Origin of the sequence: Bradyrhizobium sp. WSM1253, from assembly GCF_000244935.1 — a bacterium.
Lineage (GTDB): Bacteria > Pseudomonadota > Alphaproteobacteria > Rhizobiales > Xanthobacteraceae > Bradyrhizobium > Bradyrhizobium canariense.
In genome coordinates this window covers 6,725,665-6,930,399 of sequence record NZ_JH600073.1, presented here as the reverse complement: position 1 = coordinate 6,930,399, position 204,735 = coordinate 6,725,665, and the positions used below count along the sequence as shown (strand labels likewise).

Sequence of the window (204,735 nt, the reverse complement as noted above, 5' to 3'; positions counted from 1 at the left end):
AGATTACCGAGACGTTCTGACAGCTCACCGCTGAGATGCCGCAGATGTCTCAGCAGGGCACCGCGTCCTTCTGGTAAGTCCCATAGGGGTGCAGAAGGCAAGTTTCTCGGCGTGCCAGCACCGAACATGGCCATGATGTCGCGCGACGGGCCGCCATCGACCAGCCACAGATTGCGTTCGCGAGCAGGCGATACCAGGCCGCGATAGGAGGCCCGCGCGGTCACCGCAAACACCAGCCCTGACAATAATGCGCGGAGATTGCCGTTGGCCGAAAGCACCAAGAGCCGGCTGGCACAGCCCCGCGCCAAAATCATCCCGCAACCGAACATCAGGCCGCCCACGAGATCGCCAGAGATGCTGCCCTGTTGAGCGAGCTGGCGCGCCTCGGATACATCGAGCCAGCCGAGCGCGACCAGGCCTTGCGTGCCCACCAGCGCCGCGGCAAAGGTCAGGAGCCAGACCGCAAGGCGCGGTCCACCCTCGCCACGGGAGAATTCGACCGCCGCGGCACGCAGGCAGAAGCGGCTGCGCTGGGCGAAGAACCCGAACAGACCTCCGACCAGGAGCCCGCCGAGCCATGACAGCCGGTCTTCACCCAAGAGATCGATGATCGGCGTCAGCACGTCCGCCTCAGCTATTCCTGCGAGCATGCGATTCTAGCGATCTCGGCGTCGCGTCCCATGAGCCAGATCAAAGCGCCAATGCCTCAGGATGCCCGAGCGAAGCGGCCTCATGGCCGTAGATAGGCATATCCCTGCTGCTGCAACTCAGCGAGCCGCACCACGCCGCCCCTCTCGGCCACCACGAAGCCGGGCGTGAGGTCGTCCAGCTCGACGCCCTGCGCCTTCATCGTGTTGGCACAAGCGTCGAAACCGACGCCGGCGTCGACGAGCTTTGTCATCATCGCAATCGTGTGGTCCTGAGCCGCGAGCGCGTGGAAGGCTCGCAGCGCCGGCCCGTGCACCACCAGCCTGATGTCGGCCTTCCCGGATCCGCCGACGCCGTCGACATGGTTCTGCAGATTGCCGAGAACGAAGACGACACGATCGGCATCGGCGAGATGATAGACGACGCGCTGTCGCGCGGACGCTTCCGTCGCCGCGGACGCCTGGTGCACCGCGAAGGCACCAAATAGTCCGGCAAGGCTCGCGCGAAGCATGGATCGACGCTGCATGATCCCCCTCCTATCGTGTCTGCTTGATGAATCCGGCGATGCGGTCGGCGACGTCTTCCGCGAACAGGTCGCGGAAGAAATGATCGGCATCCTCGATCTTGTCGAGCTGGACCCTGCCCCCGCTCGAACCCGCAAGCGGAGCGAATGCGTCTGCCACGTCGGGCACGACATTATCCTTGGTCGCGGCGAGCACCAGCACCGGAAGCTTGATGCGCGCCACCAGCGCGGCCGTGTCCTGGCCGGCATCGGGTCCGTAGAATGACGCAAGGGCCCGCGCGGTGACCACGGCATTGCGACAATAGATGAAGCCGGGCACGTCCATCCACTCCCCGCCGTGGCCCGCCGCGACCGCCTTGGTCGCAAGCTCCAGAAATGGCTCGAGCGGCTTGCCATATGTCTTCACGTAGGACGCGCGCAAGTCGGCCTCGGCTTTTGCGGTCACCGGCGCCAGCAGCACCGCACCCGCCAGCGGGGTTTCACTTGCGAGATACCGCGCGACCTGGTTGCCGCCGCGCGAATGGCCGAACGCGAAGACGAGCCGGGACATACCCCCCGCCCGCGCGACCCAGGCGCCGATCTCCGCAACTGCATCCGCAACGACGTAGTCATGCCGCACGGCGCAGTCATACATGCCCTTGCGGCGGTCGAGCCCCAGCGACAGCGTATGGGCGAGCGAAGCGATGCCGCGCTGCTCCAGTGCCTTGGCAACGCCCTGAATGACCTCCATGTCCTTGTGTGCGAGCGTGCCGTGGGTCATCACGACGAGCGGCGTGTCCGGTGTCATCGCAGCGGGTGTGCGCAAGGTCGCGAACGTCGTACGGCCGGCGACCGACTGTTCGAGCTCCTGCTCGGCAGCGTTCGCAGGCGCCGCGAGCGCGAGCAAGACCGTCAGTTCCATCAACCATCGCATCGGCGGCTTTCTCCTCAGGGCCGGACAATCGTCCAGTTCTTCTCCGCAAGTTCGATCAGCGCGGCAACCCCGACCTGTGTGACGCTGACGCCCTCGATCAGCGGCGGTCGCTTGTCCTCCTTCGCCGCCAGCGTCTCCAGGGTGTTGCCGCAGGCGATGAAGCTCACATTGGGCATCGATTTCAGGAAGTTCACCAGGCGCTCCTTTACCGGCGAGCGGTCCTCGAGCAGCATGTCGAGACCGCCGTTGAAGGCGACCACTGCGATTTCGACGTCCTCGCCCTGCCCGGAATAATGCCGCGAGACGTTGGCCGCAACATCGAGGACGGCGCGCATCTTGAGCGGGTCGTCGTCACTGATCTGCAGCGCGAGCCCATGAGGTTTGGCCGCATGGGCCGCGGCCGGACGGATCGCGATGAGCAAGCCAACAGCGAGTCCGGCATGCAGAAGCGTGCGACGGCTCGCCCGGCCTGTTCTCACTCCACGCCCCGCGACTTCTTCTCCTTGCCGTCCTCGGGCGTCACGTCGATGGCGGCAGCTCGCCCGGTGATCTTCACCGGCGCGATGCAATCCTTCATGCAGGGGTCCTTCTGCCAGAACGACTTCTCACTGGTGGCGCGGTCGTCCATCACGAAGCCCTGCTCGTTCGGCATCTTGATCGCGGCAAGGTTCTTTTTGTTCAGCTCGAAGTTCTGATCGGTAACGACGTCATTGAGATAGAGGACGTAGGCGACCAGCGCATAATATTCATCGACGGACAAGGACCCCGTGTTGCCATAAGGCATGGCGTGCCTGATGTAGTCGAACACGGTTGACGCGTAGGGCCAGTACGAGCCCACGGTCTTGACCGGATTGTCTGAGGTCAACGAACCCTTGCCGCCGGCCAGAACCGGCCAGCGGCCGTTGCCCTCGCCGAACTCGCCGTGGCAGGTCGCGCAATTGTCCATGAACAGTTTTTCGCCCTGCGCGACCGTGCCCTTGCCTTCCGGCAGGCCCTGGCCGTCGGGGCGAACGTCGATGTCCCAGCCGCGGATCTCGTCCGCCGTTGGCGCGCGGCCGATGTGATAGCGCGAACCGCTCTTGGCGTCCGCCTTCTGCTGCGCGAGCGCCGGCGCGTTCAGCGCGCAGGCCGTCGTCAGCGCGGCTGCAATGAGCTTAAGCGACTTCGACATTCTCGACCTCACCATTGGCCTGCACATGCCAGGTCTGGATGCCATTGTTGTGATAGATGGAGTTGACGCCGCGAATCTTGCGCAGTTCGGCCTTGCTCGGTTGCACGTATCCGGTTTCGTCCTGCACCCGCGATTGCAGCAGCAGCGGCTCGCCGTTCCAGTCGAACTCGTAGTAGAAGCGGGTCAGCGCCTTGTCGAGAACGGGCCCGTCGAGCCGCGCCGGCCACCAGTTGCGGCCGCCGTCGAGCGAGACGTCCACGCGCTTGACCTTGCCGTTGCCGCTCCAGGCCAGACCCGAGACGATGGTAAAGCCCTTGCCGTGCCTGATCGGCGCCTGCGGGCTCGGAGACGTGATCACCGACTTGGCGTCCATCGACCAGGTGAAGCGGCGCGCCTTGCCGTTCGGCATCAGGTCCGTGTATTTCGACGTCTCCTCGCGGGTGTGCCAGGGCTGGTCACCGACCTTGATGCGGCGCAGCCACTTGACCCAGAGATTACCCTGCCAGCCCGGCACCACGAGCCGCATCGGATAGCCCTGCTCGGGATACAGCGCCTCGCCGTTCATCTTGTAGGCGATGATGCAGTCGTCGAGCGCCTTCTCGATCGGCAGGCTGCGATCCATCGCGGCCGCATCGGCACCCTCGACCAGCAGCCACTTGCCGCTCGTCTTGACGCCGGCTTCTTCCAGCAAGGTGCGCAGCGAGACGCCGGTGTACTGCACGCAGTGGATCATGCCGTGGGTGAACTGGCAGCCATTGAGCTGGGCGCCGCGCCATTCCATGCCCGAATTCGCCGCGCATTCCATGAAGTGGATGCGGTTGACGCGCGGATAGCGCTTCAGCTCGTCCAGCGTGAGAATGAGCGGACGCTCGACCAGCCCGTGGATCATCAGGCGATGATCGGCCGGATCGACCTCGGCGATGCCGCCGTGATGCCGCTCGAAGCAGAGTCCGTTCGGGGTTATGATGCCTTCGAGCTCGTGCAGCGGCGTGAAGCTCACCGAGGACTCGCGCGAGGCGGTCAGCCATTCGACATCGCGCCGCACGACGTCCTTCTCGAATTTCGACGGCTTGCCGTACGGGCGGACGGCGACGCCCTCGCCGAGCGACTTGGTCCATTCAGGGACGTTGGGCGGCTGGTTGGCAGGATTGCCGGCGCCGGCCGCGGCAGGCTTGGCGAGCACAGACGCTGCAACACCGGCGCCAGCGGCCAGGAAACTGCGTCGGGATTGCCGGGGAGTGTCCAACTTCGACATCGCTTCTTACGCTCCGGTAACTTTGACGGCCCTGTTGGGCTCGAGCCGAACGGTTTTCTGTCGCGTCAAATAGTTCGCGACGACGTCCCAGATCGGCGGCCCTTCAGTTCCTTCGTTGACGCTGGCCCAGCCGGCAACCTGGTATTCCCTGGCGGGATCGATCGGCGCGCCGGTCTTGAGAACCTGCATGTCCGAGATGCGGCCGCCTTGCGGCTTGGTGACGTCGATCGCGTAAGACAGTCCGCCGATCCGCACCATGTCGCCGCCTTGCTGATAATAGGGATCGACATTGAAGAGATTGTCGGCGACGTCCTCGATGATCTCCTTCAACCGTGCGCCCGTCATGCCCATGCGATAGACCGCGGGATAGGTGATCGCGGTTGCGTTGGTGACGTCCTCGAAGGTGATGTCCTGCCCCGGCAGCACGCTGGTGCCCCAACGGAAGCCGGGCGACAGCGCGATCTCGGCGTCGCGCTCCTGCATCAGCGCCTGGCAGATCAGATCGTCGAAGGTGCCATTGAAATTGCCGCGCCGGTAGAGCAGCGAGTCGGTCCTGCCGAGCACTTTGGCCAGATCCGCCGCGAAGGGCTTGCGAACCTCGGCGATCTTCGCGGCCATCTCGGCGTCCGCCGCGATCACATCGGTGAACAGCGGAATGAGCCTGTAGCTGTAAGCCTTGACTTCGCCGTCGCGAACGTCGAGATCGAGCCGCGATACGAACTTGCCGGACGAGCCTGACGCGATCAGCAGGGTCTTGCCGACCTTGACGGCTTCGGGCAGCGCGTCATGGGTATGCCCGGTCAGGATAACGTCGATGCCCTTGACGCGGCTCGCAAGCTTACGATCGACGTCAAAGCCATTGTGGGAGAGCAGCACGACGAGTTGCGCGCCGCCCCTGCGCGCCTTGTCGACCTGCGCCTGAACGTCCTCCTCGCGCACGCCGAACGACCAGTTCGGAATCATCCAGCGCGGATTGGCGACCGGCGTATAGGGGAACGCCTGGCCGAGCACCGCGATCTTGACGCCGCCACGCTCGATCGTGGTCGAGGCGTCGAAAGCCGCCTCGTTCCATTCGGTGTCGCGGATATTGAGGCCGAGGAACGGAAAGCCGAGGCCTTCGATGGCCTGCCTGACTCGCTCGGTGCCGTAGGTGAACTCCCAATGCCCGGTCATGGCGTCAGGCTTGAGCAGCGCCATGCAGTCGATCATGTCCTGGCCGCGCGTCTTCAGCGACGACCACGAGCCCTGCCAGGTGTCGCCGCCGTCGAGCAGCGCGACCTTGTCGCCGCGCTCGGCGCGGATCGCCTTGATCACGGTCGCGGCGCGATCGAGGCCGCCGATCCGACCATAGCTCCTGGCGAGTGCCTCGAAATCCTCCGAGGTCAGGGCATATGCCGCCGACGAGCCGGGCGCGATGCCGAAACGGGAGAGAAACTCCTTGCCGCTGACGTGCGGCGGAACGCCCTTAGCCTCGCCCACCCCGAGATTGGTCGAGGGCTCGCGGAAATAGAGCGGCATCAGCTGGCCGTGGATATCGGTCACGTGCACCAGCGTAACGTTGCCGAGCGGCTCGAAGACCAGCAGGTCCTTTTCGGTCAGGCGCTGCTGGGCAACCGCCCGGCTGAGGCCGGAACCTGCGCCGGCCGAGAGTGCCGCCGTTGCAGCGGCAACCTGAATGAACTCGCGGCGAGAGATCATGCGCAATACTCCTGCAGGTTCATCGTTTCAGTTGCGGACGGACGGCGTCTCGACCGGCAAGCCGATGCCGCGCCAGGCCACATAGAGCTCGAGCGCGAGGAACTCGTCCGAGAGCGGCTTAAACGGCTCGGCCCGCACGTCGAACATGCAGCCCTCGAACCGCTCATGCAGCGGCACCACACGCTGGTCGCGCAGCCGATAGGTCGGAAAGCCGTTGGTCTGGCCCTGGCTCAGGAAATCGGCGCGCATGAACTTGCCGTTGTTGCGCTCGTGGCAGGATTCGCAGGCGAGATCGAGCTGACCATAGCGCGTGTAATAGATCTGCTTGCCGCGCTCGAACCAGGGCGACATCGGCCCGTCGGTCTTCACCGACACCTTCATGCCGTGCGACTGATAGCGCACGAAAGTCGTCATGTCGGTCAGCTCCTGGGATTTGAATTTCCAGGGCTCCGCCTTCATGTGCTCGCTGCGGCAGATGTTGATTCGCTGCTCGAGATTGACCGGCTTCTTCAGCTTGTCGTCCCATTTCGGCATCGCCGCGCCGACACCCTTCATGCTGGTCTCGGCCTCGCCGTGGCAGCTCATGCAAGACTTGCCCTCGCCGCCCTCGACCTTCTTCCAGACATCCGCCGCGCGTTCGACGGCGAGGAAGCCGGGGTTCTCCAAATCGTCGTCCTGCAGCGCCCGCGTTTCCTTGCTGCGGAACTGGTAGCCGGAGATGATGGTCTTGAAGACGTGTCCTGGGGGCGCCGGGATGCCCTTGCGTTCGACCTCCTGCGCGGAGGCACATGTCGCTACCGATGTGGCCGCGGCGACCGCGACGGCGAATCCAATATATCGCGACAGCATCCGCCCTCTCCCTCTCCGGCGTTACGCCTTGAGCGCGATCTTCTCTTCGGCCGTGATCACCGAGCCGTCGTCGTCGGTCCAGGCGAACTTGAACGTTCCGGATTCGTCGATCCTGGCATCGAACTGGACGTAGGGATTGGCCGAGATCGCCGGCTCGAGTGCGCAGGAGAACACCGGCTTGCCGTTGAACTCGCAGGCGAACTTGTTGATGATCTTGCGCGGAATGGTCTTGCCCTGCGCGTCCTTGCGCTGGCCCGATTCCATCAGATGCGAGACCAGGGTCTTGATCTGGATGACCTCGCCCTTGGCCGCTTCCTTCGGAAGCTTGATGCGCGGTTTGTCTGCCATTGTTTCTCTCCTGAAGCTCTTAGCCGCCGCAGCCGCCGATGGTGACCTTGACGGTCTTCTGCTCCGTGAACAGCGACCCGTCGCTCATCTTCGCGACCGCAACCACGTTCTGCGTGGTCGCGAGCCGGATCCGGATCGAGGCTTCCGCCTTGCCGGACAGCGGCGTGAACGACAGCGTCGCGACGCCCGCATTCGGATTGCCGTCCGCGATGATCAGAACGTCCGTGACGTGGGACTCCGCGGTCATCGGGCTATCGATATTGATCGACAGCGGCACGGTGTTGCCGTTCTCCGCGATCTCCGGCAGGTCGAGCGCGATCTTGCCCTTGACCGGCTGCTTGCCGCCGGTGAACTTCTCGATCCACTTCGCCGCGTCATTCGTCACTTCGGCATCGGCCGCCATCGGCATCAGCGTCAGCATGATGAAGCCGCCCCCGAGTGCAAATGCCTGCCGTCGATTGATGGCTTTCATTCCGATCCTCCTCGCCGTCAGTTCAGCGTCTTGAGATAAGCGATAACGTCCTCGACCTGCGCGGCCGTCAGAATGGACTTGCCGGCGAATTCCGGTCGCACCCGGCTGAGGCCCTCGTTCCTGAAGAACGCCGGCATGACCGTGTTGGTGAAGATGCGCTTGGGGTCGGCGACGATGAGGCGCAATTGCGCCTCGGTGTAGCGGCCGGCGACACCGTCCAGGGACGGACCGAACTCGCCGTGGAATTCCTCGGACTTCAGGCTGGTGACCTGATGGCAGGCCAGGCAGTTGCCGAGCGTGCGTGTCAGAAACACCTTCTTGCCGGCGGCGGCATTGCCGGGGGCGCCGGTCAGGGATTTCGGCAAGGAATCGTCGACGATTTCGAGCCTGATGGGCTCCTTGATCGGCTCTCGCATCGGCTGCTGGGCGAGACCGCCGCCAGCCGACAGGCAAAGTGCAAACGCAGCCGCAAGCGAGCGCCGCATGTTTCCTACCCTTGGGATCGCGGGGTGACGCCCGCTCTTGATGGCGACGGACTGACGGACCATCAAATTCAAGTATTATGATATGATCATATGAAAGGCGGCGTCAAGCGAAATCCGAACGACGCGTCCGGTCAGCCATTCCCGGCCAGGAAATCCCGGAACGAGCCGCGCTCATAGGCGCGCTCCCGCACGAAGCGAAACATCGAAAGGAAGTGCTGCGGCTTGAGATAGCCGGGCGCCCGCGCCACTTCGCGCGCGATCGCGTCCTTGGCTTCGAGACCGTCGGGGGATGGCGGAAAGAATTGAAAGGTCGGCGTGTACCGGATCCCGTATTTCTGGGCGAGCTCTTTCTCGGATAATTCCTGGCGGTCGAAGTCGGTCACCTTGCGCGAGCCGATCAGATTGAGCTGCAACACCTCGAAATTGTCGCGGATGTAGCTCGCGATGCCGGCATCGGCGAAGTTCACCAGATGCGTCTCGCGGCAATAGGGACAGCCGCGCAGCTCCCACATGATGGCGAGGCGCTTGCCGCCGGCGGCCGCACTCTCCAGGTCCTCGCGCAGATCGAGGAAGCTCTGCAGAAACCAGGGCTCATGATAGAGCCCGTCTTCTCCAGGCGTGGGCTCAGCCGCCGCCACGCCGCGGCCGGCCCAGGCCGCGCCAAATGCGAATGCGAGAAGGCCGCGCCGCGTCGGCATGCGAAGCGACGTCGGGGTTTCCTGCGTTGGACGATCTTGCGCGCTGCTCATTTTCATTATGATATTCGAATACACGAATGTGACAAGGAGTTCCGATCTTGCGCTGCACCATAGTGCTGCTGGCATGGCTGGCGTCGAACGCAATCGCGCTCGGCGCAGGAGCCGACAGACTTGCGGATTTCGCGACGGCGATGACGCCGATCATGGCCAATCTGCGCACCGCCGCGAGCTATGCGCGCACCGGAAACGTCGCGCTGGCGCAGATCGAGACCGATGAGGCGGTCGCCAGGTGGAAACGGCTCGGGCCGGACAGCTCCAATCCCCTGCCCGCTTACGCGCCGGCCGAACTGTCAGGATTTCTCGACCGGGGGCGCGAACGGCTCGTGACGGCAACGGGCGCACTCGACCGCGGGGAGACGTCGCCGCCGGCCGCGAATTACTTGCGCTTCGGCAGGCTTTTCACGAGCTCAGGCGTCACGCAGGCCTGTACGATCTCGGCGATTGCATCTTCGAGATCGCGCCCGCCATGGAGGCTTTGCGTGTCGCGGCTGTCAGGCACGGCGAACGGCCGGCGCCGGTGAACGCCGAGGAGACCGTCGCCGCCGCGAGCGCATTCCGCGATCGGCTCATACGCTGCAACGAATGGGCAAATGGCGAGATCGCTGCCCAAGGTGAATTCCGTCGCCTGATCGATGGCGCAATCGCCAGCAGCCAAGAGATCGCTCATGCCGCGATGGCGGGCGACGGGTCCCTCGTGCATCGTTATCTCATCGAGCTGCAGTCCTTTGCCCAGTTGCTCGACTTTCGTTACGGATAGAGCGAGATGCGATGAGGATGAATCGTCATTGCGCTTTAGGTTGTTGTTTAAGCATAATCTGCGCGCAAACGCGTTCCGCGTTTGTCGCGAGGGAAAATCGCTGCGCACTTTTCCGGATCATGCTTTAGCCGATGCGGGTCAATCCAGGAAAATGCTCCAGCAGCCATTCCGAGACGGTGGGCATCAATCCGGTCAGGAACATCAGGCCGGTCGCGACCAGGAAGACGCCCATCGTCTTCTCGATCAGGCCGAGATGCCGGCGCACACGGCCGAGCGCGGCCATGAAGCGACCGGTGAAGGCAGCCGCGACCAGGAAGGGAATGCCGGTCCCGATCGAATAGGCGAAGAGCAGTAGCGCGCCCCGTCCGGTCGTATCCTCGGAGCCGGCCATCAGCAGCACGGCGGCGAGAATCGGTCCCGCGCAGGGCGTCCAGCCAAACGCAAATGCCAGGCCCATGACGAAGGCTCCCGCCACGCCGGCCGGACGGTTGTCGACCTGCACGGTCGCACTGCGATAGAGCAGCGGAATCCTGAATAGCCCCACAAAATGCAGGCCCATGACGATAATCAGGGCGCCGGCGACGATGCCGAGCGTTGACAGATGCGCCGAGATGAAGCGTCCCGCGATCGACGCGGTCGAGCCGAGCACGACGAAGACCAGCGAGAAGCCCGCCACGAAAGCCAGCGCGGAGATCAGGATGCGCGGCCGCAGATCCGGCCTGCCGCCGGACAGATCGGTGACCGATACGCCGGCCATGTAGCACAGGAAGGGCGGTACCAGGGGCAGAATGCACGGCGACAGAAACGACAACAGGCCGGCGACAAAGGCCGCGCCAAGCGTGACGTCCAAGGTCATTGCGCCCCATCCCTAGCACATATACGAATTTAATGATATAAAGCGCCGAGGACGTTACAAGCAAGCCGTTTACAAGCAAGTCCACGAGGCCGGTGACGCAGCATGACCAGAATCATCATTTTGCTCGCAATCGCGGTCGGGCTCGCGCTGCCCGTGACGGCGTCGCGCGCCGCCGAGCTCGTCATGTTCGAGCGGGCCGGCTGCGCCTGGTGCGCGCGCTTCAACGCCGAGATCGCGCCGATCTACGCCAAGACCGGGGAAAGCCGGGCCGCACCCCTGCGCCGGGTCGACCTCAACGGTCCCCTTCCCGCCGATCTCGCTGGAATCGATCCGGGTGCCTTCACGCCGACCTTCGTCGTGGTACAAGAAGGCCGAGAGATCGGGCGCATTCGCGGCTATCCTGGGGATGCCTTTTTCTTCGGCCTCCTGGACCGAATCCTGTCAAGCACGGGATCGGAGCTTAAGGGGTCGTGACCGTTCTTGCGGGTTTTGCTCAGGAGAATTTGACGCGATGCCGTTGCCAAAGCTGAAGGAGATCGAGGGCTCCGTCGAACTCGAGCAGATGATCGAGAAGGCGCGCGAGGCGAGCGACATGCTCAAGGCGCTGTCGCACGAGTCCCGATTGCTGCTGCTCTGCATCCTCGCCGAGGGCGAGAAATCCGTGACCGAGCTCGAGCAGTTCCTGGGCGAGCGACAATCGACCGTCTCGCAGCAGCTGGCGCGGTTGAGGCTCGATCGGCTGGTAACGACTCGCCGCGACGGCAAGACGATCTACTACAGTCTCGCAAGCGAGGACGTCCGCAAGATTCTCACTGCCGTTTACGACGTGTTCTGCGAGCCGGTGCGCCGGCGCCGCCGGTAATTTTCCGCGCTGGCTTTTCGCGACCCACCGGCGCAGACTACCCGCGAGGCAGAACCAACAGATGCCGGGGAATGCTGAGCACATCTACCATAGCGTTTGCATGTGGGCTTGCCGCTGGCGCCGTGCTCGGCGTTGCCGGCCGCGCGGGACGTTTTTGCACGCTGGCGATGTTCGAGGATGCGTTCTTCGGATCGGATTTTCGCCGGCTGAAATCCTTTGCACTTGCAGCGGCGGTCGCCCTGCTCATGACCCAAGCGCTGGCCGAGTTCGGCATCGTAGACCTGTCGCGGTCGATCTATCTCACAGCATCGATCGGCCTCGGCGGCGCGATCATCGGCGGGCTGATGTTCGGCGTCGGAATGGCGCTGGTCGGGACCTGCGGTTTCGGCACGCTGGTGCGCATCGGCGGTGGCGATCTACGCGCCATCGTGGTCTTTCTCGTGCTCGGCCTGTCCGCGCTCGCGACCATGCGCGGCATCACCGGCATGCTCCGCGTGAAGCTGATCGAGCCATTGTCGGTGCGCCTCACCGACGGCAACAATCAGACGCTAACTTCGCTGCTCGGGGCCGGCAGCACGATGCGCGCAATCCTCGTCGTGTCGATTGCCGCCGCGCTCACTTTCTGGGCGCTCGCGGATGGCCGGCTGATCCGGTCGCCGCGACTATTGGTCTCCGGTCTTGCCGTCGGCGCCGCTATTGCGTTCGGATGGTTCGCGACGGGGTGGCTCGCGGATGACGAATTCGATCCCGCGCGCGTCTCCTCGCTCACCTTCGTTGCCCCGCTTGGCGACACCATCCTCTACATCGCCACCTTCTCCGGCGCGCGGTTGAATTTTGGCATCAGCTCGGTCGCCGGCGTCGTCGTCGGCTCGTTTGCCGCCGCCATGCTCGGGCGCGGCTTTCGCTGGGAGGCTTGCGACGACGCCCGTGAATTGAAGCGTCACATGAGCGGCGCGCTTCTGATGGGTATTGGCGGCATCATGTCGATGGGCTGCACCATCGGGCAGGGATTGGCCGCATTCTCAACGCTCGCTCTCTCGGCGCCGATCACAATGCTGGCGATTGCCGTCGGAGCGCGGCTCGGGCTTGAGTTCACGATGACTGGCGAGTGGCTGCCGGCAGTGCGCAAGCTGTTTGGCGTCTCGACGTAGTCGGAAAACCACCGCTTCTGCACATGTGGCCGGAATTCGAGGCGACTTCGCCAAGAACAGTCAGCTCTCGACGGCTTCACCCTTGGTCCAAGCCGACGCAATTACTACTATTGGAAGCGTCCGCGATCGTCAAAGGTACACATCGCATAAAATCGCAGTCCGGCGCGCAAAATCGTGGCCCACGGTAGAGGGCGTGACTCGTCCCCAATACGATTGTCCTCACCGCAAAATAGTCGCGACAACACGCCAAGCCGAGCTCTCGTTGATAACGGGCATCAGCCGCCTTCACGCAAGCACCCAGCTATAGACCCAGCATCCCTTCAGAGAGTCAGAGAGTGAATACCCCACTCTTGCTGACGATAGATTTTTCTTGATCTCCCGGTGCACACGACGCCATCTAACCGGTTGAAAAACCCGTGCTCTCGCTCCAGTCCATCATGGGGAAGTTTGATTTAACTCGGGCAATCGTGATCCAACTGGGCACTGTCAACAATGACATTCGTCGTTGAAGCAGTCCGCTCGATTGCAGTCCCCGCGATCGCACGATCCACGCAGGTTTCAGATCACGGAGGCGCAGCCACCGATACCGACATTCGGTTCATTACCATCTGACTGAGCGAGCCCAGCGTCCCGAACGCAGCGAACAACTTCTAAGTCGTTGATTTTTCTTGATCTGGATGGCCTTTCCGTCCCGTTTTGTTCACGCTCGTTTCGTCCAATCGTTGCGATTTCGTTGCGGCGGCAGTCAGGGAGAACGGCGCTCGGCGCGTCATTGGGATCTTGGACTGGCGGCCGAGCAGCCGAGGCCTGCGAGGGTAAGCGCATTAGACTATGCCGTGATCTGTCGGGGATCGAGTCACTAGACCGCCACATTGCTAAACCCACCGCCGTGGAGGCGCTGTTCTCCTACCGGGGGGCAGCTTAACTCCCAACCCCTGGTGTTGGATAAGAGGGGCATTGGCCGGGTCTCGAATGCTGCCCGCTTCTGCAAGCTCAAACTTTCGCGCTACAGAGCCGTCGTTTCGCATTGAGACCTTCCGTTTGCTCTACGCTCACTTATTGCTTCGACAAGTCCCGGGTCGATCGGCAGCGAGGCGAAGGGCATGTAGAAGAAGGGCGCAGCCTGAACATTGCATGACCAATGCCTGTTTTGGTGCACCTCGCGAAATGCGATCAGGTGCCCCGCTTCCCTGCGGAAACATCCCAAAGCTCACTGCCCTGAACCGATCGCGGGAGGAGCAACAGCACGAGAATCGCGGCCAGGATCGGCACGGCCGCCGCCAAGACGATGGATTTCGGAGACCAGCCAAGCGAGAACAGCAGACCAACGAAAGCAGGCCCGACGATCGAACCGATCCGCCCCGCTGCCGCAGAGAAGCCGACGCCGTTGGTTCGCAATGGCGCGGGATAGATTGAGACGGCCAGCGCCGACTGGCCGACCGAACAGGCGATAAGCCCGGCGCCGGCACCTAGAATCAGCGCCCAGACCCACGACGTCGTCGCCCAAAGCGCGATTCCAGTCACGCATAGCCCAGCCGTCGACGCGGCAATCCTCATCACGCTGGTGACGGCGAAGCGGCCCACCAGCGGCACGACAATCAAATTGGCGATGAGGCCGCCAGCGCTGAAGAAGCCGACCGCGAACTGGCCGTCCGCGGCCGGAAAGCCGAACCCGATCAGCAGCGGGGGCAGCCAGAAGATGAGTGCATAGGCGTCGGCGAAGATGAGAAATGAAAAGACCCAGAGACCTGCGGTTCGACCGCCGAGCGAACCGGCAAATATGCTTGAGATGAGCTTCAGATTTCCCGCCATACGCTTGTCGCCCGCCGCCGTTGCCGCAGCATCGGCTTCATCTGACGCAGGCAGCCAGCGCAACAGTACAAGTGACAGCAACAATGGAAGCGCGCCTCCGAAGTAGAACAGTGACTCCCAGCCATACTTTCTGGTCAGAAGGCCGCCAAGCGCACCGCCCAGGGCCCCACCCGCAGCAAGTCCCGTTCCGACCACGATCGTGGCGGCAGCTCGCAGCGTGACGGGTGCCTGCAAGACCGCGATCGCCACGGCCGAGGGAAGTGCAGCGCCAAGTCCTATGGCCGTGACAAGGCGGAGGATGGACAGGACAATAATCGAACTCGCAAAGGGTGTTGCCAAGGTGAGCACCCCGAATCCAATCACGCTGAAAATCAACACACGTCGGGCCCGCCATCGGGCCACCAGATAGCCGGAAGCCAGATATCCTAACACGGCTCCGATGCTTGTCATGATAAATGGCAGTGTCAAGGACGCTGTCGACACGCCGAAGTGAGCCGCGATTGCCGGACCGGCGACTCCGATGGAGCCCGTATCAAGGCCGTCGAGCAATATCGCTAGGAAACACAACAGCAAGGTTTTGAGAAAGGACGGCTGAAGACTTTCGGAAACAGCCGGAGAGGCGCTTGCGACGCTTGCCGCATCGCCCCTTCCAATCACATCCATCTTGTTCGTCAAGCTCATCCCCCGATGACTACGTTGTCTCGCGCATTCGTTTGTTAAAAGATTTCGTTCGGGGCTTGTCGAGGCCCAGGAATGGGACCGTGCATTCCGAATCCGGGACAGGCGGCTCTCAGCGGGATGGAGGACGCAACGGGCAGATCGCATAGCCGCGGGAGTTCCCAACCTCTTGTCCGTTGATCGCCAGCCGAAGCAGTTGCAAGCCGCGTTCCCAGGATGATTGCGGATCAGGTCTCGTCGGCCGCGGGCTGTTCGCCACGACTCGGTTAGGCTGCCGGCATCCTGTCCTGCAAATGACGAGCCAATCCGGCCACAAACAGGCGGCCGGCAAGCGTTAATGACCGCCGCGAAGGGTAAAGAGCATAAACGGTAACAGAAGGCGGCGCCCAATCGGGCAGCGGAAGCACCAGACGTCCTTCCACGAGGTCGGCTTCGCACATCGTTAGCGGCAACCGTGCCAAGCCGGCGCCGCTCAACGCCGCCTGCCTGATCACGTTGAGGTTGTTCGCGCTGAACTTCAGATTGACGTTCAATTCGGTCGTGTTTGCGTTTCGGTTGACGAGCGTCCAGCGTGCCAGATGGCCGTCTGCCGCCCAGCCAATTCCGTTCCGGTCCTGAAGCTCCGATGGATCGTTGATCATTCCGAGTGGCTTCATGAAGCCAGGCGAGGCTACGAGCCGGTAGCTTGCGGCGGCAAGCTTTTGCCGGACCAGCTCGGAGTCGGCCATGGTGTCCCCGCGCGCCGGGTGAATCATCAGGTCATAGTCGCCGATCGCGGTATCGAAAGCACCGACCGCGCTATCCAGGGTGATGCGAACGTCGGTATGCACGATCGAGAATCCGATCGCGAATTCGGAAACCAGACTTTCGGCCAGCACGGCCGGGCAAGAGATGCGAAGCTTGCCTGACGGATGATTTGAAAAGCTCTCCGCCAGCGCCTTAATGGCATCTAACTCCTCCTTGATCCGCTCACTCCGTTCATAGATCGAAATTCCGACTTCGGTTGCGGAGAAATTTCTCGGCCCTCGGTAGAGCAGGTGCACGCCAAGCTGGCTCTCGAGATCGCCGATACGACGGCTCAGGCTGGACTTCGGAATGCCGGTCTTACGGCTTGCGGCAGAAAGGCTGCCGGCCCTGACCGTTTCCACGAAAAGTGTAAGGTCGTCAACGATCCCCATTCGATCACCTCGGCCGCCTTGGCGTCTGGTCAGCGTGCCTTGCCGGCGGCAGCCCTGACCATATTCCCAGCCGAAGGCAGGCGCCAGCAGTCCTATTGTCGGGCAAGGGGAAGCAGCGAAGGCTCATTTCGCCAAGGGACACCCACCGGCTTCCAAAGGACGAAATGCCCGTTCCGAAGGAATGGTCGAGAGACGCTTGTAATAGTCGTAAGGATATCTCGATTCTTCCGGACGCTTCACCTCGAACAAGTGCATCGGATGTATCACGCGACCGTCCTCGCGAATTCTGATATCGCCGAACAACTTATCCCGTCCATTCACTTTCTTCATTTCCGGCACCACAGCGCTCGAATCGTCGCTTTGCGTGGCGGCAACCGCGTCGAGAAACGTCAGCGTGGATGAATAGACGCCAGCTTGGTTTCCACTCGGCATTTTTCCGTTCATGCCGGCGCGCGCAGCGAACCGCTTCGCGAAGGCTCGCGTGTCATCGTCCGCGTCCCAGTAGAACGCCTCGATCAATTGCAGACCTTGCGCGACCTTAAGACCCATTCCGTGAACATCGTTGATGAAGAGGAGGAAGGCGACCATAGACTGGCCGCCCTGCTGAATACCGAATTCAGACGCCTGCTTGATCGCGTTGATCGTATCGCCGCCGGCATTTGCGAGCCCGATGACCTTGGCCTTGGAACTCTGGGCTTGCAAAAGGAACGACGCGAAGTCCGACGTGCCGATGGGGTGCTTGCTGGAGCCATACACTTTGCCGCCGTGCTTTTCGATATAGTTCGTCGCTTCTGACTCGAGGCCTTGGCCGAGCGCGAAGTTCACGGTTATGAAATACCAGTCCTTGCCTCCACGCTCCATCATTGCCGCCGAGGTCGCATGCGCAGTCGCCCAGACGTCATTGACCCATTGGATGGTGTTGGGAGAGCACTCCTTGCCGGTAAGCTCGGATGTGGCTGTCGACGCAGCGAGAAAGGTCGCCCTTGTACCGCGGAGCAGCGAGTTCACCGCCAGTCCGACTGCCGAATTTGGCACATCGACCACTGCATCGACCCGGTCGACATCAAGCCATCTTCGTACGATCGCTGACGCCACATCGGCTTTATTCTGATGGTCTGCAAAGATCACCTCGACCTTTATACCTTTATGAGCACTCTCGAAGTCCTCCGCTGCCATCCTGGCAGCCTCGACCGACCCCGAACCATTTGTGTCCTGATAAAGTCCAGACATGTCAGTGAGCACGCCGATGCGGACGACCTTGTCCGACAGTTCGGCGTTCGCCATCTGCGGCGCGGCGAATGCGGCCATGATGAGCAAAGTAAGCACGCGCATTCTCATCTCGTTACCCTTCGGTTCAGCAATAGCGGGACTGGCTTTCTTCGGCCTTAGATCTGCTTATTCGGAATGTGGAGAAGTAATCCGTCGAGGTCTGACGTCATCTGGACCTGGCACGACAACCGGCTCGTCTGGCGGCGTTCGGCCGCGACTTCGGTGAGCAGCGCTTCCTCTTGCTTTAAGACTGATGGCAGTCGATCGAGCCATTCATCATCGACGTATACGTGACACGTCGCACACATGGCGTTTCCGCCGCATTCAGCTAGAATGCCTGGTATCGCGTTCTGGGTAGCCGCTTCCATTGCGCTCTCTCCCTCGCGTGCCTGGACAAGTTCCGAGCTCCCGGGCGGCTGAACGAACTTTATGGAAGGCATGCGTCAATCCATTGCTTTGAGGGTAACGGGAAGGCTGTCTAGGCCGCGCAGCGTGTTATTGTAGCGGCGCCGAACCGCTCCCGAGATTTCGATTGATTTCACTTTTCTCGCCAAAGCCGACAGCATGACTTCTCCCTCGAGCTGTGCGAGGAATTGGCCGCTGCACATGTGTACTCCCGAACCGAAGCCGACGTGCCCGCTCGTTTGCCGACAAATGTCGTACTCATTCGGACGATCCCATTTGCGTCGATCGCGGTTAGCGGCGCCCAAGAACATCAGCACCTTTTCGCCCGCTGGAACTTCGAAGCCGTCTATCTCGACCTTGCGCGTGGTCGTTCGGAAGAAGGTTTGCACTGGCGATTCGAAGCGGATTGCCTCCTGAAACGCCTTGCGCGCCAGTGTGGGATCTCCCTTCAACCGGCTCCACTGGTCCGGAAAGCGCGCCAGGCAATACAACGCTGCTCCTAACGCATTGACGGTTGTGTCGAGGCCCGCGCTTAACAGTGACCGCACCAACAATGGGGCTTCCAAATCGCTGATCTCGCCAAGTTCAACGCGAGAATAAATGGACGCGCCCAAGCCTCCCGGCATGAGGTTCTTCCGTTGACACTGCTCTTGCACATAAGCCTGATGAGGCATTGACCGCTCCAGCGACTGCTGGCGAAGCTCATTCGGGGGGCCAAAAGCATTGAATACGACCCCGGCATACGGAAGAAGATGCTCCCGCCCCTCTTTTTTCAGTCCAACCGCATCAGGAAATACTGAGAGTGGGAACGCCTCGGCAATATCGGAAACAGCATCGACATTGCCCTTTGAGACCACCTCCTCCGCCTTCAGTTCAGCGATACTTGTGAAGTGCTCCCGCAGGTCTCTCACGAGAGCCGGCGACAGTATTCGATCGAAGACGGCGCGGATTCTGGTATGTTCCGGAGGATCTGCTTCAAGGATAAGGCTAGGTGGCCGCCACGGCGCTTCCTTTGCAAAATCGCTCAGTCCGGCACCGCGGCTCGAGCAAAAGCTGACGTGGTCATGTAGAATGGCTCGAACCTCCCGATGACGGGCAACCGCGTAGACGTTCCATTTTGAAAGCCGGACGACCGGTCCGGTTTCACGTAGAAGATCGTGCGCTTGATATGGATCGTCGAAGAACTCCATTGAAAACGGATCGATGTCGAGTTCTGGAATTCGACGAGTTTTCGTCATCGCTGCAGCCCTTCTCCTCGCCACGAACATAGCCCCTCGTGGCCCCCACAGGTTGCGCACCATCCCTTGAGAGGCCAGGTGCCGCGTTCGCTTTGGGTTCTTACTCCTGCATGCTGAAGTCGCGTCCGCGAGCTGACAATGACCATTTCCGGAAAATCGCGAACCAGTCGCCAATAGCAGCGGCGCGACGCGTCGACCACGTTTAGGAGAAGTTCACGAGGAGCGAACACCGCAGTGGCGCGAGCGATATCCTAACGCGTCGTCGGTCGATGGACCTATCACCGAGACGGCAGCGGCGCAGTCGTCACGATGATCAAATCCGACTGTCGATAACGACCAAGTCGCCGAAAGAGGCGCTATTTTCCAAGGGCGGCGGTTACGTCGATCTCTATGGTCATGAACGGCCACGCGAGCTGACTGACGACTAAGAAGGTCGAGGCGGGAATTGGAGCGCTCCCGAAGGCATCCGCTCTGCATTTTAGCGCATCCCGAAAGAACCTTACGTCAGTGGTGTAAGTAACGGTCCGCACCACGTCATTCATTGTGGCGCCTTGAGCCTGCAGGGCCTTCTTGATCTTCGAGTATGCATATGTGCATTGCGCCATGAAGTCGTCGCGAAATAGAATCTCGCCGTCTCCTTCGCGCTCTGCCCCCGTCCCGGAAAGAAAGATGAACTTGTTCGCGTTTGTGACAGTCACGACCTCCGAGAACTTCCCCTTGGTCCATTCACTGTAGTTGAAGCTCTCCTTCTTGTAATTCGCTTGGACTTGAGCGGAAGCCTCCGCGCAACTTAACAGGGCGAGCATCATCAGCGACGCCACGAGACGGACGAGCATCCTCTTCTCCTTTCGTTACACTTCCTAAAGACCTCGAGTTACATCGCAACAAACGGGCCGACGAAATAAGAGAGGTGGAGTGAGGTCTGCACAACAGCCATTTGTGAAAAATCGCTAACCACTTACCCGCGCCGGTGAGATCCCGCCTACTCGATCCAGGGAATCCCGCGGTTCCTCGGATTTTCCAACATGTTTCCTTTGCGCCAAGTGCTACTAGAAGATCCAGCGCGATCGTTCTGGCTGATTCAGCATCGACTTCGCTTAGCTAAATTGAACCGCAACGCCGCCAAGCGCACCGAAATCTGCGTGAAAGCTGTCACCTTGCTGGGCGAACACCACCCGGGTAAATGAGCCAGTAAGGACGATATGACCGGCCTCCATGGTAATGCCCTGGGCACCAAGCTTGTTTGCCAACCACGAGACGCCGAGGGCCGGGTGGCCAAGCACACCGGCCGCGAGCCCCGTTTCTTCGATCTCGGCGTTGCGATAGAGGATGCAGCCGGTCCAGCGCAGATCGACTTCGCTGGGTCGGAGGGGTCGTCCGCCAAGCACAAGGCCTGCAGCCGCCCCATTGTCGGAGATAGTATCGTAAATCTTTCGCGGATCCTTTACGCGAGCATCAACGATCTCGATCGCGGGACAGACATAATCGCAAGCATCCAGGGCTTCGAATATCCCGACGCCGGGGCCCTTGAGAGGCTTGCCCAACACGAAAGCGAGTTCGACTTCAACTCGTGGGACACAATATTTTTCGCGAGGCGTCTTTCCGCCGTCCGCGATCATCATGTGCTGATAGAGATAGCCGTAATCAGGCTCGTCGATCTGGGAGGACCTCTGCATCGCTTTCGAGGTCAAGCCAACCTTATAGCCGATCAGCTTTGCGCCCGCTTCGAGGCGACGCCTGTTGACCTCGGCCGAAATCGCATACGCGTCATCGAAGCCGATCGACGGCCACTCAGTCGAGAGCTGCCCCGCCTGCTCACGAACACCCTCGGCCTCCATGAGAACGTCTGCGGCCTGGTGGCGCTGTTCGTCCGTTAGCATATGTGCACTTTCCTGCAGCTATGAAGATGCGCGCGCGGCTGACACGCACGCGAGATTGGTCCAACGGCCTCTTAGGCCGCCTGAATCGCGCTCATGCTTCCGCGACGCAATCAATTTCGAGAAGAAAATCGGGCCGTGGCAGCCTGGCTTCGACGGTGGTGCGCGCAGGCCAACCAGAGGGGTCGGTTCCGAAGAACTCCTGATAGATCTCATTCATTTGATCGAAGTCGGCTCTGCGATCGAGATAGATGTTCACCTTGCCGATCTTGTCGATTGAGCTGCCGGCATATTCGAGCGTCGCCTTGACGTGCTTGAGAGCAAGCCGCATTTGCGCTGCGAAATCACCCTTCGGAATCTGCACGTTATCGTCGTAACCCGGAAAGCCCGAGACAAAGATCAGATTTCCAATTTTCACCGCGTTCGAATGCGGAGACTTCGACCGTGGCAGGTTGGGATTGTTGAAGATCGTCCGTGTCATCAGGCATCCTTCTCATAGTTGGCGATCGAACCATGTACGTTTGAATTAATTGCGGCCTCGCCGAGCGAGCCGTCGGTGCAAGCCTTGCGGAAGGCTTCTGGCGTCGTCCCGCGTCGTTGTTTGAAGAACCGAGCGAAGTGGGAGGCGTGCGAATAACCAAGAAGGAACGAGATCTCCTTCACGGGCTTTGTCGTGTACAACAACAGGCGCGTTGCCTGCTCCAAGACGGCAGCTTGCAAGACGTCGCGAGCTGGAATGCCGGAAATGTGCTGGCAAGCGAGATTGAGCGTATATGGAGTGGCCGAGAGGCGTTGTGCGAAGAGTTCGACAGTGAGAGGATTGGTTCTCTGGTCGTCGGCGAAGCCAATTGCATTCAGTGTTAGGCCGATCAACTCACGATAGCGTTTGAATAGATCGAGTTCGAATGTGGATGCTTGCGGCATCTTGTTCTGAGACGGGGACATCAATGTCCCACCGAGTTCGAGGAGTAGGTTTCCGAAGAGATATCGCAATGCGTCGCGACGATAGGGACTGCGCGAGGTTGCCTTCTCGGAGATCAACTCGAGTAACTTTCGAACCGTCGCAACCTCCTGGCCGCCTTCCAAGGCGACGACCCGTTCTTCCGCCAAGCGCAGGAGAACTGTATTCGTCGCTCCCTCGACAGAAGGCAAACCAACGACGAAGTCTGGTGATACGCTGATGACAAATCCGACCGCCGCAGATGAATAGTCAAATTGGTGCACAACGTTGGCTGGCGTATAAACGCAGTTTGGCGCCTCGACGCGCCGCGAGACACCGTCGTGTTCAAATGAGCAGTGTCCACTGAGAAGAATGGAAAGCTGGTCAAAGTCCAAATGCCGGTGCAACGCAATGTGCCATTTGTTCGGAGCGTTGCGAACGAACAGTTCTTCGATATGGAAGAAGCCGAAGATGGAGCCCGACCAGTTTTCTCCATAAAGGAAATAGGCAGGAACGTTAAGCACCTGCGTCGGCTGGTCATGATTAGGCACCTCGATGGGTTCCTTATCGCGCTTCATGCTCGTCCCCTTATTGGCTAACGGTGCCTACTAAGTTGGCACCGGCATTCCAACCCTCCACGTCGTGGGGATCAGCCGATCCGGATTTATTGACCAAGCCTTCCAGGCCGCCTGAACTTTGGCGAGATCTTCCTCGATATTCTTTACCAGGAACTCGCCACGAAATTCCAGACAGCCCTTCTCGTCATACCACTCCAAGGCGTCGACCTCCCCTGGCTGGCGGTAGCGCTCGATGACGAGCCCGATGCACCCCTCAGGCCGTTGCGGCGAATGGCGGACGTGCGACGGCAGGAGATACATCTCTCCTTCCCGCACAATTACCTCGCTGCGTTCGCCCGACGCGGGGTCGATCAGCTTGAGCGTGGCGTCACCGCGCAGTTGAATGAACAGTTCTTCGCCTGGATCGTCATGGTAGTCCGGTCGGTAATTCGGCCCACCAACCATCATAACGAGGGTCGTCTCCCAAGAGCCCTTCCAAATTTGACGATTACCGATCGGGGGCTTGAGCGTTGCCTTGTTCTTTTCGATCCAATCGTCGAGATTGATTGGTGGATTCTCCAACGCGTGTTTCATAGGTTTCTCCAGGTTAGCCCGTACGGGCTGCGCTTTGATCGACCGCAGCCGGCGGCAGAAAGGGCACGACGCGATATTCGCGGTTGAGGTAAAGCAGTGCGTCGCGGGCTTGGTTGAGTGCTATCGCCACCACCCGTCCGAAGAAGATCGTATGCGTGCCATAATCCTGCGTTTCGGAGATCTCGCAGTCGATTGCTCCGAGGGCGTCTCGAAGCGCAGGGGCGCCGGTGGCGACCCGATCCCAAGGGTAAACGGCGAATCGATCGGCCATGCTGATGTCACGACGTCCGGCAAACGTTGCGGAAAGGTCTTCCTGTTCCGCGCTCAGGACGTTCACGCACAGGACGCCGTTTTGTCGAAAAACGGCGTTCATCTGACTCTTGCGATTGAGGCAGACCAGGATCGTCGGCGGTTCATCCGTGACCGAACAGACGGCTGTGCAGGTAAAGCCACACTGGCCGGCGGCGCCATCGGTTGTGATCACCGAAACGGCGACGCCGAACCGGGACATCATGTCCCGAAAGGCAACCCGATCGACAGACATCAGCGGCTCCTTGCGAGATAATCGAGCACAGAGACATCGTCGCCGTTGTGATATGCGGGATCGCGCCAGCCGTTCTCATCGTAGTCGGCGAGGCATGACGTCGCCAAAGCCTCCATTTCTCCCATGGTACCCGACACCTTGGCGTGGATAAGCGCCTGAAGTCGGATCGCCTCATGGTTGCCGGCATAGTTGCGCTCGTAAAGTTCGTGACGCGCGCCGAACTCGGATCCGACGGCATCCCAGAGCGCCTTCATGATTTTGATGCGCTCGATGTGATCGATACCGTTCGAACCACGTGCATAGCGCGCGAGGTACTTTTCGATCTCCGGCACCTTCAAATCCCTGGCACTCGAAGGGAGGTAAATCAGGCCGGACGCTACGATCTGCTGAATAATGGACCGGATAGCGGGATAGGCTTCCGTGGCGAATATCCGGAAAGAAGTACAGGCGCGAATATTCGGCAGGAAGCCATCGTTGACCCAGCGATCTGGCGCGGCAGCCATCGCGTCAGTCAGCGACCAGAACAGGTTTCGCCAACCCACGATCTCGCCGAGTTGCACCTGAACGCCACGAAACTCATCGGTGCCGCAGGCACGCAGGGCCTTCTGCAGCAGGCCGATAATGAAATCGAGCTTCACGGCGAGGCGGGTGCAACTCTGAAAGGTGAAGCCGTTGAGGAAGCCCGACTTCGGATAGAAGGTACGCAACATGTTGATGTCGCGGTGAACGAAGACGTTCTCCCAGGGAACGAACACGTTGTCGAAAATGAACATCGCGTCGTTTTCGTCGAATCGACTGGTCAACGGGTAATCGAACGGCGAGCCGGTCGCTGCGGCCGCAAGTTCATAGGAATTCCGGCAGATCAGCTTGATGCCGGGGCTGTTCATGCCGACCATGAACATCACCGCCATACTGTCATCCGTGATTTCCGCAGCCATATTTTGGCCGAGAAAATTGTAATGGGTCAGCGCCGACGAGGTTGCGACGACTTTCGCACCCGAGACGAATATGCCTGCGTCCGTCTCCTTTTCGATGCGGACGTAGATATCCTTAACGTCGTCTGCGGCCTTGTTCCGGTCGATCGGCGGGTTGACGAGCGTGTGATTGATAAACGGCACCGTTTCCTGCGCATGCTTGTACCAGCCACGCGCATTGTCGGCGAACTTGCCGTAGAAGTCTGCGTTCGCCCCCAAGGTGTTCGTGAAGCTTGCCTTGTAGTCGGGCGTTCGTCCCATCCATCCATATGTCAGGCGCGCCCAGGCTGCGATTGCATCGCGCTGCGCGATCAGATCTTCGCGCGACCGCGCGTAGCGGAAAAACCGATGTGTAAAGCCGCCGCTTCCCGTGTCGGTCTCGGTCGTCAAAACCTGCTTGAGGGACTTGTCGTGCAGCGCATCATATAGCTTGGCTATTGAGACCGCCGCGTTGCGAAACGCTGGATGAGTTGTAACGTCCTTGACACGCTCGCCATAGATCCACACCTCGCGGCCGTCCCGTAGAGACTGAAGATATTCGGCGCCCGTGAAAGGCCGGTTTCCACCGCGATTCATACGCTGCTCCTGGCTAAGGGGTAATTTGAATGCTTTGCATTCGAATGGTCCCCAACACTTCCGCGCATTGGCTCCGAAGACAACAGCCACTTTGGCAAAAGGAATTGCCGCGTAGCTGACTTCTTGATGAGGAGTGGGAGCAAGGTTGCCCTGGTGCCTCACCGGTCAATCGGTTCAACCAGCACGTGCTCGAAGCCCTAACGGGCAAGCCGACCTGCTCACGCGGTGGCTAGAGATCATCCAAGGGCATAAACAGCTCGCTCGAATTCGACGAAGTCCGACATAATACGCGGATCGCCCAAGGGCGCTAACTGCGTCATGAAGAGAGCAGCCAGCTTCGCCTTGGGATCGATCCAGAAGTGGGTGTTCGCCGTTGATGAATGCTTACCGACGATGGGGCGGAGGACCGCTCCAATCGTCAAGGCATTTTGGGATCGCGATAGACTTCTTTCCCGCCAACTACGGTCGATAGGGCCTTCATCTTGGGAATGGCGTCGAGCGGCACTGTCAAGAAGTCGTCGGTCAGTACCGCGAAGTCGGCGAGCTTGCCTGGCTCGATCGAGCCGCGACGATTCTCCTCTCCGATCAACACGGCAAAGTTGATCGTGACCAATCGCAGCAGTTGTGCTCGCGAGGTAACCTTCTGGTCGGCCCCGTAAACACCGTCGGACATCGTATCGCGGCTCGCAAAATGGTAGAGTTCCCAAAATGGGTTGAACGGAACGACCGGCGAGTCGGTGCCGCCGGCGACCAGCAATCCGGCGTCGAGATAGCTCTTGAGCGGCGTCGCTTCGCTGGCGATATCCCAACCCCAATATCCTTTCAAGACTGGCGCGGCGAGATAAAGGTGATCCTGCGCTGACACCATCAGTTTCAGGTTCTGCATGCGTTTGACGAGATCGGGCCGCGCGATGAAAGCATGTTCGATGGCCCATCGCTTCCCAATCAACGGCTTGTCCTTGTGGGCGATCTCGTAGGCGGTGAGAACCTCGTCCACGGCCGCATCCCCTACGGCATGCGTCGCGGCGCGCCAACCCAGGCGATTGATCTCGCGCACGACAGAATTGTAGGCCTCGGGAGGTGAAAGGGTAAGACCCGAATAGGTTCCGCCCTTCCCGAATGGCTCTTGATATGCGCGCGTGAGATGAGCCCCCTCGAAACCACCGTCCACCACGAGCTTGATGCCGCCTACGCGGACGAAATCACTGCCTTCGTCCTGCGTCACCCCCCATTGGGCGACCGCATCGTCGACCTGCTGCGGGGTTCTGAACCCGAACCCCGGCATATAGACGGTATAGCGCACGGTGAGCGCGTGCTCGGCGTCGGCCTGCCGCATCAGCTTCAGCGCCTCCACCAGGTTGCCCCGGTAGGCACCCGGAATTCGAACCGCCGTGAGGCCGAAAGGATTGATCGCTCTCTGCGTCGCGAGGATGTCCTCCATCGCGAGCGGCTTTGGAGCGGGTAGCGGCACAAGCGCCTTGGCCGCGTCGAACAGCTCTCCGGTCAGTTCACCATTTGCGTCACGACTGATCTGTCCCCCGGCCGGCACCGGCGTCTGGCTAGTGATATTGAACTGCGCCAGCGCTCGTCCATTGAGGATGTAGGAATGGCCGCCTCGTACAAGCACCACAGGATTGTTCGGCGCGGCCTCGTCCAACTGTCGCGCCGTTGGCAGGCGCTGTTCTCTCAACTGCGCTTCGTGCCAATCTCCGTTCGAAACGAGCAGCGCGCCCGGCGCGGTCCCCGCGGTGGCGTTGGCTACCTGCAACATGAGTTCGGCGAGACTACGGGTGTGAGACAGATCAATACCGGTACCGCCGCCTTCATTGTGGAAATGCGCGTCGGCAAGGCCAGGGCTAACGAAATGTCCCTTCAAGTCGAACACACGGGTGCCGGTGGACGCGAGCTTCCTGATCTCCTCGTTGCTGCCAACGGCGAGAAAGCGATCGCCTGATAACGCGAACGCCTCCACTACGGTGTTCTTCACATCAGCGGTGTAGACTTTGCCATTAACATAAATGGTATCGGCTATCGCCGGCTGGGCCTCTGCAGCGGACCATGTTGAGCTTCCAAGCAGACCCACAATGATCCACGTGTACGCCAGCCGCTTCACAAACTTCATCGCAACCTCTCCTTCTCAGTTCATGGCCCACGAAGAGGCGGCCAGCAACGCAGCCTCGAAGAAGCTTGCGCACTGTCCGCCATGGAAGCATCCGAAAACTGCGCCGCGGGGCATGCGGCCAGAGTTGACCTTCGGGAGGTAAATGAAGCTAGAACTTCATCGTGACGCCACTGTACAGACTTGATTCGGTACAGGTATTGTTGCTCACACCCGGTGAGAGGTTGCAAAGCCGACTGACGTTGTGATCCAGTCCGTATTTGTTTTGCCAATAGCGATAGGCGACCCACACGTCGACGTAATGCGAATACTTTGGCCCCCACATCGCTTTCGATGCATCGAAGGTCAGACGGATCGGCTCGGAATTTAGCTGAACCGCTGTCATCGAGTTGGCAGGGCTAGCTAGTGGCAAAGGGTTGTAAGGAAGTGGACTATTCTCGGCCCCCATCGTCCCAGTCCAAGCCGCTCGACCGCTGATAGAAAAGTAGCGCACGCTCTCGGGCAAGAAATCGAGATTCATGTAGTAGTTGGTTTCGATTGCCCACGTCGGCTGATATTGTCTGTTGCCGTCGGTAAGGCAGCCGACGCCTGGTGTATTGGGAGCGAACCCTCCGCCACACTGCAGGAAGCCCATGTGGGAGCTGTAGACCCAGGTCGCCAGAGGGGCAATATCTACGTAGCCCTTGTAGGGAAGATCGAACTGGAACTGCAAGCCCGCCGAGACGGCCTGCCCTGCGGACGCCCGATAATAGTTCGCGGCCGCCGCATCAAGGCCGATCTCGAACGAGATGTTGCGCAGCGGCCCGACAGTGAAAGTCTTGGCCCCGAAGATTTCGTTCCAGCCAAATGTCGAGCGAAGCTGGCCCACGCCAGAAATAGCACCTGCGCAATTTGCAGGAGTGGTAACACGCGTGCCAGGATTGAAGATACTGCCGGCGTTGGTGCAAGGGCTGGCTGGATCGTTTTGATCGGCCTTGTACATTGATAGGTTCAGGAAATTCGTGCCGTATCGCCAGGCGTCGAAATGCGTGAACGAATAGACCTGCACCGCGGTGTTGCTGTTGAGCGAACCGTTCGGATTTACAGAGTACACACCCGGGTCTGCTGCTTTTGGTATATACGAAAAGGTGACACGGTCATCGATCACCAGGAAGAATGGCAGATCGGGCGGCGCTGGCTGGGCCTTGACCGGCAGATCTCTCGCCAGACCTGCCGCGCTACCAAAAGAAACCAAGGGCAGTACTGTTAGCATTATCTGAATTGGACGCTTCATTTTCCCCCGCCAATGTTTTGCCTAGCCAGCCGAACAGCGCTGTACCCAGGCCATTCCCCACAATCCAACGGTTGGCAGCATAAGCGGCGGGCGGGTAAGCAAAAGCACCGCAGTTGGCACGGTCGCGTTCCAAGAATGGGACGATAATTCTATTTCGCGCGTTTCATGGACGACGTTCGGGTAACGGCGCAGACGAGCGGGACAGCCTTTCAGCCGCAAGCCGAACGACGAGAGAAATCAAGATTGAGTGGCCGGATTGGCGAGTTCAAGCATCGGCTCGGCGCCTACGTTTGCGACGTGGACCACCCAACTTCGCGGCGACTGAAATGAACTCGTTGATCTACCAACGTGCAAGATCAGGGCCGAGCTGAACACGATCAAAGCTCTGTCCCAGGAATGCTCCAGACGTACAACTTGTAAGCTCAAGCAATGCAACATCCTTCAACAGCCCGCTTTAAGTGACTGGGCAAGCGGCGCGCAACAGACTTTCTTCGGCCGCGCGGCTCAACGGGCTGGAGAGTATCAGGCGACCCAGGCAAAGGCCTGAATGCGCCTATCAAAGTGGAGCACCGCACGGTTGTGTGTGTAGGCGGGCCAATGCGACAGATCGGTCCCGTTTGGTTCGCCGCTCTTCGCAAATGCCGCAATCGCACCTCTAAATCGTCGGCTCAGCCCTTCCACCTCTCGCCAGTCTGCTCCCTTGAGCATCGGAGCGTTCCGCCAGACGTCGATATTTCCGAAAAGAAACGGAAGATCGATGCAGTGGCAGGCGCCTAGTCCTGGGACTGGCGACTGCCAATCGAAACGATAGGAAAACACATTCCGGCCGGCCTTCGCTTGGGCAGTTGCGACAGCCAAGCTCGCGTCCGTGAAGATCGTGTCTGTGTAGAGATCTCCCACTATCGTCCGAGGAATCGCGGGAACGCGCGCTGATCGGATCTTCATGATCGCATCCGCTGCGCCGCTTCCTAGTTGTAACTTGAATATGACATTCAATTCGTTTTCAGACAGGTCGTTCAAGGTCGGATTAGACAGCGAAAACGCAGCGTATTCCTCGCGTGTTACACCAATCATGATGTCACACCAATGTGCGCTACCGTTTTGAATGGATACGACTGGATCTCTCGGGATAAGGCTGCCATCCAGAACGGGCATGAACGGCGGGCTGATGTCCCCCGGTGTCGCCGGAGATCTGTTTTGCAACCCACGTAGTAACCCAAGAATTTGGTCAACGGACATCGTCCGCAGTCTATTGACCTCTTGGTCGGCCAATCCAAGAACATCTAGAAGTGCCTTGGCCAACGGCCTCGCCGTTTCGACCGTGCGCAGCTCTACGCCAACAGGCGCGCTCATGATGATCGCTCGGCTGAAGAGATCGCGGCCAAGATCAGTCCCGAGAAATGCAGCGATGCTGAAGGCGCCAGCCGACTGCCCAATAAGTGTGATGCGCGCGGGATCGCCTCCAAAGCAACTGATCGCCTCCCTGATCCAACGCAGAGCTGCAACTTGATCGTGGAGGCCCAGATTCAATTCGCCGAAATCAGGTCCGGGCCAAAAGCCAAGAAGACCAAGGCGAGAGGTAATGTTCACGACTACAAGGCCATTTTCCCTTGCAAGAATACTTCCATTATAGCAGGGGAGCGACCCCCCACCGGTCATGAAGGCGCCTCCGTGGAGGAAGACCAGAACCGGCGCATTGTCGCCGGCCCGGTGCGTCGTCCATATATCGAGATGAAGGCAGTCTTCACTTTGCTCGACCTCGTAGGTACCCATAACGCTGTCCAGCCGCGAGGGTAACTGTGGGGGAACTGGGCCAGGTACGGTCGCGTCGCGAGTATCTCGCCATCGGGGAGCCGATCCCGCCAACTCGAAACGCCGCGGCCCGATCGGAGCCTCTGCGTATGGCACTCGATGAAACGCGGTAACATCGTCCACCGTGATGCCCCGCAGGCAGCCGAAAGGTGTTTCCAACTCGATATGCTCCACGCTGCGCTCAACTCCAACCATTTCTCGTCTCCAACAATTCAACGCCGAAGCTAGCCCCGGATCAGACTCATACAACCACCAGGACGGCTTTCGAATCTCCGCACCTCCTGCGTGTCTGGGGTGCCACGTCTGCGTCGCCCGGCATTGCCAACTTTGCTTCCGGCGCCGAAGGTCGCTTGCGGCCTACTCAACAGCGTTTCGATATTGCTCGTCCAGTTCCGCGACTGGAATGCCCCGTTCCGTAATTGAGACGTATCGATCGGCTAACCTCATCTATATTCCAATTTACTTTGCCCTAAATGAATTGGTCGGAGACTTGGTCTTTCCCCACGAGTGCTCGGCCACGTGTTGGATATCTTTGTGGTATCCGCGCCATTATGCCACTCATCCACTGAACCAACCGGGGCATCGTAGTGTCCCTCAGGATCAGGAAAAAACGCATGTATGGGTACTGGAAATTACGGGAAAAGTGGGCGGAGCAACGGCAAAACACCTGTTGGCGCGCGGCAAGCAAGTACGCGCTGTCCGCAATCGCGAGAGGGACACCGCGGCGACCGCGACCATGCCGGACACCGCCCGGCCGGTTCTCGACATGGTGACGCTGTTGAGACACCTCTTTGAATCCGCATAGATGGGCGCCAGAACGTCCGCGACGGCGCCCCCCGTGAAGCCAGCGACGATCTTGGTCTGCTGGGCGTCCTGGGCCGACGCACAGGCCAACGCGAACGAGATTGCAATCGGGCGGCGATCACAGGTGACGCCCTCCATCGATGACGATGCGCGTGCCGGTGCTGGCCTTGAGATGGGTGATGCAGGCAACGATGGCGGCGGCCACGTCATCCGGTTCGATGACGCGCTTGAGCGGCGTCGCCTTGGCGCCCGCCTCGAGGGCGCTGCGATCGCGACCCGGAACGAAGTCGGTTGCAACGGCGCCGGGCGAAACCGCCAGTAGCCTTATTTCCGGGCCGAGCACGCGTGCCAAAGAGGCGGTCATGTTGTCCAGGGCGGCCTTCGATGCGCAGTAGGCGACGTTACTGCCGGACGCGGTGAAGCCCGAGATGGACGAGACGTTGATGACGACGGCGTCACCCGATGCGCGTAGCAAGGGGCAGAGCGCCCGGACAGCGGAGTACGGACCGCACACGTTCGCGATCAGGATGTCCTCGAACAGCTGGTCCGTCAGCGTGTCGAGATCGCCATGCGGTATCGCACGGGTGAAGCCTGCGGAATTGACCAGGATGTCGAGTTTTCCATAGCGGATTCCGAGTTCATCCGCCAAGGCTGCGAACGAGGTCTCGTCCTTCAGTTCCAGGCGCGCTACCGCGTGGTCGGCCGGCGGGAGTGTTTCCAGTAGCTTTCGCGCCCGCTCTTCGCTGCTGTGGTAGCCGATCACGACGTTGGCGCCGAGCATGGCGATTTCACGCACGGCGGCGGCGCCGATACCGTTGCTGCCGCCCGTGATCACGGCGACCCGGTCGCGCAGCGGTTTGGCGTCGTTCATCGATGGTTCCACCCTGAATTGGTGACAACGCCGCAAGGCGCTTGTCACGCGCTGATCCGGGGGGAGGCTAACACGCTGCCACCGGTCGCCCAGTCACATGAATAGGGGACACTATCCAAGCCGAAGCGCCGATTGCCTGCACCCCGAATTTGCCTTTAAGTGGCAGGCGAGCGGACAGAGAGCCGCGGGCCGAGGTTCCGGGATGAAGGCTTACAAGGTGGACCATCCGACCGGCGTCTACGACATGACGCCGGCGCTGATTGGACTGATCGATCTCGCAGGCGCGGAAACGTTTCCCGGCACGTTGTTCAAGATGGCTCATGCGATGACCGGCTGCGGCCACCTTACGGCGTTCGCATTCGACCGCGATGCTGATCCACTTGTGCTGATCGCAGAGAACGCCGGGCAACGACCGGTGGCCAGAGACGTTGCGAACCATTACCGCAGCACCTACTGGCGTCACGACCTGGCCAATCAGGTGATGGCCGGTACGCCAACATCGGGGAGCGCGACCTGGTGCATCCGCACGCGCGCCTCCGAGATTAAGCATTCCGACTATCGCAGCGCCTGCTACACGTCGGTCGGACTGGGCGACCGCATCTGCATCGCCGGCGCGCCGGCGAACCGGACCATCCGCATCAATCTGTACCGTTCCGGTGGGAACTCGTTTTCGGATTCCGACGAGGCCTTGATCGCGCGTGGCGCCGACATGCTCTTGGCGTTGATCGGGCGCCATGCCCGCGATGCCCGAGCGGCCCAGCGCGGCCCCGCCCAAGACGTTCGCGCGCGATTGCTGCGGGTTGCGCCCGTGTTGTCCACGCGGGAAGCCGACGTCTGTGCCGGCATCATGGAGGGGTTGACCTCGGAAGGCATTGCGCTGCGGCTCGACATCGGCATCAACACGGTGCTGACCTATCGCAAGCGCGCCTATGCCCGCCTCAGCATCTCGTCGCAGAACGAATTGCTCCGCCTTGTCATGGATTAAACCTGCGCGCAGGGAAGCCTCAGACCGCAGGTGTCACCCTGCCCGTGCATTCACCAAAGCCGATCGTGGCGAAGCCGTCGCGATTGCACTATCCCGTCATCGAACTTCGTCGCCGTCCGCCAGGAACGATCGGGGCTCGCCGCCGAGATCAAACGGCTTGGTGGCCGCACGCGGTGATCTCGAGCGGGCTGCCGAGACTACCCAGCGTCGTTCCGGAGACGGTGCCGGATCCAAGCAGATCGCCGGTCTCTAGATTGCATCTGTTGCTCGTCTGGTGCGTGACGAACTGGGCAGGCCTCCAATACAGGCCGAGGCCAGTGAAATTGGCGGCGCATGTGCTTACATCGAGGATCATGTCGCCGATCGCGATGCCACCTCGCGGAGCTTCGGCCGGGTCGGTGCGCCGGAACACGCCGAACGGCAGGTTCTGTATTGGAAGGCGCTGCCGGAATTGGCGGACTCCATCAAACTGCGGCGTGAGCCGTCGTGGGTTGCGTTGAATTGACAGAACGGCACCGCCGTCCGGAAGAGAGGCCATGTCACACGCCGATGGGACGAGGATCGCGGACAGGGCGGCTTATGCTCGTGCCATTGGCAGCGCCACGCGCCAGGCAACGAGCAAGGTTCCTCGAACATGAACACATCGCAATACATGTCTGGATTCGGCAACAGCTTCGAAACAGAGGCGCTCCCCGGCGCGCTGCCGGTCGGGCGGAATTCGCCGCAGCGGGCCACCTACGGGCTATATGCCGAACAGTTGAGTGGCTCGGCGTTCACGGCACCGCGCGGCACCAACGAACGATCGTGGCTTTACCGTATCCGCCCCAGCGTCAAGCACACCAGCCGCTTCACGCCGGTCGAGCCGGGCTTCCTCCGCACCGCTCCCAACACGGGACAATCGAAGCTGCCGATCGGGCAATACCGCTGGCAGCCGGTCGCCATCCCCGCCGACGAACTGACCTTCGTCAGCGGACTGCGAACGGTGACGACTGCCGGCGATGCCGAAGCACAAGGCGGCATGGCCGCCCATCTGTCCTTCATCACCCACTCGATGAAGGACGAGTATTTCTGCGACTGCGACGGAGAACTGCTCGTCGTGGCGCAGCATGGCGCGTTGCGCTTCTGTACGGAGTTCGGCATCATTGAAATCGCACCCGGCGAGATCTGCGTGATCCGGCGCGGAATCATCTTCCGCGTGGAGCTTATGGACGGGCCCGCTCGCGCCTATGTATGTGAAAACTACGCAGGGTCGTTCACCCTTCCGGAAAGGGGGCCGATCGGCGCGAACTGCCTGGCCAATTCCCGCGATTTCCTTACGCCGGTCGCAGCCTATGATGACGTTGATTCATCGAGCGTCGTGACCTTCAAATGGTGCGGCGAACTGTTCGCGACCAAGATCGGGCATTCGCCGCTTGACGTCGTCGCCTGGCACGGCAACTACGCGCCCTACAAGTACGACCTACGGCACTTCTCGCCGGTCGGCGCAATCGCCTTCGACCACCCGGACCCATCAATATACACCGTCCTGACCTCGCCGTCGGAAAGTGCGGGCACCGCCAATATCGACTTCGTCATCTTCCCGGAGCGCTGGGCGGTCGCCGAGAACACGTTTCGGCCGCCTTGGTATCACCGCAACATTATGTCCGAATTCATGGGCCTTGTTTACGGCGTATACGACGCGAAGCCCGAGGGCTTCGTGCCCGGCGGCATGAGCCTCCACAACATGATGCTTCCGCATGGACCGGACGCCGTCGCCTTCGAGAAGGCGAGCACCGTCGAACTGAAACCGCACAAGATCGCCAATACACTCGCCTTCATGTTCGAGTCGCGCTTTCCGCAAAAGCTGACGCAATATGCGGCCGACTTGGCGGAAAGAGACGACGACTACGCCGAGTGCTGGACCGACCTTGCAAAGAAATTCGATCCTACATCGGCTCCGGTCAGGTGATGCCGGCGGGGTCCCTCGCTCAATGCTCGCTACGCGGTCGAAGGGGTCACGCTATGTCCTCGCCGCCTGCGCCGTCGTGAGCCAGGAAATGTTCGGCATGGTCGTGGATACGCCGCAGAAAGCCTTTTAGCTCAATCCGCGCACGTCCAAACCAGGTGCGGGATTTTCAATGATTAATGGACCGGACGCCCGCAAACTCTGTGAGCGTATTCCTGACCACCAAGAGGCATCCTCAACGCCGATCTCCATCCCGGAGCGCTTGCGGTTGCAAAATCCACTGCGGATCCAGCCGGCCGCTATTCGCGCACCGACGCAGTGCGGCTGGTAATCAACCGCGAGAAGCAGGCGGTGATCCGCGTAGCGGCAGTGGCGGCAAATCCGACTGTCGCTATGGCGCGGCCAAAGCTTTGCGATCCAGAGGCGCCGCGCTCGCCGCTCCGCCGCTTGCGAAGTCCGCAAGCGACTTGCGTCTCCGTTAGCTCGAGCGAATAGGTGACGAACTGACGTCTTCCCGCAGCGGGCCAAACGATTTCTCAAGCTCTGCCAAGACCGCACCAATCCCATCTAGCGTCGACACAGCCGCGACATATCGATCAGGCCGCACAAGCAGCACCCGACCGGTAAGCGGTCTCAAAAACGCTTCCGCCTCCGGCGAGGCCGGTCTAGCGTGGTGCACACCACTAACTTTCACACGCTGCATTTCATTGAAGCAAATAGACAAAAACCGCGGGCTCAACACTCGCGAATCGGCAAGCAAGAGCAAATCGTTGGTGGGTACAGCGATCCCTACCACCAGGAACCAACCGTCCGAAATCGCATCAATTGACTTCGTGCTACCACCATCCAGGAAAAGCGAAACACGCGGACATGTCCGTCCAACAACGAGTTCCTGCCGCCTCGACCGCACCATGAAGCCGGCCTTAATCCATGGTCGAGGCATATAGCGCATCTCGGCAAAGAAACGCTGGATCGCGGGGATAAGGTTCAATGTCTGGAAGAAGGCGTCCCTCGCCGCAGCAATAATGCGGTTGCGAATGTTTGCCATTCTTCCGATCATCACCGAATATCGAATAATCGCCTCAACCTGCGGCCTCCTTTCTGTCTCGTAGGTCTCAAGGATCGTGGGGTTGAGCCTCCCTTGCAGTACCGCCGCAATCTTCCAGCAAATGTTGTTGGCATCGCGAGCGCCCGTGTTCATGGCCTGCGCGCCGAACGGCGGCATGACGTGCGCTGCGTCGCCGAGCAAGAAGACCCGTTTCGATCCCATTCGCTCGGCGATGCGCTCCGAAAATCCATAGACCACCGACCGGATGATTTTGAGGGGTGTTCCTTTGTACGGAGTATGTCTGTCCACGAGATCACGGATGCTGTCCGCCGTGGCAATCTTGTGATGATCTTCGCCGGGGTTGAGCATGAACTCCAGTCTTCGCCCGCCATATGGCGCAGGCACGCTGTTGAACGGCCGCTCAGGATTGCAAAAAAAACGCGAGAAGGGGGACCGGTCGGGAAACTCGGCGAGGTCGACCACTAAATGGGGTTGATCAATGCGATTTCCGGCGAAAGAAATATTGACAGCCGAGCGGATGAAACTTCGCGCGCCATCACAGGCGAGTACAAATCGTCCAGTCACTAGATGTTCTCGCCCGGCACGAACGACCTTCAACCTGACGCCATTCTCATCCTGATCTAGGCCTGCGACAGTAGACCGGTACTGCAGATCGAGGCAGGGATAGCGCCGTGCGCCATGCAGCAGCTTCTTCTCGAAGACTGGCTGCATCAATCCCGCGCGGTTGCCAAATCCATTCGACGTCAAGAAGGGGTTGACCTTCACCACCGGCTTGCCCCGCATAGAATAAAAGAAAATTCCAAAAGGCGGCGAGAGGTGCTCTTCCATGTCGTCGAGCAAATCCAGGCTATCAAGAAGACGGAGATATTCGTCGTCGATCACGAGTGCTTTGGGCAAGTCCGACGTCAGTTCATTCCGCTCCAGCAAGATTGTGGAAATCCCGAGCGAGCCGAGAATGTTAGCGACCGTCAGGCCGATCGGACCCGCACCAACGACCAAGACATCGGCATCTTTGGTTCCTCGCCCGTCGGGTCCCGAAATCGGCTTGATGAGTTCGCGGATCTGATCAAGCGACAGATGATTATCCATTAACGCCCGCCTTTCTAATTTGGCAGTTAGTTTCGACCGGCGACCGTCTCAGAGCCAAACTACTAGTGGACTTGATTCGCGTCTGTCCCATGCACAGGTGACGAACAGAAGTTTGAGATCAGCAAAATACGGTCCGTTCCGAGAATTCTGCATCATCATCATGCCGCCGCCACTGCTTTTCCAGCGTAACCAACTAGACCCAGCCGACGAATCAAACCTAGGTAGCCATCCCCTCAGAGAGGGGCGTGTCATGCTTCGGATCGGCGCGGCCGAACACGTGATCGGGGCGCGGCGGCGAGAAAGGTAGAAAGCATCATCACATCCCTGTCCGCTTCCTAGTGATGGGCCGGGCCGGAAGGGCGTTTATGCGAATACAGCTGGTCCTGCCTGTTGCGAAGCCCTGCTACGGCTCTGAGCTTCTAAACGGCGATCTGTCACGCTGCGGCCGACCGAACGCGGATTTGTCGGATCCGACTTCGAGGGCGATGCCAGCCACTCAGCGGTCGTTCTGAGCCGGCCCGCCCGACAGCTGGTAGCTCGAAACTCGCCCCTTGAGGATGTGGCAGACGACGGCTTGACCTGAAGTATGCGCAGAACACCCGGACAGTTCGCTCTTCCACATGTTCGCGGAGCGCTCCCGGGGCGGCCCGATCGGCCGAAGTGACAGCCATCTTGAGCGAGGACCGCCACGCCCGTCCATCGCGCCGACGCGACGCCAATGATGCTTCATGGCTATGCAGTCGAGTTACCATTTGAGTGAGGCTGCGGTATCTCGCCGCTCGCGTAAGGTCGACTCGCGCGCGATGGCGAGGGCGATCAAGGCAAACAATGCCATCGCGGCGGCGACGACGACCAATGCGGGGCGAAGACCGCCGACCGACGCGGCCAGCGGCGCAACGAGCAGTGGGCTCAAGAACTGACCGAAATACAGACCGAAGTATACCTGGCCGGTTGCCTTGCCCATGTGCCAGGGTTTTGCGGCGGCCATCGTCCAGGCCATGACATTGGGAACCAGCATCCCAGCACCAAGTCCATGTACTGCGAGGACGACGAAACTCTCGGCATAGCTGGTGATGCGCGACAGCCACCAAATCCCCACTGCCAGCAGCGCAAAGACCAAGACGTTGATCGATTGCGTATTGAACCGCCTCCGTAAGACGGGCCACAGCAACGTTCCCGCGGTAGCCGAAAGAATTCCGAAAGCGGCCCCCATTCCGATGGCTTGTGTCGACGTTATACCCAGATCTGCGAGCAGAAACGGGTACTGGACCGGCGGTAAGTAGACGGCGATCATGCCAACCAGCATGACTGTAATCTGGGGAAGCAGCGCGGACTTTGGCGGCCGTGTAGCTGCGAACCCCAGCGTATCGGTGCGCGGCGCGTATTGTGGGGGGGGCAGTCGCAGTTGGAAGGGAATCAGGAGCAGCGCGAGACCATAGAGCGCGAACGGCAGCCGCCAGTTCATTTCGCCGAGAGCACCACTGATAAAAAAGAGAACTGTGCCGGCAACGCCGATAAAGCGCATTTGCAGATTAAGATAACGTTCGCGCTCCTGTCCTCTGAAGTGAGTACCGATGATGGACGTGCAGCACGTCATCACGATGGCTTCAGCGGCACCGAAAATGAACCGAGAGACGACGATTTCAGTTATGCCATCGAGCCAGAGCGGAGCGACGCCGGAGACGGCGTATAGCGCTGTGCCCCACACCAACAATTTGCGGCTCCCCCAACGGTCAATGACTGTGCCGATGACGGGTGAAGCGATCGCCGTGACGAATGCAGGCGCCATCAGCGCCAACGCCACCAACAATTCGACGTGTTTGACCGAGGCGTAGGCCGCCTGGAACTTGACCAGGATAGGGACCACCAGGATGGATGCCAAGATGGTCATGCAGCTGCCGAACAGCAGAACTATGCCGACGCCGTTCACGCGTTCAATTGTCTTCATGTCGCCCCTCACCCTCACTGCACTTCTTGACTTGACATCGATCCCGCCGATGCTCGCGCGCTGTGGGAACAAGCCGGACCGCAGATATGTTTCCAGGCAGCCGGACCTGCCGCGCGAGCGAAGGTGTCGACCTGCGGCGAACGCCTCTCTTCTGGAAGGTCGACCTTTGCGACAAGGGACAAATCGCCTGTATCGTAGACTTCGCGGCCGTTGAGCATCGTCTTCAGCACCCGGATTTTGGGAAGCGCATCGTTGTCACAGGTCAGCGGGTTGCGATCGACGACCGCAATGTCGGCCTTATAGCCTGCGCGCAATGCGCCGATCCCGCTCCAATTCATCAGCGTCGCGCCCGAGCTGGTCCAGGCTTTCAGAGCCTGGAGCCGCGACACCGCCATGCCAGGCTGAAGGTTCCGATGGCCTGAACCTGCAAACTCGTGCGTCCCAGCGAAAGCGATATGCTCGAAAGGCCTTGCCGGCCCCCAATCACTGCCGAGCGTTACGTTTGCTCCGGAGTCCATCATCCGACCCAGTGGGATGAGGTCGCTCAAGCAGTCTCTTCCAATTCGCTCAGCGAAGAGGTCGCCCTTCCCCCAAGTGAAACTCATGCTCGTCGACAGATGGAAGCCAAGCTCCGCATAGCGCCGAATCGTCTCCGGGCTGATGAGGATGTTGTGCTGCATGATCCACCCTTTGGATGGAATGTCGTAAGAACTCAGGAAGGGCTGGAGCGATTCCAGAAACTCGCGATGGTCCTGGTATGCTCCTTGAACCATGTTCAGCCGTAGATCGTTCTTCAGGCAGAACTCGATCGCCTCGCGCTCGATGTTCTGAGGCACGAAGGTGTGTCCCCGCGTTGCACGACCGTAGGGATCTCGAATCGTTTGGTCCGCGCGAAGAAACCCTGGCCAGCACGGACCTCCACGCGAAAGCGTAAGACCGTTGATGCGAAAGAGATCGTCCTCCACAGACCTCGAGCGAAGCGCTAAAGCAAAGTTGGAGCGACAGTCCTCTTCCGACAACCCCAGCCCATAATCGAAGCCGTACTGCGCTGCTTCAAGCGAGCTCATGACGCGCAGCGTGCTTTCACCGGCTTCGCGCATAAGCCGATACGCGTCGATGTGCTCCGGGGCCATGACGTGCCCCTCATAGGCTGCTGTCACACCACGGCTGTTGGCAATGAGCTGTCCCAGCCGCGCACCACGGTTCCAATCATCAGCAGTCGGCATGGGAAAGTTGACCGTCAGGGACAGCCAGAAGGGATCAGGATTGTAGTAGCTGGTGACGCTGCCGCGAAAAATGCCGCTGGGCTCTCCGTCCGGCTCTTTTTCGATCCAGACATCGCTTACGCGGGAAGGTAGTGAAGCGGTTATCCCTAAACGGCGCATCGCCACGGTATTCATGGCACAGACATTGGGAATGCGCGGACCCCACGCGGCAATCATGACCGGATGGTTCGGCGCGATCGCGTCGAGTAGCGTACGGTTCGGCAGGCAACCCTCGGCGAGGTCGCGCCAGCTCCTCCTGGTGAAGTAATGAGGCTCGCCGACCGGGGTGGTAATAATCCATTCGCCTGCCGGCACTGTCCGTGCACGTTCTCGGATACGCTGGGCGATGTCGTCATGATTCTTGGCGTCGAGAATATCGACACACATGCCAAGGACGGCTGCAAAGTGAATGAAATGAGGATGTGTGTCGATAATACCGGGCATGGCGGTCGAGCCGCGCAAGTCCAAACGCCCCGCCCCTTTGCCCGCGACCGTGAGCATCGAGCCTAGATCTCCGGTCGCGAGAATGGTTTCACCATCGATCACCATGGCTTCGGCCATGGGCGATGCCGCATCAAGTGTAAGGATTTCACCTCCATGAATTACGGTTCGCATCGGCCTCTCTCAAGGTTCAAGGTTAAGTGACCATTGGTCACTTTCTAAGACTTGCCGTTTTGACAGTGGCTGTCAAGTATCGCAGAAACGGTTATTCACAGCGGGACCGACGATGAAAATCCGAAAGAAGACGCCCGACGCCCACCACCACGGCAATTTGCGCGAGGCCGTGTTAGCAGCCGCGATGTCGCTCCTGCGGCAACGGCAGACTCCGTCGTTCAATCTCCGCGAGATCGCGAAGATGACGGGCGTGGGGCACTCGGCCGTGTACCGGCATTTCGCCAGCAAGGACGCCCTGCTCGCCGATATCGCGGCCCGCGGTTTTGCCGAACTCGCCCAAATTCAGGGTCGGGAAATGGATCTAGCCGGCGATGACCCTTGGGAACGGCTCATTGCGGCGGGGCTTGTCTATGTGAATTTCGCCCGAACCAACAGGGCGGCTTACATTGTCATGTTCGACCCCACTATGCGGGAGCGTTGGACCGAGCTAGAGAATGTCAGAACGGCATTGGACACATCATTCGGCCAGTTCGCCAGGACAATCGTAGCCTGTCAAACAGCCGGCCTGTTGCCGGCGGCGCCTCTCGAAATCCTGACCAGCATACTTTGGTCGGCAGGGCACGGCCTCGCACAACTACTCGGGTCGGGTCACCTCAACTGGCTTCAGTCTTCGGCAATAGGCGAAGACCAGTTTGTATCGATAGCCATACATGTATCTTGCGAGGCCTTGCGCGCACCGGGTTCAAGACCATGGCTGGAATTACCGCCCAGTCTAGCCCCCGCGACCCGGGGCCCGTAATCCAAGAACTCCTCTTGATCAAGCTCGCCTCACCAGGAGACCGGCCCAAAGTGATCTATGGTAGAGCGCCGCGCGACACCTTGCAGGCGTCCGCAAGGTCGGCGATCGCGCATATAGCGAAGGAGATCGGCCCGCCAAGCGCATGCCGAACTCGCCTCTCCCATGCTCGCCTGATTACCCGCATCAAATAGCGCGTCTGTGTATGAGAGAGCGGCCACCGCCGTCCACCACGAGAACAGCTCCGGTGATAAAGGAAGCCCCGTCCGACCCTAAAAACAGACAGCTGGCAGCAATCTCGGCAGGCGCGGCCGTACGCCCCAGCGCGATCCGCCGTTCGACAGACCGGACTTCGGCATTGGCCGTCGCGGCATTCTGCTCCGCCAGCAATTGCATCTCGTAAGTGCTCATCGGCGTCCGCACCCAGCCCGGCGCTACAGCATTAGCGCGGATAGAATCGGAGCCGTGCGGCCCGCACGATATCGGCGCTCTCCGTCCGCTCGGGACCGCTTCTCCACCCGCCTTTGCAGCGGCCGCGTCAAGTTCGGCATCACCGAGGCCGAACAACACGACGAGTGCACCGTTCCGCGCAAACATCAGCGCGGTCGCGCAACCGATGCCGGTCGCCGCTCCTGTGATCAAAGCAGTTTTTTCCCGCGAGCCGCGCCGTCATCCAAGCCCCCATTGCCGCTCCACCGCAAAGCCGGTCTCCGGCAGCGTGCTGCCGCCATCGACGACGATGGTCTGCCCGGTCATGTATCCCGCTTCGACGGAAGCCAGATAGAGCATCGCGTAACCGATATCGTCGGCACTCCCCATCCGACCGACCGGGACGAAACGCTCGAGTTTCGCCCGCGTCTCTGGCGCACTCATCGTGCCGCGGCCCGGCTTGGCGATGAACCCTGCCTCGACGCCATTGACGGTGATGCCGTCGCGCGCCAGTTCGAACGCCGCGCCGCGGATGAAGGCGTTGACGCCGGCTTTCGCCGCCGAGTAATGCGCGCCACCACCCATCGCAACACGCGCGGACACCGAGGACGTCACGAGAATGCGCCCAAAGCGATTGGCGCGCATGTGCGAGATCGCGGCCTGCGCCAGCCAGAAACTGGCATTGAGGTTCAGCGCCAGCGCTTCCTCCAGCTTGGCTTCGTCCAGTTCCTCCAGCGACGACCACGGACAGCCGCCAGCATTGTGAACGACGATGTCGAGACGGCCATATCGTCCCGCGACGCGGTCGACCATGGCGTGCAGGCTGGCACGGTCGAGGGCATCGAACGGCACGCAATGCGCCGTCAACCCATTGATCGCGAGCTCCGCCGCGAGGGCTTCCGCAACCTCTCGCGTGCGGTTGGCGATCACGACGGTGGCGCCGGCCTCCGCCAGGCGCGAGACAATGGCCGCGCCAATGCCTCTGCCCCCGCCGGTCACGATGGCGATCCTGCCTGAGAGGTCGAAGGGACGCGGCATGGTCAGATGACTCCGGACTTGCGCAGGAGATCGATGAAACGGACGAAGACCGCGGTGTGCCGCGCAATGTCCGCATCCGACGTCGCTGGACACATCAGCAGCATGGTGTGGAACGGCGTGACCAAAATGCCCTCGTTCATATAGAACGCGTGCAGCAGCGTCTCGAGGCCGGCCTGCCGGCCGGCGATAACATCGGCGCCGCTGCGCGGCTGCTGCGCCATGAACATGATTTCCGCACGCGCGCCGATCTGGGTGACATGCCAGGGCAAACGATTGGCCTCGATCAAGCCACGGATCTCGTCGGCAAGCCGGGTCGCGGTCGCGATCATGCGGCCATAGTTCTCGTCGGTCAGCACCTTTTCCAGCACGGCGCGCATGGTTGCGACCGTCAGTGCGTTGCCGGCGAGCGTTCCGCCGAAACCGAAATGGGCGGATTGGCGTTCGCGCGGATTGACATGGGGCACGATGGCCCAGAGACGTTCGGAGATTTCCTGGTTCAGCCCGAACACGCCGGCCGGAATGCCGCCCGCGATCGCCTTGCCTGCGACGAAGATGTCGGGCTGCAGGGCGTGGATGCCAGTGTAGCCGCGAGGGCCGCAGGACAGCGTGTGGGTCTCGTCGATCACGAGCACCGTGCCGCTCCGCCGCGTCAGTTCGCGCAATGCACGATGAAAACCCGGATCGACCGGGATCATGCCGAAATTGGTCATCAGCGGCTCGGCCAGCACGCAGGCGACGTCGCCATGCGCAAGCGCCGCCTCAAGCGCCGCGACATCATTAAACTCCACCACGCGTGTGACGGTGTCGTGATCGATTCCGTTCGGATGAATCATGTTCCGCAAGCCGACGCGGCCATCGCGGATTTCGACATGCGCCTCCTCGACGCCGCCGTGATAGCAACCCGAGAACACCAGCACTCTGGGACGGTCGGTGATCATCCGCGCGATCCGGATCGCCGCACGATTGGCATCCGTCGCCGAGGTGGTCAGCGTCCAATGCCGCCGCCCAAACCGGCGCGACAGCTCGGCACCGACCCACAGGCCGTCCTCGGTCGGCATCATCATCGTCGCGCCGCGCTTGAGCTGACGCAATGCCGCGTCGGTCACCGCTTCAGGCGCGTGGCCGCACATGCCGCCGGAGTCGCCGAGACAGAAGTCGATGTAGTCATGGCCGTCGATGTCACGCATATGTGCGCCGCTGGCCTCGTCGACATAAACGGGGAAACCGCCGGCCCAACGCCGCATCCAGTGCGAAGGGCCGCCGTAAAGGAAGTGCCGCTTGCCTTCCTGCCAGGCGCCCGCGGAGCGCGGGTGCATCTTGCGGAAGCGCTCCTGCTCGGCATCGATCAGGCGATCGATGACTCCGGCACGGTCTTCGGTTGTGATGTTCATAGCGCGATCCAGGCGGTCTTGAGGTCGGTATAGGCATCGAGCGCGTGCAGCGACTTGTCGCGCCCGAAGCCGGATTGTTTGAACCCGCCCAGCGGCACGGTGATATCTGCCCCGCCATAGGTGTTCACGTGCACGACCCCGGCATGGATGGCGCGAACCATGCGGTGCGCGCGCGAGAGGCTGCCGGTCCACACGGCGGACGCGAGTCCGTAAGCGGACTCGTTTGCAAGTGCCACGGCATTCTCCTCGGATTCGAATTGTGTCACGGCGACAACCGGACCGAACACCTCCTCGCGCCAGAGATTCATCCGTGGCGCGACATCGGCCAAGATCGCCGGCGACATGAAGTGGCCGCCGCTATCCGCCAGGATCTGCTCGCCACCGGTCAGTAGCTTGGCGCCCTGCTCCTGCGCCAGCGCGACGGCATCGAGATTGCGGCGCAATTGCGAGGTGCTGGAGATTGCGCCGATGTCCGAGGTCAGATCGAGGGGATCGCCGACCCTAAGGCGCGCGGTCGCGCTCAGCAGCTCATCCATGAACCGGTCATAGATCGATGATTGCACCAGCAGCCGCGATCCGGCGACACAAACCTGGCCTGAATTCCGGAAGATGCCATTCGCCGACACTTTTGCCGCGTGACTGATATCGGGCGCATCGGCGAAGACGATGTTCGGGGACTTGCCGCCCAGCTCAAGATGGACGCGCTTCAGGTTGGAGCGTGCCGAGGACTCCAGCAGCCGTCGCCCGACCGCACCCGAGCCGGTGAACGCCAGCGCATCGACATCCATATGCAAGGCCAGCGCCTCCCCGGCCGAGGCGCCACGGCCGGTAACGACGTTGAACACGCCGTCGGGCAAACCGGCCTCGCTGGCGAGCCGCGCGAGATACAGCAAACTGAGCGAGGCGATCTCCGGCGGTTTCACCACGACCGAATTGCCGGCCGCCAGCGCCGGCGCGATCTTCCAGGCGCCGATCATCAGCGGAAAATTCCAGGGCACGATCACGCCGACGAGACCGAGCGGCTCGCGATGGACGAGGCCGAGCACGTCGCGGCCGGTCGGCGCGATCTCGCCGTAGAGCTTGTCGATCGCCTCGGCATAGTAGCGGAAGGTGCCGGCAGCGGACAGCGGCTCCGCCTTATAGGCCATGCCGATCTCGGTGCCGTTGTCGCGGACGCCGAGCACAGCGATCTCGAGCGCATGTTGCTCGATCAGCTCAGCAAGGCGCAGCAACACTTTCTTCCGATGCGCCGGCGCCGACCGCGACCAGCCGCCATGGCTGAACGCCTGTCGCGCTAGTTTCACGGCCAGATCGACATCGCGGGTGTCACCGTCGGCAATGGTGGTCAGGCACCGACCATCGATCGGCGAGAGCACGTGGAGCCGCGCGTCACCGAGCGCATCCGTCGGCTGGCCCCCGAGAAAGAGCTGCTGGGGCGGAATGACCGCCGACCTCAATTGATTGATCTGGACTTGCTGCATGTCGGGTGAATTGTCCACTGGCATGAGCAGCGTCAGGTGCGCCGCTCGCATGGTCTGATCCTCGCCAAAACGACGGCCGAGCGGCAATCAACCGATGGGTGGATGTCGTCCCGCGGCCGCCGCCTATAGCGTGCGGCCAAGCCTTGATGTCCTGCCTTCTGATGCAGGCACGTCGTTCCATTCTACCCACAGCCGTCGGTGAGAGCTGCCAGGTCATGCCCGAAACCATGAAACCCCGAATCCTGCTGATCGGCACCGGCGACACCAAGGCCGACGAGCTAGTCTTCATGCGCGAACGTATCACGCGGGCCGGCGGAGAGACCGTGATGATGGACATCAGCGTGCTCGGCGATCCGCCCTACCGCCCGCAGCACGACAAGCATGCCGTCGCCGCGGCCGCGCAGACGACCATCTCCGCGATCCTCGCCAGCGGTGACGAGAACTCCGCGATGTCAGCGATGGCACGCGGTGCCGCTATCCTTGCCCGAGAGCTCACTGAGGTCGACGCAATCGATGCGGTCATCGCCATCGGCGGCACCATGGGGACCGATCTCGCGCTCGACGTAGCGCTGGCGTTACCGCTCGGCATGCCTAAGCTCGTGGTCTCGACGGTCGCATTCTCGCACTTGATCCCGCCGGAGCGGATCGCAGCCGACCTGATGATGATCCTGTGGGCCGGCGGCCTCTATGGCCTCAACAGCACCTGCACATCGGTGCTGGCGCAGGCCTGCGGTGCCATCGTCGGCGCAGCGCGCAGCGCGATCCGACCGAAGAAGGACCGACCCGTCGTCGCCATCACCTCGCTCGGCAAGAGCTGTCTCAATTACATGGTGGAGTTGAAGCCGCAGCTTGAACGGCGCGGCTATGAGGTCGTGATCTTCCACACCACGGGCATGGGCGGCCGCGCCATGGAATCGATCGCCGCGCATGGCGGCTTTGCCGCGGTGCTGGATTTGAGCCTGCAGGAACTCGCCAACCAGCTCACCGGCTCGGTGGTGAATTCCGGCCCTGATAGGTTGGAGAATGCGGGCAAGGCCGGCATCCCGCAGATCGTCGCGCCCGGCGCCATCGACATGGTGGACTTTCCGGCCTGGCTGCCGACGCCGAAGGAATTGGCCGATCGTCCGTTCCACGCCCACAACCGCCTGCTCGCCTCGGCAACGTCGGGTCCGGACGACCGCCGCCGGATCGCACGCGCGATTGCCGAAAGGCTCGCGCAAGCCAAGGCGCCGGTGGCGTTCGTGCTGCCGGCAGGCGGCATCCAGCAATGGGACCGCGAGGGCGAGTCCCTGCACGATCCTGAAGGGTTGACGGCGTTCGTCTCTGAGATGCGCTCGGCCATCACTTCCCCTGTGGAACTTCACGAGTTGAAGGAGCATATCAACCACCCCGCCTTCGCCGAGCGCGTGCTGCAGATTTTCGATCGATGGGTGGCGGCCGGCATCGTGCCGGCCGGCCAGGCCACGGCCGCCGCGTGAAACCGCCGCTCGCCCGCGCGCTGGTGCTGGATTTCGGCGGGGTCATCTCAAGGACCCTGTTCGAGACTCATGATTTGACCGAGCAGGCACTGGGCCTGCCGCCCTGCACGCTGAAATGGCTCGGGCCCTTTGCGCCTGACACTGATCCTCTCTGGGCCTCCATGCAGCGCGGAGATATTTCCGAGCGCGACTACTGGCTGACGCGCAGCCGCGAGGTCGGGCACATGCTCGGCGAGGACTGGCAGGCCATGGAGACGTTCGTGCAGCGCGCTCGCGGCGCCGATCCCGTAACCGTCATTCGTCCCGAGGCGGGCCGTGCCATCCGCATGGTCGATGACGCCGGCTTTAAGCTCGCCATCCTCTCGAACGAGCTCGACCTGTTCTATGGCGCAAGCTTCCGGCACCGGCTGCCGGTCCTGTCGCGTTTCGCCGTGATCGTCGATGCGACCCATACCGGCATCCTGAAGCCCGATCCGCGCGCCTATCACGACGTGCTCGGCCGGCTTGGGCTCGCCGCGGAGGATTGCGTCTTCGTCGACGACCAACGCCGCAACATCGCAGGCGCCGCCGCCTGCAACATGCGAACCGTGCTGTTCGACGTCAGGAATCCCCGCGCGTCATACGGCGAAGCCTTGCGGCATTTTGGACTGACCTTCGACTGAGCCGAGAGGGACATGCGCGACAAGAATTTCCTGATCGAGAACAACGCCAAGCCAATCTGGCATCCGATGGCGCATCCCGCCGAGATGCGCGCGCAGCCGCCCCGCATCATTATGAAGGGCGACGGCGTGCATGTCACCGACATCGACGGTCGCAGGGTGATCGACGCCGTCGGTGGCCTCTGGAACGTCAATCTCGGCTACAGCTGCGATCCGATCAAGCAGGCGATCGCGGACCAACTCGGTGCCCTGCCCTACTATTCCGGCTTTCGCGGCACCTCGACCGGCCCGTCGATCGAGCTCGCCTACGAGCTCACCGAATGGTTCAAACCGGAAGGTATGGTCCGCGCCTTCCTGACGTCAGGCGGCTCGGATTCGGTGGAGACCGCGCTACGGCTGGCGCGGCAGTACTGGAAGATCAAGGGGCAAAGCGATCGCACCAAATTCCTGGCGCTGAAGAAGGGCTATCACGGCACCCATTTCGGCGGCGCCTCGGTCAATGGCAATGCCAATTTCCGCCGTAACTATGAGCCGCTGCTACCCGGCGTGTTCCACGTCCCCGCGCCCTGGACTTACCGCAATCCCTTCAATGAAACCGATCCGGTAAAGCTCGCGCAGCTTTGCGCCGCGGACATGGAGGATGAAATCGCCTTCCAGGGTGCCGACACAATCGCTGCTTTCATCATGGAGCCCGTGCTCGGCGCCGGCGGCGTCATCGTGCCGCCCGATGGCTTCATGACGCTCGTGCGCGAGATCTGCGACCGTCACGGCATCCTGATGATCGCGGACGAGGTCGTCACCGGATTTGGCCGGACCGGCGCCTGGTCGGGCTCGCGGCTGTGGGGCGTGAAGCCGGATATGATGACGATCGCCAAGGCCATCACCTCGGGCTATTTCCCGCTCGGTGCGACCTTGATCGGCGACAAGGTGGCTGAAGCGTTCGAGGCCGACACCACCAGCTTCGGCTCGATCGGGCACGGCTACACTTATTCGGGCCATCCGGTCGGCTGTGCGGCGGCCATTGCGGCGCTGGCCGAAACGAAGCGCCTCAGAGTCGACGAGAATGCCGCCGCGCGAGGCAAGGAGTTGGCCACCGCCCTCGAAGGGCTGAAATCGAAGCATGCGCTGGTCGGCGACATCCGCTGCAAGGGATTGATGGCCGCGATCGAGCTGGTCGCCGACCGCGACAGCAAGAAGCCGATCGACAAGAGGCTGATCGACAAGATCGCCGACGGCATCTACGAGTCCGGGGTGATGATCCGCGTCTCCGGGAACAATATCATCCTGTCGCCTCCCCTGATCCTCTCGGCGGTCGACGTGGTGACAATCGTCCAAGGCATCGACGCCGGCCTATCAGTGGCCACCTAAGGCGACGCAGGCGATGGCCCGCTCGAGCAGCGGACCGTCGTCCCGTCCTTGTCGAGGCGAAGTCGGCGCCATGGTCTGGTCGGTGCAGAAGATCCGCGCTGCGCAGCAGGTCGAGGGCAGCAACAATCTCGCGTGCGGTCACGGCGTCCATCGATGGGACGCCGATGCCGGTTGAGACGCCCTGGTCTCCGCATGCAACGCCGGCATGATGACGATCGCTGCGGCAAGCACCGCTCCGGAGCCACGACGTCCGCGATCCCCTGTCCAACCGTCCGTCGCAAGCATACTCACAAAGGCGGCGGGATGAAGCCCCCGAGCGCCCGTTCGAGCAACTGGGCGAACTTCAGCGGCGTGCGGTCTTCGAGGTAAGGACCGACGATCTGGACGCCGGCCGGCAGCCCCTCTACCAGTCGTCGGGTCGGGATCGCGGTGGCCGGCAGGTTCGCTACCGTCACCAGGCCGGGCCACATCAGATTGTCCATGTAGGGCGACGGCCGGCCGTTCACGACGATTCGACGCTCGAACTGCGCAGCCAGATCCATCCGCGCGACATCATGCGGAAACGCGACCGTCGGCGTGGTTGGGCACAACAGGACGTCATAGTGCGTGAAAAACTCGCGCCAGGCGCGGAACAGTCTTTCGCGCGCTTCAGCGGCATCGGCGAATTGCGCAAGGCTCTGGCCCATCGCCTCCGCCACCATGCGCGGATAGCTGCCCTCCGGCGCCGCCTTGCCACCTGCGATGATCTCATCGCGCGCCGGCGGCGGCACACCCACGCCGATGATACCGAATAACGTCTGCATGTAGACGCGGAAGCTCTCCGTCGGATCAATCGCCGGCCGCGCGGTGGTGTCGACTTTCACCCCAAGTCGCGCGACATCCTCGACCAGCCCGTCGATCGCGGCGGCATAGGCTCCATCCAGTGCATAAGCCTTCGCGTCATTCCAGACAGCAACCCGGAATTCGCGCAAGTCCGTGTGCCGCGCCGGCGGTAAGGCGAGGCGATACGCCGTCCGCTTCAGCTCCGGCGCGTCGGTGAGCAAATCGAGCATTAGTTCGAGATCGAACGCAGAGCGTGCTAACGGACCGACGACAGCGAGCTCGGGCTCCGACAAATGGCCGGGCGGCGGCGGGATATGTCCGTCGACCGGCACGATGCCGTAGCTCGGCTTGTGACCATAGACGCCGCAAAAATGCGAGGGCACGCGGATCGAGCCGCCGATGTCGCTGCCGAGCTCCAGCGGCGTGAAGCCGGCCGCCAGCGCCGCCGCCGAACCGCCGGAGGAGCCACCAACCGTGCGGTCGCCATTCCAGGGATTGCGCGTCAGCCCGAACAGGGAGTTGCAGGACTGGTGGTCGGCCGCCGCCGGGGGCAGATTGGTCTTGCCGAAGATGATCGCGCCAGCCGCGCGCAGCTTCGCGACCGCGGCCGCGTCGATCGCGGGGCGATAGTCGCGCAACGGTTCGAGCCCGCAGGTCGCGGTCATGCCGGTGACGGCGAACGTGTCCTTGATCGTCATCGACACGCCATGCAGCGGGCCGAGGGATGCGCCACGGGCCCGCGCCGCGTCCGCCTCCTTGGCCGATCTGCGCGCACCCTCCTCGTCCAGCGCCACCACGGCGTTCATCTGTGGATTGAGCTGCCGCACTCGCGCAAGATTCTCATCCAACAACTCGCAGGCGCTGATCCGACCTGTCGCGAGCATCTTAGCGAGATCGGCAGCCGTGGCGTAAGTGATCTTTTTCATCGCGGTGTCCCTTCAGATATGTCGTCGTTTAGCGCCAGGCCCGCCGCAGGAAAAGTTCGGCAAGTCGCGGTTACGAATAATCCACCATTCGGTGGATGCTCCCGGCCGAGCACGTTTTGAACAGCCAAAGGCGGCCGTTAGGGAACCGCGATCAACGCGATTCCCTTCTGGCTACCCACTGCACGCTGCAGAACGGGCGGCGTTGCTGCCCGCTTTACTGGGTGAGCATCTTACTTCGTGAACGTCGGCCGCTTGGCCGGCGGCGGGGGCGCATCTGGTCCCCACAGTCGGAAGCTCAGATTGGCGAACACCGAATAACCCTTGGTGATCGCGGCGGTGTCGATGCCGGGCGGGCCGGCGGTGCCGCCGGACACTGTCGAGGAGAATTCATGCGTGGCCCAGACCGTCAACGCAGCCGGCCCGAAATTGTAGCCGACCAGACCACCGCCGGCCCAGTTGTTGTACCGGTTGACGTTGATCGCGTTGCCGTAGAACGCGCTCGACTTGTCGTCGGTAACCTGGCCGGCATAATAGGCTACTGGCCCGAACGTCCAATTGCCGATCGTCTTGGTGGCCGCGAATTCGGCATGGAAAATGTCGCCGGAACGATAGCCGGTGATCGAGTTCGCGGTGTTGATCTCCTGGAACAGATTGGCCGTCAAATTCCAGCCGTCGTTCAGATAGGACACCACCAGTTCAGGCTGAAAGGTCCACCAGGGATTGCCGACGCTGTTCAGTCCGGCGGGCCCGCTGATCGACCCGTTCGGCACATGGATGCCGAGACCGGTCTTGACGAAGAAACCGCTGTCGCCGAGCTTCCAGCTCAACTCCGCTGGCACGATGAAGGTGTTATGCATGCCGGCTAGTTGGACGTTGATGGGTGAGCCGACGTCCGCCATGATCCAGGGCTGCACGATGACCGCATTATAGGTCGCGCCGAATAAGGTCCAGCCCGGCACCCACAACAGACCCGATGTTTCGACTGCGGAATGCGCAGGCGTCGCCGCGCCACCGACATTCGGCGCGCCGGGACCGACAAGGTTCGAGTGATAGGTGAAAACCTGATTGAAGCTGTAAAGACCGGGCGGCGGTGCGCCGGCCGTCCCGCCACCAAGAGTGATCCCGGGCTTTTGCGCAAAGCCTGGGGAACCAAACTCGAATGCATTGGCGCTGGTTGCGCCCGCGCTGATCGCGACAAGTGCCGCCGCAGCAATTCGTCCGTTGATCGTCATGTAGCCCCCATCCCCGTTATCGCTGCGTCGGTCACGTTCCGATCGACGACCGATCGTGCGCGGCGCAGCAGTTGCGGGCGAAACTTGGAACGGGCCCCTGACCGGCGTTATCCGGATTCGGCAAACGCGGAGGCAGTGATGCGAAATTCCTAAACTGATGCAGACAGAACACGCCGCACCGTGTGCGAGGGCAGCTCGCCAAACAGCTGCCGATAGTTTTCGGTAAAGCGGCTCCAGTGCCAAAAGCCCCACCGCGCCGCAACATCGCCGATCGACACCGGTTGCCCCGCCGCGGCGAGCGCACGCAGCTCGCGACACACCGCGTTCAGCCGCAGCATGCGCAGATACTGTAACGGCGTCAGCCCGAGCGCATCCCGAAAGCAGCCCTGCAGCGTCCGGCGGCTGACACCGACATGGCGGCACAGGTCGGCGATGCTCGGAGGATCATCGGCATGAGCGATCACGTACTCCTTGATTCGATCCACAATCCGCTTTTGCGCGGTCACGCCGTTGACATCGCGCCAGGCATTTTCCGACAGGATGTCAGCGAGAGCATCAACGACGGTGTCTTCGAGGGACTCTTGCGCGCGGGCAAATCCGATCGCACGTTGAAGTCGATCCCCCTGGTCGCAGATCTCACGAAAACCATGCTGGAGTGTCGATAGTCCGCCGGGCGATCCGCTGAAGCAATGATTCTGCTGGCGACGACTGGCGACGAAGTCGGCGGCCCGCCTCTCGCCGAGCGTTTCGAGCAACGACGTCAGGCGGCTGCGGACAATAGCTATCGACACCACATCGAGCTGCGTCGGCGTCAGCAAGGGCGGCAGGTCCGCTCCGTCGCTGAGCAATACATTCGGAAAGGCCAAGGGCCGACCGTTGAAATGCGCCTCGTTGGAGGCCGCCAGCGGCAGGCTGAAGACGAGTGAATCCGGCCAAGCCGAGCCCTGCTTGATCAGCGCCTGCGAGATGGTTTCCCTGATGATCTCGAGACTGCCGAGTCGGATCATCACGAGCCGCCCGGCAAAACGCCCGGACGACACCTGGTCTATCCGCAGGTCCCAGCCGTGGAAGCGGCCGGCATGGTCCACCGCATCGACGGACTCCACCACCGTCACACCGATGACGCTGCCAGGCTCCGTCTTGCAAACGGGTACGTCCGCCATGAAGCGCTCCCTGAGACCGAGCTTGGCGAACGTGCCGAACGGTAACAATCAACCCTTGGGTGGACAGCTTGCGTACCACCGGAAACAAGTCATGTCGGCGGCCGCATCGGCCTCAATAGCGACGCCAATCTCGAAAATCTAAACCCGCCGCGCATGAGGCAGCAATCAACCGGATGGTGGATGGGGTCGTGGAGGCAGGACTCAGTGAGGCAAGGCTCAGCGAGGTAAGACTCAGCGAGGTCGCGACATCAGGGCGACGACGGCCGAGCGGGTCTCGACACCGAGCTTCTCGAAGATATGGATCAGGTGCGTCTTCACGGTGGCGAGGCCGATATTCAGGCACTCGCCAATCTCGCGATTGGTCCGGCCGCAGCAGAGCAGGTCGATGACCTCGAGCTCACGTGAGGTCAGGCCATAGCGCGCGGGCTCGTCTGGCGAAGGCGCCAGGCAACGCGTCAAATTGAACTCGAGATAATCGTGGATCTTCTCGGCGATGTTCATCGCGCCGTCGGGGATCCTGCAACCGGATCCCCAAAGCACGCTCATCCCCGCCACGATCCGATCGTTACGGCGGAAGAAGAATTCGATTATGTCGGCGATACCACACTGTCCGGCGAAGGTGCGGAAGGTCAGCGCTTCCTTTGTGGCACATCGACCGATGACGACACTGAGCCGCGCAATTGGCTGATTGGTTGCGGAACGCGGATGCAGTGGATCGAGCCGGTTCATCCCGGCCAGATACTGGTCGTGAAAGCCCGACGGGACGCCGCTTGAGAGCACGAAGCGGTTGAGATTGAGGTTACTGTCGACCTCGTAAAACACGGTCGCAGCCCCCTCGAGAATCCCTCTTGCGAACTGGACGGCCTGCGTGGTTGCCGGATCCGACCGGCCCAACAGCGCAATCATGACCTACCTCCCCGAATGTTTCTCCGATGGCGGACGTCTGCGCGTCGCATGGCCAACAACGCTGTGACAGGCGCGCCGCATAGTCAAGCAAATTACGTGCCGAGCAATCATCGGACGCAAGCCTGATGCAGTATCAGCCAAGCAAACAGTCGCAAGCCTCCACCATCCGGTTGATTGCCGGCCGTCAGGCGCACGCTGAAGCTCGATGCTGATTTCCTGCAATCGCGAGACAAGGAGTTCTGTTAGTTCTCAAACGAAATTGCTGCCTGCAGCACGACGAAATCAGTCAGTTTCGCGAATTACGAAAACGAGAAAATGGATCAGTCACGGACGTCCCGGGGGCACGCGGTCGACCTGCAGCAGCTTCGATTTGCGGTAGCAGCCGCAGACTATGGGAGTATTCGGCAAGCCGCCGAGTTGCTGTCCGTTCGACACTCAATCCTGAGCCGATCCATTCGTCAGCTTGAACATCTGATCGGCGTTGCCATATTCGAGCGCTCGGGCGGGGGCGTAAAGCCGACGCCGGCTGGACGAAGCGTTCTGAGGATGGCTGGGTTAATTTTGGAGCAGGTCGATGTGCTGGTAGCAACAGCAAAGTCGAATAGCCGAGGCGAAGTTGGCCGCCTTTCGATCGGCTTTTGCACCTCCATTTCAGCAGGCAATCTGCGAGCAACACTTAGCGAATTCAAGAACCGGCATCCTCGGGTCGAACTCGCGACGGTCGAGCGGTCGCGGACGCATCTCGGGACAGCGCTGCGAAATGGCACAGCGGACGTTCTCATCGTGGCTGGGGGCGCGCGACTGCCGGACAATAGCGTTCACCCACTTTGGAGTGAGCGTATCCTGGTTTCTTTGCCGGACAATCACGCATTGGCAGCAGAAACTGTAGTCCATTGGACCGATCTCCGAAATGAGACCGTCCTGCTGAGCCAGCACGATCCCGGACGCGAGCTTGAGGATCTCTTGATATCAAAGCTTGTTTCTCCTGCGGATCGACCGAAGATCGAACGCCACGACGTCAGCCGCGGCATCATCAAGAGTCTCGTCAGCATGAAGCTCGGGATCAGCCTGGTCCTGGAATCAGATGTTGGCGCGAGCCTAGCTGGTTTGGTCTATCGCGAGTTACGAGATGGGACGGGGCCGACCCGGGTTGACTTTTCGGCACATTGGCGAGCCGATAACGACAATCCAGCCTTGGATAGTTTTCTCAAACTCCTCGCTGAACGTTACCCTTTGCTGTCCTCCGGCGAGTGAACCGCGCGTCGAAATTTTGCAAAGCCACGATCCGTAGCCATGAACCGCGCCAGCATCGGTGCGATAAGCTTACCCGGTTCGCTGATGGGTTGACCGGATTCGCTTGCAACGGCTTTCGCATAGGCGAGCAGATCCCGATGTACAGAAGCCGGCAACTCAACGCTGACCCTAACGGGCTTGTCGTCAGGTAGCGCTCCAATCCTAAGCTTAGCCATAGGTGCCTTTACTCTCTGTATCGCTCGAGAACGAGATCGCGATTGACAAGGACGCGGATCGGAAAGCCCGGGCGGATGGTCAACGTTGGTTGAATATTGAGGCTGCGCCGAACCACCTGCTGTCCAGTTTGGTTTAGTGAGTCGGAGGCGCCGTGCCGCAATGCCTGAATGATGGCACTGTCGTTGCTATTGGTGTCCGAACTAGCTCCCAATTCCGTCCCTACAGCAAGAACCGTCGATAGTGCCGCAGCCTTGAATAGCTCACCCCAATGATTGTCGACCTGGTCTTCGAGCCCCGCGTAGCCTGCGCTGTCAGCACCGGACTGCCGCTCCAGAACGATCGAGCGGCCGTTCGGCATGATAAGCCGGGTCCAGACCAGCAGCACTCGCGACTGGCCGAACGAAACCTGGCTATCATAATTGCCGATCAGCTTCGCTCCTTGGGGCACGAGCAAAAAGCGTCCGGTCGGAGTGTCGTATAAATTCTCCGTCACTTGCGCCGTGCACTATCGCCCCAGCGAGCGGCCAAACAGCGTCAGAATCGTGCATCCGAAGAATGGAGAGGAGGCCTGGTGGCCCCTAACGGACGAAACTGGCGCCCCTCTCTTCCCTGAACTTATGGAGGAACTTGACGAGATCAAAAGGACCGGCCTCTCCGGCCTGGTATTCCGGCGCGACCATGCGCATCGTCAGTCGGCAATCCCGCTACCATGGATTACCCCGCGCAAGGATCTTCGCTATCTACGTAGTGTGGTAAAAACCATTATCACAGAGGCTGGCCTACGTCAGGAGCTTTCTTTTCGGTCCTTCCGACACGGAGGATTTACTGAAGGCGCCGACAGCGATCTCACGGATGCAGAGTTGCGCGCCGCTGGCCGTCATAGATCAAGTCGCCAACTGCCAACCTACGCCAAGCGTACTGGCAGGCAGTTGATCATTGCCACAAAAAAGCGTCGCGAGGAGCGGACAAGATCTCTTCTTATTCGGCTAAACGCCAATCTCTCCTCGGAATAAAGGCGCGTCGATCGACGGCAGCGCCCACGAATGCGCTGAAAGGATCGCCTATTTTCCCGTCCACACCGGCTTGCGCTTCTCGCTGAACGCTTTCAGCCCTTCCTTGGCGTCCTCGGTCATCGCGAGCAGCGCGATCTGGCTTTCGGTGTAGGCGATGCTCTCGTCGAACGACATCGAGGCGATGGCACGCATCGCGTATTTGCCGCGCCGGATCGCGGTCGGGGATTTATCGACGATTCGACCGATCAGCCAGTCGACCTTGGCATCCAGTTCGGCCGCGGGCACGATGTAATTGAGCAAGCCCGCTGCCAGCGCCGCTTTCGCGTCGAACGGCTCGCCGGTCAGCGCCCATTCGTTGACGAGGCGCGGCGGGGCGATGGACTGCAACAGGCTCAACACCTGCATCGGGAACACGCCGACCTTGACTTCCGGCAGACCGAAGATGACGTGATCGGCGGCGACGGCCATGTCGGTCATGCAGAGCAGGCCCATGCCGCCGGCCATGCAAACCCCGCCAACGCGCGCAATCGCGGGCTTGGTCGCGTTCTGCGACAAGCGCAACAGATCGGCATAGTCGACATTCGGCTTCGAATGATCCATCGCGAAAGCCGCGCCGGAGTTCTGCAGGTCCGCACCGGCGCAGAACGCCTTGTCGCTCGCGCCCGTCAGCACGATGACACGGACGTCCTTGTCGTCATGCGCGTCGCGATAGCCGCGCGCGATGCCGGCGATGACCTCGCCATTCAGCGCGTTTCGTTTCTCGGGACGGTTGATGGTGATCCAGAGCGCCTGGCCGCGCTTCTCGGTGATCACGGCTGTGGTGTCGGTCATGGTACGCTCGCTTCCTTGGGCTCCCGTTTAGCGGCCCATTTGCGGCAGCTCGGGCCGAAGGTGCAAGGGCAATCTGCGGTACGGCGCCGCTTTAGCGCCTCGACACAAACTTGAAAGGCGATCGAAGCGCAGGCTCAGGCCGCGACCGCTTTCCTGATCCAGACCTTGTTGTCGTGGAATGCGGCGCCGCCAATCGGCGCAATGGTGTCCGCGCCCGTCAGCATGTTGATGCCGCGGTCACCGATATGGTTCTTGTTGGGATGAACGGACTCCGCGATCAGCACGCCGCGCCGCACGCCCTCGAACAGCGTGGCGATCAGCGTGGTCTCGCCGCGGGTGTTGCCGAGCGTCACGGCATCGCCATGGGCGATGTCGAGCGCGGCCGCATCCAGGGGATGGATCATCACGCTGGCCTTGCCCTCACGCGCTTGGGAGGACGGCGTCTCGTTGAACGTGGTGTTGAGGAAGCTGCGCGACGGGCTCGTCGCAAGCCGGAACGGATGGGCCTGGTCGGGATGCTCGATCACCGCCCAATGGTCCGGCAGCGACGGCATCTTGTCGAAGTCCCCCATCGTCTGGCCGAACGGCGGATGCGCCCAATCGGCTTTGAAATGGAATTTCCTGTCGGCATGGGCGAAGCCGTCGAGATAATGCGACGTGCGGAAGTCCGGCTGCAGGTCACGCCAGAGATCGGCTTCGAGGCCGGCAAGGTCGCCGTGGTCGCTGAGCTTCAGCGTCGCGTCGATCAATTCACGCGGGGTCAGCTCGAACCCCGGATGCTTGGCGCCAAGCCGCGGCGCCAGCGCCTGCAGGACCTCGTGATTGGAGCGGCATTCGCCGGGCGGGTCGATCAGCTTCGGCCCGACCGAGATGTGCTGGTGGCCGCCGCCGTAATAGAGATCGTCATGTTCCATGAACATCGTCGCCGGCAGCACGATGTCGGCCATCTCGGCGGTCTCGGTCATGAACTGCTCGTGCACCGCGACGAACAGATCCTCGCGCGCAAAACCCTGCGCTACCCGCGCCTGCTCCGGCGCCACCGTCATCGGATTGGTATTCTGGATCAGCATCGCCTTGACCGGACCTTTGCCGTGCAAGGCTTTGGAATCGCCGGTGAGAATGCGGCCGATCTGCGACTGGTCGAGCGCGCGGATAGTTGGGTCGATGGCGTCGTGGCCTTCGATGATGGATTCGTTGAAGTGCCACAGCGCGTAATTGTTGAAGAAGGCGCCGCCGCCTTCATATTGCCAGGCGCCGGTCACCGCCGGAATGCAGTTCGCGGCATGCATCTGCGCCGCGCCGTTGCGCGATCGGGTGAAGCCGTAGCCGAGCCGGAAGAAAGACCGCTTGGTCTCGCCAACCAATTTGGCAAAGGCCTCGATCTCCGCCACCGGCACGCCTGAGATCGCGGACGCCCATTCGGGGTTGCGCGTCTTCAGATGCGCCTCGAGCTCGCCAGGGCAATCGGTGTACTTGTCCATATAGGCGCGGTCGGCATAGCCGTCGCGGAACAGGACGTGCATGACGCCGCAGGCGAACGCGCCGTCGGTGCCGGGCCGCAGGATGATCTTGATATCCGCCTGCTTCATGGTCTCGTTGTTGTAGATGTCGACGGCCGCGATCTTGGCGCCGCGCTCCTTGCGCGCACGGGCAGCGTGCGTCATCACGTTGACCTGGGTGTTGACGGGGTTGGTGCCCCAGATCACCACGAGATCGGAGAGCGCCATCTCGCGCGGATCGACGCCGGCGATCTTGCCGGTGCCGATCGCGAACCCGATGCGCCCGACATTGGCGCAGATGGTCTGATAGAACCGCGAATATTTCTTCACATGCGTGAGGCGGTTGAGGCCATCGCGCATCACCAGCCCCATCGTGCCGGCGTAATAATAGGGCCAGATTGACTCCGCGCCGAATTCGCGCTCGGCCTGATTGAAGCGATGCCCGATCTCGTCCAGCGCCTCGTCCCAGCTGATCCGGGCGAATTGGCCGGAGCCCTTCGCACCGGTTCGGCGCAGCGGATACATCAGCCTTTCAGGATGATGGATGCGCTCGGCATAACGGGCGACCTTGGCGCAAACCACGCCGGCCGTATAGGTCTGCTTTTTCGAACCGCGGACACGGCCGATGCTGCGTCCCTCGACCACCTCGATATCGAGGGCACAGGCCGAGGGGCAATCATGCGGACAGGTCGAATGGCGGATTTCGATCTTGGCGTGCTGGTTCATGTCCAATTTGGTAACACCAAAATACCCCTCAGCCGAGGGTATTTATCCGGCAAGGCCCATGCGATTTGCTCAAACCATGCGCCGCCGGTTCCTGCCGCGACCGCGAAGAGCGGTGCCGCCACACCGAAAACCGCAGGATATTCCAGGCACCATCGGCCTTGTGAGGCGTCGACAGTCCGCCTCCCCTGCCGCTACAGTGCCACCAACAAGAACGACATCAGGGAGGTGGGTGTGACGGCCCGACAATTCATGCTGGCGCTGGCCGCCGGCCTGCTCTGCGCATGCTCCGCAAGCCCATCCCTGGCGCAGGACTATCCCAACCATGCGGTCCGGATCGTCGTGCCCTTCGGCGCCGGTGGGCCGGCCGATGTCGCGGCCCGGCAGATCGGCAATGCGCTCCAGGAGAGTTTTGGCCAGCCCTTCGTGATCGAGAACCGCACCGGCGCGGGCGGCGTCATCGGCACGGTCGAAGCGGCGAAGTCGCCCGCCGACGGCTACACGCTGTTGATGATGTCCAACACCCAGACCGCGAACGAATCCCTGCTGACGCCGGACAAGCGCAAATACGAGCTGATGCGCGACCTCACGCCGATCGCGCCGGTGAACGCTTCCGATCTCGTTATCGTTGTGAACCCGCAAGTCTCCGCGAAGACGCTGCAGGAGTTCGTCGCGCTCGCCAAGTCGCAGCCGGGCAAGTTGAACTACGCCTCCTCCGGCCAGGGCACGCCCTATCACATGGCCGGCGAGCTGTTCAAAGCCATGGCCGGCATCGACCTCGTCCACGTCCCCTATCGCAACAGTGGCGAGGCACGCAGCGGCGTGATCGGCGGGCAGGTGCAGATGATGATCGACGCGGTGCCGGCGATGGCGCCGAACATCGGCGAGAACCAGGTCCGCGCGCTCGCGACCACCGGCAAGCAGCGCTCAGCGGTGCTACAGAGCGTGCCGACAGCGATCGAGGCGGGCGTACCAGGTTATGAAGCCACCATCTGGCTCGGCCTGATGGCGCCGGCCGGCACGCCGAAGCCCGTGATCGACAAGCTCAATGCCGCCGTGAACGCGATGGTGAAGCGGCCCGACATCGTCAAGCTCTGGACTGCGCAGGGCGCGGTGCCGATGTCAATGACACCGGAGGAATTCGACAAATTCCTGCGCGGCGACATCGAGAAATGGGCCGACGTGGTCAAGAAGTTTGACAAGTCCTGAGGCCGTAGAGCGACAATGCCGACCATTCAATTCCAGCTCAACGGCACGGCGGTGGCCGTGGATACCGATCCGGATCAGACGCTGCTCGACGTGTTGCGCGGCCGGCTCGGCGTCACAAGTCCGCACTTCGGCTGCGGGGCCGGCGAGTGCGGCGCCTGCTATGTCATGGTCGGTGATCGCGCGATGGCCTCCTGCGACATGCCGATGTGGTCGGTCGCAGACAAGGACGTCGTCACGGTGGAAGGTCTCGGCACGGCGGAGCAACCGCATCCGCTGCAACGCGCCTTTATCTCCGAGCAGGCGATGCAGTGCGGCTATTGCGTATCCGGGATCCTGATCAGCGCGGCGGCGCTGCTGAAGCGCAACCCGTCGCCGACGGAGGCGGAGGTGAAAACCGCGCTTGATCGCAATCTGTGCCGCTGCGGATCGCACAACCGCATGGTCCGGGCCGTGTTGCGGGCGGCCGCGGAGATGGCGGGATCATGAGTGCGCCGTCCCCTGCCCCGACACTGCCGGTCAGCCTTGCGGCCAATCCCAAGCTGTCATCCTGGGTGAAGCTCATCGGCGAAGGCCGTGTGGCGATCTCGCCCGGCAAGGTCGAGATCGGCCAGGGCATCGTCACGGCCCTGGCGCAGATCGCAGCCGACGAGCTCGACGTCGATATTGACCGCATCGAGATGATCCGCGCCTCCACGGCGGCAAGCCCGAACGAAGGCGTCACCTCGGGGAGCCTTTCGGTCCAGCAATCCGGCCGCGCGCTGCGCCACGCCTGTGCCGAGGTGCGCCAGCGCTTCCTCACCGCGGCATCGGAACGTCTCGGCGTCGATGCATCGCTGCTCGAGATCGATGACGGCACGATCTCGGGCCCCGGCAATGTCAGGACCAGCTATTGGGAGTTGGCTGGTGACGTCTCGCTCGACCACGGCGCCAATGCGGGCGCGACGGCGAAGATGGTCGCCAAGCGCACTGTGGCTGGACATTCGGTCCAGCGGGTCGACATTCCCGACAAGGTGTTTGCACGGCCGCGCTTTATCCATGACTGTCCGCTGCCGGACTTGCTGCACGGACGCGTGCTGCGGCCGGACATCTCGGGCGCCAGGCTGATCGCGCTCGACGAGACGGCGACGCGAGCCGTTCCCGGCCTCGTCGCGATCGTCCGCGACGGCGGCTTTGCCGGCGTGATTGCCGACAGCGAGGTAGCGGCGGAAGCCGCGCTGAAAGCCTTGCGCAAGGGGGCGACATGGTCGGCCGGTGAGCCGCTACCCGATGAAGCTGATCTGGCCGGGTTCCTGAAGAGCCAGCCGATCGAGACCACCGTGATCGACACCAGGACCACTGCGGCAACGACAGAGAAAGCTGCTCGCACCCTCCGCCGGCAATACATCCGTCCCTACATCGCGCATGCCTCGATCGCTCCGTCCTGTGCGATGGCCCGATGGGACGGCGATCGTGTCCATGTCTGGACGCACAGCCAGGGCGTCTACCTGCTGCGCGCCGACCTCGCGATCGTGCTCAAGCTGCCGGTCGAGAACATCGTCGTCGAGCACATGGAAGGCGCAGGCTGCTACGGGCACAACGCGGCCGATGACGTCGCGCTCGATGCCGTGCTGCTGGCGAAGGCTGCCGGCGGCCATCCGGTGCGGGTGCAGTGGTCGCGCCACGACGAGATGTCCCACGCGCCGTTCGGCGCGGCGATGGCGATCGAGATCGAGGCCGATCTCGATGCGGACAACGAGATCGTCAGTTGGCGCCATGCGATCTGGAGCAACGGCCACGCGGCGCGGCCGGGGCGCGCGGCACAGCCCGCGCTGCTCGCCGCAACCGAGATTGCGTCCCCCTACCCGCGCATGATCTCGACCAATCCGCCCGCGGCCAATGGCGGCGGCGGCGACCGCAACTCCGTTCCGCTCTACGACCTCAAGGCCTGGACGATCACGAGCCACCGGCTGCTGACCATGCCGGTGCGCACCTCGGCGCTGCGGACGCTCGGCGCGCAAGGCAATGTGTTCGCCGTCGAGTCCCTGCTCGACGAGATCGCCGCCCTGCGCGGCGAAGACCCGATCGCGTTCCGCCTGCGTCATCTGCGCGACGAGCGCGCGAAGGACGTCATCCGGGCCGCGGCACGACGCGCGCAGTGGAAACCGCAAAGGAAGTCCGGCATTGGTCATGGCGTCGGCTTCGCCCGCTACAAGAACACCGGGGCCTATTGCGCCGCGATTGCGGAGATCGAGGGCACCGAAGACATCCGCGTCAAGCGGCTGACGCTTGCGGTCGATGTCGGCGAGGCCATCAACCCGGACGGTGTCATCAACCAGATCGAGGGCGGCGCGATCCAGGCGACGAGCTGGGTGCTGAAGGAACGTGTCCGCTTCGACCGCACGCGCATCACATCGACGTCCTGGACCGACTATCCGATCCTGACCTTCAGTGAGGTGCCGGCGGTGGACGTCGAGATCGTCCAGCGGCCGGAGATCGAACCGGTCGGTGCCGGCGAGGCCGCCCACGGCCCGATGACGGCAGCGATCGCCAACGCCGTCTACGATTGCCTCGGCGTGCGCGTGCGCGACCTGCCGATCACCCGCGACAAGATCATTGCAGCCATGGAGCTGGCATCGTGACGACAGTGAGCATTTTGAGCGGAGGCGCGGCGCAAGGCCTGGTGCGCGGCCTCAGCGATCCCTTCAAGACGCAGACCGGCTTCGGCATTGACGGTGAGTTCGGCGCCGTCGGCATCATGGCGGACCAGCTGCGCGCGGGGACGGCGGCCGATCTGGTGATCCTGACGCAGGCGCTGCTTGCAAGGCTTGCCGAAGAGACGCTCGTCATCCCCTCCTCGATCTCTGATGTCGGGCGGGTCGAGACCGCGCTGGCGGTCCGCAGCCGCGATCCCAAGGTGACCGTGAAGACTGAGGCTGATTTGCGCGAGGTGCTGCGCAGCGCCGACGCGATCTACGTCCCTGATACGAAAGCCTCGACGGCGGGACAGCACGTCGCGAAGGTGCTGGATCAGCTCGGCATCGCCTATGAGGTCGCGTCGCGCCTCAAGATCTTTCCCAACGGCGCGACCGCGATGCGGGAGCTTGCGGCGTCCACTGCCGCGCATCCGATCGGCTGCACGCAGGCCACCGAGATCATCGCAACCGACGGCATCGCGCTGTCGGGAGCGCTGCCGCCGGGCTGCGAGCTCGTGACGATGTACACGGCCGGCGTGACCACGCGGGCCGCCCATCCGCAAGAGGCGGCCGCGCTGATCGCGTTGCTGACCGGCGCAGACCGCAGGGATCTGCGCCAGCGCGCCGGCTTTACCGGCTAGATAGCCGCTTTATTTGTGCAACTGGGTGAGACCGGTCGGCGGACCGTCGACGGCGGTCCAGCCGCCATCGACGAACAGCGTGCTGCCGCTGACATAGCTCGCGGCGTCCGAGGCGAGATAAGCGACGGCTGTCGCGACCTCGTCGGCGCTGCTCCAGCGGTTGAACACGGTGTGGCCGGCGTAGAGATTGTAGATGTCGGGACGCTGCTTGAACGGGCCGGTCAGCGCGGTCTCGGCGATGCTTGGCGCGATCGCGTTGACCCGCACGCCGGAGCGTCCGACCTCGGAGGCAAAGCCCTTCACCAGCAGGCCAATGGCCGCCTTGGTCGAGCCGTAGACGCCGAGGCCCGGCTCGATGGTCACCGCCCGCACCGAGGAGCAGGCAATGATGCTGCCGCCCTTCTGCTCGACCATGATGCGGCCGAAAGCCTGGAAGAACCACACCGTGCCCTTGATGTTGAGGTTGAGGACGCGGTCGAGATCCTCCTCGGTGTAGTCGAGGATGGTCTTGCGGATGTTGAGCCCGGGCGTCGTCACCGCGATGTCGAGCCGTGAGAATTTCTGCATCACGGTCTTGGCCAGCGCATTGACATCAGCAGCGCTCGCGGCGTCGCACGCAGCCGCCTCGGCCCAGCCGCCCTTCTCACGAATGCCGGCGGCGGTTGTTTCGGCGGCGTCAAGCGCACGATCGGCGCAGATCACGCGGGCGCCAAGCCCGGCCAGCGCCTCGGCCGACGACTTGCCGATGCCCGAGGCAGCGCCCAGCACTACGGCCGTCTTGCCGGTGAGATCGAAGAGCTTGCGATAGTCAGTCACGGATAGAGTCTCCCTGCGTTGCTGCTATCCCTTGTAGCCCATCAGCAGGCGGGGCAGCCACAGCGAGAACGCGGGGACGTAGGTCACGAACATCAGAGCTGCGATCAGCGCGGCGTAGAACGGCAGGATGGTGCGCATCACCGCGCCCACCGAGATGCCGCCGATCGCGCAGCCTACGAACTGCGTCGTTCCGACCGGCGGGGTGTTCAGCCCGAGCGCGCAGTTGATCAGCATCAGCATGCCGAACTGCACCGGATCCATGCCCGCCTTCATCGCGATCGGCAGGAAGATGGGCGTGCAGATCAGGATGGTCGCGGCCATGTCCATGAACGTGCCCAGCACGAACAGGATGACGTTGATGAGCAGGAAGATGACCCAGGGCTGCGTCGAGACCTTGCCCATCATCTCGCCGGCGAAGTCGGCGACCTCGTAAAGCCCCATCAGGTACTGGAACATGGTGGAGACGCCGATCAGCAGCAGCACCACGCCCGTGGTCTTCACCGCCTTGGCCGCAGCGCGCAGGAAGTTCGGCAAGGTCATGGTGCGGTAGATGAAGAACGTCAGCAGGATCGTATAGGTGACCGCGACGGCCGCGGATTCGGTTGCCGTGAACACGCCGGACAGGATGCCCGCCAGGATGATGCCGACGATCAGAAGGCCGGGCAGAGCGGCGGCGAACGAGCGAAAAACCGCGGGCCAGCCCGGGAACTTGCCGGCCGGATAGCCGCGCTTCACCGCGACCGCGTAAGCGGCGACCAGCATGCACACCATCAGCACCAGCGCGGGCAGGAGGCCGGCGGCGATCAGCGCGCCGATCGAGACCTTGCCGCCGGCGGCGAGCGCATAGATGATCATGTTGTGACTGGTCGGCATCAGTGCTCCGACCAGCGACGCATGGGTGGTGACGTTGACGGCGTAGTCGGTGTCGAAACCTTCCTTCTTCATCATGGGGATCATCACGGCCCCCATCGCCGACACGTCGGCAACAGGCGAGCCGGACACGCCGCCGAACAATGTGCAGGCGACCACGTTCGACATACCGAGCCCGCCGCGGATGTGTCCGACGAGATTCTTGGCGAGCTGCACGATCTTGTCGGCGACGCCGCCATGCAGCATCAGCTCACCGCTGAAGACGAAGAACGGGATGGCGAGGAAGGAGAAGATGTTCATCCCCGACATCATCTGCTGGAAGATGACCGCGACCGGCAGGCCTTCGTAGAGGATCGTGCAAATCGCCGAGAGGCCGATCGCGAAGGCGACGGGGACGCCGAGGACCAGGAAACCGAAAAAAGTGGCGCCGAGGATGATCAGTTCCATGAGGGGACGACCTCTTCGCCGCGCAGGAGAGCGATAATGTGCTCGATTGAAAAGGAAACGATCAGGACGCCGGAGGCGATCAGCGGCACGTAGCGGATGACCTCGGGCAGGCCGAGATTGGGGATCTTGACCGTTCCGACCGAGGCTCCGAGGATCCAGCCGTTATAGGCCATCGCGACGCCGAAGCCGGCGACCAGGACGTGGATGACAAGCTCGATCTTCTCTCGCGCGTTGTCCGGCAGCATCACCAGCAAACTGTCCATCCCGATATGCCCGGCATCGCGCACGCCGACGGCGGCGCCGATCAACGTGACATACAGGATCAGAACCAACGCAAGGTTCTCCGTCCAGGTCGGGCTGGAATTGAGCACGTAGCGTCCGAACACCTGGTAGAAGACGATGGTGACGATGACGAGCAGCCCGGTCACCGACAGATACATGCCCAGCCGAGCGACGGGTGCATTGATCCGCGACAGCAGGCCGGTGGACGGGCGTCCGGCTACGTCCAGTTCGTGGTCTGCGACGTGAGGGTCTGTCATCCAAGTCTCCTTGCAAGTCTCCTTGCGCGCCTCCACTGCGTCGGTCCGGCGTCGCCAATCGGCAACGCCGGGCCGACGCTATGGCCTTACTTCGTGTCCTGGATACGCTTGACGAGGCTCTTCAGCTTCTCGTCACCCGCGAACTTGTCGTACACGGGCTTCATCGCGTCGACGAACTCCGCCTTGTTGGCGATCGTCACGACCTGAACGCCAGCCGCCTCAACGGTCTTGCGGGACGCCTGCTCGCGCTCGTCCCAGAGCTTGCGCATGACGGGCACCGATTCCTTGGCCGCCTTGCGGACCATCGCCTGGTCTTCCTTGCTCAGCGTGTCCCAGACCGTCTTGGACATCACGAGAACTTCGGGCGCCAGAGAGTGCTCGGTGACGTTATAGAACTTGGCGGCCTCGAAATGGCGCGAGGACTCGTAAGACGGCCAGTTGTTCTCGGCAGCGTCCACCAGACCGGTCTTGAGCGCGGTATAGACCTCGCCATACGGCATCGGGGTCGGATTGGCCCCAAGGCTCTGGATCATGCCGACCCACAGATCGGATTGCTGGACGCGAATTTTCAGACCCTTGACATCCGCGAGCGACTTGATCGGTGCCTTGACGGTGTAAATGGACCGGGCGCCGCTGTCGTAATAGGCGAGGCCGATCAGGCCTGCGGGCGCCATGGCCGCCAGGATCTCGTCGCCGATCGGCCCGTCAAGGACGGTACGCATGTGCTGCGTGTCCCGGAAGATGAAGGGCAGGCACAACGCGATGGTTTCCGGCACGAAGTTGTTCAAGGGCGATGCGTTGATCCGCATCATGTCGAGTGCGCCGATCTTGAGCTGCTCGATGGTGTCCTTCTCGGAGCCCAGGGCACCGTTGGGGAACACCTTCACGCCGAGCTTGCCGCCGCTCGCCGCAGCGAGCTGCTTGCCCATGAACTTGACGGCCTCGACGGTCGGATAATCGGCGGGATGGATGTCGGCGGAACGGAAATCGCGTGCGGTCGCCAAGGGGGCTGAGACCGCCAGCAGAGCGGCTGTGATGACGCCGGTAAGTATCTTCATCTGGGCTTCCTCCTGAGTTGATTATGTCGTTGGGCAGATGCTGCGGGCCGCCTTGGGTCGCTCCACTTCCGGTATGAAGTCAAGCGCCATTGTCGTCCCTAGGGCGCGCGGCATTCTCTGTCCAAGCCAAATCCGGCATCGATCAATGCTAGAGTTGCATCGATGGATCAAGCCGCCTTTGGGCGGACAACCGGCTCGTAGCCCGCTTTTTCCGAAATCATCTGTCCGTCTGCCGCGGGAAGCGTTTATGCGCGTTGCTTGACGCCGCCGGTGCGGCCCCCTCAAGATGCTGCGAAACAAAACGGACCATCCCGAGGAATGCCCATGCCGCGGAAGCTGATCGACATCTCCGTGCCGCTCAGAAACGACGTGACGGCGGATCCGCCGGGCAATCACCCGACGATCCAGTACATCGATCACCAGCAGGGCCTGCCGCGGATGCTGCAGTTCTTCGACGGCCTTACGGCGCAGGACCTGCCGGACGGCCAGGGCTGGGCCGTCGAGCAGGTCTCGCTGTCGACCCATAACGGCACGCATCTCGATGCGCCCTGGCACTTCCATCCAACCATGAATCGCGGCGAGCGGTCATGGACGATCGACGAGGTGCCGCTGGAATGGTGCTTTCAGCCCGGCGTGAAGCTCGACTTCCGACATCTGCCCGACGGCTACGTGGCGAGCGCCGACGACGTCGAGAAGGAGTTGAGGCGGATCCGGCATGCGCTGTCGCCGCTGGAGATCGTCGTCGTCAACACCGGCGCCGGCGCCAAGTTCGGCCAAGCCGACTATGTCAGCTCAGGCTGTGGCATGGGCTATGAGGCCACCATGTATCTGCTCGAACGCGGCGTGCGGCTGACCGGCACCGACGGCTGGAGCTGGGACGCGCCGTTCGTCCACACCGCGAAGAAATATGCCGAAACGAAAGATGCCGGCCTGATCTGGGAGGGCCACAAGGCGGGGCGGCACATCGGCTATTGCCATCTCGAGAAGCTGCACAATCTCGACCAGCTGCCTTCGACCGGGTTCACCGTCTCGTGCTTTCCGGTGAAGATCGAGCGGGCCTCCGCAGGCTGGACCCGCGCCGTCGCGATCATCGACAGCTAGCTGTCGAGCCCGCTCTCGGCGAGTTCGCGCAAGGCATCCATGTCGAGCACGACGATGGCGCCGTGCTCGAGGCGAACCCAGTTGCGGCCCGCCCAGGCGCGCAATTGCTTGTTGATGCTCTCGCGCGTCATCCCCACCATCTCGCTGATCTCCTGCTGCGTGATGGCGAGCGTGCCGCTGCCGGAGTCGAACTTGCGCTCTTCGGTGAGGCCGAGCAGCGCGCTCGCAAGCCGGCCCGGCAGATTTTGCAGGATCACCTGCTCGACCTGCTGGCTGGTCCAGCGCAGGCGCGCGCAGAGCAGCTCGATGAATTTCATTGCGAGCGCCGGCTGGCTCTTCACGAACGGCAGGAAGTCCCGGCGATCGATGATGTAGAGTTCGCAATTGGTGTTGGCGGTCGCATCGGCCGACCTGGGGGCGCCGTCCAGCACCGCGATTTCGCCGAAGATCTCTCCGGGACCGATCAGATTGAGAATGGCGTTACGGCCGTCGGGCGACGAAGAGGAAATCTTCACCGTCCCTGTGATCACCGCGAACAGATTGTTGCCGGGATCGCCCTTGGCAGCGATCGTCGCGCCGCGCTTCACCGTGGTGTGCTTGGCGTAACGGCAGAGCTGATCCAGCGCCTCCGGCTCCAGATCCGCAAAGATCGGGTGCTTGCGCAGGACCGATAATTTATTCCCCGCTGCTTGTCGGGGGTCGTCGCCGGTCTTGTCCTGAGGCACGCCACTGGGCTCCTAAGACTGCGAGGCACTGGGGTCCCTGCGTAGTCAGTGTAGCCCAGTTTTTCAACCGGAAAGCATGCTCTCGATTTGAGGCAAACGCGGCGAAAATGCCGCGGTCAGGGGCGAAGCCGGCAGCCGAAGGATGAGCCAATGCGTCCCGGTCGATGCAGAGTTGCAAGCGCCGCACGCCGCCTTGCGTTGAGGCGCTGCCAATCGTCCCGAGTTCGCACGGCCTAGCCCGCGCCGCGGGCGCCACAAAATGCGACCCTAATCTCAGGAGCTTCGACGCTTGACGTCTGACTTGAGCGGGCCCGCGCTGGTTTGCCGGTCTGCCCAGGCCAGAGCCCCGGCGAATGTGACAAAGATTGCCACGACAATGATGCTCATAAGCAACGCGTCAGCCGGCATGATGCCCTCCCCTGTGGTTTCAGGCATTATTCGGGGCACGCGGCCGAATGCATTGATCCCGATCAAAATCGAGCCGCGCTGCGTCGGAATCAGGCTGCGGCCAAGGCCTCGACCTTCGCCGGATCGAGCAGGCTGATCCCGCCATGAATGATCTCGATCACGCCGTGGCGCTCCAGCTTGGTGAAGGTGCGGCTGACGGTCTCGATGGTCAGGCCGAGGTAGTCGGCGATGTCCTGGCGGCTCATCGGAAGCGGAACCGTGTCCGATGCCCCCTTCAGCGAGACCAGCCGCTCGCGCCAGCCGAGCAGAAAGGCCGCCACCTTTTCGTCCGCCGAACGGCGGCCGAGCAGGACCATGTGGTCCCGGGCCTGGTTCAGCTCGCGAATTGCCAGCTCGTTGATCCGCCTGAGGAGGTGCAGCCGGTCCTCGATGAAACGGCCGAAGGGTGCCTTCGCAAACTGGCATACCGTCACCGCGCCGATCGCATCGGCCGAAAAATTGTGCCTGCCCGAAATATTCATCCCCAGGAAATCGCCGGGCAAGGCAAAGCCCACGATCTGCCGGCGGCCGTCGGCGAGTAGCTTGTACAGCCGCATGACGCCCTCGAGGAGATTGTAGAACGAGGTCGTGATGTCCTCCTCGGAGAACACAGTCTCGCCTGAGGAAAAATGGACGCGCCGGCCGAGATGCTCGAATTCCCGAAGCTCGACCGCATCCAGCGACGAACAAACCGCTGATGCGCGGACGGCGCAATCGGTGCAGAGCTGCCAGTTCGGTTCAATCGTGACTATGGGCTTCATCGACCGCTCCAAGCGCCGGGTGGCCATCAGGCCCATTCCGTCGCGCGGCTGCATTTTACTGCACTGCGCCAAGGCCGGTTGACCCAGATCAATTTTGGAGGGAATCCCCGCCCTATTCTTCTCCCGGACATAATCGGGGTCACTTTACATGCTGCAAGGAACGCTGCGTCACGGGTTGATTGGGTTGCTTCTGATCACGCCTGCTGTGGCGGCCCCGACCGCCGAACAACGCGGCAAGGCCTTTGCGCGAGCCAATTGCGCGCGCTGCCACGCGATCGACCGTGCGTCGAACAGTCCGCTCAAGATCGCACCGCCGCTGCGCGCCCTGCACCAACGCTATCCCGTCGAGAGCCTTGGGGAGGCGCTGGCCGAAGGCATCAACACCGGCCACGCCGACATGCCGGCCTTCGAGCTCAGTCCGGACCAGATCCACGATCTCCTGTCCTACCTCAAGACCCTGGAATAGCCGGCGTCACACCGCCTGCACCGTCCAGCCGATCAGCTCCTTGGCGATGCGTGTGAAGGCCACATCGAACGCTGCGACCGCCGCGGCCGGTTCGACCTTGTCGAGCTTTTCGCTGGTGTCGAGGAGACGCGAGGCGATCACCTTGCCGTTCTTGTCGACGATCCGCGCCGACAGTCCGATCTCGACCCGTGCCTCCCCCTCCGTGGCGATGCGGAAGCGCCTGATGTCGATCAGCAGCTGATAGTCCGCTTGCCCCAGATCGGCCGTTCGCAATGGCGCGTGGGCGATGTCGTAGTTCTCGAAACTGTCGATCAGCCGCGCCTGCACCAGTTTTGGAATGCTGTCGGCCCAGAGGAAGTCCGCAAAGCCCGGATTGTCGCCGCCGGGGGCGAACAGCATGCGCTGGGTCTGGAGCATGGCGACCGCCGTCGGCTCGGGAATGGCCAGTGACGTCGAGAGCGTCTTGCCGGCCGGCCCGAGGTTCTGCGGCGTGCGCAGGTCATAGGTGACTTTCTGCGCCGGCGTTCCGCCGCCGGTCATCTTCTCCAGGCCCGCCAAAATGCCGTCGATTTTGCCGGTGTTGCGCGCAAGCCCGTCCGAGAAGGTCTTGAGATTGGCGATGGTGTCCTTCAGCGGACCCGAATTGTCCTCCAGCACGGTGTCGACCCGCCGCAACGCATCACGCGCGGCTTGCGTCATGCTCTGGCCCGCACCCGCCTCGGCAATCAAGGTCGGGGTCGGGGTCTCGCCGGATTTGGTGACGATGACGCCTCCCTCCAGCGTCACTACCGGCACGCCGGTCAGCCCCTGGAAATCGAGCCCGACCCTGCTGTCGGCGCGCACCGGCGTGGTTGAAGCAACCGATATCGTCGCATTGACGAAGCGTGGATTGTCCGGCGCAAGCCCGAGCTGGGTAACCTCGCCGACGCGGATGCCGTTGAACAGTACGCCGGCTCCGACCAGAAGACCGGGCACCGGGCCCTGGAATTGTACGTGATAGCTCGTGCGCGGCCCGATGCCGCCGGTGTTGTTCAGCCAATAGACGAAGCCGAACACCGCGAGGATCGCGGCCAGGACGAAACTGCCGATCAGCACGTAGGGAGCGCGGGTTTCCATGTCTCATCTCATCTCGTGTTGCAGCATCTGCGAGCGCTTGCCATGGAAATAGGCGCGCACCCAGGGATGCTCGGATTGCAGCAGGTCGCGCATCGGACCGATCGCCACGATCTTGCCGTCGGCAAGAGCAGCGACCCGATCGCAGACCGTTGTCAGGCTCGCCAGATCATGGGTAACCATGAAGACGGTGAAGCCGAGGGTCTTTTGCAGGGTCGCGATCAGCGCATCGAAATCACCCGCCGCGATCGGATCGAGGCCCGAGGTCGGCTCGTCCAGGAACAGGATCGGCGGATCGAGCGCGAGCGCGCGCGCCAGCGCGACGCGCTTGGTCATGCCGCCGGATAGCTCCGCCGGATATTTATCGGCATCCTGCGCCCGCAGCCCGACCATTTCGAGCTTGGCGATCGCGATCTCGTCCATCAGCTCCTGCGACAGGACGAGATTTTCACGAAGCGGAAATTGGATGTTCTGCCGGACCGTCAGCGAGGAGAACAGCGCGCCCTGCTGGAACAGAATCCCCCATGTCGTGGCCGCGCCTTCGGTGCGGCCGCCGATTGGCCGTCCCGTAACCTGGATGGTCCCGCCTTGGCGCGGGATGAGGCCGATGATGGTCCGCATCAGCACCGACTTGCCGCCACCGGACGCCCCCACCAGTCCGAGGATCTCACCCCGGCGCACGTCGAGCGACAGATGATCGAGCACGGTCTGCCGGCCGAAGCCGACCACGAGGTCGCGGACGCGGATCGCGAACTGCTCTTGCGATTCGCCCATGATCACATTCCGATCGAGGCGAAGAAGATCGCGAACATTCCGTCGAGCACGATCACCAGGAAGATCGACTTGACCACCGACGTCGTGGTCTGTCGTCCCAGCGACTCGGCGCTGCCCTTCACGCGCAAGCCCTCGCTGCAGGCGACTACTCCGATCACCAGCGCCATGAACGGCGCCTTCAGGATGCCCACCTCGAAATGGGTGACCGAGATCGCCTCGTGCAGCCTCGCGATGTAGATCGCCGGCGCCATGCCGCCGTAGAACTGCGCGACCAGGCCGCCGCCATAGAGTGCGGCAATCGATCCGATGAAAGCAAGGATCGGCAGCGCAATCACCAGGGCCGCAACCCGCGGCAGGATCAGGACGTGGACGGGATCGAGGCCCATGGTCGAGAGCGCATCAATCTCCTCGCGCATCTTCATCGAGCCGAGCTCGGCGGTGTAGGCGCTTCCCGAGCGGCCGGCGACCATGATGGCAACGATCAGCACCCCGAGCTCGCGCAGCACCAGGATGCCGACCATGTCGACGGTGTAGGACTCCGCGCCGAACCTGCGGAAATGGAAAAATCCCTGCTGGGCGATGATGGCGCCGATCAGGAAGGTGATCAGCACGACGATGGGGATGGCCTGCCAGCCGATGCGATAGAGCTGATAGATCAGCGATGTCAGTCGCAGCGAGCGCGGCCGGCGCAGCACGCCGATCACGGCCATGCACAACGCGCCCAGCATTTGAAGAAAGATCGTGATGTCTTCACGCGCGCCGACCGTGGACTTGCCGAGATCGCTCAGCCTGAGCAGAACAGGGTTGGGTGCAGGCGTCGGCAGCGGCGTGTGGCGGTTGACCTGACGCACCTCGTCCATCAGGCCACTGAAATGGTCGGCGACCCCGATAAATTCGGTCGATCGACCGGACGATGAAGCCCTGCGCGACAGCTTTTCCAGGACCCAGGCGCCGAGCGTGTCGAGCGCGCTGACGCCCGACATGTCCAAGGTCACGGCTCTGGATTGATCGACGTCCGCCCCGACCGACCGGGACAATGTCTCCAGCATCGACACGTTCGCGGCAATCCACGGCCCTTCCGGGCACAATTTCAGCTCTTCGCCGGAGGGCGTTGCCAGCAACAGCGGTTCGGAGTTCACGCTTCCACCTCATCGGGACAACCCGGTCCCCATTCAGCCGGTCATTCTAGGCCAGCATGTGGCAGCCGGTTTGACCTGTCTCAAGACCACGACGCGTCTGCCTCCTTGACGCAAATCAAGCGCGGTCGGACCAGTGGGTCCTAGGTTTGTTTCCATTAACGGGGAAATCAGATCGATGTTCGACAGCGACAGGATGAGCGATGAACTGCGCACGCTGAAGATTGACGTCACACGCTTGCTGAGCACGGCCGGCGAGGAGATGTTCGACAGTTCGAAGGACCGCGCGGAGGCGCTTGCCGATCAGATCAGGGCCGCGCTCGCCGAGCTCGGCGAGACCGTCGACGAGGAGCAGGAGCAGCTGCAGGGCCTCATTGCGGACCGCCCGATCACACCACTTGCCTCGGCCTTCGCGCTCGGCGTGGTCGTCGGCTTCATGCTGCGGAGGCACTAGGTGAACACCGAAAATGTCGTCAAACATCTGCGGGTGCTCTGGCGTACCGACAGGATCATCGCGGACATCCGACTGCGCCACCTGCTGATCGGCCTCGGCCTGCGCGCCTTTGCGGCGCTGATCGCCGCCTTCGGCCTCCTGATGCTGGAGCTATCGGCCTATTTCGCACTGGTGCAGATCTGGAGTGCCATTGGCGCGGCCGCCATCCTCGGCGCCGTCAATTTTGTCATCGCAGCCATTCTCTTTGTGATTGCCGGCCGGCCTCCCTCGGGGCGCGACATCGAACTCGCCAACGAGATTCACGGCGCATCCATCGAAGCACTTCAGCTCGAGGCACGCACATTCCAGGCCCAAATGTCGGGCGCCGTGCATCATCCGCTCAGCACGATCTTGCCGGTGCTGGTGCCGCTGATTGCGGTCCTGATCAAGACTTTGCGGAGAACGGCCAAGGAGTCCCCCGCGGCAAATTCGGCTGAAGCGCGCTCATAGCGGTCGCGCTCAGAGTTTCAGCCTGACGTCGCAAATGTCCGGTTCAGTGGGATCCGGCTTCACCTCGAAGCCGAGCTGCCGGCACATCTCCAGCATGGTGGTGTTCTCCCTGAGAACATCACCCGAGATCGCCTTGAGCCCCTCCGATCTCGCGTAGTCGATGATCAGCTGCATCAGGGCCCATCCCAGCCCCTTGCCCTTGAGATCGGACCGCAGCAGGATCGCATATTCGCCGCTCTCGTAGATCGAGTCCGAATGGAGTCGGACCACGCCGACCATCTCACCGCTCGCCTCGTCGAATGCGATAAAGGCCATCGCGCGCGCATAGTCGAGCTGGGTCAGGCGCGCGATGAACTCGTGGGTGAACTCCTTCATCGGCGCGAAGAAACGCAGACGAAGATCGTGCGCCGTGACATGACGCAGGAATGCGTGGATGGTCGGCTCGTCCTCCGGACGCAGGGGCCGCGCGAAGATCCGCCAGCCCTCCTTGAGCTTGAGGCGGCGCTCCCATTGGGACGGATAGGCCCGAACGGCGAAGTTGGCGGCGCCGGAGCCGGCAAACTTCGGTTGCGGCGGCCCGACCGCGACGCGAGCGTCGACCGCGGTCACGCCGGTTTCATCCGCCAGCAGCGGATTGATGTCGAATTCGCGGATCTCGGGAATGTCGGCGGCCATCTGCGCCAGCTTGACCAGGACCATGGCGACAGCGTCAGGCTTCACCGCCGGCACGTCCCGGTAAGCGCGAAGCAGCCGGGACACGCGCGTGCGGTCGATCAGGTCGCGGGCCAGTTGCAGATCGAGCGGCGGCAGCGCAAGCGCCTTGTCGTTGATGATCTCGACCGCGGTCCCGCCGCGGCCGAATACCACGACGGTCCCGAAGGTCGGATCGTCGGCGAGGCCCAGGATCAGCTCGCGCGCCTTCGCCTTGACGACCATCGCCTGCACGATGACGCCCTCGATGCGAGCTTCGGGACGCAGCTTTCTCGCCCGGGCGAGAATGTCGGTGGCGGCGGCGCGCACCGCCTCGACCGTCGTCAGATTGAGCACGACGCCGCCGACATCGGATTTGTGGACGATGTCGCGCGACATGATCTTCAGCACGACGGTGGCGCCTTGCGCAAAGATGTCTTCCGCGTAGGCCACCGCCTGCTCGACATCGGCCGCGGCGTAAGTGGGCACCATCGCGATATCGTAGGCTTCGAGCAGGTGCTTGATCTCGACGGGTTCGAGCCATTGCCGGCCGTCTGCGATGGCGGCAGCGACGATCTGTTTTGCGGCACGTGCGTCCGGCACGAAAGTCTCGGGCATTGCGGGTGGAACCTGGCTCAACTCCTCCACGACTTCGCGATGCCTCACGAGGTACATGAAGCCGCGCACGGCGTCATCCTCGGTCGGATAGTTCGGGATGCCCGCGCCGGACAGTGTTTCGATGATGTTCTGGTCTGCTCCGATCCACGAGGCGAGCACGGGCTTGGCCCAACTGCGGTGCTTCTCGCGATATGTCTTGACGCGTTCGGTCACCATCGTTGCGATATCGGCAGCCGAGGCGATCGCGGTCTGCACGTTGAGGACGAGGACCGCGTCGTTGTCGGGATCGGCGAGCAGCACCTCGAGCGCCGCCGCATAGCGCGACGCATCGGCGTCGCCCACGATGTCGACGGGATTTGCGCCGGACCAGGTCGGCGGCAGCGCGTCATCGAGCTTCTTGCGCGCGTCCGCCGAGATGCTCGCCGGAATGCCGCCGAGTTCGACCAACCGGTCGATGGCGAGGACACCGATGCCGCCGCCATTGGTCAGGATGGCGAGGCGCTTTCCCGCCGGCGACTCGACGCGGCCGAGCGTCTCGGCGCAATCGAACAGCTCGCGCAGATCGGAGACCCGCAGGACGCCCGCGCGGCGGAACGCCGCGTCATAGACGGCGTCGGCGCCCGCAAGCGCACCGGTATGGGTGGCAGCCGCCTTCGCGCCCTGCGCCATTCGGCCGGACTTCACCACGACAACGGGCTTCACGCGCGCCGCGGCACGCGCGGCCGACATGAACTTGCGCGCGTCCTGGATGGCTTCGATATAGAGCAGGATCGCGCGGGTCTTGTGATCCATCGCGAAATAGTCGAGCAGATCGGCAATATCGACGTCGATTTGATCGCCGATCGAGACGATGCCGGAGAAGCCGACGCCGCGCTGCGCGGCCCAATCGACCATGCCGGCCGCGATCGCGCCTGATTGCGAGATCAGCGCGAGATTCCCCGGCCCCGGCATGTGCGCAGCAAAACTGGCATTGAGGCTCACGGCGGGCATCATGATGCCCAGGCAGTTCGGCCCGATCAGCCGCATGCCGTATTTGCGGGCCGCAGTGATGGCGGCCCCGTGGAGGGACCCCGGTCCATGGCCGAGCCCGGCCGAGACGATCAGGGCGCCCGCCGAGCCGCGCCGCCCGGCTTGATCGACAATGCCCGGAACCGCGCGCGCCGGCGCGGTGATAACCACAAGCTCGGGCACGAACGGCAATAGATCGAGGCTGTCCACGGCCGTGACGCCGCCGATCTCCGCATGGCGCGGATTAACGAGGCCGAACTGTCCCGTGAATCCAGCCTTACGAATGTTCTCCAGAACGGCGCGTCCAACGGAGACCGGGCGGGCGCTCGCACCGACGAGCGCGACCGAACGCGGCGACAGCAGGTTCTTCAGACGATAGGTTGACATGAAAGCAAATGCGCCCGGTCGGTGGCGGTTCCGATGGTTGACGATCAGGCCGATAAACTGGCCACCCGCCTAGTACGAGATCATAACCCAGCACGGTGGCTCGCCAATGACGGTCTTTGTCACACCGCCCCAAACGATCTCGTTCAGGCGCGAATGATGGTAGGCGCCCATTACGATCGCATCGATGGCATGGGAATTCGCCCAGCTTCCGAGCACCTTGCCAATCGAGCTGCCGCCGCCCGCCACGGTTTCAAACGAGGCGTAGACCCCATGTTCCCTCAAGTGATCGACGAGAGCCGTCCCGGATTGCACGATCGCCTCGGACTTGTCGTCCGCCACGGTCACCACGCGGACCAGGGCTGCTGCCTGAAGGATAGGCAGCGCGTCGCCGACCGCACGCGCCGCACGCGCGGAGTGGTCCCAGGCGATCATGACGTTCTCGAATTCCGGGCGCAGTTCGTCCACATGCTGCTCCGGGCAGAGCAGCACTGGCCGTCCGGATTCGAACAAGAGCGTCTCGATGATGTGCTCGGTTCGGCTGTCGTGCGGCTTCACGGGGACCAGCGTGAGATCGCTGAAGCGCCCGTGCTCGGCCAGGACTGTCGCGATCTGGTCTGCCGGCACCTTGGCCGACCGGCTTTGAGCGCGAATGCCGGTGCGGGAGGTTGCGCGGGTGAACGCACCCAGGAGATCCTGACTGTCGCCCGCCCCAAGCGAGCCGTTTGGCTCGGCCGCATCGGAATCATCGGGGAGCATCACCTTCGGCCGCACGAAAACATCCTCTTCGAGCGCAAGCGCGGTGATCCTGGCGCCGAGGTCGGCGGCAACGGCCACGCATTTCTCGATCGCAGCAAGGGCCGGGCCGCGTGACTGGCCGACGAGCGGCAGAAAGACGTCCTTGATCGGCATCGGGATTCTCCTCAGGCGCCAGAATAGGCCGGCTTTGGTTGGGACGCTTGATCCTCGTCAAGCCCAAGAACTCCGACCGATCGGAAAGGAGACAGGCGTTGACCGAAGTCAAGGACTGGCCGTGATCTGCTTCTATGGATTACCCTGATCGCGGGGCGAGCCGCCTTCCGACGCATCTGGACGTACCAGCTGGAATGACAGACGATTCTGCGACCCAGGACCGGATCTTTGCGGCGCTCACCAATTCCGCGGGTCATCCGAACGTAAGGCGGATCGATACGCACGCAGCTTCGGTCTTTCTCGAAGGCAGACGCGCTCTGAAAATCAAGCGCGCCGTGCAGTTTCCGTTCCTCGATTATTCGACGCTCGAGAAGCGCAAGGCGGCGTGTGAGGAGGAGATCAGGATCAACCGGCCGCTGGCGCCGCAGATCTATCACCGCGTCGTGGCGATCACGGAAGAGCCCGATGGATCGGTGAAGGTCGACGGAAGCGGCCGGCCGATCGAGTATGCGGTCGAGATGTTGCGCTTCGACGAAAGCCGGACGCTGGATCATCTGGCCAACGCCGGAGCGCTGGATGACACTTTTGCCTCGGCTGTCGCCGACGCGATCGCCGCTTCGCATGCGCAGGCTATTCGCGCCGACGGCAGTGCATGGGTTTCCTCCATCCCCGGCCTGATCGATGGCAACAGCAATGGCCTGCGGACTGGCAATCATTTCGAAGCCGAAGAGATCGCAGAACTCGGCAGAGACTCGCACGCAACGTTCCTCCACCTTCGGCCTTTGCTCGAAGAGCGCGGCCGTCAAGGCTTCGTGCGCCGCTGCCATGGCGACCTGCATCTTGCGAACATCGTGGCGATCGACGAACAGCCGGTGCTGTTCGACGCCATCGAGTTCGATGCGCAGATGGCAACCACCGACGTGCTCTACGATCTCGCATTCGGATTGATGGACCTGTTGCACCACGATCAACCACGCGCGGCCAACATCGTGCTGAACCGTTATCTCGCCGGGACTCCGGTCGAAAATCTCGACGCGCTCTCCGCACTGCCGCTGTTCATGTCCATCCGGGCGGCGATCCGCGCCCAGGTCGCGCTGGCACGGCTGAAGCCGCCGCATTCCGGTGATCCCAGCATTCTCGACAGGGCACGGCGCTATTTTGGCCTCGCCCGCGCGCTGATCCAACCGCCCGCTCCCCGGCTGATTGCAGTCGGCGGATTGTCAGGCACCGGAAAGACGATTTTGGCACGCGCGCTCGCGCCGGACATTGCGCCGCAGCCGGGGGCCGTCGTGCTGCGCAGCGACCTCGTCCGCAAGCAGATGTTAGGGGTCAAGGAAACGAACCGCCTGCCGGCATCCGCATACACGCCGGAGGTCACGGCCCGCGTTTACGATATATTGGCTCGGCACGCCGGGCGGGTGCTGGCGCAAGGCCATTCAGCGATCATCGACGGCGTGTTCGCCCGCGAGGACGAACGAGACGCGGTCGCCGCACTGGCGCGCGAGCGCAACGTGCCGCTGAGCGGCCTATTTCTGGTTGCGGACCTCGCGACCCGGCAGGCGCGGATCGGAGCCCGCCGGGGCGACGCATCCGACGCCACGCAAGAGGTTGCCGCGCGGCAAGAGCACTATAATATCGGCCATATCGGTTGGGCGACCATCGATGCATCCGGGACGCAAGAGCAGACGCTCCAGAACTGCCGGGACGCGATCGCCGAGAGCAAGTAAGGCAATCTGCAAATGGCGCGACCCAGCACGAGTTCGACGGCCGCGCGCGTCAAGCCTGCGGCGAGGCGCAATGCCCTGCCCGGCCGCCTCAGCTCCGGCATGGTCTGCGACACGGCCTTCCGGATCATCGCCCGCCGTCACCTCGCCGCCGTTCTCGCCCAGCATGACGGCACCTGCCGCGGCGATCCCGAGGCACTGCACCAGATCCGGATTGCACTGACGCATCTGCGCACCGCCATCCGCTTCTTCTCACCGATGGTCGATGATGCCCTTCGGCCGGAGGTCTGGACCGAACTGAAATGGCTGAACAGCCAGCTCGGCATGGTCCGGGACCTCGACGTGGCGATCGAGCGGGTCATCGCCGAGAGTGAAGGCGAGTTGACCGTGATTGCCGAGCTCCAGCATTGGGACGAAAAGCGCGCCGAGAGCCATCGCCAGTTGGCGCGCGCGCTGCAATCCGCGCGGTATCGCCGGCTCGTCGAGCAGACCTCAGCCTGGATCGAGAGCGGCCCCTGGTCGACCCGGCGCAGCAAGGAAGCTATTAGGCTACGCCGCTGCACGCTCGCCGACCACGCAACAGTGAAACTCACGGAATGGGAAAAAACGCTGCTCAAGAAAGCGCGCAAGCTCCGCAAGCTCGACGTCGAGAAACGGCACAAGCTGCGGCTTCTCAACAAACGGCTGACCTATTCGATCGAGTCCCTGGACGACCTATTCGCCGACGAGTCGCTGACGAAGCAGAAGTCGATCCTCAAGCAATTGCGCAAGGCGCAAAAGTCTCTCGGGCAATTGAACGACGATGCGCGAGGGCAAACCTTGGCGGCGTCATTGAACGAGGCCGTTCCCGAGGCGAGCATTCGCTTCCTCAATCGCAAGCGCGAAAAGAAACTGTTGCGGACCGCCTCGCGCGCCTACCGGAAACTCGACAAGGCCAAGCCGTTCCGCTCCGCCGACCTTGCGCCGAATGCGGAGCCTGAGGACTAGGTGTGGACGTAGTCTCCCGGCGCGTCCGGCAGACCGTCAAGGTCTCCGCCTCCGATCTGCGGCGGATCGCAGGGCGCCCCGGAGTGTGCGGCCAGCCGTTCGGCCCATTCTGGCCACCACGATCCCTCGACTTGCGGTGCCAGCTTCAGCCATTCGTCCGGGCCGACATAGGGCGCATCGGCAGCCTTGATCAGCACTTGATAGCTGTGGCCGGGCTCGTCCGGCGGCGCAACGACGCCGGCATTGTGGCCGCCGCTGGTCAACACAAAGGTCACGTCGGCATCGACCTGATAGTGGATCTTGTAGACGGATCGCCACGGCGCCACGTGATCGGCGAGCGTGCCGACCACGAACATCGGCGCATGGATGTCGGAAAGCGAGACACTCTTCTCGTCGACACGATAGCGGCCCTCGGCCAGATCGTTGCCCAGGAATAGCTTTCGCAGATACTCCGAGTGCATGCGATAGGGCAGCCGCGTGGCGTCGGCGTTCCAGGCCATCAGGTCGCTCGGTGGCGCACCCTCGCCCATCAGATAGTCATGCGACAGCCGCGACCAGATCAGTTCGTTGGAGCGCAACAGCTGGAACGCGCCGGCCATCTGCGTCGTGTCCAGATAGCCCCGCTGCCACATCAGGTCCTCGAGAAAGGCGACCTGGCTCTCGTTGACGAAGAGCGTTAGCTCGCCGGCCTCGGTGAAATCCGTCTGTGCGGCAAGCAGGGTGATCGTGCACAGTCGCTTGTCGCCGTCGCGTGCCATCGCGGCCGCGGCGATCGACAGCAATGTGCCGCCCAGGCAGTAGCCGAGCGCATGGGTGTTCCGGCCCGGCAGGATCCGGCCGATCATGTCCAGCGCCGCCATGACGCCCAGCTTGCGATAGTCGTCGAAGGCGACATCCCGGTCTTTGGCATCCGGATTTCGCCAGGAAATCGCGAATACGGTGAAGCCCTGACCGGTCAGATACTTCACCAGAGAATTCTGCGGCGACAGATCGAGGATGTAGTACTTCATGATCCAGGCGGGCACGATCAGGATTGGCTCGGGTCGCACTTGCGCAGTCGTGGGTTGGTACTGGATCAGCTCGATCAACGCGTTGCGATAAACGACCTTGCCCGGCGAAGCCGCGACCGTCTCGCCGACGATGAACTGTTCGTCACCCGCGGGCCTAGAGGCGGAGAGCAGGCGCATCAGGTCGCTGCACCAGTTCTGCCAGCCGAACACGAAATTCTCCCCGCCGCTCCGGAACGCCTTCTCCAGCACTTGCGGATTGGTCGCCGCGAAGTTCGACGGCGCCAGCATGTCGAGCATCTGGCGCATCGAGAATTCGACGATGGCTTCATTTGCGTGCGACACGCCACGTACACCTGTCGCGGCATCGTGCCACCAGCGCTCTCCGAGCAGGAACGCCTGCGCAAGCAGATTGAACGGTGCGGCTTCCCATTGTGGCCCCCTGAAGCGACGATCCCGCCCCTGCGGCGCAATCACGGACCACGGTTTTTGCGACGTCGCATGCGCGGCGGCTTCCACAAACTGGCCCATGTCGCGAAGCATGTTGCGCGACATCTCCACCTGACGCTGCGGTGCCGCAGCCAGATGAGAGCTCCAATCGAGCCAGGCGAGCGACAAGGCCAGCGGCGAAATCCCGCCCGTCAACCGCGACAGCATCGCGTGAAACGCGCGGTCAAGAGGGTATGGCTCCGATACAGGCAGGGAATCGGCGGCGACGGGCCTTCCAGCCAGGGCTTCGGGGGCCGTCGTAGAGGCTTCGGGCTCAACAACAGGACTGACGGAGAGAGCCTGCGCGGACGGCTCTTCGGGTCTTGGAAATATCTGCACGACGCTCATGGCTGAATGTTCCTGCCCGCTTCTTGGCGGCGTGGCAGCAGGATATGGCGAGGCTTCGGATGCGCGTTGAGCTGCATCAAGTCCGGGCATCGATCACGATTGCTCAACCGGGAAGAGCCCGATTCATCCTTTGACCTGCGTCAAGCCGCAGCACGACGCCAGAGCTACGCTCCCCGCATCGATATTCGACAAGCCAGCGGAGTCCGGCATGCGCGCCCATCAGATCATGACCCGGTCGGTCATCTCGGTTACCCCAGACACCAGCATCGTGGAGGCGGCAAACATCATGCTGAAGCGGCATGTCAGCGGTCTCACCGTCGTCGACGATGCCGGCAAGCTGGTCGGCGTGGTCTCGGAAGGCGACTTCATCCGCCGCAGCGAAATCGGCACGGGACGCAAGCGAGGGCGCTGGCTGCGGTTCATTCTCGGATCCGGCAAATCGGCCAGCGACTTCGTCCACGAGCACGGCCGCAAGGTCTCGGAGGTGATGACCCGTTCACCAGTGACCCTCACCGAGGATACGGCACTTGCCGAGATCGTCGATCTCATGGAACGGAACAATGTGAAGCGTCTACCGGTGATCCGCGGCGACAAGATCGTCGGCATCGTGTCGCGCGCGAACCTGCTCCAGGCGGTGGCGGACCTCGCCCGAGACGTACCCGACCCGACCGCGGACGACGATCACATTCGCAGCCGCATCATCGATACCATGGAGAAGAACGACTGGTGCCCGTTCGGGCTGAACGTCATCGTCCGCGACGGAATCGTTCATCTCAGCGGCGTCATCACCGAGGAGCGCGTGCGACAGGCCGCCGTCGTCGCAGCGGAGAACGTCAACGGCGTGAAGAAGGTGCATGACCATCTCTGCTGGGTCGACACCATGTCAGGAATATATCTAAACTCGCCCGAGGACGATGACCTCGCCAAGGCAAGCTGACCAAGGCAAGCTGAGCACGCACGGACCGCAGTTCAGCGCGGGATGACGGCGGTGGCCTCGATTTCGACGCGCGCCGCCTTCTCGACGAGGCGGACGACCTGAACCAGCGCCATCGCCGGATAGTGCGCGCCGAAGATGGTGCGGTAGGCCTTGCCGAGCTCTTTCAGGTTCGCCAGGTACTCCTCCATGTCGACGACGTACCAGGTCAGGCGCACCAGATGCTCGGGCTGCGCACCGGCCTCCGCGAGGATCGCGGCGATGTTGCTCAGGGTCTGGCGCACTTGCGCGACAAAACCGTCCGCGAGATGCTCCTCGGCATCCCAGCCGATGACGCCGCCAGTGACGACGATGCGTCCCTCGGCGGCCATGCCGTTGGCATAGCCTTTCGGCACCGGCCAACCGGACGGCTGGAGCACCTGCGCCCTGGAGCGGGCTTCGTCCTCGGCTGCTGTCGGCAGCACCGCGAGGTGCGGGCCTTTCGGCGTCGTCACTGACAATTCTCTATCCTTCTCTCATTCCGCCGCGACGCCGGAGGACGCCACCGCGGTCTGCGCCAGTTGCCGAAGCGCAAAGCGCTTTAGTTTGCCGGTCTCGGTCTTCGGCAGTTGCGTCACGAACTCGATCGCGCGCGGATATTTGTATGGCGCGATCTCCCGTTTGACATGCTCCTGCAACGCAGCCACGAGCTCGGGGTCCGGCGTAACGCCCGGCGCGGCAACGACATAGGCCTTCACGATCATGCCGCGCGCTTCGTCCGGCGCGCCGACCACCCCGCACTCGAGGACGGAGGGATGCGTAAGCAGCGCCGCCTCGACGTCCGTGCCAGCGATGTTGTAGCCGGCCGACACGATCATGTCGTCTGAGCGCGATTGGTACCAGAAATAGCCGTCGCTATCCATCAGATAGGTGTCGCCGGTGATGTTCCAGCCGTTCTGGACGTATTTGCGCTGCCGCTCGTCGGCGAGATAGCGGCATCCGGTCGGCCCGCGTACCGCGAGCCTTCCCATCGCGCCCGGCGGAACGTCGTTGCCCGAATCATCGACGATCTTCGCCTCATACCCAGGCACCGGCTTGCCCGTCGCACCCGGGCGGATTTCGTCCTCGGTCGCGCTGATGAAGATGTGCAGCAGCTCGGTCGAGCCGATGCCGTCCATCAGCTTGATGCCGGTCGCGTTCAGCCAGGCATCGAATGTCGGCTTGGGCAGCGTCTCGCCGGCGGACACGCATTTGCGGAGCGACGAAATATCGCGGCCCGGAAGCTTGCCAATCATCGCCCGGTACGCGGTCGGGGCGGTGAAACAGACCGTGGTCTTGTACTGCTCGATCGCATTCAGAATGTCGTCGGGCGCCGTCTTCTCCAGAACGACGAACGAGGCGCCGATGTGCATCGGAAACAGCACGCCGCCGAAGCCAAACGTGAAGGCGAGCGGTGCCGAGCCGACGAAGCGATCCTTCTGCTCCGCGCGCAGGATGTTGCGCGCATAGCCATCGCACACCGCCAGCATGTCACGGTGGAAATGCATGGTGCCCTTGGGGTCGCCGGTCGTGCCCGACGTGAAAGCGATCAGGCAGACGTCGTCGGAGGCGGTATCGACAGCTTTGAACTCCGGACTTGCATCCCCCATCAGGGCCTCGAGCGAGTCGTCGGCGCCGTTGCCCCAATAGACCACGCGCTTGAGGTCGGGGGCTGCGGCTTTCGCCTTCTCCATTTCGTCGGCGAGCTTGCCATCGCAGAGCGCGAGTGCGATCTCCGCCTTCTGGATCGGATAGGACAGCTCCTTGGCGCGCAAGAGCGGCATCGTCGCCACGACAATGCCGCCGGCCTTGATCACCGCCAGATAGGTCGCGACCATCATCGGATTGTTGGCCGAGCGTAGCAGCACGCGTCCGCCGGTGACGAGACCAAGCTTGCCGACCAGCACATTGGCGATGCGGTTCACGACCGTTTGCAGCTCACGATAGGTGTAGCTGACCGCCGGGCTGATCACGCAGGGAGCGTCGCCATGTCCCTGCTCGACCCAGCGGTCGAGGAAATAGCTGACGCAGTTGAGGCGGGGCGGATATTGCAGTTCCGGTCGCGTGAAGATGAAGTCCGGCCACAACTCTCGCGGCGGAAGATGCTGCCGCGCGAATGTATCGACATGGGCTGTCGCGGCATTGTCGTCACGCGAGCCCGAGACTTGAACCTTGGCGGCGTTGGCCATCGCACGCTCCTTTCAGCATGGAAAGCACCCGGCAGCACTAACTCGGAAACATTTTAGGCTTAAAGCAATTTCGCGCAATAGCGGATTTTGGGCATCCCGTGCTTTTTCCGGTGGCAAACGGGATGGGCGGGTGCCTCGGCCGCGGACCTAGCCCCGGCGGCGAGCGGCCGATTTCTGCGCCGATGCCTTGGTCTTGGCGAGCAGCCGCATCAATTCGCGCACATCCTTCGGGGTCAGATCAGCGAAGAGATCGGCGATCCAGGTTTCGTGTTCCGCGGCCATTCTGCGAAATTCGGCGCGACCGAGTTTAGTCAACCGGATCACCTGGACGCGGCGGTCCGTCTCCGACGTGCGGCGGTCGAGATGACCGGATTCCACGAGGCGCTCGACGAGGCCGGTGACGTTGCCGTTCGACACCATCATGCGCTTGGAGACGTCGGACAGCGTCATGCCGTCGGGTGCCTTGTCGAGCTGCGCCATCAGGTCGAAACGGGGCAATGTGACGTCGAAGCGCTGCCGCAACCGGCCACGGACCTCGCCCTCGATCAGGGTCGTGCAGGTCAAGAGGCGCAGCCACAGCCGAAGCTCTTCAGCGTGATCCTCCGGAGTTTCGACGGCCTTGGTCTCGGAATCGAGCATGTTGATGCAGTCACTCTCGGCCGGCATTGGCGCCGGCACGGATTCCCAATGTTTCGAGCTTCAAATAAATCGAAGCCCGCTGCAAGCCTAAAGCCGCAACAATCGACCGCATACCGATTTCTTTAAGCTTCAAATAATTGGCGCGCCGCTTGCATGCGCCGCTGCCCGCAGGATGACGATGCCTTGAGCTCGCTTGCCGTGGCAGCAATCATCGGCATAAACTTGGATTGGAGTAGCGGCTTGCAACGCAAGTCCTGTTATCACGGGGGACAGATCATGAAGACGCAAATGACGTTGGCCGCAGCCGCCTTGCTGCTTGGCACCGCGGTGAGCCCTTCCCTCGCCCAGGAAAAAATCAAGCTGGGTGTGATCGTGACCCTCTCGGGACCCGCCGCCGCGCTCGGCCAACAGGTTCGCGACGGCTTTGCGCTGGGGGTCAAGGATCTCGGCGGCAAGATGGGCGGCCGCGATGTCGAAGTCGTCGTGGTCGACGATGAATTGAAGCCGGACGCAGGGGTCACCAAGGTCAAGGGCCTTCTGGAGCGCGACAAGGTCGACTTCGTGGTCGGCCCGATCTTCTCCAACATCCTCCAGGCGATCCACCGGCCGGTGACGGAATCGAAAACCTTCCTGATCAGCCCCAATGCCGGCCCGTCTACGTTTGCCGGCAAGGACTGCAATCCGTTCTTCTATGTAACCTCGTATCAGAACGACCAGGTGCACGAAATCCTTGGCAAGGTCGCGCAGGATCGCGGCTACAAGCGCATGTATCTGATGGTGCCGAATTATCAGGCCGGCAAGGACTCGGTGGCGGGCTTCAAGCTCGACTACAAGGGCGAGATTGTCGAAGAATCCTACATGCCGCTCAACACGCTGGACTTCCAGCCGGAGCTTTCCAAGATTTCGTCGCAGAAGCCCGATGCGCTCTTCACGTTCATGCCCGGCGGCCTCGGCGTCAATCTCGTCAAGCAATACAAGCAGGCCGGCCTCGCCGACAGCATTCCGGTGCTCTCGGCTTTCACCGTGGATGAATCGACCTTGCCGGCGCAGCAGGACGCCGCAGTCGGCATGTTCGGCGGCGCGAACTGGGCGCCCAATCTCGACAATCCCCAGAACAAGAAGTTCGTCGCCGCCTACGAGGCCGCCTATAACATCGTGCCGGGCACCTACGCCTTCCAGGCGTATGATGCCGCGATGCTGATCGACAGCGCCGTCAAGGCCGTGAAGGGCGATCTCTCGAACAAGGATGCGGTCGCGGCCGCTCTGAAAAAGGCGGACTTCACCTCGCTGCGCGGCGCCTTCAAGTTCAACACCAACGGTTATCCGATCCAGGATTTCTACCTGACCAAGGTCGCCAAGCGCGCGGACGGCAAGTTCCAGACCGAGATCGTCCAAAAAGTCTTCGAGAATTACGGCGACCGCTACGCCAAGGACTGCAAGGCGGCGAACTAAGCCGCACGTCGCATTGAGGGAGGATCACAATGAAGAGCGAAATCACCGGCATCACGCGCGCCAATGAGGGAATCCAGGGCATCTCCTGGAACATCCTCGGCCAGACCTATGTGCCGAAGAGCAACACGGAGCACAGCTTCTCCTGGCATGCGACGCTGCCGCCGGGCACGTTCGTGCCGCCGCACATCCATCCCGACCAGGATGAATATCTCTATATGCTGGAGGGCAAGCTCGATTTCATGCTCGGCAATTCCGAGTCGCAGGCGACTGCGGGCGACCTGATCCGGCTCGGCATGGGCGTGCCGCACGGCATCTTCAACAAGTCGGAGCAGACCGCGAAAGTGCTGTTCTGGGTGTCACCGACCCGCAAGCTGTTCGACCTGTTCTGGGGCCTTCACAACATGAAGGAACAGAAGCCGGAGGACGTGGTGGCGATGGCCGCCGAGTTCAACATCCACTTCCTGCCGCCGCCTCCCGGCGGCTAGCTTCAGGCGCGCACCGCCGCAAGTCCCGGCACTGCGGCGAAGCCGGCCTTGGTAGCATAGCCGCGCACGATCGCCTCGCGCTGGGAATAGCTCAGCACGTTGTCGACATTGTCGAAACCATCAGGCGCGAGCTGCTCGACGGCGTCGATGACGCCCTCGGGACCGCCGCGCCGGTTGGAGCGGACGATGTCCGCGGTCATGGGCAGGCGCTTCTTCTCGTATTCAAGCAACGCCTGGCGCGGATGCTCGGCGCGCACCAGCGCGTCTGCGAGGCAGCGCGCATCGAGGATGGCCTGCGAGGCGCCATTGGAGCCAACCGGATACATCGGATGCGCGGCGTCACCGAGCAGCGTGACTCGGCCGGACGACCAATAGGGCAATGGATCGCGGTCGCAGGTCGGATATTCGTAGAACTCGGGCGTGGCGGAGATCAGGCTCTTCACGTCGACATAGGGCACCGAGAAGCGCGCGACATGCGGCATCAACTCCTCGCGCCGGCCCGGCCGCGACCAGTCTTCCTTGCGCGGCGGCGGGGCATTGCCCTCGCCGACCCTCACCAGCACCGCCCAGTTGGTGAGACGGCTCGCCGGGCTCGATCCCTCCGCGATGGGATAGATCACAACCTTGGCGTTGAGCCCGCCGGCCACAATCATCGACTTGCCGGTGAGGAATAGCGGCCAATCCCGCGCACCGCGCCACAGCATCAGGCCGTTCCAGCATGGCGGCCCCTCGCTCGGGAACAGCGTGTCACGGACCCGCGAATGGATGCCGTCGGCACCAATCAGGATGTCGCCGCGCGCGGTATGGATGTGCGCGCCTGAGCGGTCGAAGAAGTAAGCGGTGACGCCGCTCTCGTCCTGCGTGAAGGCGCCGAGGCGGCAGCCGGTGTGGATGGCCTCCGGCCCGAGCCGCTCCTCGACGGCGCGATGGATGACGCCCTGAAGGCGGCCGCGGTGGATCGAGAATTGCGGCACATCGTGGCCGGCGTCGATGCCGCGAGCCTCGCGCCAGACTTCCTGGCCGTGACGGTTGAGGTAATAGAGCTGGTCGGTGCGGATCGCGACATCGTCAAGCTGCTGGAGCAGACCGAGGCCTGCCAGCTCGCGCATGGCGTGGGGCAGCGTATTGATGCCGACGCCAAGCTCGCGGATGGTGTCGGACTGCTCGAAAATCTCGCAAGCGAGGCCCCGCGAGCGCAGCATCAATGCGGTGGTGAGACCACCGATACCGCCACCGACGATAATCGCCTTCATCGCCCTCACTCCACTCGGTACACACCAGGCAATACGGCCAAATTCGCACGGGCGGTCACTCCGCTGCAAGCGGCTTTGTCGCCTCCGCCTTGAGCTCGGCCCGGGTCTTGGGCTTAGCCTTAATTCTCAGCTCCTCGAGATCCTGCCGGTCGCGCACGCTGTTGCGGAAAATCTGATCTTTTCCGGGAAGATATTGCGGCGGACAGAACGCGTCGTCCGCTCCGTACCAGGCCGCCGCCCTCATGGTGAAGGAGGGATCGACCAGATGCGGCCGCCCCAGCGCGACGAGGTCCGCCCGGCCGGCAGCCAGGATGGTGTTGGCCTGGTCCGCCGTCGTGATGTTGCCGACACACATCGTGGCCACGCGCGCCTCATTGCGGACCTGGTCGGAGAACGGCGTCTGGAACATGCGGCCGTAGATCGGCTGCGCATCGCGCACGGTCTGCCCGGTTGAGACGTCGACGAGATCGACGCCGGCTTCGGCAAACGCGCGCGCGATCGCCACCGCATCGTCGCCGCCGATGCCACCCTCGGCCCAGTCGGTCGCGGAAATGCGCACGGACATCGGCTTGTGCGACGGCCATACGGCCCGCAGCGCCTCGAAGATTTCGAGCGGAAAGCGCAGGCGGTTTTCGAGCGAGCCGCCATACTCATCCGTGCGGGTGTTCGTCAGCGGCGAGATGAAGCTCGCAAGCAGATAGCCGTGGGCGCAGTGCAGTTCGAGCATGTCGAAGCCACAGCGTTCGCCGCGCTCGGCCGCCGCGACGAAAGCATCTCTCGCGGCGTTCATGCCGACCCGATCGAGCTCGCGCGGAACCTGGCTGTCGGGGAAATAGGGCAGTGGAGACGCCGAAAACACCTCCCAGCCGCCCTCCTCGAGCGGACGATCCATGCCGTCCCACATCAGCTTGGTCGCACCCTTGCGCCCGGCGTGCCCCAGTTGGAGGCAGATTTTTGCGGCTGAATTGGCATGGACGAAATCAACGATGCGCCGCCAGGATGCCTCCTGCTCGTCATTCCACAGTCCTGTGCAGCCGGGCGTGATGCGCGCGTCGCGGGCAACGCAGGTCATCTCCGTGAAGATGAGGCCGGCACCGCCGATCGCACGCGATCCATAATGCACCAGGTGGAAATCGGTCGGCACGCCCTCCTTCGCCGAATACATGCACATCGGCGACACCACGGCGCGATTGGCGATCTCCATCTCGCGCAGCCGGAAGGGCTGGAACAGCGGCACCATCGGCTTCTCGGTGTCGACGTCGAAGCCGCTGTCACGAACACGCTTGGCAAATGATCTTTCGACCTCCGCCACGAAGTCAGGGGCGCGAAGCTTCAGGTTGTCATAGGTGATCGCCTTCGAGCGCGTCATCACGCCGAAGGCGAACTGCACGGGATCGAAATCCCAGAAGCGGTCGACATGCTCAAACCAGACCAGCGAGACGTCGGCGGCGTGCTGCGTCTTCTCGACCTCTTCGCGGCGGCCGTGCTCATAGACGTCCAGCGCCGCTTTGATGCTGGGCGCCTTCTCCATCGCCTCAGCCAGCGCGATCGCGTCTTCCATTGCGAGCTTGGTGCCCGAGCCGATCGAGAAATGCGCGCTCGCCTTGGCGTCGCCGAGCAGGACCATGTTGTCCTTGACCCAGCGCTTGCTGCGGATCATCGGGAAATTGCGCCACGTCGAGCGGTTCGTGAGCAATTGGTGCCCGTCGAGGAACCAGCCGAAGATCTCGGCCATCCGCGCAGCCGACTGGGCCTCGTTCAGCCCTGTCAGCCCGGCGCGTTCGAAGGTCTCCGGATCGGTCTCGAAAATCCAGGTCGAGTGTCCGGCTTCATATTGATAGGCATGGGCGATGAACGGGCCCCACTCCGTCTCCTGGAAGATGAAGGTGAAGGCATCCAGCGGCCTGGTCGAGCCCATCCAGGCGAACTTGTTGGTACGGAGGTCGACTTCCGGCGCGAAATGATCGACATATTTGTCGCGGAAGCGGCTGTTGATGCCGTCCGCGACCAGGATCAGATCGGCTTCGGCGAAGCGGGATTCGTCCTCGACGTCTACTTCGAAATTCAGGACGACGCCCAGTTCGCGCGCGCGCGCCTGGAGGATCAGGAGCAGCTTCTGCCGCGAGCAGCCGCAAAAGCCGTTGCCGCCGACCCGATGAACCGTTCCGCGGAAGTGGACGGCGATGTCATCCCAGTAGGCGAATTCCTGGGTGATGCGGCGATAGCTCGGAAGGTCGTGCTTCTCGAAATTATCGAGCGTGGCGTCCGAGAACACCACGCCGAAGCCGAAGGTATCGTCGGCGCGATTGCGCTCGTACACCGCGATCTCAGCGCTCGGTCGCTGCTTCTTCAGCAGGATTGCAGCGTAGAGACCCGCAGGTCCGCCACCGATGATCGCGACTTTCATGGGAGCCTCGCCAATTCAACCCGCCGAAACTATTTTAAGCCTAAAATAATTTCGCGCAAGTCCCCATTGCGGCAGGCCGGCGGCAAAGCCCGGCTTAATCGCCCCTGAAGACCGGCTTGACCTTGTTGGCAAAGGCCTCGAAGGCCCGTTCGAAATCGGCGGTCGTCATGCACAGCGCTTGAGCAACGGCTTCCGCCTCGATCGCCTCCTCCACCGACATCGCCCATTCCATGGCCAGCATCCGCTTGGTCATGGTGTTGGCAAACGTCGGTCCCTCCGCGATTTGCTTGGCCAGCACTTGTGCCTGGGGCAGCACCTGCTCCGACGTGAGGATACGGCTGAAGAAGCCCCAGCGCTCACCCTCCTCCGCGGTCATGAACCGGCCGGTGTAGAGCAACTCGGAGGCGCGGGACTGTCCGATGATCCGCGGCAGGATCGCGCAGGCGCCCATGTCACAACCGGCAAGGCCCACCTTGTTGAAGAGGAATGCAACCTTGGCTCCGCTCGCCGCAAGCCGCATGTCCGACGCCATGGCGATGATCGCGCCCGCCCCGGCGCAAATGCCTTCGACCGCGGCAACGATCGGCTGCGGACAGGCCCGCATCGCCTTGACGAGGTCGCCAGTCATCCGTGTAAACGCCGTCAGCCCCTTGGTGTCCATCTTCACGAGCGGACCGATGATCTCGAACACATCGCCGCCGGACGAGAAATTGGCACCAGCGCCGGTCACGACGATGGACTTGACCGCATCGTCGAAGGCGCAGGCGCGAAAGAAATCGGTGAGTTCGCGATAGCTCTCGAAGGTTAGTGGATTCTTCCGTTCCGGACGATTGAGCGTGACGGTTGCAACACCATCGACGACGGCCAGCAGGAAGTGCTGCGGCGAATAGTCCGCAAGCGGTAAGGTCACGGGATTGGCTGGTCTGCTCATGCGATCTCCTTGGCTTCCTTGCTCCGCGCCTTGGCCATGCGCGCTAAATCTCACCACCGGCAACAGCGATTGCCTGCCCGGTGATTGCGCCGGCGCCCTCGCCGCACAGCCAGAGCACGGCATCCGCGACCTGCTGCGGCGAGATCAATCTCCCCTGCGGATTATGTTTCGCGAGCTCGGCAATGGCCTGCTCGCGGCTGCGTCCCGTCTTTTTCATGATGTTCTCGATGCTGCCGGCGACGAGATCCGTGTTGGTGAAACCGGGACACACCGCATTGATGGTCACGTTGCTGGCAGCCATCTCTAGTGCAAGGGACCGCACGAGACCGACCACAGCGTGCTTGGCCGCGGTGTACGCGCTGACATAGGCATATCCCTTGAGCCCCGCCGTCGACGCGATGGCGACGATACGACCATAGGGACGATCCTTCATCCCGGGCAGCACAGCGCTGACAGCATGGACCACGCCCATGAAATTGACGTCCATCATGCGCGCGAACAGGGCACTGTCGGATTTGGCGAACGGCGCGGACTCGGCGCTTCCCGCGTTGGCGATCAGGATATCGATCGGCTGCCGCGCACTCGCTTGAGCGATGGCGGCTTTCAATGAGGTTTCGTCCGAGACGTCGGCGACGGCCGCAAAATGGGCAGCTCCTGCGCTGACTGCGTCCTCGAGTGTGGCAGCATCCCGCCCAAGGACGGTCACAGTAGCACCGGCCTCGACGAGCGCTGCTGCGATGGCCCGACCGATGCCGCGACCGCCACCGGTCACCAGCGCGTGCGGCGAATGCGGTAATCCGGACATGCGCTGGCTTCCTTGCATTCTGCTGATCGCCCTCTCGATATATTTTAACCTTCAAACTTTTGCAAACAAAGCGCGACTCGGCCCCGCGAACAACCGTACTCCGACGACCGGCCTGAAAATTGCTTTAAGTATAAAATTATCTCTTCCCATCCCTCACAGGCCTGTTAGCATCGAAGAGCCAAGCAAAAGGATGTCGCGTGTCGCAGCCTGGGCCAATGATAACAAAGGACGGCCGCTTCGCCTATGAAGCAGCGGGCGATCCGGGCGGGACACCTCTGATTTTCCTGCATGGCATCGGCGGTGCGGCACGGGCCTGGCGGCAGCAGCTTGCCACATTCGGCGACCGCTTCCACGCGATTGCATGGGACATGCCTGGCTATGGCGGCTCGGCGCCGCTCGCCAGCGTCAGCATCGCTGCCCTGGCGGATGCGCTCCAGCAATTCATCGAGCAGCTTGGTGCGAGTAGGCCGATTCTGGTCGGCCATTCCATCGGCGGCATGATCGTCCAGAAATGGCTGGTGCAATCCCCAAAACTGGCGCGCGCGGTCGTGCTGGCGCAGACCAGCCCGGCCTTCGGCAAGGCCGACGGCGATTGGCAGACATCGTTTATCGCCGCACGGCTCGGGCCGCTCGATCGCGGCGAAACGATGAAGTCGCTGGCGCCCTCTCTGGTGAAGGAACTGGTGGGCGATGATCCTGATCCCAGGGGAATGGAGCTTGCGCGCGAGTGCATGGCAAGCGTGCCCGAGGCGAGCTATCGCGCCATGATGCTGGCCTTGATTGGCTTCGACCAACGCAGCACCCTCAAGGACATTTCGATCCCGACGCTGCTGCTGTCCGGCTCCAAGGACAACAACGCACCAGCGCCGATGATGGCGAAGACGGCGAGCTACATTCCCTCGGCGGAATATGTCGAGCTCGGGGCTGTGGGCCATCTCGCCAACTTGGAACGCCCCGATGCCTTTAACGAGGCCCTCGGCCTCTTCCTGAACTCCGTCGCGATCAAAACTTAAGGTGACTGCGCAATGACCATGCAAGTCAGCAAGACCATCGGCGCGACTGACAAGGTCGCGCTGGATGCACCGATCTTCGATCCCGTCGCATTCCGACTGAGCGACGAGCAGGCCGGCATCATCGCGCGGGCGCGCGAGATCGGCCAGAGCGTGTTCGCCGGCCGCGCCGCGACTTACGACCGCGAGGCGATCTTCCCGTCTGAGAATTATCGCGACCTGCATCGCGTCGGCCTACTCGGTATTGCCATCCCCAAGAAACATGGCGGGCTGGGGGCGAATTATCAAACCTACGCACTGGCGGCAGCCGAAATCGGCCGGTATTGCGGCGCGACCGCGCTCACGTGGAACATGCATGTCTGCTCGACGCTGTGGTCGGGTCCGCTCGCCGACGATCTCGACATGGATGCTGAAACCCGCGCCGAGCACGAGCAGCGGCGTGCAGTCCACTACAAGCGTATCGTCGAGGACGGCGCGATCTATTCGCAGCCGTTCTCGGAGGGCGGTGCGGCAGCGGCAGGCGGCGTCGCTTTCGGCACGGAAGCAAGGCCGGTCGAGGGCGGCTGGATCGTCAACGGCAAGAAGATCTTTGCATCACTCTCCGGCCATGCGGACTATTACGGCGTTCTCTGCACCGAGATCGAGGAAGGTGAGAAGGCTTCGCGCCGCAATACGCTTTACCTCGCGATCCCTGCGAAATCGGAAGGCGTCTCGGTCGTCGGCGACTGGGACCCGCTCGGCATGCGCGGAACGGTCTCGCGCACGCTGCTGTTCAAGGACGTGTTCGTGCCGGCAGATTCGGCGCTGATGCCGCGGGGCGTCTATTTCCAGGCCGCGATGCGCTGGCCGCACATGTTCCTGACGTTGTCGCCGACCTATATGGGCCTTGCTCAAGCCGCCTATGACTTCACCCTGCGATATCTGCGCGGCGAAGTGCCGGGCATGCCGCCGGTGAAGCGCAGGATGTATCCGACGAAGCAGATTGCGGTCGCGCAGATGCAGATCAAGCTCGAGCAGATCAAGGCGATCTGGTTCCAGGCCGTCACCGAGGCGCGCGCCAATCCGAGCAAGGAGCAGGTACTGCGTGCCTATGCCGCGCAATATTCCGTGATGGAGGGCGCCAATGAGCTCGCCGCGCTCGCGATCCGCACCTGCGGCGGACAGGCCATGCTCCGCTCGCTGCCGCTCGAGCGCATCTATCGCGACAGCCGCTGCGGCTCGCTGATGTTGCCCTGGACAGCCGAGCTCTGCCTCGACCGGATCGGGCGCGAGGCGCTGTACGAGGCCGGCGAAACGGACGACTGACGGTGGATCTCTGCAGTCTGATCGATCGCAACGCGGCGTTCGCGCCAGACAGGACAGCCATCGCCTTCGAGGGCGAACGGTTGAGCTATGCGGCATTCGCTGCACGGATCGAGCGGACGGCGGCGACGTTGAAGCAGGAGCTCGGCGTCGGTCGGGGCGACCGCGTTGCGATCCTCAGTCTGAACCGGCCGGACTATCTGGTTCTGCTTTATGCCTGCGCGCGACTCGGCGCGATGCTGGTGCCCCTGAACTGGCGGCTGGCTATCGCCGAGCAGCTTTTTATCCTCACCGATGCCGGCGCCAAGGTCCTGGTCCTCGAGCAGGCATTTGAGGGGGTACTCGCCGAGCTTGAGGGGACCGCAATTGTCGGGCTCGATTTCGAGCCGCCGCGCGGCACGACGTTCGAAAACCTGTTGGCTCGGTGCCGGGGCACCGGCCGCAACCCGCACACTGATCTCTCCTGTCCGCTCCTCATTGTCTATACATCAGGAACGACCGGACGGCCCAAAGGCGCGGTGCTGCGCCAGGAGGCATTGTTCTGGAACGGCGTCATGAGCCAGCACATGCACAACATGACGTCCGATGACCATGTGCTGACGCTGCTGCCGTTTTTCCACGTCGGTGGCCTCAACATCCAGACCACGGCGGCGCTCCAGCTGGGCGCTACGGTCACGGTTCACGCACGCTTCACGCCGGACACCGCGCTTGCAGCCATCGAACGGGACCGGCCGACCTTGACCGTGATGGTGCCGGCGATCATCCAGGCGGTGAGCGAGCATCCCGCCTGGGCTACGACCGACCTTTCGTCACTCAAAGCCGTCGCGACCGGCTCGACCATCGTGCCGCCGCATCTGATCGACCGCTTCGTGGCGCGCGGCGTACCCGTGCTTCAGGTCTACGGCTCGACGGAAACTTGTCCCATCGCAGTCTACACCCGGCTTGGTGGCGATCTTTCGCGCGCGGGATCGACCGGACTTGCCGGCCTGTGCTGCGAAGCGAAAGTGATTGATCAGGTCGGCAACGAGGTGCCGGCGGGCGCGCCGGGCGAGATCGCGGTGCGCGGCCCCAACGTGTTCTTCGAATATTGGGGCAATGCGGACGCCACGCGCGATGCGCTGCATGACGGCTGGTATCGTACCGGCGATATCGGCCTGTGCGACGCGGACGGCTATTTCTGGGTGCGTGACCGCAAGAAGAACATGATCATTTCCGGCGGCGAGAACATCTATCCGGCGGAGGTCGAACGCGTCCTGCTCGAACATCCCGATGTCAGCGAATGCGCCGTGATTGGCCGGCCCGATCCACGCTGGGACGAGGTGCCCATCGCCTACGTGATCCGGCGATCCGACTGTCGACTGGAAGCAGACGCGTTGAAAGTCCATCTTCAGGCCCAACTCGCTCGCTACAAGGTTCCGCGCGACATCGTTTTCGTCACCGACCTGCCGCGCACGGCGCTGGGCAAGGTCCAGCATTTCCTGCTGAAGCAGCTTGATGCGCAATCGCGCACCCAAGGAGAAGCATCTTGAAGATTGCGGTTCTGGGTGGGGGAAACGGCTCTTTCGCGGCCGCGGGCGATTTCGCGCTGTCGGGACATGAGGTCCGGCTCTGGCGCCGCGACGCGGATCAGGTCGCGGCACATCGCGCCGCCGGCTCGCGTATCCTGGTGAAGGATCATAACGGCGGTCACGACGTCAAGCTCGCGCTGGTCACGGCCGGCATTGCCGAAGCGGTCAATGGCGCAGAGCTGATCCTCTGTCCCGCCCCCGCCTTCGCGCAGCCTGATATTGCGCGCCTGCTTGCTCCACATCTGCGGGATGGCCAGGTCGTGTTTCTGCCGCCGGCCACGTTCGGCTCGATGATCTTCGCCCAGGCTGCGCGGGATGCCGGCAACCACGCCAAGGCGTGCTTTGCCGAGACCGGGACCTTGCCCTGGCTGACCCGCAAGCACGGGCCGTTCGAGGTCGCGATCACCATCCGCGCCAAGCGACTGCCGGCCGGCGTTTTCCCGCTCGATCAGGCGCCGCGTGCACTTGAAGTGATTGGACAGGCTTTCCCCGGCGCGATCGAGCCGTGCGGCGATGCTCTCTCCGGTGCGCTGATGAACGCAGGCCCGATTATCCATCCGCCGCTGATCGTGATGAATGCAGGGCCGATCGAGCATTTCGAGAAGTGGGACATTCACAAGGAAGGAACGCAAGCCGCGATTCGCCGGGTCACCGACGCGCTCGACGGCGAACGGATTGCCGTGCGTGAAGCGTTCGGATATGGCGCACCGCATTTTCCGCTCGCCCATCACTACGCCAGGGAGGGCGAGATCTGGATGTACGGCCGCGGCTCGCATGACAGGCTGACCGATTCCGGCGACTGGCGCGAGCGGATCGTGCTGACCGAGCACCGCTACATGAGAGAAGATTTACGGCTTGGGCTATCGCTGCTGGTCTCCGTCGCCGGCCTGGCGGGCGTGGCCACGCCATTGGCCAAGGCATTCCTCGCCATTGGCGGCGCAATCTGCGGTGAGGATTTTGCGCAAGGCGGCCGAACCCTCGAGACGCTGGGGCTTGGCCATCTCGACAAAGCCGCTTTGCAGACGCTTCTTCGCAGGGGATTTTGACCGATGACCAGCCGAGCCATCATCGCCTGTCTCGGGGCCGGCCGCATGGGCCGCGGCATCGCCGTCGCGTTTGCCTACGCTGGGCATACGGTCACGATGATCGACATCAAGGATCGCTCGGCGGAAGATTTCGCCAGGCTGGAGGCAGATGCTCTCGGCGAAATCAGGAAGACCTTTGCCAGCCTGTCGAAGCTGGGGCTACTGACCGAGGCGGATGTCGACCCGCTCATTGCGCGGGTCTCGGTGGTGCCGGCCAGCCAGAGCGATGTGGCACTGTCCGATGCGGGAATAATCTTCGAAGGAGTCCCCGAAGTCGTCGAGCTCAAGCGGAAGGTGCTGGGGGCGGCCTCAAAACAAGTCGGCCCCGATACGATCATCGCATCGACGACGTCGACCATCCTCGTCGACGACCTCTCAGGCGGGATCGTGAATCCCCGCCGTTTCCTCAATGTGCACTGGCTCAATCCGGCCTATCTGATTCCGCTGGTGGAGGTTTCGCCCGGCAAAGCCACAGATCCCGCTGTCATCGACGAGGTCAAGGCGCTACTCGAAGGCATCGGCAAGGTGCCGGTGGTCTGCGCTGCGACACCAGGCTTCATCGTCCCGCGCATCCAGGCGCTGGCGATGAACGAGGCCGCGCGCATGGTCGAGGAAGGCGTTGCCAGCGCAGAAGACATCGACAAGGCGATCCGCTACGGCTTCGGCTTCCGCTACGCCGTGCTCGGGCTGCTCGAATTCATCGACTGGGGTGGCGGTGATATCCTCTACTACGCCAGTCGCTATCTCGAAGGCGCACTCGGCAGCGACCGCTATCGTGCACCGGAGGTCATTTCGCGGAACATGCAGGAGGGCCGGATCGGCCTGCGCACAGGTGCAGGCTTTCTCGACTATTCAGGCATGGACATCGACGCCTATCGGGCAAAACGGCTTCAGGCCATGGTCGACCTGCTTCGGCACTTTGACCTGGCGCGGCCACCGGTGCTCGATCGCGGTTAGCCGAAGACGTCCTGCAGCACCCCGTCACGCACCACCGCGACGCCATCGAGCTCGATCGTCGTCCCCATCATCGGCAGATCGAAATGGCCCGCCGTGTAGCGGCCGGCGAATTCGTTGGCACCGGTCGAGAACAGGAAGTTGCCGGAGACGGCACGAATTTCCGTGCCGTTGGTGTCGCGCTGATCATACATCGACAGCGCCTCGTAGCGCGCGCCCGGATTCATGCCGAAACCGACATGCGATACCGCATAGGCTTCCCGATCGCCCCAGGCGGCAAGGTAGGCGCGCATCATTGCGGCATCGGTGCCCTCGCCTTCCAGCTCGACGACATAATCGTCCTTCAGCGTCATCTTCACCGGCGACGTCAGGTAACGCTTGAAGGTCAGGTTGATGTCGCCGGGCGCCATCACCAGCGTGCCATTGATCGTTCCGCTCTTGGGGAAGCTGACGACGATGCCGCCGGGCCAATGCGCCAGCGTCCCGGGCTTGTCGGTCCAGCCCCACACGCCGACCGTGGATGCGCCGACCATATCGACGTCGAGCGCCGTACCGGCTTTTGACGTCACCCGCATCCGCTTGGTCCCGCGCAGCATCTTTGCCGCTGCGCGAACGCGCTTCTCGAGCGCGGGATCCGGCACCATCCGCTCCAGCGCCTCGGGATGCTCGTTGGAGATCACCAGGATACGCGCGCCGGCTTTGAGGATCTCGGGCGTTTCCACCGCATGCATCAGGCCCTCGATGGTGCAATCCACCACAAAGCCTGCCTGTTGAAGCGCGGTGATCACCGGGCCGAGCCGCTGGATCGCCTCGCTTGCCCCTGTCGAGCGAATCGGAACGATATTCCGGTTACGCGGGGTCGGCATGACCACGTGAAACGGTCGCGCGCCCATCCGCAGCAGCGCGAGCTCCGCCAGGTGAACATTCAACGCACGTGACTGGGTTTCCGAGAGGATCGCCGCGGTATCGCCGGCCTTGACGGCGCATCGCTCAAAAATCTCGCAAAATGCGTCGATCCATTTTGCCTCGATGCGGTCAGCCAGCATGGTCTACTCCCGGTCTTCCTGTTTCTTCTTCGTCAGTTCATGCTTCGGGGAAACCCCGCAGCAGATACGCGCGCACTGCCCCCAGCAGGCCATTGAGGATCAGGCCCAGCAGCGAGATCGTGATCAGCGGCACGAACATATCGACGGCCTGAAAGGTCCGAGCCGCCGTGACGAGGACATGTCCGAGCCCGTCGCTCGACGTGATCATCTCGGCCAGAAACACCACGATGCATGAAATGACAAGGCCGATGCGGCAACCGGTCAGGATCGACGGCATCGCTGCCGGCAGCACCACCTTGAACAGGATCTCATAGCGCGGCGTTCCCGCCGCCATGGCCGACCAGATCAGCTTCTGCTCCACCGTCGACGCGCCGTAATAGGTAGACAAGAGAATGGGAAAGAGTGCATCCGCCGCGACCAGTGTGATCTTCGATCCGTGACCGAAGCCGAGCAGCAGCAGCAATGCTGGATAGAGCGCGACCTTGGGCAAAGGCGCGAGCACGCGCACAATCGGCCGAACCACGGCGTTGATAGCCGGACTGGCAGCGGCGGCGATGCCGATGCTGACACCGAGCACGACCGCGATCGCGAAGCCGGCAAACAGCCGGATCAGGGTCGCCGCGATCTCCTGCTGGAACGTCCACGTGACGAGTTGCTGAAGTAGCCTGCTGAAGACATATCCCGGCGGCGGCAGCAAGACCGCAGGCGCAAAGCCAAATGACACAAGGCCTTGCCACAGCGCGATCACCAGCACGATCGGCGCGAGCCCAAGAATAATGCCGGTGGAGCGAAGCTGCGGGATCATGAGAAGCTCAGGGGCATGTCGAACTGCGGTTCGGACCAGCGCACCAGCCTTGCGCGGACCCGCTCGAACATCGCATCGAGGCAAATTCCCATCGCGCCGACGATGATGATCATCGCAAAGACGGTATCGTATTGGCCCATGTCGAGGGCATTGAACAGGATATTGCCGGCGCCGGACTGACGGGCGATCATCTCGCTGGTAATCATCGTGATCAGCGCCAGCACGAGTCCGGTGCGGCAACCGGTCAGAATTTCTGGAAGCGCCGCCGGCAGTACGATCCGGACCAGCCGCTGCGCAGGCGAAAGCCCCATCGCGGCGCCCGACCACAGCATCTTCTCTTCCACCGCCTTGGCGCCCTCGAAGCTGTGATAGATCACGGGCAGGCTGACGCCGAGAAAGATCACCAGCGTCTTCGTGATGTCACCGACGCCCAGCCACAGCATGATGATCGGCATCAAGGCGGCCTTCGGCACCGGGTAGATCACCATCAGGAGCGGATTGAAGAACGCCGCGACGGCCCGGCTGCGGCCCATCAACAGGCCGAGCGGGATCGAAACCGATACCGCTATGCCAAACCCGACCGCCATGCGGCGGAGCGAGGCCAGGATGTTGATCAGAGCTTCCTTGTCTCCGAGGATGTCCGGGATTGCACGGATCGCCTCGATCGCCGTCGGGAAGCTGTCGTTCTTCAGCGCGAGTGACGCAACCTGCCATGCCACCAGAAGCCCGATACAGGCAAACACCGGAGCGGCACGCTTGCCCAAGGCCGCCAGCGACGTCACGACCGCGATCCCGTCTCGTCGATCTCGTCGAACATGCGCTCGATATCGACAACGTATTTCTGGTAGCGAGGGTCGAGCAGCAGCTCGCTGCGTCGGCGCGGCCGCGGCAGATCGATGTCGATGACCTCGCGGATACGGCCGGGAGACTTCGACATCATCACGACCTTGTCCGAGAGGAAAACCGCTTCGTCGACCGAATGCGTGACGAATAGCACCGTTTTGCGATCACGCTCCCAGATGTTCAACAGATCGTTCTGCAGCCGCGTTCGCGTGTGAGCATCGAGCGCGCCAAACGGCTCGTCCATCAACAGAACCTCAGGATGGTAAGCCAGCGTTCGAGCCAATGCCACGCGCTGCTTCATGCCGCCGGACAGCTCCTTGGGATAGAAGTCCTCATAGCCCTTGAGCCCGACCATTTCGATCAGGGCCCGGCTCTGTGCTTCCGCCTCGGTGGTGCGCACGCCCTGCTGGCGAGGGCCGTACATCACATTGCCCAGCACGGTCTTCCACGGAAACAACGCGAATTCCTGGAATACCGGACCGCGATCCGGCCCTGGTCCCGTGATCGTCCGTCCCCTGATCTTCGCTGAGCCGCTGGTCGGGCTGACGAAGCCGCCGACGACGTAAAGCAATGTCGACTTGCCGCAGCCGGACGGACCAAGGATGGAGACGAAGGCTCCCTCGTCGATCGCCAGGGAGATGTCCGATAGCGCCACATGGTCCTTGCGCGCCGAGGTCTGAAATACCTGCGAGACGCTCTCGATCTCGATGATTGCAGAAGCCGGTTTTTGCGGCGTCACCGGTCTCACCCATCCGCTCGATCTCGAAGGCACTACCTTCATCCCGTCTCACTTCGTTCGCGCGCGAACCCTGCGCAACAGACACGCTGAATGTCCTCCGTCAGCGGCACCAGCTTAGCAAGAAACTTGCCAGACCACGCGCTGTTTTCGGGCAAGTGCGCCGCGTCATCCGAACCAGGGCCATTCTGCGGGCCCCTCATGCGTCACGGCCCCGCCCGGTGCCTGGCCAACCAATCGGGCATATTTCGCCAGCGCACCGGCACGGTGACGAGGCGGACGCGGCTTCCAATCGTGTCGGCGAGCCGTGAGTTCCTGCTCGTCGACCAGCATATCCATCCGCCGATTTGCCGCATCAATCCGGATCCTGTCGCCATCGCGAACCAATGCCAGCGGACCGCCGACGAAGGCCTCGGGAGACACATAGCCGATGCACATTCCGCGGGTGGCGCCGGAGAAGCGTCCATCCGTGATCAGGGCCACCTTCTCGCCCATGCCCTGGCCGTAGATCAGCGCGGTGACGCCGAGCATCTCGCGCATGCCGGGGCCGCCCACCGGCCCTTCATTGCGGATCACAAGCACATCGCCCGCCCTGTAGCTGCGGTCGCGAACCGCTGCGACACAAGCTTCTTCGTCTTCGAAGATGCGCGCCACGCCTTCGAACAACTGGCTCTTCAGCCCGGCGACCTTGATCACCGCACCATCAGGGCAGAGGTTTCCCTTCAGCACTGCCACACCGCCGTCTGGCATGATCGGCGCGCGAGCCGCGTAAACGACCTCTCCGTCAGGAGCATTGGCGGCGCTATATTCTTCGGCAAGTGTACGGCCCGTGATCGACCGGCAACTGCCATCAATATGCCCGCTCTGGATCAGCTCCCGGATCACCACGGCAGCGCCGCCGATATCGTAGACATCCTTTGCCGTATATTTGCCTCCAGGCCGCAGGTTTCCGATCAGCGGCGTCCTGGCGAAAACCTCGCCGACATCATCGATCGTGAATGCGATCCCGGCCTCGTTCGCGATCGCCGGCAGATGCAACGCAGCATTGGTCGAACCGCCCGTAGCAGCCACGATCGCCGCACCATTTTCCAGGGATTTCCGCGTCACGACGTCGCGCGGCAACGGCCCGCCGCGCTCCAGAATCTCCATGATGAGGCGCCCGGCCCGCCTGGATATCTGCGCGCGCTCGGCATAGACACCTGGCACCATCGACACGTTGGGAATGGTGAGGCCCATCGCCTCCGACACCATGCCCATGGTGTTGGCAGTGAATTGGCCGGCGCACGCGCCGATGGTCGGCAGGCAGGCCCGCTCAATCCGCTCGAGCGTGGCACCGTCGATCTCTCCGGTCATGAAGCTGCCGACAGCCTCATAGGAGTCGAGCACGGTGAGGGTCCGCCCGTCTACGCGGCCCGGCAGCGCGCTGCCGCCATAGATGAAAATGGACGGGACGTTGCACCGGACCATGCCCATTATCACGCCGGGAAGCGTCTTGTCGCATCCGCCGTAACCGATCAACGCATCGTAAGCGAGACCATGGACGACGGCTTCGATCGAATCGGCAATCAGCTCCCGCGAAAACAGGGAGAACTTCATCCCCTCGTGATTCATGCTGATACCGTCGGAAACCGACACGGTCGAAAACTCGCGCGGCGTACCGCCGGCCTCCTCGATTCCCGTCTTGGCCGCCGCGACCTGAAAGTCGTGCGTCATGTTGCAGGGTGTCTGTTCGCCCTTCATGCTGACGACGCCGACCATCGGCTTGGCAATCGCAGCGTCGTCGAGCCCCATGGCGCGCATGAACGCGCGGTGCGGAGCCCGGTCGAGGCCATCCGTCGTGATCCGAGATCGGAGCTTCTTCATACGTGCATCTTCTTCATGCAACGTCCCGGATCATCCTGGACGCCGCGAGCTTCTCGCTCGGTTCAGTCGCCCGATCGCCTATTGCAGCGGAGCGACGATCGTCGAGTGCTTGAATTGCGCGACATCCAACTTTGGCAGCATCCCTGTCTCCGCGTAGATGTCCAGCATCTTCTGGATCGCGGGGAAATTCGGTGCCGCGCCCGGATCGCGGCCGAAATCATTGTCCTTGAGCAGATAGGTCTCGAGAACCGGAATAGGTGCCTTCAGGACTTCGTTGACAACCTTCAACGTCTCTTCGCGGTTGGCCAGCGCTTTCTTCATGCCAGAGGTAATGTCACGCACGTAAGCCTTGACCAGTTCCGGGTTCTTGTCGACGAAATCGGCACGGCAGGCTTCCAGGATGTGCACGATGTTCGGCATCGCCTGCGACAGCGAGAACAGTTTGCGCGTGCCGCCCTTTGCCTCCGCGCGCGCGGCAAACGGCTGGTTCATGTTGACCGCATCGACGCGGCCCTGCCGCAACGCATCTTCGGAGACGGCAAAGCCGACCTCGACCAGCTTGATGTCCTTGGCCGGATCGATGCCGTTCTGCTTCAGCAACAGATTGAACGGGCCCTGGGTGCCGCCGCCGATCACGGAGATCCCGACCGTCTTGCCTTTGAGATCGGCGATCGTCTTGATCGGGGAGTCGTCCATGACAGCCCAGTAGACCGAGAAACCACCGGCCTTCTCGAAGACATGCTGCGCCACGATGTAGGCCTTGAGGTTGCCGCCAACCACGCCATTGGCGAGCGACAGCGGTGCCTGCGTCGCGCAATCCAGCGCGCCGGCCGCCAAGGCCTGCGTCATCGGAGCGGTGCCCTGAAACTGGGTCCATTCGATGTTGTAGGCCTTGCCGATGTTGGGAAACTCAGCCGGGCGGCGCATCATCCAGTATTTGGATTCCTCGGCCGGAATCGTCCAGCCGACACGAATTGTCTGCTGCGCCCATGACGGGCCCGCGCTCGCGCTCACGGCCGCTGCCGCCCCCAAAGCCAGGATCCACTTCGAAACGGTTCGCATCGTGCCCACTCCGCTGCCCAGGCGCCGACCGGCGCCATCCAACCCGACCGCGGCAAATGTTTCATGGTTCAAACAATCAAGCAAGCCATGCAGGCCGGCCGGTTTCGTCGTGGGATACACCATGTATGGTAATGCAACGTCGCGCGGCGTCGCGGAGCGACAGATGGAGGCAACCTATGGCTGAAGGGAGCAAGACAAACCCGCAAGGCGTCGAGCGGCTCGGCTATCTCGGCCTTGGACTGATGGGGACACCGATGAGCCGGCGCCTGCTCAACGCCGGCCATCAGGTCACTGTCTGGAACCGTTCGGAAGGGAAGATGGCCGCGCTCGTCGAAGCCGGTGCCAGGCGCGCAGCCAGCCCACGCGACTTGATGGAGAGCTCGGATATCGTCTTCATGTGCGTGACGGATGCGGCCGCCGTGGAAGAGGTGATCTTCGGCCCCGCGAGCATCTCAACTGCGCCCGGCGCCGGCAAGCTCGTGGTCGACTTCTCGTCGATCCATCCTGATGCCGCACGGGACCTTGCAACGCGATTGTTAGCGGCGAACGGCGCGGGCTGGATCGATGCGCCGGTCTCCGGTGGTACCAAGGGCGCCGAGGAAGGCACGCTTGCCATCATGGCCGGCGGAAAAGCAGGCGATATCGAGCGGGTCCGCCCCTACGTGCTCGCTATGGCACGAAGGTTCACCCACATGGGCCCGACCGGCGCGGGGCAGACCACAAAGCTGTGCAACCAGGTGATCGTCGGATGCGCGATGGCTGTTCTTGCGGAGGCAACACGCCTTGCCGTGAACGCCGGAATCGATGCCAACCGGTTGCCCGAAGCACTCGCCGGCGGCTTCGCGGACTCCATTCCGTTGCAGCTGTTCGTGCCGCGGATGGCCCAGGGCATTCACTTACCGCCGCTTGGTCACATTGCGACAATGCTCAAGGACCTCGATACCGTCGCCGACGTCGCTCAGACGACGTCGACGCCGGTGCCCATGGCCTCGCTCGCCGGACAACTTTTCAGGCTCGCCAAGGCCGCGCGAGGCGCGGACGCGGATGCGCTCGAAATCTACAAACTTTCGGCAGGGCGCGCCGAACCATCCAGCGCGAACTGAAGCACGCTTGCTGTGACTGCTTGCGCTAGCCGTCGGCGAGAAATCGGCCGAACGCGCCGCGCGCGAAGAGCAGCGGCTCCTTCGTATTGTACGTATAGGCCTCGACTGCACCGAGAAAGATCACGTGGTCGCCGCCGTAATAGCGATTGACTGAGCGGCATTGAAAATTGGCAACGCTCTCGGCGAGCACCGGCGCGTTGCCGAGGCCCGGCGTCCACTCGATACCCGTGAACTTGTCATCAGACGATTTGGCAAATTTGCTCGCCAGCGCCTGTTGCGAAACGCCAAGAACGTTGACCGCGAAATGACTGGCGTTCTGGAAGATGGTCAGACTAGAGGAATAGACGACCAGGCTCCAAAGAACCAGTGGCGGATTCAGCGAGACCGAGGTGAACGAATTGCACGTCAGGCCATAGGGCTTGCCGTCAGGAGCAGCGGCCGTGATGATCGTCACCCCCGTGGCGTAGGTGCCGAGCGCGCTGCGAAAATCGCGGGGATCGATCGGCGAGCTGTCGCTCGCGAGTTCGTTGGCTGGATCGGTAACGGCCGGCTGCTTCGGCAGATCATTCATCGGCCGGCCTCACAGCGTGAGATTCTCGGACGGCAGCCCCAGCGCCACGCGTCCATAATTGGTCCCGGCCGCATCGAAATTGAACGCGAGATGCGAATTGATCGCGTGCGCATCGCGGAACTGCCGCTGCAACGCGCCCGTCGTAAACAGGCCCCGTGCTCCGCTCGCGGCAAACAGCATCGACACCGCATCCGTGCAGAAGTTTACTGAAAAAGCGCCGTCGCGCCGATATCTGGTCTTGGTCGCCATATCGGGGATATGACCCCGCCTTGCATCCGCCATGGCATTCAGACAGGCCGAGCGCATGATCAGGCGTGCGGCGTCGATCTTCGCCGAGGCCTCGGCGATCTTGATCTGGGTGCTTTGAAAGTCGCTCAGCCTGGCGTGGTTGTAGGTGGAAATGCGATGACGGACGACCTCCGCATAATCGTCGAGACACGCCTGCGCGTTCCCCAGCGCGACGCCAGACAGGACGTAGGGAAACAGCGAGAACACGGGGAGCGCATACAGCGGGTTGGGATTGAGCTTGCTTCCCGGCGTCGGACCGCCGTCAAGATCGCCGACTGCAACCGTCATGTCCTCGGGCACGAAAGCGTCCCTGACCTCCACGTCGCAAGACCCTGTCCCGCGCAGCCCCGCGACATTCCAGGTGTCGAGGACCTTGTAGTCGGCCTTCGGCAGCAGAAATATCCGATACTCGATGCCGTCTGCCTCATCCTCGGAGTAGACCACGCTTGCAAGCATGTTCCATGCGCAGGAGGCAACACCCGAGGAGAACGGCCAGCTGCCATGGAGCCGGTATCCGCCCTCGACTCTCGTGGCACGTCCGGCAGGAAAAATGAACGAGGACGCGATCAGCGCGTCCGGATCACGGGCCCAGACCAGATCCTGCGCCGTCGGCTCGAACATGCCGAGCATCCAGTGATGGCTCGCCAGATTGGCCAGATTCCAGGCCACCGAGGCGTCTGCTTGTCCGAGCAGGTCCGCGCAATCGATCAAGGCGACATAATCGAGTTCTGCGCCGCCAATGCGCTTGGGCTGAAGCATCCGGAACAGGCCGGCCTCGTGCAGATCCCGCTCCGTTTCCGGCGGCAAATGCCGCAACTCCTCCGTCCGCGCCGCCCGCTCTCGCAGCCGTGGGACGAGCGCACCGGCCTTCGCGACCATTGCCGCATGGGCAGGTTCATCGGATTGCGTCCCCGCGGCCCGACCTACGCTCGGCTCTTGACCAGGCGCCATTCGCATCCCTCGCTTTCATGCATTTATGCGGCTGGAACATCGCCAAATCAAGCGGATGCAGCGCTAGGGCGCGATTTGCACGTTCCAAGGGAACGCCCTGCTTGGGTTCAAACCTGCTCCGATGGCTTGCCAGATCCAAAAGCCCCCCTTTGATTGAACTCCGAGATCCGAAGATTGTCGTATCCGAGCGTATCACGCAGGACGTCGTTGGTATGTTCGCCCAACAAAGGGGCAGCCACGGGATCGATCGCTCCCGTCAAGCTCATACTGATCGGCGGCTCGATGTTCGGGACCCACTCTGCCGTACGATGTGGAATCCGGTTCAAGCGATGGCGCTCTCTCGCCTCCGGTGCATTGAACCCCTCCTCGACCGTCCGCAGATAGCCGACCGGGATATTGGCCAGCTTCATCTTGGTCATCCAGTTTTCGAGAGTATCGCTCGCGAAGACCTCCGCGATGGCTGCCCGCAGAAGCTCCTTGTTCTCGGAACGCGCCTTGCGCGAGGCAAACTGCGGATCGGTGATCAGATCCGGCCGGTTCAGCACCTCAACAACCAGCCGGCGATAGAGCCGGTCGTTCGCGCAGGCCATGTAAAGCGGTCCATCGGAGGCCTCGTACACGCCGACGGTAGGAGAGCCACTCGGCGAGTTACCAAACCGGCCGGGATTTTCGCCGTTGATCAGATAGGCCATGCCATAGAAGCCGGTCATGCCCATCGCGACGTCGAACAGGGCGACCTCGACATGCTGACCGCGTCCGAGCCGATCCCGCGCCAACAGCGCCATCAGGATGGCGTTGCAGGCAGACATCCCCGTTGCCATGTCTACGATCGGCGGGCCGGTGCGAACCGCCGGGCCATCAGCAAATCCGTTGAGCGACATGAAGCCGCTTTCCGCCTGCGTGATCGGATCAAAGCCGGGACGCGAGGCAAACGGTCCGGTGCGCCCGTAGGCGGAGATTGAGCAATAGACTAGCCGCGGATTGAGCGGCGCAACACTTTCATAGTCCAGCCCAAATTTCTTCATGACCCCGCTGGAGAAGTTCTCGACGACCACGTCGGCCTTGCGAATCAAATCCAGCGCGATCTCACGAGCCTCCGGCACGGTAAGGTCAAGCGCGATGCCACGCTTGTTGCGATTGAGGCTCAGATAGGCAGCACTCTCCCCACCGATCTCGGCGTGTTCATACGCACGCGTGTCATCGCCCCCGTCTGGATTCTCGATCTTGATGACGTGCGCGCCGAAATCAGCAAGCGTCTGCGTACAAGCCGGGCCGGCAACCACACGCGTGAAATCGACGACCAGCAGACCATCGAGCGCGGTAGGCGCGCCCGTCGCCCGCGACGAACGTTCCGGCAATTGAGGCTTGGTGGGCATCGACGGCGCTCCCTTACATCGGCTTATCGTTGCCGAATTTCCCGCAGGAGCAAACTTAAAGCCCGGCACCGCCGACTTCGCAAGTCCTTCGCCCGCATCGCTTCAATACGCAAAAAGGGCCCGGCAGCTGTCGAGCTGCCGGGCCCTTGAACGTTCCGTGTTGCGCTTCATCTCGCGAGAACCATTTTACGTTGCGTGAATCGCGTTCCGCATCACGGGAAACCTGGCTCCATTCGTTCAGCGAAGCCGCTTTCGCCAGTAAAGCGTATGCGGCCAAGCCCAGGGCACATAGTATTCGAAGAGCCGATAGCCCGCCCGGATGAAGTTATTGGCAGACACCAGATCGTCCGTCGTGTCCGAGACGATGCTGTCCCATCCAATACGCCGTGCCCTTGCCTCGATCACCCGCATCAGCCTGCATTGGAGATCACGTCCCCGGTGCCGCTGCAACACACCGACCCTGGAGAAATAACCGCCATTTCGGATGTGCGTTGACGGCACGACACCGGCGAAGGCTACCGGCTCATCGCCGTGATAGGCAAGCCACCACGCCCCTAACTCGAATTGTGGCAAGGGAGCCGCATCGAAGAACCTCAACCGATGAAGGTCGGCCAATGTATCGATGTCGTCATCGGATGCATCGACAATGCGAATTTTGTACATGAGACGGTCCGTTGGCGAAGGATGACGCGAGTGGAATGCAGCAATGTCGTCGCGGCTGAGGCTCACTTGCCGAGCACGAACTTGACGCTTAGCCCAACCACGCCCATCAGGCCGGTGGCGATCACCGTAATCACGGCCTTGAGCGTGTAGCTCTGCGCCTGCTCCACGCTCCTTCGCCATCGGCGCAGGTGCTGAAAATCCGCCCTTAGCTCTTTTCGATCGTCATCGTCTATTCCGAAAGACGCCAGCACCGATGCCACTGTCCGCAATACGATGGCATCGATGTTCGCCTGCTGAAGCCTGTGTTGCTCAGCCAGCATCTCGGCAACGATCGCCCTGACTTCGTCATCTGCCATCTTCACCGCTTGATGATCCTCTCAATGTTCTCGAAGCCGCGCTTGGCGAAGTAGGAGACAACCAGATTAGCTCCGGAGACCGCAGCGGCGCGAGCACTGGCCCAGCGCCGCGGCCCGGCACGTTCGCGCGTGCGCGGCCAGCGATGGTACGGCCGGCGGCGCACCAGGTTTGGCGAGTGCGTGGCCGCAACGCGCCGCCACCGTCCGATCTTGATCGAGACGAAAAAAAACCGCGGCGGAAGATTTCCGCGCGGGTGAACCAAACTCGTTTCGATGATGCCATTCCGCCAGTGTTTTCGCAGACGTGTCAAACGAACGAATTCGCTTAAGCCGCGTTAGGCGATCAGGAGGGCCGGCAGATGACACTCAAGACGACCTCACAAAACACGTCGCCAAATCTTCCTGGACGAAAGCCGCGCAGCGACAAGGAGCGGGACACGCAAGAAGCCGTCGTTGAGGACGCCGGCGACATGCAGGACAAGGACTGCGATCTCGTGAATGGCGAGGGCGGCCCTATCGACCTTCCCACCAAACCCGGCGATTTGTCGAAGGACGATTAGGCCGCTCCGCAGACGGGGCGCATCTCGACGTTGCCGTTCTGCGGCGCCTTGCGCGAGGTCTGAAACATCGCTCGTTCGACCAGGCCGTGCCGGAACTTACGCCACGGCGGGCGCGTTTATTCCTTCAGAAGGAACGTTGTGCGATGAGCCATACCGTACTCGTTGTCGACGACGATCCCAGCGTGCTCGATGTCATCGTTGACATGCTGGAAGATCTCGGCTGCGAAGTCATCAGCGCCCGGAGCGGCCACGATGCGCTCGACCGGCTCAAGCAGAACCAGGATATCTCCATCCTCATCACCGACATCAACATGCCTGGCATGGACGGTCATGAACTGGCCGAGCGGGCCAGGCGAGACCGCCCGGAACTGAAGATCCTGCAATTGTCCGGGCGTGAACCCTGGCGCGACGGCCTTCCCATGATCAGAAAGCCGTTTTCGTTCGAGGAACTCGCCAGCACCATGCAGCGGACTACCGGCATCTGCTGAAGGTCGCAAGCCCAGAAAACCCAAAACAAAACCCGCAGCGGATAGCGTCCGCGCGGGTTGAACCAAACTCTTTTTCGATGATGGCATTATGCCGGTGTTTTGCCCGACGTGTCAACGCGGCGAACGCGGACAAGGGATTAACCTCTCCCCCACCCAGATATGTGGTGTGCAACGGGCTTGCTTCAAGCCCCCGATCCTGCCGTAGAACCCTCGACCCGAACACCATACACACGCGAGGGGTCATCACATGCCTGTACTGCTTCCGACGTCCCGGACGCGCGGCCACGCCAAAGGGGCCGGCGCCCGGCACACGCAACACCAAGTGAAAGACCACGCGGTGGTGATCGCCGGCGGTGGCCCGACCGGCTTGATGCTGGCCGCGGAGCTCGCGCTCGCAAATGTCGATGTCGCCGTCGTCGAACGGCGCGCCGATCAGGAACTGGTCGGCACGCGCGCCGGCGGCTTGCACGCGCGCAGCATCGAGATCCTCGACCAGCGCAGCGTCGCGGATCGCTTCCTGCGCGAAGGACAGATCAGCCAGCTCGCGGGCTTCGCCTGGACCAGGCTCGACATCAGCGATCTCCCCACCCGGCACGCTTACGGGCTCGCCCTGCGGCAGAGCCACATCGAGCGCATCCTGGCTGACTGGGTCAGCGAGCTCGCGGTGCCGATCTATCGAAACCTCGAGGTGACAGGTTTTGCGCAGGACGAGACCGGCATCGACGTGACGCTCTCCGGCGGCGAGACCTTGCGCGCAAACTATCTGGTCGGCTGTGACGGCGGCCGTAGCCTGGTGCGCAAGGCCGCCGGCATCGACTTCGCGGGCACAGATCCGACGCTGAGCAACCTCATGGCCGAAGTCGAGATGCGAGACGAGCCGGAATGGGGCCTGCGCCACGACGCGCTCGGCTTTCACGGCCTCAGCAAGACCGAGAGCGGGCGCGTGCTGGTCGTCGTGACGGAAGCGACGCTCGATCGCACCGGCGCGCCCGGCCCCCGCGATCTGAGCGAAGCCCTCGTCGCCGTATACGGCACCGACTTCGGACTCCACAACCCGTCCTGGATCTCCCGCTTCACCGATGCGGCACGGCAGGCCGTGTCCTATCGCAAGCGTCGCGTGCTGCTCGCCGGCGATGCCGCGCATATCCATCACTCCGTCGGCGGTCAGGGCCTCAACGCCGGCGTGCAGGACGCCGTCAATCTCGGCTGGAAGCTCGCGCAAGTGGTCAAGGGCCTGTCGCCCGACAGCCTGCTCGATACCTACCACGCCGAGCGTCATCCCGTCGGCGCGCGGACCTTGCGCAACACCATGGCGCAAATCGCCCTGCTCCGCCGCGGCGAGGACGGCCTCAAGGCCGCGCGCGAGGTCGTCGCGGAGCTGCTCGCGATGGACGCGCCGCGCCAACGTTTTGGCGCGATGATGAGCGGGCTCGACGTGCACTATGATCTCGGCCAAGGACACGCGCTGCTCGGGCGCCGCATGCCCGATCTCGATTTGACGGTCGACGGGCGGCCGCTGCGACTGTTCACGCTGCTGCACGGCGCGCGCGGCTTGCTGCTCAGTTTCAGCAAGACAGGCGGCCTCGACACCGCGCCCTGGGCAGATCGCGTCGATCGCATCGACGCCGAGTGCGAGGGCCCGTGGCAGCTTCCGGCGATCGGACAAGTCGCAGCACCCGGCGCCGTGCTGGTGCGGCCCGACGGGCACGTGGCCTGGGTGGGAGATGAGAGCCAACATGGACTTGCGGACGCGATCACGAGATGGTTCGGACCGGCTTCAGACTAGTTTCCGGTCGGGCGCGAAGGAACGCGGCTCAAGATTCGAATATTCGCGCGTTCACCGTGCGGAGGCTCATCGACGCTGCCGGCTTGCTGCGGTGGCGTGGGGACCGGCTGATGAGATAGCGCGTCGCGCATCCATCGGGGTAAACCGATCGGAGCCGCGTTCTCTTGCTGTGGATGCATATCTTTAGACTCCAGTGGAGTCGATGGCGACCGTTTGTTCATTACAATTCCTCGCCTGGAGACAAGACGATGCGAAGCTTACGAAGCCTCGGGTTCGCCGGTCTCATTGTTGACTATCGATGAATGATCCGGATGTACGATGATGCGTTCAATCCGTTGCAGCAATTCGCGCGGCCGTGCGTCCGTAGCCAAGGGCTGCACCGGCTTGCCCCACCCACGATCGGGAATAGCGTTTGCGGCGGCCACCCGCGCAAAAGCATTCGCTGTCTCTCTAAACATGATGGCAGCAAGCACGTTGAGTGCGGCTTCGGTCTTGGCGCGTGCCAGGGTTTCGATATCGGCCAGCGTTGGTGCCCCGAAACCTTCACTGGGCACATGCTGAGCAACAGGAAGATGCGGCTCGGTCCTTCTCCTAAATTTGGGCATTTGAAATCCGTTTGTTAAATAACGAGTCTCCGCAAATACAAAGCCCGCGGCGGATTGCTCCGCGCGGGCTGATCTTCAATGATGCTATTCTGCCAGTGCTTTGCCCGACGATTCAGGCGCGGCAGCCGCACTCCTTCAAGGCAGCTAGCTACAGCAGCACCTGCCGGTCTCTTGAACCGGCGGACAGCGAACGGTGCCGAAGGAGCAGAACACGCAGCAGTCGCCAGAGAGCGGCTTCAGGCGCTCGCCGCAGCCTTTGCAGTCATAGAAGAACTGGCAGGCGTCGGTCGGCATGACCTCGGTAGCAGCGTGACCGCACTTCGGGCACGTGATGATAGAGTTTAAGATCATCCGAGATGTTACCGTGCGCGCTGCTCTGGACCAAGGAACGTCCGCTCCCTCCAACTTGTGGCGCAGCTTCCTGATCAATTCGCGGACGTCCGCGGCATAATCTTCGATGATGCGCCACCGGGCCTCGTCGCTCTCGCGGGGCATCACTTCTGGCTTTTCCGGCGGCTTATCACTCACGGCATCATACGAACCGCCCCCGCGCCATGCGACTTTGACCTAGATCAAAAATCTTTCCTTGGAGCCTCATCCACCTCCTTCAAGCGCGCGGGGGGCACCGAGAAGGAGCTGCCGGCGAGCCTTCTTCAGATCGGTCGCCAGTTTTATCTTCTCTCTCAAAACGAGAATTTCGGAATATTCCTTTTGGATCTCTGGGTGGATGCGAAGTGCTTCGAGCTGCTGGGTGGCTAGTTTGAAGATTGCGGCAATATGCGTACCTTGGATGGAGTGCATGGTGATCAAATCCGCTGTGGGAAAAACGGGACGGGACCATACAGCGAACTGCGTTGCGGTGTCGCTCGAAATAAACAGCCAACCATACTGTCGTTTTTTGCAGCGCGTCATTGCCGATGTCGGTGCTTGGCCGAACAGGCGTTCCACTGGCGCGGTCTCAATGAACAGCGGCGTGCACAATCTCAAAGCGGAGCACCACCCTAAGCACAGGTCCGCAGCCGTCCCGCACCTCGATTGAGAGGGTACGAACTACCGAGCCCGGCAGCACGTCCTTGGCGAAGTCTGCCATTGCCTCGGAGGCCGCACGCTTCACATTCGCTAAGGTGGCGATTTCGACCCCGATCTCGTCAGGAACGAACCTGTCGTTGTCGCGCGTGTCGAAGTAGTAGTGGGGCATGGTGGTCAAGGCGCGGTCGCGCTTGATGTTCCTACCAAAATTAGAACACCCCCAAGAAAACGACTATGACGGCCCAGCTACGGCTCGGGATGGATCGAGACGGTTCTCGCGCTGGTCGTCGGCGTATTCTTGTGCCACCCGGGGAGCTTGCTGACGGTGGCGCTGGTCCCTCTCGGTGGCAGTGAGAATTTGCTGCGCTCGCCTGGCTATCGCTTCATAGTTCTTGGCAACCTGGCGAAGCGTGGCTCTCGCCTCCACGTGTTCGCAGTTGTCGGCCTTGGTGTGAAACTCCTCAGCCCGTATGAGCCAATACTTCGGGGAGTGCATTCGCTCGATGCCCATGGCCAAATCCCCTAAATCGGACCATCCAGGTTATTAATGGACGTTCAGGCCAGCTGGTTCCCGGCTGCACTCAAATAGCGAAGAGCAAAACACGGAGCGCAAGAAAGCCGGCCGCTCACGCGACCGGCTCGCCACAAACCTGTGGGCTAACGCAAAACTATCAGCGCCCCAGCTTACGCTCCACCTTCTTCCGGCTGCTACCCACCTTCTTGACCGCCTTCTTGACGGCAGAAGCCGAGCGGCCGGTCTTCTTTGCCTCGTAGCCAACTTCGTATTTCTGCCCACCCGCAACGCGCGCGCGGTCCTGCTTGCGACCGCGAGTTGTCTGCTTCTTCGCTTTAGCCATGTTGCTCTCCTTGCATCTCTGAAACGCAAGAGGATTCAAACGGTTCCCCACCACCTTCAAGGTCGCGCCCGTCGTCGGAACGAATCCGGCCAGAAAGATTCGAATCAACGTGTTCGTTGCGTGGAGTTTATCAGTGGCGTTGCAGCGTCAGCGAAGGCGGGGGGCGCTCGGGGTGAAAGCGCCCTTCCTCGGCTTCATCGAACCGGCCTTGGCATCGACGGTGGACCGCGTGCCATCCGGGGCGCGGTGGCTTCACGAAATCAAATTCGACGGCTATCGGGTGCAGCTTCATTTGGCCAACGAGGCCGTCACCGTCTACACCCGTCGCGGTCACGACTGGACCAAACGCTTCAAGAAAGTCGCCGACGACGCCTGGCACATCAAGGCGGGATCGGCGGTCATCGACGGCGAGGTCGTCGTCCCTGCTGCCGATGGCAGCACCGATTTTTCCGTCCTTCAAAACGAGCTGAAGGGCACATCGTCCAAGATCGTGCTCGTCGCATTCGACCTGCTTTATCTGAATTCGCGAGACCTGCGCGGCCTGCCGCTGTTCCAGCGCAAGGCCGAGCTGAAGAAGATTATCTCCGGCACCGACGTGCATCTCAGTGAGAGCTTCGAGATCGAAGGACGCGAGATGTTCGCGCACGCCTGCAAGATCGGGCTGGAGGGCGTGGTCTCCAAGGTTCGCGACAGCACCTACAATAGCGGCCGGGGCAATAACTGGGTCAAGACAACTTGCGCGCAACGGGAGACACTGACCATCGCCGGCTTCGCACTCGACGAAGGCAAATGGGACGGCATCTATCTCGGGCGTCATAAGGGAGATGATCTCATTTATGCGGGCAAGGTCGACCACGGATTCGACAAGACGTCCGCCGCAGAACTGCAAAAACGATTGAAGCCGCTCATTCGCAAGACGCAACCTTACGCCAAGCGCATCGCCCACAAGGGCGTTTGGGTCGAACCGAAGCTGCTTGCGGAAATCGAGTATCGCGCCAAGTCGGCGGAGGGGAAGGTCCGGCATCCCTTCTTTAAGGGCTTGAGAGAGGATCTGTGATGGATGCGTTCGATCGATGGTGGATATGGGCCGAGAAATCCCTTGATGATCCGCAAACCATTCCGGTCTGGCTGCATGAGGCAGTGCTGCAGCTTTCGCCGGATGAACGGCGAGATCGCTCTAAGGTGAATGCCGCAGCAAAAGAAGCGGAGGCGCACTATGAGATTTAAATTCCGCACAGAGGGTTGGCAGCCCAGGAGCGAGGAAGATCACTTCATGATTTGCCCGACCTGCGGCGAACGCTTCGACTGCCGTGACCTCGGCGAAGCGCTTGAGCACCAACACGGCGAACCGGTCGAGGAAGAGCCGACGCAGCACTGAGGCCGCCGGAGGTTTTCCACAGCCACGATAGGCAGTGGTTCGTCCAGTTTTTCGCCTACTACCCATCGATAATTTGCAGCTTGGCCGGCACATGGCTTTGATCGCCCATGACCACCAAGTCGCGCCAACATCTCTACGGCACTCAAATCAAGATATCGGCCGAACGCGCCAAAGAGGCGCGCAAGGAGGCCGACAAACTCGCTTGCGCGGCGTGGAACTATCGGATGCTTGGCTATAAGGGCCCCGCGCAGCCATCGCCGACGATCGGGGATGCCATCAACGCGGGCTTCCTATACCTCGAAGTGCGATGCCTTGGATGCGACACCAACTAGACCGTGGCGCTCGATATCGTCCGTCGTGCCAAGTCGACGCCGGTGCATGAACTTGAGCGCTACATGCGATGCAAGGACTGTTCGGAAGTGCGGCGCTATCCGTATAAGCGAAGCGCACTCGTTGCATTAAGACCAACGAAAATTTCGGCGGAGAATCCGGCATCTTACTGGTGCCCCGGCGAGCGCTAAGGATCATCAACATATGTGCAATCTCTATTCGATCACCACCAACCAGGCCGCGATAGCCGACCTCTTCCGAGTCGTCCGCCGCTATGAAGGCAATCTGGCGCCGATGCCCGGCGTATTTCCGGATTACCCCGCGCCAGTCATTCGCGACGCGGCCGGCGAGCGAGAGATGGTGCTGATGCGCTGGGGCATGCCGCCCCCGCCCCGCACCGGCGGCCCGCCCGTGACGAACATTCGCAACACCTCGTCGCCGCACTGGCGCGCGTGGCTCAAGCCGGAGCATCGCTGTCTCGTCCCGGTCAACAGCTTTGCCGAATACGCGCCGGAGCCCGACCCGGAGACGAAAAAGAAAGACATCGTGTGGTTCGCGCTCGCGGACGCTCGGCCGCTCTTCGCGTTCGCCGGGATCTGGACGACCTTCAATGGCGATCGCGGCACCAAGTCGAAGCCAATCCCCGGACCGCATCAGGTGTACGGCTTCCTTACGACGACGCCGAACGCGGTCGTGGAGCCGATCCATCCGAAGGCCATGCCGGCGATCTTGACCACACCGGAGGAGCGAGAGGTTTGGCTGAGGGCGCCGTGGGATGAAGCCAAGGCGCTGCAACGGCCGCTGCCGGATGCGAGCTTGAAGATCGTGGCGCGCGGCATCGATAAGGAAGACGCATTAGCCGCTGCTACAGTTGATTCCTAATATCGGGGCTTTATTCGGCACTCGCTCTGTCCAAAAGTGAACATTGCCTCAAGTTGAGTAACCCGCTCAAGCCACTGAACCCGCTCACGCAATTTAATCCGGCGACCTATCATATGATATGTCGCCGCCTCAGACGAGGGGCGTAAGCTTTATCCATCACCGCAAGGCAATTGGCATCTGCCGGTGATGAGAACGCCCAACCAGCGCTCCCGCCCCGGACGAACGAGGGAGATGTGCATGCCGACACGCCGACGCTTCAAGCAGACGACGACACTCACCGAACGGCTCGCCGAGGAGGCCGCGCGGCTTCGCGAGGAGGCGCGTACGATCGCGCCGGGGCGCCGCCGCGAGATGCTGCTGCGCCGGGCGCGGCAGGACGAGACCGCCATGCACATTTCCGCCTGGCTGCATTCTCCCGGGCTGAGGCCGCCGACATGACCCAGCAATATCGCGCTTATCTCGTCGGCGACAACGGCGTGTTCCGCTCCGCCGAAGCGTTCGAGGCCGCGTCGGATGCGATCGCCCTCACCTTCGCGCAGCAGTTCACGCGGCACGGCAAGGTCGAGGTCTGGCAGCTCGGCCGCAAGATCGCCGTGCTCGAGGCCGAGTCATCCCCGCCGGGAGTTCTCACGCGTCAATGATCGCGTGATGTCGAGGGCGTCCTGAAGGTCTCGATCGCGAACGAGAAATTGACCTGCATCACGGGACCCCTGGCATCGCGAACGTCGATCGCCATCGACTGCCTGCCGCCCGCGGCAGGCGCGGAAACGATGGCGTCGCGCGCCATGTCCGCGACCGACTTGGCGGCCTCTGCCTGAACGGCGCGCGAGCTGGCCAGCTCAAGCCCTTCCTCGTCGAGCGCTACACCGGTGTCGTCGCGCAGGTCGAAATAATATCGGGGCATTGCAGCATCCTTTGCCCGTAATAGGTCCGAAGCGGACAAAGGGTTTCCGGGGCAGCGAAAAAATCTGTTGGAATCAATAGGTTCCGGGAACTCCGACGTCCCTCTGCCAGCGCGGCGCGGCAGCAGCTTGCCGCGCTCACGCCCGGTTTTTCGTCAGGGAGCGAAGCGACAGGGCGAAACGACGCGGCCCCCTCACTCCTCCGCAAGCTTCCCGACGATATAGGCATCCACCGTTTCGGCGAACGAGCGCTGCACGCCGACCGCAGTGCCATGCTGGTCGAGCGCGTCGCGCTGGAGCACGCGCAGGCTGCGGCCGCGCATGCAGACCGGCGCCGTGTTCAGGTATTGGTCGATCGCGCCTGTCGCGAGCGGGATGGCCTTCGGGTCGCCCCTTGCGATCAGAAGCCGCAAGAGGCTCTGGCATTCGGCCAAACCTGGCATGGGATCAGCGCCTCACGCCTGCCGCGATTTCGCCGGCCGCTTCACCGGCTGGGTGTGGGTGCCGAACAGCGCCAGTAAAAACGCGACTTCTTCCTTCGAACCGACCTGGATACCGGCGTGGCTTCCGACTTGGATCATGATGATCTCCTTTTCGCTTGGTTGGTCGGGCGCAACGGGCGGGGCGTTCGAGACAATCTGGTTTCAGCACTGTTTCAGGCGTGTTTCGTCGCGGCGCGCCATGTCCATGGTCGCCTGAATAGGAACAGCTTTTGGGATCAAAAAGTTATTCGCGCGTCGGTCCGGATGCACGACCGGCGCCCCCCACGGCCTCAGCTCGCCCCCCGGGCTGGGGCCGTTTCTTTTCGACGCCTCAGTTTCGGTTTTGGTTTTGGTTTTGGTTTCGCCTGGGCGTCTCCCAGGACAGCTTGTTGCACCGGGAGCACCGGAAGATGGCGATCGCGCCATCCGGTGAAGCCACCGCGTCGATGAATGTCATGGGTCTGTTGCACGCAGCACAAATCGGCCGCTGCCTGGTGTCTTGATCCGTCATGCGCGCAAACGCGGGACAGAGCAGGAGGTTTCTATCGTTCTGGAGGTTCAGGGTGCCAGATCTTCGGAACGTTTTGCTGAAGCAGTGAGATCGATGCCGCAATCTGCTCCCGCGAACGGCGCAGCAATTGTCGTGTCGTTTGCCTTGCATCGAGCTGGTGCAATTTCTGCCGGTCGAGATCCGCCTCGAATTCCTCGCGGGTGAGCATGACAAGCTCCCGTGTTGCTGCCCATTCGCAGAGTACGTCGAGATACGATTGAGGACCGCTCAGAAGTGAACACACGGCGGGATGCCCGCCTGCGGGCTTTCGACCCAGCCGGTCTTCAGGGTCCGCGCTTCTGCGTGGCGAGGCGCAACGCGATGCCGTGCTGCCAGGCGCGCACTCTCACCGCGGCTTCGCTGCGACCGAGTTCGCCGGCGATCTCGTCCGGCCGCGAGCCGGCGTCGGCCAACGCCTTCAGCCGCTCGTGCTCTTCCGCTGTCCACTCTTCAACAACGGGTAGCGTGATTGCATGGTCGTAAGCTGTCTCGCCTGCGTGGTCGATGCAGGCGACAAGCGAGCGAAACAGGCGAAGTTCCTATGCGACCTTGCTCTGAGATCTGCGACGGGGCGTCCCGCAGATGGACCGACGACGGCGCTCGCTCAGATCCAGACGTCCTCGCGGCACGAATCGCACCGATAGATCAGGATCGAGCAATCGCGCCTCACATCGAAGATCGAAGTCAGGCAGCGCGTATCCCTCTCGCATTTGGGGCAAGCCGGCCTCGGCTTGTAATGATCCGGCCTCGTTGCCGGGCCTGCTTGCTGTTCACTGCTCATCTCATTCCTCGTTGGAGGACTGAGTTCCTAAGTACCAAAGTGGACATTCGTTCCAATCACGCGGGCGGCGCTTCTCATGGAAGCGAGGGCCTAGACGCCCCATGATCGCGCGTGCTGGTCGTCGAATTCGTCCTGAACCATCAAGCGGGTTTGTCCTGAACGATCAAACCGGCTTGGTGTTGGCGGGTCCCCCCCCCCGCAGTTCGTCCAGGCTCTCGAGCGTGCAGATGCGCGCGGCGCGGCGCGCCAGCTCGTCGTAATTTTGCGCCACCTTGCGCAGCACGTCCCGCGTCTCGGGATATTCGCAATTGTCCGCCTTGGTGCGGAATTCTTCCGCCCGCATCCGCCAGTACCGCGGAGGGTGCATCCGCTCGGCTCCCATGGGCCACTCCCCTCAGTTGGTCCAACTGTTCCTGCTCATTAATCAAGAGCGCGTCCAGGAGTTCCCGCGCAGATGTTCCGGTTCCGATCACACGTCCCGATTGCGCAGGGATCGCAGCTGACGACGACAGCATTGCGCGGGAAAGATCGACTTTAGTTCAAATGCGGCAGGGCGGATTCGGCAGGACGCAACGGGTTGGCGCCATGCTGGGACACATCCCTTGCGACAAACGCAACGGGGACAGCTCGGAGAGATCGTCGATGTATGTCGTCGCCGCCGCGTTGCTGGTGCTGTCGGGACTGTTCTACTCCGCGAGCCATCACGAGATCGGCTCGTTCGGCGTCACCATGTGCACGTATGGTGGCGCGTTCTGCGACAACCCGCTGATCGTCTTTTCCGGCGCCGCGCTGGCCGGCGCCTGGGGCATGTTCGTCAGCGTCAAATAGTCCCGACCGCACGCGCTCAGGGGACAAACGTCTCGCCGGTGTCCGTGCGCGGGCTGCGCGACGGCCGGCCATGGCGGGCCGGTCGCGCCCGGGACGCGCGCAAAGGCTGCACCGGGTATTCTTCGATGATGCACTTATACAGGTGTTTTGCCCGACGAGTCAAACGGAGATTCGCTTTATCAGAAACGAGCAAGGCGTCCGCTCACCCTCGCCCGGGAACCTTGTTCCCGGATTAGGATTTGTGAAGGACGCGCCCCGACCGAGACCCCTCCTGCCATGACCGACAATGCCCTCACCCCCACGAAATCCGCGCCGTCGCTGTTGCAGAGGCTGGGGCCGGGTCTCGTCACCGGGGCGGCGGACGACGATCCGTCCGGCATCGCCACCTATTCGCAGGCCGGCGCGCAATTCGGTTACGGACTGCTCTGGACGGTATTTCTGACCACGCCGTTCATGATCGCCATCCAGCTCGTCAGCGCCCGGATCGGCCGCGTCACCGGGAAGGGGCTGGCCGCCAACGTCATGCAGATCGCGCCGCGCTGGGCGGTGCTGTCGCTCGTCGCCATGCTCGTCGCCGCCAACACCTTCAACATCGCCGCCGACATCGCCGCGATGGCTGAGGCGCTCTCGCTCGTGATCGGCGGCCTCAACCACGAGCACGCGCTGATCTTCGCGGCGGGCTCGACCCTGCTGCAGGTGTTCCTGCCCTATCGGCGCTATTCGCCGGTGCTGAAATTTCTCACCTTGGCGCTGTTCGCCTATGTCGCGACCGCCTTCACCGTCAAGATCCCGTGGAGCACGGCGCTGCTCGCGGCGGTGTGGCCGAAGACGAATGTCAGCGCCGATTATTTCATGATGGTCGTCGCCGTGCTCGGCACCACGATCAGCCCGTATTTGTTCTTCTGGCAGGCCTCGCAGGAGATCGAGGAGATGAACCAGGGCAGGCGCGACAAGCCGCTGCGCGAACTGAAGCACGGCGGCAGTCCGGAGCTGGCGCGCATCCGGGCCGACACCATCTCCGGCATGCTGCTCTCCAACGGCATCGCCTTCTTCATTATCCTCACCACCGCGTCGGTGCTGCACGCGAATGGCGTCACCAACATCAATTCGGCGACGGAGGCCGCCGAAGCGCTGCGGCCGCTCGCCGGCGACTTCACCTTCGCCCTGTTCGCGATCGGCATCATCGGCACCGGCCTGCTCGCAATTCCGGTGCTGGCGGGCTCGGCCGCTTACGGCGTGGCGGAGATCTTCGGCTGGCGCGCGACGCTGGAGGCGAAGCCCGACGAGGCGGTCGGCTTCTACACCATCATCGCCGCCGCCACCATCATCGGCTTCGGTCTAGGGTTCACCGGCATCGACTCGATCCACATGCTGGTCTGGAGCGCCGTGCTCAACGGCGTCGTCGCCGTTCCGATCATGGCCATGATGATGCTGATCGTCTCGAGCAAGACGATCATGGGTCGCTTCAAGGGCCGGTCATGGCTCGTCGCGCTGGGCTGGCTCGGCACCGCGCTGATGGCGCTGGCCGTGCTCGCCCTGCTCGGCTCGTCATTGATCGGCTGACTAGCTACCCGTGCGACAAGGCTGCCGATATCTGCGAGGCGATGATGAAGGCCGCGAAGAGGGCCGGCACGCTGATGAAGCGCAGGAATTGGTCGATCGAAAGCATCGCTGTCTCCCGCAAGACAAAAAATGTTTGCGCCCGCCGCGCTATTCCACCCCGTGCGCAGCGTGCTGATCGGCCGTCAGAAACCGATCGGAAATGGCGGCTCCACTCATCGTGAGCAGCGCCAGGATCGAAATCACAGCCAGAAATTTCATGGCCGGAGGGTCGATCCCGATTGCGGCCAAAAACGTCAAAGCATGGTCCCTTTTCAGGACAACCCCGGGAAAGATCATGGCTGTCCCCACCGGATTTTCCCTTAGAATGGCGGGAAGGGCCTTCCAGGCGCCCCTCGCCGGGCTTCACTGCGCAGGACCGTTAGCCTAACAATTGTGGCTGGAGCCGGGCTTGCGAGCCGGCCAAAGAAAAAAAGCGCCGCCGGGCGACAGGGAGCGACATGACCAGATCGTCGAAAGCAACAAGCCTCGAAATCCTCGCCTGCGATGCCGGCTGGAGAAACTACCATTTCGTCAAGCTGACGACCGAAGACGGCGTCGTCGGCTGGAGCGAGTTCGACGAGGGTTTTGGCTCACCCGGCGTCGGTGCTGCGATCCAGCGCCTGTCCGCCCGCGTCGTCGGGCAGAACGTTTTCCGGCACGAGCGCATCTACGCCGAGCTGTTCGCGGCCACACGTCCCGCCGCCGGCGGCGTGGTGGCGCAGGCGCTCGGCGCGATCGAGAATGCGCTGCTCGATGCCAAGGCGAAATGTCTCGGCGTGCCCTGCTACGAACTGCTCGGTGGCAAGATCCGCGACCGTGTCAGGGTCTATTGGTCGCATTGCGCAACGTGGCGGATCAATCACCCGTCCTGGTACAAGCCGCCGATCGAGAACCTCGACGGCGTCAAGGCAATGGGACGCGAGGTGCTCGAGAAGAAGTTCACCGCGCTCAAGACCAACATCTTCTCCTACGACGACGGCAAGCCAACCGGTTGGCGACCGGGTTTCGGCTCGCCCTTCGCCCCCGAGATCAACGTCGATCGCAAAATCCTGCGCGACCTGCGCATGCATCTGGAGGCGATCCGCGACGGGGCAGGCCCCGACGTCGACATCCTGCTTGATTGCAACTTCAACGCCAAGACCGAGGGCTATCTGGAGATCCTGCGCACCATCGCCGACCTCGACATGTTCTGGATCGAGATCGACAGTTTCAATCCGGAAGCGCTCGGTTACATCCGCAGGCAAAGCCCGCATCCGATCTCGTCCTGCGAGACGCTATTGGGCTTGCGCGAATTCCTGCCCTATTTCCGCGAGCAGGCCATGGACGTCGCGATCATCGACACGCCCTGGAACGGCGTCTGGCAGTCGATGAAGATTGCAGCCGCTGCGGACGCGTTCGAAGTCAACGTTGCCCCGCATAATTTCTACGGCCATCTCTGTTCGATGATGAACGCGCATTTCTGCGCCGCCGTGCCGAACCTGCGCATCATGGAGATCGACATCGACCGCCTGGCGTGGGACCGCGAGCTGTTCACGCATGAGCCGGATATTCAGAACGGCCATCTGGTCATTCCGGACCGACCCGGCTGGGGCACCGATCCGAACGAGGAAGCCCTTCGCGCGCATCAGCCGAAGACCAGCGGCGGATTGCTCAACTACGGTCGCAAGAACTAGACGTCTTACGGCGTCACTGGATTGACGGTCGGGGACGTCTTTGGCCCCGGCCGCGCCGGCTCGATCGGTGATTTCGGTTCGGTCGGGAGAATTTTGGCACCTGCGGCGCGTGCGGCCTCGCCAGTGGTCGCATACATCGCGACGTGAGCAGGCTGCGTCTTGGCCCGATTCCATGGTCCGTGATCGACGATGAGCATCGCAGCAATCGTCACCGCGGCCACAATCAACGCGATCACGCCGGGATGGCGAAGCGCCGAGGACATGGAATTTGCGAAGCGATCCGTTGCCATCGTGGAATCCATAGGTTTTTCCTCTCGCAGGTTAATGCAATTGCGTCCTGCGAGTTCCGCCCTTGCCGAGCCAAGTTCCAAGCCAATGCGGGAACCTGACGCCACAAGGCGCTCAGTGTTTCACATCCGGCCGCGCATCGCCGACGAACCGGTCGCGATTCGGCATCTTGACCGCCGCGAGCGATTTGGCATCGAGCGTCGCGTCCGCTCCGACCAGTCCATTCAGGTTCAGGATGTACGCGGACACCGCATAAACCTCCTCATCGCTCAGCGATTGCGGTGCGTTCTGCGGCATCGCACGGCGGATGTAGTCGAACAGCGTCGGCGCATACGGCCAATAGCTGCCGACCGTGCGGATCGGCTTTGGTGTTGCGATCGTGCCCTGCCCACCGACGAGCCGGTCACCCAGCCCGCCCTCGCCCTTGTCGCCATGGCATGATGCACATTGCTGGGCGAACACCTCGCGACCACGACTGACCGAGCCACTTCCCTTCGGCAGATTGCTGCCGTCGCGTCCGACGTCGATATTCCAGCCAGCAATCTCCGCAGCCGTCGCGGGACGTCCGAGGCCGTACAGAGTCTGTGCCTGCGCCCCGCTCGCGAACGCACACAGCACGATGACAACAGCAATGCCGCAAGTCTCACGCCAGCGCATTGGTCACCTCGCCGTCGGCCGCGATGCGCCAGGGCCAGATCGCGTTGTTGTGGTAGAAATAGTTCTCGCCGCGCACCGCGAGCAACTCGGCCAGAGTCGGCTGCACATAGCCGGTTTCGTCGATGGCACGGCTCTGGATCACGGCAGGCTTGCCGTCCCACTGCCAGGGCAGGCGAAAGCGTGTCAACGCACGCGTCAGCACCGGCTCCTGCAATTGCGCGCTTTGCCAACTCTTTCCCTCGTCGACGGACAGTTCGACGCGCGCGATCTTGCCGTGCCCGCTCCACGCGATGCCGGTGATCTCGTGGAAGCCGGGCGCGCCCAGGCGTTGGCCGCCGGAGGGCCTCGTGATGATCGACTTCGCCTCCATGTAGAACGAAAATTCACGCGCGGTGCCGTCTGGCAGCAGGTCGGTGTATTTCGAGGTCTCCTCGCGCGAATAAACCGGCTCAGCCGTCACATGCAGGCGCCGCAGCCACTTCACGCTCATATTGCCCTCGAAGCCCGGCAGGAACAGCCGCAGCGGATAGCCCTGCTGCGGGCGCAGCCGCTCCCCGTTCTGGCTGTAGACCAGCATGGCGTCCTCGAGGCATTTCTCGATCGGGATGCTGCGGGTCAGCGCAGCCGCGTCGGCACCTTCGGCGACGATCCATTTGGCATCCGGCTTCAATCCGGCCTCCTGGAGCACCAGCTTGAGGCTGACGCCGGTCCATTCTGCACAACTCACCAGACCTACAAGGTCCGACGCGGTCTTGCCGTAAGGCTTGCTGTAGCCGGGATTGCCGGAGCATTCGAGAAAGTAGACGCGCGATTCCGACGGGAAACGCCTGAGATCGTCCATTGTGAAGATCAGCGGACGCTCGACCAGCCCGTGCAGCATCAACCGGTGCTGGGCCGGATCGATGGTCGGAACGCCGCCATGATGACGCTCGTAAAACAGTCCGTTCGGCGTGATGATGCCATCGAGCTCCTGCAACGGCGTCCGGCTGGAGGCAGAGATGTACTGCTTGAGAGTCTTCGAGATGTTCTTGACGACGCCCTTCTCGAACGGCGATGGCGCGCCATAGAGCTGGCCCCCCGTCGGCTCGCCCGGCGCCTTCATCCATTCGGGAATGTTGGGTGGAAGGTTGTCGGTCGCGGCGGCAGCCGATGCGCCGGCGCCCAGGACAGTGCCACCCGCAGCCGCCGCGCCGGCGCGCAGAAAGCGACGGCGAGTCGTCCCCGCAGGTTTGTCGTCGGCGTCGCTCGTGATGCTCATTTGCGGATCCTCGGCTGAAGCGCGACCCGCATGAAACATTCTGCGACGAGCATTTGCAATTCGCACCTGTTTCAAAAACAGGCGATTTCGACCTCGACTGATCTAAATCTGGCGGGCGCGACGGCAATTCTCTTCTTCGCAATGCACAAACGGCTCATCCATCACTCGCCCGGCGCGATCGCATTGCTGGGGGTTGGCCGGTCGGCGATCTGCTGGCCGAACAGGCTGCCGATCAGTTCGACCGCGGTGCGCGCGGTGCGGCCACGCTCGTCGAGGAACGGATTGAGCTCGACGATGTCGACTGAACCGACTACGCCGGAATCGTGCAGGAGCTCCATGATCAGATGCGCCTCACGATAGGTCGCTCCGCCCGGCACCGTCGTGCCCACGCCGGGTGCGACGCAGGGGTCGAGAAAATCGACGTCGAAGCTGACATGCAGTACGCCGTTGCTGGCCCTGACGCGCTCGATGACGCGACGGATCAGCACGGCGACGCCGAATTCGTCGATCTGGCGCATATCGACAACCCTGATCCGGCGCGTGCGCATCAATTCCTTTTCGAGCTTGTCGATTGAGCGCGCGCCGAACAGGTCGAGCCTGTTGGGATTGATCGAGGCGCGCGGATCATCGCCGAGCAAGCCGTCGAGGCCGGGTTCGCCGCAAAGGAATGCCGCCGACATGCCGTGCATGTTGGCGGTGATCGTCGTCTCAGGCGTGTTGTAATCGGCATGCGCATCGAGCCAGAGCACGAACAGCTCGCGTCCGCGCTCCTGCCAGTGACGGGCCATGGCATTCACCGATCCCATCGACAACGTGTGATCGCCACCGAGGAAAATCGGCAGCGCGCCGGTTTTCGCGATCTCGTAGCCTCTGCGGCTCAGCACGCGCGTCCAGCGCTGGATTTCGCGGTAGTGATTGGCTTTGTCGGGGGGCCTGTCTGCGAGGTCCCGGAGCTCGCCCACGGAGAGATCGCCGTAATCGACGACCTCGAAATCCAGGCTCTCTAGCAGTGTCGCAAGGCCGGCGGTGCGGAGCGCCGCAGGGCCCATCAGAGTACCGCGCTGCGAAGCCCCCATGTCGATGGGAGCGCCGAGCAGGGCGATGCGCCGGGCTCGATCCGTCGTGGTCCGGTCAGTCACAGCTGTCTCCTGAGATCAGCAAGATTGAGCCAGCCTAACAGAGATTCGCACCCGTCGTTTCACGGGGAAGGTCCACGCAGGGGCGCATCGTCCCGGAACAAAAGCCCGCGCGCCGAATTGCTCATCCAAGGCCGGTACCCGCCGTAAAAACCACGGCGCCTGTCGCGGATAGCCAAAGGTCATGCGACCCGCTGTTCAGAACGAGCGCTCGCGCGGATAGCCAAAGGTACCGGCCTCCGCCGCACATGATCAGCCTGGAGGTTGCGCACTTGAGCACGGAGATCCCGCAGTCCACTTCACATCCCGGCATGGCCGAGCGCGCCATCGATGCCGCGACGGACGTATCCCGCACCATCGGTGAAGTCGCAGGTGGCCTGCATGCAGCTGTCGACCGCATGACCTCCGCAATCGACGATGCGCGAAAGCCGGGCCGGCCCCTCGCGACCGTCGCTGCGATCACGCGCGAAGCGCCGCTTGCCAGCCTGTTCGTTGCTTTCCTGTTCGGCGTCGCGGTCGCGCGTCGGCGCTAAATCGTAACAGGTGTTCAGGCGGCGCTGACGGCCGCGCACTCGGACGCGAGGAATTGTCGCTCGAATGCCTCCGCCGGCATCGGACGGCCAAAGAAATAGCCCTGGCCTTCCTCGCATCCCATGCTCACCAGGAAGTCGGCCGTAGCGCGATTCTCGATGCCTTCGGCCACGACCGTGAGACCGAGCTGCTTGCTGAGACCGATGGTCGACCCGACAATCGCGGCATCGTCGGAGTTCGCGAGCAGACCGAGCACGAACGACCGGTCGATCTTGAGCCCATCGAGCGGGAACTTCTTCAAATAGCTCAGGCTCGCATAGCCAGTGCCGAAATCGTCGAACAGGACGCGGACGCCGAGCTGCTGGATGCGTTTGAACATATCGAGCACCCGGGCTTCGTCGTGAAGCAGGATGTCCTCGGTGACCTCGAGTTCGAGCAGCGACGGCGTGAGCCCCGTCGCTTCGAGCATCCCCGCAACCGAATGCGCGAGGTCGCCGGAGTGGATCTGCGAGGGCGACAAATTGATCGCGACGCGCACACTGTCGCCGGACAATTCCCAGGCGCGTGCCTGCCGGCAGGCAGTTTCCATCACCCAGTTTCCGATCCGCTCGGACAGGGCTGAGCTATTGACCACCGGCATGAACTCTCCTGGCGAAACGTAGCCGCGCACGGGATGCCGCCAGCGGATCAGCGCTTCGGCCCCGACCAGGCTGGCGTCGATCAGGCGAACCTGAGGCTGGTAGAACAGCTCGAACTCGCCGCGATCGGCGGCAAGCGCCAATTCACTCTCCAGCGTCAGCCGGTTCTCCAGCTCCTGCCGGATCGCGCTCTCGAAGACCACATAACCGCCGCGCCGCGTCAGTTTTGCCTTGGTCAACGCAAGATGGCCGTTGCTCAGGAGATCGTCGGTGTTGTGTCCGCCTTCTGGATGGACGGCGACGCCGATGCTGATCCTGACGCGATGCTGCCGCGTGCCGGTCGCAAGCGGCGCTTCGAACGCGCGCGCGATGCGCTCGGCGAACTCTGCGATCGGCTCGTCGCCATCTGCGCCTTTGCGCGCAATGGCGAATTCGTCTCCGCTGAGCCGGGCAACGACAGCGTCGTCGCCCGTTTCAGCTTTCAGGCGACCAGCGACCGCCTGCAGCACGAGATCTCCGGCGGAATGACCCAGCATGTCATTGATGCTCTGGAAGCCGTCGAGCCCGATCACGAGCAGCGCGACCTTGCAGGGGCGCTGCCCCGCATCCCCGATCATGCCGACCAGTCCGGCATGCAGCGTGTTGCGGTTGACCAGACCGGTCAGCGCGTCGTACTCGGCGAGATATCTGACGCGTTCGGCCTCGCGCTTGCGGACCGAAATGTCGCGCAGGATGGCTCCGTATTGGAAGCCGTCCGTTCCCTGCCAGCCCGAGAAGCTCGCCTCGACCGGGAAAGTTTCACCGTTCTTGCGCCGCCCTTCGAACTCGACGACGACCGCCCCACCGGGGACCAGGAGTGCCTGGCGCGCGGCGTCGCGCATGGACGGCCTCGCGTCACCGTCCACTGATACGGCGCACAGCGTTTCGAACGGGCGGCCGATGATCTCGGCGGGCATATAGCCGAAGATCGCACTGGCGCCGGGATTCCACACGGCGATCAGCTGACCTTCGTCGGTGCAGACGAGGCCATCGCCGAGCGACATCGCGATACGATGAAAGCGGCTTTCGGCGATGCGCCCCAGGAGACCGCGGAAATCGATTTCGTCGAGTGCGATCGCCGTCAGATAAGCGACAATCGCGATGTGGAACAGCGATGTGTCGATGATGAAGGGCCATCTTGCCTGCACGAGGACCGCAACCAGCTCGAAGACCGCCCCGGCCGAGATCAGGATTGCAACGCGAATTCCCGGTCCGAAGCGGCGCCACGAATACACCATCAGCAGGCAGACCACAGCGAGACTCAGGATCATGCCGATATCGGAGGTCCAGCGCAGCATCCGGTTCTGCAGGATCGATTCCGCTGCCAGCGCCTGGAGCATGGGTCCGGAGATGATGCGGCCATTTGGAACGCTGAAGCGGTCCCCGAGTTCGAGCGCCGTCGCACCAATGATGACCTTCTTGTCTCTCAGCTTGTCGAGCGCGGCGGTTTCACCGCGGAGCACGTCGACATAGGAGACACTCGGAACCGAGCCCGCCCGAATACTAAAATCGATCAGGAACGGCGACCGCCGATTTGCGTCCTGCCCGGCCAATACGACTGCCATCGACGGCATCAAGGCATCGCCGAGCTTCTCGCCGAATGGATATCGGCGAACGAGCCCGTCGGATTCGATCGCGACATTGACCAGCGCCGGCCACGACTGGTTGCTGAACGGCTTCAGGGGGCGATTGATGTGAGCTGCGCCACCATTCGGCGTCGGCTGCTTGAAGGAGGGCAGGATGGTCGAGCCGCCGGCCTCACGCAGTGCGTTCACGAAGGCCTCGTCGGAGGCTGGATCGGATGGCGAGCTGAAATCGACGTCGAAGGCGACGTCCTGCGCCCCCGCGGCCTCTAACCTGTGCAACAATTCCGCGTGCAGCCGGCGCGGCCAGGGCCACACCCCGATCTGCTCGATCGAGGGCGCGTCGATGGCGACCACGACGACGTTGCCACTCGCTGCACGCGATTGCCAAGCGAACCGCAGGTCGGTCAGCGCGTTGCGAAGCGCACCATGCCACCCCGTGGACAGCACGATCGCCAGCGCGATCACGACCAGAATATGCGGACGATAGCGCTTCACTCCGATCCTCCCGCGCACCCGCTTCTGCGGTTGCGCCCCCCTCATCCCCTAAGAAATCGCCTCAGTGCCTGTTGTGGCCAAAGGCATTGCCGTGGCCATCGCTGCCGTTGCCGCCGCCATTGCCGTTGCCGTTACCGTTGTTGCCCCTCCCGTTACCGGTGGCGCCGTTGTTGCCGTTACCGTCGCCGGAATTCCCATTGCCAGAATTGCCATTACCGGAGTCGCCCCTGCCGGGGTTGGACTTGCCGCTGGCATTTCCGCTGCCGCCGCCAGAGCCGTCGCTGGACGCGCCGGCCGTCGTCGCGGCTATTGTCGTGCTCGCAGCTGAGGAGCTGGTGCTGCCAGCCGTCACGCCGCTGCTCGTGGTAACCGCAGTCTGGACGGCGCTGTTGGACGCCGTCGTGCTCGCTTTCGAGTCGCTCCAGACCGTCTCGGTGCTGGCGTGCGCATTGCGCACCTGTCCGGGAGCACCGCCGCCGTGGGCGAGCCCGTGCGTGACCTTGTGGACGTTCAGCTTGACCTCGCCGAGCGAATTCGAAATGCGCACGACGCCGGGCTTGGCAGCACCGCCCTTGGACGTGTGAGCTCCGGCCGCCTCTTGCGATTGCTTGAGTGCGCCGGCCGCCTTGGTGCGCTTCTCGATCGGACCGAGCGCATGGATCGCATGGCCGTTCGCCGCGTTGCGCGGGGCCGACAGGCCCGATTTCGGCACAGGGACGCGCTCGATGTTCGAGGCGCGCGGCTTGCCGTGCTCGATCGGATTGAAGGTGCCGGACCCGCTTAAAGAGAGGCCGGGCTTGCCATGCTCGAAAGCGGTGGCGGCCTGCCCCGGCAGGACCTGGGCGATCTGTCCCGTCTTGAAGTCGGAGACCTCGACCTGGCCGCGAAGCACGCCGACCTTGGTGCTCCCCGCATTCACGGTGACGCTGAATTGCGTTCCCTTGACCACGGCGGCGAGATAGGGCGTCTCCACCTCGAAATGCTTGACGTTGCGCTTCTCGACCTCGAGCAGGATCGAACCTGCCTGCTGGATGATGGTCGTGGAAAGGCCCTCCTTGCTCTCAGCCGGCAAGCCGATCACCGAGTTGGGAGAGATCAGGATCGTTTCCTCACCGCGGACGAGCAGCACACGGCCATTACGCCCGGTGCGAATGGTGTCGCCGGGCTTGAGTGCCTCCTGCTGATTCAACGAAACCTGCTGCGCGCCGCTGGTGGCGACCCAGACCTCGCCGGTGGCCTTGCCGACCGACCAGATGCCATCGTCCGCGGCGGATGCGGCGGAAGCCGTTCCCAGGATCAGCGCAGCCGCGAAGGCGCACCGCATTCCAATTTTGCTCAGCATGACGATCCTCAGTCCGCGTTACAGCCAGCCTGAGGGGTATCCGAAATCACTCAACATAGGATTAGCGGGAAGCGGCCAGTGGAGCGCTCACGTTAACCGTTCATTGACCATAAAAAACTATGAAAAATCATGTGGCTAACGAACCCTCACCGCATCAGGGGCACATCTCCGTCGAACTACGGGGACGGGCGCGTCGCGCGCGCCGGGAAGCGGCATCTCATTACCACAATGGCGCTGTTGGCGCCGTTCTTCGCGGGAGTTCCTCAGGCTTTCGCGCAGCAGGCGAGCCAGCCTGGCTTCGATCCGCGCCAACCTGAGAAATATTTTGAAAACCAAACCGAGCGGGAATCGCTGAGCCGTCCTCCGGTCAGGCTACCAACAGTCGACCAGCCCAGCACCGGCGGCGATACCAAGCCTCAGTTCGTGCTGCGCGGCATCCACGTCAGCGGAGCCCGGGCCGTTTCCCCCGATCGCATCGCCGCGGTCTATCAGCCCTATGTCGGCAAGAAGGTTTCGCAGGCGGATCTCGCCGTGATCGCCGGCGCGATCAGCGATCTCTACCGTGCCGATGGTCTTCACTTGAGCCGTGCGATCGTGCCGCCGCAGGATATCGCCGATGGCCTGCTCCGGATCCAGGTGATCGAAGGCGCCATCGTCCAGGCCGAGCTGAAAGGCGATGGCGCCGAACAGTTCGGCGTGAGACCGATGCTTGGGCCGGTTCTGGCCGAGCAACCGTCGCGCCTGACGACGCTGGAACGCCAGCTCTTTCTCATTAACGGCAGACCTGGCGTCCGGATCACCGATACCGCACTGGAGGAGATCGGCGGGGCAACCGGCCGCTTCCGCCTCGTCGTCTATTTGAAGACCTGGCACGTCTTCTCGTCGTTCGGTCTGGACAATCTCGGCTCATCATCAGTCGGTCCGTGGCAGACATACGCGACCGGCGCGTTCAACTCCTATCTCACGCCCGGCGACACGCTGGCGGTCAACCCGTCGACCATCGCCAACGACCCCCGCCAGCTTGGCTTCGCACGGCTGTCCTACGATGCACCCGTCGGCATCGACGGCGTGCGCCTCGGCGGGTCCGTCCTATACAGCGCGGTCAGGCCGGGCGATGTCCGCCGCCTCGACAGCGACATCACCACAACCGAAGGGTTCGAGCTGCGTGCCAGCATCGTCCCACTGCAGTCGCGATTGTCCTCGCTGACCCTGACTGCGGCGACGACCTTCAGCAACGTGTCCGAGCATGACCTTTACGGCGCCTGGTACAACGACCACATCAGGACAGCGAGCCTGATCGCCGACTACCGGCTTCAGGATCATTTCGGCGGCACCAATTTCGCGACGCTGACCTACCGCCAGGGCCTCGACATCTTCGGTGCCTCGCATTTCGACGACGATCTGTTGTCGCGCGATGGCGCGTCATCGAACTTCTCGGTGCTAAACCTCTGGTTCACGCGCTACCAGACGCTCAACGACGTCTGGTCGCTCAAGCTGTCCGCTGCGAGCCAGACGGCGTCACGGCCGCTGTTCACCTCGCAGCAATTCTATCTCGGCGGCGCTGCCTTCGGGCGCGGCTATGGCGCAGCAGAGATCAGTGGGGACAACGGTCTTGCCGGCTCACTCGAGCTGCGCTTCGACCAGAAGCTCAATTTCCGTTACTGGACCGGCTATCAGCTCTATGCCTTCGGTGACGCCGGCGCAGTCTGGAACGACGGTTACCGCCTGAGCGACGGCCTGTCGCTGACCTCGGCCGGAGCTGGCGTGCGGTTCTTCCTGCCGGCCGATTTCCAGGCTGATCTCGGCGTGGCTGTCCCCCTGAGCTACCGGGCGCCCGACAACGAGCGCCGCAGCCCGCGCCTCCTTTTTACTTTGACTAGCGCGTTGCGGCTCTGCTCCGAACGCGGCAAGGGCGGTTGTCTGTAAATCCCTTGCCCTTCGCGCTGTGCCTCCGACATGCGGCCCTTTTTGGGGCGCGGCGCACAGGCTTGCCTAAATTTAATCCCGTAGCCTGCTCACGATCGCTCGATCCGGGAGTTCCCAATAGCCATGTTCAGTCAAAAGTGATTTGAGACGGAACCATGAAAAGGGTGTTTGCAGTTCTGGCGTTTCTCTGCGTCCTCGGCGTCGGCCAATATTTCGTGGTCAGCCGGTTCGCGATCCGCCATGAGGTTTTGACCCTGTTCGACGCCGCGCGCCAGCGGCCGATCGCGGTCGAAATCGCTGTACGGCGCGATTACGAGACCAAGGCCAATCTCGGCCTCTGGAAGCTCCCGCTCGCCATCATCAGCAACGGCAATACCGTCAAGGCCACCGAATATTCCTTCCTCGCCAACGTGCTCGCCGCACGCGGTTATCTCGTCGCCAGCATCCAGCAGGATCTGCCGAGCGATCCGCCCCTGATGACCAAGGCCGGCCAGCAATATGTCGGCCGGCGCGAGGTCTATATCCGCTGCGAGGCCAACATCCTCTTCACCTTGGGCGAGTTGAAGCGGCGGCAGGACAACGCCGACTACGACCACATCACGCTCGTCGGCCATTCCAACGGCGGCGACGTTTCGATGTATGTCGCTCATCAGCACCCGGAGCTGGTGTCGAAAGTGATCACGCTGGACAATCTGCGGGTGCCTTTCGTGCTTAGCGACCACATGAAGATCCTGTCGTTCCGCTCGAAGGATCCGCATTTTGTAACCGATCCCGGCGTGCTGCCGACGCCGGAAGAGGCCAAGGCGCGCGGCATTGATATTATCCACACTGGCGCACAGCATACCGAGATGAGCGATCGCGGTCCCGATGCGGTCAAGGAGAAGATCCAGGCAACACTCGACCGCTTCCTGCGCGACAGCGCCAGCAGCGCGCTCGCGCCGGCCGATACACGAAGCCCGATGATCATGAACCCCGGCGACTATTAGTCTGGCCCCTTTGCGGCAGATCAAGGCTGCCGCGAGCCGACCACGATAGAAAGGGCCTCGCCATCTCGGAGAGGCACGTGTCGCACTCCATCGAAAGCCTTGATACGAAAAGACTCGATACGACAAGCTTTGCCCTGCCTGCGGCAAGGACGCCGAGATTCGCCCGGCATCTCTATCGTTCGGCTCGCAAGCTGCTGCGGTCGATCATTGCCCGCATCGACCTCTCGCAGTATCCGGGTTCGTGCTGCGGATGAGGACGGCGTCGCGAGCCAACAACACACAGGTTGCTCTATGCACCGGCATTTGAGACGAATTTGCCTGCTGGTTGCCGTGGCCTCGAGCGTGGGCACGTCGTCCGCTCTCGCCGCCGATGCAGATCACGGCGCCGACCTTGCGAGGCGCTGGTGCGCCAGCTGCCATGTCGTGGCGAACGGCCAAACACAGGCGAGTGCCGACGTCCCCTCTTTCGTGTCCGTTGCGCGCAGGCCTGACTTCAGTTCGGAAAGGCTCGCCTTTTTCCTGCTAGACCCGCACCCGAAAATGCCGAATTTCCCCTTGAGCCGGATCGAAGCCGGCGATATCGCGGCCTACATCGCATCGCTGCGTTAGCAGAGCGACCGATTGGTCAAAACACCTGCGACAGATGCAAATCCCTGCCTGAGAACCGACAAGGATCAGCGGAAAGGATGATGGGCGGCGAATGAGGTCCATTCGACAGCCCATCATGGACCGGCACCAGTATCGATGTGCAAATATTCACGCCGCGTAAGTCCAATCTGTGGACGCGCCGTGAACACACCGAGAATCAGGACTTGCCCTTCCCCGGCTGCATGAGACTGCCGGTCATCTGGCGCATGTGGTCTCCGGCACTGGTGAACTGGCTGCGCAGGAAATCCGATTGGATTCGCATCGCCTCCTGAAGGTCGGTGGCATGGACGAGCTTGCGAGCATGCTCGAACGCCGACTTCATGTTCTGCTCGGTGAAAGCGAGCGCTTGCTTCGACACGTCCGCCCCCGCGCCCGGAACGGTCGTCATCGATTTGGTGGCGGCTTCGAAAAACATGCCGAATGCCTTTTCCGCCTGGTCAATCGTCTTCTCGGCCAGGTCGCGCAGTTCGGCCGGAACTTCGAGCTTCGGTTCGATCATGGTCGCACTCCTCCCGTTTTCAGAACTGAATACCACACTTGCCGGATCGCCTGCCAGCGTCCAGCCGGAGGAAGACGTCGCCCGGCGGCCGGCTCTGGCAGGAAAACGAAGGGCAAGGCGTAAGGCCGGCGCGCAGGCAGGCTCAGGACAGGGGGTGTTCGGGGAGAGCTTCTTCGGTAGCGAGGTCTTCGACGAGCTTGATGACCTCGAAACGCTGCCGGGGCGCGAGCTTCAGAAACGCGCGGAGCAGGCGCAGGCTTTCGACGGTGCCGCTTGCAGGCGCGCCGAGCTTGAGGTGCAGCTCAGCTGCGAAATTGAGGTTCTTCATCTCGCACCTATGACAAGCATCGGACTTCGTGATCCAACATCGAGATCCCAACTAAGAACCAAACGCCACACCCGGATGCCACAACCGGATGCAATGGCGACAGCTCGCTTTCGGCCGGAGGAGCCGGGTGTGTTCGCACGCCGAGCCACATGTGCAAGCAAGCACACCTAAGCAGGTTGCAACTATGTCAAGAAACAACCCCTCCGGCAAGCCTAACAGTTGGCGCAGCGATGCTCCGTCTGCATCGCACCACGGCAATTCCGGATAACAGGAATATGGCCCGCCGTCACCCACCTGCGTCAAGAAGCGTCATCGATCAGCATCCAGCCTCGATCGCCGTCAATCGACGCTGCAATTCGTGTTGTTTCGGATGTGAATGGATGTTGGTGGACGCGAATTAGTGCTTCTTCAGCGTATACACGTAATTGTTGAGTCCGGCATCGGCGGTTGTATCGTCGACGAAATAAACGTCGTGAACCGTTTTCGAGGAACAAACGACAAAGCGGTGGCGGAACAGTCACGCAGATCACGGGCGCCGTGGCCGATGCATTGATCGATTCTGGCGCCCCAGCACCAAAGGACGACGGCATGCTTTCTCGCTGCGATCTCATCAAGGGCGCCGCAGTCGCGCTTCTCACCTTCTCGATACCAAGCGCGTGGGCGCAGGAGACCAGGATGAACCTGTTCAAGATCGTCACCATCAAGGACGAAATCGTCGTCGGATTGTCGACGGAGGAGCTTCAGGCCCTCGGCGGCAATGATGCCAGCGCCGTTGCACACGCCTTGGCGCAGAAGGGCGATCTCACCGTCTGGCAATACAACGTGCATCGCGGTCCGAACGGTGAATTGCAGCAAGCGCCGACCGCCAGAATCGGGCTTTTGGCCAACGCCTCACTGCGGGTCGAGCCCTATGCCACGACCTACCAGATCCTACCGCATCCCTAAGCAGGAGACCGGCGCGCCCGCGACCAGGGTCGCGGGCGCGCCGGTCTCATTTGTGTTGCCCTGAACGCCGTGTCCCCGTTTCCGTGGCAAAGCCATAGATCAGTGCCAGCCGGTCCAGACATTCACGAAAACGCCGCGCAAAATAGTCGATCCAGCGCTGCGTACGGACGGCGCGACGCTGGCCGATCTCGTCCATGGTCAGGCCCAGCACCAACACGTCGTGCACTAGCGCGGCGCCGTCTGTGCCGAGTTCGCGCTCGATCCGGTTCAGCCGCAGCACCGCCTCGCGTTGGCTCTCGGTGACCGGCTCGCGCGTGCGCGCCCCATCGACATATTCGCGAGTCGGGTCCATTGCCTGAAGGCCTCGTTCGGCCCTCTCCCAATCGTTCTGGAAGGCGCGCCCGCCGCGATACTGTGCCTCGTCGATCTGATGGTGCGCGTGCAGCCGGCCGAGCGGATCGCAGCGGATCGACCGCACGGCCATGATCTTCTCGCCGGGGTCGAGCGCCAGCGGATTGTCCACCTCGACTTCCGCCACCTCCGCATTGAACGGTATCTCACGTGAGCGTCGGTCGTAGACATTCGCCAATTTATAGGACCTGTTGCGTCGGACACGTGCCACTCGGATACTCCTTGCGAAATTGACGATTGAACGGGCGGGCGTCAGGTCAGGCGGCAGAGACCAGCCTCAGCACGACGGGGCCGGCGACGCGGGCGGATCCAGCTCCGGCGCGGCGCGTCAGGCGCGCATGCGGCGTGCAATAGCTCGAGCCCGGCTCCCGCGGATGGCCGCAGAAGGTGATCTCCTCCCCGTCCTTGTCGCCGCCATAGGGATAGCGACAGTCCTCGCTAGCGAGTTCGACCAACGGGACCAAGCGGGGCTGGACGCCGACGCAGCGCAACTTGACGGGCGCGGCAGGCTTCATCGCGGATTTCGGCGGCAGGGTCAGCCCCGTGGGGCGGTGCGGCAGGACAAGACAGGCTCCCGACGGCAGCGCCGGGACGATCGACGGGCTCGTCGTCCGTATCTGCACGACCAGCCCGAGCCGCTTGGCGCGGCCGACCACCGCGTTGCGCGTGTAAGCCGTTCCAAACCTTGCGTTAATCCGTCTTCCGATCTCCGCATAAGACATTCCCTTGAGAAAACAGTCGCGAAGCGCGTCGGAGTGCTCCGACGACCAATGGCCCGGTTCCATGCTGCTGTCCTGTGATGCGCCTCCTCCGATCGCACGATCGCGAGGCGGAGCCCACATTCCGGTATTCCGAAGTCGAAGTCAAGCGACAATTCTGATATTCATAATTGCATCAATTCCGAATTTCGGATTACAAGAGGCGGGACGATGGACAATCGAGGGAATCACCATGTTGGACGCTGCAATGATCGAACGGGGCCTGGAAAAGACGGGCAAGAGCAAGGGCGGCCTGGCGGCGGCCATGGGCGTTCGCCCCGGCGCTGTCTCGGAGATCCTCGGCGGCGAGCGCCTTGTGAAGGCTTCGGAAATCATCCCGATCATGGAATATCTCGAGCTCAATCTCGCGCCGATCATGGGTCGCGTCGGGGCCGGTGCCGTGATCGAGCCGGATTATGAGCAGGTTCCCCCGGAAGGCCTTGGCGACATCGCGCTGCCCTTTCCGATCATGGAGGAGACCATCGCATTCGAGATCGTGGGCGATTCGATGCTGCCCAAATACGAGAGCGGCGACGTCATCGTGGTCTACAAGGACCAGCGCCATCCGCTGTCGAGCTTCTACGGCGAGGAGGCCGTGGTCCGGCTCAAGACCGGCGAGCGCTATCTGAAGACTATCGAGCGGGGTAAATCCCCCTCCGTCGTCAATCTCACCAGCTTCAATGCCAAGCAGATCGTCGGCGTGAAACTGGAGTGGGTCGGCGAGATCTGCCTGTCCATGCCCAAGGGGCAGCTGGAGCGGTTGCGCGCCAAGTCGGCGCGCCCTCGCAAGCGGAGCAAGTAGGCTCTAATTCCGTTTTTTCGAAATGCACCTTGACTTGATTCCGTTTTTCGGAAATACTCTGCCGTGCCCGACCATGGGGCACGGCAGGATCGTTTCATGCAGTATTTCGTCGTGATGATCGACTATGGGCGCCGCGGCCGGGAAGCGGTCGTCGACCCTGAAATCACCAGGCGCGAGGTCATTTCCCGCGTCGCCTCAGGTGAGTATCGGAATATCTCGTTCATCCAGGAGATCGTGGAGAACTCGGTCGAAGACGTGACCGAGGCGATCCTCGCCGAGGCTGTCCTGCCCCGGATCCCGCCCGAAGAAGTCGACCTCCAGGCCCTGCGCCTCGATCACGCCCGCGATCTGCGCAAGCATGAGCGGACGTGACGCAGGCCCAAGCGGCTTGCGCCACAGCCCGTTCGGAGATCACACCGTGAGAACGGTTGATCCCGTGGTCTTGCGCGCGGCGAGATCGGCATGGGCTTTGGCGGCGTCCTTCAGTGGATAGGTCTGGTGCACCTCGATCTTGACCGCGCCGGACTTGACGACGTCGAACAGCTCGCCTGCCATCGCGACCAGGCTTTCACGCTTGGCGGCGTAGGTGAACAGCGTCGGTCGGGTGACGTAGAGCGAGCCCTTCTGCGCGAGCAAACCGAGATTGAGCGGCTCGACAGCGCCGGAGGACGCACCGAACAGCGCGGCGACTCCGAGCGGCGCGAGGCAGTCGAGCGACTTCAAGAACGTATCCTTGCCGACGGAGTCATAGACCACCGGCACCTTTTTGCCGCCAGTGATTTCGTCCACGCGCTTCACGAAATCCTCGTGGCTATAGATGATGACATGGTCGCAGCCATGCGCCTTGGCGAGCTTGGCCTTCTCGTCGTTGCTGACGGTGCCGATCACGGTCGCGCCGAGATGCTTGGCCCACTGGCAGAGAATCAGGCCGACGCCACCGGCGGCCGCATGGAGCAGGATGGTGTCGCCGGCCTTCACGCGATAGGTCTGCCGGATCAGATATTGCGTGGTGAGCCCCTTCAGCATCATCGCCGCCGCGGTCTTGTCGTCGATACTGTCCGGCAGCTTCAGCAGTCGGTCGGCCGGGATCAGCCGCGCCTCGGAATAGGCGCCGAGCGGCGAGGCGCCGTAGGCGACGCGATCGCCCGGCTTCACATCGGTGACACCGGGCCCGACCTCCTCGACGACGCCAGCAGCCTCGCTACCAAGCCCGCTCGGCAGTTGCGCCGGGTAAAGGCCCGAACGGTTGTAGATATCGACGAAGTTGAGACCGACGGCGGTATGGCGGATTCGCGCCTCGCCCGGTCCGGGCTTGCCGACACTGACCTCCTCCCAGACCAGCACTTCCGGACCACCGGTCTTGTGAAAGCGAATGGCATGCGTCATGGGCGTTGCTCCCTTATCGTTGAGGTCAGAGTCCGAATACCGGATCGGGCTTTTGAAATAGGTATTTGGTCCGCCCGTCACAGTACAGAGACGTAACAAGAATGTCACAGCGAACGACAAACCTCCGCTGTTCCGCCTCTGTTCGAAAGAGTTGATGTCGGCCTTGCGCCGGCCGGCAGTAGCCTTCGCGCGGGTTTGGAGGTCGTCTGCGAAGGAGAGCCGAGATGCCAGCTTATGTAAAGCATCATCAGGATATCGAGATCGCGCCTGTGATTTGCCCCGCTTGCATGGGGTTCCTTCCGATGTATGTGCGCGAGGTCGAACCGCATTGGAGTCTTGCCAAGATCGACTTCGTCTATGAATGCGCAGATTGCGGCGCCGAGGTCAGACAGACGATCCGCAAGCCGGAGTTGCTGCGGCACTGATCGCGCGGCCGGTAGCCGCCCAACTATTTGCGTTGAGCGGAAAAAACGCCCATTGGCGCGGGTCTGGCCTCTCCCAAACGAGGCTTGTTCTTTGCCGTGAACGCAGGCAGAACAAGCCTCAATCAAGACCTTTGGGAGCGCCTTCTCGTGGCTGAACAGAAGCCCTCGACAGCGATCGAGGCAGTGGAGAGCGGCCTCGCCGCGCAAGGCTACATCGCGAGCCGGCAGATCGCGACCGCCGTGTATTTGTCGCAACAGATCGAGAAGCCGATCCTGGTCGAAGGGCCCGCGGGCGTCGGCAAGACCGAGCTTGCCAAGGCGATCGCGGCCTGGCGCGGCCTGAAGATGATCCGCCTGCAATGCTACGAAGGCCTCGACGAGGCCAAGGCGCTCTATGAATGGAAATACGCCAAGCAGCTTCTCTACACGCAGATCCTCAAGGACAAGCTCGGCGAAGTCCTGGGCGGCGCGCAGACTCTGCACGCTGCACTTAATCAGCTCCACGATTTCGGCGACGTGTTCTTCTCAAAGGAGTTTGTCGAGCCGCGGCCGCTGCTGCAAGCGCTGGAGCAGCCGGGCGGCTGCGTGCTCCTGATCGACGAGATCGACAAGTCGGATGCGGAGTTCGAATCGTTGCTGCTGGAAATTCTCTCCGATTTCCAGGTCACGATCCCCGAACTCGGCACCGTCTCCGCAATCACGCCGCCAACGGTGATCCTCACCTCCAACAGCGAGCGCGATCTCGGCGATGCCCTGAAGCGGCGCTGCCTGCATCTGCACATCGGCTTCCCCGAGCAGCGGCTCGAGGAGCGCATCGTCGAGAGCCGCGTCCCCAACATCTCGCAGACGCTGCGGCGGCAGATGGTCGGCTTCATCCACGAAATCCGCTCGCTCGACCTGAAGAAGCTGCCTTCAGTCAGCGAGACCATCGACTGGGCGCGCGTGCTGGTGCTCTTGCAGGCCTCGGAGCTCGACACCGAGATCGTCAAGGACACGCTCAACGTGCTCCTGAAATACGAGGCCGACATCGAGGCGGCTCAGCCTCAGATTACGACCTTCATTGCCAAGGCAGCACGATCCAACGTCTTCGGTTGACGCAGATGCGCGAGAATATTCATCGTTTTTTCCGTGCGGCACGGGGCGCCGGCGTCCATGTCTCGCCTGCCGAAAGCATCGATGCGATGCGCGCGGTCGCGCAGGTCGGCGTTTCCGACCGGACCATCCTGCGCGATGCGCTCCTTCTGACGCTCGCCAAGTCGCAGGACGAAAAGCTCGCGCTCGGTGACTGCTTCGACCTGTTCTTCAGCCAGCCGGAGCCGCGGCAGGAACAATCTGAAGCCGACAGCAACGATGTTTCGGAGGACGCGGATCAATCTCCATCATCTGGTGAGGCCAGCGATGCAAGCGGCGGTTCGCCTCCCGCAGAATTGGGCCCCCTCGCGCAGATGCTGCTGTCGCAGGATCGCAACGCGATCACCGCCGCGATCGCCAGCGCCTCAGGTGCGGCCTCCCTGTCCGACATCCGCTACTCCACCCAGCGCGGCATCTTCTCCAGCCGCATCCTCGACGCCATGGGGCTCCAGCGGCTACGCGACGATCTCGACGAGCTGACCCCGACCAATCCCGCACTGGCCGAGCGGCTTCGCGCCGCGCTCGATGCCTTGCGCGAAGCCGTTCGCGACACCGTCGCGCAGGGGCTTGCGCTCTATGCCCGCGAGGAGGCTGAAAACCTCCGCAACGAGATTCTGCGCAACGCGCCGCTTGCCCGCATCGAGCGGCGCCATGTCGCGGAGATGCGCGCTCTCATCCGCCAGATCGCACGGCGCCTGCGCGAGCGCTATTCGAAACCACGCAAGCGCCAACGGCGCGGTCATCTCGACGTCCGCCGCACGCTGCGCCGGAACGCCGCCTGGGGCGGCATCCCCTTTCTCACAGCCTGGAAGCGCAAGCATCGCGACCGGCCGAAGATCGTGGCGCTCTGCGATGTCTCGGGCTCAGTCGCGCAGGTCTCGGATTTCTTCCTGCTCCTGATCCATTCGCTGCACGAGGTCGTCGACGACGTCCATTCCTTCGCCTTCTCCTCACATCTGATCGAAGTCAGCGACATCCTTGAATCGAAACCGCCGGAAGAGGCGATGGCCGAGATCATGTCCAAGGTCGGCTTCGGCTCCTCCGACTACGGCTCTTCGCTGGTCGATTTCGAGAAGGAGTTCATGAGCGCGCTGACGCCGCAGACCACGGTGATCGTGCTGGGCGATGCCCGCAGCAACAATCTCGATCCGCGCGCCGACATCCTGCGCCGCATCTCGGAGCGCTCGAAACGGCTGGTGTGGCTCAATCCCGAAGGACGTCTCGCCTGGGGCTTTGGCGATTCCGAGATGCCGCGCTATGCGACCTTCTGCAGCGTGGTGCGCCAGTGCGCGACCGCGCAGCAGCTCGAGCGCGCGGTGTCCGATATTGTGGCGACTTATCAGTAGGCCTTACCCACAGCCGACGTCAGTTTCGCACCAGCTCCGTCTGAGCCACATTGCACTCCCGGAAATGATAGGCGATCTCGTCAAGCGCGCGCTGCTCCCATTCTTGAGCTTGCGCAAGCCAGAAAACCCGGCGCTGGAAATCAAGCGCGGCGCGCTCCCGGCACAGGGATTCCTGACTGCGAATTTCGACCAGTCTGTTCATGCACTCCACTCCTGCCGTGTGAAGCTATTCCCCGCGAATCAGCGTAACAAAATCTCCAACCCTTCGTCTCATGATTTCTGTGCATATTGCGACGCAGAATGGGACAGCAGCGCTTCCCGTGCAGCGCGGTTGTTCGCGGACCAACATCAAGCCCACATCATCAATATGTGATCGAGGCTCCGGACGATCCTAGTGATCGAGCGGTCTTAACTCTTGTGGCGCAATGGCGTGCAGCAATTTGTGAAGAGAAGTTCTAAACACCTCACCGAATTCCCGACTCATTGTCGTCGCACGGTCTTCATGCAGCGCCACTAACAGAGGCGCACGAACGGCACTATGGCTTGAGGCAGCATGAGCAGCGACATCGACTTCGATCTTTCGCCAGACCAATGGGAGGTCCTGAAGGCGCTTCGCAACCCGGTGTCGAACGGTCGCCTTTCCAAGGCCTATCTCATCGAGAGCCTCGTCAAGCTCGGTCTTGTCGTCGTCTGCGACGGCGTCCCGGTCATGACCCCGAATGGACGCAAGGTGCTGGTACGCGGATCGTGTCGGCTGCTAGATCTCGCGGCGTGACGCGGCCACCCGCGTGCGGAACGTGACCGTAGGACCGCAAAATCGCCTGTCCAGTGACCGACGGCACCTCGAACGGTTTCCCGGTGCCGATGCGGATGCCCGGTCGCACCGCAAAAGCGACCAAATAGACCTCCTCCTCAGCGAAAACCGCGACAATCTGGCACGCTAGTTGCTCCTTTCGACGATCGAGACGTCGTCAAAACGGGGGAGTCACCATGTCGACCATTGCCGCGGCCCCGGCCGCCGAGCCAAGCCGCTCTACACATCGCTGTTCGTCCAGGTCCTGGCCGCGCTGATCCTCGGCATCATCCTGGGTGTGGCCGCGCCGGATTTTGCCATCTCCCTCAAGATCCTTAGCGACGCCTTCCTGAAGCTGATTTCGATGATCGTGGCGCCGATCGTGTTCTGCGTCGTCGTGCACGGCATTGCCGGCGCGGGCGACCTCAAGAAGGTCGGACGGGTCGGCGTCAAGGCGCTGGTCTATTTCGAGGTGATGACCACAGTCGCGCTCGTGGTAGGTCTCATCCTGGCCTACACTTTCGGCCCCGGCCACGGCATGAACATCGATCCCTCGACGCTGGACGCCAAGGCCCTCAATACCTATGCCGATAACGCCCACAAGCTTCAGGGCGGCGGCATCGGCTCCTTCCTCCTCAACGTAATCCCGAGCACCTCGTTCGACGCGTTGTCGCGCAACGACGTGCTCCAGGTGCTGTTCTTCGCCGTGCTGTTCGGCGTAGGCCTCGCACTGGTCGGCGGCGAGAAAGGCAAGCTCGTCACGTCGATGATCGATGCCGCCTCGACCGTGCTGTTCCGCGTCATGGGGCTTATCGTCCGCGTTGCTCCACTCGGCGTGCTCGGCGCAGTCGCCTACACCGTCGGCAAATACGGCGTCGGCTCGCTCAAGCAGCTCGTCTCACTGGTGGCGCTGTTCTACGTCTCGGTCGGCATCTTCGTGCTGGGCGTGCTCGGCGGCGTCATGGCGCTCGCCGGCATCAACATCCTCAAATTCCTCGCCTACCTGCGCGAGGAGTTGACCATCGTGCTCGCGACCGCCTCGTCCGACGCCGTGCTGCCGCAGATCATGAAGAAGCTGGAGCGGATGGGCGTGAAGGATTCCGTCGTCGGCCTCGTCATCCCGACCGGATATTCCTTCAACCTCGACGCCTTCTCGATCTACCTCACGCTCGCAGTCGTTTTCATCGCGCAGGCGACCAACACGCCGCTGTCCTTCGGCGATCTCCTGCTGGTGCTCGGCGTCTCCCTGATCACCTCGAAGGGCGCGCATGGCGTGCCGGGCTCCGCGATCGTGATTCTGGCGGCGACGCTGAACGCGGTGCCGAGCATCCCTGCGATCGGCCTCGTGCTGGTTTTGTCGGTCGACTGGTTCATCGGCATGGCTCGCGCGGTCGGCAACCTCACCGGCAATTGCGTTGCGACCGTGGTTGTGGCCGCCTGGGAAGGCGACCTTGACCGCGCCAAGGCGGCCAAGGTGCTCGACGGTGGCGAGCTTGTGGACGTGACGGCGGGGTAATGACCGCCGTTCAGTCATTCCACTGGAGGAGCGGCGTTCCATGCGCCCTCCTCCAGACGGAGAGGAAACGCGGAAACCAGGAGTGGGCCACGGCCCCCTTGTAAGCCCAGGTGCGATATTTCAGGCCCTGTTCCGAGATCAGTTCCTGATAGCCGCCGTGGACCTCGGTCGCGGTGCGAATGTCCTTCAGAATTCCCTGGGCGCAGGATCGGTAGGTATCGCTCCCCGAGAATTCGTCATAATCCAGCATGCGATCCGCGAACTCGACATTGAACGTCGGCCAGGAGGAACGTCCCTGGTAGGCGGGAGCCGCGATCTTGTGGATCATCTTGTTCCGCGGATTATCCGCGGACACCAGGAAGTGGAATGTGCTGGGGATGCGAAAGCGCGGCTCCGCAATGATCAGATCCGCCGTGGCCGCGAACAGCGCGCGCTCGGCCGGCTCGCTCATATCCCAGAAGCCGCGATGCACACTGGCGAAATCCAGCGCGACCGAGGACGCCGGCGAGCCCGTGGGGCCGTCCAGGGAATGCCTGATATAGCCGTCCTTGCCGAACAGGCGGAGGAGGTCCCTCTTGTACTGCGCCAGGTCGCGTCCGAGCCGCCGCTTCAGCTCGTTCTCGTCGACGATTCCGAGCTGCACGCCCCACACGAACGTCGTGTAGACGCAGGCATTGGTGACGAAACGCCTGCGCTCGGCGCGCGTGTCGGTTGCCGCGGAGCGCGGAGCACTGGCGTCGCACAGCAAATAGGTGGAGCCATCATCATTGAACGGTTCGAGCTCGCTTGCGAGCTGGAGGATCGCACGCTTCAGATCGCCGCAATATTCGGCCAGCAGCAGGCGGCCGGCATGCGCGCATTGCGACATCGCCAGATAGGATGACGCTCTCTCCTCGGCCGAGATCATCTGCCGCAGGCCGGCCAGAATGCCGAGCAGCGTATCCGAAGGGCGCGAGAAATAGTTCACGCCGAGATACCGGGCGCGCCCGGCCGGGACGATGGTCGTCGTGACGACGTTGGCGCGAACCGCTTCCAGCAGCAGCCGGACGCTCTTGTCGAGCAGACGAGCCCGGCGCACCGCATCCTGCGAATCCATGATGGTGTCGGGGTCGAGGACGTCGGGATAGAACCAGGCGAAGTCGCGCGGATAGTACGCAGAGGCGTGCGGCGCGCCGGTGACGAGAAAGGACTCAGATACCGCAAAGGCACTGTCCATCGAGTGCCGGTAAAGGTCCTCGATGGACGTGAACGGATGATGCGACTTCCTCAGGAATCGATCACCGAGAAAGTTCACCGCCTGAAGCGCGTTGGCAACGAAGGTCGCCGTCAGGCCTTGGTAAAACCGGTTTCCGCGATGGGATGGAGAAGAGATGCCGCTGTTCATAGGCGCCGTCGAATGGGTCTCGTGGTCCGGCGGGAGGCCGTCGCGGCTCCAGACCTGTCTGATTCGTGTCTCTATCCCGTGACTTGCGGGCTCAGTTTAGCCTTCCCGCGGCCGAAAGTTCTCGATCACGCGCAGCAACACCCGCGCGCCGGCGTCGGCATCGGCGAGCTCGACATGCTCGTCCGGGTGATGGCTGATGCCGCCGCGGCAGCGGACGAAGATCATGGCGACATCGGCAATATCGATCATGGCCATGCCGTCATGCCCGGCCCCGCTCGGCAGCTCGAAGACGGAAAAACCTTCCGCTTTGATCGCCTGCGCGATCTGCTCCTTGAGCCAGGGCGCACAAGGCGCGGTGCGGTTCTCGTGGGTGACGTCGAGCTGAAGCGTCAATTGACGCCGCTTTGCGATGGCTTCGATTTGCCTGACGGCATCGGCGACCGCGCGCTTGCGGTGCATGTCGGTCGGCGCCCGCATGTCGATGGTGAACGACACCTCGCCCGGAATGACGTTGGTCGCGCCGGGCCTCGCCTGGATGTAGCCGACGGTGCCGACCAGCCCGCCTTCGTCGGTGCGGCAAAACTGCTCGATCGCGCCGATGCATTCGGCCGCGCCCGCCAACGCATCGCGCCGGAGCGCCATCGGCACCGTGCCCGCGTGCCCCGCCATGCCGGTCAGCCGCGCGGCAAGCCGTGTCGCGCCCGCGATCGCGGTGACCACCCCGACGGGCAGGTTTTGTGCTTCCAGCACCGGCCCTTGCTCGATGTGCAGCTCGAGATAGGCAAGCAGCTCGCGCCGGGCCCGAGCGGCCGCGCCGATATGATCGGGATCGAGCCCGAACTGCACCAGCGCATCGCGCATGGCGACGCCATCGCTGTCGCGTGTGTTGAGGACGCTTTCGTCAAAAGTGCCGGCTACCGCGCGGCTGCCGAGCAGGGTCGAGGCAAAGCGCACCCCTTCCTCATCCGCAAAACCGACGATTTCGATCGCGAACGGCAGGCGCTTGCCGCGGCGGTTGAGATCGGCGACGCAGGCGATCGCCGTGATCACGCCCAGTGGCCCGTCCCATTTGCCGGCATCGCGGACGGTGTCGTAGTGCGAGCCGAGCATCAGGCAAGGCGCGCCCGGCCGCTCACCTTCGTAGCGCCCACAGACATTGCCGATCGCGTCGAGACGCGCACTCATGCCGGCGTCGCGCATCCAGCTCAGGATGAGGTCCGCCGCCTTGCGCAGCTCGCTGGTCAGATAGACGCGGGTGAGCTTGTCGCCTTCTTCCGAGATCGCCGCGAGCTCGTTGATCCCTCGCACGATCTCTTCGCCGAGCGAACCATTCTGAACGGCGTTACCAGCAGCCATCTCGGCGAGCTTTCCATCTCTTGGGACCGCGGCGACGGCGGTCCTGGCGGCAATCGATTCAAGTTCGGTGCCAGCGAAATCACGCTGCCGACGCCGGTCCAAGCAGCGCGTGGTTAGCATGGAATGCCGCCGCCGGCAGACCGCCCGGCCCTCGTCATGCACATGTTCAAGCCGGGTAAGACCTGCTTAACTCCATTGCATACAACTATAAAATAATGCCTATAATTTCATCTGATGCTTTCATGCTCAGGTTCGGAACACATGAAATAACAATATATTTCCAACGACTTATTCGGAAATGCTCTCTCAATAGCCTCTGGCACGAAGCTTGCGACAATTGATCCCGGGCTCCGCCAGACCGGCGCAGCGAGATGAGGCGGTGCATCCGCCAAGGGGAGCAAGCAATGGAATTTGGCAGGATCTCACGACGTCATTTGTTGCAGGGCGGTGCGGCCGTCACCCTCGGTGCGGCGACGGGCATTCGTCCCGTCTTCGCGGCCGAGACCACCATGGGATTCATCTACGTCGGCTCGCGCGACGACTATGGCTACAACCAGGCGCATGCGCAGGGCGCGGCGGCGCTGAAGAAGATTCCCGGCCTCAAAGTCGTGGAAGAAGAGAAGGTGCCCGAGACCGACGCGGTCGAGAAGACGATCGAGTCCATGATCAATCTCGACGGCGCCACCCTGCTCTTCCCGACCTCGTTCGGTTACTACAATCCGCACATGGTCAAGATGGCCAACAAATTCCCGAAGCTGCACTTCGAGCATTGTGGCGGCCTGTGGAGCGACAAGGACCCGAAGAACGCCGGCAGCTATTTCGGCTATATCGATGAAGCCCAGTACATCTCGGGCATCGTCGCCGGCTATAGCTCCAAGAGCGGCAAGCTCGGCTTCGTCGCCGCCAAGCCGATCCCGCAAGTGCTGCGCAACATCAACGCATTCGCGCTCGGCGCGAGGCTTGCCAATCCCAAGGCCACCACGCAGGTCATCTTCACCGGTGACTGGTCGATGCCGGTCAAGGAAGCCGAGGCCACCAACAGCCTGATCGATCAGGGCGTCGACGTCCTCACTTGCCATGTCGACGGTCCGAAGACCATGGTCGAGAACGCCGCGCGTCGGGGCGCCATGGTGTGCGGCTATCACGTCAACCAGTCGCCGCTCGCGCCGAAGGCGTATCTCACGGGCGCCGAGTGGAACTGGGAAGCGCTGTACCCCAAATTCGTCAAGATGATCGCCGCCGGCGAGAGCATCCCGAACTTCTATCGCGGCGGCCTCAAGGAAGAGATCGTCAAGACCTCGCCCTATGGCGAAGCGGTCTCCGCCGAGGCGCGCAAGCACGCCGACGACGTCAAGGCCAAGTTCTTGTCCGGTGACGGCTACGCCATCTTCAAGGGAGGGCTGGTCGACAACAAGGGCAAGACGGTGATCGCGGCCGGCACCGATCGCGGCCAGAAGGACCCTGAACTCGAGAAGATGGACTATCTCGTGGAGGGCGTGGTCGGGGCGACTTCGTGACGGCGGAAGCTGCGGATCCCGTTGAAGCGGTCGGGACAGTTGCCCCGGCCGCCGATCCGGGATTCCTCCAGCGTCACGGCGGAGCGATCGAATATATCCTGATCCCGGGCGCGGCGCTGGCCGGCGCGCTCGTGGTCTTCGGCATCTTCGTCGCGATGTTCGGCAAGAACCCGCTCGACCTCTATTTCTACATGTACTACGGCGCGTTCGGCACCTGGTTCTCATGGCAGAACACGCTGACGCGCGCGGCGCCGCTGATCCTCACCGCGCTCTGCACGGCGCTGCCTGCGCAGCTCGGCATGGTCATCATCGGCGGCGAAGGCGCACTCCTGATCGGCGCGCTGTCGGCAACCAGCGCAGCACTGGTGCTTCAGGGCATGCCGCCGCTGATCGTTCAGATCGCCATGGTCGTCGGCGGCGTGATCGGCGGTGGCCTGTGGGTCATGCTTTCGGGCGCGCTGCGGCAATATCGCGGCGTCAACGAGACGATCTCGAGCCTGCTGCTGGTCTACATCGCGCTCGCGGTCCTCAACCATCTCGTCGAAGGCGCAATGCGCGACCCCGCCAGCCTCAACAAGCCGTCGACCCGCGAGATCGGCTCGGCCAACATGATCGGATCGATTCCCGGCACCGACGTGCATTGGGGTCTGGTGTTCGGCCTGATCGCCGCGATTGCCGCCTATATCCTGATCTATCACACCGTGTTCGGCTTCGCCGCGCGCGTTGCCGGCGGCAACATCCGCGCTGCGAAGATTGTCGGCCTCAATGTCAGCAAGTTGATCCTGACCATCTGCTTCCTTGCCGGCGGCGCCGCGGGCCTTGCCGGCATGGTCGAGGTCGCCGCCGTGCAGGGGCGCACCAACGCCAACCTCGCCGCGGGCTACGGCTTCACAGGGATTCTCGTCGCCTTCCTGGCGCGGCAAAATCCGCTCGCCATTATCCCCGTCGCGATCCTGCTCGGGGGTATCAGCGCCAGCGGCGGGCTGTTGCAGCGCCGCCTCGGATTGCCGGATGCATCCGTGCTGGTGCTGCAAGGCATCATCTTCGTCTTCGTGCTGGCCAGCGATGCGCTCTATGGCCGCATCGGGTTTCTGAAGGGAAAGTCCTGAGATGGCAGACGGCTCGATCGGACTCTGGACCGTCCCACTCGCCGTGCTCGGCGGCGCCATTCGCGTCTCGACGCCGTTCCTGTTCGTGAGCCTGGGCGAATGCATCACCGAGCGCTCCGGCCGCATCAATCTCGGCCTCGAGGGCACGCTGGTGATGGGCGCGATGAGCGCCTACGGCATTTCCTACCTCACGGGATCACCGTGGCTGGGCGTGCTCGCCGCTGGCATTACCGGCGCGCTTCTGGGCGCCCTGCATGCCGGCATCTGCTCACTGCCGCGCGTCAACGACATTGCGGTCGGCATCGCGCTGATGCTGTTCGGCACCGGCCTAGCTTTCTATCTCGGCAAACCGTTGATCGAGCCGACAGCGCCTCGACTGCCCGCAATCGATTTCGGCTGGTGGAGCGACATTCCGCAGGTACGGGCGGCCCTACGGGTCAACGTGCTGTTCCTGATCGGCGTCGCGCTCGCGCCAATTCTCTACTGGGCCTTCCGGACCACGCGCTGGGGCCTCCTGATCCGCACCGCCGGCGAGAGTTCGGACGCTGCGCGTGCGATGGGCCACTCCGTGCTGCTGATCCGCCTGCGCGCGACCATGGTTGGCGGCTTCCTCGCCGGCATCGGCGGTTCGTTCCTGTCGCTGTTCTATCCCGGAAGCTGGAACGAGGGCCTGTCCTCGGGCCAAGGCATCACGGCCGTGGCGCTCGTGATCTTCGCACGCTGGGACCCCTTGCTGTGTCTGTGGGCCTCGCTCGCCTTCGGCGGCGCCGCGGCGCTGGGCCCGGCGCTGCAATCGGTCGGCGTCACCTCCGGCTACCACCTCTTCAACGCAGCACCCTACATCCTGACGCTGGCGATCATGATCATCACCTGCTCGCCGAAACGCACGCTGACCGGAGCCCCGGCCGAATTGTCGATCACCCGCTAGGAAGCGAAATCATGCCCGAGCGCACCATCAAGTCCGAGCCCTATGCTTGGCCCTATAACGGCGATCTGCGCCCCGAGAACACCGCGCTCATCATCATCGACATGCAGACAGATTTCTGCGGCGTCGGCGGCTATGTCGACAAGATGGGCTATGACCTGTCCCTAACGCGGGCGCCGATCGAGCCGATCAAGAAACTGCTCGCGGCAATGCGGAGCCAAGGCTTTCACATCATCCATACCCGCGAAGGCCACCGCCCCGATCTCTCGGATTTGCCCGCCAACAAGCGCTGGCGTTCCCGGCAGATCGGCGCCGGCATCGGCGATCCCGGCCCCTGTGGCCGCATCCTGGTGCGCGGAGAGGCCGGGTGGGACATCATCCCGGAGCTCGCGCCGCTGCCCGGCGAACCGATCATCGACAAGCCCGGCAAGGGCTCGTTCTGCGCCACCGACCTGGAGCTGATCCTGCGCGTGCGCGGCATCGAGAACATCGTTTTGACTGGCATCACCACCGACGTCTGCGTTCACACCACCATGCGTGAGGCGAACGACCGCGGCTTCGAATGCGTGCTGTTGCACGATTGCTGCGGCGCGACCGACAGGAGCAATCACGAGCACGCACTGAAGATGATCAAGATGCAGGGCGGCGTATTCGGTGCGGTCTCGACCTCCGACGCCTTCATCGGAGCGATTTCGTGATCGTCGGCGAAACGCCACCGCCATCAGGCGCCTTCGGCGTCGACGCGATCGCCATGACCATGCGCTTCGGTGATTTCGTGGCGCTGGACAATATCGCGCTGAAAGTGCGGCCGGGTTCGTTCCATGCGCTGCTCGGGGAGAACGGCGCCGGCAAGTCGACCCTCGTCAAATGCATCATGGGTTACTATCACGCCACCGAGGGCGACATCCTCGTCGGGGGCCGCGAGCAGGCGATCGGCAATCCGAAGGACGCCCACGCCCTCGGCCTCGGCATGGTCTACCAGCATTTCACCCTGGTGCCGGCGATGACGGTCGCCGAAAATCTGGTGCTGGCGCGCGATGACGTGCCGGCCGTCGTGAACTGGCCGAAAGAGATGAAGGAGCTCGAGGCCTTTCTCGCGCGCATGCCGTTCAAGGTCCCGCTCAGCGCAAAAGTCTCCGACATCTCCGCGGGCGAACGGCAGAAGTGCGAGATCCTCAAGCAGCTCTACCTGAGGCGTCGCTTCCTGATCCTGGACGAGCCGACTTCGGTGCTGACCCCGGCGGAAGCCGACGAGGTGCTCGGCATGCTCCGCGACATGGTCGTCAAGGGCGAGCTGACCATCCTGATGATCACGCACAAATTCCGCGAGGTCATGGCCTTCGCCGACGACGTCACGATCCTGCGCCGCGGCAAGCTCGCCGGCGCCGGCAAGGTTTCCGAACTGACGCCGGACGCGATGGCGCGCACCATGATCGGCGCCGAGGAGCTGACGGTGCAGCCGCCGCGCACCGGTGAGGCCGGCAAGGCGAGGCTGGAGCTGACGAAGATGCGCGCGCTCGACGACGCCGGCGCCATCGCCGTGCATGACGTCTCCCTCACGGTCCGTGCCGGCGAGATCGTCGGCATCGCCGGCGTCTCCGGCAACGGCCAGCGCCAGCTCGTCGAGGTGCTGGCCGGGCAGCGCGCAGCCGAGAGCGGCGAGATCCGTGTCGCCGGCGATCCCTATCACGCCAGCCGCGAGGAGATGCGGCGGCACAATATGTCACTCCTGCCGGAGGAGCCACTGAAGAACGCCTGTGTCGGCGGCATGAGTGTCGCCGACAACATCGCCTTCCGCGAGTTCGACCGCGCGCCCTTCGCAAGCGGCGGCTGGTGGCTCAACCGCGGCGCCTTCCGCGTCGACGCCGGGAAGAAGATCGCCCAGTACAAGATCAAGACCCGCACGCCTGACACGCCGATCTCGGCATTGTCGGGCGGCAATGTCCAGCGCGCCGTGCTGGCCCGCGAGCTCGGCGGCGACGTCGAGGTGCTGATCGCAGCCAATCCCTGTTTCGGGCTCGATTTCGCAGCGGTGGCGCAAATCCATGCCGAGATCATGGCCGCGCGTAACCGCGGCGCCGCGGTGCTGTTGGTCAGCGAGGACCTCGACGAACTCCTTGAACTCTCCGATCGGCTGGTGGTGATGTTCCACGGCGAATTCGTGTATGAAGCACGGACCAGCGAAGCCGATCTGACCGTTGTCGGCCGGCATATGGCGGGGCATTGACCAGGGAAGAGCGATGAGCGGCGGGTCCGAGCGCGACGAGCACTTCCTCCGCCTTTCGTTTGCGGTCGCCCGCCGTTCCCTCACCCACGGCAATCATCCCTTCGGTTGCATCGTCGTCGATGCTGAAGGCAAGATGCTGATCGAGGCCGAGAACGGCTACATGCCGGATCACGACGGCACCGCGCATGCCGAGCGCCTCGCCGCCACGCAGGCCTGCCGCACGCTCGGACGCGAGGTGTTGGCGAAGGCCACGCTCTATTCCTCCGCCGAGCCCTGCGCGATGTGCGCCGGCGCGATCTACTGGGCCGGCATCGGTCGTGTCGTCTATGGGCTCAGCGAGCACCGCCTGCGCGGCATCACCGGCGATCATCCGGAGAACCCGACGCTCGACCTGCCCTGTCGCGAGGTCTTTGCCAGTGGCCAGCGGCCGACAGAGGTTGCGGGGCCGCTGCTCGAAGACGAGGCCGAAGCGCTGCACGATGGCGTGTGGACGAAGTAGCAAACACCAATTCAATTTCGTAGAGCGCGCCGACGGCTCATCCCCTACGTTCCTACCCACAAACGAAGATGACGCCGCGGAGGTTTGACGCGGCGCCATCGTCGTTCACCTGAAGCGTGTCAGGTGGCTAGAACTTCACAGTGACACCGGAGTAGAGCGAGGACTCGGTGCAGGAGCCGGTGCTCACCCTCGCGCCACCGGCCAGGGTGGTGCAGGCCACGGCGTTGTTGTGATCGAGGCCGAACTTGTTCTGCCAATAGCGGTAGGCGACCCAGACGTCCACGAAGTGCGAGTACTTCTCACCCCAAACCGCCTTCGAAGCATCGAGGGTCAGGCGGATCGGCTCGGAGTTGAACTCGACCTTGGTGGGATAGACGCCGTTGGCGACGCTGGCGGGAAGCGGCTCAGTGTCGGTGCCCTTCTTGCCGTACCACGCCGCGCGGCCGCTGATCGAGAAATACTGCATGTTCTGCGGCAGGAAGCCGAGGTCCATATAGTAGTTGGTTTCGATCGCCCAGGTCGGCTTGAACGACGTGTTGCCGTCGGCAATACACGGAGCGGACCAACCGGCGCCGCACTGCGAGAAGGAGTTGTGGTTGGCGAACTCCCAGTACACGAGCGGCGCGACGTTGAAGTAGCCCTTATAGGGAAGATCGAAGGCGAACTGCAGACCGGCGACGACGTCGCGCTTGGCGGCGCCGAAATACCGGTTCTCCGTGTTGGCATCCATGCCAACCTCGAACGAGATGTTATGCAGCGGGCCCTGCGTGAAGGCCTTGGTGTTGAAGATCTCGTTCCAGCCGAAGGTCGAGCGGAAAAGGCCGTAGATTTCTGTCGCGCCGGCACAGCTCGTCGGCGTCGCTGCGAAGCCCGCAGCCGGCGAAACGACCACGCCTGTGGCGGTACACGGGCCTGCCGGATCGTTGTGATCCGACTTGAACATCGAGATGGTGAAGAAATTGGTGCCGTAGGTCCAGGCATCGAAGTGGGTGAAGGAGTAGACCTGCTTCGTCGTCTTGGCGTTGATCACGCCGTTGGTGTTGGTGAACGCACCGGGCTGCGAGGCATTGAAGATATAGGAGAAGGTGACGCGGTCGTCGATCACCAGGAAGAACGGAAGGTCGGCCGCTTTCTTGGCAGCCTTGACCGGCAGATCCGCCGCCTGCGCCAGGCCACTGGTAGCAACCGTAGCAAGTGACAGCGCGCCTGCTGCAATTGCCTTGAAACGAAACGACATCCTGAATACCCCCAAGTTTGGACACGTAAAAATGAACGTCCCTTGGGTGCGACACTTGCGCCGATCTCCCGGAGTGAGAAGCCTCAACTTGTTTCAAGGTATGCCGCTTGTTTGCACAGGGCGCTGCGTTTCACCGGCGGATTTGGAAGGCCAAAGTCACCGCCACGCCGTCGGGCGAGAGTGGCCATTGCCGGATATTCCCATTTGATTTCGCTCGCCTTTTCATGTCGGCCGGACAATGCAGACAAGATGGGCGGGAGCCACTGTCGAGGTGTTCGCAAATGCATACGCTCGATGGCGCGTCTCTGCTCAACTTCACGCCAAGCCTGCATAGCGGGTTCCGATTTGGCTTGAGCCGTCACAAATTTGCAACAGGCGTTACACGCAAGCCGTGACTGCCAAGGCTGCTCGGAAGGTATCCGAGGACGATCGCCACTGGCGAGAGCCGCGACTCGCCGACACCTCGTGCTGCCGAAGCGTTGAGCAAGGGATGACGCTTTTTCACACCTTACGCGGCGGTTCAAACTAGCTCAGTATTGAGGCACTTCTCCCCATGCAAGCGCATCAGCGAATGTTGGACTCAACGACTAACGGCCTGCATTCCGGCGAGTCCCCGCTCCTCAGGACGATCGGGCTTACCAAGCGCTATGGGGATTTCCTCGCCAACGACGCCATCGACATCGATATCTGGCCAACGGAAATCCACGCGCTGCTGGGCGAGAACGGTGCCGGCAAGTCGACGCTGGTCAAGGCGATTTACGGGCTGATCCAGCCCAGCGCCGGCCAGATTTGTTGGCAGGGCCAGCCGATCGTGCTGTCCGGTCCCTCGGAGGCGCGCAGCCGCGGCATCGGCATGGTGTTCCAGCATTTCTCGTTGTTCGACAATCTCACCGTCGCCGAGAACGTTGCGCTCGGCCTCGACGGGAAAGAATCTTTCAAGGACATGTCGGCGCGGCTTGAGCAGGTGTCGAAGACTTATGGTCTGCCGCTCGATCCTAAACGCGAGGTCTGGCAATTGTCGGTCGGCGAGCGCCAGCGCATCGAGATCGTCCGCGCGCTGATGCAGGATCCGCAATTCCTGATCCTTGACGAGCCCACCGCGGTGCTGACGCCACAGGAAGCCGACCAGCTCTTCGTCGTGCTGGAGCGGCTCAAGGCCGAAGGTCGCGCCATCCTCTATATCAGCCACAAGCTCGAGGAGGTGAAGCGCCTGTGCGACACGGCAACGATCCTGCGCGGCGGCAAGAAGGTGGAGACCTGCAATCCCAGGCTTGAGACCGCCGCTTCGCTCGCGCGCATGATGGTCGGCGGCGAGATCAAGGAGGTGAAGGCGGCCGCCGGCCGGCAGACCACAGTGCCGCGCCTCGTCGTCGACGATCTCTCGCTCGCCCCCGGCGAGGCGCATGGCGTGCGGCTCGAGCACATCTCGTTCGAGCTGAAAGGCGGCGAGATCCTCGGCATCGCCGGGGTCGCCGGCAACGGCCAGGACGAACTGTTCGCCGCGCTGTCCGGCGAACGCCTGTCGAAGGATCCCGGCACGATCGTGATCGAAGGCCTTGCTGCCGGCCATCTCTCGATCACGCAGCGCCGCAAGCTCGGCGCGGCTTTCGTTCCCGAGGAGCGGCTCGGCCACGGCACCGCGCCGCGCATGAAACTTTCGGAGAATGCGCTGCTCACCGGGCACGCCGCCAGCGGCATGGTCCATCACGGCTTCATCGATACTGCGGCCACCCTGAAGACGGTCGACCGCGCAACCGAGACCTTCGACGTCCGCAAGGCCAAGCGCGATCCGGAAGCAGCATCCCTCTCCGGCGGCAATTTGCAAAAATTCATCGTGGGACGCGAGATCCTGCGCAATCCCGCGGTACTGGTGGTGAGCCAGCCGACCTGGGGCGTCGACGCCGGTGCGGCCGCCGTCATCCGCCAAGCGCTGCTTGATCTCGCAACCGCAGGCGCTGCCGTGCTCGTGACCAGCCAGGACCTCGACGAACTCGCGGAAATCGCCGACCGCATCGCGGTGATGTTCCATGGCCATCTGTCCGCACCGCTCGCCACCAGCGAGGCGACGCGCGAAAAACTCGGCCTGTTGATGGGCGGCAGCACGCTGGAGCCGAAGGAGGCCGCGCATGCAGTTGGTGCTTGAGAAGCGCGCCGAGCGCTCCAACACGATCGCGCTGATCTCTCCGCTGATCGCGATCGGCCTCACGATCGTGACCATGGTCATCCTGTTCGCTATCCTTGGCAAGAATCCGCTGCTCGCGCTGCACGCGTATTTCATCGCGCCTTTGACCGACAGCTATTCGCTCCAGGAAATCGCGGTGAAGGCGACACCGCTGGTGATGATCGCGATCGGGCTGTCGCTCTGCTATCTCGCCAATGCCTGGAACATCGGCGCCGAAGGGCAGTTCCTGATCGGCGCGGTCGCCGGAAGCTGGATTGCGGTGAAGACGCAGGGCACCGACGCTGGCATCTGGGTGCTGCCGGTCATGCTGGTGCTCGCCGCTGCCGCAGGCGCGCTCTACGCGCTGATCCCGGCAATCTGCAAGGTGAAGTTCGGCGCCAGCGAGATCCTGACCAGCCTGATGCTGGTCTATGTCGCCGATCTCTTCCTCGACTATCTCGTGCGCGGCCCCTGGCGCGATCCGCACGGTTTCAACTTCCCGACCACCGCCGAGTTCGATCCGGTCGCAACGGTGCCGCTGCTGATCGAAGGCGGCCGGCTGCATCTTGGCTCCATCATCGCCCTTCTTGTCGTCGCGGCGGTGGCGATCCTGCTCGGGCGAACGATCAAGGGATTCGAGATTCGCGTGGTCGGTGCGGCGCCCCGCGCCGCGCGGTTCGGCGGCTTCAATTCCAACCAGTTGGTCATCCTGACCTTCGCCGTCTCGGGCGCGCTGGCGGGTCTCGCCGGCATCATCGAGGTCGCGGGTCCGGTCGGGCATCTCCAGCCCGGCATCTCGCCGGGTTACGGTTTTACGGCGATCATCGTCGCCTTTCTCGGCCGGCTGAACCCGCTTGGAATATTAATTGCAGGCCTTTTTCTCGCGTTGACCTTTATCGGCGGCGAGCAGGCGCAGATCGCGATGAAGATCCCGTTGGACGTCACCAAAGTTTTTCAAGGCATCCTGCTGTTCTACGTGCTCGCCTGCGATTCCCTCATTCTCTACCGCTTCAAGCTGGTTTTCCCGAACCGACAGGTGGCTCGTGGAACTCATTGAAGCCATCGTCCTCGCGGTGCTCGCCGCCTCGACGCCGCTCCTGATCGCGGCGACCGGCGAGCTCGTGACCGAACGATCCGGCGTGCTCAATCTCGGCGTCGAGGGCATGATGATCGTCGGCGCCGCGTGTGGCTTTGCAGGTGCTTGGCTGACCGGCTCGATCTTTATTGGCGCACTGTTCGGGATCGTCGCTGGCACCTTGATGTCACTGGTCTTCGCGCTGATGGCGCTCGGGCTTGCGGTCAACCAGGTTGCGACAGGGCTGGCGCTGACCATCCTGGGCGTCGGACTCTCCGGCCTGATCGGCGCCGGTTTCGTCGGCGAGCGCATCACGCCGGCGCTGCATCTCAACATTCCCGGCCTCACGGATATTCCGCTGGTCGGCCGCGTGTTGTTCGGCGAGGACGCCTTCGTCTATTTCTCGCTGGCGCTGGTCGCCGGCGTCTGGTGGTTCCTGTACCGCACGCGGCCAGGATTGATCCTGCGCTCCTGCGGCGACAACCACGTGTCTGCGCATGCACTCGGCTACCCCGTGCTGCGCATCCGCACCTTCGCCGTGATGTTCGGCGGCGCCTGCGCCGGACTTGCCGGCGCTTATCTGCCGCTCGCCTATACGCCGTTCTTCATTCCGGGCATGACCGCAGGCCGCGGCTGGATCGCGCTGGCGCTGGTGGTGTTCTCGTCCTGGCGTCCGGGCCGCCTCGTGGTCGGCGCGTATCTATTCGGCGCGGTGACGATCCTGCAGCTGCACGCGCAGGGCTGGGGCGTCGGCATTCCCTCGCAGTTGATGTCGGCGCTGCCTTACCTTGCGACTGTCATCGTCCTGGTCCTGCTCTCCCGCGCGCGCACGGGCGGATCCACCGCACCGGCTGCGCTTGGCACCGTGTTCGTGCCTGACCGCTAGCGTTTCATTTCCGGGGCGGGCGCGATGGGGCGCGCACGTTGCGGATCGTGGCTTTCCCCTGATGTTTGGAGATTGATGATGAGGAAATCACTTCTTGCGCTGACTGCCGGGCTCTTGCTTGCCGGGAGCGTCAGTGCAGCCTCCGCCGCCGACAAGCTGAAAGTCGGATTTATCTACCTCGGCCCGGTCGGTGACCTCGGCTGGACCTATCAGCATGAGCTGGCACGCCAGGCCCTGGTGAAGGAGCTCGGCGACAAGATCGAGACCACTTTTCTCGAAAACGTGCCTGAGGGCCCCGACGCCGAACGCTCCATCGAGCAGCTCGTCCGCGCCGGCAACAAGCTGATCTTCACCACCTCGTTCGGCTACATGGATCCGACGCTGAAGGTCGCGAAGAAATATCCGAACGTGCATTTCGAGCACGCGACCGGATACAAGCGCAACCCGAACATGTCGACCTATTCGGCCAAATGGTTCCAGGGCCGCTACATCCAGGGCCTGATCGCGGCCAAGATGTCGAAGTCCGGCGTGCTCGGCTATATCGGCTCGTTCCCAATTCCCGAGGTCGTCTCCGGCATCAACGCGACGATCCTCGCCGCGCAGACCATCAACCCGAACATCAAGGTCAAGATCATCTGGGCCAACACCTGGTTCGACCCGGGCAAGGAGGCCGACGCCGCCAAGGCGCTGATCGACCAGGGCGCGGATGTGATCATGCAGCACACGGATTCGCCCGCGGCAATGCAGATCGCCAGCGAACGCGGCAAGCTCGCCTTCGGCCAGGATTCCGAGATGATCAAGTTCGGGCCGAAGACCCAGCTGACCTCGATCCTCGATACCTGGGGTCCCTACTACATCGCCCGGGTCAAGGCCGAGCTCGACGGAACCTGGAAATCCGAGGACAGCTGGGGCGGCCTCGACAGCCACATGTTCGCGATGGCACCTTACACCAACATGCCTGACGACGTGAAGAAGATCGCCGAGGATGCCCAGGCCGCGATCACCGCGGGCAAGCTGCATCCGTTCAAGTGCCCGGTCCTTGGGCAGGACGGCAAGCCTGTCGAGTGCAAGGGCGGCGCCAATCTCGACGACGGCCAGATCCTCGGCATGAATTTCTATGTCAAAGGCATCGACGACAAGCTGCCGGGCAAGTAGCACGCTTCTTGCTTTGCCTAAATCACCTGCTCCTCCCGGAGGAGGTTTGGAGGGGGTGGCCAGAAGCACCCGGCACTTGTGGTCGCCCCCTCTTTCTATCTTCGCCTGGACGTTATCTGGCCTGCATGGCCCGCGCCGCCGAACTGTGGCGGTGGATGAGGTCTGCCACATCGAGGCCGGGGATCGCGCCGTCGATAACGGCCCATTTCCCTGCCACCATCACCCGATCGGCCCGATGCGCCCCGCACAGGACGACCGCGGCCAGGGGATCGCCATGGCCGGAGAAGCGTAGCTCGTCGAGCCTGAACAGCGCGAGATCGGCCGCCTTGCCGACGGCGATCTCACCGAGTTCCGGTCGACCGACGCAGGCCGCCGAGCCCTTGGTGGCCCAGCGCAGCGCATCCTTATGACTGACCTTCGTCACCCCGTAGCGCGCCCGCTGTAGCAGGAACGCAGCCCGGACCTCCTGCATCAGGTTCGATCCATCGTTCGAGGCCGAGCCATCGATGCCGATGCCGATGCCCACACCGGCCTCCTCCATTTCGCAGACGGGGCAGCAGCCGGAGGCCAGAAGCTGGTTGCTGCAGGCGCAATGACTGATCGTCGTCTTCGCCTTGCCGAGCCGCTTCATCTCGTCTGCATTGAAGAAGATGCCATGGGCGAGCCACGTCCGCGCATTGAGCCAGCCGCATTGTTCGAGATAGTCGAGCGGACGGCAGCCATACATCTCCTGGCAGAATTTGTTCTCGTCCTCGGTCTCGGCCAGATGGGTATGCAGGCGCACATCGAGCTTGTCTGCGAGATCGGCGGTGGCGCGCATCAGGGACGTCGTCACCGAGAACGGCGAGCAAGGTGCGAGCGCGATCTGCACCATCGCATCCGCGCCGCGCTGGTGGTGCCTGGCGACCACACGCGCGCTGTCGGCGAGGATGGTGTCCTCATCCTGCACGACGCTATCGGGCGGCAGACCGCCGTCGCGCTGCGACAGGTTCATCGAGCCGCGCGTGAGCAGCACGCGCACGCCGAGCCGCCTGGCCACCGCCACCTCGATATCGACGGCGTCTTCGAGCCCCGCCGGAAAAACATAGTGATGATCCGTCGTGGTGGTGCAGCCCGACAGCAACAGTTCGGACATCGCCACGGTGACGCCGAGCTCGAGAGCTTCAGCCGTCAGCTTCGCCCACACCGGATAGAGCGCCTGGAGCCAGGGAAACAGCTCGCGGTCCATCGCCGCCGGCAGCGCCCGCGTCAGCGTCTGGTAGAAATGGTGATGGGTGTTGATGAGGCCCGGCAGCACGACGTGGTCGCCAGCATCGAACACCGCGACGTCAGCGGTTGCAGGCGCAGCGCCGGCCGGCACCAGCTCGACGATCCGGCCGCCTCTCACCACGATCCCGCGCTCGGCGCCATCGGCGAGGATAGCCAGGGGATCCCTGATCCAGATCGGCTTTGCGTCGCTCATCAACCTGCTCCTCCTCACATCCGCCGACGACAGACCTGCAAGGCAGGGGCCGGCCTGATTGCACTTTTGCTGCGACTTGTTGTTGCGACTTGGCGCTCGTCTTGCAAGACTTTCTCCTGGTTCGATTCACTCGTTGGAAGCGTTGGCGTCGCCATGGACTTGAATACCATCACAGCGGTGGCCCATCCGCAAACGCGCGCGCAGCTGCCCGTTTGGACGCCAGGTGATGCTTGGCTCGCGGGCGGCACCTGGCTGTTCTCGGAGCCGCAAGTTCACCTGACTCGGCTCATCGATCTCACCGACCTGAAATGGCCGGCGCTGACGGTCACCGAGAGCCATCTCAGCATCGCAGCCACCTGCACCGTCGCGCAGCTCGATGGATTCGCCTGCCCACCCGACTGGTTCGCGGCACCGCTGATCAACCAGTGCTGCCGCGCCTTCCTGGCTTCGTTCAAGATCTGGAAGACGGCGACCGTCGGCGGCAATCTCTGCATGTCGCTTCCGGCGGGACCGATGATCTCGCTCACCGCTGCGTTGGACGGCGTCTGCACGATCTGGAAGGCCGGCGGCGGCGAACAGATGATGCCTGTCATCGATTTCGTCATCGGCGACCAACACAACCGTCTGGCGCCGGGGGACCTGCTCCGGCAGATCGATATTCCGATCGCCGCGTTGAAACGTCGTACGGCCTTCCGCCAGATCTCGCTGGCGCCGGTCGGCCGCTCGGCGGCGCTCCTGATCGGCAGTCTGGATGCCGATGGCACGCTGACGCTCACGGTCACCGCCTCGACGGTGCGGCCGATCCGGTTGTCCTTTCGCGAGGTCCCCGACACGAAAGCGCTTCGCGATTCCATCGCGCAGCAGATCACGGACGATCTCTACCATACCGACATCCACGGTAAGCCGCTCTGGCGCAAGCACATGACACTGCGGCTCGCCGAAGAGATCCACGACGAACTCCTCGGAGCACCGCCGGCATGAGCTTCGAGGTTAATGGCACGACGTTTCCACAGGAGCCGCGCGCCGGCCAGTGCCTGCGCACGTTCCTGCGCGAGCTCGGCCATTTCGGCGTGAAGAAGGGCTGCGACGCCGGCGATTGCGGCGCCTGCACCGTGCTGCTGGACGGCGAGCCGGTGCATAGCTGTCTGATCCCGGCGTTCCGCGCCGACGGGCGCGCGGTCACGACGATCGAAGGCCTCGGCGGTGACAGCGGCGCGCATCCGATGCAGCAGGCTTTCCTCGATGCGCAGGGCTTTCAATGCGGCTTTTGCACCGCCGGCATGATCCTGACCTGCGCCTCGCTGAACCAGGCGCAGCGCACCGATCTCGGCGTCGCGCTGAAGGGCAATATCTGCCGCTGCACCGGCTATCGCGCGATCGAGGACGCGCTGCTCGGCAAGACCAATGTCGAGGCGGGCGTCGAAGCCGGCGCCGCATTCGGCCGCAGCCTGCCGGCGCCAGCTGGCCCCGATGTCGTGCGCGGCAAGGCGCGCTACACGTTCGACACGCAGATCGACGGCCTGCTGCATATCAAGCTGCTCCGTTCGCCGCACGCCCACGCGAGGATCGTCGCGATCGACAAGTCGGAAGCGCTGAGCGTTCCCGGCGTGCACGCGGTACTGACGCATGAGGATGCGCCAACCACTCTGATGTCGACCGCGCGGCATGAGAAGGACTGGATGGATCCCGAGGATACCCGTGTTCTCGACGACATCGTCCGCTTCATCGGCCAGAAGGTCGCCGCCGTGGTCGCAGACAGCGAAGCCGCGGCCGAGGACGCATGCCGCCGGCTGAAGGTCAGTTACGAGATTTTGCCCGCGCTGGTCGATCCGGAGCAGGCGATGGCGCCCGGCGCGCCCGTCATTCATCCCGATCGCACCACCGCGAACCGCATCGCCTATGCCCAGCGCAACATCGCTGCGGAGACGCATGGCGAATTCGGCGACGTGGCGGCTGCGCTCGCGACATCCGCCGCCACCTTCGATGGCACCTTCCATAGTCACCGTGTGCAGCATGCCGCTTTGGAAACCCATGGCGGCCTCGCCTGGCTCGATGCTTCCGGCGTGCTCAATGTCCGCACCTCGACGCAGGTGCCGTTCCTGACCCGACGCGCGCTGTCTGATATCTTCGAACTTCCCATGGACAAGGTCCGCGTCTTCTGCGAGCGCGTCGGCGGCGGCTTTGGTGGCAAGCAGGAGATGTTCGTCGAAGACATTCTGGCGCTCGCCGCGCTCAAGACCGGACGGCCGGTGAAGCTGGAGCTCACCCGCGAGGAGCAGTTCATCGCAACCTCGACGCGGCATCCGATGCGGGTCCACGTCAGGGCCGGTGCCAACGCGAACGGCAAGCTCACGGCGCTCCAGCTCGACGTGCTCTCCAACACCGGCGCCTACGGCAATCACGCCGGCCCAGTGATGTTCCACTCGCTGGCCGAATCCATCAGCGTCTACAATTGCCCGAACAAGCGGGTCGACGGCTACGCGGTCTACACCAATACGGTGCCGGCAGGCGCGTTTCGCGGTTATGGTCTGCCGCAAACACTCATCGCGGTCGAGGCCGCGATCGACGAATTGGCCAAGCAGCTCGGCATCAACCCTTACGAGATGCGCCGGCGCAACGTCGTCAAGCCCGGCGATCCCATGGTGTCGCCGCCGCCGTCGGAATTTCACGATGTGCACTACGGCTCCTACGGACTCGACCAGTGCCTCGACCTCGTCGAGCGCGCGATGCAGGCTGATGGTCCACAGCCGGACCTATCGCCGGAGTGGCTGATCGGCGACGGCGTCGCGCTGACCATGATCGACACGGTGCCCCCGGCGGGCCATCTCGCGGATGCGATGGTCACGCTCAACGACGACGCCAGCTTCGATCTCACCGTTGGCACCGCCGAATTCGGCAACGGCACCAGCACCGTGCACCGGCAGATCGCGGCAACCACGCTTGCGACCACCGTCGACCGCATTCGCCTGCGCCAATCCGACACCGCCCATGGCGGCCACGACACCGGCGCCTATGGCAGCGCCGGCATGTTCGTGGCAGGCAAGGCGACGCATGCCGCAGCCATGCAGCTTGCGACCGAGCTGAAGGCGGCCGCCGCCGGCGCATGGCTCTGCGACGTCGGCAGTTGCACGCTCGAGAGCGAAGCCGTCGTCAGTGGCGTGCGGCGCATGTCCTTTGTGGAGCTGGCAAGGCTCGCGCGCGAACGCGGACAGCCGTTCGCAGGCGCCGGCAATTCCGGCGGCACGCCGCGTTCGGTCGGCTTCAACGTGCAGGGTTTTCGCGTCGCCGTGAACAAGGCCACTGGCGAGCTCCGGATTCTCAGGAGCGTGCATGCAGCGGACGCCGGCGTCGTCGCCAATCCCATGCAGTGCCGTGGCCAGGTCGAAGGCGGTGTTGCGCAGGCGCTCGGTGCCGCGCTCTACGAGGAGATGGTGATCGATGCGGATGGCCGCGTCGCCAACCCCAAATTCCGCGACTACCACCTGCCCTCCTTCGCCGATGTGCCCCGCACCGAGGTCTTCTTCGCCGAGACCTCCGACACGATCGGCCCGCTGGGGGCGAAGTCGATGAGCGAGAGTCCGTACAATCCGGTCGCCGCCGCTCTCGGCAACGCGATTGCCGATGCCACCGGCATCCGCTTCACTGCGCCGCCCTTCAAGCCGGACCGGCTGTTTCCGGCGCTGCACGATAAGTTTGGATAGGCATATTTCGGGGGATTAATCCATGAGCAGCGAAGTCCATCCCGTCGACGAGGTCCTGCCGGTCCCGCGCCTGCTGGCGCTCGGGCTTCAGCATGTGCTGGTGATGTATGCCGGCGCGGTCGCGGTGCCCCTGATCATCGGGCGCGCGCTGAAGCTGCCGCCGGAGGATGTCGCCTTCCTGATCAGCGCCGACCTGTTCGCCTGCGGACTTGCGACGCTAGTGCAATGCCTCGGTCTTCCCGGTGTCGGCATCCGCCTGCCTGTGATGATGGGCGTGACGTTCGCATCCGTCGGTCCGATGCTGTCGATGGCGGCTTCACCTGAGATCGGCCTGCTCGGCATCTACGGTTCAGTGATCGCCGCCGGCCTGTTCGGCATCGTCGCGGCGCCGTTCGTCAGCCGGCTGCTACCGCTGTTCCCGCCCGTCGTCACCGGCAGCATCATTCTCGTCATCGGCATCTCCCTGATGCGGGTCGGCATCAACTGGGCCGGCGGCGGCCTGCCGACGCTGACGAAGGTGGTCGACGGCGTCGCCGGCAGCTTTCCCAATCCGGCCTACGGACAGTTGCAGGGGCTCGGCATCTCGCTGTTCGTGCTGCTGTTCATTCTCGGCTTGATCAAATGGGGCACCGGCTTCCTCGCCAACGTCGCCGTGCTGCTTGGCATCATCGCCGGCGCCGTGCTCGCGACCATTCTGGGCGTGATGCATTTCGACAAGGTCGCTGCGGCCTCCTGGGGCGCGCTCGTGATCCCGTTCCGCTTCGGCATGCCGCAATTCCATCTGGTGCCTGTCATCACGATGTGCGTCGTCATGATCGTGGTGATGATCGAATCACTCGGCATGTTCCTGGCGCTCGGCGACATCACCGGCAAGACGGTCGACCGCGAAGCCCTGAGCCGAGGCCTGCGCGCCGACGGCGTCGGCACGCTGCTCGGCGGCATCTTCAACACCTTCCCGTACACGTCGTTCTCGCAGAATGTCGGTCTCGTCTCGGTCACCGGCGTGCGTTCGCGCTGGGTGACGGTCACGGGCGGATGCATCATGCTCGTGCTCGGCCTGTTGCCGAAGCTCGCCGCATTGGTCGAGGCCGTGCCGCTGGTCGTGCTCGGCGGCGCCGGCCTCGTGATGTTCGGCATGGTCGCGGCGACAGGCGCACGTATCCTCACCTCGGTCGACTTCCGCACCAATCGCTACAATCTCTTCATCGTCGCGATCTCGATCGGCTTCGGCCTGATCCCGCTCGCCGCACCCGGCTTCTTCAGGAATTTGCCGCATGATCTGCAGCCGCTGCTGGAGTCCGGCATCCTGCTGTGTGCAATCGTCTCGGTGCTGCTCAACGCCTTCTTCAACGGGTTGAGCGGCGGCGCAGCGGCGGAAGCGGATGCAGCAGCGGTCGCCTCATCCGCGCAACATGTTTAACTGCCGCGATAGGTCGAATAGCTCCATGGCGTGACCAGCAGCGGCACGTGGTAGTGGCTTTCCGGCTCGCTGATCGCAAAGCGTAGCGGGATCTCGTCGAGGAACGGCGGGTCGGAAAGCTGCACGTTGCGCTCGGCGTAATATTTGGCCACGCTAAACCGGAGCTCGTAGCGGCCGATCGGCAGCGGGCGGCCGCCGATCAGCGGCTGGTCGGTGCGGCCGTCTGCGTTGGTGACGGTGCGCGCGATGACGCGGCTTTCCCCGAGCGCGGCGAGCTCGACCAGCTCGACCGCAACACCCGGCGCGGGCTTGCCGGCGTGATTGTCCAGTACATGGGTCGAAAGCCGGCCGTGCACCTTGAGCTTGTCATCGGCGATGACGAGCTGATCGAGACGCAGAGCAGCGATACGAGAGATTTCCTCAAGCGCGCGGCGTGTCTCGGTCTTGGCGATGTTCTGCAGCCGCGCCTCGAAGTCCCGCAGGATGGAATCCCTGGTATGCCGGCGCGCGCAGACGATATAGGGGATACCAAATTTTTCGCGATATGCATTGTTCGCACGCTCGAAGGCCGCGTATTCGGCGTCCGACAGACGGTCGAGGCCGGCGCTATTCTGCTCGGCACTCGAGTCAGGCGTGAGTCCCGCTGCGCGCTGAGTCTTGTTGGCAAGGTCGGGGTGCGCACGTATCAGCGCCAGTTGCACCTCGGGCTCAGCGCTCGCGATCGCCGCCTTGATCGCGTCGAGCAGTGGATTGATGCCGGCAAACGGACGGCGCGCCGCGGCTTCTTGGGCAATCCAAGGCGAGTACTCGACCACGTTTTCAAGTACTGCGACGAAATCGTCGAAGCTCGCGACATTGAGATCGGACAGCGGTATCTGCGACATCGCCCTCACCCGATCTCGAATGCGTCGCCCGCAAGGTGCGCGAGCTTGTCGTGCCAATGCTGTGCGATCTGCAACCGCGTCGGCACCCAGACGCGCTTGTGCTTGCCGATGTAGTCGAGGAAGCGGATCAGCCCCGCCGCGCGGCCGGGACGTCCGGCCAGACGGCAGTGCAGGCCGACGGACATCATCTTCGGCGCGCTCTCGCCTTCGGCGTAGAGCACGTCGAAGGCGTCCTTCAGATAGGTGTAGAACTGCTCGCCTTCGGCAAAGCCCTGCGGATTGATGAACCGCATGTCGTTGGCGTCGAGCGTGTAGGGAATGACGAGCTGCTTGCCGCTCGCGCCCCTGACCCAATAGGGCAGATCGTCGGCATAGGAATCGCTGAGATAGAGGAAGCCGCCCTCCTCCATCACCAAACGGTTGGTGTTGATCGAGGAGCGTCCGGTGTACCAGCCGAGGGGCCGCGAGCCGGTCGCTGCGGTGTGGACGCGGATCGCTTCCGCGATCTCCGCGCGCTCCTGCGCCTCGGTCATGTCCTTGTGCTCGATCCACTTCAGGCTGTGGCTGGCGATGTCCCAGCCCGCCTCCTTCATGGCAGCAACGATTTCCGGATTGCGGTTCAGCGCTGTGGCGACGCCGAACACGGTGGTCGGCCACTTCCGTTGGCTGAATATCCGCCACAGCCGCCAGAAGCCGGCGCGCGAGCCATATTCGAACATCGATTCGATATTGGCGTGGCGCTGGCCGGGCCAAGGCTGTGCGCCGAGCACGTCGGACAGGAACGCTTCCGAGGCAGGGTCGCCATGCAGGATGTTGTTTTCGCTGCCCTCCTCGAAATTAACGACGAACTGCACCGCGACCCGCGCGTTGCCGGGCCATTGCGGGTGCGGCGGGTTGCGGCCGTAACCGCGGAGATCGCGCGGGTAGCGGGTACCAGTCACTCAGACTTCCTCGAAGCGGATCGGCAGCGCGCCCTTCCACAGCACGCTCTTGCCGAGCGTCGCCAGATTCTCCAGGCCGGACGTCAAGGTGATGAAATGGTTGCCGGCGAGCTGGCCCATCTTGCTCGCGAAGTGCACGCCGCCATAGGCCATCAGGATCTCGGTCTCGCTGATGCCGCCGGGATAGAGGATGATCTGGCCGGGCGCGGGATAGCTGGTGTGGTTCTCGTAGCCGACTCCGAAATCGAGGTCGCCGAGCGGCATCCACACGCCCTCGCCGCTCCAGCGCACGTGGATGATGTGGCTTTCGAACGGCAGCGCCTTGCGGAACGCGGCGACAGTCTTGGGCGCCGCTTGCTCCTCGAAACGGGCATCGAAGGTGAAGTCGCCGGCGCGGATCACGAGTTTGGTCATCTCATCTCTCTGGATCGGGGGCGGTGGCCCCACGGGGAATTTTCAGGCAAAGAGCACTCCGTCGGGCTTCGCGCAAGGGGCGCGGCCGGTTACCTGCGGTCGTAGGACCAGCCGAAAACGCCGCTCCGCCGCGTCTCGGGCTCCGGCTCGGCGGCGGGCTGCGGCGCCTCCCTCAGTTCCGCCTGCGGCGGCGGAGGCGGCACCGGCAAATTCTCGCATTTCATGGAGTAGACCAGCTTGCCGTCCGCGGTCCGTCCGATCGGCGCGCAGGGGTCCGGATGCGCCGCCGAGGTTTTTGGGGTCAGCTTGACCTGCGCCACGGCCGGCGAGGCGATCAGCAGAAGGACCAGCAGATATTTCGACATCATTGTCGCCCAGAAACCAGATTTGGCCCATTGAACCGGATTGCGCAGGTCAAGTCCATCGGGGCTACGGGCGCGATTGCCGAATATTTAGCCGAGGCTAGAAAATTGGCTCGCCCCAATGTGATCTCGCGAGCGCTGATATCGGCTGGGCGCATCGCCATGTCAGCCGCGACGGCGACCACACAAACATCTCACAGCCGGGCGCCGTTACGGGAGAAAGTAACAATGCAAAAGACCTTTATCATTCTCGGCGCGACGCTGATTGCCGCCGCCACCGTCCAGACTGCCGCGGCGAACGACCGCCGTCATGTCCGCAGGGCGCAACCCCATCCCATCACCCAGTCGGTGCGCGACTCCAACGCCGCGCTGTGGCCGTCGCAGCCGACCGAGCCCGACTGGTCGCGCTATTCCAACGGCGCGATGTCTGCACCAGCGGGACGGTGATGCGGGAAGCCTAGCGCGATCAAGCGAAACTGCCTCCACGTCGTCATTGCGAGGAGCTCTTGCGACGAAGCAATCCAGACATTTTCCACGGATGCATTTCTGGATTGCTTCGCTGCGCTCGCAATGACGGAGTATGACGCGGTAACGCGACGCTTCCAGCTCGCATTTTTGAATTGCAGACACAGCTTCGCAGCCTCGCGGCTGATCTCGCCCGAGCTTTGCTTGGTCATTCCACCCTCTTGTCCAAGAGGGCGCAGGGAAGGCCGGGTGCTGGCTGGCACCCGCGGTCCGCTGCGCGAAAAGCACACGCAGGAAAACCGCACAGCAGCATACAGGTGTAGCCAATCACTCGGCCTTCCCTGCGCGATGGTTGGACGGCTTATGCCGTGCTCTCCCGGGAGCCGAGTTCGTTCTGGCCTCCCTCACCCCAGCGAAATTCACCGACACCACGCCGGTTGACGCAGATGCCGCATTCGCTAGGACTTGACCGTAGCAACGACGGCCAGGACCACACGGTTTTGCCGTACGCACGGCCCGCCATTTCACCACCGGTTTCGACGACGTTGTGCACGTTGCCGCCGACCTGATGACGAGACGAAGCCTAGCAGCGCCGCTCGTCGGAACGAAGCCTTGGGTTCACGGAGAGCAATCCGCCCTGCCCTTGGCCACTCGCACCCGAACGCTGCCGCGTCCACCGCAAGCCCACCTCGCGAACATGACGACCACAAGATCGCCCCTCAAGGATGAGCCGGGATGGCCGATACATACGCCAAAACCGAATTTCGGTAAAGTGGAATATTTTTTCAAGAGAGGATTGACGCACCCGCGACACAGGTCGCGCAATGAGACGCCTCGCGCAGAAGCAACAAGGGGCGGTGCAAAACACCGCCCCTTGGCGCGAAACGAGACTGCGGCGAGGACAGGCGCCTAATACGGCTGATAATAGCCACGCGGACCATAGTAGGGACCGCCGCCGTAATATCCCTGGCCGCCGTAGTAAGGACCGGGGCCGTAATTATAGCGGTCCTCGTAGTACTCTTGGCGCCTGCTCTCTGCGATCGCGCCGCCGATCAGACCTGCCGCCACGCCCATGAAGGCGAGGCCTGCAGCGTTCGGACCTCGTCGATAGTAGCGGTGGCGGCGAGCGGCGCTGAAATCGGTGGCAGCCGGAGCGGCCGGGCCCGCGGCAGCGGCCTTGCTGGGTGCGGGCGAGTTGGCAGCCGAAGGCGTGACAGAGGCCGCAATCAGAACAAGACTTGCGAAAGCTGCCAACGCAACGTTGCGGCCGGCTGCAGAAATCATCGGTCCCTTATTCATCTTGACCTTCCCTGTTCTCGCTCAAAGCGACATCATCAAACAAGATTTAATGCGCAAGCTACTGAAATGGTTTCGTGATCGCGGCAATCTGCCACGCTTTGAACGATTGTAAACCGAACGACCAGATCCAGCTTGAACCATCCAACATGAGCGGATAATGAACAGCCGCACCGTTTTTCGGTCGCCGTAAGCGTTTTACGTGAACCAACGCATCAACCGACGCCGTCGGGATCGATGCCATTCTTGGGTTCACCGTGACTGACGCGTCCTATTCCAAAGAGAAACCAGATGATTGCGGTTCGCAAACTGCCGGCGCGCTATGCGCCGATCGTGATGCCATTTGTGCTGTCCGTCCTCATGACGGCCGTGGTGTCGATCATTTCCACCCTTCGAAGCCTCGGCGCAACGCCGGCGTTCCTCGCGACCTGGCCGGGCGCCTGGGCGCTGTCATGGCTCGTCGCCTTTCCGACGCTGCTGATGGTGCTGCCGCTGGTCCGCCGGATCGTGGCGGGCGTCGTTGCGGCTCCCGCCCAACCGAGCCGATAGCAGGCGCGGACGGCGGCGCGTGACGCACGCCGTCCCGCTTCCGCGTGACTTTACGACAGCGCCCCCAGCACGCCGCGCGTTGCCTTGTCGATCTCCTCGACATAGCGGCGGCGGGCGAAGGTCTCGGTGAGGAAGCCGACCACTTTGCGGCTGTCGGTGGAATCGACGACTGCCAGCATCTCGGCTTCCGCCTCGTCGAACACCGCCATGGCCGACTTCACGTTCATTTCGGGGATCAGCACGATCTCGGTCAGGCGCGCGAGCTCGATCACCTGGATTTCGTCGGCGATGGTGTCGAGATCGCCGGAGAACAGGTCGGGCAGCAGGACGAGACCGACATATTCGTCCGCATTGTTGACGATGACGATCCCGGGCCGCGAGCCCAGCGCGAATTCGCGGCGGACCGCGGCGATCGTCGTGGTCGACGGCACCTTGCCGACATCGGAGCGCATCAGCCGCTCGACGGTGAGGTTGCGCAGCCAGCCGACGTCGTTGGCGCTACGAATGGTCTCGCCGCGCAGATGCAGGCGCCAGGTCGAGAAGGAGTGTCCGAACATGAAGCGGACGCAGATCGAGGTGACGATGCAGCCGGCGAGCACCACGGCGGTGACGTCGACGTTGCGGGTCATCTCGAGCACGAGGAACGACATGGTCAAGGGACCGCCGACGATGGCGACGCCGAGCGTCGCCATGCCCGTGAGCATCGCGACCAGCGGATCGATCACGAAGTTCGGGCTGATCAAGAGCAGCACCGCCGAAAAGAACTTTCCGATCAGGCTGCCGACGAACAGCGAGGCAAAGAACAGCCCGCCGCGGAAGCCGGAGGCTAGCGAGATCAGGCAGGCCGTCACCTTCAAGGCGATGATCAGCGCGATCAGGCCGATCGTCATGTCGTGAAAGAGATCGAGCACCATCGCGCCGTGGCCGGCCGCCAGCACCTGCGGCGTGACAATCGCAAAGCCTCCGACGATGAGGCCGCCGATCACCGGGCGCAGCCAGACCGGCAGCCATTTGAACAGGCGCTCGAACATCGAGGACGAGCGCATCACGGCGATGCCGACGCCGCTGGTGACGAGCGCGAGCCCGATCAGCGCCAGATATTGCTCGACGCCGACGGCGCTGACCTTGGGTATTTCGAGCGAGTATGGCGCGCCGCCGAGCCATTGCGCGGTCAGTGCACCCGCGAGCGAGGCGGCGAGGATTGGCGCAGCGCTGCCGACCGAATAGACGCCGACGATCAGCTCGCAGGCGTAGAAGGCGCCGGTGATCGGCGCACCGAAGGCGGCCGCGATCGCCGCAGCGGCACCGCAGCCGACGATCAGGCGCAGATCGTTGCGGCGCAGATTGAAGAACTTGCCGAGCAGCGAGGCGATGCCCGAGCCGATCTGGGTATAGCCGGCTTCGAGGCCGACGGAGGCGCCGCAGCCGTTCGAGATCAAGGTCTGGCTCGACACAACCACGCTGTCGCGCATCGACAGATTGCCGCCACGCAGCGCGTTCGCCTCGATCGGATCGACCGCGCTGGAGAGCTTGAGCCTTCGCCGCCACCACTCCATGATCCCGAGCGCCAATCCGCCCAGCGCGGGCGCGATCAACGCGGCCCAGGGACTGACGCTGGTATTGGCGGACAGGCGAACGTCGATGGGAATGCCGTAGATCACCATATGGGCAATCTGCGCAATCTCGGCCATCAGCGTCACGATGGCGCCGGCGAGCGTGCCGATCACCAGCGCCAGCGGGATCAGATAGAATTCGTTGCTGCGCAGCAGCGCCCGCAGCCGAACCATGACGCGGTTCGTCCCCTTGCGGTCGGCGAGATGTCTGATCCGCAGGAACACTTTTGGCCCGCCCTACCCTTCCGACATGCCGTAACCGGACATGCGCTGGCGGACCCGCTCGATCTCGGCACTCGACAGCAGCGGCGGCTCTCCGATCTGGAGACAGCCGTGATATTGCCGCGCCAGCGTCTCGACCTCGACGGCGAGCCACATCGCCTTGTCCAACGACTTGCCGATCGCGATCATGCCGTGATGGTCGAGCAGGCAGGCAAGCCGGCCCTCCAGCGCCCGCACTGCATGTTCGGACAGCTCCGCCGTTCCGAAGGTGGCATAGGGCGCGCAGCGGATGCTGTCGCCGCCGGCGGCTGCGATCATGTAGTGCACGGGCGGGATCTCCAGGCCCATGATCGCCAGGATGGTGCAATAGGTCGGATGGGCGTGGACGACGGCGTTGACGTCTGGCCGGGCCTTCAGGATGTCGAGGTGGAAGCGCCACTCGCTTGACGGCTTCTGATCGGGCGCGTGCGAGCCGTCCATCGCCATGAACACGATCTGGTCCGGCGTCATGGCGTCGTAGGGCACGCTGGTCGGGGTGACCAGAAGCCCGTCCACATGCCGGACGCTGATATTGCCCGAGGTGCCCTGGTTGATGCCGAGCGCGTTCATGCGGCGGCAGGCGCCGATGATGGCCTGTCTCTTGTCGAGCTCGTCCGCTGTCATCGACATCTCGATTTCCTGACGATGGGCGCCTGTCAGACGGGGAGTACGTCAAGCATTATGGCAGCGCAAGAGAAAGCGGACCGGATCGCGCGCGATCGCGCCAGCCGCCTCATGGCATCATGAAATAAACATGAAAATCAACGCATTAACAGATTGTCGCAGCTCTACGGCAAGCTCGCCCGGACGGCCGCGATGCCGTTGATCACGAACTGCACCGAATAGGCCGCGAGCAGCATGCCGAGCACGCGCGAGAGGACGGCGTTGCCGGTGCGCCCAAGGCTCCGCGCGATCATGTTCGCGGAGACAAAGCAGAGCATGCAAAGCAGGCACACGGAGAGCACGACCGCGATGATGATCGCGAGCCTCGGCCCGTAGCCGGCATCGCCCGTCAGGAGCAGCGTGGTCGCGATCGCGCCAGGACCGGCCATCATCGGGATCGCCAGCGGGAATACCGCGACGTCGGAGGCATGCTCGGAGCTTGCCTTGTCGGCCTCGCGGGCCTCGCGATGCGGACGGTCGCCGAAGATCATCTGGTAGGACACGCCGAACAGCAGCAGTCCGCCGGCGATCTGGAAGGCGGGGATGCCGATCCCGAGCTGGCGCAGCAGCCAGTTTCCAATCAGGGCGATCACCACCAGGATCGACGCCGCAATCAGTGGCGCGCGCAGCGCGATGGTGCGTTTGGTCTTGTCGGGCATGCCTCCGGTCGCGGCGAGGAAGGCCGGCGCAAGGCCCACGGGATCGACCACGAGCAGCAGCGTCACGAACGCAGACAAGGTGAAGTCGATCATGTCTCGGTGGGCTCCCTGGACGCAGGAACGATGGCTGGCGGACTGACTTAGCCCGGCAGAACCGCTTTGAAAATCACCGGAGATGCACAATGAGCGACAGTGGAATTGGAATGTTGCTGGGTCACCTTTCGGGCAACCTGCTCTGGCTCTGGTTCATCGGAGCCTTCGTGCTCGGTGCGGTCCTGGTCTACGGCGTGGCGAAGGCGGGGCGCCTGCGGCGCCGCGAGCGCGCACAGCTCGACCGCAACACCGAGGCGCGGCAGCGGCAGGAAGATCCCTACAAGCGTCCGACCTGAGCGCAGGTTGCCGTTTGGAACTTTCGTTCTCCGAAAGCTTTTGATCGCCTGAGGATTGCGGAAGGCGATGCCTTCGCGTGTCACCTCAAGAGGAGGATGTATGGCCAAGAAAGCAAAGAAGCGCACGACCAAGAAATCGTCGACGGGCCGCGCCCGTCAGGCGCCGAAGATGTTGAGCGACCTGTTTCTCGAGACGCTCAAGGACATCTATTTCGCCGAGAACAAGATCATCAAGACCTTGCCCAAGATGGCCAAGGCCGCCAACTCGAAGGAGCTCGCGGCGGCTTTCAACAAGCATCTGCGCGAGACCCAGGGCCAGGTCAAACGTCTCGACCAGATCTTCAAGATGCTGGGCAAGCCGGCCCGCGGCAAGCCTTGCGAAGCGATCAACGGCATCACCGACGAAGGCGCCGAGATCATGAAGGAGTTCAAGAACGCTCCTGCGCTCGACGCCGGCCTGCTCGCAGCCGCGCAGGCGGTCGAGCATTACGAAATCTCCCGCTACGGCACGCTGCGCACCTGGGCCGAGGAGCTCGGCATGCAGGACGCGGCAAAGCTGCTGCAGGCGACGCTGGACGAGGAAGAGGCGACCGATCACACCCTGACCGAGCTCGCCACCTCCGTGATCAACCTCGAGGCGGAAGAGGAATACCGCCAGGCGGCCTGAGCCCCACGTGGCGTGACGACGAAACGCCGCGGCCGGAAGGCCGCGGCGCTTGTGTTTTCGGATCGCACGATCCGCATGGCACCTGCGCGCCGCCGGGCTGGAATTCTCGGGAACCGGCCCCATATTCAGCGTTCCCCACCGCCGAGCCCGCATCATGCAACCCAAAAATCCCCTCGACTGGATGCTGTCCGAAGCCCTGGACTCGCTGACCCGCGCCGAACGGCTGCGCCAGCAGTTCGGCCGCCAGGAAGCGTGCTGGGAGCCACCGATCGACGTGCTCGAAACCGAGCATGAGCTTCTGATCTTGGTCGCGCTTCCGGGTGTCAATCCCGACAATGTCGAGACTGTCATCCATGACGGCGTGCTCGTCATCTCCGGCCAGCGCACCCTTCCGCCGGAGCTTCGCAACGCCCGCATCCACCGGCTCGAACTGCCGCAGGGGCGTTTTGAGCGCCGCATTGCATTGCCCGTTGGCCGCTACGCCATCAGCCGCTTCGTGATGGACGGCTGCGTCGCGCTGCGCCTCGCCAAATCCTGAGGTCGATCATGGCCACCGAACCAATGAATACCGCACCGACCAATCCCCAGAGCAATTCCGACGTGAAGATTCCCGAAGACGCGCTGATCATCATCCCGGTGCGCGAGATGGTGCTGTTCCCCGGCGCCATCGCGCCGATCGCGATCGCGCGGCCGAAGTCGGTCGCTGCCGCGCAGCAGGCGCTGCGCGAGCAGCGGCCGGTCGGCATCGTCCTGCAACGCAGCCCCGAGACCGAGGAGCCCGGACCGGACGACCTCTATCGGGTCGCGACCATCGCCAACATCGTGCGCTACATCACCGCACCCGACGGCACCCATCACATCGTCTGCCAAGGCGTGCAGCGCGCGCGCATCCTCGACTTCCTGCCCGGGACGCCGTTCCCGGCCGCGCGGATCCAGCAGATTCCGGAGCCGACCACGAGTTCGCCCGAAATCGAGGCGCGCGCGCTGAACCTGCAGCGCCAGGCCATCGAGGCGATCGAGCTGCTGCCACAGGCGCCGCCCGAGCTGGTCGCGATGTTCCAGGGCACCACCGCGCCCGGCGCGCTGGCGGACCTGGCGACCTCGTTCATGGACATCAAGCCGCAGGACAAGCAGGAGGTGCTGGAGACCATCGACCTCGCTCTGCGTGTCGAGAAGGTGTCGAAGCATCTGGCCGAACGGCTGGAGGTGCTGCGCATCAGCAACGAGATCGGCCAGCAGACCCGCGCCAGCTTCGACGAACGGCAGCGCGAGGCGATCCTGCGCGAGCAGATGGCGACCATTCAGCGCCAGCTCGGCGAAGGCGACGGCAAGGCGGCCGAGGTCGCCGAGCTGACCGCTGCCATCGCCAAGGCCAACATGCCGCCCGAGGCCGACGCGCATGCGAAGAAGGAGCTGCGCCGCTACGAGCGCATGCCGGAGGCCGCCGGCGAGGCCGGCATGGTCCGCACTTACCTGGACTGGCTGATCGAGCTGCCGTGGGCGCTGCCCGCGGAGAAGCCGATCGACATCAAGGAAGCGCGCCGCATCCTCGATGCCGATCACTTTGGCCTGGAGAAGATCAAGAGCCGGATCATCGAATATCTGGCGGTGCGCAAGCTGGCGCCGCAGGGCAAGGCGCCGATCCTGTGCTTCGTCGGACCGCCCGGCGTCGGCAAGACCTCGCTCGGTCAATCCATCGCACGCGCGATGGACCGTCCCTTCGTGCGCGTCAGCCTCGGCGGCGTGCATGACGAGGCCGAGATCCGCGGCCATCGGCGCACCTATATCGGCGCGCTGCCCGGCAACATCATCCAGGGCATCAAGAAGGCGGGCACCCGGAACTGCGTCATGATGCTGGACGAGATCGACAAGATGGGTCGCGGCGTGCAGGGCGATCCTTCCGCCGCGATGCTGGAGGTGCTCGACCCCGAGCAGAACGGGACGTTCCGGGACAATTATTTGGGCGTGCCCTTCGACCTGTCGCGCGTTGTGTTCATCGCGACCGCCAACATGCTGGACCAGATCCCGGGTCCGCTGCTGGACCGCATGGAGCTGATCAGCCTCACCGGCTACACCCAGGAAGAGAAGCTGGAGATCGCCAAGCGCTATCTGGTACGGCGGCAGCTCGAGGCCAACGGCTTGACGGCCGAGCAGGCCGAGATCGAGCCGGAGGCGCTGGAGCTGGTCGTCAACGGCTACACCCGCGAAGCCGGCGTGCGTAACCTCGAGCGCGAGATCGGCAAGCTGTTCCGCCATGCCGCCGTGCAGGTCGCCGAAGGCACGGCTGCCAAGGTCGTCGTGACGCCGAAGGATATCGGCACGGTACTCGGCCAGCCGCGCTTCGAGGGCGAGATCGCGCAGCGCACCAGCATTCCAGGCGTGGCCACCGGCCTTGCCTGGACGCCGGTCGGCGGCGACATCCTGTTCATCGAAGCCTCGCGGGTATCCGGCCGCGGCGGGATGATCCTGACCGGCCAGCTCGGCGAGGTCATGCGCGAGAGCGTGCAGGCTGCGATGACGCTGGTGAAGAGCAAGGCCACGCAGCTCGGCATCGATCCGCAGCTGTTCGAAAAGAGCGACATCCACGTTCACGTGCCCGCAGGCGCGACGCCGAAGGACGGGCCGAGCGCGGGCGTTGCGATGTTCACGGCGCTGACGTCCCTGCTCACCAATCGCACGGTGCGCAGCGACACCGCCATGACCGGCGAGATCTCGCTGCGCGGCCTGGTGCTGCCGGTCGGCGGCATCAAGGAGAAGGTGGTGGCGGCCGCGGCCGCGGGCCTGAAGCGGGTGATGCTGCCGGCGCGCAACAAGCGGGACTACGACGACATCCCGAAGAGTGCGCGGGACAACCTCGAATTCATCTGGCTGGAGCGCGTCGACGAAGCCATCGCCGCGGCGCTCGAGCCGGCCGAGGCCCAAGCCGATGCCAAGGTCGAAGCGGCGGAGTGAATGCGATGAAGAAGCTGCTGGAAAGAGCGAAGCGATCGCGGCAGGCGCAGCGGCTGCGGCAGTTGCTCGATCGCGCCATCGACGGGGTTCGCGATGCGCTGGCGGCATCAGGACCGCGGCTTCAGCCGGTCCCGGTCCGCGCGAAGCGCCGCAAGGGTTGAGCCCTCCGTCTCAAGTCCTCGCGACAGCCCCGAACAAAAGGCCCCCTCCTACGGGAGGGGGCCTTTGCGTCGTTAGCCCACGGCGTCCTTGGCGGCCTTGACCGGGCGGGCGCGAACGATCTTGCGGGCCGGCTTGGCCTTGAACATCATCTCTTCGCCCGTGAACGGGTTGGTGCCCTTGCGTGCCTTGGTCGCGGGCTTCTTGATGACCACGAACTTGGCGAAGCCCGGCACCAGGAACAGGCCGTTCTTCTTGAGCTCCTTGTGGCCGACGTCGGTCAGCGTCTCCATGACGCTCTTGACGTCACGCTTGGAAAGCTCGGTGGTGGTCGCGATCTTTTCGATCAGCTGCGATTTCGACATTTGGGTGGCCATCGTGTCTCCTCTGATTCGTTGACGGCTGCATATTAGACCAACCGGTGAAGGCCTATAGCCTTCTGCACAGTTTTGTCGGGGTTTTACGGGCTTTTTTGGCCCTCTGTGGCAAAAAACCCTGCTTTTTAGCCACTTCCGGAGCGGGAGAAGCCTCAGGCAGCGGATTTTACCTTGTTTCAAAGGCCCGCACGCAGCCTTGCTAAAGCTGATTCGATGCTTTCGACAAGCGACGACCGGCCTCTTTATCGGAGTCCGGTCGCGATTCACCCTGGAAATAAGCCTAGATCGTCGTGATGCGGCGATCGCGGGGACTTTTTTCCCTTATCTTTACAGAGCGCGACGAGCTTCGCTCGCGCTAGATACGTTCGATGATGACGGCCGGGGCCATGCCACCGGCCGCGCACATGGTGACGAGACCGCGCTTCAAGTCGCGCCGTTCGAGCTCGTCGAGCACGGTGCCGATCAGGATCGAGCCGGTGGCGCCGATGGGATGGCCGAGTGCGATCGAGCCGCCATTGACGTTGACCTTGGCGCGGTCGAGTTTGAGGTCGCGGATGTATTTTTCCGCAACCACGGCAAAGGCCTCGTTGATCTCGAACAGGTCGATGTCGTTGATGGTCAGCCCCGCTTTCGCCAGCACCTTGCGCGTCGCCGGCACCGGCGCGTTCAGCATCAGCGTCGGCGAGTCCCCCATGTTGGCCATCGCAACCACGCGGGCGCGCGGCTTCAGGCCATGCGCCTTCGCGTAAGCAGGCGACGCCAGAAGGATCGCGGCCGCGCCGTCGACGACGCCGGACGAATTGCCGGCGTGGTGCATGAAGTCGATCTCGAGGTCGGGGTACTCCTGCAGGATCAGGCCGCGATAGGTCGTGCCCTTGTCGTCGAGCGCATGGTCGGCGACCGCAGGGAATGCCGGCTTCAACGCGCTCAGCCCTTCCATCGTGGTCTGCGGCCGCGGATATTCTTCATGGTCGAGCGCGAGGCTGCCATCCTCGCGATGCACCGGCACGAGGCTGTTCTTGAAGTGGCCGTTCGCCATCGCAAAGGCTGCGCGCTTCTGGCTTTCGAGGCCGAGCGCGTCGACGTCCCTTCGCGTGATGCCTTCCATGGTCGCGATCGCGTCGGCGCAGACGCCCTGATGCGACTGCGGATGCCGCGCACGCAGGCGCAGATTGCCGTTGTCCATCATCATCGGACCGCCGCCGCGCCGGCCTTCCATCGACATCATCTCGCAGCCGCCGGCGACGACGAGGTCTTCCGCGCCCGCCATGATCGAGCTTGCAGCCATGTTGACGCTGGTGATGCCGCTTCCACAAAAGCGATCCAGCGTCACGGCGCTGGCGCGCACGTCGTAGCCGGCGTCCAGCGCCGACATGCGGCCGAGATCGCCGCCTTGCGTTGCGACCTGTGCGCTGCAGCCCCAGATGATGTCGTCAACGTCGCCGGTGTCGATGCCGGTGCGCGCCGCGAGCGCGCGCAGCACGGTTGCTCCCAGCTGCTGCGGATGAATGCCCGAGAGCGCCCCCTTGCCAGGCTTGCCGACGCCCCGCGGAGTTCGGCAGGCATCAATGATAAGTGCGTCGGTCATTGGCGTTTCCTCTTTTTGAATGGTTAGAGGCGTTTTGAATCAGGAGGCGAAGGGAGTCAATGCACGCTGGCGGAACCCCTCACCCTGTCTCCTCAGCGCGAGCCAAGCTTGTCGCGCCCCAGCAAGAACGGGGCGCGGGAGAGCAATCACACCCCCGCCGCGTTCTTCGCGATCACGTTGCGATAGAAGCTGGCGCTGAGTTTCGGCGTGCGCACCTGCGTGTCGAAATTGACGTGGTAGAGCCCAAAGCGCTTGTTGAGCCCGAACACCCATTCAAAATTGTCCATCAAGCTCCAGAGGAAGTAGCCGCGCACCGGCACGCCTTCGGCGGTGGCGCGCTGGAGCTGGGCGAGGTAGTTGCGCAAATACATGATGCGGTCGGTGTCGTAGATCTTGCCGTCAGGCGTCACGACGTCGTCGCCGGAGGTGCCGTTCTCGCTGATATAGATCGCGTCCGTCTTCCAGATCTTCGCCGCCAGCTTCGGCACCCAGTAGATCGTCTCGGGACCGATGCGCAGCCAGTCCGAATTCATGTGCGGGAACGATTTCGGGATCGGCAGCGGCATGAAGCCCGCGCCCTGGTCGGAGGCCACCACGTAGTTCTGCGGCGCGTAGATGTTGAGGCCGAGGAAATCGACCGGCGAGGAGATGATCTTCAGCTCCGCATCGGTGTATTTCGGCGCGTCGCGCCCGGCGAACTTCAGGAAGGCGTCGGTGTACTGGCCCGTCATGATGACGTTGAGATAGCCGGCGTTCATTTCGCGCAGCGCGATCTCGGCGGCACGGACGTTCTCCGGTGTGTCGATCGCGGGGGCGCAGGCATCGATGTTCTCGGCCGGCCCCACCCTGATGCCGCGGCGGCCATGGGCGCGTACCGCCTGCACCGCGAGCCCGTGTGCGAGCGCGCTGTTGTGCCTGATCTGGTTGACCTCGGCTTGCGGCAGCGTCACGCCGGGCGCGTCGATGCCGATGCCGTAGCCGAAATGGACGAACCGACCGCTCTCGTTCAGTGTAAAGACGTTCTTGACGCGATCGGTCAGGTGCTCGGCGACATAGGCCGCGTAATCGCCGAATATCTTGCAGGTCTCCGTCGAGCGCCAGCCGCCAAACCGGTCCTGGAGCGATTGCGGCAGGTCCCAATGATAAAGCGTCAGCCACGGCTCGATGCCGTTCTTGAGGAGTTCGTCGACCAGGCGGTTGTAGAAGTCGAGTCCCTTCGGGTTGGGCTTGCCGTCGCCGTCCGGAAACAGCCGCGGCCAGGCCACCGAGAAGCGATAAGCCTTGCAGCCGAGCTCCTTGATGAGCGCGATGTCCTCCTTGTAGCGGTGATAGTGCTCGTTGGCGCGGTCGCCGGTGCTGCCGTCTTCGATCTTGCCGGGGATGCGGACGAACTTGTCCCAGATCGAGGCCCCTCGCCCGTCCTCGTTGACCGCGCCCTCGACCTGATAGGACGAGGTCGCGGTGCCCCAGACGAAGCCCGCCGGAAAGCCGTCCCCGCTCCGTGGCGGGGATGCGGGCTTGGCGTCCGCCCCTCCGAGAGGATTGGCGATGCCGGCTGCGGACAATCCCGCCAGCGTGGCGAACTGGCGACGCGAGACCTTGTCCGACATTGATAGTGCTCCGGGGCGATGCTGTTGCGGCGGCACCATGGCGAATCGCGGGTCGTTTGAGAAGCGGGCGAGCCGAAGGCTGAGGATGCAGAATTGCCGAATGCGACAAAGTTGTCCGAAAGGGGCCACGCCGATCGTCGGCCGAGCTACCCCAAAAGTCGAAATATCAGCCCCACCGTCATTCGAATTCCAGCCCAATCCGGCGAGGAAGTTATCAGTTCCCCTCGACAGGGGCCCGTAGGCTCACAGAATGCCATAAACCCCACGGAAATTACGACCAAAGTTCGCAAATATGGGATATGGTGCAACCATCGCCGCTCCGCTCTGGGCGATTGTCTGTCTGCACCGGTCAACCAAGAGAACGACTGACTTATGACGCGGTTCGACCGCATCATACTGTGGTAACCTCTTCCGCTGGACCAAGTGCCTGTCCTGCCAGGGATACAACGACTGACCCCGCGTCAGAGTCACTGTGAATTCGAGGTAGATCTATGTCGTATGCCTACAAGCTGAATGAAGACGTTCGCCACCAGCCCCAAGGCCCACAAGGACGTGCCGCAACCGAGCCACCGATGATTTATACCATCGTCCAGCATATGCCCATCGAGGCCGATGGACGTCTCCGATACCGCATCAAGTGCAAGTCGGAGAAAATCGAGCGAGTCGTCACGGAAGATCAGCTTTCGTATTCGCAGTGAACTGCTCGATGACGGCGGCTCCCTCGCTCAGCGCGAGCGCTTCGGCAACTTTGGCAGCTTGTCGGGATTGAATGGCGGTATCTGCCGGGTTCGTTCTGGCGCGGGCGTCTGCTGTTCCGTCAGGATCAGTGTACCCTGGAGGATCATTCCCGGCACTTGCGCTGCCGTCGCCGTGTAGGTCGCGACCTTGCCCGGGCAGTTTCCCTCGATATCCAGCGTGAGCTCATCGTCGACGCCGAACACCGTTGCGCGTCCGTCGGTGTGGCGCTTCGTCGACACGGTGGCGGTGAAGCGATCTCCGTCGATCTTGCAAGAGCCGTGATAGGTCATCAGACTGTCGCAGCCCCAGATCTGTCCGTCTGCGACATGGACGATCCCGGTCCCCTGATCGAGCGGCGTCTTGTACCACGCCGCATAGGTGCCGTCCTTCAACACGGGAGCAGTCTCCCCTGGTATTCCCTCGCGCATCATCGACACGATCAGCGCTAACAAAGCGTTAATCGCGCGGCCCGTGCCAATCCGGACTATTCCTGCGCAGCTCGGCTTCGAGGTCTTCAATGATGCTGTGAAGCAGACAGGCGGCAAGTGGATCGGTCACTTCGCGCTCCAGATGCCGGTAACGCGCGATCTGGAATTCCTGCTCTCTCAACTGGTGCTCTGTCATCGGACGGGCCCTCCGACGAACCGACGCAGAGACAGCCGAACAGTTTCGTTACAATTTTAGGATCATTCGCTATGGTTTCCGATCGGTAAAAACAACGCTCCGCCAAGCTTGGCCGGCGCGAGGGATCATCGGAGACTTCGAAAGGTCGATACGCCGACATGCGCCGCTGTTACGGCACGTCACCGCTTCTCCGATTCTCGCCGATGCTGTGCGGCTTGTTGAGGAAGAACTCCCGGTTACCGAGAGCCGCTTCCGCGTACTGGTCGATCGCGACCTGGATGGCCTCGATGTGCATGCGGCACCAGCCCTCGAGGCAGGACAGGCGCCGCGCATGATGGAGAGCCTTCAGAAATTCCGGGGGCTCCTGCATGTCGGAGAAGTAGGTCGGCCTCTCCCCCTTCATGCCCGTGCCATCTCTCGCGGCGGCACCAGCCGGCGCTTCTCAACACCGACGCGCGATGGCATCGGCCGACGGCGGGGAACGAAGAGGCTGGCGACGACGATCGGGTCGGTGTCCCCGAGTGCGGCCCGCTCCTGAACGAGCCCGCTCATCACCGTGCGCATCTTCATGACTTCGCCTGCGACGAAGCTGCAGTCCTCGTCCCTGTTGATCTGCTCATGCATGATCGCCTCGGCCTCACGCATGCTGACGCGTAACGCCCTGATGATCCTGCGGATTTCGTTGATGCGGTTGTCCATGGCTCGCTCCCTTGGCTGGACGAACAGCATAAGAACAAAACATGAACAATGAGTCAATCGGCTTGAGGTAGAACAGAGCCGGCGTGACACGCCGTTCCGGGCGGCGCCATCCCCCGCGCTTACCGAGCCAGATCAGAACGTCACCCGCATCCCCGCATAGAAGGCGCGCGGCCTTGCCGGGCTGAGCGAGCGCGGGTCGCTGAACTCGGCACCGCCATTGGTGAAGTTGGGCACGGCTTTGGTGTCGAAGAACTGTCCGTAGGTCGCATAGCGCTTGTCGAAGATATTGTCGATCTTGCCGTAGAGCTGGACGTTCTTGGTCACCTGGTAGGACGTGTGCAGGTTGAACACGGTATAGGACGGCAGCTTCGCATATTGGTTGGACTCGTCCCCAACCAGATATTGGCTGGAGACGAACAGCGCGTTGCCGCCGACCTTCCACACGTCGGTGACGGCATAGTCGACACCGACCTTGACGCGATGGCGCGGGATCGCGGGGAGCTGGTTGCCGGGCAGCACCTGAATGGTTTCGGTGACAGTATCCCTGAACGGGCTTTCGGAGCCGAGTGCGAAAGCGTCGAGATAGCGTGCGTCGACGAACGCGTAGCTCGCCTGAAACTGAAGCGTGGGCGACTTGATGTTGACCTCGGCTTCGAGCCCCTGACGCCTGGTCCGGCCGACGTTGGAGAAATAGCCGAAGCCGGTGCGGCCGACTGCGGGAACGGCGACGATGTCGTCGACATTGGTGGCGCGGAAGCCGCCGATTTTCCAACCAAGCGTGCCGATGTTCAGCTCCCTGCTGCCGCGCAGGCCCGCTTCCACGGTCTTGGACACGACCTGCTTCAATGGCGGATCGGAGACGAGAAACGCGGCAATGAGACAGGGACGGGCTGGATCGGAGCAGCCGAGCTCGAGCGGCGTCGGAACGCGATTGGCCTCGGAATAGCCGGCATAGGCCGTCAGCTCCGGCGTGATCTTGTAGGTGCCGCCGATCACCGGATTGAAGCGGGTGAAGGTGTGATCGCCGTTGAGATCGGTCCCGAGCTGATCCTCCAGCGTGATGCGCGCCACGTTGAAGCGGCCGCCGCCGGTGACGGCGAAGGCGTCCGTGACATTGAACGTGTCCATTGCGTAGAGGCCGTTATATTGATTGACGGTCCGCAGCGAGACAGGGCCGGCAACGGTATCAGGTACGCCGGTCGGCCCCAGGAAGAGGCCGCCGCCGCTGACGACGTAGTTTTCTCCGATCGTACCGATTTCGGCGGTGGCGTTGTAGCGCGTGACACTGGCGTCATAGGTCGCGCCCATCACGAAGCGGTTGTCGTGGCCGAACAGCTGGTCGGTGTTGGTGGCCTGCCCCGACACGCCGAAGGTGGTCGAACGTATCGAGCTGCGGTCGATCTCGCCGAGGACGGTCCCGGACGCGAAAGGATTGGCAAGCGGCAGGCCGTTAACGCCGTTTGCCGGTGTGGCGCCGTCGCCGAAGCAAAGAAGGCCGGTGAGCCCCGGATCGGTGCATTCCTGCGCGTCGGTCGGATTGCCGTCGACGAGCTTCTGCTCGTACCTGCGCACATGCGCGGTGCCTTCGAGCGTCCAGGTCGGCGTCGCATCGACCTTGCCTGTCAAGTTGAGATAGCCGACGCGATTGGAAGTGGTCTGCGGGGTCGTGTAGGTCGCGCCCCAATATTTGTCGAGCAGCTCGGCGGGAACGGTGGCGTTGGCGCCGAAATCGTTCTTGGCGACGCCCATATTGGCGTGGAATTCGCTGTCGCCGGCCTTGTAGCCGACGTCGCCGTAGAAGCGCCGCACGTCGGATTGGGAGAAATTGCGGAAGCCGTTGTCGTGCAGGCCTTCGAGCGCGGCATAGACGCCGTAGTTCTTGTCAACCGTCTTGCCCCATTGCGCCGAGCCCTGGATGCGGCCGAACGAGCCGCCCATGAGATCAAGCTCCGCGCCCTGATAGGTGAAACCGTCCTTCATTTGCAAATTGATCGCGCCGCCTAGCGCGTTGAGGCCGAAGGCGGGATTGTTGGTCACGAGCGTCACCGACCGGATCGCCGCGGTCGGGATCAGGTCCCAGTTGACGGCATCGGAGAAGGCTTCGTTGATGCGAACGCCGTTCTGATACACCGCGAGGCCTTGCGGCGTGCCCGTCACGGGCGAAGCGACGAAGCCGCGGAATTCGACATTCGGCTGGAACGGATTGCCAGTGACCTCGGTGATGTTAACGCCGGCGATGTTGTCGCGAAGCGCGTCGGTGATGTTCAAGGAGCCGGTGCGCTTGATCTGGCTGGCGTCGACGGCGTTGATCGCCGACGGAACCTTGTCGACGTCAAGACCTCTGCCGGCACCCGGCGCGGTCGGGTAGACGTAAAGGCGCGTCTTGGGGCTGGCGGATGACGGTGCCCCGATGTGCGCGACCGGTCGCGATGACGCGGTGCGTCGCGCCGTTGACCGCGGCGGCGCCGTTACCTCGACAGGCGGCAAGTTCTGGACGTTAGTTTCTTCGTCCTGCGCGGCCCCCGCGGGGATCGCGAAGACGGAGAGCAGCGCGGTCGAAACCGAGGCCATCAACAAACGACGCTTGAACCAAATAGCTTTGAACCAAAGAGCCTTGCCCATCCGAGCCTTCCCATCCGTGGCCACCGGCTGTTTTGATTTTCGCCGGTTGGTCGAGACGAGTGTAATCGGCAGGGATGCGTGCGCCAGCCACAAAAGGTCGGGCCGTATCCGCACCAATTTTCCCGACAAAATCGGGAATTTTTCCCGACGCGATCAGGCCGCCGCCGTCGGAACCAGTGCCTCGACGGTCAGACCGCCGTCACCCGAGACGACGTTGAGCGTGCCGCCCAGCGCCAGAATCCGCTCGCGCATGCCGACGAGCCCGAAGCCGAGCTTCTGGCCCGGCTCCATGCCGCGGCCGTTGTCGCTGATCCGCACTCGGGCACCGCTGCGGCCATCGCTTGCCGCCTGCGCCACCGGCTCGATGACGACATTGACCGAGGTCGCGCCGGCGTGGCGGAACACGTTGGTGAGCGCCTCCTGCACGATGCGGTAGATGGTGAGGTCGGCGGTCTCCCCGGTGACGCCAAGCGCCGGCGAGATCACGGTCTCGATGGCGACATCGGGATGCGACTCCCGCCACAGCCGCGACAGCGATTCCAGTGCCTGGCGCAGGCCGAGCTCGGCCAGGCCGACAGGCCGGAGGCGCTCCAGCACGCGGCGATTGAACTGTTGAAGCGCGTTGATCTGTTCCAGCATGGCGCTGCCGTGTTTTCGCACGGCCTCCGCATTCGGGGCGCGTCCGTCCGCCTGCTTTGCCAGCGCGCTCGCATGCGCGCGCAGCGAGAACAGATATGGCCCGAACTCGTCATGGAGCTCGCGGGCGATCTCCTTGCGCTCGACATCCTGGAGCGATACCGTTCGCTCGGCGAGGCGCCGCTTGTCCTCGATGGCGTCACTGAGCGTTGCCGCAAGATGGTTGAGCTTGGTGCAGATCGCGGCGAGCTCCGGCGCGCCGCCCGGCGCGACGCGCGCCTGATAGCGACCGTCTTCGAGCTCGGCCATCACATCCGCCAGCGACTGGAGCGGCGCCAGTGCCCGGCCGATCACATTCATCATCACCAAGAACAGCGCCAGCGCGATCACCGAGCCGACCTCGAGCTGGGTCACGATGGCGTCCCAGATCTCGGCGATCTCGTCATCGGGATGGGAGGTGATCAGCAGCGAACCCGGCTTGCCATGGATCGAGACGGGTACGCTCACCGCGGTCTGCTCGGGATGAACCAAGCTGACGAACCAGGCCGGCGGCGCGCGGGTGTCGTCATCGACGTCGGTCCGCGGCTGCGTCAGCGGACTGCCGGCTTCGTCCCGAAGCGCGATGCTGACATGGCGCAGGCGACTGAGGTCGCGCGCAATCTGGTTGAGCCTGGCATCCGGATCGGGCGCCTCGTTGAGATCCGCAACGATCATCTCGATGAATTCGCGCGCGAGCCGGATCACGCTCTTGTCCTCGGCCTGCACGCGCGGCCCGGCTTCTGCGACCTGGCGGCCGATATTGACGGCGAGTCCCAGCGCCAGCAGCAGCGCCAGGAGCAGGTTGATGCGCCCGCGCAAGGATAGATTTTGCCACATTGGTATCGCCCGTGCCCCCGCGAAGGATTGGCCTGCGCCTGTCCGATAACGTTGACAGAGGCGAAGCGCCCGATATCTAATCGAAAGCGTACAGCAATCCCGGCCGGGCGCGAAACAGGCCAAGACGCTGTCGCGAGGAACGCCTATGCGCATTTTGATCGTCGACGATCATCCCATCGTCGCCTCCGGCTGCCGTGCCGTGCTGGCCGACGAGGGCGAGATCGAGATTTTGGAGGCCGCCGACGCCGAAGACGGCGAGTGCGTCTTCATCGTCGAGCGCCCCGACCTCTCGATCATCGACATCAACCTGCCGACCGTGTCCGGCTTTGAGCTCGCGCGCCGCATCCTCGAGCGCGCGCCCGAGGCCCGAATCATCATGTTCAGCATGAACGACGACCCTGCTTTTGCCGCGCGTGCGATCGAGTGCGGCGCCAAGGGCTATGTCTCCAAGACCGGTGACCCCGATGATCTCGTCGAGGCGATTCGCATCGTTGGCGGCGGCGGCACCTATCTGCCGAGCGCGATCGCGCGCAGCATCGCCTTTGCGGGACCCGCGCTGGCGCAAAGCCCGCTGTCGAAACTGAATGCGCGCGAGATGGAGATTTTGCGGCTGCTCAGCGCCGGAAAGAGCCTTTCCGAGATCGCCTGGCTGGTGCAGTCGTCCTACAAGACTGTCGCCAACACCTCGTCCATCATGCGCCAGAAGCTCGGGGTGAAAACCTCTGTCGAGCTGGTGCGGCTGGCGATCGACAGTGGCGTGGCCTGACGGCCGCCACGAATTCGGTCACACAAGCGTTGCAATCCTGATGTGGCTTGATGCCACGGAGCATAACGGCATGACGATCCAGACTGTCTCGACCAATACATCCTATGGCGGCGTGCAGGGCGTGTATCGCCATGCCAGCCAGGCAACCGGAACCGACATGGTGTTCTCGGTCTATGTTCCTCCGCACGCGCAGGGCGCCAAGCTGCCCGTGGTCTGGTATCTCTCCGGCCTCACTTGCACGCATGCCAACGTCACCGAGAAAGGCGAATTCCGCAAAGCCTGCGCCGAGCTCGGCCTGATCTTCGTCGCGCCCGACACCTCCCCGCGGGGCCCCGACGTGCCGGGCGATGCCAGTAATGCCTATGATTTCGGTCTTGGCGCCGGCTTCTATGTCGACGCGACGGAAGCGCCGTTTTCGCGCAATTATCGCATGTGGAGCTACGTCACCGACGAACTGCCGAAACTCGTGGCGGAGAATTTTCCGGTCGATGCCAAGCGGCAATCGGTGATGGGCCATTCGATGGGCGGCCATGGCGCATTGACGGTCGCGCTGCGCAACCCGCACCGTTTTCGCGCGGCCAGCGCCTTTGCGCCGATCGTGGCGCCATCGCTCGTGCCCTGGGGCATCAAGGCGCTGACGGGCTATCTCGGGCCGAACAAGGATATGTGGCGCAGCCACGACACGGTGGCGCTGATCGAGGACGGCGCGAAGTTTTCAGGCTTTCTGGTCGATGTCGGCGAGGCTGATAACTTCTTGAAGGAGCAGCTTCGTCCTGAATTGCTGCAGGCGGCCTGTGCCAAGGCCAACATCCCGCTGACGCTGCGGCGGCAGGCGGGCTATGACCACAGCTATTATTTCATCTCGACCTTCATGGGCGATCACCTGCACTGGCATGCGGAGCGATTGAAGGAGTAAATATCCCCCTCACGGCTTGCCGTAATTCGGTGCCAGCAACCGGTTGCGGATCAGATAACTCATCGTGCGCGTCCAGGATTCATCCGTGTTGCCGCGCATGTCGGCGCTGGCGGCCGTGATCATGTTGCCGGTCTTCACGTCGCGCAGATAGATGTTCAGATTGATGATCAGGTTCGAGACCTTCTGCACCATGCCGGTGATTTCCAAATCGGCACCGAGCTGCCCGGCAAGCTTGAGGTCGCAGCCGCCGCAAGCCTGCAGATTGGCGTGACGGGCCGCGTCCCGGACCGGCGCGATATCGATCAGCTGGAACCTGCCTGACTCAACCAGTGCCTTGCGCAACTGCTCGCTGATGAGGTCGAGCCGCGCCTCCTCCGGCTTCGAGCCGTAGAACTCGCCGGGCAGGCTGGTGTCGATCAATTCGAAATCGAACACCGCGAGTTTCGGCGGATCGGCGAACGCGGCCGAGCCCGTCAACAACAAAGCTGCGAAACATATCAGCGCTCGCATGATCGTGATTCCCGGCCTCACGCGCGCGAGGACGAAATGCGGGGTTGCATGCCCTGACAAATCGGTCATGCTTTAGCAGAGACAATTCTCCATCGGCGGTCAAGCCGGGGAGTTGTACGGAGGAAACATGATCCGATGGTTGGTCGGCCTGATCGGCCTGGGTTTTGCTGCGACGAGCGCGCTCGCGGCCGACCCTGTCATGATCGGCGTCGGCTATCTCGGAATCGCCGGCACCAAATCGACGCTGTCGCTGGTCGAGCAGCCCGCGGAGAATGACGGCGTCGCCGGCGCGCGCCTCGCCATCGAGGACAACAACACCACCGGCAAATTCCTCAACCAGCGTTTTGCGCTGGAGGAGCGGCGCATCAAGGAGGGCGAGGATGCCGTGCAGGCCGCGACCGACCTCGCCGCACGCAACGGCTTCATCATCGCCGATCTGCCGGCCGACGCGCTGCTGAAAGTCGCCGACGCCTTGCGCGAGCGCGGCACGTTGCTGTTCAACGCCGGCGCGATCGACGAGCGGCTGCGCGAGGCCGATTGCCGCGCCAATGTCATCCATACCGCGCCGACCCGCGCAATGCTGGCCGATGCGCTCGGCCAATATCTGGTGTGGAAGCAGTGGAAGCGCTGGCTGCTCGTGGTCGGCTCGCATGACGAGGACAAGTTGTTCGCCGATGCGCTCCGGCGCACCGCGACGCGGTTCGGCGCCAAGATCGTGCAGGAGCGCAGCTTCGAAGACAAAGGCGGCGCGCGCCGCACGGACTCGGGCGTGACGCTGATCCAGCGCCAGATGCCGGTGTTCACGCAACAGGCTCCGGCCTATGACGTGCTGGTCGCCGCCGACGAGAGCGAGGTGTTCGGCGCCTACCTGCCCTATCGCACCTGGGATCCGCGGCCTGTCGCGGGCTCTGCCGGTCTGGTGCCGCGGAGCTGGGATGCCGCGCAGGACCAGTGGGGCGCGATCCAGATGCAGAACCGCTTCGTCAAGCTCAACGCGCGGCGGATGACCGCGCTCGACATGCAGGCGTGGACGGCCGTGCGCATGATCGGAGAGGCCACCTCGCGCACCAATTCCGGCGATATCAAGAAGGTCACCGATTTCATCAAGGGCCCGGAGTTCTCGGTCGCCGCCTTCAAGGGCACCAAGCTGACCTTGCGCGATTGGAACCTGCAGCTGCGCCAGCCGATCCTGCTGGTCGATGGCCGCATGGTGGTGTCGGTGTCGCCGCAAGAAGGTTTCCTGCATCAAGTCTCCGAGCTCGACACGCTCGGCTATGACCGCCCGGAGAGCAAATGCAAGCTGAAATGAGAAAGCAGATGTTGCGCACGTGGCGTGTTGGGTTGCTGTTCGGACTGGCGCTGGCGGCAGCGCCGGCGCATGCGTTCATCGCTTATGTCTCGAACGAGAAGAGCAACACGGTGTCGGTGATCGACACCGACAGCTGGACGGTGACCAAGACCATCAAGGTCGGCCAGCGCCCGCGCGGCATCGACTTCACGCGCGATGGCAAGTTCGTGATGGTCGCGGTCGGCGACGACGACACCATCCAGATGATCGACGCCAAGACGCAAACCGTGGTGGACAGCCTGCCCTCCGGGCCCGACCCGGAATTGTTCGCCCAGAATGCCGCTGGCAAGGTCCTCTATGTCGCGAACGAGAACGACAACACGGTGACCGTGATCGACCTCGAGAAGCGCGCCCGCCTTGGCGACATCCAGGTCGGCGTCGAGCCCGAGGGCATGACGATCAGCCCGGACGGCAAGACGCTGATCAACACGTCCGAGACCACCAACATGGCGCATTTCATCGACACGTCGTCGCGCCAGATCGTCGCCAACGTGCTGGTCGACGCGCGGCCGCGCTTTGCCGAATTCAAGCACGACGCTTCCGAATTGTGGGTGTCCTCGGAGATCGGCGGCACCGTCTCGATCATCGACCCCGCAAAGCACGAGGTGACCGGGAAGATCAATTTCGAGATTCCGGGGTTGAGGAAAGAGGCGATCCAGCCCGTCGGCATCGGCATGACCCGGGACGACAAGACCGCCTTCATCGCGCTCGGGCCAGCCAACCGCATCGCCGTGGTCGATACCGCCTCGCGCAAGGTGACCAAATATCTGCTGGTGGGACAACGGGTCTGGCACATGGCCTTCACGCCGGACGAAAAATTTCTGCTCACCACCAATGGCGTCTCGAACGACGTCTCCGTCATCGACGTCGCCGCGCAAAAGGTGATCAAGACCATTCAGGTGGGCGAACTGCCCTGGGGTATCACGATCGCGCCATGACCAGCCCTGCTCCCATCGCCGAACAACGCGAAACACCAAGGCCCGATCCGGCGGGTGTGCCCGCGCTATCGATCGACAGCGTCAGCCACGCCTATGGCCCGCGCCGCGCGCTGATGGACGTGTCCTTCGACGTGCAGCCCGCGAGCTTCACGGCCCTGCTTGGCCTCAACGGGGCGGGCAAGAGCACGCTGTTCTCGCTGATCACGCGCCTGTTCGGCATCCAGTCCGGCCGCGTCGGCATTTTCGGCCATGATGTCAGCAAGAGTCCCGGAGAAGCGCTGCGGTTGCTCGGCGTCGTGTTCCAGCCGCGCACGCTCGATCTCGATCTGTCGCTGACGCAGAACCTGCTCTATCACGCCGCACTCCACGGCATCAGCCGCCGCGAGGCCCGCGCGCGAGCCGCCGAGCTGCTCGGTCGCATCGGGCTTACCGAGCGCGCCGGCAGCAAGGTGCGCGATCTCTCGGGCGGGCAGATGCGGCGGCTGGAGATCGCCCGTGCGCTGCTGCATCGGCCACGCCTGCTCTTGCTGGACGAGCCCACCGTCGGCCTCGACGTCAAAGCGCGCGCCGACATCATCAGCCATGTGCGCCAGCTCGTGAGCGAGCAAGGCATCGGCGTGCTCTGGGCCACGCATCTGTTCGACGAGATCATGGCCGGTGACGATCTCGTGGTGCTGCACCAGGGCAAGGTGCTGGCGCGGGGACCGATGAGCCGCGTCGTCGCGGAAGCCGGCGCGCAGGACGTCAACTCCGCCTTCATGCGCCTGACCGGCGCGCAGACCGTGCCGGGCGGTGGCGCATGAGCAGCATCAGCATGCGCGAGGCGCCACGCGGCTTCTCGGCCGCCGAATACATGACCTGCCTCACGGGCATCGTCTGGCGCGAAGGACTGCGCTTCCTGCACCAGCGCGAGCGTTTCGTCTCGGCGCTGGTGCGGCCGCTGGTGTGGCTGTTCATCTTCGCCGCCGGTTTCCGCCAGGTGCTCGGCATCTCCATCATCCCGCCCTACGAGACCTACATCCTCTACGAGGTCTTCATCGCGCCCGGGCTGATGGCGATGATCCAGCTGTTCAACGGCATGCAATCCTCGCTCTCGATGGTCTATGACCGCGAGATGGGCAACATGCGCACGCTGCTGGTAAGCCCACTGCCGCGCGGCTACCTGTTGTTCTGCAAGCTGCTCGCGGGCACCGCGGTGTCGCTGCTCCAGGTCTATGCGTTCCTGCTGATCGCCTGGTTCTGGGACATCACCCCTCCTCTGTCAGGCTATCTCACGGTATTGCCGGCACTGATCCTGTCCGGACTGATGCTGGGTTCGCTCGGCATGCTGATCTCCTCTGGCATCAAGCAGCTGGAGAACTTTGCCGGCGTGATGAACTTTGTCATTTTCCCGATGTTCTTCGCTTCATCGGCGCTCTACCCGCTCTGGCGGGTGCAGGAGGGCAGCCCATATCTCTACTATGTCTGCGAGGCCAATCCGTTCACCCATGCGGTCGAGCTGATCCGCTTCGCGCTGTACGGACAGATCAACTGGATCTCGCTGGCGGTGGTCGCGACCTGCACAATCGTCTTCATGATCGGCGCGATTCTGGCCTATGATCCCTCGCGCGGGCTGGCGCGACGGGGCCCTGCGGGAGGCGAAGGATGACGGTTCGGGTTCTGGCCATGGCCGCTCTGATGCTCGCAGCCGCGGGCACGGCGGCACGCGCGGCCGATCCGCGCTATCCGGATTGGCCCTGCACGCAGGCAAAAGTGCCGGAAATTTCGCTCGCGGCCGTTTGGGCTGGCCCCTCGCTCGACGACGTGCAGAACAAGTGGAAGGACGACGCCAAGGTCAGCGCGCTGGTCGCCAAACTGTCGGCACGCAAGACACCGCTGGAAGAGGCCGAGAAGTTGGTGAAGGAGTTTTTGGCGGGCTCCGCGGCCGACAAGACCGCGAATGCGAAACTGCTGTTCGCAGGCCTGTTCGACACGCTCAACGCTCAGCGCTCGCAGGTCATGAGCGGGTTGGAACGCGTCAGCCGCAAGCAGCGCGAAGCCGCCGACAAGATCCGCGAGGAGAGTGTCCAGCTCCAGGCGCTCCAGGGCGCCACGCCGCGCGACGAGGCCAAGGTCGAGGCGCTCAGCAACGAGCTGATCTGGAAGACCCGCATTTTCGAGGACCGCCACAAGGTCGTGCGGTTCGTTTGCGAGGTTCCCACCACCATCGACCAGCGGCTGTTTGCGCTCGGACGCGTGATCCAGCAGGAAATGGAATAGCGTCAGCCTCATTGACCGCTTGCGGCAGGTTCCCGCGCCTCCATTGCGATCATTAACCTGTGCTATATGCCGGAACCAAATCGGTCTAGGATGTCTTGTCGACGGGTAATCCAAGGCATCGGGAGGCCTCGATGGGAACCACAAAATTCATCCTCGCAGGCGCTGCGGCCATCAGCATGCTCGCAAGCAGCGCATTCGCTGACGATCTGACCGGCATGGTCACTCGGATTGATCGGCTCAACAGCACGATCTCGATCCAGCAGACGCAGAAGGGCACAGTCGGCGGCAGCGCAGGCGGGGCCGGCGCGCTGCAGGAGTACAAGGCCAAGGACGCCGCAATGCTCGATGCCGTCCACGCCGGCGACCGGGTGAGCTACTCTGCGACCGACAATAACGGCACGGGCACGCTGACCAAGCTGCAGAAGCAGTAGGCCGGGATCTTTGCGGCCATCCTTCGAGACGCCCGCCTACGGCGGGCTCCTCAGGATGAGGTCTGGTTTCGTGGCGAGATGTCAGACCCTCATGGTGAGGAGACCGCGAAGCGGTCGTCTCGAACCACGAGGCCATCGACGACACAGCTCGGCTCAATTCTTCACTGCTCCGGCCGCGGCTCGGGCTGCGCCTCCTCAGTCGGAAGCTTTGCACGCTCCCAGCCGTCGGTGCCATCGGGATACCAGGCGACGCTGGAGTAGCCATACGCGAGCGCGCGCTTGGCGGCGTTCCAGGACATCCAGCAATCCGCCAGGCAATAGATCACGAGCAGCGCGGTCTTGTCGCCGTGTGATGCACGCGCGAGGCCGCGCTGGAAATAGTCGTCCATGGCGGGCGGCAGCGTTCCGTAGCCGGTATCCGGCAGCCAGATGCTGCCCGGAATGTTTTTGCGCGGCGCCTCGCGCCAGACGGTACCCGCTGGAAGGTTCTTCGGCTTCGGCGCGCGCGGCAGCACGTCGATGAAGGCGCCGCTCTTCGCGTGCCAGATCGCCTCGGCTTCTGACGTCGACAGCACGCGCGCGCCGCCGAGCGTCGCCGGCACGGGCGCGCGGTAGTTGTCGGTGCGATAGCCCTCGGGCTCGAACGGCTCCTGCTGCTGCGCAACGACCGGCGCCATCAGCACGGCGGCGACCAGCGCAGCGACAACGCGCCGCCTCATGTCATGGTGCCTTCTTGGCCGTCTCCGCGCCGAGCGGCCGATCGCTCTCGTCCAGCAGCGGCACGCCGAAATCGAGCAGGATCTTGTTGATCTCGCCCTGGTTCTCCTGGATCAGCTTGTTGAGCTGCCGCTTCCAGTTCTGGTCGGCGCCACGCACGCCCATGCCGATGCGATAGACCAGCTTTGGCCCGGTGGTTTCCTTCACCAGCGGCGTGACATGAAGCGACCCCGCCTTCTTCGCGTAGAACCCTGCCATCGGTCCCCACAGCACGCCGGCGTCAATCTTGCCCGCCGTGAGATCATCGATCATGGCCTGCGCCGAATTGTCGTAGCGCGTGTCGATCATCAGCGGATAGGGCTTTGCATCACCCATCAGTCCCGCGATGGCCATGTTGGTGGCAGGCGGCGTGCCGGCGACGATGCCGACATGCTTGCCCTTCAGCCTGGCATCCTCGAGCGTGTCGACCTCCTCCAGCCCGCTGCCCGCTTTCGCGACCAGCGCATAGCTCGTGCGGTAATAAGGATTGGTGCCTTGCACAAGGTCGTCGCCTTGGGGGAAGCCCATGATGACGTCGCAGCGATGCGATCCGAGCGTCATGCGCACGAAGCCGGTGGCTTGCGGAAAAAAGACATAGTCGAGCTTCTTCTGGAGCTTGTCCGCAAACAGCTCGGCAAGCTTGTTCTCGAACCCCTCGCCCTTCTCGTTCGAGAACGGCAGATTGCGCGGGTCGGAACAGACGCGCAGCACCTTGGGGTCGACCAGCTCGAACGAGAGGTCACCCGTCTCGTTGGTCTGCGCGATGGCGACGTCGCCGAACGCGCAAGACGCAACCAGGATACTCAGTGAAAACAACCAGCGACGATGTCGTCCGGCCTCCGTCATCGCGCTTCCTCCTAGGCTTGTTTGAATGCTAGCCATGCAACGCATGACGCGCCATGTCTTGCCAGAGTTTGTGCTGGCTTTCTTTGTTGCAGTGCAATGCGCGCAACCCTTTGAACTGAGGCGGAAAAGTGTCTCGCATCGCTCTCGTGATCGCAGCCTTGTCCCTGCTGGTGACAGCGACGCTAGCATGCGCCGCAGCGGCCGAATTGCCTGTGAGCGAAGTCGCGCCGGGAATATTCGTACACTCCGGGACCATCGCGCTGATGACCCGCGAGAACGAGGGCGACATCGCCAACGTCGGCTTCATCGTGGGCAAGGATGCGGTGGCCGTGATCGATACCGGCGGTAGCTTTCGCGAGGGCGAGGCGCTATTGGCGGCGGTGCGAGCCCGCACCAGCAAGCCGATCCGCTACGTCATCAATACCCACGGCCATCCCGACCATGTTTTCGGCAATGCGGCCTTCGCCGTCGGAGACACCATTTTCGTCGGTCACAGCAGGCTGCCGCGGGCGCTGGCTGCGCGCGGCCCGTACTATCTCGACAATTTTAGGCGCATCATGGGCGACGAATTGATATCTCCCGTGAAGATCGTGCCGCCCACAATGCTTGTCACGGATACAATGACGCTCGATCTCGGCGCGCGCCGCCTGAGCTTGCGGGCCTGGCCGGCCGGGCACAGCGACAATGATTTGACCGTATTCGATGAGACGACGAAGACGCTGTTCGCTGGCGACCTCGTCTTCCTCCGCCATATTCCGGTGATGGACGGCAGCATTCGCGGCTGGCTCGGCACCCTCGGGGAACTCGAGAGCATTCCGGCGCAGCGCGTCGTTCCCGGTCACGGGCCCGTGAGCGAATGGCCTGCGGCGCTGATCGATGAGCGGCGCTATCTGATGGCACTGCTGACGGACGTCCGGGCAGCGAACAAGAAGGGCGAACCGATCCGAACCGCCGCTGACAAGGCCGCCGCCTCGGAACGGCCGCACTGGGAGCTGTTCGACGACTACAACGCCCGCAACGCAACCGCAGCATTTTCGGAAATTGAATGGGAGTAGCGGACGCGCTACGATGTGCGTAACGTTGCTTCGTCCGCGGGACCATGACCATGACGGGATGCACGCGCCGACTGCCTCTGATCGCCCTGCTCCTCGGCATTGCATTCGCCGTGCCGGTGCAGGCTGAAGAAGCTTACGATCCCTGGCCGGGACTGGTGCAGGACATCTTCAGCAACCGTCCGATGAATGACGGCGGCAATGTCATTGGCATCGAGATGCCGTACCGCGCCGAGGACGCGGCCATCGTGCCCGTGACCCTGCGCAGCAAGCTCTCGCCCGGCGATGCCCGCCGCATCCGTTCGATCACGCTGGTGATCGATCGTAACCCCGCGCCGATGGCGGCGAAATTCGAGCTCGGACCGGATGCCAACGTCACTGAAATCTCGACGCGCGTGCGCGTCAACAATTACACCGACGTTCATGCGGTGGCCGAGCTCAGCGATGGCCAGCTCTACGTCTCGAAAGTCTATGTGAAGGCCTCCGGCGGCTGCTCGGCACCAGCGGGAAAGAATGCCGAGGAAGCCCAGAACCGGCTCGGCCAGATGCGCTACCGGCAATTCGCGCGCGAAGAGGCCCCCGCGAGCCGCATGCGGGAGGCGCAGATCATGATCGGCCATCCCAACAATTCCGGGCTGCAGATGGACCAGGTCACGCAGCTCTACATTCCCGCCTTCTTCGTCAACCAGCTCAAGCTGACACAGGACGACAGCCCCGTGCTTTCGATGGAAGGCGGCATCTCGATCTCGGAAGATCCCAATCTGCGCTTCACCTATGTGTCCAACGGCGCCAAGCGTTTTCGCGCGGAAGCCAAGGACACGGATGGTCACGTGTTCCGCAACGAGTGGGATGTGGAGAAGCCGGGGACGTAGCGCGCCACCTTCCCCTTCAAAGTCAAACGCATTGCGGATGGCTGTGCCCTCGCCCCTTGTGGGAGAGGGCAGCACCGCTGGTAGACAAAACTTCGCTTGGGTGAGGGGTTTGCCTCCGCGAGCTACTCTCTTGCGATAGTATTCGCGGAGACATACCCCTCATCCGGCGCTTCGCGCCACCTTCTCCCACAAAGGGCTTGTTGCGTAATCCGTCAATTGTGATTCTCTAAGGCAAAGCCTTGGAGGAATGACGATGGCGGTGAAGCAGACGGGGCAGCCGAGTTTTATTGAG

General features: G+C 62.9%; 210 protein-coding genes and 2 pseudogenes. 88 read left to right on the top strand and 124 right to left on the bottom strand.

The genetic code is table 11. From position 1 onward, the window contains the following. From BRA1253DRAFT_RS33665 to BRA1253DRAFT_RS33610, 12 genes are all read right to left on the bottom strand, one after another. On the bottom strand, window positions 1-623 hold a 623-nt coding region (locus tag BRA1253DRAFT_RS33665), incomplete at its 3' end, for a YeeE/YedE thiosulfate transporter family protein (RefSeq protein ID WP_007601696.1). Between the two features lie 107 nt (window positions 624-730). Beyond that, window positions 731-1,174, bottom strand: a complete 444-nt coding sequence (locus tag BRA1253DRAFT_RS33660) for a DsrE family protein (RefSeq protein ID WP_007601182.1) — start codon at window positions 1,172-1,174, stop codon at window positions 731-733. 10 nt (window positions 1,175-1,184) lie between these two features. After that, on the bottom strand, window positions 1,185-2,084 hold the full coding sequence (locus tag BRA1253DRAFT_RS33655; protein WP_007601695.1) for an alpha/beta hydrolase: 900 nt from the start codon (window positions 2,082-2,084) through the stop codon (window positions 1,185-1,187). Between the two features lie 14 nt (window positions 2,085-2,098). Next, window positions 2,099-2,506, bottom strand: coding sequence for a DsrE family protein (locus tag BRA1253DRAFT_RS33650; RefSeq protein WP_035994430.1), 408 nt, complete (start codon window positions 2,504-2,506; stop codon window positions 2,099-2,101). A gap of 53 nt (window positions 2,507-2,559) precedes the next feature. Next, entirely contained in the window at window positions 2,560-3,255 is a 696-nt protein-coding gene (locus tag BRA1253DRAFT_RS33645; protein ID WP_007601692.1) for a c-type cytochrome, read from the bottom strand. Further along, window positions 3,239-4,510, bottom strand: a complete 1,272-nt coding sequence (gene soxC, locus BRA1253DRAFT_RS33640; protein ID WP_007601691.1) for a sulfite dehydrogenase — start codon at window positions 4,508-4,510, stop codon at window positions 3,239-3,241. Before soxC (BRA1253DRAFT_RS33640) ends, BRA1253DRAFT_RS33645 begins: the two co-directional genes overlap by 17 nt. Before the next feature lie 6 nt (window positions 4,511-4,516). Continuing rightward, the gene (soxB, locus tag BRA1253DRAFT_RS33635) at window positions 4,517-6,208 is read right to left on the bottom strand and encodes a thiosulfohydrolase SoxB (protein ID WP_007601690.1); all 1,692 of its coding nucleotides are present in this window, start codon (window positions 6,206-6,208) and stop codon (window positions 4,517-4,519) included. Between the two features lie 27 nt (window positions 6,209-6,235). Beyond that, window positions 6,236-7,057, bottom strand: coding sequence for a sulfur oxidation c-type cytochrome SoxA (gene soxA / locus BRA1253DRAFT_RS33630; RefSeq protein ID WP_007601689.1), 822 nt, complete (start codon window positions 7,055-7,057; stop codon window positions 6,236-6,238). Between the two features lie 21 nt (window positions 7,058-7,078). Continuing rightward, complete coding sequence (gene soxZ, locus BRA1253DRAFT_RS33625; protein WP_007601688.1) at window positions 7,079-7,405, bottom strand: thiosulfate oxidation carrier complex protein SoxZ; 327 nt, start codon at window positions 7,403-7,405, stop codon at window positions 7,079-7,081. 19 nt (window positions 7,406-7,424) lie between these two features. Continuing rightward, complete coding sequence (gene soxY / locus BRA1253DRAFT_RS33620) at window positions 7,425-7,877, bottom strand: thiosulfate oxidation carrier protein SoxY (RefSeq protein ID WP_007601687.1); 453 nt, start codon at window positions 7,875-7,877, stop codon at window positions 7,425-7,427. Window positions 7,878-7,894: 17 nt separating this feature from the next. Continuing rightward, complete coding sequence (gene soxX, locus BRA1253DRAFT_RS33615; RefSeq protein WP_051058552.1) at window positions 7,895-8,293, bottom strand: sulfur oxidation c-type cytochrome SoxX; 399 nt, start codon at window positions 8,291-8,293, stop codon at window positions 7,895-7,897. 200 nt (window positions 8,294-8,493) lie between these two features. Then, window positions 8,494-9,060: a thioredoxin family protein gene (locus BRA1253DRAFT_RS33610; protein ID WP_007601679.1), complete on the bottom strand. Its 567-nt coding sequence runs from the start codon at window positions 9,058-9,060 to the stop codon at window positions 8,494-8,496. A 98-nt stretch (window positions 9,061-9,158) separates the two neighbouring features. On the opposite strand from BRA1253DRAFT_RS33610, the gene BRA1253DRAFT_RS33605 reads away from it, so the two are divergent. Further along, the gene (locus BRA1253DRAFT_RS33605; RefSeq protein ID WP_245286022.1) at window positions 9,159-9,641 is read left to right on the top strand and encodes a hypothetical protein; all 483 of its coding nucleotides are present in this window, start codon (window positions 9,159-9,161) and stop codon (window positions 9,639-9,641) included. Continuing rightward, window positions 9,638-9,877: a hypothetical protein gene (locus BRA1253DRAFT_RS45640; RefSeq protein ID WP_245286021.1), complete on the top strand. Its 240-nt coding sequence runs from the start codon at window positions 9,638-9,640 to the stop codon at window positions 9,875-9,877. Before BRA1253DRAFT_RS33605 ends, BRA1253DRAFT_RS45640 begins: the two co-directional genes overlap by 4 nt. A 124-nt stretch (window positions 9,878-10,001) precedes the next feature. Here BRA1253DRAFT_RS45640 and BRA1253DRAFT_RS33600 read toward each other — a convergent pair whose 3' ends face one another. Further along, window positions 10,002-10,733 (bottom strand): cytochrome c biogenesis CcdA family protein, encoded by a 732-nt coding sequence (locus BRA1253DRAFT_RS33600; RefSeq protein ID WP_007601677.1) that lies wholly within the window; start codon window positions 10,731-10,733, stop codon window positions 10,002-10,004. Window positions 10,734-10,835: 102 nt separating this feature from the next. Between BRA1253DRAFT_RS33600 and BRA1253DRAFT_RS33595 the strand changes: the two genes are divergently transcribed. The 3 genes from BRA1253DRAFT_RS33595 (at window position 10,836) to BRA1253DRAFT_RS33585 (ending at window position 12,746) form a co-directional block, all read left to right on the top strand. Continuing rightward, window positions 10,836-11,207, top strand: coding sequence for a hypothetical protein (locus tag BRA1253DRAFT_RS33595; RefSeq protein WP_007601675.1), 372 nt, complete (start codon window positions 10,836-10,838; stop codon window positions 11,205-11,207). A 37-nt stretch (window positions 11,208-11,244) separates the two neighbouring features. After that, a complete protein-coding gene (locus BRA1253DRAFT_RS33590) occupies window positions 11,245-11,595 on the top strand; it encodes a metalloregulator ArsR/SmtB family transcription factor (RefSeq protein ID WP_007601673.1) in 351 nt (116 codons plus the stop codon). A gap of 71 nt (window positions 11,596-11,666) precedes the next feature. After that, window positions 11,667-12,746 carry a YeeE/YedE family protein gene (locus tag BRA1253DRAFT_RS33585; RefSeq protein WP_007601671.1) on the top strand — a complete coding sequence of 360 codons (1,080 nt, stop codon included), beginning with the start codon at window positions 11,667-11,669 and terminating at the stop codon, window positions 12,744-12,746. Between the two features lie 1,173 nt (window positions 12,747-13,919). On the opposite strand, the gene BRA1253DRAFT_RS33580 is transcribed toward BRA1253DRAFT_RS33585, so the two are convergent. From BRA1253DRAFT_RS33580 to BRA1253DRAFT_RS33490, 16 genes are all read right to left on the bottom strand, one after another. Further along, window positions 13,920-15,233 carry an MFS transporter gene (locus tag BRA1253DRAFT_RS33580; protein WP_157158663.1) on the bottom strand — a complete coding sequence of 438 codons (1,314 nt, stop codon included), beginning with the start codon at window positions 15,231-15,233 and terminating at the stop codon, window positions 13,920-13,922. Between the two features lie 269 nt (window positions 15,234-15,502). Next, entirely contained in the window at window positions 15,503-16,414 is a 912-nt protein-coding gene (locus BRA1253DRAFT_RS33575) for a LysR substrate-binding domain-containing protein (protein WP_007601669.1), read from the bottom strand. Between the two features lie 123 nt (window positions 16,415-16,537). After that, complete coding sequence (locus tag BRA1253DRAFT_RS33570; protein WP_007601668.1) at window positions 16,538-17,746, bottom strand: ABC transporter substrate-binding protein; 1,209 nt, start codon at window positions 17,744-17,746, stop codon at window positions 16,538-16,540. 53 nt (window positions 17,747-17,799) lie between these two features. Next, complete coding sequence (locus BRA1253DRAFT_RS33565) at window positions 17,800-18,123, bottom strand: 2Fe-2S iron-sulfur cluster-binding protein (protein ID WP_007601667.1); 324 nt, start codon at window positions 18,121-18,123, stop codon at window positions 17,800-17,802. Window positions 18,124-18,126: 3 nt separating this feature from the next. Further along, window positions 18,127-19,326: a cytochrome P450 gene (locus BRA1253DRAFT_RS33560; protein ID WP_007601666.1), complete on the bottom strand. Its 1,200-nt coding sequence runs from the start codon at window positions 19,324-19,326 to the stop codon at window positions 18,127-18,129. Between the two features lie 356 nt (window positions 19,327-19,682). Further along, entirely contained in the window at window positions 19,683-20,162 is a 480-nt protein-coding gene (locus BRA1253DRAFT_RS33555; RefSeq protein ID WP_007601665.1) for a RidA family protein, read from the bottom strand. A 261-nt stretch (window positions 20,163-20,423) separates the two neighbouring features. Next, window positions 20,424-21,206, bottom strand: a complete 783-nt coding sequence (locus BRA1253DRAFT_RS33550; protein WP_007601664.1) for a fumarylacetoacetate hydrolase family protein — start codon at window positions 21,204-21,206, stop codon at window positions 20,424-20,426. A gap of 91 nt (window positions 21,207-21,297) precedes the next feature. Continuing rightward, window positions 21,298-21,684 carry a RidA family protein gene (locus BRA1253DRAFT_RS33545; RefSeq protein WP_007601662.1) on the bottom strand — a complete coding sequence of 129 codons (387 nt, stop codon included), beginning with the start codon at window positions 21,682-21,684 and terminating at the stop codon, window positions 21,298-21,300. After that, on the bottom strand, window positions 21,684-22,721 hold the full coding sequence (locus BRA1253DRAFT_RS40600) for a helix-turn-helix domain-containing protein (protein WP_007601660.1): 1,038 nt from the start codon (window positions 22,719-22,721) through the stop codon (window positions 21,684-21,686). The genes BRA1253DRAFT_RS33545 and BRA1253DRAFT_RS40600 overlap by 1 nt, the downstream gene beginning before the upstream one ends. 30 nt (window positions 22,722-22,751) lie before the next feature. Further along, entirely contained in the window at window positions 22,752-23,294 is a 543-nt protein-coding gene (gene nbaC, locus BRA1253DRAFT_RS33530) for a 3-hydroxyanthranilate 3,4-dioxygenase (protein WP_007601658.1), read from the bottom strand. 13 nt (window positions 23,295-23,307) lie between these two features. Beyond that, complete coding sequence (locus BRA1253DRAFT_RS33525; protein ID WP_007601656.1) at window positions 23,308-23,838, bottom strand: flavin reductase; 531 nt, start codon at window positions 23,836-23,838, stop codon at window positions 23,308-23,310. Then, entirely contained in the window at window positions 23,838-25,388 is a 1,551-nt protein-coding gene (locus BRA1253DRAFT_RS33520) for a 4-hydroxyphenylacetate 3-hydroxylase N-terminal domain-containing protein (protein WP_007601654.1), read from the bottom strand. The genes BRA1253DRAFT_RS33525 and BRA1253DRAFT_RS33520 overlap by 1 nt, the downstream gene beginning before the upstream one ends. Window positions 25,389-25,806: 418 nt before the next feature. Continuing rightward, window positions 25,807-27,510: an amidohydrolase gene (locus BRA1253DRAFT_RS33510; RefSeq protein ID WP_007601653.1), complete on the bottom strand. Its 1,704-nt coding sequence runs from the start codon at window positions 27,508-27,510 to the stop codon at window positions 25,807-25,809. 148 nt (window positions 27,511-27,658) lie between these two features. Continuing rightward, window positions 27,659-28,780 carry a hypothetical protein gene (locus BRA1253DRAFT_RS33505; protein ID WP_007601652.1) on the bottom strand — a complete coding sequence of 374 codons (1,122 nt, stop codon included), beginning with the start codon at window positions 28,778-28,780 and terminating at the stop codon, window positions 27,659-27,661. A gap of 522 nt (window positions 28,781-29,302) precedes the next feature. After that, complete coding sequence (locus tag BRA1253DRAFT_RS33500; protein ID WP_007601651.1) at window positions 29,303-30,787, bottom strand: carboxylesterase/lipase family protein; 1,485 nt, start codon at window positions 30,785-30,787, stop codon at window positions 29,303-29,305. Between the two features lie 727 nt (window positions 30,788-31,514). Next, complete coding sequence (locus BRA1253DRAFT_RS33490) at window positions 31,515-32,267, bottom strand: SDR family NAD(P)-dependent oxidoreductase (RefSeq protein ID WP_007601649.1); 753 nt, start codon at window positions 32,265-32,267, stop codon at window positions 31,515-31,517. Between the two features lie 202 nt (window positions 32,268-32,469). On the opposite strand from BRA1253DRAFT_RS33490, the gene BRA1253DRAFT_RS33485 reads away from it, so the two are divergent. Further along, window positions 32,470-33,252 (top strand): helix-turn-helix transcriptional regulator, encoded by a 783-nt coding sequence (locus BRA1253DRAFT_RS33485; protein WP_007601648.1) that lies wholly within the window; start codon window positions 32,470-32,472, stop codon window positions 33,250-33,252. A gap of 148 nt (window positions 33,253-33,400) precedes the next feature. Here BRA1253DRAFT_RS33485 and BRA1253DRAFT_RS33480 read toward each other — a convergent pair whose 3' ends face one another. Continuing rightward, window positions 33,401-33,790 (bottom strand): fumarylacetoacetate hydrolase family protein, encoded by a 390-nt coding sequence (locus tag BRA1253DRAFT_RS33480; protein ID WP_035994418.1) that lies wholly within the window; start codon window positions 33,788-33,790, stop codon window positions 33,401-33,403. Window positions 33,791-33,886: 96 nt separating this feature from the next. On the opposite strand from BRA1253DRAFT_RS33480, the gene hmgA reads away from it, so the two are divergent. Further along, on the top strand, window positions 33,887-35,200 hold the full coding sequence (hmgA, locus tag BRA1253DRAFT_RS33475; protein WP_007601647.1) for a homogentisate 1,2-dioxygenase: 1,314 nt from the start codon (window positions 33,887-33,889) through the stop codon (window positions 35,198-35,200). 475 nt (window positions 35,201-35,675) lie between these two features. Here hmgA and BRA1253DRAFT_RS33470 read toward each other — a convergent pair whose 3' ends face one another. The 3 genes from BRA1253DRAFT_RS33470 to BRA1253DRAFT_RS33460 all read right to left on the bottom strand — a co-directional run bounded on the left by BRA1253DRAFT_RS33470 (window position 35,676) and on the right by BRA1253DRAFT_RS33460 (window position 41,129). Continuing rightward, complete coding sequence (locus tag BRA1253DRAFT_RS33470; protein ID WP_007601646.1) at window positions 35,676-37,355, bottom strand: FAD-dependent monooxygenase; 1,680 nt, start codon at window positions 37,353-37,355, stop codon at window positions 35,676-35,678. Window positions 37,356-38,100: 745 nt separating this feature from the next. After that, window positions 38,101-39,303, bottom strand: a complete 1,203-nt coding sequence (locus BRA1253DRAFT_RS33465) for an MFS transporter (RefSeq protein WP_007601645.1) — start codon at window positions 39,301-39,303, stop codon at window positions 38,101-38,103. Window positions 39,304-39,317: 14 nt separating this feature from the next. Beyond that, entirely contained in the window at window positions 39,318-41,129 is a 1,812-nt protein-coding gene (locus BRA1253DRAFT_RS33460) for an amidohydrolase (protein WP_035994416.1), read from the bottom strand. A 166-nt stretch (window positions 41,130-41,295) separates the two neighbouring features. Between BRA1253DRAFT_RS33460 and BRA1253DRAFT_RS40595 the strand changes: the two genes are divergently transcribed. Next, window positions 41,296-41,982, top strand: coding sequence for a TetR/AcrR family transcriptional regulator (locus tag BRA1253DRAFT_RS40595; RefSeq protein WP_007601637.1), 687 nt, complete (start codon window positions 41,296-41,298; stop codon window positions 41,980-41,982). A 183-nt stretch (window positions 41,983-42,165) separates the two neighbouring features. Here BRA1253DRAFT_RS40595 and BRA1253DRAFT_RS45935 read toward each other — a convergent pair whose 3' ends face one another. The 4 genes from BRA1253DRAFT_RS45935 to BRA1253DRAFT_RS33435 are packed head-to-tail and all read right to left on the bottom strand — an operon-like array spanning window position 42,166 to window position 46,318. Beyond that, entirely contained in the window at window positions 42,166-42,621 is a 456-nt protein-coding gene (locus BRA1253DRAFT_RS45935; protein ID WP_051058483.1) for an SDR family oxidoreductase, read from the bottom strand. Between the two features lie 27 nt (window positions 42,622-42,648). Continuing rightward, a complete protein-coding gene (locus BRA1253DRAFT_RS33445; RefSeq protein ID WP_007601636.1) occupies window positions 42,649-43,446 on the bottom strand; it encodes an SDR family oxidoreductase in 798 nt (265 codons plus the stop codon). A 2-nt stretch (window positions 43,447-43,448) separates the two neighbouring features. Next, window positions 43,449-44,837 (bottom strand): transaminase, encoded by a 1,389-nt coding sequence (locus tag BRA1253DRAFT_RS33440; RefSeq protein ID WP_007601635.1) that lies wholly within the window; start codon window positions 44,835-44,837, stop codon window positions 43,449-43,451. Beyond that, on the bottom strand, window positions 44,834-46,318 hold the full coding sequence (locus tag BRA1253DRAFT_RS33435; RefSeq protein WP_007601634.1) for an aldehyde dehydrogenase: 1,485 nt from the start codon (window positions 46,316-46,318) through the stop codon (window positions 44,834-44,836). The genes BRA1253DRAFT_RS33440 and BRA1253DRAFT_RS33435 overlap by 4 nt, the downstream gene beginning before the upstream one ends. A gap of 215 nt (window positions 46,319-46,533) precedes the next feature. On the opposite strand from BRA1253DRAFT_RS33435, the gene BRA1253DRAFT_RS33430 reads away from it, so the two are divergent. The 4 genes from BRA1253DRAFT_RS33430 to BRA1253DRAFT_RS43940 are packed head-to-tail and all read left to right on the top strand — an operon-like array spanning window position 46,534 to window position 49,998. Beyond that, window positions 46,534-47,796: a Tm-1-like ATP-binding domain-containing protein gene (locus tag BRA1253DRAFT_RS33430; RefSeq protein WP_007601632.1), complete on the top strand. Its 1,263-nt coding sequence runs from the start codon at window positions 46,534-46,536 to the stop codon at window positions 47,794-47,796. After that, the gene (locus BRA1253DRAFT_RS33425) at window positions 47,793-48,458 is read left to right on the top strand and encodes an HAD family hydrolase (RefSeq protein WP_007601631.1); all 666 of its coding nucleotides are present in this window, start codon (window positions 47,793-47,795) and stop codon (window positions 48,456-48,458) included. Before BRA1253DRAFT_RS33430 ends, BRA1253DRAFT_RS33425 begins: the two co-directional genes overlap by 4 nt. Window positions 48,459-48,470: 12 nt before the next feature. Then, complete coding sequence (locus tag BRA1253DRAFT_RS33420) at window positions 48,471-49,823, top strand: aminotransferase class III-fold pyridoxal phosphate-dependent enzyme (RefSeq protein WP_007601625.1); 1,353 nt, start codon at window positions 48,471-48,473, stop codon at window positions 49,821-49,823. 13 nt (window positions 49,824-49,836) lie between these two features. Further along, a complete protein-coding gene (locus BRA1253DRAFT_RS43940) occupies window positions 49,837-49,998 on the top strand; it encodes a hypothetical protein (RefSeq protein ID WP_157158662.1) in 162 nt (53 codons plus the stop codon). A 112-nt stretch (window positions 49,999-50,110) separates the two neighbouring features. Here the strand turns inward: BRA1253DRAFT_RS43940 and BRA1253DRAFT_RS33415 are convergent, their stop codons facing one another. The 4 genes from BRA1253DRAFT_RS33415 to BRA1253DRAFT_RS33400 form a co-directional block, all read right to left on the bottom strand. Further along, window positions 50,111-51,571 (bottom strand): amidase, encoded by a 1,461-nt coding sequence (locus BRA1253DRAFT_RS33415; protein ID WP_007601624.1) that lies wholly within the window; start codon window positions 51,569-51,571, stop codon window positions 50,111-50,113. Between the two features lie 230 nt (window positions 51,572-51,801). Further along, window positions 51,802-52,803: a transporter gene (locus BRA1253DRAFT_RS40585; protein WP_007601623.1), complete on the bottom strand. Its 1,002-nt coding sequence runs from the start codon at window positions 52,801-52,803 to the stop codon at window positions 51,802-51,804. Between the two features lie 149 nt (window positions 52,804-52,952). Next, window positions 52,953-53,966, bottom strand: a complete 1,014-nt coding sequence (locus BRA1253DRAFT_RS33405; RefSeq protein WP_007601622.1) for a helix-turn-helix domain-containing protein — start codon at window positions 53,964-53,966, stop codon at window positions 52,953-52,955. Window positions 53,967-54,197: 231 nt separating this feature from the next. Next, on the bottom strand, window positions 54,198-54,872 hold the full coding sequence (locus BRA1253DRAFT_RS33400; RefSeq protein ID WP_007601621.1) for a LuxR C-terminal-related transcriptional regulator: 675 nt from the start codon (window positions 54,870-54,872) through the stop codon (window positions 54,198-54,200). Between the two features lie 315 nt (window positions 54,873-55,187). Between BRA1253DRAFT_RS33400 and BRA1253DRAFT_RS33395 the strand changes: the two genes are divergently transcribed. Continuing rightward, window positions 55,188-56,126 carry a LysR family transcriptional regulator gene (locus BRA1253DRAFT_RS33395; RefSeq protein ID WP_007601620.1) on the top strand — a complete coding sequence of 313 codons (939 nt, stop codon included), beginning with the start codon at window positions 55,188-55,190 and terminating at the stop codon, window positions 56,124-56,126. Here BRA1253DRAFT_RS33395 and BRA1253DRAFT_RS42255 read toward each other — a convergent pair. The 4 genes and pseudogenes from BRA1253DRAFT_RS42255 to BRA1253DRAFT_RS33380 all read right to left on the bottom strand — a co-directional run bounded on the left by BRA1253DRAFT_RS42255 (window position 56,099) and on the right by BRA1253DRAFT_RS33380 (window position 60,411). After that, complete coding sequence (locus BRA1253DRAFT_RS42255) at window positions 56,099-56,341, bottom strand: DUF2274 domain-containing protein (protein WP_007601619.1); 243 nt, start codon at window positions 56,339-56,341, stop codon at window positions 56,099-56,101. The genes BRA1253DRAFT_RS33395 and BRA1253DRAFT_RS42255 overlap by 28 nt on opposite strands. Before the next feature lie 8 nt (window positions 56,342-56,349). Beyond that, a pseudogene (locus BRA1253DRAFT_RS33390) lies at window positions 56,350-56,844 on the bottom strand (TrbI/VirB10 family protein); the annotation flags it as partial. A 559-nt stretch (window positions 56,845-57,403) separates the two neighbouring features. After that, a complete protein-coding gene (locus tag BRA1253DRAFT_RS33385; RefSeq protein WP_007601618.1) occupies window positions 57,404-58,186 on the bottom strand; it encodes an enoyl-CoA hydratase/isomerase family protein in 783 nt (260 codons plus the stop codon). A gap of 134 nt (window positions 58,187-58,320) precedes the next feature. After that, on the bottom strand, window positions 58,321-60,411 hold the full coding sequence (locus tag BRA1253DRAFT_RS33380) for a molybdopterin-dependent oxidoreductase (RefSeq protein WP_007601617.1): 2,091 nt from the start codon (window positions 60,409-60,411) through the stop codon (window positions 58,321-58,323). Window positions 60,412-60,660: 249 nt separating this feature from the next. Between BRA1253DRAFT_RS33380 and BRA1253DRAFT_RS33375 the strand changes: the two genes are divergently transcribed. Genes BRA1253DRAFT_RS33375 through BRA1253DRAFT_RS33360 form a run of 4 tightly spaced genes read left to right on the top strand, consistent with a single transcriptional unit; the run spans window position 60,661 to window position 64,930 of the window. Beyond that, window positions 60,661-61,617: a tripartite tricarboxylate transporter substrate binding protein gene (locus tag BRA1253DRAFT_RS33375; protein ID WP_198288326.1), complete on the top strand. Its 957-nt coding sequence runs from the start codon at window positions 60,661-60,663 to the stop codon at window positions 61,615-61,617. 15 nt (window positions 61,618-61,632) lie between these two features. After that, a complete protein-coding gene (locus BRA1253DRAFT_RS33370) occupies window positions 61,633-62,103 on the top strand; it encodes a (2Fe-2S)-binding protein (protein WP_007601615.1) in 471 nt (156 codons plus the stop codon). Further along, on the top strand, window positions 62,100-64,235 hold the full coding sequence (locus tag BRA1253DRAFT_RS33365) for a molybdopterin cofactor-binding domain-containing protein (RefSeq protein ID WP_007601614.1): 2,136 nt from the start codon (window positions 62,100-62,102) through the stop codon (window positions 64,233-64,235). Before BRA1253DRAFT_RS33370 ends, BRA1253DRAFT_RS33365 begins: the two co-directional genes overlap by 4 nt. Then, entirely contained in the window at window positions 64,232-64,930 is a 699-nt protein-coding gene (locus BRA1253DRAFT_RS33360; RefSeq protein WP_007601613.1) for a substrate-binding domain-containing protein, read from the top strand. Before BRA1253DRAFT_RS33365 ends, BRA1253DRAFT_RS33360 begins: the two co-directional genes overlap by 4 nt. 9 nt (window positions 64,931-64,939) lie before the next feature. Here BRA1253DRAFT_RS33360 and BRA1253DRAFT_RS33355 read toward each other — a convergent pair whose 3' ends face one another. The 4 genes from BRA1253DRAFT_RS33355 to BRA1253DRAFT_RS33340 form a co-directional block, all read right to left on the bottom strand. Then, a complete protein-coding gene (locus BRA1253DRAFT_RS33355; RefSeq protein WP_007601612.1) occupies window positions 64,940-65,746 on the bottom strand; it encodes an SDR family NAD(P)-dependent oxidoreductase in 807 nt (268 codons plus the stop codon). Between the two features lie 24 nt (window positions 65,747-65,770). After that, window positions 65,771-67,063, bottom strand: a complete 1,293-nt coding sequence (locus BRA1253DRAFT_RS33350) for a TRAP transporter large permease (RefSeq protein ID WP_007601611.1) — start codon at window positions 67,061-67,063, stop codon at window positions 65,771-65,773. Further along, window positions 67,054-67,602, bottom strand: coding sequence for a TRAP transporter small permease (locus BRA1253DRAFT_RS33345; RefSeq protein WP_007601610.1), 549 nt, complete (start codon window positions 67,600-67,602; stop codon window positions 67,054-67,056). Before BRA1253DRAFT_RS33345 ends, BRA1253DRAFT_RS33350 begins: the two co-directional genes overlap by 10 nt. An 86-nt stretch (window positions 67,603-67,688) precedes the next feature. Then, entirely contained in the window at window positions 67,689-68,660 is a 972-nt protein-coding gene (locus BRA1253DRAFT_RS33340; protein WP_007601609.1) for a TRAP transporter substrate-binding protein, read from the bottom strand. 324 nt (window positions 68,661-68,984) lie between these two features. Between BRA1253DRAFT_RS33340 and BRA1253DRAFT_RS33335 the strand changes: the two genes are divergently transcribed. Continuing rightward, window positions 68,985-69,761 (top strand): cyclase family protein, encoded by a 777-nt coding sequence (locus BRA1253DRAFT_RS33335; protein ID WP_007601608.1) that lies wholly within the window; start codon window positions 68,985-68,987, stop codon window positions 69,759-69,761. Here the strand turns inward: BRA1253DRAFT_RS33335 and BRA1253DRAFT_RS33330 are convergent. Both BRA1253DRAFT_RS33330 and BRA1253DRAFT_RS33320 read right to left on the bottom strand, forming a co-directional pair. Beyond that, complete coding sequence (locus tag BRA1253DRAFT_RS33330; RefSeq protein ID WP_007601607.1) at window positions 69,758-70,486, bottom strand: Crp/Fnr family transcriptional regulator; 729 nt, start codon at window positions 70,484-70,486, stop codon at window positions 69,758-69,760. The genes BRA1253DRAFT_RS33335 and BRA1253DRAFT_RS33330 overlap by 4 nt on opposite strands. 497 nt (window positions 70,487-70,983) lie before the next feature. After that, complete coding sequence (locus tag BRA1253DRAFT_RS33320) at window positions 70,984-71,694, bottom strand: helix-turn-helix domain-containing protein (RefSeq protein ID WP_007601605.1); 711 nt, start codon at window positions 71,692-71,694, stop codon at window positions 70,984-70,986. Window positions 71,695-71,842: 148 nt separating this feature from the next. On the opposite strand from BRA1253DRAFT_RS33320, the gene BRA1253DRAFT_RS33315 reads away from it, so the two are divergent. Next, window positions 71,843-72,160, top strand: a complete 318-nt coding sequence (locus BRA1253DRAFT_RS33315) for a cytochrome c (RefSeq protein ID WP_007601604.1) — start codon at window positions 71,843-71,845, stop codon at window positions 72,158-72,160. Between the two features lie 6 nt (window positions 72,161-72,166). Here the strand turns inward: BRA1253DRAFT_RS33315 and BRA1253DRAFT_RS33310 are convergent, their stop codons facing one another. The 3 genes from BRA1253DRAFT_RS33310 to BRA1253DRAFT_RS33300 are packed head-to-tail and all read right to left on the bottom strand — an operon-like array spanning window position 72,167 to window position 75,186. Continuing rightward, window positions 72,167-73,276 (bottom strand): MlaD family protein, encoded by a 1,110-nt coding sequence (locus BRA1253DRAFT_RS33310; RefSeq protein ID WP_007601602.1) that lies wholly within the window; start codon window positions 73,274-73,276, stop codon window positions 72,167-72,169. Window positions 73,277-73,279: 3 nt separating this feature from the next. Further along, window positions 73,280-74,047, bottom strand: coding sequence for an ABC transporter ATP-binding protein (locus tag BRA1253DRAFT_RS33305; protein ID WP_007601601.1), 768 nt, complete (start codon window positions 74,045-74,047; stop codon window positions 73,280-73,282). Between the two features lie 2 nt (window positions 74,048-74,049). Beyond that, window positions 74,050-75,186: an ABC transporter permease gene (locus BRA1253DRAFT_RS33300; protein WP_007601600.1), complete on the bottom strand. Its 1,137-nt coding sequence runs from the start codon at window positions 75,184-75,186 to the stop codon at window positions 74,050-74,052. Window positions 75,187-75,361: 175 nt separating this feature from the next. Here BRA1253DRAFT_RS33300 and BRA1253DRAFT_RS33295 point away from each other — a divergent pair, with 175 nt between their 5' ends. Together BRA1253DRAFT_RS33295 and BRA1253DRAFT_RS33290 are read left to right on the top strand one after the other, a co-directional pair. Beyond that, window positions 75,362-75,637 (top strand): hypothetical protein, encoded by a 276-nt coding sequence (locus BRA1253DRAFT_RS33295; protein WP_007601598.1) that lies wholly within the window; start codon window positions 75,362-75,364, stop codon window positions 75,635-75,637. Further along, window positions 75,638-76,126: a phage holin family protein gene (locus BRA1253DRAFT_RS33290; protein ID WP_007601597.1), complete on the top strand. Its 489-nt coding sequence runs from the start codon at window positions 75,638-75,640 to the stop codon at window positions 76,124-76,126. It abuts the gene before it with no gap. Between the two features lie 9 nt (window positions 76,127-76,135). Here the strand turns inward: BRA1253DRAFT_RS33290 and BRA1253DRAFT_RS33285 are convergent, their stop codons facing one another. Further along, window positions 76,136-78,829, bottom strand: a complete 2,694-nt coding sequence (locus BRA1253DRAFT_RS33285) for a bifunctional acetate--CoA ligase family protein/GNAT family N-acetyltransferase (RefSeq protein WP_007601595.1) — start codon at window positions 78,827-78,829, stop codon at window positions 76,136-76,138. Window positions 78,830-78,898: 69 nt separating this feature from the next. Further along, window positions 78,899-79,738, bottom strand: a complete 840-nt coding sequence (locus BRA1253DRAFT_RS33280) for a universal stress protein (protein ID WP_007601593.1) — start codon at window positions 79,736-79,738, stop codon at window positions 78,899-78,901. Window positions 79,739-79,932: 194 nt separating this feature from the next. Between BRA1253DRAFT_RS33280 and BRA1253DRAFT_RS33275 the strand changes: the two genes are divergently transcribed. Continuing rightward, the gene (locus tag BRA1253DRAFT_RS33275) at window positions 79,933-81,465 is read left to right on the top strand and encodes a bifunctional aminoglycoside phosphotransferase/ATP-binding protein (RefSeq protein WP_007601591.1); all 1,533 of its coding nucleotides are present in this window, start codon (window positions 79,933-79,935) and stop codon (window positions 81,463-81,465) included. 12 nt (window positions 81,466-81,477) lie between these two features. Next, the gene (locus tag BRA1253DRAFT_RS33270; protein WP_007601589.1) at window positions 81,478-82,449 is read left to right on the top strand and encodes a CHAD domain-containing protein; all 972 of its coding nucleotides are present in this window, start codon (window positions 81,478-81,480) and stop codon (window positions 82,447-82,449) included. On the opposite strand, the gene BRA1253DRAFT_RS33265 is transcribed toward BRA1253DRAFT_RS33270, so the two are convergent. Then, window positions 82,446-84,293, bottom strand: coding sequence for an alpha/beta hydrolase (locus BRA1253DRAFT_RS33265; protein WP_007601587.1), 1,848 nt, complete (start codon window positions 84,291-84,293; stop codon window positions 82,446-82,448). The genes BRA1253DRAFT_RS33270 and BRA1253DRAFT_RS33265 overlap by 4 nt on opposite strands. A gap of 208 nt (window positions 84,294-84,501) precedes the next feature. Here BRA1253DRAFT_RS33265 and BRA1253DRAFT_RS33260 point away from each other — a divergent pair, with 208 nt between their 5' ends. Next, a complete protein-coding gene (locus BRA1253DRAFT_RS33260) occupies window positions 84,502-85,230 on the top strand; it encodes a CBS domain-containing protein (protein WP_007601586.1) in 729 nt (242 codons plus the stop codon). 32 nt (window positions 85,231-85,262) lie between these two features. Here BRA1253DRAFT_RS33260 and BRA1253DRAFT_RS33255 read toward each other — a convergent pair whose 3' ends face one another. The 3 genes from BRA1253DRAFT_RS33255 to BRA1253DRAFT_RS33245 form a co-directional block, all read right to left on the bottom strand. Continuing rightward, window positions 85,263-85,721 carry a RidA family protein gene (locus BRA1253DRAFT_RS33255; RefSeq protein WP_035994404.1) on the bottom strand — a complete coding sequence of 153 codons (459 nt, stop codon included), beginning with the start codon at window positions 85,719-85,721 and terminating at the stop codon, window positions 85,263-85,265. A 21-nt stretch (window positions 85,722-85,742) separates the two neighbouring features. Next, window positions 85,743-87,434, bottom strand: a complete 1,692-nt coding sequence (locus BRA1253DRAFT_RS33250; RefSeq protein ID WP_007601584.1) for a benzoate-CoA ligase family protein — start codon at window positions 87,432-87,434, stop codon at window positions 85,743-85,745. Between the two features lie 147 nt (window positions 87,435-87,581). Then, the gene (locus BRA1253DRAFT_RS33245) at window positions 87,582-88,100 is read right to left on the bottom strand and encodes a MarR family winged helix-turn-helix transcriptional regulator (protein WP_007601583.1); all 519 of its coding nucleotides are present in this window, start codon (window positions 88,098-88,100) and stop codon (window positions 87,582-87,584) included. Between the two features lie 249 nt (window positions 88,101-88,349). On the opposite strand from BRA1253DRAFT_RS33245, the gene BRA1253DRAFT_RS33240 reads away from it, so the two are divergent. Beyond that, complete coding sequence (locus tag BRA1253DRAFT_RS33240; protein WP_007601582.1) at window positions 88,350-89,525, top strand: ABC transporter substrate-binding protein; 1,176 nt, start codon at window positions 88,350-88,352, stop codon at window positions 89,523-89,525. Window positions 89,526-89,554: 29 nt separating this feature from the next. Further along, on the top strand, window positions 89,555-90,010 hold the full coding sequence (locus BRA1253DRAFT_RS33235; RefSeq protein WP_007601580.1) for a cupin domain-containing protein: 456 nt from the start codon (window positions 89,555-89,557) through the stop codon (window positions 90,008-90,010). Between the two features lie 2 nt (window positions 90,011-90,012). On the opposite strand, the gene BRA1253DRAFT_RS33230 is transcribed toward BRA1253DRAFT_RS33235, so the two are convergent. The 4 genes from BRA1253DRAFT_RS33230 to BRA1253DRAFT_RS33215 form a co-directional block, all read right to left on the bottom strand. After that, window positions 90,013-91,263: a flavin-dependent oxidoreductase gene (locus BRA1253DRAFT_RS33230; RefSeq protein WP_007601579.1), complete on the bottom strand. Its 1,251-nt coding sequence runs from the start codon at window positions 91,261-91,263 to the stop codon at window positions 90,013-90,015. A gap of 55 nt (window positions 91,264-91,318) precedes the next feature. Beyond that, entirely contained in the window at window positions 91,319-93,670 is a 2,352-nt protein-coding gene (locus BRA1253DRAFT_RS33225; RefSeq protein ID WP_007601578.1) for a bifunctional salicylyl-CoA 5-hydroxylase/oxidoreductase, read from the bottom strand. 94 nt (window positions 93,671-93,764) lie between these two features. Then, window positions 93,765-94,601, bottom strand: coding sequence for an enoyl-CoA hydratase family protein (locus tag BRA1253DRAFT_RS33220; RefSeq protein ID WP_007601577.1), 837 nt, complete (start codon window positions 94,599-94,601; stop codon window positions 93,765-93,767). Between the two features lie 43 nt (window positions 94,602-94,644). Beyond that, on the bottom strand, window positions 94,645-95,406 hold the full coding sequence (locus tag BRA1253DRAFT_RS33215; protein ID WP_007601576.1) for an SDR family NAD(P)-dependent oxidoreductase: 762 nt from the start codon (window positions 95,404-95,406) through the stop codon (window positions 94,645-94,647). A gap of 215 nt (window positions 95,407-95,621) precedes the next feature. On the opposite strand from BRA1253DRAFT_RS33215, the gene BRA1253DRAFT_RS33210 reads away from it, so the two are divergent. The 5 genes from BRA1253DRAFT_RS33210 to BRA1253DRAFT_RS33190 are packed head-to-tail and all read left to right on the top strand — an operon-like array spanning window position 95,622 to window position 101,328. Continuing rightward, window positions 95,622-96,419 (top strand): alpha/beta fold hydrolase, encoded by a 798-nt coding sequence (locus BRA1253DRAFT_RS33210; protein WP_051058480.1) that lies wholly within the window; start codon window positions 95,622-95,624, stop codon window positions 96,417-96,419. 12 nt (window positions 96,420-96,431) lie between these two features. Beyond that, a complete protein-coding gene (locus tag BRA1253DRAFT_RS33205) occupies window positions 96,432-97,721 on the top strand; it encodes an acyl-CoA dehydrogenase family protein (RefSeq protein WP_007601574.1) in 1,290 nt (429 codons plus the stop codon). Between the two features lie 2 nt (window positions 97,722-97,723). Continuing rightward, window positions 97,724-99,247, top strand: coding sequence for a class I adenylate-forming enzyme family protein (locus BRA1253DRAFT_RS33200; protein WP_007601573.1), 1,524 nt, complete (start codon window positions 97,724-97,726; stop codon window positions 99,245-99,247). After that, window positions 99,244-100,332 carry an NAD/NADP-dependent octopine/nopaline dehydrogenase family protein gene (locus BRA1253DRAFT_RS33195; protein ID WP_007601572.1) on the top strand — a complete coding sequence of 363 codons (1,089 nt, stop codon included), beginning with the start codon at window positions 99,244-99,246 and terminating at the stop codon, window positions 100,330-100,332. The genes BRA1253DRAFT_RS33200 and BRA1253DRAFT_RS33195 overlap by 4 nt, the downstream gene beginning before the upstream one ends. Before the next feature lie 3 nt (window positions 100,333-100,335). Next, window positions 100,336-101,328: a 3-hydroxybutyryl-CoA dehydrogenase gene (locus tag BRA1253DRAFT_RS33190; protein WP_007601571.1), complete on the top strand. Its 993-nt coding sequence runs from the start codon at window positions 100,336-100,338 to the stop codon at window positions 101,326-101,328. On the opposite strand, the gene BRA1253DRAFT_RS33185 is transcribed toward BRA1253DRAFT_RS33190, so the two are convergent. The 6 genes from BRA1253DRAFT_RS33185 to BRA1253DRAFT_RS33160 form a co-directional block, all read right to left on the bottom strand. Then, the gene (locus tag BRA1253DRAFT_RS33185) at window positions 101,325-102,371 is read right to left on the bottom strand and encodes a hypothetical protein (protein WP_007601570.1); all 1,047 of its coding nucleotides are present in this window, start codon (window positions 102,369-102,371) and stop codon (window positions 101,325-101,327) included. The two genes, BRA1253DRAFT_RS33190 and BRA1253DRAFT_RS33185, sit on opposite strands and share 4 nt — an antisense overlap. 37 nt (window positions 102,372-102,408) lie before the next feature. Next, window positions 102,409-103,176, bottom strand: coding sequence for an ABC transporter permease (locus BRA1253DRAFT_RS33180; RefSeq protein ID WP_007601569.1), 768 nt, complete (start codon window positions 103,174-103,176; stop codon window positions 102,409-102,411). Then, window positions 103,173-103,958, bottom strand: a complete 786-nt coding sequence (locus BRA1253DRAFT_RS33175; protein ID WP_007601568.1) for an ABC transporter permease — start codon at window positions 103,956-103,958, stop codon at window positions 103,173-103,175. The genes BRA1253DRAFT_RS33180 and BRA1253DRAFT_RS33175 overlap by 4 nt, the downstream gene beginning before the upstream one ends. Next, window positions 103,955-104,800: an ABC transporter ATP-binding protein gene (locus BRA1253DRAFT_RS33170; RefSeq protein ID WP_007601562.1), complete on the bottom strand. Its 846-nt coding sequence runs from the start codon at window positions 104,798-104,800 to the stop codon at window positions 103,955-103,957. Before BRA1253DRAFT_RS33170 ends, BRA1253DRAFT_RS33175 begins: the two co-directional genes overlap by 4 nt. 123 nt (window positions 104,801-104,923) lie before the next feature. Further along, entirely contained in the window at window positions 104,924-106,618 is a 1,695-nt protein-coding gene (ilvD, locus tag BRA1253DRAFT_RS33165) for a dihydroxy-acid dehydratase (RefSeq protein WP_007601561.1), read from the bottom strand. Window positions 106,619-106,696: 78 nt separating this feature from the next. After that, a complete protein-coding gene (locus BRA1253DRAFT_RS33160) occupies window positions 106,697-107,680 on the bottom strand; it encodes an ABC transporter substrate-binding protein (protein WP_007601560.1) in 984 nt (327 codons plus the stop codon). A 131-nt stretch (window positions 107,681-107,811) separates the two neighbouring features. On the opposite strand from BRA1253DRAFT_RS33160, the gene BRA1253DRAFT_RS33155 reads away from it, so the two are divergent. Beyond that, entirely contained in the window at window positions 107,812-108,783 is a 972-nt protein-coding gene (locus tag BRA1253DRAFT_RS33155; protein WP_088941410.1) for an NAD(P)-dependent oxidoreductase, read from the top strand. 25 nt (window positions 108,784-108,808) lie between these two features. Here the strand turns inward: BRA1253DRAFT_RS33155 and BRA1253DRAFT_RS33150 are convergent, their stop codons facing one another. The 5 genes from BRA1253DRAFT_RS33150 to BRA1253DRAFT_RS33130 all read right to left on the bottom strand — a co-directional run bounded on the left by BRA1253DRAFT_RS33150 (window position 108,809) and on the right by BRA1253DRAFT_RS33130 (window position 112,994). Beyond that, entirely contained in the window at window positions 108,809-109,354 is a 546-nt protein-coding gene (locus BRA1253DRAFT_RS33150) for a flavin reductase family protein (RefSeq protein ID WP_007601558.1), read from the bottom strand. 9 nt (window positions 109,355-109,363) lie between these two features. Beyond that, window positions 109,364-110,593: an acyl-CoA dehydrogenase family protein gene (locus tag BRA1253DRAFT_RS33145; protein ID WP_007601557.1), complete on the bottom strand. Its 1,230-nt coding sequence runs from the start codon at window positions 110,591-110,593 to the stop codon at window positions 109,364-109,366. A gap of 107 nt (window positions 110,594-110,700) precedes the next feature. Beyond that, entirely contained in the window at window positions 110,701-111,969 is a 1,269-nt protein-coding gene (locus tag BRA1253DRAFT_RS33140) for a CaiB/BaiF CoA-transferase family protein (protein ID WP_007601556.1), read from the bottom strand. 237 nt (window positions 111,970-112,206) lie between these two features. Then, window positions 112,207-112,632, bottom strand: coding sequence for a GNAT family N-acetyltransferase (locus BRA1253DRAFT_RS33135; RefSeq protein WP_007601555.1), 426 nt, complete (start codon window positions 112,630-112,632; stop codon window positions 112,207-112,209). Between the two features lie 62 nt (window positions 112,633-112,694). Next, window positions 112,695-112,994 carry a hypothetical protein gene (locus BRA1253DRAFT_RS33130; RefSeq protein WP_007601554.1) on the bottom strand — a complete coding sequence of 100 codons (300 nt, stop codon included), beginning with the start codon at window positions 112,992-112,994 and terminating at the stop codon, window positions 112,695-112,697. 353 nt (window positions 112,995-113,347) lie between these two features. Between BRA1253DRAFT_RS33130 and BRA1253DRAFT_RS33120 the strand changes: the two genes are divergently transcribed. From BRA1253DRAFT_RS33120 to BRA1253DRAFT_RS33110, 3 genes are all read left to right on the top strand, one after another. Then, window positions 113,348-113,548 carry a hypothetical protein gene (locus tag BRA1253DRAFT_RS33120; RefSeq protein WP_007601553.1) on the top strand — a complete coding sequence of 67 codons (201 nt, stop codon included), beginning with the start codon at window positions 113,348-113,350 and terminating at the stop codon, window positions 113,546-113,548. A gap of 86 nt (window positions 113,549-113,634) precedes the next feature. Beyond that, on the top strand, window positions 113,635-114,036 hold the full coding sequence (locus BRA1253DRAFT_RS33115) for a response regulator (protein WP_245286017.1): 402 nt from the start codon (window positions 113,635-113,637) through the stop codon (window positions 114,034-114,036). Window positions 114,037-114,283: 247 nt separating this feature from the next. Continuing rightward, window positions 114,284-115,822, top strand: a complete 1,539-nt coding sequence (locus BRA1253DRAFT_RS33110) for an FAD-dependent monooxygenase (RefSeq protein ID WP_007601552.1) — start codon at window positions 114,284-114,286, stop codon at window positions 115,820-115,822. Window positions 115,823-116,079: 257 nt separating this feature from the next. Here BRA1253DRAFT_RS33110 and BRA1253DRAFT_RS33105 read toward each other — a convergent pair whose 3' ends face one another. From BRA1253DRAFT_RS33105 to BRA1253DRAFT_RS33085, 5 genes are all read right to left on the bottom strand, one after another. After that, entirely contained in the window at window positions 116,080-116,427 is a 348-nt protein-coding gene (locus BRA1253DRAFT_RS33105; protein ID WP_007601551.1) for a hypothetical protein, read from the bottom strand. A gap of 144 nt (window positions 116,428-116,571) precedes the next feature. Next, a complete protein-coding gene (locus BRA1253DRAFT_RS45630; protein WP_007601550.1) occupies window positions 116,572-116,778 on the bottom strand; it encodes a GDCCVxC domain-containing (seleno)protein in 207 nt (68 codons plus the stop codon). A 243-nt stretch (window positions 116,779-117,021) separates the two neighbouring features. Further along, entirely contained in the window at window positions 117,022-117,375 is a 354-nt protein-coding gene (locus BRA1253DRAFT_RS45625; protein ID WP_245286016.1) for a hypothetical protein, read from the bottom strand. A 10-nt stretch (window positions 117,376-117,385) separates the two neighbouring features. Continuing rightward, the gene (locus tag BRA1253DRAFT_RS33095) at window positions 117,386-117,625 is read right to left on the bottom strand and encodes a hypothetical protein (protein ID WP_007601548.1); all 240 of its coding nucleotides are present in this window, start codon (window positions 117,623-117,625) and stop codon (window positions 117,386-117,388) included. A 502-nt stretch (window positions 117,626-118,127) separates the two neighbouring features. Then, window positions 118,128-118,313 (bottom strand): DUF3606 domain-containing protein, encoded by a 186-nt coding sequence (locus BRA1253DRAFT_RS33085; protein ID WP_007601546.1) that lies wholly within the window; start codon window positions 118,311-118,313, stop codon window positions 118,128-118,130. A gap of 133 nt (window positions 118,314-118,446) precedes the next feature. On the opposite strand from BRA1253DRAFT_RS33085, the gene ligD reads away from it, so the two are divergent. From ligD to BRA1253DRAFT_RS33055, 6 genes and pseudogenes are all read left to right on the top strand, one after another. Beyond that, on the top strand, window positions 118,447-119,370 hold the full coding sequence (gene ligD / locus BRA1253DRAFT_RS33080; RefSeq protein WP_007601543.1) for a non-homologous end-joining DNA ligase: 924 nt from the start codon (window positions 118,447-118,449) through the stop codon (window positions 119,368-119,370). Next, window positions 119,370-119,540 (top strand): hypothetical protein, encoded by a 171-nt coding sequence (locus BRA1253DRAFT_RS44740; protein ID WP_007601541.1) that lies wholly within the window; start codon window positions 119,370-119,372, stop codon window positions 119,538-119,540. The genes ligD and BRA1253DRAFT_RS44740 overlap by 1 nt, the downstream gene beginning before the upstream one ends. A 258-nt stretch (window positions 119,541-119,798) precedes the next feature. Then, window positions 119,799-120,212, top strand: a pseudogene (locus tag BRA1253DRAFT_RS33070) (hypothetical protein). 13 nt (window positions 120,213-120,225) lie between these two features. Beyond that, the gene (locus BRA1253DRAFT_RS33065) at window positions 120,226-120,903 is read left to right on the top strand and encodes an SOS response-associated peptidase (RefSeq protein ID WP_007601537.1); all 678 of its coding nucleotides are present in this window, start codon (window positions 120,226-120,228) and stop codon (window positions 120,901-120,903) included. A gap of 237 nt (window positions 120,904-121,140) precedes the next feature. Continuing rightward, window positions 121,141-121,341 carry a hypothetical protein gene (locus BRA1253DRAFT_RS33060; protein WP_007601535.1) on the top strand — a complete coding sequence of 67 codons (201 nt, stop codon included), beginning with the start codon at window positions 121,141-121,143 and terminating at the stop codon, window positions 121,339-121,341. Then, window positions 121,338-121,544, top strand: coding sequence for a hypothetical protein (locus BRA1253DRAFT_RS33055; RefSeq protein WP_007601533.1), 207 nt, complete (start codon window positions 121,338-121,340; stop codon window positions 121,542-121,544). Before BRA1253DRAFT_RS33060 ends, BRA1253DRAFT_RS33055 begins: the two co-directional genes overlap by 4 nt. Here BRA1253DRAFT_RS33055 and BRA1253DRAFT_RS33050 read toward each other — a convergent pair. From BRA1253DRAFT_RS33050 to BRA1253DRAFT_RS33035, 6 genes are all read right to left on the bottom strand, one after another. Continuing rightward, window positions 121,538-121,807, bottom strand: coding sequence for a hypothetical protein (locus BRA1253DRAFT_RS33050; protein WP_007601531.1), 270 nt, complete (start codon window positions 121,805-121,807; stop codon window positions 121,538-121,540). The two genes, BRA1253DRAFT_RS33055 and BRA1253DRAFT_RS33050, sit on opposite strands and share 7 nt — an antisense overlap. Before the next feature lie 192 nt (window positions 121,808-121,999). Then, window positions 122,000-122,248: a hypothetical protein gene (locus tag BRA1253DRAFT_RS33045; protein WP_007601530.1), complete on the bottom strand. Its 249-nt coding sequence runs from the start codon at window positions 122,246-122,248 to the stop codon at window positions 122,000-122,002. 12 nt (window positions 122,249-122,260) lie between these two features. Next, window positions 122,261-122,386, bottom strand: a complete 126-nt coding sequence (locus BRA1253DRAFT_RS45930) for a hypothetical protein (RefSeq protein WP_007601520.1) — start codon at window positions 122,384-122,386, stop codon at window positions 122,261-122,263. A 443-nt stretch (window positions 122,387-122,829) separates the two neighbouring features. Then, window positions 122,830-123,006, bottom strand: a complete 177-nt coding sequence (locus BRA1253DRAFT_RS44735) for a hypothetical protein (RefSeq protein WP_007601513.1) — start codon at window positions 123,004-123,006, stop codon at window positions 122,830-122,832. A 115-nt stretch (window positions 123,007-123,121) separates the two neighbouring features. Further along, entirely contained in the window at window positions 123,122-123,250 is a 129-nt protein-coding gene (locus BRA1253DRAFT_RS45925) for a hypothetical protein (protein ID WP_256375811.1), read from the bottom strand. 531 nt (window positions 123,251-123,781) lie between these two features. Continuing rightward, on the bottom strand, window positions 123,782-123,985 hold the full coding sequence (locus tag BRA1253DRAFT_RS33035; protein WP_245286015.1) for a hypothetical protein: 204 nt from the start codon (window positions 123,983-123,985) through the stop codon (window positions 123,782-123,784). Window positions 123,986-124,260: 275 nt separating this feature from the next. Here BRA1253DRAFT_RS33035 and BRA1253DRAFT_RS33030 point away from each other — a divergent pair, with 275 nt between their 5' ends. Then, on the top strand, window positions 124,261-124,446 hold the full coding sequence (locus tag BRA1253DRAFT_RS33030; protein WP_007601510.1) for a hypothetical protein: 186 nt from the start codon (window positions 124,261-124,263) through the stop codon (window positions 124,444-124,446). Between the two features lie 276 nt (window positions 124,447-124,722). Then, window positions 124,723-126,009: an NRAMP family divalent metal transporter gene (locus tag BRA1253DRAFT_RS33025; protein ID WP_007601509.1), complete on the top strand. Its 1,287-nt coding sequence runs from the start codon at window positions 124,723-124,725 to the stop codon at window positions 126,007-126,009. Window positions 126,010-126,156: 147 nt separating this feature from the next. Here the strand turns inward: BRA1253DRAFT_RS33025 and BRA1253DRAFT_RS33020 are convergent, their stop codons facing one another. Beyond that, on the bottom strand, window positions 126,157-126,345 hold the full coding sequence (locus BRA1253DRAFT_RS33020; protein WP_007601507.1) for a hypothetical protein: 189 nt from the start codon (window positions 126,343-126,345) through the stop codon (window positions 126,157-126,159). A 161-nt stretch (window positions 126,346-126,506) separates the two neighbouring features. On the opposite strand from BRA1253DRAFT_RS33020, the gene BRA1253DRAFT_RS33015 reads away from it, so the two are divergent. Beyond that, window positions 126,507-127,721 (top strand): mandelate racemase/muconate lactonizing enzyme family protein, encoded by a 1,215-nt coding sequence (locus tag BRA1253DRAFT_RS33015; protein ID WP_007601506.1) that lies wholly within the window; start codon window positions 126,507-126,509, stop codon window positions 127,719-127,721. Window positions 127,722-127,726: 5 nt separating this feature from the next. On the opposite strand, the gene BRA1253DRAFT_RS33010 is transcribed toward BRA1253DRAFT_RS33015, so the two are convergent. The 4 genes from BRA1253DRAFT_RS33010 to rocF form a co-directional block, all read right to left on the bottom strand. Next, window positions 127,727-128,023, bottom strand: a complete 297-nt coding sequence (locus BRA1253DRAFT_RS33010; RefSeq protein WP_007601505.1) for a hypothetical protein — start codon at window positions 128,021-128,023, stop codon at window positions 127,727-127,729. 100 nt (window positions 128,024-128,123) lie between these two features. Next, on the bottom strand, window positions 128,124-128,666 hold the full coding sequence (locus BRA1253DRAFT_RS33005; protein ID WP_007601504.1) for a c-type cytochrome: 543 nt from the start codon (window positions 128,664-128,666) through the stop codon (window positions 128,124-128,126). Further along, complete coding sequence (soxC, locus tag BRA1253DRAFT_RS33000; RefSeq protein WP_007601503.1) at window positions 128,653-129,924, bottom strand: sulfite dehydrogenase; 1,272 nt, start codon at window positions 129,922-129,924, stop codon at window positions 128,653-128,655. The genes BRA1253DRAFT_RS33005 and soxC (BRA1253DRAFT_RS33000) overlap by 14 nt, the downstream gene beginning before the upstream one ends. Before the next feature lie 161 nt (window positions 129,925-130,085). After that, window positions 130,086-131,063, bottom strand: a complete 978-nt coding sequence (rocF, locus tag BRA1253DRAFT_RS32995; protein ID WP_007601502.1) for an arginase — start codon at window positions 131,061-131,063, stop codon at window positions 130,086-130,088. Between the two features lie 245 nt (window positions 131,064-131,308). Here rocF and BRA1253DRAFT_RS32990 point away from each other — a divergent pair, with 245 nt between their 5' ends. Beyond that, the gene (locus BRA1253DRAFT_RS32990) at window positions 131,309-131,593 is read left to right on the top strand and encodes a hypothetical protein (protein WP_007601501.1); all 285 of its coding nucleotides are present in this window, start codon (window positions 131,309-131,311) and stop codon (window positions 131,591-131,593) included. 14 nt (window positions 131,594-131,607) lie between these two features. Here the strand turns inward: BRA1253DRAFT_RS32990 and BRA1253DRAFT_RS32985 are convergent, their stop codons facing one another. Beyond that, window positions 131,608-134,349, bottom strand: a complete 2,742-nt coding sequence (locus BRA1253DRAFT_RS32985) for an EAL domain-containing protein (RefSeq protein ID WP_007601499.1) — start codon at window positions 134,347-134,349, stop codon at window positions 131,608-131,610. Between the two features lie 61 nt (window positions 134,350-134,410). Continuing rightward, window positions 134,411-135,691: a FecR domain-containing protein gene (locus BRA1253DRAFT_RS32980; RefSeq protein WP_007601497.1), complete on the bottom strand. Its 1,281-nt coding sequence runs from the start codon at window positions 135,689-135,691 to the stop codon at window positions 134,411-134,413. A 129-nt stretch (window positions 135,692-135,820) separates the two neighbouring features. Here BRA1253DRAFT_RS32980 and BRA1253DRAFT_RS32975 point away from each other — a divergent pair, with 129 nt between their 5' ends. The 4 genes from BRA1253DRAFT_RS32975 (at window position 135,821) to BRA1253DRAFT_RS32965 (ending at window position 139,212) form a co-directional block, all read left to right on the top strand. After that, window positions 135,821-137,617 carry a ShlB/FhaC/HecB family hemolysin secretion/activation protein gene (locus tag BRA1253DRAFT_RS32975; protein ID WP_007601496.1) on the top strand — a complete coding sequence of 599 codons (1,797 nt, stop codon included), beginning with the start codon at window positions 135,821-135,823 and terminating at the stop codon, window positions 137,615-137,617. 155 nt (window positions 137,618-137,772) lie between these two features. Then, entirely contained in the window at window positions 137,773-138,603 is an 831-nt protein-coding gene (locus tag BRA1253DRAFT_RS32970) for an alpha/beta fold hydrolase (RefSeq protein WP_007601494.1), read from the top strand. Between the two features lie 77 nt (window positions 138,604-138,680). Next, on the top strand, window positions 138,681-138,857 hold the full coding sequence (locus tag BRA1253DRAFT_RS43935) for a hypothetical protein (RefSeq protein ID WP_157158661.1): 177 nt from the start codon (window positions 138,681-138,683) through the stop codon (window positions 138,855-138,857). A 37-nt stretch (window positions 138,858-138,894) separates the two neighbouring features. Further along, window positions 138,895-139,212, top strand: coding sequence for a cytochrome c (locus BRA1253DRAFT_RS32965; RefSeq protein ID WP_007601492.1), 318 nt, complete (start codon window positions 138,895-138,897; stop codon window positions 139,210-139,212). A gap of 196 nt (window positions 139,213-139,408) precedes the next feature. Here the strand turns inward: BRA1253DRAFT_RS32965 and BRA1253DRAFT_RS32960 are convergent, their stop codons facing one another. Then, window positions 139,409-139,750 (bottom strand): phasin, encoded by a 342-nt coding sequence (locus tag BRA1253DRAFT_RS32960; protein ID WP_007601491.1) that lies wholly within the window; start codon window positions 139,748-139,750, stop codon window positions 139,409-139,411. 142 nt (window positions 139,751-139,892) lie between these two features. Beyond that, the gene (locus tag BRA1253DRAFT_RS44730) at window positions 139,893-140,078 is read right to left on the bottom strand and encodes a hypothetical protein (protein WP_007601490.1); all 186 of its coding nucleotides are present in this window, start codon (window positions 140,076-140,078) and stop codon (window positions 139,893-139,895) included. A 588-nt stretch (window positions 140,079-140,666) separates the two neighbouring features. Here BRA1253DRAFT_RS44730 and BRA1253DRAFT_RS32950 point away from each other — a divergent pair. Further along, a complete protein-coding gene (locus BRA1253DRAFT_RS32950) occupies window positions 140,667-141,023 on the top strand; it encodes a hypothetical protein (RefSeq protein ID WP_007601489.1) in 357 nt (118 codons plus the stop codon). Between the two features lie 46 nt (window positions 141,024-141,069). On the opposite strand, the gene BRA1253DRAFT_RS32945 is transcribed toward BRA1253DRAFT_RS32950, so the two are convergent. Together BRA1253DRAFT_RS32945 and BRA1253DRAFT_RS32940 are read right to left on the bottom strand one after the other, a co-directional pair. Further along, window positions 141,070-141,645, bottom strand: a complete 576-nt coding sequence (locus tag BRA1253DRAFT_RS32945) for a hypothetical protein (protein WP_007601488.1) — start codon at window positions 141,643-141,645, stop codon at window positions 141,070-141,072. Between the two features lie 46 nt (window positions 141,646-141,691). Beyond that, window positions 141,692-142,219: a GcrA family cell cycle regulator gene (locus BRA1253DRAFT_RS32940; RefSeq protein WP_007601487.1), complete on the bottom strand. Its 528-nt coding sequence runs from the start codon at window positions 142,217-142,219 to the stop codon at window positions 141,692-141,694. A 166-nt stretch (window positions 142,220-142,385) separates the two neighbouring features. On the opposite strand from BRA1253DRAFT_RS32940, the gene BRA1253DRAFT_RS32935 reads away from it, so the two are divergent. Both BRA1253DRAFT_RS32935 and BRA1253DRAFT_RS32930 read left to right on the top strand, forming a co-directional pair. Then, window positions 142,386-142,994 (top strand): S24 family peptidase, encoded by a 609-nt coding sequence (locus BRA1253DRAFT_RS32935; RefSeq protein WP_007601486.1) that lies wholly within the window; start codon window positions 142,386-142,388, stop codon window positions 142,992-142,994. A 96-nt stretch (window positions 142,995-143,090) separates the two neighbouring features. After that, window positions 143,091-143,366, top strand: coding sequence for a hypothetical protein (locus tag BRA1253DRAFT_RS32930; RefSeq protein WP_007601485.1), 276 nt, complete (start codon window positions 143,091-143,093; stop codon window positions 143,364-143,366). 39 nt (window positions 143,367-143,405) lie between these two features. Here BRA1253DRAFT_RS32930 and BRA1253DRAFT_RS32925 read toward each other — a convergent pair whose 3' ends face one another. Next, window positions 143,406-144,380 (bottom strand): quinone oxidoreductase, encoded by a 975-nt coding sequence (locus BRA1253DRAFT_RS32925; protein WP_007601484.1) that lies wholly within the window; start codon window positions 144,378-144,380, stop codon window positions 143,406-143,408. Between the two features lie 224 nt (window positions 144,381-144,604). Here BRA1253DRAFT_RS32925 and BRA1253DRAFT_RS32920 point away from each other — a divergent pair, with 224 nt between their 5' ends. From BRA1253DRAFT_RS32920 to BRA1253DRAFT_RS32910, 3 genes are all read left to right on the top strand, one after another. Continuing rightward, window positions 144,605-144,805 (top strand): hypothetical protein, encoded by a 201-nt coding sequence (locus BRA1253DRAFT_RS32920; protein WP_007601483.1) that lies wholly within the window; start codon window positions 144,605-144,607, stop codon window positions 144,803-144,805. A 147-nt stretch (window positions 144,806-144,952) separates the two neighbouring features. Next, window positions 144,953-145,900, top strand: coding sequence for a MoxR family ATPase (locus tag BRA1253DRAFT_RS32915; protein ID WP_007601482.1), 948 nt, complete (start codon window positions 144,953-144,955; stop codon window positions 145,898-145,900). 5 nt (window positions 145,901-145,905) lie between these two features. Continuing rightward, window positions 145,906-147,282, top strand: a complete 1,377-nt coding sequence (locus BRA1253DRAFT_RS32910; RefSeq protein ID WP_007601481.1) for a VWA domain-containing protein — start codon at window positions 145,906-145,908, stop codon at window positions 147,280-147,282. Between the two features lie 19 nt (window positions 147,283-147,301). Here the strand turns inward: BRA1253DRAFT_RS32910 and BRA1253DRAFT_RS32905 are convergent, their stop codons facing one another. Further along, window positions 147,302-147,484, bottom strand: coding sequence for a hypothetical protein (locus BRA1253DRAFT_RS32905; RefSeq protein WP_007601478.1), 183 nt, complete (start codon window positions 147,482-147,484; stop codon window positions 147,302-147,304). A 351-nt stretch (window positions 147,485-147,835) separates the two neighbouring features. Between BRA1253DRAFT_RS32905 and BRA1253DRAFT_RS32900 the strand changes: the two genes are divergently transcribed. Both BRA1253DRAFT_RS32900 and BRA1253DRAFT_RS32895 read left to right on the top strand, forming a co-directional pair. Beyond that, window positions 147,836-148,057: a hypothetical protein gene (locus BRA1253DRAFT_RS32900; RefSeq protein ID WP_007601477.1), complete on the top strand. Its 222-nt coding sequence runs from the start codon at window positions 147,836-147,838 to the stop codon at window positions 148,055-148,057. Between the two features lie 268 nt (window positions 148,058-148,325). Then, entirely contained in the window at window positions 148,326-149,591 is a 1,266-nt protein-coding gene (locus BRA1253DRAFT_RS32895; protein ID WP_051058549.1) for a dicarboxylate/amino acid:cation symporter, read from the top strand. A 10-nt stretch (window positions 149,592-149,601) separates the two neighbouring features. Here the strand turns inward: BRA1253DRAFT_RS32895 and BRA1253DRAFT_RS32890 are convergent, their stop codons facing one another. Next, window positions 149,602-150,975, bottom strand: coding sequence for a hypothetical protein (locus BRA1253DRAFT_RS32890; protein WP_007601475.1), 1,374 nt, complete (start codon window positions 150,973-150,975; stop codon window positions 149,602-149,604). 96 nt (window positions 150,976-151,071) lie between these two features. After that, window positions 151,072-152,331, bottom strand: a complete 1,260-nt coding sequence (locus BRA1253DRAFT_RS32885; RefSeq protein ID WP_035995577.1) for an allantoate amidohydrolase — start codon at window positions 152,329-152,331, stop codon at window positions 151,072-151,074. A gap of 404 nt (window positions 152,332-152,735) precedes the next feature. On the opposite strand from BRA1253DRAFT_RS32885, the gene BRA1253DRAFT_RS32880 reads away from it, so the two are divergent. Genes BRA1253DRAFT_RS32880 through BRA1253DRAFT_RS32855 form a run of 6 tightly spaced genes read left to right on the top strand, consistent with a single transcriptional unit; the run spans window position 152,736 to window position 158,608 of the window. Continuing rightward, window positions 152,736-153,848, top strand: a complete 1,113-nt coding sequence (locus BRA1253DRAFT_RS32880) for a BMP family ABC transporter substrate-binding protein (protein ID WP_007601471.1) — start codon at window positions 152,736-152,738, stop codon at window positions 153,846-153,848. After that, complete coding sequence (locus tag BRA1253DRAFT_RS32875) at window positions 153,845-154,957, top strand: ABC transporter permease (protein ID WP_007601470.1); 1,113 nt, start codon at window positions 153,845-153,847, stop codon at window positions 154,955-154,957. The genes BRA1253DRAFT_RS32880 and BRA1253DRAFT_RS32875 overlap by 4 nt, the downstream gene beginning before the upstream one ends. Window position 154,958: 1 nt before the next feature. Next, a complete protein-coding gene (locus BRA1253DRAFT_RS32870; protein WP_007601468.1) occupies window positions 154,959-155,885 on the top strand; it encodes an ABC transporter permease in 927 nt (308 codons plus the stop codon). 11 nt (window positions 155,886-155,896) lie between these two features. Further along, entirely contained in the window at window positions 155,897-156,580 is a 684-nt protein-coding gene (locus BRA1253DRAFT_RS32865; RefSeq protein WP_007601467.1) for a cysteine hydrolase family protein, read from the top strand. After that, on the top strand, window positions 156,577-158,109 hold the full coding sequence (locus BRA1253DRAFT_RS32860) for an ABC transporter ATP-binding protein (RefSeq protein ID WP_007601466.1): 1,533 nt from the start codon (window positions 156,577-156,579) through the stop codon (window positions 158,107-158,109). The genes BRA1253DRAFT_RS32865 and BRA1253DRAFT_RS32860 overlap by 4 nt, the downstream gene beginning before the upstream one ends. Window positions 158,110-158,122: 13 nt before the next feature. Next, window positions 158,123-158,608 carry a nucleoside deaminase gene (locus BRA1253DRAFT_RS32855; RefSeq protein WP_007601465.1) on the top strand — a complete coding sequence of 162 codons (486 nt, stop codon included), beginning with the start codon at window positions 158,123-158,125 and terminating at the stop codon, window positions 158,606-158,608. A 127-nt stretch (window positions 158,609-158,735) separates the two neighbouring features. On the opposite strand, the gene BRA1253DRAFT_RS32850 is transcribed toward BRA1253DRAFT_RS32855, so the two are convergent. Further along, on the bottom strand, window positions 158,736-159,845 hold the full coding sequence (locus tag BRA1253DRAFT_RS32850) for a hypothetical protein (RefSeq protein ID WP_007601464.1): 1,110 nt from the start codon (window positions 159,843-159,845) through the stop codon (window positions 158,736-158,738). Window positions 159,846-160,416: 571 nt separating this feature from the next. Between BRA1253DRAFT_RS32850 and BRA1253DRAFT_RS32845 the strand changes: the two genes are divergently transcribed. The 4 genes from BRA1253DRAFT_RS32845 (at window position 160,417) to BRA1253DRAFT_RS32830 (ending at window position 165,122) form a co-directional block, all read left to right on the top strand. Continuing rightward, entirely contained in the window at window positions 160,417-161,988 is a 1,572-nt protein-coding gene (locus BRA1253DRAFT_RS32845) for an ABC transporter ATP-binding protein (protein WP_088941196.1), read from the top strand. After that, window positions 161,972-163,063: an ABC transporter permease gene (locus BRA1253DRAFT_RS32840; RefSeq protein WP_007601462.1), complete on the top strand. Its 1,092-nt coding sequence runs from the start codon at window positions 161,972-161,974 to the stop codon at window positions 163,061-163,063. Before BRA1253DRAFT_RS32845 ends, BRA1253DRAFT_RS32840 begins: the two co-directional genes overlap by 17 nt. Continuing rightward, entirely contained in the window at window positions 163,050-163,967 is a 918-nt protein-coding gene (locus tag BRA1253DRAFT_RS32835; protein ID WP_007601460.1) for an ABC transporter permease, read from the top strand. Before BRA1253DRAFT_RS32840 ends, BRA1253DRAFT_RS32835 begins: the two co-directional genes overlap by 14 nt. A gap of 78 nt (window positions 163,968-164,045) precedes the next feature. Next, on the top strand, window positions 164,046-165,122 hold the full coding sequence (locus BRA1253DRAFT_RS32830) for a BMP family ABC transporter substrate-binding protein (RefSeq protein WP_007601459.1): 1,077 nt from the start codon (window positions 164,046-164,048) through the stop codon (window positions 165,120-165,122). A gap of 112 nt (window positions 165,123-165,234) precedes the next feature. Here the strand turns inward: BRA1253DRAFT_RS32830 and BRA1253DRAFT_RS32825 are convergent, their stop codons facing one another. Then, window positions 165,235-166,584, bottom strand: a complete 1,350-nt coding sequence (locus BRA1253DRAFT_RS32825; RefSeq protein ID WP_007601457.1) for an 8-oxoguanine deaminase — start codon at window positions 166,582-166,584, stop codon at window positions 165,235-165,237. 153 nt (window positions 166,585-166,737) lie between these two features. On the opposite strand from BRA1253DRAFT_RS32825, the gene BRA1253DRAFT_RS32820 reads away from it, so the two are divergent. Genes BRA1253DRAFT_RS32820 through BRA1253DRAFT_RS32810 form a run of 3 tightly spaced genes read left to right on the top strand, consistent with a single transcriptional unit; the run spans window position 166,738 to window position 171,705 of the window. Next, window positions 166,738-167,565, top strand: a complete 828-nt coding sequence (locus BRA1253DRAFT_RS32820; RefSeq protein WP_007601454.1) for an FAD binding domain-containing protein — start codon at window positions 166,738-166,740, stop codon at window positions 167,563-167,565. Then, window positions 167,562-170,285 carry a molybdopterin-dependent oxidoreductase gene (locus BRA1253DRAFT_RS32815; protein WP_007601452.1) on the top strand — a complete coding sequence of 908 codons (2,724 nt, stop codon included), beginning with the start codon at window positions 167,562-167,564 and terminating at the stop codon, window positions 170,283-170,285. The genes BRA1253DRAFT_RS32820 and BRA1253DRAFT_RS32815 overlap by 4 nt, the downstream gene beginning before the upstream one ends. A 22-nt stretch (window positions 170,286-170,307) precedes the next feature. Next, a complete protein-coding gene (locus BRA1253DRAFT_RS32810) occupies window positions 170,308-171,705 on the top strand; it encodes a nucleobase:cation symporter-2 family protein (RefSeq protein WP_007601451.1) in 1,398 nt (465 codons plus the stop codon). Here BRA1253DRAFT_RS32810 and uraD read toward each other — a convergent pair. From uraD to BRA1253DRAFT_RS32790, 4 genes are all read right to left on the bottom strand, one after another. Beyond that, window positions 171,702-172,589 (bottom strand): 2-oxo-4-hydroxy-4-carboxy-5-ureidoimidazoline decarboxylase, encoded by an 888-nt coding sequence (uraD, locus tag BRA1253DRAFT_RS32805; protein ID WP_007601450.1) that lies wholly within the window; start codon window positions 172,587-172,589, stop codon window positions 171,702-171,704. The genes BRA1253DRAFT_RS32810 and uraD overlap by 4 nt on opposite strands. Before the next feature lie 5 nt (window positions 172,590-172,594). After that, complete coding sequence (gene puuE, locus BRA1253DRAFT_RS32800; RefSeq protein WP_007601449.1) at window positions 172,595-173,530, bottom strand: allantoinase PuuE; 936 nt, start codon at window positions 173,528-173,530, stop codon at window positions 172,595-172,597. Beyond that, window positions 173,531-173,944 (bottom strand): DUF3830 family protein, encoded by a 414-nt coding sequence (locus tag BRA1253DRAFT_RS32795; protein WP_007601448.1) that lies wholly within the window; start codon window positions 173,942-173,944, stop codon window positions 173,531-173,533. It abuts the gene before it with no gap. An 89-nt stretch (window positions 173,945-174,033) separates the two neighbouring features. Continuing rightward, the gene (locus BRA1253DRAFT_RS32790) at window positions 174,034-174,312 is read right to left on the bottom strand and encodes a hypothetical protein (RefSeq protein WP_007601447.1); all 279 of its coding nucleotides are present in this window, start codon (window positions 174,310-174,312) and stop codon (window positions 174,034-174,036) included. 222 nt (window positions 174,313-174,534) lie between these two features. Here BRA1253DRAFT_RS32790 and BRA1253DRAFT_RS32785 point away from each other — a divergent pair, with 222 nt between their 5' ends. Beyond that, window positions 174,535-174,753, top strand: a complete 219-nt coding sequence (locus BRA1253DRAFT_RS32785; RefSeq protein ID WP_007601445.1) for a hypothetical protein — start codon at window positions 174,535-174,537, stop codon at window positions 174,751-174,753. On the opposite strand, the gene BRA1253DRAFT_RS44725 is transcribed toward BRA1253DRAFT_RS32785, so the two are convergent. After that, window positions 174,714-174,983, bottom strand: coding sequence for a hypothetical protein (locus BRA1253DRAFT_RS44725; protein WP_007601443.1), 270 nt, complete (start codon window positions 174,981-174,983; stop codon window positions 174,714-174,716). The two genes, BRA1253DRAFT_RS32785 and BRA1253DRAFT_RS44725, sit on opposite strands and share 40 nt — an antisense overlap. 697 nt (window positions 174,984-175,680) lie before the next feature. Then, window positions 175,681-176,070 (bottom strand): hypothetical protein, encoded by a 390-nt coding sequence (locus BRA1253DRAFT_RS32780; protein ID WP_007601441.1) that lies wholly within the window; start codon window positions 176,068-176,070, stop codon window positions 175,681-175,683. 288 nt (window positions 176,071-176,358) lie between these two features. Between BRA1253DRAFT_RS32780 and BRA1253DRAFT_RS32775 the strand changes: the two genes are divergently transcribed. After that, complete coding sequence (locus BRA1253DRAFT_RS32775) at window positions 176,359-176,616, top strand: DUF2798 domain-containing protein (protein WP_007601439.1); 258 nt, start codon at window positions 176,359-176,361, stop codon at window positions 176,614-176,616. 50 nt (window positions 176,617-176,666) lie between these two features. Here the strand turns inward: BRA1253DRAFT_RS32775 and BRA1253DRAFT_RS32770 are convergent, their stop codons facing one another. The 3 genes from BRA1253DRAFT_RS32770 to BRA1253DRAFT_RS32760 all read right to left on the bottom strand — a co-directional run bounded on the left by BRA1253DRAFT_RS32770 (window position 176,667) and on the right by BRA1253DRAFT_RS32760 (window position 179,905). After that, window positions 176,667-178,454, bottom strand: a complete 1,788-nt coding sequence (locus tag BRA1253DRAFT_RS32770; RefSeq protein WP_007601437.1) for a chloride channel protein — start codon at window positions 178,452-178,454, stop codon at window positions 176,667-176,669. A gap of 12 nt (window positions 178,455-178,466) precedes the next feature. Next, the gene (locus BRA1253DRAFT_RS32765; RefSeq protein WP_007601436.1) at window positions 178,467-179,120 is read right to left on the bottom strand and encodes an L-fuculose-phosphate aldolase; all 654 of its coding nucleotides are present in this window, start codon (window positions 179,118-179,120) and stop codon (window positions 178,467-178,469) included. Between the two features lie 158 nt (window positions 179,121-179,278). Beyond that, a complete protein-coding gene (locus BRA1253DRAFT_RS32760) occupies window positions 179,279-179,905 on the bottom strand; it encodes a MarC family protein (protein WP_007601435.1) in 627 nt (208 codons plus the stop codon). A gap of 89 nt (window positions 179,906-179,994) precedes the next feature. Here BRA1253DRAFT_RS32760 and BRA1253DRAFT_RS32755 point away from each other — a divergent pair, with 89 nt between their 5' ends. The 5 genes from BRA1253DRAFT_RS32755 (at window position 179,995) to BRA1253DRAFT_RS44720 (ending at window position 183,981) form a co-directional block, all read left to right on the top strand. Further along, entirely contained in the window at window positions 179,995-180,201 is a 207-nt protein-coding gene (locus BRA1253DRAFT_RS32755) for a hypothetical protein (protein ID WP_007601434.1), read from the top strand. 100 nt (window positions 180,202-180,301) lie between these two features. Beyond that, window positions 180,302-180,868: a ferritin-like domain-containing protein gene (locus BRA1253DRAFT_RS32750; protein WP_007601433.1), complete on the top strand. Its 567-nt coding sequence runs from the start codon at window positions 180,302-180,304 to the stop codon at window positions 180,866-180,868. A gap of 154 nt (window positions 180,869-181,022) precedes the next feature. Further along, window positions 181,023-181,406 carry an Hsp20/alpha crystallin family protein gene (locus BRA1253DRAFT_RS32745; RefSeq protein WP_007601432.1) on the top strand — a complete coding sequence of 128 codons (384 nt, stop codon included), beginning with the start codon at window positions 181,023-181,025 and terminating at the stop codon, window positions 181,404-181,406. Window positions 181,407-181,414: 8 nt separating this feature from the next. After that, entirely contained in the window at window positions 181,415-183,820 is a 2,406-nt protein-coding gene (gene lon, locus BRA1253DRAFT_RS32740; RefSeq protein ID WP_007601431.1) for an endopeptidase La, read from the top strand. 5 nt (window positions 183,821-183,825) lie between these two features. Then, window positions 183,826-183,981, top strand: coding sequence for a hypothetical protein (locus tag BRA1253DRAFT_RS44720; RefSeq protein WP_007601430.1), 156 nt, complete (start codon window positions 183,826-183,828; stop codon window positions 183,979-183,981). A gap of 72 nt (window positions 183,982-184,053) precedes the next feature. Here the strand turns inward: BRA1253DRAFT_RS44720 and BRA1253DRAFT_RS32735 are convergent, their stop codons facing one another. The 3 genes from BRA1253DRAFT_RS32735 to BRA1253DRAFT_RS32725 form a co-directional block, all read right to left on the bottom strand. After that, on the bottom strand, window positions 184,054-184,356 hold the full coding sequence (locus BRA1253DRAFT_RS32735; protein WP_007601427.1) for an HU family DNA-binding protein: 303 nt from the start codon (window positions 184,354-184,356) through the stop codon (window positions 184,054-184,056). A 355-nt stretch (window positions 184,357-184,711) separates the two neighbouring features. After that, window positions 184,712-185,944 carry an acetyl-CoA C-acetyltransferase gene (locus BRA1253DRAFT_RS32730; protein ID WP_007601426.1) on the bottom strand — a complete coding sequence of 411 codons (1,233 nt, stop codon included), beginning with the start codon at window positions 185,942-185,944 and terminating at the stop codon, window positions 184,712-184,714. Between the two features lie 146 nt (window positions 185,945-186,090). Continuing rightward, window positions 186,091-187,554, bottom strand: coding sequence for a GH1 family beta-glucosidase (locus tag BRA1253DRAFT_RS32725; protein WP_007601424.1), 1,464 nt, complete (start codon window positions 187,552-187,554; stop codon window positions 186,091-186,093). Between the two features lie 491 nt (window positions 187,555-188,045). On the opposite strand from BRA1253DRAFT_RS32725, the gene BRA1253DRAFT_RS32720 reads away from it, so the two are divergent. Beyond that, on the top strand, window positions 188,046-188,252 hold the full coding sequence (locus tag BRA1253DRAFT_RS32720; protein ID WP_007601421.1) for a hypothetical protein: 207 nt from the start codon (window positions 188,046-188,048) through the stop codon (window positions 188,250-188,252). A 27-nt stretch (window positions 188,253-188,279) separates the two neighbouring features. On the opposite strand, the gene BRA1253DRAFT_RS32715 is transcribed toward BRA1253DRAFT_RS32720, so the two are convergent. The 6 genes from BRA1253DRAFT_RS32715 to BRA1253DRAFT_RS32695 all read right to left on the bottom strand — a co-directional run bounded on the left by BRA1253DRAFT_RS32715 (window position 188,280) and on the right by BRA1253DRAFT_RS32695 (window position 193,749). Next, the gene (locus BRA1253DRAFT_RS32715; RefSeq protein ID WP_007601420.1) at window positions 188,280-188,687 is read right to left on the bottom strand and encodes a hypothetical protein; all 408 of its coding nucleotides are present in this window, start codon (window positions 188,685-188,687) and stop codon (window positions 188,280-188,282) included. Window positions 188,688-188,748: 61 nt separating this feature from the next. Further along, window positions 188,749-188,916 (bottom strand): hypothetical protein, encoded by a 168-nt coding sequence (locus tag BRA1253DRAFT_RS44715; protein WP_007601419.1) that lies wholly within the window; start codon window positions 188,914-188,916, stop codon window positions 188,749-188,751. A gap of 169 nt (window positions 188,917-189,085) precedes the next feature. Then, window positions 189,086-189,319 carry a hypothetical protein gene (locus tag BRA1253DRAFT_RS44710; protein WP_007601418.1) on the bottom strand — a complete coding sequence of 78 codons (234 nt, stop codon included), beginning with the start codon at window positions 189,317-189,319 and terminating at the stop codon, window positions 189,086-189,088. Further along, on the bottom strand, window positions 189,316-189,615 hold the full coding sequence (locus BRA1253DRAFT_RS44705) for a hypothetical protein (RefSeq protein WP_007601417.1): 300 nt from the start codon (window positions 189,613-189,615) through the stop codon (window positions 189,316-189,318). The genes BRA1253DRAFT_RS44710 and BRA1253DRAFT_RS44705 overlap by 4 nt, the downstream gene beginning before the upstream one ends. Before the next feature lie 132 nt (window positions 189,616-189,747). After that, on the bottom strand, window positions 189,748-192,237 hold the full coding sequence (locus tag BRA1253DRAFT_RS32700) for a TonB-dependent receptor (protein ID WP_007601416.1): 2,490 nt from the start codon (window positions 192,235-192,237) through the stop codon (window positions 189,748-189,750). Window positions 192,238-192,390: 153 nt separating this feature from the next. Beyond that, window positions 192,391-193,749 (bottom strand): histidine kinase, encoded by a 1,359-nt coding sequence (locus tag BRA1253DRAFT_RS32695; protein WP_007601415.1) that lies wholly within the window; start codon window positions 193,747-193,749, stop codon window positions 192,391-192,393. 145 nt (window positions 193,750-193,894) lie between these two features. Here BRA1253DRAFT_RS32695 and BRA1253DRAFT_RS32690 point away from each other — a divergent pair, with 145 nt between their 5' ends. Both BRA1253DRAFT_RS32690 and fghA read left to right on the top strand, forming a co-directional pair. Then, entirely contained in the window at window positions 193,895-194,515 is a 621-nt protein-coding gene (locus BRA1253DRAFT_RS32690) for a response regulator transcription factor (protein WP_007601414.1), read from the top strand. Window positions 194,516-194,585: 70 nt separating this feature from the next. Continuing rightward, entirely contained in the window at window positions 194,586-195,431 is an 846-nt protein-coding gene (gene fghA, locus BRA1253DRAFT_RS32685; protein ID WP_007601413.1) for an S-formylglutathione hydrolase, read from the top strand. Window positions 195,432-195,440: 9 nt separating this feature from the next. On the opposite strand, the gene BRA1253DRAFT_RS32680 is transcribed toward fghA, so the two are convergent. Beyond that, window positions 195,441-196,010 (bottom strand): DUF3280 domain-containing protein, encoded by a 570-nt coding sequence (locus BRA1253DRAFT_RS32680; protein WP_007601407.1) that lies wholly within the window; start codon window positions 196,008-196,010, stop codon window positions 195,441-195,443. 58 nt (window positions 196,011-196,068) lie between these two features. Between BRA1253DRAFT_RS32680 and BRA1253DRAFT_RS32675 the strand changes: the two genes are divergently transcribed. The 6 genes from BRA1253DRAFT_RS32675 (at window position 196,069) to BRA1253DRAFT_RS32650 (ending at window position 200,917) form a co-directional block, all read left to right on the top strand. After that, a complete protein-coding gene (locus tag BRA1253DRAFT_RS32675; protein WP_007601406.1) occupies window positions 196,069-197,250 on the top strand; it encodes an ABC transporter substrate-binding protein in 1,182 nt (393 codons plus the stop codon). 8 nt (window positions 197,251-197,258) lie between these two features. Then, window positions 197,259-198,227, top strand: coding sequence for a YVTN family beta-propeller repeat protein (locus BRA1253DRAFT_RS32670; protein ID WP_035995568.1), 969 nt, complete (start codon window positions 197,259-197,261; stop codon window positions 198,225-198,227). Beyond that, the gene (locus BRA1253DRAFT_RS32665; protein WP_007601404.1) at window positions 198,224-199,030 is read left to right on the top strand and encodes an ABC transporter ATP-binding protein; all 807 of its coding nucleotides are present in this window, start codon (window positions 198,224-198,226) and stop codon (window positions 199,028-199,030) included. The genes BRA1253DRAFT_RS32670 and BRA1253DRAFT_RS32665 overlap by 4 nt, the downstream gene beginning before the upstream one ends. Then, window positions 199,027-199,875, top strand: coding sequence for an ABC transporter permease (locus tag BRA1253DRAFT_RS32660; protein WP_035994388.1), 849 nt, complete (start codon window positions 199,027-199,029; stop codon window positions 199,873-199,875). The genes BRA1253DRAFT_RS32665 and BRA1253DRAFT_RS32660 overlap by 4 nt, the downstream gene beginning before the upstream one ends. Continuing rightward, window positions 199,872-200,486, top strand: a complete 615-nt coding sequence (locus BRA1253DRAFT_RS32655) for a hypothetical protein (RefSeq protein WP_007601402.1) — start codon at window positions 199,872-199,874, stop codon at window positions 200,484-200,486. Before BRA1253DRAFT_RS32660 ends, BRA1253DRAFT_RS32655 begins: the two co-directional genes overlap by 4 nt. A gap of 131 nt (window positions 200,487-200,617) precedes the next feature. Then, complete coding sequence (locus tag BRA1253DRAFT_RS32650; protein WP_007601401.1) at window positions 200,618-200,917, top strand: copper-binding protein; 300 nt, start codon at window positions 200,618-200,620, stop codon at window positions 200,915-200,917. A 161-nt stretch (window positions 200,918-201,078) separates the two neighbouring features. Here BRA1253DRAFT_RS32650 and BRA1253DRAFT_RS32645 read toward each other — a convergent pair whose 3' ends face one another. Both BRA1253DRAFT_RS32645 and BRA1253DRAFT_RS32640 read right to left on the bottom strand, forming a co-directional pair. After that, window positions 201,079-201,636, bottom strand: coding sequence for a PQQ-dependent catabolism-associated CXXCW motif protein (locus BRA1253DRAFT_RS32645; protein WP_007601399.1), 558 nt, complete (start codon window positions 201,634-201,636; stop codon window positions 201,079-201,081). A gap of 1 nt (window position 201,637) precedes the next feature. Next, window positions 201,638-202,519 carry a substrate-binding domain-containing protein gene (locus BRA1253DRAFT_RS32640; protein ID WP_007601397.1) on the bottom strand — a complete coding sequence of 294 codons (882 nt, stop codon included), beginning with the start codon at window positions 202,517-202,519 and terminating at the stop codon, window positions 201,638-201,640. A gap of 128 nt (window positions 202,520-202,647) precedes the next feature. Here BRA1253DRAFT_RS32640 and BRA1253DRAFT_RS32635 point away from each other — a divergent pair, with 128 nt between their 5' ends. Then, window positions 202,648-203,574: a quinoprotein relay system zinc metallohydrolase 2 gene (locus tag BRA1253DRAFT_RS32635; protein WP_007601395.1), complete on the top strand. Its 927-nt coding sequence runs from the start codon at window positions 202,648-202,650 to the stop codon at window positions 203,572-203,574. A 50-nt stretch (window positions 203,575-203,624) separates the two neighbouring features. Continuing rightward, window positions 203,625-204,443: a quinoprotein dehydrogenase-associated SoxYZ-like carrier gene (locus BRA1253DRAFT_RS32630; RefSeq protein WP_007601393.1), complete on the top strand. Its 819-nt coding sequence runs from the start codon at window positions 203,625-203,627 to the stop codon at window positions 204,441-204,443. The last annotated feature ends 292 nt before the right edge of the window (window positions 204,444-204,735 follow it).

Coding starts and splice junctions, on each gene's coding strand:
- BRA1253DRAFT_RS33660 (WP_007601182.1), bottom strand. CDS start 1,174: ATGCAGCGTCGATCCATGCTTCGCGCGAGCCTTGCCGGACTATTTGGT.
- BRA1253DRAFT_RS33655 (WP_007601695.1), bottom strand. CDS start 2,084: ATGCGATGGTTGATGGAACTGACGGTCTTGCTCGCGCTCGCGGCGCCT.
- BRA1253DRAFT_RS33645 (WP_007601692.1), bottom strand. CDS start 3,255: ATGTCGAAGTCGCTTAAGCTCATTGCAGCCGCGCTGACGACGGCCTGC.
- soxC (WP_007601691.1), bottom strand. CDS start 4,510: ATGTCGAAGTTGGACACTCCCCGGCAATCCCGACGCAGTTTCCTGGCC.
- soxB (WP_007601690.1), bottom strand. CDS start 6,208: ATGATCTCTCGCCGCGAGTTCATTCAGGTTGCCGCTGCAACGGCGGCA.
- soxA (WP_007601689.1), bottom strand. CDS start 7,057: ATGCTGTCGCGATATATTGGATTCGCCGTCGCGGTCGCCGCGGCCACA.
- soxZ (WP_007601688.1), bottom strand. CDS start 7,405: ATGGCAGACAAACCGCGCATCAAGCTTCCGAAGGAAGCGGCCAAGGGC.
- soxY (WP_007601687.1), bottom strand. CDS start 7,877: ATGAAAGCCATCAATCGACGGCAGGCATTTGCACTCGGGGGCGGCTTC.
- soxX (WP_051058552.1), bottom strand. CDS start 8,293: ATGCGAGAGCCGATCAAGGAGCCCATCAGGCTCGAAATCGTCGACGAT.
- BRA1253DRAFT_RS33610 (WP_007601679.1), bottom strand. CDS start 9,060: ATGCCGACGCGGCGCGGCCTTCTCGCATTCGCATTTGGCGCGGCCTGG.
- BRA1253DRAFT_RS33600 (WP_007601677.1), bottom strand. CDS start 10,733: ATGACCTTGGACGTCACGCTTGGCGCGGCCTTTGTCGCCGGCCTGTTG.
- BRA1253DRAFT_RS33595 (WP_007601675.1), top strand. CDS start 10,836: ATGACCAGAATCATCATTTTGCTCGCAATCGCGGTCGGGCTCGCGCTG.
- BRA1253DRAFT_RS33590 (WP_007601673.1), top strand. CDS start 11,245: ATGCCGTTGCCAAAGCTGAAGGAGATCGAGGGCTCCGTCGAACTCGAG.
- BRA1253DRAFT_RS33585 (WP_007601671.1), top strand. CDS start 11,667: ATGCTGAGCACATCTACCATAGCGTTTGCATGTGGGCTTGCCGCTGGC.
- BRA1253DRAFT_RS33575 (WP_007601669.1), bottom strand. CDS start 16,414: ATGGGGATCGTTGACGACCTTACACTTTTCGTGGAAACGGTCAGGGCC.
- BRA1253DRAFT_RS33570 (WP_007601668.1), bottom strand. CDS start 17,746: ATGCGCGTGCTTACTTTGCTCATCATGGCCGCATTCGCCGCGCCGCAG.
- BRA1253DRAFT_RS33565 (WP_007601667.1), bottom strand. CDS start 18,123: ATGCCTTCCATAAAGTTCGTTCAGCCGCCCGGGAGCTCGGAACTTGTC.
- BRA1253DRAFT_RS33560 (WP_007601666.1), bottom strand. CDS start 19,326: ATGACGAAAACTCGTCGAATTCCAGAACTCGACATCGATCCGTTTTCA.
- BRA1253DRAFT_RS33555 (WP_007601665.1), bottom strand. CDS start 20,162: ATGCTCGTCCGTCTCGTGGCGTCGCTGATGATGCTCGCCCTGTTAAGT.
- BRA1253DRAFT_RS33550 (WP_007601664.1), bottom strand. CDS start 21,206: ATGCTAACGGACGAACAGCGCCACCAGGCCGCAGACGTTCTCATGGAG.
- BRA1253DRAFT_RS33545 (WP_007601662.1), bottom strand. CDS start 21,684: ATGACACGGACGATCTTCAACAATCCCAACCTGCCACGGTCGAAGTCT.
- BRA1253DRAFT_RS40600 (WP_007601660.1), bottom strand. CDS start 22,721: ATGAAGCGCGATAAGGAACCCATCGAGGTGCCTAATCATGACCAGCCG.
- nbaC (WP_007601658.1), bottom strand. CDS start 23,294: ATGAAACACGCGTTGGAGAATCCACCAATCAATCTCGACGATTGGATC.
- BRA1253DRAFT_RS33525 (WP_007601656.1), bottom strand. CDS start 23,838: ATGTCTGTCGATCGGGTTGCCTTTCGGGACATGATGTCCCGGTTCGGC.
- BRA1253DRAFT_RS33520 (WP_007601654.1), bottom strand. CDS start 25,388: ATGAATCGCGGTGGAAACCGGCCTTTCACGGGCGCCGAATATCTTCAG.
- BRA1253DRAFT_RS33510 (WP_007601653.1), bottom strand. CDS start 27,510: ATGAAGTTTGTGAAGCGGCTGGCGTACACGTGGATCATTGTGGGTCTG.
- BRA1253DRAFT_RS33505 (WP_007601652.1), bottom strand. CDS start 28,780: ATGAAGCGTCCAATTCAGATAATGCTAACAGTACTGCCCTTGGTTTCT.
- BRA1253DRAFT_RS33500 (WP_007601651.1), bottom strand. CDS start 30,787: ATGGTTGGAGTTGAGCGCAGCGTGGAGCATATCGAGTTGGAAACACCT.
- BRA1253DRAFT_RS33490 (WP_007601649.1), bottom strand. CDS start 32,267: ATGAACGACGCCAAACCGCTGCGCGACCGGGTCGCCGTGATCACGGGC.
- BRA1253DRAFT_RS33485 (WP_007601648.1), top strand. CDS start 32,470: ATGAAGGCTTACAAGGTGGACCATCCGACCGGCGTCTACGACATGACG.
- BRA1253DRAFT_RS33480 (WP_035994418.1), bottom strand. CDS start 33,790: ATGGCCTCTCTTCCGGACGGCGGTGCCGTTCTGTCAATTCAACGCAAC.
- hmgA (WP_007601647.1), top strand. CDS start 33,887: ATGAACACATCGCAATACATGTCTGGATTCGGCAACAGCTTCGAAACA.
- BRA1253DRAFT_RS33470 (WP_007601646.1), bottom strand. CDS start 37,355: ATGGATAATCATCTGTCGCTTGATCAGATCCGCGAACTCATCAAGCCG.
- BRA1253DRAFT_RS33465 (WP_007601645.1), bottom strand. CDS start 39,303: ATGAAGACAATTGAACGCGTGAACGGCGTCGGCATAGTTCTGCTGTTC.
- BRA1253DRAFT_RS33460 (WP_035994416.1), bottom strand. CDS start 41,129: ATGGCCGAAGCCATGGTGATCGATGGTGAAACCATTCTCGCGACCGGA.
- BRA1253DRAFT_RS40595 (WP_007601637.1), top strand. CDS start 41,296: ATGAAAATCCGAAAGAAGACGCCCGACGCCCACCACCACGGCAATTTG.
- BRA1253DRAFT_RS33445 (WP_007601636.1), bottom strand. CDS start 43,446: ATGCCGCGTCCCTTCGACCTCTCAGGCAGGATCGCCATCGTGACCGGC.
- BRA1253DRAFT_RS33440 (WP_007601635.1), bottom strand. CDS start 44,837: ATGAACATCACAACCGAAGACCGTGCCGGAGTCATCGATCGCCTGATC.
- BRA1253DRAFT_RS33435 (WP_007601634.1), bottom strand. CDS start 46,318: ATGCAGCAAGTCCAGATCAATCAATTGAGGTCGGCGGTCATTCCGCCC.
- BRA1253DRAFT_RS33430 (WP_007601632.1), top strand. CDS start 46,534: ATGCCCGAAACCATGAAACCCCGAATCCTGCTGATCGGCACCGGCGAC.
- BRA1253DRAFT_RS33420 (WP_007601625.1), top strand. CDS start 48,471: ATGCGCGACAAGAATTTCCTGATCGAGAACAACGCCAAGCCAATCTGG.
- BRA1253DRAFT_RS43940 (WP_157158662.1), top strand. CDS start 49,837: ATGGCCCGCTCGAGCAGCGGACCGTCGTCCCGTCCTTGTCGAGGCGAA.
- BRA1253DRAFT_RS33415 (WP_007601624.1), bottom strand. CDS start 51,571: ATGAAAAAGATCACTTACGCCACGGCTGCCGATCTCGCTAAGATGCTC.
- BRA1253DRAFT_RS40585 (WP_007601623.1), bottom strand. CDS start 52,803: ATGACGATCAACGGACGAATTGCTGCGGCGGCACTTGTCGCGATCAGC.
- BRA1253DRAFT_RS33405 (WP_007601622.1), bottom strand. CDS start 53,966: ATGGCGGACGTACCCGTTTGCAAGACGGAGCCTGGCAGCGTCATCGGT.
- BRA1253DRAFT_RS33400 (WP_007601621.1), bottom strand. CDS start 54,872: ATGATTGCGCTGTTGGGCCGGTCGGATCCGGCAACCACGCAGGCCGTC.
- BRA1253DRAFT_RS33395 (WP_007601620.1), top strand. CDS start 55,188: ATGGATCAGTCACGGACGTCCCGGGGGCACGCGGTCGACCTGCAGCAG.
- BRA1253DRAFT_RS42255 (WP_007601619.1), bottom strand. CDS start 56,341: ATGGCTAAGCTTAGGATTGGAGCGCTACCTGACGACAAGCCCGTTAGG.
- BRA1253DRAFT_RS33385 (WP_007601618.1), bottom strand. CDS start 58,186: ATGACCGACACCACAGCCGTGATCACCGAGAAGCGCGGCCAGGCGCTC.
- BRA1253DRAFT_RS33380 (WP_007601617.1), bottom strand. CDS start 60,411: ATGAACCAGCACGCCAAGATCGAAATCCGCCATTCGACCTGTCCGCAT.
- BRA1253DRAFT_RS33375 (WP_198288326.1), top strand. CDS start 60,661: ATGCTGGCGCTGGCCGCCGGCCTGCTCTGCGCATGCTCCGCAAGCCCA.
- BRA1253DRAFT_RS33370 (WP_007601615.1), top strand. CDS start 61,633: ATGCCGACCATTCAATTCCAGCTCAACGGCACGGCGGTGGCCGTGGAT.
- BRA1253DRAFT_RS33365 (WP_007601614.1), top strand. CDS start 62,100: ATGAGTGCGCCGTCCCCTGCCCCGACACTGCCGGTCAGCCTTGCGGCC.
- BRA1253DRAFT_RS33350 (WP_007601611.1), bottom strand. CDS start 67,063: ATGGAACTGATCATCCTCGGCGCCACTTTTTTCGGTTTCCTGGTCCTC.
- BRA1253DRAFT_RS33345 (WP_007601610.1), bottom strand. CDS start 67,602: ATGACAGACCCTCACGTCGCAGACCACGAACTGGACGTAGCCGGACGC.
- BRA1253DRAFT_RS33340 (WP_007601609.1), bottom strand. CDS start 68,660: ATGAAGATACTTACCGGCGTCATCACAGCCGCTCTGCTGGCGGTCTCA.
- BRA1253DRAFT_RS33335 (WP_007601608.1), top strand. CDS start 68,985: ATGCCGCGGAAGCTGATCGACATCTCCGTGCCGCTCAGAAACGACGTG.
- BRA1253DRAFT_RS33320 (WP_007601605.1), bottom strand. CDS start 71,694: ATGAAGCCCATAGTCACGATTGAACCGAACTGGCAGCTCTGCACCGAT.
- BRA1253DRAFT_RS33315 (WP_007601604.1), top strand. CDS start 71,843: ATGCTGCAAGGAACGCTGCGTCACGGGTTGATTGGGTTGCTTCTGATC.
- BRA1253DRAFT_RS33310 (WP_007601602.1), bottom strand. CDS start 73,276: ATGGAAACCCGCGCTCCCTACGTGCTGATCGGCAGTTTCGTCCTGGCC.
- BRA1253DRAFT_RS33305 (WP_007601601.1), bottom strand. CDS start 74,047: ATGGGCGAATCGCAAGAGCAGTTCGCGATCCGCGTCCGCGACCTCGTG.
- BRA1253DRAFT_RS33295 (WP_007601598.1), top strand. CDS start 75,362: ATGTTCGACAGCGACAGGATGAGCGATGAACTGCGCACGCTGAAGATT.
- BRA1253DRAFT_RS33285 (WP_007601595.1), bottom strand. CDS start 78,829: ATGTCAACCTATCGTCTGAAGAACCTGCTGTCGCCGCGTTCGGTCGCG.
- BRA1253DRAFT_RS33280 (WP_007601593.1), bottom strand. CDS start 79,738: ATGCCGATCAAGGACGTCTTTCTGCCGCTCGTCGGCCAGTCACGCGGC.
- BRA1253DRAFT_RS33275 (WP_007601591.1), top strand. CDS start 79,933: ATGACAGACGATTCTGCGACCCAGGACCGGATCTTTGCGGCGCTCACC.
- BRA1253DRAFT_RS33270 (WP_007601589.1), top strand. CDS start 81,478: ATGGCGCGACCCAGCACGAGTTCGACGGCCGCGCGCGTCAAGCCTGCG.
- BRA1253DRAFT_RS33265 (WP_007601587.1), bottom strand. CDS start 84,293: ATGAGCGTCGTGCAGATATTTCCAAGACCCGAAGAGCCGTCCGCGCAG.
- BRA1253DRAFT_RS33260 (WP_007601586.1), top strand. CDS start 84,502: ATGCGCGCCCATCAGATCATGACCCGGTCGGTCATCTCGGTTACCCCA.
- BRA1253DRAFT_RS33250 (WP_007601584.1), bottom strand. CDS start 87,434: ATGGCCAACGCCGCCAAGGTTCAAGTCTCGGGCTCGCGTGACGACAAT.
- BRA1253DRAFT_RS33245 (WP_007601583.1), bottom strand. CDS start 88,100: ATGCCGGCCGAGAGTGACTGCATCAACATGCTCGATTCCGAGACCAAG.
- BRA1253DRAFT_RS33240 (WP_007601582.1), top strand. CDS start 88,350: ATGAAGACGCAAATGACGTTGGCCGCAGCCGCCTTGCTGCTTGGCACC.
- BRA1253DRAFT_RS33235 (WP_007601580.1), top strand. CDS start 89,555: ATGAAGAGCGAAATCACCGGCATCACGCGCGCCAATGAGGGAATCCAG.
- BRA1253DRAFT_RS33230 (WP_007601579.1), bottom strand. CDS start 91,263: ATGAAGGCGATTATCGTCGGTGGCGGTATCGGTGGTCTCACCACCGCA.
- BRA1253DRAFT_RS33225 (WP_007601578.1), bottom strand. CDS start 93,670: ATGAAAGTCGCGATCATCGGTGGCGGACCTGCGGGTCTCTACGCTGCA.
- BRA1253DRAFT_RS33220 (WP_007601577.1), bottom strand. CDS start 94,601: ATGAGCAGACCAGCCAATCCCGTGACCTTACCGCTTGCGGACTATTCG.
- BRA1253DRAFT_RS33215 (WP_007601576.1), bottom strand. CDS start 95,406: ATGTCCGGATTACCGCATTCGCCGCACGCGCTGGTGACCGGTGGCGGT.
- BRA1253DRAFT_RS33210 (WP_051058480.1), top strand. CDS start 95,622: ATGATAACAAAGGACGGCCGCTTCGCCTATGAAGCAGCGGGCGATCCG.
- BRA1253DRAFT_RS33205 (WP_007601574.1), top strand. CDS start 96,432: ATGACCATGCAAGTCAGCAAGACCATCGGCGCGACTGACAAGGTCGCG.
- BRA1253DRAFT_RS33190 (WP_007601571.1), top strand. CDS start 100,336: ATGACCAGCCGAGCCATCATCGCCTGTCTCGGGGCCGGCCGCATGGGC.
- BRA1253DRAFT_RS33185 (WP_007601570.1), bottom strand. CDS start 102,371: ATGCTGGCTGACCGCATCGAGGCAAAATGGATCGACGCATTTTGCGAG.
- BRA1253DRAFT_RS33180 (WP_007601569.1), bottom strand. CDS start 103,176: ATGATCCCGCAGCTTCGCTCCACCGGCATTATTCTTGGGCTCGCGCCG.
- BRA1253DRAFT_RS33170 (WP_007601562.1), bottom strand. CDS start 104,800: ATGAAGGTAGTGCCTTCGAGATCGAGCGGATGGGTGAGACCGGTGACG.
- ilvD (WP_007601561.1), bottom strand. CDS start 106,618: ATGAAGAAGCTCCGATCTCGGATCACGACGGATGGCCTCGACCGGGCT.
- BRA1253DRAFT_RS33160 (WP_007601560.1), bottom strand. CDS start 107,680: ATGCGAACCGTTTCGAAGTGGATCCTGGCTTTGGGGGCGGCAGCGGCC.
- BRA1253DRAFT_RS33155 (WP_088941410.1), top strand. CDS start 107,812: ATGCAACGTCGCGCGGCGTCGCGGAGCGACAGATGGAGGCAACCTATG.
- BRA1253DRAFT_RS33150 (WP_007601558.1), bottom strand. CDS start 109,354: ATGAATGATCTGCCGAAGCAGCCGGCCGTTACCGATCCAGCCAACGAA.
- BRA1253DRAFT_RS33145 (WP_007601557.1), bottom strand. CDS start 110,593: ATGGCGCCTGGTCAAGAGCCGAGCGTAGGTCGGGCCGCGGGGACGCAA.
- BRA1253DRAFT_RS33140 (WP_007601556.1), bottom strand. CDS start 111,969: ATGCCCACCAAGCCTCAATTGCCGGAACGTTCGTCGCGGGCGACGGGC.
- BRA1253DRAFT_RS33135 (WP_007601555.1), bottom strand. CDS start 112,632: ATGTACAAAATTCGCATTGTCGATGCATCCGATGACGACATCGATACA.
- BRA1253DRAFT_RS33120 (WP_007601553.1), top strand. CDS start 113,348: ATGACACTCAAGACGACCTCACAAAACACGTCGCCAAATCTTCCTGGA.
- BRA1253DRAFT_RS33110 (WP_007601552.1), top strand. CDS start 114,284: ATGCCTGTACTGCTTCCGACGTCCCGGACGCGCGGCCACGCCAAAGGG.
- BRA1253DRAFT_RS33105 (WP_007601551.1), bottom strand. CDS start 116,427: ATGCCCAAATTTAGGAGAAGGACCGAGCCGCATCTTCCTGTTGCTCAG.
- BRA1253DRAFT_RS45630 (WP_007601550.1), bottom strand. CDS start 116,778: ATGATCTTAAACTCTATCATCACGTGCCCGAAGTGCGGTCACGCTGCT.
- BRA1253DRAFT_RS33095 (WP_007601548.1), bottom strand. CDS start 117,625: ATGCCCCACTACTACTTCGACACGCGCGACAACGACAGGTTCGTTCCT.
- BRA1253DRAFT_RS33085 (WP_007601546.1), bottom strand. CDS start 118,313: ATGGCTAAAGCGAAGAAGCAGACAACTCGCGGTCGCAAGCAGGACCGC.
- BRA1253DRAFT_RS44740 (WP_007601541.1), top strand. CDS start 119,370: ATGGATGCGTTCGATCGATGGTGGATATGGGCCGAGAAATCCCTTGAT.
- BRA1253DRAFT_RS33065 (WP_007601537.1), top strand. CDS start 120,226: ATGTGCAATCTCTATTCGATCACCACCAACCAGGCCGCGATAGCCGAC.
- BRA1253DRAFT_RS33060 (WP_007601535.1), top strand. CDS start 121,141: ATGCCGACACGCCGACGCTTCAAGCAGACGACGACACTCACCGAACGG.
- BRA1253DRAFT_RS33055 (WP_007601533.1), top strand. CDS start 121,338: ATGACCCAGCAATATCGCGCTTATCTCGTCGGCGACAACGGCGTGTTC.
- BRA1253DRAFT_RS33050 (WP_007601531.1), bottom strand. CDS start 121,807: ATGCCCCGATATTATTTCGACCTGCGCGACGACACCGGTGTAGCGCTC.
- BRA1253DRAFT_RS33045 (WP_007601530.1), bottom strand. CDS start 122,248: ATGCCAGGTTTGGCCGAATGCCAGAGCCTCTTGCGGCTTCTGATCGCA.
- BRA1253DRAFT_RS45930 (WP_007601520.1), bottom strand. CDS start 122,386: ATGATCCAAGTCGGAAGCCACGCCGGTATCCAGGTCGGTTCGAAGGAA.
- BRA1253DRAFT_RS44735 (WP_007601513.1), bottom strand. CDS start 123,006: ATGCTCACCCGCGAGGAATTCGAGGCGGATCTCGACCGGCAGAAATTG.
- BRA1253DRAFT_RS33035 (WP_245286015.1), bottom strand. CDS start 123,985: ATGCACCCTCCGCGGTACTGGCGGATGCGGGCGGAAGAATTCCGCACC.
- BRA1253DRAFT_RS33030 (WP_007601510.1), top strand. CDS start 124,261: ATGTATGTCGTCGCCGCCGCGTTGCTGGTGCTGTCGGGACTGTTCTAC.
- BRA1253DRAFT_RS33025 (WP_007601509.1), top strand. CDS start 124,723: ATGACCGACAATGCCCTCACCCCCACGAAATCCGCGCCGTCGCTGTTG.
- BRA1253DRAFT_RS33020 (WP_007601507.1), bottom strand. CDS start 126,345: ATGATCTTTCCCGGGGTTGTCCTGAAAAGGGACCATGCTTTGACGTTT.
- BRA1253DRAFT_RS33015 (WP_007601506.1), top strand. CDS start 126,507: ATGACCAGATCGTCGAAAGCAACAAGCCTCGAAATCCTCGCCTGCGAT.
- BRA1253DRAFT_RS33010 (WP_007601505.1), bottom strand. CDS start 128,023: ATGGATTCCACGATGGCAACGGATCGCTTCGCAAATTCCATGTCCTCG.
- BRA1253DRAFT_RS33005 (WP_007601504.1), bottom strand. CDS start 128,666: ATGCGCTGGCGTGAGACTTGCGGCATTGCTGTTGTCATCGTGCTGTGT.
- soxC (WP_007601503.1), bottom strand. CDS start 129,924: ATGAGCATCACGAGCGACGCCGACGACAAACCTGCGGGGACGACTCGC.
- BRA1253DRAFT_RS32990 (WP_007601501.1), top strand. CDS start 131,309: ATGATCAGCCTGGAGGTTGCGCACTTGAGCACGGAGATCCCGCAGTCC.
- BRA1253DRAFT_RS32980 (WP_007601497.1), bottom strand. CDS start 135,691: ATGCTGAGCAAAATTGGAATGCGGTGCGCCTTCGCGGCTGCGCTGATC.
- BRA1253DRAFT_RS32975 (WP_007601496.1), top strand. CDS start 135,821: ATGTGGCTAACGAACCCTCACCGCATCAGGGGCACATCTCCGTCGAAC.
- BRA1253DRAFT_RS32970 (WP_007601494.1), top strand. CDS start 137,773: ATGAAAAGGGTGTTTGCAGTTCTGGCGTTTCTCTGCGTCCTCGGCGTC.
- BRA1253DRAFT_RS32965 (WP_007601492.1), top strand. CDS start 138,895: ATGCACCGGCATTTGAGACGAATTTGCCTGCTGGTTGCCGTGGCCTCG.
- BRA1253DRAFT_RS32960 (WP_007601491.1), bottom strand. CDS start 139,750: ATGATCGAACCGAAGCTCGAAGTTCCGGCCGAACTGCGCGACCTGGCC.
- BRA1253DRAFT_RS44730 (WP_007601490.1), bottom strand. CDS start 140,078: ATGAAGAACCTCAATTTCGCAGCTGAGCTGCACCTCAAGCTCGGCGCG.
- BRA1253DRAFT_RS32950 (WP_007601489.1), top strand. CDS start 140,667: ATGCTTTCTCGCTGCGATCTCATCAAGGGCGCCGCAGTCGCGCTTCTC.
- BRA1253DRAFT_RS32940 (WP_007601487.1), bottom strand. CDS start 142,219: ATGGAACCGGGCCATTGGTCGTCGGAGCACTCCGACGCGCTTCGCGAC.
- BRA1253DRAFT_RS32935 (WP_007601486.1), top strand. CDS start 142,386: ATGTTGGACGCTGCAATGATCGAACGGGGCCTGGAAAAGACGGGCAAG.
- BRA1253DRAFT_RS32930 (WP_007601485.1), top strand. CDS start 143,091: ATGCAGTATTTCGTCGTGATGATCGACTATGGGCGCCGCGGCCGGGAA.
- BRA1253DRAFT_RS32925 (WP_007601484.1), bottom strand. CDS start 144,380: ATGACGCATGCCATTCGCTTTCACAAGACCGGTGGTCCGGAAGTGCTG.
- BRA1253DRAFT_RS32920 (WP_007601483.1), top strand. CDS start 144,605: ATGCCAGCTTATGTAAAGCATCATCAGGATATCGAGATCGCGCCTGTG.
- BRA1253DRAFT_RS32910 (WP_007601481.1), top strand. CDS start 145,906: ATGCGCGAGAATATTCATCGTTTTTTCCGTGCGGCACGGGGCGCCGGC.
- BRA1253DRAFT_RS32905 (WP_007601478.1), bottom strand. CDS start 147,484: ATGAACAGACTGGTCGAAATTCGCAGTCAGGAATCCCTGTGCCGGGAG.
- BRA1253DRAFT_RS32900 (WP_007601477.1), top strand. CDS start 147,836: ATGAGCAGCGACATCGACTTCGATCTTTCGCCAGACCAATGGGAGGTC.
- BRA1253DRAFT_RS32890 (WP_007601475.1), bottom strand. CDS start 150,975: ATGAACAGCGGCATCTCTTCTCCATCCCATCGCGGAAACCGGTTTTAC.
- BRA1253DRAFT_RS32885 (WP_035995577.1), bottom strand. CDS start 152,331: ATGGCTGCTGGTAACGCCGTTCAGAATGGTTCGCTCGGCGAAGAGATC.
- BRA1253DRAFT_RS32880 (WP_007601471.1), top strand. CDS start 152,736: ATGGAATTTGGCAGGATCTCACGACGTCATTTGTTGCAGGGCGGTGCG.
- BRA1253DRAFT_RS32870 (WP_007601468.1), top strand. CDS start 154,959: ATGGCAGACGGCTCGATCGGACTCTGGACCGTCCCACTCGCCGTGCTC.
- BRA1253DRAFT_RS32865 (WP_007601467.1), top strand. CDS start 155,897: ATGCCCGAGCGCACCATCAAGTCCGAGCCCTATGCTTGGCCCTATAAC.
- BRA1253DRAFT_RS32855 (WP_007601465.1), top strand. CDS start 158,123: ATGAGCGGCGGGTCCGAGCGCGACGAGCACTTCCTCCGCCTTTCGTTT.
- BRA1253DRAFT_RS32850 (WP_007601464.1), bottom strand. CDS start 159,845: ATGTCGTTTCGTTTCAAGGCAATTGCAGCAGGCGCGCTGTCACTTGCT.
- BRA1253DRAFT_RS32845 (WP_088941196.1), top strand. CDS start 160,417: ATGTTGGACTCAACGACTAACGGCCTGCATTCCGGCGAGTCCCCGCTC.
- BRA1253DRAFT_RS32840 (WP_007601462.1), top strand. CDS start 161,972: ATGCAGTTGGTGCTTGAGAAGCGCGCCGAGCGCTCCAACACGATCGCG.
- BRA1253DRAFT_RS32830 (WP_007601459.1), top strand. CDS start 164,046: ATGAGGAAATCACTTCTTGCGCTGACTGCCGGGCTCTTGCTTGCCGGG.
- BRA1253DRAFT_RS32825 (WP_007601457.1), bottom strand. CDS start 166,584: ATGAGCGACGCAAAGCCGATCTGGATCAGGGATCCCCTGGCTATCCTC.
- BRA1253DRAFT_RS32820 (WP_007601454.1), top strand. CDS start 166,738: ATGGACTTGAATACCATCACAGCGGTGGCCCATCCGCAAACGCGCGCG.
- BRA1253DRAFT_RS32815 (WP_007601452.1), top strand. CDS start 167,562: ATGAGCTTCGAGGTTAATGGCACGACGTTTCCACAGGAGCCGCGCGCC.
- BRA1253DRAFT_RS32810 (WP_007601451.1), top strand. CDS start 170,308: ATGAGCAGCGAAGTCCATCCCGTCGACGAGGTCCTGCCGGTCCCGCGC.
- uraD (WP_007601450.1), bottom strand. CDS start 172,589: ATGTCGCAGATACCGCTGTCCGATCTCAATGTCGCGAGCTTCGACGAT.
- BRA1253DRAFT_RS32795 (WP_007601448.1), bottom strand. CDS start 173,944: ATGACCAAACTCGTGATCCGCGCCGGCGACTTCACCTTCGATGCCCGT.
- BRA1253DRAFT_RS32790 (WP_007601447.1), bottom strand. CDS start 174,312: ATGATGTCGAAATATCTGCTGGTCCTTCTGCTGATCGCCTCGCCGGCC.
- BRA1253DRAFT_RS32785 (WP_007601445.1), top strand. CDS start 174,535: ATGCAAAAGACCTTTATCATTCTCGGCGCGACGCTGATTGCCGCCGCC.
- BRA1253DRAFT_RS44725 (WP_007601443.1), bottom strand. CDS start 174,983: ATGACCAAGCAAAGCTCGGGCGAGATCAGCCGCGAGGCTGCGAAGCTG.
- BRA1253DRAFT_RS32780 (WP_007601441.1), bottom strand. CDS start 176,070: ATGAATAAGGGACCGATGATTTCTGCAGCCGGCCGCAACGTTGCGTTG.
- BRA1253DRAFT_RS32775 (WP_007601439.1), top strand. CDS start 176,359: ATGATTGCGGTTCGCAAACTGCCGGCGCGCTATGCGCCGATCGTGATG.
- BRA1253DRAFT_RS32765 (WP_007601436.1), bottom strand. CDS start 179,120: ATGTCGATGACAGCGGACGAGCTCGACAAGAGACAGGCCATCATCGGC.
- BRA1253DRAFT_RS32760 (WP_007601435.1), bottom strand. CDS start 179,905: ATGATCGACTTCACCTTGTCTGCGTTCGTGACGCTGCTGCTCGTGGTC.
- BRA1253DRAFT_RS32755 (WP_007601434.1), top strand. CDS start 179,995: ATGAGCGACAGTGGAATTGGAATGTTGCTGGGTCACCTTTCGGGCAAC.
- BRA1253DRAFT_RS32750 (WP_007601433.1), top strand. CDS start 180,302: ATGGCCAAGAAAGCAAAGAAGCGCACGACCAAGAAATCGTCGACGGGC.
- BRA1253DRAFT_RS32745 (WP_007601432.1), top strand. CDS start 181,023: ATGCAACCCAAAAATCCCCTCGACTGGATGCTGTCCGAAGCCCTGGAC.
- lon (WP_007601431.1), top strand. CDS start 181,415: ATGGCCACCGAACCAATGAATACCGCACCGACCAATCCCCAGAGCAAT.
- BRA1253DRAFT_RS44720 (WP_007601430.1), top strand. CDS start 183,826: ATGAAGAAGCTGCTGGAAAGAGCGAAGCGATCGCGGCAGGCGCAGCGG.
- BRA1253DRAFT_RS32735 (WP_007601427.1), bottom strand. CDS start 184,356: ATGGCCACCCAAATGTCGAAATCGCAGCTGATCGAAAAGATCGCGACC.
- BRA1253DRAFT_RS32730 (WP_007601426.1), bottom strand. CDS start 185,944: ATGACCGACGCACTTATCATTGATGCCTGCCGAACTCCGCGGGGCGTC.
- BRA1253DRAFT_RS32725 (WP_007601424.1), bottom strand. CDS start 187,554: ATGTCGGACAAGGTCTCGCGTCGCCAGTTCGCCACGCTGGCGGGATTG.
- BRA1253DRAFT_RS32720 (WP_007601421.1), top strand. CDS start 188,046: ATGTCGTATGCCTACAAGCTGAATGAAGACGTTCGCCACCAGCCCCAA.
- BRA1253DRAFT_RS44715 (WP_007601419.1), bottom strand. CDS start 188,916: ATGACAGAGCACCAGTTGAGAGAGCAGGAATTCCAGATCGCGCGTTAC.
- BRA1253DRAFT_RS44710 (WP_007601418.1), bottom strand. CDS start 189,319: ATGAAGGGGGAGAGGCCGACCTACTTCTCCGACATGCAGGAGCCCCCG.
- BRA1253DRAFT_RS44705 (WP_007601417.1), bottom strand. CDS start 189,615: ATGGACAACCGCATCAACGAAATCCGCAGGATCATCAGGGCGTTACGC.
- BRA1253DRAFT_RS32700 (WP_007601416.1), bottom strand. CDS start 192,237: ATGGGCAAGGCTCTTTGGTTCAAAGCTATTTGGTTCAAGCGTCGTTTG.
- BRA1253DRAFT_RS32695 (WP_007601415.1), bottom strand. CDS start 193,749: ATGTGGCAAAATCTATCCTTGCGCGGGCGCATCAACCTGCTCCTGGCG.
- BRA1253DRAFT_RS32690 (WP_007601414.1), top strand. CDS start 193,895: ATGCGCATTTTGATCGTCGACGATCATCCCATCGTCGCCTCCGGCTGC.
- fghA (WP_007601413.1), top strand. CDS start 194,586: ATGACGATCCAGACTGTCTCGACCAATACATCCTATGGCGGCGTGCAG.
- BRA1253DRAFT_RS32680 (WP_007601407.1), bottom strand. CDS start 196,010: ATGACCGATTTGTCAGGGCATGCAACCCCGCATTTCGTCCTCGCGCGC.
- BRA1253DRAFT_RS32675 (WP_007601406.1), top strand. CDS start 196,069: ATGATCCGATGGTTGGTCGGCCTGATCGGCCTGGGTTTTGCTGCGACG.
- BRA1253DRAFT_RS32670 (WP_035995568.1), top strand. CDS start 197,259: ATGTTGCGCACGTGGCGTGTTGGGTTGCTGTTCGGACTGGCGCTGGCG.
- BRA1253DRAFT_RS32665 (WP_007601404.1), top strand. CDS start 198,224: ATGACCAGCCCTGCTCCCATCGCCGAACAACGCGAAACACCAAGGCCC.
- BRA1253DRAFT_RS32660 (WP_035994388.1), top strand. CDS start 199,027: ATGAGCAGCATCAGCATGCGCGAGGCGCCACGCGGCTTCTCGGCCGCC.
- BRA1253DRAFT_RS32655 (WP_007601402.1), top strand. CDS start 199,872: ATGACGGTTCGGGTTCTGGCCATGGCCGCTCTGATGCTCGCAGCCGCG.
- BRA1253DRAFT_RS32650 (WP_007601401.1), top strand. CDS start 200,618: ATGGGAACCACAAAATTCATCCTCGCAGGCGCTGCGGCCATCAGCATG.
- BRA1253DRAFT_RS32645 (WP_007601399.1), bottom strand. CDS start 201,636: ATGAGGCGGCGCGTTGTCGCTGCGCTGGTCGCCGCCGTGCTGATGGCG.
- BRA1253DRAFT_RS32640 (WP_007601397.1), bottom strand. CDS start 202,519: ATGACGGAGGCCGGACGACATCGTCGCTGGTTGTTTTCACTGAGTATC.
- BRA1253DRAFT_RS32630 (WP_007601393.1), top strand. CDS start 203,625: ATGACGGGATGCACGCGCCGACTGCCTCTGATCGCCCTGCTCCTCGGC.